General features: G+C 63.8%; 206 protein-coding genes, 1 tRNA gene, 1 other RNA gene and 1 pseudogene (1 of these 209 only partly in view). 105 read left to right on the top strand and 104 right to left on the bottom strand.

Annotated elements, in window-relative coordinates; translation table 11 throughout:
• The 8 genes from AC0NIH_RS01045 to AC0NIH_RS01010 form a co-directional block, all read right to left on the bottom strand.
• A protein-coding gene (locus AC0NIH_RS01045; RefSeq protein WP_473466260.1) for a dihydroxyacetone kinase subunit DhaK crosses the window boundary here: on the bottom strand, positions 1-1548 show its 5' portion. The gene continues 96 nt to the left of window position 1, outside the view; the window shows 1548 of its 1644 coding nt (coding positions 1-1548); its start codon is at positions 1546-1548; the stop codon falls past the left edge of the window.
• 73 nt (positions 1549-1621) lie between these two features.
• A complete protein-coding gene (locus AC0NIH_RS01040) occupies positions 1622-2635 on the bottom strand; it encodes an ABC transporter ATP-binding protein (protein ID WP_473466262.1) in 1014 nt (337 codons plus the stop codon).
• Positions 2628-3740, bottom strand: a complete 1113-nt coding sequence (locus AC0NIH_RS01035; protein ID WP_224687758.1) for an ABC transporter ATP-binding protein — start codon at positions 3738-3740, stop codon at positions 2628-2630. Before AC0NIH_RS01035 ends, AC0NIH_RS01040 begins: the two co-directional genes overlap by 8 nt.
• A 2-nt stretch (positions 3741-3742) precedes the next feature.
• Entirely contained in the window at positions 3743-3946 is a 204-nt protein-coding gene (locus tag AC0NIH_RS01030; RefSeq protein ID WP_023767542.1) for a hypothetical protein, read from the bottom strand.
• 214 nt (positions 3947-4160) lie between these two features.
• The gene (locus AC0NIH_RS01025) at positions 4161-5111 is read right to left on the bottom strand and encodes a carbohydrate ABC transporter permease (protein WP_013891454.1); all 951 of its coding nucleotides are present in this window, start codon (positions 5109-5111) and stop codon (positions 4161-4163) included.
• Positions 5108-6055, bottom strand: coding sequence for a carbohydrate ABC transporter permease (locus tag AC0NIH_RS01020; RefSeq protein WP_031258105.1), 948 nt, complete (start codon positions 6053-6055; stop codon positions 5108-5110). The genes AC0NIH_RS01025 and AC0NIH_RS01020 overlap by 4 nt, the downstream gene beginning before the upstream one ends.
• Before the next feature lie 111 nt (positions 6056-6166).
• Positions 6167-7498 carry an ABC transporter substrate-binding protein gene (locus tag AC0NIH_RS01015; protein WP_473466267.1) on the bottom strand — a complete coding sequence of 444 codons (1332 nt, stop codon included), beginning with the start codon at positions 7496-7498 and terminating at the stop codon, positions 6167-6169.
• Between the two features lie 286 nt (positions 7499-7784).
• A complete protein-coding gene (locus AC0NIH_RS01010; RefSeq protein ID WP_473466269.1) occupies positions 7785-8474 on the bottom strand; it encodes a PIG-L deacetylase family protein in 690 nt (229 codons plus the stop codon).
• A 27-nt stretch (positions 8475-8501) separates the two neighbouring features.
• On the opposite strand from AC0NIH_RS01010, the gene AC0NIH_RS01005 reads away from it, so the two are divergent.
• From AC0NIH_RS01005 to nhaA, 5 genes are all read left to right on the top strand, one after another.
• Positions 8502-9392 carry a DMT family transporter gene (locus AC0NIH_RS01005; RefSeq protein ID WP_473466272.1) on the top strand — a complete coding sequence of 297 codons (891 nt, stop codon included), beginning with the start codon at positions 8502-8504 and terminating at the stop codon, positions 9390-9392.
• 47 nt (positions 9393-9439) lie between these two features.
• Positions 9440-11902, top strand: a complete 2463-nt coding sequence (gene hrpB / locus AC0NIH_RS01000; RefSeq protein ID WP_473466275.1) for an ATP-dependent helicase HrpB — start codon at positions 9440-9442, stop codon at positions 11900-11902.
• Positions 11903-12234: 332 nt separating this feature from the next.
• Positions 12235-13566: an ActS/PrrB/RegB family redox-sensitive histidine kinase gene (locus tag AC0NIH_RS00995; protein ID WP_473466278.1), complete on the top strand. Its 1332-nt coding sequence runs from the start codon at positions 12235-12237 to the stop codon at positions 13564-13566.
• Between the two features lie 63 nt (positions 13567-13629).
• Positions 13630-14193 (top strand): ActR/PrrA/RegA family redox response regulator transcription factor, encoded by a 564-nt coding sequence (locus tag AC0NIH_RS00990; protein WP_013891447.1) that lies wholly within the window; start codon positions 13630-13632, stop codon positions 14191-14193.
• Between the two features lie 207 nt (positions 14194-14400).
• Positions 14401-15585 (top strand): Na+/H+ antiporter NhaA, encoded by a 1185-nt coding sequence (gene nhaA / locus AC0NIH_RS00985; RefSeq protein ID WP_473466281.1) that lies wholly within the window; start codon positions 14401-14403, stop codon positions 15583-15585.
• A 14-nt stretch (positions 15586-15599) separates the two neighbouring features.
• On the opposite strand, the gene AC0NIH_RS00980 is transcribed toward nhaA, so the two are convergent.
• Positions 15600-16100 (bottom strand): MmcB family DNA repair protein, encoded by a 501-nt coding sequence (locus AC0NIH_RS00980; protein WP_023775811.1) that lies wholly within the window; start codon positions 16098-16100, stop codon positions 15600-15602.
• A gap of 279 nt (positions 16101-16379) precedes the next feature.
• On the opposite strand from AC0NIH_RS00980, the gene AC0NIH_RS00975 reads away from it, so the two are divergent.
• Positions 16380-16622 (top strand): hypothetical protein, encoded by a 243-nt coding sequence (locus AC0NIH_RS00975; protein WP_287272567.1) that lies wholly within the window; start codon positions 16380-16382, stop codon positions 16620-16622.
• Between the two features lie 153 nt (positions 16623-16775).
• Here AC0NIH_RS00975 and AC0NIH_RS00970 read toward each other — a convergent pair whose 3' ends face one another.
• Positions 16776-17288, bottom strand: coding sequence for a hypothetical protein (locus AC0NIH_RS00970; protein ID WP_473466285.1), 513 nt, complete (start codon positions 17286-17288; stop codon positions 16776-16778).
• Between the two features lie 129 nt (positions 17289-17417).
• On the opposite strand from AC0NIH_RS00970, the gene AC0NIH_RS00965 reads away from it, so the two are divergent.
• Positions 17418-17588, top strand: a complete 171-nt coding sequence (locus AC0NIH_RS00965) for a hypothetical protein (protein ID WP_156934436.1) — start codon at positions 17418-17420, stop codon at positions 17586-17588.
• A gap of 280 nt (positions 17589-17868) precedes the next feature.
• On the opposite strand, the gene AC0NIH_RS00960 is transcribed toward AC0NIH_RS00965, so the two are convergent.
• Complete coding sequence (locus AC0NIH_RS00960) at positions 17869-17991, bottom strand: hypothetical protein (protein ID WP_473466288.1); 123 nt, start codon at positions 17989-17991, stop codon at positions 17869-17871.
• Positions 17992-18406: 415 nt separating this feature from the next.
• On the bottom strand, positions 18407-18823 hold the full coding sequence (gene cueR / locus AC0NIH_RS00955; protein WP_023766313.1) for a Cu(I)-responsive transcriptional regulator: 417 nt from the start codon (positions 18821-18823) through the stop codon (positions 18407-18409).
• Positions 18824-19049: 226 nt separating this feature from the next.
• On the opposite strand from cueR, the gene AC0NIH_RS00950 reads away from it, so the two are divergent.
• The gene (locus tag AC0NIH_RS00950) at positions 19050-19667 is read left to right on the top strand and encodes a L,D-transpeptidase (RefSeq protein ID WP_013891441.1); all 618 of its coding nucleotides are present in this window, start codon (positions 19050-19052) and stop codon (positions 19665-19667) included.
• 132 nt (positions 19668-19799) lie between these two features.
• On the opposite strand, the gene AC0NIH_RS00945 is transcribed toward AC0NIH_RS00950, so the two are convergent.
• From AC0NIH_RS00945 to trpS, 3 genes are all read right to left on the bottom strand, one after another.
• Positions 19800-20369, bottom strand: coding sequence for a NifU family protein (locus AC0NIH_RS00945; RefSeq protein WP_287272564.1), 570 nt, complete (start codon positions 20367-20369; stop codon positions 19800-19802).
• Between the two features lie 146 nt (positions 20370-20515).
• Positions 20516-21007 (bottom strand): universal stress protein, encoded by a 492-nt coding sequence (locus tag AC0NIH_RS00940; RefSeq protein ID WP_013891439.1) that lies wholly within the window; start codon positions 21005-21007, stop codon positions 20516-20518.
• A gap of 90 nt (positions 21008-21097) precedes the next feature.
• On the bottom strand, positions 21098-22165 hold the full coding sequence (gene trpS, locus AC0NIH_RS00935) for a tryptophan--tRNA ligase (RefSeq protein WP_224688736.1): 1068 nt from the start codon (positions 22163-22165) through the stop codon (positions 21098-21100).
• Positions 22166-22405: 240 nt separating this feature from the next.
• Between trpS and AC0NIH_RS00930 the strand changes: the two genes are divergently transcribed.
• Together AC0NIH_RS00930 and AC0NIH_RS00925 are read left to right on the top strand one after the other, a co-directional pair.
• Entirely contained in the window at positions 22406-22651 is a 246-nt protein-coding gene (locus AC0NIH_RS00930; RefSeq protein WP_023766315.1) for a type II toxin-antitoxin system VapB family antitoxin, read from the top strand.
• On the top strand, positions 22651-23055 hold the full coding sequence (locus AC0NIH_RS00925; protein ID WP_473466293.1) for a type II toxin-antitoxin system VapC family toxin: 405 nt from the start codon (positions 22651-22653) through the stop codon (positions 23053-23055). The genes AC0NIH_RS00930 and AC0NIH_RS00925 overlap by 1 nt, the downstream gene beginning before the upstream one ends.
• Here AC0NIH_RS00925 and murJ read toward each other — a convergent pair.
• The 4 genes from murJ to AC0NIH_RS00905 form a co-directional block, all read right to left on the bottom strand.
• A complete protein-coding gene (gene murJ / locus AC0NIH_RS00920; protein ID WP_473466296.1) occupies positions 23030-24628 on the bottom strand; it encodes a murein biosynthesis integral membrane protein MurJ in 1599 nt (532 codons plus the stop codon). The genes AC0NIH_RS00925 and murJ overlap by 26 nt on opposite strands.
• A gap of 148 nt (positions 24629-24776) precedes the next feature.
• Positions 24777-27578 carry a [protein-PII] uridylyltransferase gene (locus AC0NIH_RS00915; protein ID WP_473466299.1) on the bottom strand — a complete coding sequence of 934 codons (2802 nt, stop codon included), beginning with the start codon at positions 27576-27578 and terminating at the stop codon, positions 24777-24779.
• Positions 27579-27667: 89 nt separating this feature from the next.
• Positions 27668-28465 carry a glycosyltransferase family 25 protein gene (locus AC0NIH_RS00910; protein ID WP_140570410.1) on the bottom strand — a complete coding sequence of 266 codons (798 nt, stop codon included), beginning with the start codon at positions 28463-28465 and terminating at the stop codon, positions 27668-27670.
• A 209-nt stretch (positions 28466-28674) separates the two neighbouring features.
• Positions 28675-29517: a glycosyltransferase family 25 protein gene (locus tag AC0NIH_RS00905; RefSeq protein WP_473466303.1), complete on the bottom strand. Its 843-nt coding sequence runs from the start codon at positions 29515-29517 to the stop codon at positions 28675-28677.
• A 190-nt stretch (positions 29518-29707) separates the two neighbouring features.
• Here AC0NIH_RS00905 and AC0NIH_RS00900 point away from each other — a divergent pair, with 190 nt between their 5' ends.
• The 3 genes from AC0NIH_RS00900 (at position 29708) to AC0NIH_RS00890 (ending at position 33573) form a co-directional block, all read left to right on the top strand.
• The gene (locus tag AC0NIH_RS00900) at positions 29708-32206 is read left to right on the top strand and encodes a heavy metal translocating P-type ATPase (protein ID WP_473466306.1); all 2499 of its coding nucleotides are present in this window, start codon (positions 29708-29710) and stop codon (positions 32204-32206) included.
• A 43-nt stretch (positions 32207-32249) separates the two neighbouring features.
• Complete coding sequence (gene copM / locus AC0NIH_RS00895) at positions 32250-32642, top strand: CopM family metallochaperone (RefSeq protein WP_023775793.1); 393 nt, start codon at positions 32250-32252, stop codon at positions 32640-32642.
• Between the two features lie 85 nt (positions 32643-32727).
• On the top strand, positions 32728-33573 hold the full coding sequence (locus AC0NIH_RS00890; RefSeq protein ID WP_473466309.1) for an aldo/keto reductase: 846 nt from the start codon (positions 32728-32730) through the stop codon (positions 33571-33573).
• Between the two features lie 81 nt (positions 33574-33654).
• Here the strand turns inward: AC0NIH_RS00890 and mutS are convergent, their stop codons facing one another.
• A complete protein-coding gene (gene mutS, locus AC0NIH_RS00885) occupies positions 33655-36384 on the bottom strand; it encodes a DNA mismatch repair protein MutS (RefSeq protein WP_473466311.1) in 2730 nt (909 codons plus the stop codon).
• Positions 36385-36595: 211 nt separating this feature from the next.
• Between mutS and AC0NIH_RS00880 the strand changes: the two genes are divergently transcribed.
• The gene (locus AC0NIH_RS00880) at positions 36596-38875 is read left to right on the top strand and encodes an NADP-dependent malic enzyme (protein ID WP_023775790.1); all 2280 of its coding nucleotides are present in this window, start codon (positions 36596-36598) and stop codon (positions 38873-38875) included.
• A 62-nt stretch (positions 38876-38937) separates the two neighbouring features.
• Here AC0NIH_RS00880 and AC0NIH_RS00875 read toward each other — a convergent pair whose 3' ends face one another.
• The gene (locus tag AC0NIH_RS00875; protein WP_473466314.1) at positions 38938-39624 is read right to left on the bottom strand and encodes an antitoxin Xre/MbcA/ParS-like domain-containing protein; all 687 of its coding nucleotides are present in this window, start codon (positions 39622-39624) and stop codon (positions 38938-38940) included.
• Positions 39625-39896: 272 nt separating this feature from the next.
• Positions 39897-40889, bottom strand: coding sequence for an adenosine kinase (locus AC0NIH_RS00870; protein ID WP_140570392.1), 993 nt, complete (start codon positions 40887-40889; stop codon positions 39897-39899).
• Between the two features lie 224 nt (positions 40890-41113).
• Between AC0NIH_RS00870 and AC0NIH_RS00865 the strand changes: the two genes are divergently transcribed.
• A complete protein-coding gene (locus AC0NIH_RS00865) occupies positions 41114-42016 on the top strand; it encodes a DMT family transporter (RefSeq protein ID WP_473463529.1) in 903 nt (300 codons plus the stop codon).
• Between the two features lie 88 nt (positions 42017-42104).
• Positions 42105-42812: a sulfate transporter family protein gene (locus AC0NIH_RS00860; RefSeq protein ID WP_473463518.1), complete on the top strand. Its 708-nt coding sequence runs from the start codon at positions 42105-42107 to the stop codon at positions 42810-42812.
• Between the two features lie 57 nt (positions 42813-42869).
• Here AC0NIH_RS00860 and AC0NIH_RS00855 read toward each other — a convergent pair whose 3' ends face one another.
• The 5 genes from AC0NIH_RS00855 to AC0NIH_RS00835 form a co-directional block, all read right to left on the bottom strand.
• Positions 42870-43670 (bottom strand): isocitrate lyase/PEP mutase family protein, encoded by an 801-nt coding sequence (locus AC0NIH_RS00855; RefSeq protein ID WP_473463516.1) that lies wholly within the window; start codon positions 43668-43670, stop codon positions 42870-42872.
• 79 nt (positions 43671-43749) lie between these two features.
• Positions 43750-44598, bottom strand: a complete 849-nt coding sequence (locus AC0NIH_RS00850; RefSeq protein WP_473463514.1) for a hypothetical protein — start codon at positions 44596-44598, stop codon at positions 43750-43752.
• A 78-nt stretch (positions 44599-44676) separates the two neighbouring features.
• Positions 44677-45336 carry an HAD family hydrolase gene (locus AC0NIH_RS00845; RefSeq protein WP_473463512.1) on the bottom strand — a complete coding sequence of 220 codons (660 nt, stop codon included), beginning with the start codon at positions 45334-45336 and terminating at the stop codon, positions 44677-44679.
• Entirely contained in the window at positions 45336-45821 is a 486-nt protein-coding gene (gene dut / locus AC0NIH_RS00840; RefSeq protein WP_023775783.1) for a dUTP diphosphatase, read from the bottom strand. Before dut ends, AC0NIH_RS00845 begins: the two co-directional genes overlap by 1 nt.
• Positions 45822-46050: 229 nt before the next feature.
• Positions 46051-46521, bottom strand: coding sequence for an Lrp/AsnC family transcriptional regulator (locus AC0NIH_RS00835; protein WP_287272548.1), 471 nt, complete (start codon positions 46519-46521; stop codon positions 46051-46053).
• A 114-nt stretch (positions 46522-46635) separates the two neighbouring features.
• Here AC0NIH_RS00835 and AC0NIH_RS00830 point away from each other — a divergent pair, with 114 nt between their 5' ends.
• Entirely contained in the window at positions 46636-46884 is a 249-nt protein-coding gene (locus tag AC0NIH_RS00830) for a DUF6356 family protein (protein WP_023766333.1), read from the top strand.
• Between the two features lie 11 nt (positions 46885-46895).
• Complete coding sequence (locus AC0NIH_RS00825) at positions 46896-47696, top strand: class II glutamine amidotransferase (protein ID WP_473463508.1); 801 nt, start codon at positions 46896-46898, stop codon at positions 47694-47696.
• Between the two features lie 44 nt (positions 47697-47740).
• Here the strand turns inward: AC0NIH_RS00825 and AC0NIH_RS00820 are convergent, their stop codons facing one another.
• A complete protein-coding gene (locus AC0NIH_RS00820; protein ID WP_473463505.1) occupies positions 47741-48691 on the bottom strand; it encodes a hypothetical protein in 951 nt (316 codons plus the stop codon).
• A 324-nt stretch (positions 48692-49015) separates the two neighbouring features.
• On the opposite strand from AC0NIH_RS00820, the gene AC0NIH_RS00815 reads away from it, so the two are divergent.
• Entirely contained in the window at positions 49016-49258 is a 243-nt protein-coding gene (locus AC0NIH_RS00815; protein WP_013891414.1) for a hypothetical protein, read from the top strand.
• Positions 49259-49380: 122 nt separating this feature from the next.
• Entirely contained in the window at positions 49381-49605 is a 225-nt protein-coding gene (locus AC0NIH_RS00810; protein WP_287272547.1) for a hypothetical protein, read from the top strand.
• Positions 49606-49797: 192 nt separating this feature from the next.
• On the opposite strand, the gene AC0NIH_RS00805 is transcribed toward AC0NIH_RS00810, so the two are convergent.
• Entirely contained in the window at positions 49798-50874 is a 1077-nt protein-coding gene (locus AC0NIH_RS00805) for an NAD(P)/FAD-dependent oxidoreductase (protein ID WP_473463503.1), read from the bottom strand.
• A gap of 141 nt (positions 50875-51015) precedes the next feature.
• Between AC0NIH_RS00805 and AC0NIH_RS00800 the strand changes: the two genes are divergently transcribed.
• Entirely contained in the window at positions 51016-52608 is a 1593-nt protein-coding gene (locus tag AC0NIH_RS00800) for a peptide chain release factor 3 (protein ID WP_023766338.1), read from the top strand.
• Between the two features lie 81 nt (positions 52609-52689).
• On the opposite strand, the gene AC0NIH_RS00795 is transcribed toward AC0NIH_RS00800, so the two are convergent.
• The gene (locus AC0NIH_RS00795; protein WP_287272672.1) at positions 52690-53157 is read right to left on the bottom strand and encodes a VOC family protein; all 468 of its coding nucleotides are present in this window, start codon (positions 53155-53157) and stop codon (positions 52690-52692) included.
• Positions 53158-53421: 264 nt separating this feature from the next.
• Between AC0NIH_RS00795 and ilvD the strand changes: the two genes are divergently transcribed.
• Positions 53422-55266, top strand: a complete 1845-nt coding sequence (gene ilvD / locus AC0NIH_RS00790) for a dihydroxy-acid dehydratase (RefSeq protein WP_473463500.1) — start codon at positions 53422-53424, stop codon at positions 55264-55266.
• 167 nt (positions 55267-55433) lie between these two features.
• Here the strand turns inward: ilvD and AC0NIH_RS00785 are convergent, their stop codons facing one another.
• On the bottom strand, positions 55434-57188 hold the full coding sequence (locus AC0NIH_RS00785; RefSeq protein WP_473463497.1) for an ABC transporter ATP-binding protein: 1755 nt from the start codon (positions 57186-57188) through the stop codon (positions 55434-55436).
• Between the two features lie 150 nt (positions 57189-57338).
• On the opposite strand from AC0NIH_RS00785, the gene AC0NIH_RS00780 reads away from it, so the two are divergent.
• Positions 57339-58619, top strand: coding sequence for an amidohydrolase family protein (locus AC0NIH_RS00780; protein WP_287272683.1), 1281 nt, complete (start codon positions 57339-57341; stop codon positions 58617-58619).
• Positions 58620-58726: 107 nt separating this feature from the next.
• A complete protein-coding gene (locus AC0NIH_RS00775) occupies positions 58727-59650 on the top strand; it encodes a DMT family transporter (protein ID WP_224731650.1) in 924 nt (307 codons plus the stop codon).
• Here AC0NIH_RS00775 and AC0NIH_RS00770 read toward each other — a convergent pair.
• Complete coding sequence (locus AC0NIH_RS00770) at positions 59647-60549, bottom strand: phosphotransferase (protein WP_473463493.1); 903 nt, start codon at positions 60547-60549, stop codon at positions 59647-59649. The genes AC0NIH_RS00775 and AC0NIH_RS00770 overlap by 4 nt on opposite strands.
• 98 nt (positions 60550-60647) lie before the next feature.
• Between AC0NIH_RS00770 and AC0NIH_RS00765 the strand changes: the two genes are divergently transcribed.
• Positions 60648-61301 (top strand): class I SAM-dependent DNA methyltransferase, encoded by a 654-nt coding sequence (locus AC0NIH_RS00765; RefSeq protein ID WP_473463490.1) that lies wholly within the window; start codon positions 60648-60650, stop codon positions 61299-61301.
• Positions 61302-61397: 96 nt separating this feature from the next.
• Here the strand turns inward: AC0NIH_RS00765 and AC0NIH_RS00760 are convergent, their stop codons facing one another.
• Together AC0NIH_RS00760 and AC0NIH_RS00755 are read right to left on the bottom strand one after the other, a co-directional pair.
• Positions 61398-63851 carry a GcvT family protein gene (locus AC0NIH_RS00760; RefSeq protein ID WP_473463488.1) on the bottom strand — a complete coding sequence of 818 codons (2454 nt, stop codon included), beginning with the start codon at positions 63849-63851 and terminating at the stop codon, positions 61398-61400.
• Positions 63848-64735, bottom strand: coding sequence for a phosphotransferase family protein (locus AC0NIH_RS00755; protein WP_013891401.1), 888 nt, complete (start codon positions 64733-64735; stop codon positions 63848-63850). Before AC0NIH_RS00755 ends, AC0NIH_RS00760 begins: the two co-directional genes overlap by 4 nt.
• Positions 64736-65156: 421 nt before the next feature.
• Between AC0NIH_RS00755 and AC0NIH_RS00750 the strand changes: the two genes are divergently transcribed.
• The 7 genes from AC0NIH_RS00750 to AC0NIH_RS00720 all read left to right on the top strand — a co-directional run bounded on the left by AC0NIH_RS00750 (position 65157) and on the right by AC0NIH_RS00720 (position 73006).
• Entirely contained in the window at positions 65157-65933 is a 777-nt protein-coding gene (locus tag AC0NIH_RS00750; protein ID WP_473463485.1) for a DeoR/GlpR family DNA-binding transcription regulator, read from the top strand.
• 118 nt (positions 65934-66051) lie between these two features.
• A complete protein-coding gene (locus tag AC0NIH_RS00745) occupies positions 66052-66963 on the top strand; it encodes a LysR family transcriptional regulator (protein ID WP_023766348.1) in 912 nt (303 codons plus the stop codon).
• A 138-nt stretch (positions 66964-67101) separates the two neighbouring features.
• Positions 67102-68256, top strand: coding sequence for an ABC transporter substrate-binding protein (locus AC0NIH_RS00740; protein ID WP_287272688.1), 1155 nt, complete (start codon positions 67102-67104; stop codon positions 68254-68256).
• Positions 68257-68434: 178 nt separating this feature from the next.
• Positions 68435-69433 (top strand): ABC transporter ATP-binding protein, encoded by a 999-nt coding sequence (locus tag AC0NIH_RS00735; RefSeq protein WP_352715862.1) that lies wholly within the window; start codon positions 68435-68437, stop codon positions 69431-69433.
• A 223-nt stretch (positions 69434-69656) separates the two neighbouring features.
• The gene (locus AC0NIH_RS00730; RefSeq protein WP_352715859.1) at positions 69657-70622 is read left to right on the top strand and encodes an ABC transporter permease; all 966 of its coding nucleotides are present in this window, start codon (positions 69657-69659) and stop codon (positions 70620-70622) included.
• The gene (locus AC0NIH_RS00725; protein ID WP_023766352.1) at positions 70612-71427 is read left to right on the top strand and encodes an ABC transporter permease; all 816 of its coding nucleotides are present in this window, start codon (positions 70612-70614) and stop codon (positions 71425-71427) included. Before AC0NIH_RS00730 ends, AC0NIH_RS00725 begins: the two co-directional genes overlap by 11 nt.
• Before the next feature lie 151 nt (positions 71428-71578).
• The gene (locus AC0NIH_RS00720) at positions 71579-73006 is read left to right on the top strand and encodes a gamma-aminobutyraldehyde dehydrogenase (RefSeq protein ID WP_473463481.1); all 1428 of its coding nucleotides are present in this window, start codon (positions 71579-71581) and stop codon (positions 73004-73006) included.
• A 183-nt stretch (positions 73007-73189) separates the two neighbouring features.
• Here AC0NIH_RS00720 and AC0NIH_RS00715 read toward each other — a convergent pair whose 3' ends face one another.
• From AC0NIH_RS00715 to AC0NIH_RS00670, 10 genes are all read right to left on the bottom strand, one after another.
• The gene (locus AC0NIH_RS00715) at positions 73190-73504 is read right to left on the bottom strand and encodes a hypothetical protein (RefSeq protein ID WP_023775764.1); all 315 of its coding nucleotides are present in this window, start codon (positions 73502-73504) and stop codon (positions 73190-73192) included.
• 134 nt (positions 73505-73638) lie between these two features.
• Positions 73639-74001 carry a nuclear transport factor 2 family protein gene (locus AC0NIH_RS00710; protein ID WP_023766355.1) on the bottom strand — a complete coding sequence of 121 codons (363 nt, stop codon included), beginning with the start codon at positions 73999-74001 and terminating at the stop codon, positions 73639-73641.
• An 83-nt stretch (positions 74002-74084) separates the two neighbouring features.
• On the bottom strand, positions 74085-74564 hold the full coding sequence (locus tag AC0NIH_RS00705; protein ID WP_023775763.1) for a carboxymuconolactone decarboxylase family protein: 480 nt from the start codon (positions 74562-74564) through the stop codon (positions 74085-74087).
• Positions 74565-74672: 108 nt separating this feature from the next.
• Entirely contained in the window at positions 74673-76226 is a 1554-nt protein-coding gene (locus AC0NIH_RS00700; RefSeq protein WP_023775762.1) for an alpha/beta fold hydrolase, read from the bottom strand.
• 112 nt (positions 76227-76338) lie between these two features.
• Positions 76339-76650 carry a formate dehydrogenase subunit delta gene (locus AC0NIH_RS00695; RefSeq protein ID WP_013891388.1) on the bottom strand — a complete coding sequence of 104 codons (312 nt, stop codon included), beginning with the start codon at positions 76648-76650 and terminating at the stop codon, positions 76339-76341.
• Positions 76640-77470 (bottom strand): formate dehydrogenase accessory sulfurtransferase FdhD, encoded by an 831-nt coding sequence (gene fdhD, locus AC0NIH_RS00690; RefSeq protein ID WP_473463476.1) that lies wholly within the window; start codon positions 77468-77470, stop codon positions 76640-76642. Before fdhD ends, AC0NIH_RS00695 begins: the two co-directional genes overlap by 11 nt.
• 179 nt (positions 77471-77649) lie before the next feature.
• Complete coding sequence (fdhF, locus tag AC0NIH_RS00685; RefSeq protein WP_473463474.1) at positions 77650-80562, bottom strand: formate dehydrogenase subunit alpha; 2913 nt, start codon at positions 80560-80562, stop codon at positions 77650-77652.
• A gap of 10 nt (positions 80563-80572) precedes the next feature.
• Positions 80573-82129 (bottom strand): formate dehydrogenase beta subunit, encoded by a 1557-nt coding sequence (locus AC0NIH_RS00680; protein WP_473463471.1) that lies wholly within the window; start codon positions 82127-82129, stop codon positions 80573-80575.
• Positions 82126-82605 carry a formate dehydrogenase subunit gamma gene (locus AC0NIH_RS00675; RefSeq protein ID WP_023766361.1) on the bottom strand — a complete coding sequence of 160 codons (480 nt, stop codon included), beginning with the start codon at positions 82603-82605 and terminating at the stop codon, positions 82126-82128. The genes AC0NIH_RS00680 and AC0NIH_RS00675 overlap by 4 nt, the downstream gene beginning before the upstream one ends.
• 194 nt (positions 82606-82799) lie before the next feature.
• Positions 82800-83699: a LysR family transcriptional regulator gene (locus AC0NIH_RS00670; protein ID WP_023766362.1), complete on the bottom strand. Its 900-nt coding sequence runs from the start codon at positions 83697-83699 to the stop codon at positions 82800-82802.
• Between the two features lie 167 nt (positions 83700-83866).
• On the opposite strand from AC0NIH_RS00670, the gene AC0NIH_RS00665 reads away from it, so the two are divergent.
• Complete coding sequence (locus AC0NIH_RS00665) at positions 83867-84508, top strand: DUF47 domain-containing protein (protein ID WP_023766363.1); 642 nt, start codon at positions 83867-83869, stop codon at positions 84506-84508.
• A gap of 3 nt (positions 84509-84511) precedes the next feature.
• Positions 84512-85516 carry an inorganic phosphate transporter gene (locus AC0NIH_RS00660; RefSeq protein WP_023766364.1) on the top strand — a complete coding sequence of 335 codons (1005 nt, stop codon included), beginning with the start codon at positions 84512-84514 and terminating at the stop codon, positions 85514-85516.
• Between the two features lie 44 nt (positions 85517-85560).
• On the opposite strand, the gene AC0NIH_RS00655 is transcribed toward AC0NIH_RS00660, so the two are convergent.
• Positions 85561-85938 carry a VOC family protein gene (locus tag AC0NIH_RS00655; protein WP_473463467.1) on the bottom strand — a complete coding sequence of 126 codons (378 nt, stop codon included), beginning with the start codon at positions 85936-85938 and terminating at the stop codon, positions 85561-85563.
• A 187-nt stretch (positions 85939-86125) separates the two neighbouring features.
• Here AC0NIH_RS00655 and AC0NIH_RS00650 point away from each other — a divergent pair, with 187 nt between their 5' ends.
• The gene (locus AC0NIH_RS00650; protein WP_473463527.1) at positions 86126-87310 is read left to right on the top strand and encodes an Mrp/NBP35 family ATP-binding protein; all 1185 of its coding nucleotides are present in this window, start codon (positions 86126-86128) and stop codon (positions 87308-87310) included.
• A gap of 17 nt (positions 87311-87327) precedes the next feature.
• On the opposite strand, the gene AC0NIH_RS00645 is transcribed toward AC0NIH_RS00650, so the two are convergent.
• Positions 87328-87777, bottom strand: a complete 450-nt coding sequence (locus AC0NIH_RS00645; RefSeq protein ID WP_023766367.1) for an SRPBCC family protein — start codon at positions 87775-87777, stop codon at positions 87328-87330.
• A gap of 151 nt (positions 87778-87928) precedes the next feature.
• On the opposite strand from AC0NIH_RS00645, the gene AC0NIH_RS00640 reads away from it, so the two are divergent.
• The 4 genes from AC0NIH_RS00640 to AC0NIH_RS00625 all read left to right on the top strand — a co-directional run bounded on the left by AC0NIH_RS00640 (position 87929) and on the right by AC0NIH_RS00625 (position 92784).
• Positions 87929-89734, top strand: a complete 1806-nt coding sequence (locus tag AC0NIH_RS00640) for an IlvD/Edd family dehydratase (protein ID WP_023766368.1) — start codon at positions 87929-87931, stop codon at positions 89732-89734.
• A gap of 296 nt (positions 89735-90030) precedes the next feature.
• Positions 90031-90855 (top strand): chromate resistance protein ChrB domain-containing protein, encoded by an 825-nt coding sequence (locus AC0NIH_RS00635; RefSeq protein WP_473463464.1) that lies wholly within the window; start codon positions 90031-90033, stop codon positions 90853-90855.
• Positions 90852-92243, top strand: a complete 1392-nt coding sequence (gene chrA, locus AC0NIH_RS00630) for a chromate efflux transporter (protein ID WP_473463462.1) — start codon at positions 90852-90854, stop codon at positions 92241-92243. The genes AC0NIH_RS00635 and chrA overlap by 4 nt, the downstream gene beginning before the upstream one ends.
• 142 nt (positions 92244-92385) lie before the next feature.
• Positions 92386-92784 (top strand): hypothetical protein, encoded by a 399-nt coding sequence (locus tag AC0NIH_RS00625; RefSeq protein WP_473463459.1) that lies wholly within the window; start codon positions 92386-92388, stop codon positions 92782-92784.
• A 20-nt stretch (positions 92785-92804) separates the two neighbouring features.
• Here AC0NIH_RS00625 and AC0NIH_RS00620 read toward each other — a convergent pair whose 3' ends face one another.
• Positions 92805-94391, bottom strand: a complete 1587-nt coding sequence (locus tag AC0NIH_RS00620; protein ID WP_473463456.1) for a trimethylamine methyltransferase family protein — start codon at positions 94389-94391, stop codon at positions 92805-92807.
• Between the two features lie 192 nt (positions 94392-94583).
• Positions 94584-96077 carry a MocR-like pyridoxine biosynthesis transcription factor PdxR gene (gene pdxR, locus AC0NIH_RS00615; RefSeq protein WP_013891372.1) on the bottom strand — a complete coding sequence of 498 codons (1494 nt, stop codon included), beginning with the start codon at positions 96075-96077 and terminating at the stop codon, positions 94584-94586.
• A 301-nt stretch (positions 96078-96378) separates the two neighbouring features.
• Here pdxR and pgi point away from each other — a divergent pair, with 301 nt between their 5' ends.
• Together pgi and AC0NIH_RS00605 are read left to right on the top strand one after the other, a co-directional pair.
• Entirely contained in the window at positions 96379-98022 is a 1644-nt protein-coding gene (gene pgi / locus AC0NIH_RS00610) for a glucose-6-phosphate isomerase (protein WP_473463454.1), read from the top strand.
• A 5-nt stretch (positions 98023-98027) separates the two neighbouring features.
• Complete coding sequence (locus AC0NIH_RS00605; protein ID WP_013891370.1) at positions 98028-98750, top strand: HAD family hydrolase; 723 nt, start codon at positions 98028-98030, stop codon at positions 98748-98750.
• Here AC0NIH_RS00605 and AC0NIH_RS00600 read toward each other — a convergent pair.
• Both AC0NIH_RS00600 and AC0NIH_RS00595 read right to left on the bottom strand, forming a co-directional pair.
• The gene (locus AC0NIH_RS00600; RefSeq protein ID WP_473463524.1) at positions 98747-99385 is read right to left on the bottom strand and encodes a class I SAM-dependent methyltransferase; all 639 of its coding nucleotides are present in this window, start codon (positions 99383-99385) and stop codon (positions 98747-98749) included. The genes AC0NIH_RS00605 and AC0NIH_RS00600 overlap by 4 nt on opposite strands.
• A gap of 86 nt (positions 99386-99471) precedes the next feature.
• Positions 99472-101130 carry a long-chain-fatty-acid--CoA ligase gene (locus tag AC0NIH_RS00595; RefSeq protein ID WP_473463451.1) on the bottom strand — a complete coding sequence of 553 codons (1659 nt, stop codon included), beginning with the start codon at positions 101128-101130 and terminating at the stop codon, positions 99472-99474.
• Positions 101131-101158: 28 nt separating this feature from the next.
• Between AC0NIH_RS00595 and AC0NIH_RS00590 the strand changes: the two genes are divergently transcribed.
• From AC0NIH_RS00590 to AC0NIH_RS00565, 6 genes are all read left to right on the top strand, one after another.
• Positions 101159-101830, top strand: a complete 672-nt coding sequence (locus AC0NIH_RS00590) for a hypothetical protein (RefSeq protein ID WP_473463449.1) — start codon at positions 101159-101161, stop codon at positions 101828-101830.
• 194 nt (positions 101831-102024) lie between these two features.
• The gene (locus tag AC0NIH_RS00585) at positions 102025-103617 is read left to right on the top strand and encodes an ABC transporter substrate-binding protein (RefSeq protein WP_023775744.1); all 1593 of its coding nucleotides are present in this window, start codon (positions 102025-102027) and stop codon (positions 103615-103617) included.
• A 51-nt stretch (positions 103618-103668) separates the two neighbouring features.
• The gene (locus tag AC0NIH_RS00580) at positions 103669-104676 is read left to right on the top strand and encodes an ABC transporter permease subunit (protein WP_013891362.1); all 1008 of its coding nucleotides are present in this window, start codon (positions 103669-103671) and stop codon (positions 104674-104676) included.
• A gap of 70 nt (positions 104677-104746) precedes the next feature.
• Positions 104747-105601, top strand: coding sequence for an ABC transporter permease subunit (locus tag AC0NIH_RS00575; protein WP_174324787.1), 855 nt, complete (start codon positions 104747-104749; stop codon positions 105599-105601).
• Between the two features lie 2 nt (positions 105602-105603).
• Complete coding sequence (locus AC0NIH_RS00570; RefSeq protein WP_473463446.1) at positions 105604-106461, top strand: ABC transporter ATP-binding protein; 858 nt, start codon at positions 105604-105606, stop codon at positions 106459-106461.
• Positions 106458-107288, top strand: coding sequence for a dipeptide ABC transporter ATP-binding protein (locus tag AC0NIH_RS00565; protein WP_224690050.1), 831 nt, complete (start codon positions 106458-106460; stop codon positions 107286-107288). Before AC0NIH_RS00570 ends, AC0NIH_RS00565 begins: the two co-directional genes overlap by 4 nt.
• Before the next feature lie 166 nt (positions 107289-107454).
• On the opposite strand, the gene AC0NIH_RS00560 is transcribed toward AC0NIH_RS00565, so the two are convergent.
• The 4 genes from AC0NIH_RS00560 to AC0NIH_RS00545 all read right to left on the bottom strand — a co-directional run bounded on the left by AC0NIH_RS00560 (position 107455) and on the right by AC0NIH_RS00545 (position 111568).
• On the bottom strand, positions 107455-108744 hold the full coding sequence (locus AC0NIH_RS00560; protein ID WP_473463444.1) for a cysteine desulfurase-like protein: 1290 nt from the start codon (positions 108742-108744) through the stop codon (positions 107455-107457).
• A 49-nt stretch (positions 108745-108793) separates the two neighbouring features.
• The gene (locus tag AC0NIH_RS00555) at positions 108794-109468 is read right to left on the bottom strand and encodes an amino acid ABC transporter permease (protein ID WP_023766380.1); all 675 of its coding nucleotides are present in this window, start codon (positions 109466-109468) and stop codon (positions 108794-108796) included.
• Between the two features lie 144 nt (positions 109469-109612).
• Positions 109613-110410, bottom strand: coding sequence for an ABC transporter substrate-binding protein (locus AC0NIH_RS00550; RefSeq protein WP_473463441.1), 798 nt, complete (start codon positions 110408-110410; stop codon positions 109613-109615).
• A 396-nt stretch (positions 110411-110806) separates the two neighbouring features.
• Entirely contained in the window at positions 110807-111568 is a 762-nt protein-coding gene (locus AC0NIH_RS00545; RefSeq protein ID WP_473463438.1) for an HpcH/HpaI aldolase family protein, read from the bottom strand.
• 121 nt (positions 111569-111689) lie between these two features.
• Here AC0NIH_RS00545 and AC0NIH_RS00540 point away from each other — a divergent pair, with 121 nt between their 5' ends.
• Positions 111690-112781, top strand: coding sequence for an LLM class flavin-dependent oxidoreductase (locus tag AC0NIH_RS00540; protein ID WP_473463436.1), 1092 nt, complete (start codon positions 111690-111692; stop codon positions 112779-112781).
• Positions 112782-113004: 223 nt separating this feature from the next.
• Here AC0NIH_RS00540 and AC0NIH_RS00535 read toward each other — a convergent pair whose 3' ends face one another.
• From AC0NIH_RS00535 to AC0NIH_RS00475, 13 genes are all read right to left on the bottom strand, one after another.
• Positions 113005-113400, bottom strand: coding sequence for a RidA family protein (locus AC0NIH_RS00535; protein WP_473463434.1), 396 nt, complete (start codon positions 113398-113400; stop codon positions 113005-113007).
• Between the two features lie 54 nt (positions 113401-113454).
• Positions 113455-114603 (bottom strand): acyl-CoA dehydrogenase family protein, encoded by a 1149-nt coding sequence (locus AC0NIH_RS00530; protein ID WP_473463431.1) that lies wholly within the window; start codon positions 114601-114603, stop codon positions 113455-113457.
• A gap of 227 nt (positions 114604-114830) precedes the next feature.
• Positions 114831-115643, bottom strand: a complete 813-nt coding sequence (locus AC0NIH_RS00525; protein WP_352716157.1) for an enoyl-CoA hydratase family protein — start codon at positions 115641-115643, stop codon at positions 114831-114833.
• Positions 115640-116110 (bottom strand): MarR family winged helix-turn-helix transcriptional regulator, encoded by a 471-nt coding sequence (locus AC0NIH_RS00520; protein WP_013891350.1) that lies wholly within the window; start codon positions 116108-116110, stop codon positions 115640-115642. The genes AC0NIH_RS00525 and AC0NIH_RS00520 overlap by 4 nt, the downstream gene beginning before the upstream one ends.
• On the bottom strand, positions 116104-116877 hold the full coding sequence (locus AC0NIH_RS00515) for an SDR family NAD(P)-dependent oxidoreductase (protein ID WP_473463429.1): 774 nt from the start codon (positions 116875-116877) through the stop codon (positions 116104-116106). The genes AC0NIH_RS00520 and AC0NIH_RS00515 overlap by 7 nt, the downstream gene beginning before the upstream one ends.
• Positions 116874-119168 (bottom strand): bifunctional salicylyl-CoA 5-hydroxylase/oxidoreductase, encoded by a 2295-nt coding sequence (locus tag AC0NIH_RS00510; protein ID WP_473463426.1) that lies wholly within the window; start codon positions 119166-119168, stop codon positions 116874-116876. The genes AC0NIH_RS00515 and AC0NIH_RS00510 overlap by 4 nt, the downstream gene beginning before the upstream one ends.
• 143 nt (positions 119169-119311) lie before the next feature.
• Positions 119312-119911 carry a VOC family protein gene (locus AC0NIH_RS00505; RefSeq protein WP_473463424.1) on the bottom strand — a complete coding sequence of 200 codons (600 nt, stop codon included), beginning with the start codon at positions 119909-119911 and terminating at the stop codon, positions 119312-119314.
• A 77-nt stretch (positions 119912-119988) separates the two neighbouring features.
• Positions 119989-120825 (bottom strand): ATP-binding cassette domain-containing protein, encoded by an 837-nt coding sequence (locus tag AC0NIH_RS00500; protein WP_473463421.1) that lies wholly within the window; start codon positions 120823-120825, stop codon positions 119989-119991.
• Positions 120818-121696: an ABC transporter ATP-binding protein gene (locus AC0NIH_RS00495; protein ID WP_473463418.1), complete on the bottom strand. Its 879-nt coding sequence runs from the start codon at positions 121694-121696 to the stop codon at positions 120818-120820. The genes AC0NIH_RS00500 and AC0NIH_RS00495 overlap by 8 nt, the downstream gene beginning before the upstream one ends.
• Positions 121693-122541, bottom strand: coding sequence for an ABC transporter permease (locus AC0NIH_RS00490; protein ID WP_473463416.1), 849 nt, complete (start codon positions 122539-122541; stop codon positions 121693-121695). The genes AC0NIH_RS00495 and AC0NIH_RS00490 overlap by 4 nt, the downstream gene beginning before the upstream one ends.
• Positions 122534-123541: an ABC transporter permease gene (locus AC0NIH_RS00485; protein ID WP_473463414.1), complete on the bottom strand. Its 1008-nt coding sequence runs from the start codon at positions 123539-123541 to the stop codon at positions 122534-122536. Before AC0NIH_RS00485 ends, AC0NIH_RS00490 begins: the two co-directional genes overlap by 8 nt.
• 221 nt (positions 123542-123762) lie before the next feature.
• Positions 123763-125289 (bottom strand): ABC transporter substrate-binding protein, encoded by a 1527-nt coding sequence (locus AC0NIH_RS00480; protein WP_473463411.1) that lies wholly within the window; start codon positions 125287-125289, stop codon positions 123763-123765.
• A 110-nt stretch (positions 125290-125399) separates the two neighbouring features.
• Positions 125400-126974 carry a phytoene desaturase family protein gene (locus AC0NIH_RS00475; RefSeq protein WP_473463408.1) on the bottom strand — a complete coding sequence of 525 codons (1575 nt, stop codon included), beginning with the start codon at positions 126972-126974 and terminating at the stop codon, positions 125400-125402.
• Positions 126975-127092: 118 nt separating this feature from the next.
• Between AC0NIH_RS00475 and AC0NIH_RS00470 the strand changes: the two genes are divergently transcribed.
• The 6 genes from AC0NIH_RS00470 to AC0NIH_RS00445 all read left to right on the top strand — a co-directional run bounded on the left by AC0NIH_RS00470 (position 127093) and on the right by AC0NIH_RS00445 (position 137726).
• Entirely contained in the window at positions 127093-127884 is a 792-nt protein-coding gene (locus AC0NIH_RS00470) for a cyclase family protein (protein WP_224690205.1), read from the top strand.
• Between the two features lie 305 nt (positions 127885-128189).
• Positions 128190-129761, top strand: a complete 1572-nt coding sequence (locus AC0NIH_RS00465) for a phytoene desaturase family protein (protein WP_473463406.1) — start codon at positions 128190-128192, stop codon at positions 129759-129761.
• Complete coding sequence (locus tag AC0NIH_RS00460) at positions 129761-130243, top strand: MarR family winged helix-turn-helix transcriptional regulator (RefSeq protein ID WP_287272723.1); 483 nt, start codon at positions 129761-129763, stop codon at positions 130241-130243. Before AC0NIH_RS00465 ends, AC0NIH_RS00460 begins: the two co-directional genes overlap by 1 nt.
• Before the next feature lie 102 nt (positions 130244-130345).
• Positions 130346-132499: a thiamine pyrophosphate-dependent enzyme gene (locus AC0NIH_RS00455; protein ID WP_473463404.1), complete on the top strand. Its 2154-nt coding sequence runs from the start codon at positions 130346-130348 to the stop codon at positions 132497-132499.
• Positions 132492-134081, top strand: coding sequence for an indolepyruvate oxidoreductase subunit beta family protein (locus AC0NIH_RS00450; RefSeq protein ID WP_473463401.1), 1590 nt, complete (start codon positions 132492-132494; stop codon positions 134079-134081). Before AC0NIH_RS00455 ends, AC0NIH_RS00450 begins: the two co-directional genes overlap by 8 nt.
• Positions 134082-134324: 243 nt before the next feature.
• Positions 134325-137726, top strand: coding sequence for an acyl-[ACP]--phospholipid O-acyltransferase (locus AC0NIH_RS00445; protein ID WP_473463399.1), 3402 nt, complete (start codon positions 134325-134327; stop codon positions 137724-137726).
• A gap of 103 nt (positions 137727-137829) precedes the next feature.
• Here the strand turns inward: AC0NIH_RS00445 and AC0NIH_RS00440 are convergent, their stop codons facing one another.
• From AC0NIH_RS00440 to AC0NIH_RS00405, 8 genes are all read right to left on the bottom strand, one after another.
• Positions 137830-138111: a GCG_CRPN prefix-to-repeats domain-containing protein gene (locus AC0NIH_RS00440; RefSeq protein ID WP_084018203.1), complete on the bottom strand. Its 282-nt coding sequence runs from the start codon at positions 138109-138111 to the stop codon at positions 137830-137832.
• A 108-nt stretch (positions 138112-138219) separates the two neighbouring features.
• Entirely contained in the window at positions 138220-138681 is a 462-nt protein-coding gene (locus tag AC0NIH_RS00435; protein WP_023775724.1) for a periplasmic heavy metal sensor, read from the bottom strand.
• Entirely contained in the window at positions 138678-139124 is a 447-nt protein-coding gene (locus tag AC0NIH_RS00430; RefSeq protein ID WP_023766402.1) for a hypothetical protein, read from the bottom strand. Before AC0NIH_RS00430 ends, AC0NIH_RS00435 begins: the two co-directional genes overlap by 4 nt.
• A gap of 144 nt (positions 139125-139268) precedes the next feature.
• Positions 139269-139811 carry an RNA polymerase sigma factor gene (locus tag AC0NIH_RS00425; protein ID WP_473463396.1) on the bottom strand — a complete coding sequence of 181 codons (543 nt, stop codon included), beginning with the start codon at positions 139809-139811 and terminating at the stop codon, positions 139269-139271.
• Between the two features lie 45 nt (positions 139812-139856).
• Positions 139857-140330 (bottom strand): EF-hand domain-containing protein, encoded by a 474-nt coding sequence (locus AC0NIH_RS00420; RefSeq protein ID WP_473463394.1) that lies wholly within the window; start codon positions 140328-140330, stop codon positions 139857-139859.
• A gap of 190 nt (positions 140331-140520) precedes the next feature.
• Positions 140521-140709 carry a YodC family protein gene (locus AC0NIH_RS00415; protein WP_473463391.1) on the bottom strand — a complete coding sequence of 63 codons (189 nt, stop codon included), beginning with the start codon at positions 140707-140709 and terminating at the stop codon, positions 140521-140523.
• 150 nt (positions 140710-140859) lie between these two features.
• Positions 140860-141876: a YihY/virulence factor BrkB family protein gene (locus tag AC0NIH_RS00410; protein ID WP_473463522.1), complete on the bottom strand. Its 1017-nt coding sequence runs from the start codon at positions 141874-141876 to the stop codon at positions 140860-140862.
• Between the two features lie 172 nt (positions 141877-142048).
• Positions 142049-142124, bottom strand: a tRNA-Thr gene (locus tag AC0NIH_RS00405).
• 288 nt (positions 142125-142412) lie between these two features.
• On the opposite strand from AC0NIH_RS00405, the gene AC0NIH_RS00400 reads away from it, so the two are divergent.
• Positions 142413-143576: a hypothetical protein gene (locus tag AC0NIH_RS00400; RefSeq protein ID WP_352701074.1), complete on the top strand. Its 1164-nt coding sequence runs from the start codon at positions 142413-142415 to the stop codon at positions 143574-143576.
• 25 nt (positions 143577-143601) lie between these two features.
• On the opposite strand, the gene AC0NIH_RS00395 is transcribed toward AC0NIH_RS00400, so the two are convergent.
• Both AC0NIH_RS00395 and AC0NIH_RS00390 read right to left on the bottom strand, forming a co-directional pair.
• A complete protein-coding gene (locus AC0NIH_RS00395; protein WP_473463388.1) occupies positions 143602-145203 on the bottom strand; it encodes a cisplatin damage response ATP-dependent DNA ligase in 1602 nt (533 codons plus the stop codon).
• A 223-nt stretch (positions 145204-145426) separates the two neighbouring features.
• Positions 145427-146434, bottom strand: a complete 1008-nt coding sequence (locus AC0NIH_RS00390) for a ligase-associated DNA damage response exonuclease (protein WP_473463386.1) — start codon at positions 146432-146434, stop codon at positions 145427-145429.
• Between the two features lie 149 nt (positions 146435-146583).
• On the opposite strand from AC0NIH_RS00390, the gene AC0NIH_RS00385 reads away from it, so the two are divergent.
• The 3 genes from AC0NIH_RS00385 to AC0NIH_RS00375 all read left to right on the top strand — a co-directional run bounded on the left by AC0NIH_RS00385 (position 146584) and on the right by AC0NIH_RS00375 (position 148556).
• Positions 146584-147501, top strand: a complete 918-nt coding sequence (locus tag AC0NIH_RS00385) for a methyltransferase domain-containing protein (RefSeq protein ID WP_473463383.1) — start codon at positions 146584-146586, stop codon at positions 147499-147501.
• A 127-nt stretch (positions 147502-147628) separates the two neighbouring features.
• The gene (locus AC0NIH_RS00380; protein WP_023779396.1) at positions 147629-147988 is read left to right on the top strand and encodes a hypothetical protein; all 360 of its coding nucleotides are present in this window, start codon (positions 147629-147631) and stop codon (positions 147986-147988) included.
• Positions 147989-148028: 40 nt separating this feature from the next.
• Positions 148029-148556: a P-loop NTPase family protein gene (locus AC0NIH_RS00375; RefSeq protein ID WP_473463380.1), complete on the top strand. Its 528-nt coding sequence runs from the start codon at positions 148029-148031 to the stop codon at positions 148554-148556.
• Between the two features lie 25 nt (positions 148557-148581).
• On the opposite strand, the gene AC0NIH_RS00370 is transcribed toward AC0NIH_RS00375, so the two are convergent.
• From AC0NIH_RS00370 to AC0NIH_RS00335, 8 genes are all read right to left on the bottom strand, one after another.
• On the bottom strand, positions 148582-149523 hold the full coding sequence (locus AC0NIH_RS00370; RefSeq protein ID WP_473463378.1) for a 2-hydroxyacid dehydrogenase: 942 nt from the start codon (positions 149521-149523) through the stop codon (positions 148582-148584).
• 28 nt (positions 149524-149551) lie between these two features.
• A complete protein-coding gene (locus AC0NIH_RS00365) occupies positions 149552-151180 on the bottom strand; it encodes an ABC transporter ATP-binding protein (protein WP_473463375.1) in 1629 nt (542 codons plus the stop codon).
• The gene (locus AC0NIH_RS00360) at positions 151177-151677 is read right to left on the bottom strand and encodes a type II toxin-antitoxin system VapC family toxin (protein WP_352701109.1); all 501 of its coding nucleotides are present in this window, start codon (positions 151675-151677) and stop codon (positions 151177-151179) included. Before AC0NIH_RS00360 ends, AC0NIH_RS00365 begins: the two co-directional genes overlap by 4 nt.
• Positions 151678-152001: 324 nt before the next feature.
• Positions 152002-153147, bottom strand: coding sequence for an ABC transporter permease (locus AC0NIH_RS00355; protein WP_473463373.1), 1146 nt, complete (start codon positions 153145-153147; stop codon positions 152002-152004).
• The gene (locus AC0NIH_RS00350; protein WP_473463370.1) at positions 153147-154241 is read right to left on the bottom strand and encodes a microcin C ABC transporter permease YejB; all 1095 of its coding nucleotides are present in this window, start codon (positions 154239-154241) and stop codon (positions 153147-153149) included. The genes AC0NIH_RS00355 and AC0NIH_RS00350 overlap by 1 nt, the downstream gene beginning before the upstream one ends.
• 24 nt (positions 154242-154265) lie before the next feature.
• Positions 154266-156134 (bottom strand): extracellular solute-binding protein, encoded by a 1869-nt coding sequence (locus AC0NIH_RS00345; RefSeq protein WP_473463369.1) that lies wholly within the window; start codon positions 156132-156134, stop codon positions 154266-154268.
• Positions 156134-158011, bottom strand: coding sequence for an extracellular solute-binding protein (locus AC0NIH_RS00340; protein ID WP_473463366.1), 1878 nt, complete (start codon positions 158009-158011; stop codon positions 156134-156136). The genes AC0NIH_RS00345 and AC0NIH_RS00340 overlap by 1 nt, the downstream gene beginning before the upstream one ends.
• 219 nt (positions 158012-158230) lie before the next feature.
• The gene (locus AC0NIH_RS00335) at positions 158231-158911 is read right to left on the bottom strand and encodes a c-type cytochrome (protein ID WP_473463364.1); all 681 of its coding nucleotides are present in this window, start codon (positions 158909-158911) and stop codon (positions 158231-158233) included.
• A gap of 193 nt (positions 158912-159104) precedes the next feature.
• Here AC0NIH_RS00335 and AC0NIH_RS00330 point away from each other — a divergent pair, with 193 nt between their 5' ends.
• Positions 159105-159833 (top strand): 3-deoxy-manno-octulosonate cytidylyltransferase, encoded by a 729-nt coding sequence (locus AC0NIH_RS00330; protein WP_473463361.1) that lies wholly within the window; start codon positions 159105-159107, stop codon positions 159831-159833.
• Positions 159834-159915: 82 nt separating this feature from the next.
• Entirely contained in the window at positions 159916-160779 is an 864-nt protein-coding gene (locus AC0NIH_RS00325) for a prephenate dehydratase (RefSeq protein ID WP_473463359.1), read from the top strand.
• Position 160780: 1 nt separating this feature from the next.
• Here the strand turns inward: AC0NIH_RS00325 and AC0NIH_RS00320 are convergent, their stop codons facing one another.
• From AC0NIH_RS00320 to AC0NIH_RS00310, 3 genes are read right to left on the bottom strand one after another with little or no spacing between them, the layout of a single operon-like run.
• Positions 160781-161080 (bottom strand): Dabb family protein, encoded by a 300-nt coding sequence (locus AC0NIH_RS00320; RefSeq protein WP_023767012.1) that lies wholly within the window; start codon positions 161078-161080, stop codon positions 160781-160783.
• A gap of 31 nt (positions 161081-161111) precedes the next feature.
• Complete coding sequence (gene nudC / locus AC0NIH_RS00315) at positions 161112-162056, bottom strand: NAD(+) diphosphatase (protein WP_473463357.1); 945 nt, start codon at positions 162054-162056, stop codon at positions 161112-161114.
• Between the two features lie 54 nt (positions 162057-162110).
• Positions 162111-162530 (bottom strand): HIT family protein, encoded by a 420-nt coding sequence (locus AC0NIH_RS00310; RefSeq protein ID WP_013891307.1) that lies wholly within the window; start codon positions 162528-162530, stop codon positions 162111-162113.
• A 143-nt stretch (positions 162531-162673) separates the two neighbouring features.
• Here AC0NIH_RS00310 and ffs point away from each other — a divergent pair.
• From ffs to AC0NIH_RS00245, 13 genes are all read left to right on the top strand, one after another.
• An RNA gene (gene ffs / locus AC0NIH_RS00305) (signal recognition particle sRNA small type) lies at positions 162674-162770 on the top strand.
• A gap of 105 nt (positions 162771-162875) precedes the next feature.
• Entirely contained in the window at positions 162876-164669 is a 1794-nt protein-coding gene (locus AC0NIH_RS00300) for a DNA polymerase III subunit gamma/tau (protein WP_473463354.1), read from the top strand.
• A 41-nt stretch (positions 164670-164710) separates the two neighbouring features.
• The gene (locus AC0NIH_RS00295; protein WP_013891305.1) at positions 164711-165034 is read left to right on the top strand and encodes a YbaB/EbfC family nucleoid-associated protein; all 324 of its coding nucleotides are present in this window, start codon (positions 164711-164713) and stop codon (positions 165032-165034) included.
• A gap of 16 nt (positions 165035-165050) precedes the next feature.
• A complete protein-coding gene (locus AC0NIH_RS00290; RefSeq protein ID WP_473463352.1) occupies positions 165051-165458 on the top strand; it encodes a hypothetical protein in 408 nt (135 codons plus the stop codon).
• Positions 165459-165693: 235 nt separating this feature from the next.
• On the top strand, positions 165694-166710 hold the full coding sequence (locus tag AC0NIH_RS00285; RefSeq protein ID WP_473463349.1) for a cell wall hydrolase: 1017 nt from the start codon (positions 165694-165696) through the stop codon (positions 166708-166710).
• 90 nt (positions 166711-166800) lie between these two features.
• On the top strand, positions 166801-167406 hold the full coding sequence (gene recR, locus AC0NIH_RS00280) for a recombination mediator RecR (RefSeq protein ID WP_023779414.1): 606 nt from the start codon (positions 166801-166803) through the stop codon (positions 167404-167406).
• 194 nt (positions 167407-167600) lie between these two features.
• Positions 167601-168872 (top strand): lytic murein transglycosylase, encoded by a 1272-nt coding sequence (locus tag AC0NIH_RS00275; protein WP_473463347.1) that lies wholly within the window; start codon positions 167601-167603, stop codon positions 168870-168872.
• 235 nt (positions 168873-169107) lie between these two features.
• Positions 169108-170751, top strand: a complete 1644-nt coding sequence (locus tag AC0NIH_RS00270) for an ABC transporter substrate-binding protein (protein ID WP_473463344.1) — start codon at positions 169108-169110, stop codon at positions 170749-170751.
• Between the two features lie 18 nt (positions 170752-170769).
• Positions 170770-171831: an ABC transporter permease gene (locus tag AC0NIH_RS00265; RefSeq protein WP_023767007.1), complete on the top strand. Its 1062-nt coding sequence runs from the start codon at positions 170770-170772 to the stop codon at positions 171829-171831.
• Complete coding sequence (nikC, locus tag AC0NIH_RS00260) at positions 171828-172748, top strand: nickel transporter permease (RefSeq protein WP_023779418.1); 921 nt, start codon at positions 171828-171830, stop codon at positions 172746-172748. The genes AC0NIH_RS00265 and nikC overlap by 4 nt, the downstream gene beginning before the upstream one ends.
• Positions 172749-172772: 24 nt before the next feature.
• Positions 172773-173618, top strand: a complete 846-nt coding sequence (locus AC0NIH_RS00255) for an ABC transporter ATP-binding protein (protein ID WP_473463342.1) — start codon at positions 172773-172775, stop codon at positions 173616-173618.
• Positions 173615-174364: an ABC transporter ATP-binding protein gene (locus tag AC0NIH_RS00250; protein ID WP_473463339.1), complete on the top strand. Its 750-nt coding sequence runs from the start codon at positions 173615-173617 to the stop codon at positions 174362-174364. Before AC0NIH_RS00255 ends, AC0NIH_RS00250 begins: the two co-directional genes overlap by 4 nt.
• Positions 174361-174747, top strand: coding sequence for a hypothetical protein (locus tag AC0NIH_RS00245; protein WP_473463337.1), 387 nt, complete (start codon positions 174361-174363; stop codon positions 174745-174747). The genes AC0NIH_RS00250 and AC0NIH_RS00245 overlap by 4 nt, the downstream gene beginning before the upstream one ends.
• A 12-nt stretch (positions 174748-174759) precedes the next feature.
• Here the strand turns inward: AC0NIH_RS00245 and AC0NIH_RS00240 are convergent, their stop codons facing one another.
• The 3 genes from AC0NIH_RS00240 to AC0NIH_RS00230 are packed head-to-tail and all read right to left on the bottom strand — an operon-like array spanning position 174760 to position 180070.
• Positions 174760-177858, bottom strand: a complete 3099-nt coding sequence (locus tag AC0NIH_RS00240) for an efflux RND transporter permease subunit (protein ID WP_473463334.1) — start codon at positions 177856-177858, stop codon at positions 174760-174762.
• A complete protein-coding gene (locus AC0NIH_RS00235) occupies positions 177858-178934 on the bottom strand; it encodes an efflux RND transporter periplasmic adaptor subunit (protein ID WP_473463332.1) in 1077 nt (358 codons plus the stop codon). The genes AC0NIH_RS00240 and AC0NIH_RS00235 overlap by 1 nt, the downstream gene beginning before the upstream one ends.
• Positions 178931-180070: an efflux RND transporter periplasmic adaptor subunit gene (locus AC0NIH_RS00230; protein ID WP_473463329.1), complete on the bottom strand. Its 1140-nt coding sequence runs from the start codon at positions 180068-180070 to the stop codon at positions 178931-178933. The genes AC0NIH_RS00235 and AC0NIH_RS00230 overlap by 4 nt, the downstream gene beginning before the upstream one ends.
• Before the next feature lie 237 nt (positions 180071-180307).
• Here AC0NIH_RS00230 and AC0NIH_RS00225 point away from each other — a divergent pair, with 237 nt between their 5' ends.
• The gene (locus tag AC0NIH_RS00225) at positions 180308-181585 is read left to right on the top strand and encodes a 4-aminobutyrate--2-oxoglutarate transaminase (RefSeq protein WP_473463327.1); all 1278 of its coding nucleotides are present in this window, start codon (positions 180308-180310) and stop codon (positions 181583-181585) included.
• A 114-nt stretch (positions 181586-181699) separates the two neighbouring features.
• Here AC0NIH_RS00225 and AC0NIH_RS00220 read toward each other — a convergent pair whose 3' ends face one another.
• Positions 181700-182953, bottom strand: a complete 1254-nt coding sequence (locus AC0NIH_RS00220) for an NAD(P)/FAD-dependent oxidoreductase (protein WP_473463324.1) — start codon at positions 182951-182953, stop codon at positions 181700-181702.
• Positions 182954-183396: 443 nt separating this feature from the next.
• Here AC0NIH_RS00220 and AC0NIH_RS00215 point away from each other — a divergent pair, with 443 nt between their 5' ends.
• From AC0NIH_RS00215 to trmB, 18 genes and pseudogenes are all read left to right on the top strand, one after another.
• Positions 183397-184686, top strand: coding sequence for an imelysin family protein (locus tag AC0NIH_RS00215; protein WP_473463322.1), 1290 nt, complete (start codon positions 183397-183399; stop codon positions 184684-184686).
• Positions 184687-184796: 110 nt separating this feature from the next.
• Positions 184797-185108: a hypothetical protein gene (locus AC0NIH_RS00210; protein WP_013891288.1), complete on the top strand. Its 312-nt coding sequence runs from the start codon at positions 184797-184799 to the stop codon at positions 185106-185108.
• Positions 185074-185559 (top strand): bacterioferritin, encoded by a 486-nt coding sequence (bfr, locus tag AC0NIH_RS00205; RefSeq protein WP_287272765.1) that lies wholly within the window; start codon positions 185074-185076, stop codon positions 185557-185559. Before AC0NIH_RS00210 ends, bfr begins: the two co-directional genes overlap by 35 nt.
• Before the next feature lie 12 nt (positions 185560-185571).
• Positions 185572-187173, top strand: a complete 1602-nt coding sequence (locus AC0NIH_RS00200) for a di-heme oxidoreductase family protein (protein WP_473463319.1) — start codon at positions 185572-185574, stop codon at positions 187171-187173.
• Positions 187173-188252 (top strand): imelysin family protein, encoded by a 1080-nt coding sequence (locus tag AC0NIH_RS00195; protein ID WP_473463317.1) that lies wholly within the window; start codon positions 187173-187175, stop codon positions 188250-188252. Before AC0NIH_RS00200 ends, AC0NIH_RS00195 begins: the two co-directional genes overlap by 1 nt.
• 352 nt (positions 188253-188604) lie before the next feature.
• Positions 188605-189711, top strand: coding sequence for a DUF1513 domain-containing protein (locus AC0NIH_RS00190; RefSeq protein ID WP_473463314.1), 1107 nt, complete (start codon positions 188605-188607; stop codon positions 189709-189711).
• Between the two features lie 93 nt (positions 189712-189804).
• Positions 189805-190482, top strand: a complete 678-nt coding sequence (gene tsaB / locus AC0NIH_RS00185; protein WP_023766991.1) for a tRNA (adenosine(37)-N6)-threonylcarbamoyltransferase complex dimerization subunit type 1 TsaB — start codon at positions 189805-189807, stop codon at positions 190480-190482.
• On the top strand, positions 190482-190976 hold the full coding sequence (rimI, locus tag AC0NIH_RS00180; protein WP_023766990.1) for a ribosomal protein S18-alanine N-acetyltransferase: 495 nt from the start codon (positions 190482-190484) through the stop codon (positions 190974-190976). Before tsaB ends, rimI begins: the two co-directional genes overlap by 1 nt.
• Before the next feature lie 20 nt (positions 190977-190996).
• Entirely contained in the window at positions 190997-191797 is an 801-nt protein-coding gene (gene olsA, locus AC0NIH_RS00175) for a lyso-ornithine lipid O-acyltransferase (protein WP_473463312.1), read from the top strand.
• A 183-nt stretch (positions 191798-191980) separates the two neighbouring features.
• The gene (gene miaB, locus AC0NIH_RS00170; RefSeq protein WP_474025281.1) at positions 191981-193282 is read left to right on the top strand and encodes a tRNA (N6-isopentenyl adenosine(37)-C2)-methylthiotransferase MiaB; all 1302 of its coding nucleotides are present in this window, start codon (positions 191981-191983) and stop codon (positions 193280-193282) included.
• A gap of 83 nt (positions 193283-193365) precedes the next feature.
• Complete coding sequence (locus AC0NIH_RS00165; RefSeq protein ID WP_023766987.1) at positions 193366-194358, top strand: PhoH family protein; 993 nt, start codon at positions 193366-193368, stop codon at positions 194356-194358.
• 17 nt (positions 194359-194375) lie between these two features.
• On the top strand, positions 194376-194876 hold the full coding sequence (gene ybeY / locus AC0NIH_RS00160) for an rRNA maturation RNase YbeY (RefSeq protein ID WP_473463307.1): 501 nt from the start codon (positions 194376-194378) through the stop codon (positions 194874-194876).
• Positions 194877-194904: 28 nt separating this feature from the next.
• Entirely contained in the window at positions 194905-195981 is a 1077-nt protein-coding gene (locus AC0NIH_RS00155; protein ID WP_287388492.1) for a hemolysin family protein, read from the top strand.
• 86 nt (positions 195982-196067) lie between these two features.
• Positions 196068-196175 (top strand): annotated as a pseudogene (locus AC0NIH_RS00150) (VOC family protein); the annotation flags it as partial.
• Between the two features lie 99 nt (positions 196176-196274).
• Entirely contained in the window at positions 196275-197867 is a 1593-nt protein-coding gene (lnt, locus tag AC0NIH_RS00145; protein WP_473463304.1) for an apolipoprotein N-acyltransferase, read from the top strand.
• 138 nt (positions 197868-198005) lie between these two features.
• Complete coding sequence (locus tag AC0NIH_RS00140; protein WP_031250313.1) at positions 198006-198425, top strand: helix-turn-helix domain-containing protein; 420 nt, start codon at positions 198006-198008, stop codon at positions 198423-198425.
• 169 nt (positions 198426-198594) lie between these two features.
• Positions 198595-199860: a methionine adenosyltransferase gene (gene metK / locus AC0NIH_RS00135; RefSeq protein WP_473463302.1), complete on the top strand. Its 1266-nt coding sequence runs from the start codon at positions 198595-198597 to the stop codon at positions 199858-199860.
• Positions 199861-199886: 26 nt separating this feature from the next.
• Positions 199887-200588, top strand: a complete 702-nt coding sequence (gene trmB, locus AC0NIH_RS00130) for a tRNA (guanine(46)-N(7))-methyltransferase TrmB (RefSeq protein ID WP_473463299.1) — start codon at positions 199887-199889, stop codon at positions 200586-200588.
• Between the two features lie 29 nt (positions 200589-200617).
• Here trmB and AC0NIH_RS00125 read toward each other — a convergent pair whose 3' ends face one another.
• Entirely contained in the window at positions 200618-200821 is a 204-nt protein-coding gene (locus AC0NIH_RS00125) for a hypothetical protein (RefSeq protein WP_473463532.1), read from the bottom strand.
• Positions 200822-201144: 323 nt separating this feature from the next.
• Here AC0NIH_RS00125 and rimP point away from each other — a divergent pair, with 323 nt between their 5' ends.
• From rimP to AC0NIH_RS00075, 10 genes are all read left to right on the top strand, one after another.
• A complete protein-coding gene (rimP, locus tag AC0NIH_RS00120) occupies positions 201145-201789 on the top strand; it encodes a ribosome maturation factor RimP (RefSeq protein WP_473463297.1) in 645 nt (214 codons plus the stop codon).
• A 48-nt stretch (positions 201790-201837) separates the two neighbouring features.
• On the top strand, positions 201838-203433 hold the full coding sequence (gene nusA / locus AC0NIH_RS00115; protein WP_013891269.1) for a transcription termination factor NusA: 1596 nt from the start codon (positions 201838-201840) through the stop codon (positions 203431-203433).
• 38 nt (positions 203434-203471) lie between these two features.
• On the top strand, positions 203472-204122 hold the full coding sequence (locus AC0NIH_RS00110; RefSeq protein ID WP_013891268.1) for an RNA-binding protein: 651 nt from the start codon (positions 203472-203474) through the stop codon (positions 204120-204122).
• A complete protein-coding gene (gene infB, locus AC0NIH_RS00105) occupies positions 204119-206701 on the top strand; it encodes a translation initiation factor IF-2 (RefSeq protein WP_473463293.1) in 2583 nt (860 codons plus the stop codon). Before AC0NIH_RS00110 ends, infB begins: the two co-directional genes overlap by 4 nt.
• A gap of 126 nt (positions 206702-206827) precedes the next feature.
• A complete protein-coding gene (gene rbfA, locus AC0NIH_RS00100; RefSeq protein WP_031250315.1) occupies positions 206828-207253 on the top strand; it encodes a 30S ribosome-binding factor RbfA in 426 nt (141 codons plus the stop codon).
• A complete protein-coding gene (truB, locus tag AC0NIH_RS00095; RefSeq protein WP_473463290.1) occupies positions 207253-208245 on the top strand; it encodes a tRNA pseudouridine(55) synthase TruB in 993 nt (330 codons plus the stop codon). Before rbfA ends, truB begins: the two co-directional genes overlap by 1 nt.
• 44 nt (positions 208246-208289) lie before the next feature.
• Positions 208290-209384, top strand: coding sequence for a magnesium/cobalt transporter CorA (gene corA / locus AC0NIH_RS00090; RefSeq protein ID WP_473463288.1), 1095 nt, complete (start codon positions 208290-208292; stop codon positions 209382-209384).
• A gap of 77 nt (positions 209385-209461) precedes the next feature.
• Positions 209462-209836, top strand: a complete 375-nt coding sequence (gene rpsO, locus AC0NIH_RS00085) for a 30S ribosomal protein S15 (protein WP_280940350.1) — start codon at positions 209462-209464, stop codon at positions 209834-209836.
• A 277-nt stretch (positions 209837-210113) separates the two neighbouring features.
• Positions 210114-212261: a polyribonucleotide nucleotidyltransferase gene (gene pnp, locus AC0NIH_RS00080; RefSeq protein WP_023779451.1), complete on the top strand. Its 2148-nt coding sequence runs from the start codon at positions 210114-210116 to the stop codon at positions 212259-212261.
• Between the two features lie 69 nt (positions 212262-212330).
• Positions 212331-213344: a class I SAM-dependent methyltransferase gene (locus AC0NIH_RS00075; RefSeq protein WP_473463285.1), complete on the top strand. Its 1014-nt coding sequence runs from the start codon at positions 212331-212333 to the stop codon at positions 213342-213344.
• An 18-nt stretch (positions 213345-213362) separates the two neighbouring features.
• Here the strand turns inward: AC0NIH_RS00075 and AC0NIH_RS00070 are convergent, their stop codons facing one another.
• The 4 genes from AC0NIH_RS00070 to fabA form a co-directional block, all read right to left on the bottom strand.
• Positions 213363-214907 (bottom strand): putative bifunctional diguanylate cyclase/phosphodiesterase, encoded by a 1545-nt coding sequence (locus AC0NIH_RS00070; RefSeq protein WP_473463283.1) that lies wholly within the window; start codon positions 214905-214907, stop codon positions 213363-213365.
• A 128-nt stretch (positions 214908-215035) separates the two neighbouring features.
• Complete coding sequence (gene fabI / locus AC0NIH_RS00065; protein ID WP_473463281.1) at positions 215036-215848, bottom strand: enoyl-ACP reductase FabI; 813 nt, start codon at positions 215846-215848, stop codon at positions 215036-215038.
• A 51-nt stretch (positions 215849-215899) separates the two neighbouring features.
• A complete protein-coding gene (gene fabB / locus AC0NIH_RS00060) occupies positions 215900-217120 on the bottom strand; it encodes a beta-ketoacyl-ACP synthase I (RefSeq protein WP_023766968.1) in 1221 nt (406 codons plus the stop codon).
• Between the two features lie 49 nt (positions 217121-217169).
• A complete protein-coding gene (gene fabA, locus AC0NIH_RS00055; RefSeq protein WP_023766967.1) occupies positions 217170-217685 on the bottom strand; it encodes a 3-hydroxyacyl-[acyl-carrier-protein] dehydratase FabA in 516 nt (171 codons plus the stop codon).
• Positions 217686-217926: 241 nt separating this feature from the next.
• On the opposite strand from fabA, the gene irrA reads away from it, so the two are divergent.
• Both irrA and AC0NIH_RS00045 read left to right on the top strand, forming a co-directional pair.
• Positions 217927-218394, top strand: a complete 468-nt coding sequence (gene irrA / locus AC0NIH_RS00050) for an iron response transcriptional regulator IrrA (RefSeq protein ID WP_013891257.1) — start codon at positions 217927-217929, stop codon at positions 218392-218394.
• A 22-nt stretch (positions 218395-218416) separates the two neighbouring features.
• On the top strand, positions 218417-218797 hold the full coding sequence (locus AC0NIH_RS00045; RefSeq protein WP_473463279.1) for a DUF4260 domain-containing protein: 381 nt from the start codon (positions 218417-218419) through the stop codon (positions 218795-218797).
• Here AC0NIH_RS00045 and AC0NIH_RS00040 read toward each other — a convergent pair.
• The gene (locus AC0NIH_RS00040) at positions 218787-219347 is read right to left on the bottom strand and encodes an SH3 domain-containing protein (RefSeq protein WP_023779457.1); all 561 of its coding nucleotides are present in this window, start codon (positions 219345-219347) and stop codon (positions 218787-218789) included. The genes AC0NIH_RS00045 and AC0NIH_RS00040 overlap by 11 nt on opposite strands.
• A gap of 148 nt (positions 219348-219495) precedes the next feature.
• Between AC0NIH_RS00040 and AC0NIH_RS00035 the strand changes: the two genes are divergently transcribed.
• The gene (locus AC0NIH_RS00035) at positions 219496-220497 is read left to right on the top strand and encodes a 2-hydroxyacid dehydrogenase (protein WP_023766963.1); all 1002 of its coding nucleotides are present in this window, start codon (positions 219496-219498) and stop codon (positions 220495-220497) included.
• On the opposite strand, the gene AC0NIH_RS00030 is transcribed toward AC0NIH_RS00035, so the two are convergent.
• The 6 genes from AC0NIH_RS00030 to dnaA all read right to left on the bottom strand — a co-directional run bounded on the left by AC0NIH_RS00030 (position 220487) and on the right by dnaA (position 226545).
• A complete protein-coding gene (locus tag AC0NIH_RS00030; RefSeq protein ID WP_023779458.1) occupies positions 220487-221074 on the bottom strand; it encodes a GNAT family N-acetyltransferase in 588 nt (195 codons plus the stop codon). The two genes, AC0NIH_RS00035 and AC0NIH_RS00030, sit on opposite strands and share 11 nt — an antisense overlap.
• Positions 221071-221559, bottom strand: coding sequence for a GNAT family N-acetyltransferase (locus AC0NIH_RS00025; RefSeq protein WP_473463276.1), 489 nt, complete (start codon positions 221557-221559; stop codon positions 221071-221073). The genes AC0NIH_RS00030 and AC0NIH_RS00025 overlap by 4 nt, the downstream gene beginning before the upstream one ends.
• 2 nt (positions 221560-221561) lie before the next feature.
• Positions 221562-222314, bottom strand: a complete 753-nt coding sequence (locus AC0NIH_RS00020) for a molybdopterin-synthase adenylyltransferase MoeB (RefSeq protein ID WP_473463274.1) — start codon at positions 222312-222314, stop codon at positions 221562-221564.
• Positions 222315-222367: 53 nt separating this feature from the next.
• Positions 222368-223501, bottom strand: a complete 1134-nt coding sequence (gene recF, locus AC0NIH_RS00015) for a DNA replication/repair protein RecF (RefSeq protein WP_473463272.1) — start codon at positions 223499-223501, stop codon at positions 222368-222370.
• 75 nt (positions 223502-223576) lie between these two features.
• The gene (dnaN, locus tag AC0NIH_RS00010) at positions 223577-224695 is read right to left on the bottom strand and encodes a DNA polymerase III subunit beta (protein WP_010913340.1); all 1119 of its coding nucleotides are present in this window, start codon (positions 224693-224695) and stop codon (positions 223577-223579) included.
• A 305-nt stretch (positions 224696-225000) separates the two neighbouring features.
• Complete coding sequence (gene dnaA, locus AC0NIH_RS00005; protein ID WP_352701545.1) at positions 225001-226545, bottom strand: chromosomal replication initiator protein DnaA; 1545 nt, start codon at positions 226543-226545, stop codon at positions 225001-225003.

Here is a 226545-nt window from a genome sequence, read left to right as displayed (position 1 = left end):
GGCCGACCGCCCGGCCTTCGCCTTCTCCATGGCGGCAGTCGCCTCGGCGCCGCGCCGGGCCGCCGCTGCCGCTTCTTCCAGCCCGTTGGCGTCGAGCGCTTTCAGGGCTGGCTCCAGGGCATCGACCATCGTGCGGTCGCCAAGCTGTGCGCCGCCATAAAAAGTCATTCGCTCAAGTCCGGCAAGCAGCGCCTTGGCCAAATCAGCGCCGCCATCCAGAGCCTGGGCCGCCGCGGTGAAGAAGATCGACAGCAGCACCCCGCTGGAGCCGCCCATCGATGCGCTCAATACGTCACCTATTGCCCCAAGGGTTGCCGCGGGTTCGGCAAGCGGCAGCGTATCGAGACGTTCGAGGATGCTGCGCGCACCGGTCGCCACCGTCGAGCCGGTGTCGCCGTCGCCCGCCTTGGCGTCGAGCCCGTTCAACGTGGCTTCAAGCGAAATCAGCCTTTCGCAGACCGTGACGATCACGCGCCTGGTGCCGGCGTCCTGGCTGGCCTTGTATGCAGCACTTTGTCCAGCTGCTTTCGCCATTGGCACGATGGCAGGCGCTGCGACCGGCTTGGCCTGCATCCAGGCATGCGGACCGACCGGCGCCAGCAAGGCTGTCTCACGCGCGGCGTCGAGCTGGATCAGCGACAGCGAGAAGCCGTTCATGTTGAGTGCCGTCATCAGCGGGCCGGGCCCGACGGTCAGTTTGACCGCCTTGCCGAGCGGCGAGGCAAGCACCGCATTGGCGATGACAGACATTTCGAGCGGCGGCACGGAGCCGAGATTGTTGATCAGCAAGGCATAGGCGGCCTTCGGATCGAGCCGCACCGCCAGGCGCTCCGCCATGATCGCCACCAGCCTGTCGGCGCTTTGCACCGCGATGCGCTCGACGCCCGGCTCGCCATGAATGCCGAGGCCGAGCTCGCCGTCGTTTTCGCCAAACCGGTCCTCATGCGGCTGCCCGGGAATGGAGCAGGACGACAGCGACATGCCGAGCGAGGCGATGTCGTTCGCCGCTGCCCGGGCCGCTGTCGCGATATCGGCCAGATCGTGACCGGCTTCCGACAGGTGTCCCGCGATCTTGTGGACGAACAAGGTGCCGGCAACACCGCGCGGCTGGGCGATGTCGGGCAATGCGATGTCGTCGGCGACGATCACCGTCTCGACGCGAAAGCCTTCGGCGCGCGCCTTCTCGGCGGCCAGGCCGAAATTGAGACGGTCGCCGGTGTAGTTCTTGACGATCAGCAGGCAGCCGGCCGGTCCGGTGACTGTGCGGATGGCCGCCAGCACCGCCTCGACGCTCGGCGAGGCGAAGATCTCGCCGGAGACCGCCGCCGTCAGCATGCCCTTGCCGACGAAGCCCGCATGCGACGGCTCATGCCCGGCGCCGCCGCCGGAAACGACGCTGACTTTCGACTTGTCCCAGTCGGCGCGCAGCACGACCTTGAGCTCGGGATAGCCGTCGAGGCGCGCCAGTTCGCCTGAGCCGATGGTCCGCAACAGGCCATCCAGCGCCTCGGTGACGATCGTTTCCCTGCGGTTAAAAAAGTGCTTCATCGAATTCGTCCCGTATTCGCAATCGTCAATCACAAGCCGGCATTATCCTTTGGGGGAAAACACCGAAAACCGTTCACATCAGTCGTTGTCCGTCGGCGCCGAAATAGAGCGGCGAGCGGTAGCGGATCACCACTCTGTCGCCTTGCGACAGGTCCGTGTCCGGGTCGGTCAGCGTCACCAGTTTCTTCGGGCCGACCGTCACATGCAGGTGGTTCTGGTCGCCGAGATGCTCGACCCAGTCGACGACGCCGTCGGCATGGCCATTCATGGCTTTTTCGATCGTCAAATGTTCGGTGCGCGCGCCGATCGTCCTGGTGCCCGCCGGCGCGCCGCCATCGGGCAGCAGCCCCGCCGGCAGCAGATTGATCGCCGGCTGGCCGAGCCTTGCCGCGACATGCAGGTTCGCCGGCTCGGAATAGATCGTTCTCGGCGACCCGATCTGCACCAGCACGCCGTCCGCAAGGATGCCGATGCGGTCGGCCATCGTCATCGCCTCGATCTGGTCATGCGTGACGTAGAGCATGGTGGCGCCAAGTTCGGACTGGATGCGCTTCAGCTCGAGCCGCAGATCCGCGCGCAGTTTGGCGTCGAGCGACGACAGCGGCTCGTCCATCAGATAGATGGCGGGCTTGCGCACCAGGGCGCGGCCGATGGCGACGCGCTGCATTTCGCCGCCCGACAGCTTGGTCGAGCGGTTGGCGAGCTTGTGGTGGATGCGCACCATCTTCGCCACCTCCTCGACCCGCCGGCGGATCTGGTCCTCCGGTATTTTCCGGGCCGGCGAGCGCAGCGGAAAGGCGAGATTGTCGAACACCGACAAATGCGGATAGAGCGAGTATTGCTGGAACACGAAGGCGGTGTCGCGCTCGGCCGGCGACAGCGTCGTCGCATTGTGGCCGCCGATCTCGATCGTGCCGCTATCCGGCCGCTCCAGCCCGGCGATCAGGCGCAGCGTCGTCGTCTTGCCGGCCCCCGTCGGCCCGAGCAGCACGACGAATTCGCCGTCTTCTATGTGCAGGTCCAGACCGTCGACGGCGACATGCTCGCCAAAGCTCTTGGTCACGTTCTTGATATGAACGTCAGCCATGCTGCGCTCTCCCTTGAGAGGCGGTATCGTGAACAGCGGTTCTCACCGCGCGTCCCGATCCCTTGTCAAACAGCGACAGCCGTGCGCTGTTCAATGTCAGGCCGACATGGTCGCCCGCATTGAGCCGGATCTCGGCCGGCACGCGCGCCTTGATGATGCCGTCCGCCGTTTCCACCGCGACGATCTGCGTCGTGCCGAGATATTCGGTGCCGTAGATGGCGCCGCGAAGCTTCGAGGCGTCGTCGAAGCGGATATGCTCAGGTCGGATGCCAAGCGCCATGTCGGCCGGCGCAATGTCCTCGCGCACCTCCGGCACCGCGACCTTCGCGCCCTGGACGACAATCTCCTTCGCGCCCTTGGTGAGCCCGCCACCGAAGCCGAGGAAATTCATCGGCGGCGAACCTATGAAGTCGGCGACGAACATCGTCGCCGGGCGATCGTAGATTTCGCGGGGTGTTCCGAACTGTTCGATGACGCCATGGTTCATGACAGCGATCTTGTCGGCCATCGACATCGCTTCCATCTGGTCATGCGTGACATAGACCGTGGTGGCATGGATGCGGTTGTGCAGCTCGCGCAGCTCATGGACCATCAAATCGCGGAATTCGGTATCGAGCGTGCCGAGCGGCTCGTCCATCAGGAAGCATTTCGGCCGCCGCACGATGGCGCGGCCGAGCGCCACGCGCTGGCGGTCGCCGCCGGCAAGGCCCGAGACGGATTTGTTGAGCAGATGATCAATGCGCAGGAGTTTTGCCGTCTCCTCGACCCGGGTTCGGATTTCGGCCGCCGGCATGCCTTGCGCCAGGAGCGGGAAACCGATGTTCTTGCGCACATTCATGTGTGGGTAGAGCGCGAACAGCTGGAACACGAAGGCGATGTCGCGCTCGCGGGCCCGCAGCATGGTGACGTCGTCGCCGCCGAGCAGGATCTCGCCGCCGGTCGGCAGTTCGAGCCCGGCGATCATGCGCAAGGTCGTCGTCTTGCCGCAGCCCGAAGGCCCAAGCATGACGAAGAACTCGCCATCCTCCACGACGAAGTTGGAATCCTGCACGGCGACGAAATCGCCGAAGGCCTTTCTCAAATGTTGGACGCGGATCTCGGCCATGATTATTCCGGGAACTTCGAGACGATGATGAACATCACGGTGCCGGCGAGCATGGTGATGAAGGAATAGGTGTAGAGCGACAGCGCGAAGGGCTGGAACAGCATCAGGAAGCCGATGGCGATCAGCGCCGTGGCGACGTTTTCCATCAGGCCGCGCCTGGCCCAACGGGGCCATGATGTTTTCCTGGAGATGGCGAGGCGGGTCATGCGTAGCTCCCTTCCTTCTCGCCGTTCAAGCGGAGAGATGGTTGCGGGGTGGTTCCCCCACTCCGTCGCTGCTTCGCAGCGCCACCTCTCCCCCCTCCGGAGGGAGAGGAAGGGAGCCTGGCTGAATGAAGTTCGCGCCCTTCCTCTACCCCGTCGATCGGGGGAGAGGTGTCGAGCGAAGCTCGACGGAGTGGGGGTCGACCTCGCACATCACTCATTTCCGCACCGCCCCAAAAGTGATGCCGCGCAGCAATTGCTTGCGAAGCAGAATGGTGAAAACCAGGATCGGCACCAGGAAGATCGTCGTGCCGGCCGCAACCGCCGGCCAGTCCTGGCCGCCCTCGCCGATGATGGTCGGGATGAAGGGCGGTGCCGTCTGCGCCGTGCCGGAGGTCAGGAGCGCCGCGAACGCATATTCGTTCCAGGCGAAGATCAGGCAGAAGATTGCGGTTGCGGCAATGCCGGTCGTCGCCTGCGGCAGCACGGTGCGCCAGAAGGCCTGCAGCCGCGTGTAGCCGTCGATCATCGCCGCCTCTTCGTATTCGCGCGGGATCTCGTCGATGAAGCCTTTCAGGAGCCACACCGCCAGCGAGACATTGACCGCCGTGTAGAGCAGGATCATGCCGAGTGCGGTGTCGGAGAGGCCAAGCTCGCGGTACATCAGGTAGATCGGGATGGCGACGGCGATCGGCGGCATGAAGCGCGTCGACAGGATGAAGAACAGAAGGTCGTCGGCAAGCGGCACCTTGAAGCGCGAGAAGCCATAGGCCGACAGCGTGCCGAGGAAGACGGCGCAAAAGGTCGAGCCGAAGGCGATGATCAGCGAGTTGGCGAAGCGCGGCAGGAAGTTGGACGGGCCGGCGATCACCATATTGCGCTTGCGCACCGTCTCGTCGCAGAAGCCGGTCGCCGGTCCCAGCGAGTTGATGTACTCCGGCGTTTGCCGTGTGCGCGTCGTGAACAGGTTGCAGTAACCTTCGATGCTTGGCTGGAACAGGACCTTGGGCGGATAGGCGATCGAGTCCGGCGGCGTCTTGAAGCTGGTAGCGAAGATCCACAACAGCGGCACGATCGAGATCAACGCGTAGGCGATGATGATCGCGCCGGCGATGCGCTTCGAGTTGGCCGAGGGGGCGACGACCGAATGGGCAGTGGTCAGGCTCATCTCTGCTTCACCTTGTTGAGCGCCTTGACGTAGATGTTGGCGAGGCCAAACACTGCGACGAACAGGATGATGGCGAAGGCCGAGGAATAGCCGGTGCGCCAGCTTTCGAAAGCCTGCCGCTTCAGCGTGATCGAGGCGACTTCGGTGGTCGATCCAGGCCCGCCGCCGGTCAACAGATTGACCATGTCGAACATCTTGAAGTTCTCGATGCCGCGAAACAGCACCGCCAGCATGATGAAGGGCAGCGCCATAGGCAGCGTGATCGACCAGAATTGCCGCCAGTTGGAGGCGCGGTCGACCTCGGCCGCCTCATAGATGTATTCGGGGATCGAGCGCAGCCCGGCGAGGCAGATCAGCATCACGTAGGGTGTCCACATCCAGGTATCGACGATGATGATCGACCACGGCGCCAGCGACACGTTGGAGAGCATCTGGATGCTTGTCGGTGGAATGCCGGAGACGAACGAGATGACATAAGAGAACAAGCCGATCTGCGGTTCGTAGAGGAAGCGCCAGAAATTGCCGACCACCGCTGGCGACAGCATCATCGGTACCAGGATCAGCGTCGTCCAGAAGGCGTGGCCGCGGAACTTCCTGTCGATCAGCCAGGCCAGCGTGAAGCCGATCAGCGTCTGCAAAAGGATCGTCCAGAACACGAAATGCGCGGTCGTCTGCATGGCGATCCAGATATCCTTGTCGCCGAGGATGCGCTGGTAGTTGGCAAAGCCGAGATTCTTCACCACTTCGTTGGGCCGGTTGGCCCGGTAATTGGTGAAGGAGAGATAGATCGCCCAGAACAGTGGGAAGATGTTGATGGCGAGCAGCAACAGGATCGTCGGCGAAATGAACAGCCAGGCGAGGCCCTTGTCGCTGATGCCCCGGACCTTGCGGGCCAACGGTTCCGGGGTCGCCCGGGCAACGTTCTCCGCGGTCCGATTGAGCATGGTGAGTCCTGCTTCGGTCACTTTAAAAACGTCTCTGTCATGGAATTTATCTGAACCGCGTCCCGTGCCAAGGGTGGCACGGGACGCTCGGCTTAGCTCGGGAGGAGCCGGTTACATCTTGCCGTCGTCCTGGAACACCTGCGTCCAGTCCTTGACCAGGCCGTCAAGCGCGACCTTGGCTGAACCCTGACCGGCGACGACATAGTCGTGGAAGCGCTTCTGCGAGGCCTGCAGCAGCGGGGCGTAGCTCGGCTCGGCCCAGAAGTCCTTCACGATGGCCATCGAGTCGAGGAAGGTCTGCGCGTAGGGCTGGCTGGCCGGGAATTTCGGATCCTTCACCACGGCGTTCAGGCAGGAATAGCCGCCAAGCGACCACCACTTGGCCTGCACGTCCTTGTTGGCGAACCACTTGATGTATTTCAGCGCCGATTCCTGCTTGTCGGAATAGGACACCACCGAAATGCCCTGGCCGCCGAGCTGGGCGAACTGTTCGCCGTCGGGGCCCTTGGGATTGACGAAATAGCCGATCTTGTCGCCGCCGACATTCTCGTCCTTCTGCAGGCCTGGCCAGGTGAAGGCGAAGTTCATGTGCATCGCCACCTGGCCGGATTTGAAGGCATCGACGCCTTCGCCCATGTAGCTGTTCGACGCGCCCGGCGGGGTGCAGCAATCATAGAGGGCCTTGTAGAACTCCAGCCCCTTCACCGACTTGTCGGAATTGACGAAGCCTTCCATCTCGTAGGGCTTCTTCGGGTTCTCGTACTGGAAGCCGTAGCTGTAGAGCACGTCCATGGCGCCCATGGTGATGCCTTCGGAGCCGCGCTCGGTATAGATCGAGGCGCCATAGACGGTCTTGCCGTCGATCTGCCGCTTCTGGAAGAATTCGGCGATCTGCTTCAACTGGTCGAAGGTGGCCGGCGGGCCGAGATCCCAGCCATACTTCTCCTTGAATTCCTTCTGCAGTTCCGGCTTGGAGAACCAGTCCTTGCGATAGGTCCAGCCGACGACGTCGCCCATGGCCGGCAGCGCCCAGTAGTTCGGCGTGTTCTTCGGCCATTCCGAATAGCCGACCACGGTTGCCGGCACGAAGTCGTCCATGCTGATCTTCTCCTTGTCGAAGAAGTCGTTCAGCTTGACGTAGTGGCCGTTCTCGGCGGCGCCGCCGATCCACTGGCTGTCGCCGATGATCAGGTCGCAGAGCTTGCCGTGCGAGTTCAGCTCGTTGAGGAAGCGGTCGGCGTAGTTGGTCCACGGCACGAACTCGAATTTCATGCCGATGCCGGTTTCCTTGGTAAAATCCTTGGACAGTTCGACAAGCGCGTTTGCCGGATCCCAGGCGGCCCAGCACAGCGTCAGGTCTTCAGCGTGCGCAGCGTTCGAGACGGCTGTCGACGCGGATATCGCCGAGGTCAGTCCCAACGCCAGTTTAAAGCTCGATTTCATGCCTTCCTCCCATTTGCGAAACGCGCCCGGATGACGGTTTCAAGAGCCCTCAACCCCTCTCCTCAGGGGCCCAAACATGCCAGCGCCGAAGCGTCGCGGATGTTTAGTAATTTGTTTAGTGATGCAATTTTTACTAAACAAGGCAAGCGAATTCGTCGCTGCGCCGCAGCATGACGGCGCCGGCATCTGAAAACGTTGGTAAAAGCGCCGAGCGTGGTGTGGACGGGCGCGGAGTCTGGAGGCCGTGCGGGCTGATTTCGACCAGGCTCGCAGGCCGTCTCCCGGCTCAGTCGACCTTCTTGGTGCTCACCATGACTGTCCGGATCGGTGGTGCCGGCGGCAGCAGCGCGCGAATGTCGCCGAAAGGAAATATCGGCTCGAAGCGGAAGGCTTCGGCCTGCGAGGCTTGCTCACCATTGCACTGGCCGGAGCGAAAAAGGTTCTGCGTCCGGGCGGCGTCGGCGAAGCGATCCGGGTCCTGCGATTGGTGCATGCGGATGGCCTGCGCCTTGATCTCGGCATGGGCGGAAATATCGACATAGTGCGTCGGCGAAAATCCGGTGCCGCCCATCGTGTCGGCATGCAGCACCGGAACGCCGAACGAGGCCGCGATGCGCACGCCGTCGGACAGCGCGCGGTGGTCGGCGTGATAGTCGTTGGGCGCGTGCGTGATCACGAGGTCCGGCCCGATCTCGCGAATGAGTCCTTTCAGCGCGCCGATCAGCGCGGCGTCGGCCACCAGCTCGCCGTCGGGAAAGTCGAGGAAGCGCGGCGTCGCCCCCAGCAGCGCGGCCGCGGCCGTTGCTTCCTCGCGCCTGACACGGGCGAGAATGACGGGATCGCTCTTGCCGCCCCTGGCCCCATCCGTGGCCACGGCAAAAGTGAGTTCTGCGCCTTGCGCCGCATAGGCGGCCATCGTACCGAACATGAAGATCTCGATGTCGTCCGGATGCGCACCGAGAGCCAGTATTTTCAATGCTTCTCTCCCCGGAAATGGAACAACGTGACGAACGGAATCCTGCTCGCCCTGATCGCCTATGCAAGCTATTCGGGCAGCGATGCCGTTATCAAGAGCCTGGGCGGACAGTTCACCGTCTTCGAGATCGGTTTCTTCGCGACCTTGTTTGCCGGCTGTTTCCTGTTTTTCACCCGCCCGGCGGGCGAACGCTGGCGCGATTTCTGGCGCATGAAGCGGCCATGGGCCGTGCAGGCCCGGGCCTGGGCCGGCATCGCGTCCGGCGTACTCAGCGTCTATGCTTTCACCCACATTCCCCTGGCCGAAGTCTACGCCTTGATCTTCCTGGCACCCTTGCTGGTCACCATCCTGTCGACCGTCATCCTGAAGGAAAAGGTCGGCCCCTGGCGATGGCTGGCCGTGGTCGCCGGCTTTGCCGGGGTGATGCTGGTGGTGCGGCCGGGCTTTCGTGAATTGAACCTCGGCCATCTGGCCGCCTTCGTGGTTGCCTTCCTCGCCGCGACCAGCGTCATCCTGATGCGCTCGCTCGCCCAGCAGGAGAAGCGCACGTCGATGCTCGGCGTGCTTGTCGGCTATGGCCTGGTGTTCAACGGCGTCGGCGCCGCGACCACCTCGTTCACCTTGCCGAATGCCATGCAGTTGGTCTGGCTGGCGTTGGCCGGCGCCTTCACCGCAGGCGGACAATTGCTGCAATTGCTCGCCGCCAAATACGCGCCAGCCAACCGTATAGCGCCGACGCATTATTCGCAGATCGTCTGGGCGGTCATCCTCGGCGCGCTGTTCTTCAAGGAATATCCCGACTGGCTGTCGTTGGTCGGCCTCGCGGTCGTCGGCGGTTCCGGCTTGCTGACCATGGTGCGCGAGGAAGTAAGGCTGGGCACGGTGCGCTGGAACCCGTTTTCGCGGACCCGGCTCTGAGCTGGTGCCAGTTGCACGGCGACCGTGACCGCTGATATGCGGACGCGATGACCGCAAAACCCTTGCCGGAGCTTCCGGTATCAGCCGTGCTGCCGGCGCTGAGCGAGGCGCTTGGCTCCGATAACAGCGCCGTGCTGGTGGCGCCACCCGGCGCCGGCAAGACCACGCTGGTGCCGCTGGCGCTGCTCGACGCGCCGTGGCTGGGTGCGGGCAAGATCGTGCTGCTCGAACCGCGCCGGCTTGCCGCTCGCGCCGCCGCCCGCCGCATGGCTGAACTGCTCGACGAAGAACCCGGCGCCACCGTCGGCTATGCCATGCGCATGGAAAACCGCACCTCGGCAAAAACCAGGATATTGGTCGTCACCGAAGGCGTGCTGGCGCGCATGATCCTCGACGATCCCGAATTGCCCGGCGTCTCGGCGGTGATCTTCGACGAATTTCACGAGCGGTCGCTCGACGGCGATTTCGGTCTGGCGCTGGCACTCGACGTGCAAGGCGCCCTGCGGCCGGACCTGCGGCTGCTGGTGATGTCGGCGACACTCGATGGCGCGCGCGTCGCAAGGCTCCTGTCGGGCGCCCCGGTGATCGAAAGTGAGGGCCGCGCCTTCCCCGTCGATATCCGCTACGACGAACGGCCGGCCGGCATCCCGGTCGAGGACGCCATGGCCAAGGCGATCCGCTCCGCCCTTGCCGACGAGGTCGGCAGCGTGCTTGCCTTCCTGCCTGGCCAGCGCGAGATCGAGCGCACCGCCGAGCGGGTGTCCGGCAAGGTCGGCGCAGATACCGACATCGTGCCGCTCTATGGCATGCTCGACGGCAAGGCGCAGGACGCGGCGATCAAGCCGGCGCAACCAGGCCGCCGCAAGGTGGTGCTGGCGACCTCGATCGCCGAGACCTCGATCACCATCGACGGCGTGCGGGTCGTCATCGATTCCGGCCTGTCACGGCTGCCGCGCTATGAGCCAGCTAGCGGTCTCACCCGGCTGGAAACCGTGCGCGTCAGCAAGGCATCGGCCGACCAGCGCGCCGGCCGCGCCGGGCGCACGCAAGCTGGCGTCGCCATCCGGCTGTGGCGCGCCGAGCAGACGGCGGCATTGCCCGCCTTCACGCCGCCGGAAATCCTCGAAGCGGATCTTTCGGGCCTGCTGCTCGACTGCGCCGCCTTTGGCGTCGCCGATCCCGCGACGCTCGCCTTCCTTGATCCGCCGCCGGCCCCGGCGCTCAACGAGGCAAGGGTGCTGCTGCGCGCGCTCCATGCCATCGACGAGGCCGGGCGTCTGACCGAAGCGGGCGCGTCGATGCGCAAGCTCGCCCTGCCCGTGCGGCTGGCGCATATGGTTGCCGAGGCGGCCCGAAGCAGTCATGCCGGCGAGGCGGCCATGCTCGCGGTGTTGCTCACCGAGCGCAGCCTTGGCGGCGACGGCCCCGATCTGGAGCGGCGGCTGATGCGATTTCGCGCGGAAAGATCGCCGCGCGCGACCGCCGCGCGACAGCTTGCCGAGCGGCTAGCCAAGCAGGTGGGCGGTACAAAAAACAGCGAAGCTGGACCTGCCGGTCCTCTGCTCATCCACGCCTGGCCGGACCGCGTCGCCAAGGCGCGCGGTGAACGCGGGCGTTTCGTGCTGGCCAATGGCTCCGGCGCCATGCTCCATGCCGCCGATCCGCTGGCCGGCGAGCCGTTTCTAATCGTCGCCGACCTGCAGGGCAAGGCGCAGAATGCGCGCATCGCGGCAGCGGCGGCAATCGGCGAGGACGACATCCGCGCCGCGCTGGCCGACCGGATCGAAACGCGCAGGCAAACGAGCTTCGACCGCGAGCGCCGCGCCGTGCGGGTGCGCGAAACGGTGCGCCTCGGCGCCATCACGCTCGCCGAGCGCATGCTGCCGCCGCCTTCAGGCGCGGATGCGGACAGGGCGATCCTCGATGCCTTGCGCGAACACGGATTGTCGCTGCTGAGCTGGAACAAGGAGGCCGAAACGCTGCGCCAACGGCTCTCCTGGCTGCATCGTGGGCTTGGGTCGCCATGGCCCGACATGTCGGATGCTGCCCTCATCGAGCGCCTTGACGACTGGCTGCTGCCGTTCCTGTCCGGGGCCGCATCCTTTGCCTCCATCGATTCCGGTGCTGTTTCGGCCGGGCTGGCTTCGCTCGTGCCGCACGACCTCCAGCGCAAGATCGACACGTTGGCGCCGACCCATTTCGACGCGCCGTCCGGCAGCCATTTGCCGATCCGCTATGACGGCGAATGGCCGGTGCTGGCGGTGCGCGTGCAGGAACTGTTCGGCCTCGATCGCCATCCTTCGATCGCCAGCGGCACCGTACCGCTGACGCTGGAACTCTTGTCTCCGGCGCACCGGCCGATCCAGACCACGCGCGACCTGCCCGGCTTCTGGCGCGGCTCCTGGGCGGATGTGCGCGCCGACATGCGCGGCCGCTATCCCAAGCACGTCTGGCCGGAAAACCCGCTGCTGGCGGCGGCTACCGCAAGAGCGAAGCCGAGAGGCACCTAGCCTCGGGAAGCTTGGGCGGACCGCTTGGATCAGGAGGGGGTTCCTTGAAAATTTGGCGCAAACATCAACCAGTTCGTCATCCATGGGCTGAGCAAGGAGCGCAGCGACGCGGCGCGGACCCGAGGATCCATGCCGGGACTCTGAAGCGTCACCACGGTCCAGAATTCTGCACCGCTGCACTCCACGTCCAGGGTCGCGGCATGGATCCCAGGTCTCCGGGACGGAGCTTCGCTCCTGCTTCGCCCAGGGATGACGACGTCGGGGGGCTTCGGCCAATCGCGAATGCCGACTGCGCACCGCTACTGGCGCTTGCCCTCCTGCGGCTGTAATCCATGGCCATGATCAACGTTTTGCGTTCGCCCGATTTCCAGCAGAGCCAGAGACTGCGCCTCAACACGTTGATCCGGCTGCGCTGGCTTGCCATTGTCGGCCAGAGCGTGACGGTGCTCGTCGTCGCCTATGGCCTGAAATTCCCGCTGCCGGTCAGCCTGTGCTTCGCGCTGATCGCCTGCTCGGCCTGGATGAACCTGTATCTCGCCTTCCGCTTTCCGGCCGCCCACCGGCTCACCCCGTTCGCCGCCTTCGGCATCCTGATCTTCGACAGCCTGCAGCTTGCCGGCCTGCTTTACATGACCGGTGGCCTGACCAATCCGTTCTCGCTGCTGATGACCGTGCCTGTCGTCATCTCGGCGACGTCGCTGCCCTTGCGGCTGACCGCGCTGCTCGGCGGGCTGGTGATGATCGCGGCGACCTTGCTTGTGTTTGTCCACCTGCCGCTGCCCTGGCACGAGGGCGCGCCGCTGGAGATGCCCTTCATCTATGTCGCCGGCATGTGGATGGCGGTGCTGTCCTCGATCGCCTTCACGGCGATGTACGCCTTCCGGGTGGCGGCCGAAGCCCGGCTTCTGGCCAATGCGCTTGCCGCCACGGAACTGGTGCTGCAGCGCGAGCAGCACCTTTCGGCGCTCGACGGCCTCGCGGCGGCGGCGGCGCACGAACTCGGCACGCCGCTCGCCACCATCACGCTTGTCGCCAAGGAGATGGAAAAGGCGCTTGGCAAGGATCCGAAATACGGCGAGGACGTAAAACTGCTTCGCTCCCAGAGCGAACGCTGCCGTGAAATCCTCAAGCGCCTGACCAGCCTGTCGACCGAGGGCGAAGCGCATCTTTCCCGTCTGCCGCTGACCTCGCTGGTCGAGGAGGTCACCGCGCCGCATCGCGACTTCGGCATCTCAATCAAGCTTCGCCCAGGCGAGCGAACCGGGCCGGAACCGGTCGGGCGCCGCAACCCGGGCGTCATCTACGGCCTCGGCAATTTGGTCGAGAACGCCGTCGATTTCGCCCGCAAGAGCGTCACCGTGCGCTGGAGCTGGGACGAGGCCATCGTCACCTTCTCGATCATCGACGACGGCCCCGGCTTTCCCCCCGAGATCATCGACCGCATCGGCGAGCCCTATATGTCGACGCGCCAGGGCAATGAAGCCGGCGGTGGCCTGGGGCTTGGCCTGTTCATCGCCAAGACGCTGCTCGAACGCTCCGGCGCCACGCTCGACTTCCGCAACTCGAGCGGACTGGGCGAGGGCGCCGTGGTGCAGATTTCGTGGCCCAGAAACGTCTTCCTGAACCCGGAATCGGCGCCCGCGACGATGTTTGACACTGCGTAAATTGGACAATAGCGACGCAAAACTATATCTGCGTAAAATTAAGGCAGCAGGATTTTCAAGACGATGACTGGCGATGAAAATATCGGTGCAATGGTTGAAGGCGAGGACACCTCCCTTCTGATCGTCGATGACGACAAGCCGTTCCTCACACGCCTGGCCCGGGCCATGGAAACCAGGGGTTTCGTGGTCGAGACGGCCGAGAGCGTCGAGGAGGCGGTCGGCAAGGCGCGCGCCAACCCGCCGGCCTACGCCGTGGTCGATATGCGGCTCGGCGACGGCAACGGGCTCGACGTCGTTGCCGCCATCCGCGAGAAGCGCGAGGACTCCCGCACCATCATCCTGACCGGCTACGGCAACATCGCCACCGCGGTAACCGCGGTAAAACTCGGCGCCGTCGATTATCTGTCGAAGCCCGCCGATGCCGACGACATCTTCGCCGCACTCACCCGCACCGCCGGCGAGCGCGCCGCGCCTCCGGAAAATCCGATGTCGGCCGACCGCGTCCGCTGGGAGCACATCCAGCGTGTCTACGAAATGTGCGAGCGCAACGTTTCCGAAACCGCGCGCCGGCTCAACATGCATCGCCGCACGCTGCAGCGCATACTGGCCAAGCGCGCGCCGCGCTGAACAGAGCTTCGTCATCCTTGGGCGTAGCGACGCGAATCAGACCATAGATGATGAAGTGATGGGCTTTCCCAGCCAAACGTCGAGGCACGCCATCTGCCAATGCGAACTATACAGACTTAGGAAACCAGAAGTCTTGCGGTGCCGGCGACGCCTGCGCATCATTGTAGCGATTGGAACCCGGCCGCCGGACCAGGCAACGGAGGATACATGCACGACGAGCGGCAAAAATCCGTCTTCCGCGAATTTCTCGACAGCGAGGCGGCCGGCGGCGTCATTCTCATGGTGGCCGCCGCGCTGGCGCTGATCGTCGCCAATTCGCCGCTCTCGCAAACCTATTTCTCCGTTCTCCACGCCTATCTTGGCCCGCTCAGCGTCTCGCATTGGGTCAATGACGGGCTGATGGCGGTGTTCTTCCTGCTCGTCGGCCTCGAGATCAAGCGCGAGATGCTGGACGGCCAGTTGTCCACCTGGCCCAGGCGCGTGCTGCCGGGTGTCGCGGCCGCCGGCGGCATGGTGGTGCCGGCGCTGGTCTATGTCTTCGTCAACCGCGGCAATTCGGCCGCCCTCGCCGGCTGGGCCATCCCGACCGCAACCGACATCGCTTTCGCGCTCGGCGTGCTGTCGCTGCTCGGTAGCCGCGTGCCGGCATCGCTGAAGGTTTTCCTCACCGCGCTTGCCATCATCGACGACCTCGGCGCCGTCATCATCATCGCCATCTTCTACACCAGCGGCCTGTCGCTGGCGTATCTGGGGGCGGCCTTCGCCGTCATTGCCGCGCTCGTCGTGCTCAACCGCATGCGGGTGATGACGCTGGTGCCTTACCTGGTACTCGGCGCCATCTTGTGGGTGCTGGTGCTGAAATCGGGCGTCCATGCCACGCTTGCCGGCGTGGCGCTGGCTTTGACCATTCCGCTCGAACGCTCCGCCGGGATCGGCCATGACCTCGACCATTCGCCGCTGCATCGGCTCGAACATGGCCTGCACAAGATCGTGCCGTTCATCGTCATTCCGATCTTCGGCTTTGCCAATGCCGGCGTTTCGTTCGCCGGCCTGAGCCTTGGCGCGCTGATCGAGCCGTTGACGCTGGGTGTCGCCGCCGGCCTCGTGCTCGGCAAGCTGGTCGGCGTCTTCGGCTCCTCCGCGCTCGCCATAGGGCTTGGGCTGGCTGATTTGCCGGCCCATGCCGGCTGGCGGCATATGATCGGCATTTCGCTGCTCTGCGGCATCGGCTTCACCATGAGCCTGTTCATCGGCCTGCTCGCCTTCGCCAGCGATGTCGCGCTGCAGGACGCCGTCAAGGTCGGCATTCTGGCAGGCTCCTTCATCGCCGCCGTCCTCGGCGCCGCAGTGCTGTTGATGGCACCGGAGGCTGGCGAGGAGAGCGAGGAGTAGCGCGCGTCCGGAAGCTACTCGCTCTCCCCGTCGAGCGCCGGCACCGACACGCCTGCCAGTTCCGCGGCCAGCAGCCGCGAGGCTCCGGCGCGTGCGATCCGCAGCATCAGCGCCTTGCGCGTTGCCGCCGCCATGCGGTGCTCTGGCGCGTCGCGCAGGATTTCCGCGCCGTAGCCGTCGGAAAGGATGAAGCCGCACTCCTCCGGAAAAATCTCCGAAGGCACGCCGGGATGGGTGGCGAAGAAGAAGCGGTCGGAATGCAGCCGGTAGTCGGGCCATTTGCGATCGACGCGAAAATCCTCGATCGAGGATTTGATCTCGATGATCCAGATGTCGCCTTGCCGGGTCAGCGCCACGAGATCGGCGCGGCGGCCGGTCGCCAGCGACAGTTCAGGCAACACATGCGCGCCCATTTCCATGAGCAGCCGCTGCACGCCACGCCGCACCAGCATGGCACGCTCCGACTGGCGACCGTCGATCAGGGGATTGATTGCGATAGGGGAGATGATTGGCATGCAGGCACCATGCCAGATTCTGTTCACGGTTTGAACCCGTTTTTGTGGGGCGATTATATACTTTACAAACCACGAGCACGAACCCGGCGAATGAATTCTTCGGCCAACGAACGCACGCCGGCAGCGCGAGGCCAAAGTGATTTAGGGTGGCGGTCGCGGCCCTGCGATCTTATCAGGAACGAGAGCCGAAATCGTCAATTGCGCCAACGAAGGCCTTTACGCCGACCGACCATTGCAGGACGATAATCCTAGGTGGGGCGATTCTCGTAGGAAATCGCAATGGCTAGGTCGAAACCGTCAAAGCAGTTATCGCAGGCTGAAATCGAGCGCTTTCTGGCGGCAGCGGAGGCGTTGCACCTAAGCATCATCAAGCCGCTCATATCGCCGCATTGCGACCACTACCGGGCAACGCGGACCCTGCATGAGGTGCTTTTGAAGGCTGTGCGGGACATCACTGGGCAGGAAGTCGAGTTCATCCGGTGGAACACTACTGGACCGGTCAGGCCGCCTACGGCTGGATAAGCCTTTTGACTTAATTGAGGGATCGCTAATTTAGAGCATAGGGTGTGTGACGCGGGCCACCCACATCCCATTTCCCCCACCCTGCATGGCCGGTACGAGTGCTTGGACCCAAAGGGGCATGGTGCCGGCCATTCGCCCACGGTTCGGTAGCGCCTACTTGCCGGTCATCCAATCCACCAAGCAAGCTTCCACCCGCTCACACCCGGTGTATTCGTATACCAGGCTGGCCGCGATATCGCGCCACTGACACTCTGGCAAATTCGTTTCCCTGACCAGTTCGCGGAATGCAGAGCGGAGAATGTCGGCATCGAACGCGGAGACGACAACCGGAGCCGGGTCGGCGCCTTCCCAATCAAGCGCCCTGTCCCGGCCGCGAAGGCGTTTCAGCAGTTCGCGTGACGCTTTGATAGCCTTGCGGGATTGATCCATGTCCCGGCGGAATGCGGCTGTTCCCGCCAGGCTATGATGCCGCAATCTGTAGCTGGTTTCTATGACCGTCTGTGCGATCTCTATGTGAGTTGGGACCATCGCAGCCTCCCCTGCCGAGCAATGGTTAACGTCCGATTTGTAAGCCCGCTGAACCGGGTCTTTCAATAACAAATGCTTGTACGGAATCAGACCGAGAGGGAAGGGGCGGCCCGTTGCGATTTGGGCCGGGTCTGTCAAATATGATCGCCCATAAAGGGCGATTATCGGTTTGAGAACCCAAAAGCCCCCAAAAGAAGTCAGACCTCAGCTCTTGAACGCCTAATTTGGAGGCAATACCATCGACTCGATGGGGCTGGTGAAGCGACGTTGAACGACGATAAGGGCGAACATCTTTGGGCATTTGACCTTGCCGCTTTGCGCGAGGCCTTCGGTAAGTTCGTTCAGGAGCACAAGACCACGGTTCCTGAATGGGGCGAACACGCCAAGCTGTTTCTCGAAAAACAGAGAGATCACCAGGTACAGCGCCGCCTTCCGTGATCGCACCATATCTTCCTGAGTATAATCTGGTATTGATCCGGCGTGGCCTCATGCCGTGTCGATTAATTTTCAATTTTAACTATAAAGAATCGCAAGACTAAAGTCTTGCATCTCGCCAACGAAGGTCTGACGTAACCGCCTTAGTTCCGGTCTTGTCCATCGGATGTTCTATTACTTTAGCAAATTAGCATATAGCGCAACCCTTCTATTTTCGGTGCTCGGTTTCTAGCCGGGCTTTCTTCTAGTCCTGAGGACCGGATTCTCTCGATGGCATCTGCGGTCATGCCGACATGGCCGAGATATCCTGTGCCTCGACTTCCTTTGCGATGACTTCCCGCAGAATGTTCAACAGCACCATGCAAGACACCTGGCTGTCGGTTGCGGGCCTCACGATCTCGGTCATCTCCGCTCCATGGCGAGAATGCGACTTGCCGGGTGGAGACTGGACGAGGCTACCGGCCACAGGCAGCCAACCGGGCTCCGGGGCAACCCGAGCGCCTTCCGCGATCGCACCATAATTTGTCTGAACGCAGTCTGGTAATGATCCGGCGCGGCCCTATGTCATGCCGATCACCTTCCGTTCTTAACTATAAGACGGCAGGACTAAAGTCTTGCGTCATGAGCGCAAAGGTCTGACGTAACCGCTTTGGTTCCGTTCTTGTGCATTGGACGTTCCGTACTTTAGCCAATTAGCATATTAGACTTACCTAAATCAGTTTTCGCGCGCGAGTCAGCCGAAGCACGCCTATCCGGTCCGTTCCAGACATTGAACGGATGGGTACACGAGGTCATCGCGCCGGCCGGCAAACCTCTTCTCGCTATCGCCTCGCCGAAACGGCTCCGTCGCCAGCCGCTCCCGCCATATCGTCCAGGATCGGGCAGTCCGGCCTGTTGTCGCCATGGCAGGCATGGATCAGCGTCTGCAGGGTCGAACGCATCGACTGCAGCTCGCGCACCTTGTCCTCGATCGCCTTGACATGGGCGGCGGCGATCTCGCGCACGTCGTGGCTGGCGCGGCTGCGATCCTGGTAGAGCGCCATCAGCTGGCGGCAATCGTCGATGGAAAAGCCGAGATTGCGCGCGCGGCGCAGGAAGGCCAGCCGGTGGATGTCGTCGCCGGAATAGTCGCGGTAGCCGTTGGCGGCGCGCGCCGGCGCGATCAGGCCGATCTCCTCATAGTAACGGATGGTCTTGGCCGGCAGGCCCGAGCGGTTGGCGGCGTCGCCGACATTCATGGCGGTTTCCCTGATTTTGCAGGCCCGCGGTTCAGGCCCATTGAATTTGCTTCACAATCCGGCGGAGGCTGTTGCCGAAATGCCGCAGTGATACGCTTACCAGCAGGTAAGGTCCTGGATATAGGCATCGCGTGCTTGGCAAGCAAAGCAAATGCCAGCATGAATGATGGCGAGAAGGCGGCCGACTCGTGCCGCTCTAAGTTTGGGCGGGGCTCCGGATCACCTCATGCGCATGAAGTCGCTCGCAATAGTTGCCGCAATGGCGCTGTCCACTGCACTCGCCGGCTGCAGCACCATTGGCGGGCAGATATTTTCCAACGACTATGGCGCGGTGACCGATGCCGGTTACCAGCTGCCGCGCATCCCGATCGAGAAGGTGCCGTCGAAGTATCACCGCCAGGAAGTGAATTACGACACCAAGGAAAAGCCCGGCACGATCATCGTCGATACGCAGAACAAGTTCCTCTACTTCGTAGAGGGCGACGGCCTGGCGATCCGCTACGGCATCGGCGTCGGTCGCGAGGGCTTCGAGTGGCATGGCACCGCCCATATCGCGATCAAGCGTGAGTGGCCGACCTGGACGCCGCCTTCGCAGATGATCAAGCGCCAGCCGGAACTCGCCAAGTTCGCCAGCGGCATGGAGCCGGGCCTGAAGAACCCGCTCGGCGCTCGCGCCATGTATCTGTTCAACAAGGGCGGTGACATGGGTTACCGCCTGCATGGCAGCCCGGAATGGAACTCGATCGGCAAGGCGATGTCGTCGGGCTGCATCCGGCTGATGAATCAGGACGTCATCGACCTTTATGACCGCGCCTCGGTCGGCGCCAAGGTCATCGTCCTCTGATCGTGGTCGCAAGACCAGGGTCAAAGCAGTTCGTACGCGGACCGTCTAGGCAACAATGGACGTCCCAAAACAGAAAACCGGGCAATTCGGCCCGGTTTTTTGTTTTTTACGGTTGGCAATAGAGCGAAACGATCAGGCGACCTGCTCGACCTGCTGCACTTCCGGCACGAAATGGCGAAGCAGGTTCTGGATGCCGTGCTTCAGCGTCGCCGTCGATGACGGGCAACCGGCGCAGGCGCCCTTCATGTGCAGGAACACGGTGCCGTTCTCGAAGCCGCGGAAGGTGATGTCGCCGCCATCCTGGGCCACCGCCGGGCGCACCCGCGTGTCGAGCAGCTCCTTGATGGTGATGACGAGATCCTCGTCCGCCTTGTCGTAGAATTCGCCGGTCTGGCTGGTTTCGGCGGCGGGACCCGCCTTGGCCATGACAGGCGCGCCGGACATGAAATGCTCCATGATGGCGCCGAGGATCGCCGGCTTCAAATGCTGCCAGTCGGGGCCGTCCTTGGTCACGGTGATGAAGTCATAGCCGAAGAACACGCCGGTGACGCCGGGGATTTCGAACAGCCGGCCGGCCAGCGGCGAGGCCACCGCCGCACTGTCGGCATCGCGGAAATCGGCGGTGCCTTCCAGAAGCACTTCCTTGCCGGGCAGGAATTTCAGCGTCGCCGGATTTGGCGTCGATTCGGTCTGGATGAACATGGACGTCTCCGTGCCCGTGTCGGGCAGATAGTTTGGAATAGTTCTAAATAAGCTCTATCGGCTCGACATTCAAGCGAAACGCGTCGCCGGAACGGCTGGCTGGCGGAATGTTTTGCTAGCTGGGGAATCGAAATTCCTGGCAGGCTTCAGGCGAGACTGTCGATCTCCTCGTCGGAAAGGTTCTGCGGCACGACGGTCACCGGAATGGGGAACGCCGCACCCTTGCCGGCCACGGCGCCGACCAGCGGCCCCGGGCCTTCCTTGCCGGCGCCGGCCGCCAGCACCAGGATGGCGATATCCTGGTCTTCCTCGATCAGCCTGTGGATCTCCTCCGTCGGCTTGCCTTCGCGCACCACCATCTCCGGCTCGATGCCGAGCTTCTGGCGCACCTTGTTGGCATAGCCATCAAGCGCCGCGCGCGCCGTGGCGTTGGCCTCTTCGCGCATGATCTTCTCGACGCCCAGCCAGTGCTGGAAATCATCAGGGACGATGACATAGAGCAGCACCAGCGTGCCGCTCGTGCTCTGCGCCCGCTTCGAGGCGTAGGCGACGGCACGCTCGCATTCCGGCGTATCGTCGATGATCGTCAGGAATTTCCTGCGATGACCGGCTTCACGGATGAGGCGTTTGGAGACCATGTCTATCTGCTCGATGTGTTTTCGGCCGCAATCTGCCACCGCCACCATCCGGCCGCAAGCGGCCGGCTGGCGGCGGTGTCTTGGTACAGGTCAGCCCTGCAGCAGGCCGACGATGTCGCGCACCGTCTTCATCGTCGTTTCGGCCAGCACGCCGGCGCGTTCGCCGCCATCCCTGAGCACCGCGTCGACATAGGCGCGATCGCCCTGGATGCGGCGCATCTCGCCGGCGATTGGCGCCAGCTTCTCCACTGCCAGATCGGCCAGCGCCGGCTTGAACACCGAAAACTGCTGACCGCCGAATTCCTTCAGCACCTCGGCTTTGGAAAGCTCGGCGAGACCGGCATAGATGCCGACCAGGTTTTCGGCTTCCGGCCGGGTTTCCAACCCGTCGACTTCGCTCGGCAAGGCTTCCGGATCGGTCTTGGCCTTGCGGATCTTCTTCGAGATGGTATCGGCGTCATCCGTCAGGTTGATGCGCGACAGGTCCGACGGATCCGACTTCGACATCTTCTTCGACCCGTCGCGCAGGCTCATGATGCGCGCCGCCGGGCCGCCGATGACTGGTTCGGTGATCGGGAAGAAGCCGTTCACCGTCTCCTCGCCAACCTGCATCTCGACGCCGACGCCAAGGCTGGCAATGCGGTCGGAGAAATCGTTGTTGAATTTCTGCGCGATGTCGCGGGTCAGCTCCAGGTGCTGCTTCTGGTCTTCGCCGACCGGCACATGGGTGGCGCGATAAAGCAGGATGTCGGCCGCCATCAGCGAGGGATAGGCGAGCAGGCCCAGCGAGGCATTCTCGCGGTCCTTGCCGGCCTTGTCCTTGAACTGCGTCATCTTGTTCATCCAGCCGATGCGCGCCACGCAATTGAAGATCCAGGCAAGCTCGGCATGCTGCATGACCCGCGACTGGTTGAAGACGATATGCTTCTTCGGGTCGATGCCGGAGGCGAGGAAGGCCGCGGTAATCGACCGCGTCTGGTCGGCAAGGTCGTCATAGACGAGCTGCGCGGTCAGCGAATGCAAGTCGACGACGCAATAGATGCAGTCGGACGTGTCCTGCAGGGCGACGAATTTCTTGATGGCGCCGAGATAGTTGCCGAGGTGCAGATTGCCGGTCGGCTGGACACCGGAGAAGACGAGTGGCTTGAAGGCGGACATGGGTTTCCTCATGGCTTGTGGAGGGCCGTATAAGCATGATTCCAAAAAGTTGCAGACTTTTTGGAGCCAATCATGCGGCTGGAAACCGCACGCGGCGAAAGTCTTTGGACGGCGCGCTTATGGACGAAGGGGGCGGCAGGATCAAGGGGCTGGTTGGCCCTCCAAAGGCTCCTCAAGATATTGACATTTTGATGTAGGTGGCTACATTATTTCCGCTACATTCGATTGAGTAGGCACGTTATGGCGATCAACATCAACAACAAAGAAGCGGATGACTTAACGCGCACCTTCGCTAGAATTGAGGGCGTTGGCATAACCGAGGCGATCGTGATTGCCATGCGCGAAGCGCTTGAGCGCCGCCGCAATCGCGAGACGCCGTTGGAGACGGCAGCAAGGCTGCGCGCCGAATTTGGAATCGAGCTCAGCGAGCAGGCGCGCAAACCGCTGCCGCGCTCGGTCTACGACGAATTGTCCGGCGAAGACTGATGTTTGTCGACGGAGCCGCTATCGTCGCGATGCTCAGCCACGAGGCCGAAGCGCAGCGCTGCGCACGGGCCGTCTTGGAAGCATCGGCTCCGTTCACGTCGGCAATCGCGGTGTGGGAAGCGGCAATGGCCCTTTCGCGATCCGAAAAGCTAGCGGTGCCGGTCGAAGTGAGCCTCAAGATAGTCAGTCGTTTTCTCGAAGAACGGGCTATTGCCGTGCGGGAGCTTCCGCCTGCCGCGGACGCAACGTCCTTGTCCGTTGAGGCTGCGTCGCGGTTTCGCAACAACGCCATCCGACTGAATTTGGCGGATTGTTTTCACTATGCTTGCGCGCGCTACTATGCCGTCCCGATGCTTTCGACAGCCGACGAATTCCGGCTCACGGATCTGAAGACTGTTCCTTAGGCTGTGGTGTCTCCTTGCGTCCGACATTGCGCCGGATCATGCCGAAGTCCGCACCACCCGTGGCAAACGCGGTGACGAAGTAGAGCAGCGCTCCACCGGCGACGAGCGTCAGAAGCGTCGTCGCTTTGACCACCAGCGGCGAGCCGGGGCCGAGTCTGACGGCCAGCCAATGCTCGGCGAAATACAGCGCCACCGCCATGACCGCCGCCGACAGCACCAGGCGTGGAATGCGCTTCAGGAGCGGCACGTCGCGGCCCCAATGGCCGCGCCGGATGAGCATGCCAAGCAGCATCAGCGCGTTGACCCAGCCGGCCACGGCGGACGCCACCGCGATGCCGGGTGCGCCCATCCTGGGAAACAGCGTCAGCGCCGTGGCGACATTCACCGCCACCGAGATGGCGGCGAAGATCATCGGCGTGCGCGTGTCCTCGCGGGCGAAATAGCCGGGGGTGAAGGCCTTGATCAACACGAAGGCCGGCAGGCCCAGGCCGAAGATCGCCAGGATCGCCGCCACCGTCGGGGTCGAATGGTTGGCGGCGAACGCGCCGCGCTCATAGACCAGCCGCACGATCGGCTCCGACATCACCCAGAGTGCGGCCGCCGCCGGCAAGGTCATGAACAGGGTGAACTCGACGGAGCGGTTCTGCAGGTTGGCCGCCTCGATCAGATTGCCTGATTTCAGCGCCCGCGACAGTTCCGGCAACAGCACGATCGCCACTGCCACGCCGACGACGCCGAGCGGCAGCTGATAGACGCGGTCGGCATAGGCGAGCGAGGACACGGCGCTGTCTTGCGCCGACGCGATCGCCGTGCCGATCAGCTGGTTGATCTGGGTGATGCCGCCGGTGATCGCCGCCGGCAGCGCCAGGATCAGCAGCCGCTTCACGTTCGGCGTCATCTTCGGCCGGCGGAAGCCGATAGAGATGCCGGCGTTGCGCACCGCCACCCAGACGATGGCGAGTTGCACGATGCCTGCCGCCAAAACGCCCCAGGACAGGCTGAAGCCGACAGCGCGTGCATCCAGCCCCTGATACCAGGCGTAGCCAAGCACGCTGATCAGGATGATGTTGAGGAACGCCGGCGCGATCGCCGCCGCGAAATAGCGGCGCAGCGAATTCAGCATGCCCGCCATCATGGCGGCAAGCGACATGCAGATGAGGTACGGGAACATGATCGTCGCCAGTGCGACGGTCGTCTCGAACTTTCCAGGCGTGTCGGCAAAGCCCGGCGCCACCAGGTAGCGCACGATCAGCGGCATCGCCAGTTCCATGACGATGGTCAGTGCCAGCAGCGCGGTGAACAGCACGCCGAACACTTCCTCGGAGAAACGCTTGGCGCCGTCGGTGCCGTGCGTTTCGATCTCTTTGGCAAACAGCGGCACGAAGGCTGCGTTGAAGGCGCCCTCGGCGAACAGCCGGCGGAAGGTGTTGGGAAACTGGAAGGCGGCGTTGAACGCGTCGGCCACCGGCCCGGTGCCCAGCGCCGCCGCCATCAGCATCTCGCGGCCAAACCCCAGCGCGCGGCTCATCAGCGTGCCGGAAGCGACCGTTGCGAATTTCTTGACGAGGCTCATGCGTTCGGAGACTGCCTGTGAGCAATTCCAGGAAAAGTGCTAAACGGTTTTCCGTCCGGAATTGTGTTAAAACGAAAAGTTAGAGCTATTTGCCGTTTCCGTGAAACGGCGAATAGCTCTGGAGATTGGGACAAAGTGATGATGGCTCTCACTCGGCCGCCGCCTTGGCCCTGCCGCCGCGCTCCGGCGCGGCGCCTTCAAGCGTCGCTATCAGCCGGTTGCGGATGGTGGCAATGCGCGCCGGACTGTCGATCTTCTGGCCGGTAAGGTCGGTGACGTAGAAGGTGTCGATGACCTTTTCGCCGAACGTGGTGATGTGGGCCGACGCAATGTCGAGCGACAGGTCGGACAGGGTTCTGGTGATCTCCGACAGCAAGCCCGGGCGGTCGAGGCCCTCGACCTCGATGACCGAAAAGCGGTTTGACAGCGCATTGCGGATTTCGGCGCGGGGCGGGATTTTGAACACCTTCGAGCCGCGCCGTGGCTTGGTGCGCTTCTCGATCATCTCCGGCAGCCAGCTCTTGCCCGACAGCACATCCTCGATCAGCCGGCCGACACGCTCGGCGCGCCGCCGTTCGTCCTCGTCACGGTCGAACTCCCTCGAGATCAGGATCGTGTCGAGGGCGCGGCCGTCCGACGTGGTGAAGATCTGCGCGTCGACAATGTTGCCGCCGGCGCCGGCGCATGCCCCGGCAATGACGGAGAGAAGACGCGGATGGTCCTGCGCCAGCACGGTGATTTCGGTCACCGCTTCGAACTGGTGCGTCTTGACCATGGTGGCAAGCTTTTTGCCCGCCGCATCCGCATCGCGGATGAATTCGGCATGGCGAAGCTGGTCCGGCAGGTCGACGGTCAGGAGATAATTCTCGTAGTGCTGGCCGACATAGCGTTTGCGGGCCTTGTCTGGCCAGTCGGCGAGCGCCTCGGCCAGACGCTCGCGCGACGCCGCCGTCCGCTGCGCACGGGACACTTCCGAGAAGCCGCCGGTCAAAAGCAGTTCGGTCTCATAGTAGAGCGTGCGCAGCAACTGGCCCTTCCAGCCGTTCCAGACACCTGGTCCGACGCCCCTGATGTCGCAAACGGTCAGGATCAAAAGCATCTTCAGCCGCTCGACCGACTGCACGATCGCGGCGAAATCCTCGATGGTCTTGCGGTCGTTGAGATCGCGGGTCTGCGCCGTCATCGACATCACGAGATGGTTCTCGACCAGCCAGGCAACGGTTTCGGTATCGGCCGGCGACAGCCCCATATGCGGGCAGATGCGGCGTGCGATCCGGGCGCCGGCCTCCGAATGATCCTCTGGCCTGCCCTTGGCGATGTCGTGCAGCAGCACCGCGACATAAAGCGCCTCGCGGCTCTTCTTCAGGCCAGGCATCAGCGAATGCGACAGCGGATGCACCTTCTCGCCATCGCCGCGCTCGATCTCGGCCAGCACGCCGATACAGCGGATCAGGTGCTCGTCCACCGTGTAGTGGTGGTACATCGAGAACTGCATCATGGCGACGATCTTGCCGAAATCCGGGATCAGCCTGCCCAGCAGCCCGGCCTCGTTCATCCGGCGCAGGTTGAGTTCGGCATTGCGGTCCGACGTCAGGATGTCGAGGAACAGCCGGTTGGCCTCCTCGTCGCGCCTGAGCGACTTGTTGACCAGGCCGAGCGAGCGGGTGAGCAGCTTCAGCGCATCGGGGTGGAATTCCAGACCGTGCTTGTCGGCGAACCAGAATAGTCTGAGCAGATTGACCGGATCGCGTTCGAACACCTGGTCGTCGGCGATGTTGATGCGGTGGTTGTCGACAATGAAGTCCGACGTGCCGGCAAGCTTGCGCTTGCGGCGCTGGAAGGTGAGAAAGATGCGGTTGAAGCCAGGCACATGCTTGGCCTGCTCCTCCTCGAGTGCCGCGCAGAAGATGCGCGTGAGGTCGCCGACATCCTTGGCGACGAGAAAGTAGTGTTTCATGAAGCGCTCGACCGCCGACAGGCCGGGATGCGTCGTGTAGCCCAGCCGTTCGGCGATCTCGCGCTGGATGTCGAAATGCAGCCGCTCCTCGGCTTTCCCGGTGAGGAAATGCATATGGCAGCGCACCGCCCACAGGAAGTCCTCGGCCTTCTGGAACTCGCGGTACTCGGCGTCGGTGAAGACGCCCTTCTCGACCAGTTCTTCTCCGGTGCGCACCCGGTAGAAATACTTGCCGATCCAGAACAGCGTCTGCAGGTCGCGCAGGCCGCCCTTGCCGTCCTTGACGTTGGGCTCGACCAGATAGCGGCTTTCGCCGGCCTTGGCGTGACGCTCGTCGCGTTCGGCAAGCTTGGCCTGGACATATTCCGGGCCGGTCGTGCGCACCACCTCATGGTCGAAGCGCAGCATCAACTCTTCATAGAGCTTGCGTTCCCCCCACAGGAAGCGCGCTTCCAGGATCGAGGTGCGAATGGTGATGTCGGTGCGCGACAGCCGCAGACACTCGTCGATATTGCGGGTGGCATGGCCGACCTTCAGTCCGAGGTCCCACAGCATGTAGAGCATGTATTCGACTGTCTGTTCGCCCCACGGCGTCTGCTTGTAGGGCAACAGAAACAGAAGGTCGATGTCGGATCCCGGCGCCAGCGTGCCGCGCCCATAGCCGCCAACCGCAACCACGGCCATGCGCTCGGCCGACGACGGGTTCTTCACCGGGTAGACATGGGTCGCGGCGAAATCGTAAAGCGCCCGGATCAGCTGATCCATCACATGCGACAGCCGCTCGGCGCAGGCATTGCCGCCGCCATCCTCTCTCAGCATGGCCTCGGTTTTTCTGCGGCCTTCGGCGAGCCGGCCCTTGAGAAGCTGGAGAGCGGCCGTGCGGATGATAGCGCTGGAACCATCGCCGGCGCTCGCCGCGGTCAGAGCGGTCATCTCGCGGCGCAAGGCTTCGCCGTCGATCAGTTCATTGAGCTTCAGGGAGATTTTCGCCATAGGTACCGGTTGGCCTTGCCTTTTGGGCGGCGTCTATAGCGCGTTTTCGCGGCGCTGGGTATGGGGCCGGCCGACAGCCCGGAATCGGCCTAGTCGGTTGCCTCGATGGGGCCGAAGGGCACGACAATCTGCCGCCGCAGCCTGCAGAAGTCGGCGATCCACCTCACGGTTCGCCCGGCTTCCCTGCTGATTCTCACGGCTGTCGGCTTGCTCTGCCTTGCCATAAGCCCGCTCGCGGTCCGTGCGGCATCCCGTTCCTGGTCAAGCAGGCTCGGCAGCCTGTCGCCGACGAACTGGTCTTGCGCGCAGAGCGCGGGAACAAGCTGGTAGATATTCCTGCCGGCCGACATAGCGGGGTTAAAGATGAGATCGTCGACAGCTATATTGACCTGCGCCGTTGCCTCCAGAAACTCGCGCGCCATTTGCCGCGAGAGGAGATAACCCCCAGCCCCTGGATGGCCCTTGCGGAGCCGGACCGTGGAAAAACCGTGTCCGGCAGGGGCCCTTCTCCTTTGGATCACGGTTCTGGAGAAGAACGTCTCGAGCTTCACGACGTCCGCGTCCGCCGGAACCCAGCTCGTATCGCCCAGCAACGCACCGGCTCTGCCGGAAAACACCATGTCGTCCTCGAAGACGGCGCCGTACGGGGCGTCGTCCTGGGCGATGATCGTCCAGCAGGCACGATGACTATGCAGGCAGGCAATCTCGCTGCCGGCGAGGGGCCGGATGGCATGTATCGCGTGCTGCGGCTGCTGCACCAGATTGGGATGTTCCTGGGCATCGATCCCCGCGACCCGCTCGAACCCAATGCCGATGCGGGCGAACTCCGATGTCATGTGGACAAGTCGGTCGGGAGATCGATCGAGATTGATGACCAGGCGCTTCATTTGACGAAATCGTGTCTTTCGGGAGTGGCGGCGTTCTCTAGCACACCGGAGCCGGTGTCTGCTGACTTTTTAAGAGTATTTTGCACCGTGATGAAATGATAGGGCCGAAATGGTCAATTTCTACTTTGCCGGCCACAGCAAGTTCGAAGCAGTGCCTGAACCAAAACTACCGGGCTTTCGGATACGGATCGGTCTTGCCCTTTGGGCGTCTAAAGCGCGTTCTCGTTGCCGCCGGCGGCCAGGCAAGACATCGGCTCTTCCGCAGGGGGATCGAGCGCAACGACCGTATAATGCCGCAGCTTGCAGTGATCGATGACCCACTCGACGACCCGCCTGATTTCTACCCTTATCTTCTCGGCGACGGGCTTTCTGCGCTTGATGGTCAGCCCGCTTGCGACCCATTCGGCTTCGCGCTCTTCGAAAAGCAGGCTTGGCAATCTGTCGCCCACGAACTGGTCCTGCGCACAGAGTGCGGGAACAAGCTGGTAGATCGTCTTGCTTGCCGACGTCGGGAACGCGGGGTTGAAGAGGAGATCGTCGGCAGCTGCGCTGGCCTGCGCGGTAGCTTCCAGGAGGTCGCGCGCCATCTGCCTGGAGACGATGTAGCCGCCGGTCCCCATATGGCTCCTGCGAAGCCTGAACATGGAGAAGCCGTTGCCGACGGCGATCCTTTTCCTCTGGATCATGGTCTTGCTGAAGAATGTTTCGAGTTTGATGGCGTCGGCATCGGACGGAATCCAGCCACTATCGGCCAGAAGGGCACCGGCTTTCGCGGAGAACACAACATCGTCCTCGAAGACGGCGCCATAAGGGGCATCGTCTTGAGCGATGATCGACCAGCAGGCGCGATGGCTGTGCATGCAGGCGACCTCGCTGGAGGACAGGTGCCGGACGGCGTAGATCGCATCTTGTGGCTGCAGCACCAACTCAGGATGGTCACGGGCATCGGTTGCGACGATTCGCTCGAAGGCGATGCCGATGCGGGCAAACTCCGCCGTGATGTGGGCGAGCCGGTCGGGAGACCGATCAAGATTGATGACCAGACATTTCATTGATTTACCGGGATTCGAATTGTTGTCGGAAGGCCGAGCGTTAGCACACGCAGCGCTGCGGAATGTCGACTTTTTCTGGGCGAACAGCCGGGTCGAGCCTCGAAATACGAATAATCATAACGGCCCTTGACCTTCCAGTTACTGGAAGCACTACCTCCGGCTGGAAGCAGTTTGCTAAGGGCATTTTGGAATGGCGCATTCAGATCACGATCATCACACACATGGCGGCTGCTGCGCGCCGAAAGCCGCGGCCGTGGACGCGGTCCTGCGCGATCCGGTCTGCGGCATGACCGTGGATCCGGCCGCCGGCAAGCCGACAGCAGAACATGGCGGCCGGCTCTATCATTTCTGCAGCGAAGGCTGCCGCACGAAATTCCTGGCTGAGCCGGAGAAATACCTGACGGCCACCGACCCGGTCTGCGGCATGAGCGTCGATCGCGCCACGGCCAGGCACTTTGTCCGCGATGAAGGCCAGGGCTTCTATTTCTGCTCCGCCGGCTGCAAGGCCAAGTTCGAGGCGGCCCCGCAAGCCTATCTCGGCGACAGGCCGGCGCCCGCGCCGATGCCCAAGGGTACGCAGTACACCTGCCCCATGCATCCCGAGATCGTCCGCGACAAGCCCGGTGCCTGCCCGATCTGTGGCATGGCGCTGGAGCCAATGGGCGTGCCGACTGGCGATGAAGGGCCTAATCCGGAGTTGGTCGACTTCACCAGGCGGTTCTGGGTCAGCGCGGCCCTGTCGATCCCGCTTCTGATCGTCGCCATGGCGCCGATGGTCGGCCTGTCGTTCGAGGGACTGGTCGGGGATCGCACAAAGGTCTGGATCGAGCTGGCCCTGGCAAGCCCGGTGGTGCTTTGGGCCGCCTTTCCCTTCTTTCATCGCGGCTGGGAATCGATACTCAACCGCAGCCCCAACATGTGGACGCTGATTTCGCTCGGTGTCGGTGCCGCCTATCTCTACAGCGTCGTCGCCACGCTGTTCCCGGACATTTTCCCGCATCAGTTCCGCGGCCATGGCGGTGCGGTGCCGGTCTATTTCGAGGCCGCCGCCGTCATCGTCGCGCTGGTCTTCCTCGGCCAGTTGCTGGAATTGCGCGCCCGAGAAAAGACCGGCTCGGCAATCCGCGCTTTGCTCGATCTGGCGCCCAAGACAGCGCGGCGGATCGCCGAAGACGGCTCCGAGAGCGACGTCCCGCTGGACGGCGTCAAGGCCGGGGACCGCTTGCGCATCCGGCCGGGTGAAGCCGTGCCGGTCGACGGCACCGTGCTCGAAGGCCGCTCTTCCATCGACGAATCGATGATCACGGGCGAGCCGTTGCCGGTCGAAAAGACCGAAGGCAACGCACTCACCGGCGGCACACTCAACAGGCAAGGCTCGCTGATCATGCGCGCCGAACGGATCGGTTCCGAGACCACGCTCGCGCGCATCGTCGAACTCGTCGCCAAGGCACAGCGCTCGCGTGCGCCGATCCAGGGGTTGGCAGACCGCGTTTCCTTCTACTTTGTTCCGGCCGTCGTCCTGGTTGCCGTCGCGGCCTTCATCGCCTGGGCGGTCCTTGGTCCCGAGCCCAGCCTGGTCTTTGCCGTCGTCTCGGCGGTCTCGGTGCTGATCATCGCCTGTCCCTGTGCGCTTGGGCTTGCCACGCCGATGTCGATCATGACCGCCACCGGTCGCGGCGCTCTTGCCGGCGTGCTGATCAAGGAGGCCGCCGCGCTCGAACGCTTTGCCTCCGTCGACACGCTGATCGTCGACAAGACCGGCACGCTGACCGAAGGCCGGCCGAAGCTGACCGATATCGTGGCTGCCAGCGGCTTTGCCGAGGACGAATTGCTGGCGCTTGCGGCAAGTCTCGAGAAGGGGTCTGAACACCCCTTGGCCGAGGCCATCGTCGAAGGTGCCGTGGCGCGCGGCGTGACCGTCGCCGACGTCGGCGATTTCGAGGCGACCACCGGCAAAGGCGTTTCCGGCACCGTGTCGGGCAAGACGGTCGCGCTCGGCAATACCGCGATGATGCGCGACCTCGGCGTCGATGTTTCCGCCGTTGCGGCCATCGCCGAGGCGTTGCAGGGCGACGGCAAGACGGCGATGTTCGTCGCTGTCGGCGGCAGGCTGGCCGGCATCGTCGCCGTTGCCGATCCGGTCAAGGCGACCACCGCCGAGGCGATCAAGGCCCTGCATGACAGCGGCTTGAGGATCATCATGGCGACCGGCGACAATGAGCGCACGGCCAAGGCGATCGCCGGCCGCCTCGGTATAGACGAGGTGCGCGCCGGGCTCTTGCCCGAACAGAAGGCAGCCCTCGTCGACGAGTTGCGCGGCGGGGGCGCCGGCGTTGCCATGGCCGGTGACGGCGTCAACGACGCACCCGCGCTTGCCGCCGCCGATGTCGGCATCGCCATGGGTACCGGCGCCGATGTCGCGGTCGAAAGTGCCGGCATCACCCTGGTCAAGGGCGATCTCAACGGCATCGTGCGGGCGCGCACGCTGGCCCAGGGCACCATCCGCAACATCCGCCAGAACCTGTTCTTCGCTTTCCTCTACAATGTGCTTGGCGTACCGGTCGCCGCCGGCGTGCTCTATCCGCTCACCGGCACGCTTTTGTCGCCGATGCTGGCGGCGGCGGCGATGAGCCTGTCGTCGGTGTCGGTGATCGCCAACGCATTGCGGCTGAGAACGTTGAAACTCTGATCCAAGCCCCCAAATACGAAATCCCTGCAACAGGAGACCATGAATGACCTTGGCTAAGAAACTCGTGCTTTTGCTGATGGCAGCCGGAATGCTGCTTGCCGTCTTCCTCGAAAGCGTCCCGGCGCAAAGCGAAGAGATGAAACACGACATGGCCGGCATGGCGATGGGCGCGGAAAGCCCGTCGACAGAGGGCTACAAGGCGGCGATGGACAAGATGCACGCCGGCATGATGGCCTCGCAATATACCGGCAATGCCGACGTCGATTTCGTTCGCGGCATGATCCCGCACCATCAGGGCGCCATCGACATGGCCAAGGTCGAGCTTGCCAATGGCAAGGATCCGGAAATCCGCAAACTGGCCAAAGGGGTCATCGCCGCGCAGGAGACCGAGATCAAGCAGATGCGGGACTGGCTCGCCGCCCATCCGGTGAAATAGGCCTCCAACAGGTCGCCGGCGGCGAGAACGCCTCTGGATTTCTCGCCCGGCCTGTGATGCGATCCGACCCCGAACGGAGCCTGCCATGCCATCGACCGTCAGAACCACCACGCTGCCCTCCGGCGAAGCCATTGCCGTTCTCGGCCAGGGCACATGGAAAATGGGCGAGGATATCAGGCGCCGTGGCGATGAGGTCGCTGCTCTCAAGCTTGGCCTCGATCTCGGCGTCACGCTGATCGACACCGCCGAGATGTATGCCAGCGGCGGTGCCGAGGAAGTGGTGGCCGAAGCCATCGCCGGCCGCCGTGCCGAGGTTTTCCTGGTCACGAAGGTTCTGCCGTCGAACGCTTCGCGCGCGGGCGTGCAGCGCGCCTGCGAGAACAGCCTGAAGCGCCTCGCCACCGACCGCATCGATCTCTATCTCTTGCATTGGCCTGGCAGCGTGCCCTTGGCGGAGACGGTCGAAGCCTTCGAGGCGCTGAAGAAAGCCGGCAAGATCCGCCACTGGGGCGTCAGCAATTTCGACATCGAGGAGATGGAAGACCTCGCCGGCTTACCCAATGGCGGCAATGTCCAGACCAATCAGGTGCTTTACAATCTGGTCCGGCGCGGCCTCGAGTTCGATCTGGCGCCCTGGAGCCGGAAGCGAGGCATTCCGCTGATGGCCTATTCGCCGGTCGAACAAGGTGCATTGGCGCGCAATGCCAGGCTCGACGCGGTCGCCGCCCGCCATGGCGCCACCGCGGCACAGATAGCCCTGGCCTGGGTGATGCAGCAGGAGGGCGTCATCTCCATTCCCAAGGCCAGCAGCCAGGAGCACGTCCGCCAGAACTTTGCCGCGCTCGACATCAAGTTCACCGGTGAGGATCTCGCCGATCTCGACCGCGCCTTCCCGCCGCCGACGCGCAAGCGCGGACTGGAGATGATCTAAGCGCGGCGATGAAGCTGCCAATCTCCCCCTCAAGTGGGGAGATTGGCGGTTTCGGCGATGCAGCCATGCCCACAGCCCAATCTACTTTCCCGCCAGCCCCTTCAGTCGGTAAAGCGCCTCCAGCGCTTCCCTTGGTGTCATCTCGTCGGGGTTGATGTCGCCGAGTGCTGCGCCCAGTGCGTCGCTTTTCACCGGCTTCGGTGCTTCGCGCTTCACCGCCACGGAAAACAGCGGCAGGTCGTCGACCAGCCGGTTGGTCTTGCCGGAAACCTCGCCTTCCTCCAACTGGTGCAGCACCTGTTTGGCCCGGTCGACCACCGCTTCCGGCAGACCGGCGAGGCGCGCCACCTGGACGCCGTAGGAGCGGTCGGCCGCACCCTTGCCGACCTCATGCAGGAAGACGACGTCGTTTTCCCATTCCTTGACCCGCATGGTGACGTTGTGGAGCCGCGCCAGCTTGCCGGCGAGCGAAGTCATTTCGTGAAAATGGGTGGCGAAGATTGCCCGGCAGCGGTTCTTCTCATGCAGGTACTCCACCGCCGCCCAGGCGATCGACAGGCCGTCGAAGGTTGCGGTGCCGCGGCCGATCTCGTCGAGGATCACCAACGCCCGCTCGCCGGCCTGGTTGAGGATCGCCGCTGTCTCGACCATCTCGACCATGAAGGTCGAGCGGCCGCGTGCCAAATCGTCGGAAGCGCCGACGCGCGAGAACAGCCGGTCGACGACACCGATATGGGCCGATGCCGCCGGCACGAACGAGCCGGTCTGGGCGAGGATGGCGATCAGCGCGTTTTGCCGCAGGAACGTCGATTTACCGCCCATGTTGGGGCCGGTCAGCAGCCAGATCGCGCCGTTCTTGGCGCTGCCTTCCGGCGAGAGGTCACAATCATTGGCGACGAAGGGGCCGTCACCCGAACGGCGCAGGGCCTGCTCGACCACGGGATGCCTGCCGCCGGAAATCTCGAAGGCAAGGCTGGAATCCACCACCGGCCGGCACCAGGCCTCGCTTTCCGACAAAAGCGCCAATGCCGCCGAGACGTCGAGCACGGCGAGCGCATCGGCACCGGCGCGGATTTTCTCCGCCTCGCCGACCGCTTCCGCCGTCAGTGCATCGAAGGCCGCCAGTTCGATGCCCAGCGCCCGGTCGGCGGCATTGGCGATCTTGGTCTCGAGTTCGGCAAGTTCAGTCGTGGTGAAGCGCATGGCGTTGGCCATGGTCTGGCGGTGGATGAAGCGCGCCTTGGCGCCATCGCTGCCGGTCATCACCGCATGATGGTTGGCGGTCACCTCGATGTAGTAGCCCAGCACATTGTTGTGGCGGATCTTCAGCGAGCGGATGCCGGTCTCTTCGATCAGCGAGCGCTCCAGCCCGGCGATCACTTTTCGCGACTCGTCGCGCAGCGCCCGCATCTCGTCGAGTTCGCCGTGATAGCCACCGCGCAGGAAGCCGCCGTCGCGCTTGAGCAGCGGCAGTTCCTCGCCAAGCGCCTGCGTCAGATGCCGGGCGAGCGCCTGGGGCAGCGCATGAATGGCGGCTAGTGCGCTCGCCAACTCCTGGGGCAGGGCGGTCGCGGCAAAGATTTCGGCGATGGCGCCGGCCGCCTCGAAACCGGCGCGCAATGCGCCGAGGTCGCGCGGACCGCCGCGGTTGAGCGCCAGCCTGGAAAGCGCGCGCGGCATGTCGGCCACGCTCTTCAGGCTTGTCCGCACTGCCTGGCACAGCCGCGTTTCGGAGCGGAAGAACGACACCGAATCCAGGCGCGCGCCGATCGCTGCCGGGTCGGTCAGCGGCGCCATCAGCCGGTCGGCGAGCAGCCTGGCCCCGCCACCGGTCACAGTGCGGTCGATCGCCTTGAACAGCGACCCTTCGCGGCTGCCAGACAACGTGCGCAGGAGTTCGAGATTGCCACGCGTCGCCGGATCGATGAACAGCGTCGAGCCCTGTTCCTCGCGCTCGGGCCGTGACAATGGCGGGCGCTCGGCCTTCTGCGTTTTCTCGACATAGGCAATGGCGCCCGAGATCGCCGACAGCTCGGCGCGCGAAAACGTGCCGAAACTGTCCGGTGTCGCCACATCGAAGAAGCGCGCGATGCGCCCGGTGGCCGAGGCCGAATCGAACAGCGATGGCGGCTGCGGGTTGGCGACCCGGCCGAGCACGTCGAACACCGGCTTCAGCTCGGCATCGTAAAACACCGGCTCGGCGACGATCAGCTCGCGCGGATCGACGCGGAAGATGTCCGCCAGCAACCGATCGGCGGTGGTCTCGGCGACGCGGAAGGCGCCGGTCGAGATGTCGATCCAGGCAATTGCAAAGCTGTGATCGCTGCCGCCCTTCACCCGCCCCAGCGCCATCAGGAAGCTCGATTCCGACGGCGCCAGCAATTTGTCCTCGGTGATGGTGCCCGGCGTCACCAGCCTCACCACGTCGCGGCGCACCACCGATTTGGAGCCGCGCTTCTTGGCCTCGGCCGGATCCTCGATCTGCTCGCAGACGGCAACGCGAAAACCCTGGCCGATCAGCTTCTGCAGGTAGTCGTCGGCTGCGTGCACCGGCACGCCGCACATCGGAATGTCGTGGCCCTGGTGCTTGCCGCGCTTGGTCAAGACGATGCCCAGTGCCCGGCTGGCCTTTTCGGCATCGTCGAAGAACAGTTCGTAGAAATCGCCCATGCGGTAGAACAGCAGCGAATCCGGGTTCGCCGCCTTGATCTCGATGAACTGCTCCATCATCGGCGTGACGGCGGCCGCACCAGGCTGCGGCGGCGTCATCGCCTCGGGGGCGTCTGGCTCGTTCGGGCTGTGCATATTCATGCGCGGCACGCTAACAGATGTGATTGCCCGGTTTAATGCCGGAGCCTCGAAAAGCAGGGGACGACTGGCTGGTCGCTTGCCGGCATTTGCGCGCCGGCCTGCGATTCCCACGCGCTGGCGGTTTACACGCGGCGGCGCGTGGTCTTAATTCGGACCGAAACAAAGCACCCGCTTCAAGGAGGTGCTGCACCGGCGAGGAAATCAAGACATCATGGCCAGGAAAACCGAGAACAGCGGTCCGTCCGTCAGCGCGCAGGAAGCGCTCGAATTCCACGCGATGGGCCGGCCCGGCAAGCTGGAGATCGTCGCCACCAAGCCGATGACGACGCAGCGCGATCTCAGCCTCGCCTATTCGCCGGGTGTCGCCGTGCCGGTGCGCGCCATCGCCGAGGATCCGAGCCGCGCCTTCGACTACACGACGCGCGGCAACATGGTCGCCGTCATCTCCAACGGCACCGCCATTCTCGGTCTGGGAAATCTCGGCGCGCTGGCCTCCAAGCCGGTCATGGAAGGCAAGGCGGTGCTGTTCAAGCGCTTCGCCGATGTCGATTCCATCGACCTCGAGGTCGACACCGAGGATGCCGAGGAGTTCATCAACTGCGTGCGTTATCTCGGCCCCTCCTTCGGCGGCATCAATCTCGAAGACATCAAGGCGCCGGAATGCTTTATCATCGAGCAGCGCCTGCGCGAGCTGATGGATATCCCGGTCTTCCACGACGACCAGCACGGCACCGCCATCATTTCGTCCGCCGGCCTGATCAACGCACTGGAGGTCACTGGTCGCGACATGAAGACCACCAGGCTGGTCTGTAACGGTGCTGGTGCCGCCGGCATCGCCTGCATCGAGCTGATGAAGGCGATGGGTTTTGCCCCGGAAAACATCATCCTGTGCGACACCAAGGGCGTCGTCTACCAGGGCCGCACCGAAGGCATGAACCAGTGGAAGTCGGCGCATGCGGTCAAGACCGACAGGCGCAGCCTTGCCGAAGCGCTCGACGGCGCCGATGTCTTCCTCGGCCTCTCCGCCAAGGGCGCGCTGACGACCGCCATGGTGCAGTCGATGGCCAAGAACCCGATCATCTTCGCCATGGCCAATCCAGATCCCGAGATCACGCCGGAAGAAGTGGCCGAGATCCGCACCGACGCGATCATGGCCACGGGGCGGTCCGATTACCCCAACCAGGTCAACAACGTGCTCGGCTTCCCCTATATCTTCCGCGGTGCGCTGGATGTGCGGGCGACCACCATCAACGACGACATGAAAATCGCCGCCGCGCGCGCGCTCGCCGAACTCGCGCGCCAGGACGTGCCCGACGACGTCGCCGCCGCCTACCAGGGCAACAGGCCGAGATTCGGACCCAATTACATCATTCCGGTGCCGTTCGACCCACGCCTGATCTCGGCCATTCCGCTCGCGGTGGCCAAGGCGGCGATGGATTCGGGCGTTGCCCGCAAGCCCATCCTCGACCTCGACCGTTACGCGCAGGAACTGTCCGCCCGGCGCGATCCGATCGCCTCCACCTTGCAGCGCATCTATGACCGCGTGCGCCGCCAGCCCAAGCGCATCGTCTTCGCCGAGGGCGAGGAGGAGCAAGTGATGCGCGCCGCCGTCTCCTATGTGAACCAGAAGCTCGGCACCGCCATCCTGCTTGGCCGAGACGACGTCATCAAGGAGAACGCCAAGCACGCCGGCATCGACCTCAACAAGCAAGGCATCGAGATCATCAATGCCCGGCTGTCGCGCCGCAACGGCATCTACACCGACTACCTCTACGAGCGCATGCAGCGCAAAGGCTTCCTGTTCCGCGACTGCCAGCGCCTGATCAACAACGACCGCAACCACTTCGCCGCCTGCATGGTGGCGCTGGGCGACGCCGACGGCATCGTCACCGGCGTCACCCGCAACTATTCCACCGCGCTCGACGACATCCGCCGCGTCATCGACGCCAAGCCCGGCCACCGCGTCATCGGCGTCTCGATCGTGCTCGCGCGGGGTAAGACTGTGCTCGTTGCGGATACCGCCGTGCACGACATGCCCAACGCCGAGCAGATCGCCGACATCGCCGAGGAAGCGGCCGGCTTTGCCCGCCGCATGGGCTACGAGCCGAGGCTCGCCATGCTCGCCTATTCCACCTTCGGCCACCCACAGGGCGAGCGCTCCGAGCGCGTTCAGGAGGCCGTGCGCATCCTCGACAAGCGCCGCGTCGACTTCGAGTATGACGGCGAAATGGCCGCCGACGTCGCGCTCAACGCACGCGCCATGGCACAATACCCGTTCATCAGGCTGACCGGCCCGGCCAATGTGCTGATCATGCCGGCGTTCCACTCGGCCTCGATCTCGACCAAGATGCTGCAGGAACTCGGCGGCTCGACGGTCATCGGCCCGCTGCTGGTCGGCCTCAACAAGCCGGTGCAGATCGTGTCGCTGAACGCCAAGGACTCAGACATCGTCAACATGGCGGCGATCGCAGCCTATACGGCGGGGACTTGAGCGGCGATCCGGGCAGCAGGCAAGAGCCGATTGGGAGACTGTGAACGCTTTTCGAACGAAGCTCAGCCCGGTGCGAAAACCCGCGCGGCCTCGACAACCTCGTCAACCTGATCCGCTCGCAGCAGATCGATCGGTATGCGGCCGTCGAGTTGCGCCGCCGGGCGTGTCAGCCACAGCCAGGCGAGCCTCGGATTGCCGATCAGCTTGAGCACTTCGCTTATGCCCGCGACCGGCCTGCCGTCGACGAACTGCGCCAGCGGGAAAACGTGCTTGCGGCCGCCCTTGCGCAAGGCGATGACGTCGCCGCGTCGTTGCCAGCGGTGCAGGGTCGAACGAGCGATGCGGAGGTTCTCTTCCAGATAGGTCGAGCCGGCGACGCGGCCGGCCCAGTCCTCGATCAGCATCGATTCGAGGTCGTCGGGTTGCGGGGGAGGTGGTGCGCTGGCCGACAAAGGCACCGGCAGGCCGGCGGCACCGGCTTCGCTGCGGCGCGCCGCTTCCGCCGCCAGCGCGCGCACGAATTTCTGGGCAAGGCCGGGAAGGTCGGCATGGATGGTGTCGATGGCGCGCTGGTGTCTCGGCGACAGTGAGGTGACGGCGGACGCTATGCTGCCGGCAATCTTGCCGACGGAGACCACGGTGGCTTGGTTTATGGCCTCGTCATAATGGGCAAGCGCGCGTTCGACGTCTTCCGCGACCATCTCCGCGAAGTCGTCCTGTCCGAGACCGGTTGTCTGAAATCTGTTCATGCATCTGTCTTCCGGGCCGCGCTCCTCCCTTAGCCGCGACCGGTTGCTGAATTTCTAGTGCTGAAAACGAAGATCGCGACGGCAACGACCCGCGCCGCCCGACAGCTTGCTGCCTTGCATTTTGAACATCCATCTGATTGCGGGCGCGCCCCGAAATGTCAGTCGCGGGAGGCTCGCGATGTCGTGTAGGAGCGATATGTGACAGTGACGCGACGGTGAGCAGCGGGGCGCTTTTTCCTTCTCCCACAGGGGGAGAAGGAAAAAAGTGCCCCCTACAACAACCCCGCCTGCTCGGCCTCGCGGCGCAAATTCTGTCTTGGCCTTGGGCCGATCTGCTGGATCACCAGGCCGGCCGCCAGTGAGCCAAGATCACCGCAGGTCTTGAGGTCGCGGCCTTGCGTGTAGCCATGCAGGAAGCCGGCGGCGTAGAGGTCGCCGGCACCGGTCGTGTCGACCAGCTCCTTGATGGCGGTGGCCTTGATGACCACGGTCTCGTCGCCGCGCACGATGACGGAGCCTTTCTCGGACCGCGTCACGGCGGCGATCCGGCAATCCTTGCGGATCTGCGCCAGCGCCTCGTCGAACGACGATGTCTGGTAGAGCGACTTGATCTCGTGGCTGTTGGCAAAGACGATATCGACGGTGCCCGAGCGCATCAACTCGAGGAATTCGTCGCGATAGCGGTCGACGCAGAACGAATCCGAAAGCGTCATCGACACTTCGCGGCCTGCCGCGTGCGCCAGCCTGGCTGTCTGCCGGATCGCTTCCTTGGCGCGCGGCGGATCCCACAGATAGCCCTCGAAATAGGTGACCTTGGCGCCAGACGCCTTGTCGGCCTCGACGTCCTCCGGCCCGAGCTCGACGCAGGCGCCGAGATAGGTGTTCATCGAGCGCTCGCCATCGGGGGTGACGAAGATCATCGAGCGCGCCGTCGGCGGCTCGCCCTTGAGCGGTTTGGTGTCGAAGGCGACGCCCTGGGCATGGATGTCGTGCGCGTAGATTTCGCCCAGCGCATCGTTGGAAACCTTGCCGAAGAACGCGGCACGGCCGCCGAAGGAAGCGACGCCGGCCGCCGTGTTGCCGGCGCTGCCGCCGGAGGCTTCGATCGCCGGACCCATGCGGCTGTAGAGCAGTTCGGCGCGATGGGTATCGATGAGGTTCATCGCGCCCTTGATTATGCCGTTGGTTTCGAGGAATTCCTCCTCGCACTGGGCGATGATGTCGACAATGGCATTGCCGATGCAAAGCACGTCATAATCCGGCATCAATATCTCCGCCAAAAACCAGAGCCAGCTTCTTGCCATGCAGGCCGGGCGCGGGTCTAGCGATTCGAAACGGCTTTGCCTAGAGCGCGGCACTCAACTTTGGCGGATCATCCCAGCGCATCCACGTGAGGCGCTACGACAATTCGATCGTGGCCGAAGCATTTTTTCGCGGCCTTGCCTACAACTCTGGCCTGTTCGATCACAGCCCGAAGGCGAGCCAGCGGATGCCGACACGAAACGATACAATGACCGACCTGGCGCTGCTCGGCGTGCTGGCTGTATTGTGGGGCGCCTCCTACACCTTCATCAAGATCGGCGTCGAGACGATCCCGCCGATCACCTTCATTGCCGCCCGCACTTTGATTGCCGGCGCTATTCTTCTGGCCATCATCCATTGGCGTGGGCTTGCCATGCCCAGCGATGCGGCGAGCTGGCGCCGCTTCGCCTTCCAGGCATGCCTCAACAGCGTCGTCCCGTTCACGCTGATCGCCGCCGCCGAGCGTTCGGTGGATGCCGGCCTCGCTACCATCCTGAACGCGACCTCGCCGATCTTCACCTTCCTGCTCACCGCGCTGATCACCCGCCACGAACCGGTCACGCTGCGCAAACTGGTCGGCGTCGGCGCCGGCATTGCCGGCATCTGCCTCATCATCGGTACCGAAGCGCTGGGCGGTCTCGGTCATGAACTGTGGGCGCAGCTCGCCATCGTCGTGGCGACGATCTGCTATGCCGGCGCCGCGATTTTCGGCCGTGGCTTCAAAGGCCTCGATCCGATGCTGCCGGCGGCCGGTTCGATGCTCTGCGGTGCGGTGATGCTGGTGCCGCTCAGCCTGGTGGTGGACCAGCCCTGGACGCTCACGCCATCTCTGGCGTCGATCCTGGCGCTGCTCGGCCTGTCGGTGTTCTCGACGGCGCTCGCCTTCGTCATCTATTTCCGCCTCATCCACACGCTGGGCTCGGTCGGCACGACGTCGCAGGCCTATCTGCGCGTGCCGATCGGCGTCGGCATCGGCGCTGTCTTCCTCGGCGAAACCCTGGGGCCGACTGCGTGGCTCGGCATGGCTTGTGTCGTTGCCGGCGTCGCGGCCATGACCATCCCGGTTCGCAAGCCGGCGCTTGCAAGATAGCTGCGCGCTTGTGCTCATGGCTTGGGCTGCCTATCTCGGGAGCGTCCGTCCATTCGGCGGTGTCTGCTCATCGAGGGGTTGAAGCACGGTGATTTTCGACGCTGCCCGCACCGCGGCCCTTGAGCTGCTCTCACCGCCTTTTCGGGCCGTCTTCCTCAAGACGCTGGGCTTGACCCTGCTGGCGCTGGTCGCCCTGTGGTTCGGCCTGACCAGCCTTGTCGAATGGCTGGCCCTGCCATGGCTGCAGACGCTGTTGCCGGGCATACCGTCCTGGGCCGGCTGGCTGGGCGGCATCATTGCAGCAATTGCGCTCGCCTTCGGCATGGCATTGCTCGTCGCGCCGGTGACGGCCGTGATCGCCGGCCTGTTCCTCGACGATGTCGCCGAAGTGGTCGAGCGCACCGATTATCCCGGCGATCCACCCGGCCGCGCCATGCCGGCGCTGCGCTCGCTGGTGCTGGCGATAAAGTTCTTCGGCGTCGTCATCCTCGGCAACATCGTCGCCCTGTTGCTTCTGCTGGTGCCGGGCATCAACATCGCCGCCTTCTTCGTCGTCAACGGCTACCTGCTCGGGCGGGAATTCTTCGAATTCGCCGCCATGCGCTTCCGTCCGGAGGAGGAAGCCAGGGCCTTGCGCAGGCACCATGCCGGAACGGTGTTCCTCGCCGGGCTGGTCATAGCAGCCTTCCTCGCCGTGCCGCTGCTCAACCTGGTGACGCCGCTTTTCGCCGCCGCCATGATGGTGCACCTGCACAAGGCGATTTCGGCGCGGGCGGCTAACCCCTCGCGGGGCTAAACTCGGCTCAGTGGCGCGGGAATCCGCCGCCCGGCCTATTCATGAGGACTTCCCTGTTCATGAGGACTCACGAAACAGCGCCTGCAACTTGCCGAACGGCATGGCGGCGCGGGTGAAGCCGAACGTCCCGTCCTGCTGGATCTCGCGCGCCGCCGTTTCCAGCATGCCGTAGGCGAAATTGGTCAGCCACGGCCCGAGCGAAATACGCTTGACGCCGGCCATGGCGAGATCGGCGATGGTGAAGCCTGGCCGCGCCATGACATTGACCGGCTTGCTCACCGCCGAACAGATGGTGCGCACCATCTCGACGTCGTCGATACCAGGCGCATAGAGCACGTCGGCGCCTGCCTTCTCGAAGGCCTGCAGCCGCTTGATGGTGTCGTCGAGGTCGGACTTGCCCCACAAGAAGTTCTCGGCCCGCGCCGTGAAGACGAAATCGCGCTTCAGCGCCCGCGCCGCCTCCACCCCCGCCGCGACGCGCTCGACCGCGTGGGCAAAATCATAGATCGGCTTGTCGGGGTCACCTGTGTGGTCCTCGATCGAGCAGCCGGCAAGGCCCGCCGCTTCCGCTGCGAAGATCGTTTCGGCGGCCTGCTCGGCGCTGTCGCCCTTGCCTTTTTCGAGATCGGCCGAAACCGGCAGGCTGGTCGCCGCCGTCACGTCGCGGCAATGATGGATCATCTGGTCGAAGGTCACGGCGCCATCCGGCAGGCCGCGCGAAAAGGCAAAGCCGGCGCTGGTCGTCGCCAGCGCCTTGAAGCCGAACGAGCCAAGCAGCTTCGTCGTGCCGACATCCCAGGGATTGGGCATGACGAAGGTCGAGGCATGCAGGTCACGAAAGATATTACCCTTGTCCATGGCAATTCCCCCATATGTGCAGTGCGATGGCGCGGATTTTAGCTTGCCCGCCTTGCCCGGGCAAATGAATGCGCCGGGTTCAGAAGCGTTTCTCGTTCTCTGCTGCCAATTTTTCGAACGCGTCGGAATCCTTGACGTAGTGCGTCTTGTCCCAATGGTAGGTGACGGAAATCTCGTGCGACGCAGCCTTGGGCGCGGCCTCGTCACAGCTTTCACCGCTTGGCTCGGTGGCGTCGGTGACTGTCGCCTTGATGGCGGCATAAGGCTGTCCGTCCGCGATGGTCTGGAACCCGATGTCCTGCTTGCGGCTGTAGGCGCACAGCTTCTCATCGAACGTATAGATCATGTCGATCAGTTCGAACCTGTCCTTGGCAACCATGATCAGCGGCGTGGCCACATAGTTCTGGTTCGAATTGAAATGCGCGCTCATGGTTATGAGCGCGTCGTCGCCGTCGCCGATCGAAAGCTTGTTCGGCTCGCGGAAATAGGTGCCGCGGTCGACCGCGACATTGGCCGCGTCGAGCAATTTCGGTTTGGCCGTGATGTCGTACAGCGCCAGCACCGCGTAGCCCTCGGCGCTGTCGGGAGAATCGCCAAGGTCGAACAGCATCGCCAGCCGGTCCTTGCCGCCGGCCTTGATGGCCAGCACCGCGGCATTGGAAAAGCTGGAGGTCTCGGGTGGCGACCCGCCATCATCCGGTCCCTCGATGTGGCGCATGTCGATGGGCAACCCGCCCTTGTAGAAGCCGTCCTTATTAGCGGCGAGGCCCGGAATGACCATTTTTGCCAGATCGAGATAGGTCACATCGGTGCGGCCGGGCAGCGCGCTGCCGAGATCCGGAAAGCTGACGGCCTGCGCGCCGGCTACGGTCCAGCAAAGTGGCAGCAGCACCAAGGCGAGGATGAAGCGAAAGAGGTTCGTTGGCATGGACGCCTCGGGCTGTCGGGCGCACGGACCGTAGCACAGCGCCCCACGGCGTCCAGCCCGTCCATCAAGCCCGGCGGATCAGTGGATCGGCACCAGTCCCGCCAGTTCGCGCATGTCGTCGAACAGGATGCCGCCGGCCTGGATCAGGCCATCGCGGTCGGAATAGGGGTCGCCATGATAGGAAAACACCCGCATGCCGGCGGCGATGCCGGCCTGCGTGCCGGCGACGCTGTCCTCGATGACGATGCAGTCGGCAGCCGGAAAGCCCATCGTCTTGGCCGCATGCAGGAACAGGTCCGGGAACGGTTTGCCGCGCGAGACCATGGTGGCGCTGAACATCGCATGTTCGAACAGCGGCAACAGCCCGGTCTGGCCAAGCGTGATGTGCATCTTCGAGATCCGGGCCGACGTGGCGACGCAATAGGCGATGCCGGCCGCGCGAACCGCCTCGATGAACTCGCGGACATTGGGGATTGCCTCGACGCCGTGGGCGAACAGGTCCGGCAGGCCGGCGTTCCAGCGATCGACGAAGTCGGCACCGAGCCGGACTTCGGTGTCGGCTTCGATTTCCTTCTGCACCGACACCATGCTGCGGCCGGAGAAGTTCTTGCGGCAATATTCGAAGCTGGTCGGGTAGCCCGCCACGCTCAGCCATTCGGCGAGGCGTCGGTTGGCGAGATTCTCTGTGTCGACCAGGATCCCGTCGCAGTCGAAGATGACCAGCTTTGGAATTTGCATCAGGCGGTGCCGGTCGATCCGAACCCGCCGGAGCCACGCGCGGTGCCGCCGGCCAGCGAGCGCTCTTCGACGCCCACCTGCGTCACCGCCGCGAAAACCAGCTGGGCAATGCGCATGCCGCGCGTCACGGCGAAATCCTCGTCGCCGAGATTGATCAGCAGCACCTTCACCTCGCCGCGATAGTCGCTGTCGACCGTGCCCGGTGAATTGAGGACGGTAAGGCCATGTTTGAAAGCCAGGCCGGAGCGCGGCCGCACCTGGCCTTCCATGCCTTCGGGGATTTCGAGGATCAGCCCGGTCGGCACGAGAGCGCGCTTTCCCGGCAGGATCAGCAGCGGCCGGTCGTCAGGCACCGCCGCGCGCAGGTCCATGCCGGCGGCGCCGGCGCTTTCGTAAGCGGGAAGCGGTAGTCCTTCAGCATGCGGCAGCCTGACGACGCCGACAGTCGGACCGATGACGGAGGGGTTTTGGAGGGCTGCGCGCATAAAATCGATCCTATCGGCGCGAATGCCGATTCGGTCAATTCGCCCGCAAGCCTATCAACGGCTTTCTTTCAGGCATCAGTATGGCCTGAGGTGTGTTGAGATTCAGGTCAGGCCGAGTCGAAAACGGCGGATTTCGAGAACCGGAGCGGAGCGGACATTCGGTCCGTGAGCACCGGAAGCGGAGAAACCCGTCGTTTGCAGGCCGGCATCACCTGAATATCAACATACCTTAGCGCACTTCCATCGGAACCACCGTCGTCTCCTTGATCTCCTCCATCACGAAAGAGGCGGAGACATCGGACAGCGCCACCTTGGCGATCAGCCGCTGGTAGAGCCGGTCGTAGGCCTTCACGTCGGCGACGCGGGCGCGCAGGACATAGTCGAGGTCGCCGGACATGCGGTAGACGCCGGTGATCTCGGAAAGACCGGTCACCGCCGCGCGGAACTTCTGCAGCCAGTCGGGATCGTGATTGGACGTGCGGACCAGAATGAACACCGAAAGGCCAAGTCCGAGCTTCTCGGCATCGACCAGCGCCACCCGGCCGGTGATGACGCCATCCTCCTCCAGCCGCTTGACGCGCCGCCAGCAGGCATTGCGCGACAAGGCCACCCGCTCCGACAGCTGGTCGACCGACAGCGTGCCGTCGCGTTGCAATTCGGTTAGCAATCTCCGGTCGATTTCATCGATATCCAGCGCCATGTGGGATGTGTGTCCCACAAAATGGCAAAATACAAGGACATTTTGAGACCAATGAACCTGCGAAGCGTGTCAGGATACTCATATCGGAACCTGAAGCGCTGAAGGGGAACCAGCATGTCGGTCGCAAGGATTTTCACCTCTCATCCGGCCAAGGTCGGCGAAACCTATTTCAGCCATATGGCCTTTGCGGCGTGGTTTTCCTCGCGGCTGCTGACGGCGGCCGGTGCCGCGCTCGTTCACGCTTTCTTGCCATTTCTGTTTGAGACTACCGCCAGCCGAATCGTTCGCGAGCTTTACGAGCGGACGCACAACAGAGGCACGCATGCGACCAAGGAGCCGGCGGCTCTTCCGGATCGCGCCTAAGGACGATAGCGATGTGCCGATGGGCGGCCTATCTCGGTGAAGCGGTCTTTCTCGAAGACATCCTCACCGCGCCCTGCCACTCGCTGATTGCCCAGAGCCATTGCGCCCAGGAAGCGAAATCGCCGACCAATGGCGATGGTTTCGGCCTTGCCTGGTATGGCGACCGGCCGGAGCCCGGCCTCTACCGCGACATCCTGCCGGCCTGGTCCGATCCCAATCTGAAGAGCCTGTGCCGGCAGATCAAATCCGGCCTGTTCCTTGCCCATGTGCGAGCCTCGACCGGCGGCGCCACCAGCCGCATGAACTGCCATCCGTTCATCTCGGGCCGTTGGTCGTTCATGCACAATGGCCAGATAGGTGGCTTCGAAAAGATCCGCCGCGCGCTGGAGAACACGCTCTGCGACTCCGTCTTCGACCAGCGCGAAGGCACCACCGATTCCGAACTGTTTTTCCTGCTGATGATCGACGAGGGATTGGCCGGTGACCCGCAAGGCGCGGTGTCGCGCGCCACCAGCCGCGTGCTCGACGCTTCGCGCCGCGCCGGCCTCGAACCGGCGCTGAAGCTCACCGCCGCCTTCTCGGACGGGCAGGCGCTGCATGCGGTGCGCTATGCCACCGACGCTCACGCGCCGACGCTCTACACCTCCGCCCTGCGAAAAGGCGGCGGCCGCTGCATCGTCTCCGAACCGTTCGATCGCGAGGGCGGCGATTGGCAGGCGATCCCGCCGTCGAGCTTCGTCACCATGACCCGGGATGGCATCGCCATTCGACCGTTTGCGCCCGCATCTGCAAGGCTTGCTCTGGCCCTTTAGGTTACAAATCAGTCAGCGCCCCGCGACATCCGGCGTTTGGCACTTCAGACACCTTGCCGCGCGCTCGAGTGCTTCAGCCAGTGGCGGTCGAAGACATCGAGGATGGCGCGGAACTCGGCAGGCGGGATCTGGTGGACGCCGCCATCGCTCCCTCCAACGAGGAACCGCGTGAGCTGCCGGTCGACCTGCTCGGGATGCTCGATGGACATGCCGACCGATGCCAGATCTGCCGAAATCGACTCATCGGGCAGCAGGTATCCGCCCCACGGGGTGGCGCCCCGCGCCTGATCGCGCAGACGCACCATGAGGATCCTTGTAAGCGACGGCTGCGCCTCCGGGCCGATAATCGCCGTTCCACACATATATCCGCCAAGAACGCTCCCCGGCTGCGACCGCGGGAACAGGCTGACGAAGAACTGCGCATCCCCGCCGACTTCCCTCAGATGCATGTAAAGGGCACGCTTGGCCGGCGTGACCGGGCCGCCAAGCACCAACTGGCCTGTCGGCAAGATTTCGCGATAGCTGGCGGTCAGGCCATGTGAGCCAGGCCCCGGCTCCATCGACAGGATGCCCCTGATGAATTGGCCGCGATAGTAAGGAGACCAGGCACGCGAATAGCATGCATAGGTACCGGCAAGCGCCAAGGCGAGGCTGCGCTCTTCATGGTTGGACGAGGTCTCGAACTGAGACCCGGCGCGGCGTTCGAGATCTGCGCTGTCGATGTTGTGGCGGGTCGCGATCGCGGCCGTGAAGTTTGGCAGGTCGCAGTCGGCGATCCATGCGCCTGACTGTTCCAAGCCCAGCAGCTTCACCCAGTCTTCATACACACTATGCTCGCGCGGCTGGGCGCGGCCCTGCAGCCATTTGTCGGCACGGCCGAGATCGAATGAGGTCTTCGGATTGACGGACCGGAAAGCCGCCGCCAGATCCTTGCGGGTTACCGTCCCCAACAACGCCGAAGTCAGCCGTAATTTCTGAGCAATGTGCTGTGCCACGTGGCTGCCTTTGCGGTTTGGTTTTCGCCATAACACGCCGTGGCAAAACCTCACACCTTACTTTTCGATCTGCTAATATAAGAGGAATTCCAGAGAATTCCACGGCATTCCGCGCGTGCAGCCTTCCCGGCTTGTGGGCCGGCGCTAAGCTCGCGAAGGGCAAGGGGCATACTGTCAGCGAACGTTCTGAACGTGCGCCGGGGAGGTCATTCCCCTTTCTTTCGAAAAGCTGTGACACGCTCCCATCGAGCAACGGCGAAACCAGGCTGAGAAGCCCGGTAGCAACCGAACCGTAATGCCACCTCGAATTGAAGGAATGACCGGATGACCGCAAACGCCTCTTCCAGACTGACATTCATCGTATTTACCGCAGGCTGCATCGCACTGGTGCTGCTGTTTCGATACGCGCCGGCCGGCGACTCTCACTCGAGATACCTCAAGGGCGCAACGGCTGTGGTGGCCGCCAAGCCGACCCGCATCGACGTCGATAACGAGGCGCACGCGATTCGCTTCTATATCGACGGCAAGCAGGTCGCCCTGCTCGACGAGTCCGGATTCAGGCAGTGAGGCGGCCAAGCCGCGCACAGCGGCGAGGTGGAGTTGATGACTCCAGAAAGAGGAACTTGGGCGCGCCGCATGAGCCTATCCAGGAAATGCGCGCGCTTTGTAGCCAGAGAGGAAAACTGTCCATGAAACTCGTTCTGTCCGCACTGCTCGTGCTGCTTGTCTTGTCGCAAGCGGCGGAGGCCAAGAAGAAAGTTGTGGTGACGCAAGACAATGCCGCCACGGCCCAGGTGACCCGGCCGCCCCTGGACGACACGTCGACAGGCGGAATCAGGTCGGCCGCGGGGGCAACCGCGACGGCCACCGAAGGGCAGCAATACCCGCCGGCGCTGTATTTCAATTTCCAGTAAGCCAATTGCTTGTCGACGCGGGTGCTTGTCGACGCGGGGATCAATGATCCGCAACCGGGTATCGCTTCGGGAGCCATAGCGAAGGTCACGGCCCGGTCGATGGCCGGCAGGAACAAACTGGTCTGAAGCTCGTCTGCTCGCCATCGCCCGGGCAATGACGCCGTTGACCGGTGGCTTCAGCCGCCCGCCAAGCTATTGAGCGAAGCGACCCAATCCATAGGGCGCCAGCAGCGGATCGCGCTCGCCGTCAAGGATTTCGCGAGCGGCAAACAGGCCGACGGCCGGCGCCAGCGTGATGCCGGAATGCATGACGCTGACATAGACACCGTCCATGCCCTCGGCGCGGCCGATGATCGGAAAACCGTCGATCGGCGTCGGCCGGTAGCCGACCGTGTGGAAATCGAGCGCCAGCCCGTCTCCGCCGCGCAGGCTGGCTTTCAGGATCGCGAACAGTTCGCTGGCGGTGGCTTGCGCATCCATGCCGGGGTTGGCGCCAGCGAAATCGGAACCGGCGATGATGCGGCCCTCGGCCGTCTGGCGCATATGCAGCCGCTCGGCCAGCACCAGTCCGTTCAGCAGTTTCTGGTGGGGCCGCGAGTGGACGATCAGGCCGGGTGGCGTCTCGAGCGGCAGATTTATGCCGGCGGTGGCGGCAATATCCGCCGAGCCGACGCCGGCCGCGATCACCACCTCGTCGGTGGCAAGCAGCCCATGCGATGTGTCGACGCCCGAAATCCTGCCGCCTGTCTGGACAAGCGCCGTCACCGTGCTGGAGATGATCCGCGCGCCGCGTCGTTCGGCATCGGCCAACAGCGCCTTCGTTGCCGCGACCGGCTCGGCAACGCCCTCTTCGGCGACATGCAAAGCGACGTCCGGGAGTTCGATGAGATTAGGCTCTATACGTGCCGCGCCGACACGGTCGACGCGCTCGATGCCATAGCCCCAGGCCGAATGCTGCGCGCTATAGGTTTCCATGTCGGTCGCCGACAAATCCCAGCACAGGCCGCCGCACCAACTGAGTGGCAGGCCGGGCAGGTCCCGCGCCAGCCGCGACCATTCGGCCATGGCGCGGGTGCGCAGCCGGAAATAGGGCTCCGGATTGCCCCATGTGGCATTGATCCAGGCAAAGGAGTTCGGCGTGGCGACCCCACCTGCGGCGCTGTCGGCGGCGATGACCGTCACCCGCGCCCCGGCCCTGGTCAGGTGCCAGGCCATGGAAGCACCGATGATACCGGCGCCGATGACGATCACTTGCTTGGCTGCGCCCATGCGGAACCTCCGTCGAACAGGGTCTTCTGATGCCATCGCGTCGAACCTATCTCAAGTGCCGGCAGCCCAATCCGGCCAAATCTGTTCGACAGGCCCGAAATGCGCTGCTAGAAGCCCGCGCCACAGACAGGATTCCAGAAATTGGCTGAAGACATCGAACAGGCGGTATCGCGCCGCCGCACCTTCGCGATCATCGCGCATCCGGACGCCGGCAAGACGACGCTCACCGAAAAGCTGCTGCTGTTCGGCGGCGCCATCCAGCTTGCCGGCGAGGTCAAGGCCAAGAAGGACCGCATCCAGACCCGGTCCGACTGGATGAAGATCGAGCGGGAGCGCGGCATTTCGGTCGTCACCTCGGTGATGACCTTCGAGTATGAGGACAATGTCTTCAACCTGCTCGACACGCCCGGCCACGAGGATTTCGCCGACGACACCTATCGCACGCTGTCGGCGGTCGACTCGGCCGTCATGGTCATCGACGCCGCCAAGGGCATCGAGCCGCGCACGCTGAAGCTGTTCGAGGTCTGCCGGCTGCGCGACATCCCGATCATCACCTTCGTCAACAAGATGGACCGCGAAAGCCGCGATCCGTTCGAAATCCTCGACGAGATCGAGCAGAAGCTGGCGCTGGATACAGCGCCCATCACCTGGCCGATCGGCCGCGGCAAGACGTTCTCCGGCACCTACCATTTGGCGCTGAACGCGGTGCGCAGGGGCGACGACGAGAAGGAACGCACGCCAGTCAATGGTCCCGATTCCAACCGCGTCGCCGGCCTGCTGCCGGAGAACGAGCGCGAGGCCTTCATCGAGGAACTGGAACTGGCGCGAGAAGCGTGCCGACCCCTTGATATAGAAGCCTTTCGCGAGGGCCATCTGACGCCGGTCTATTTCGGCTCGGCGCTGCGAAATTATGGCGTTCGCGACCTGATCGAGGCGCTTGGCGCTTTTGGCCCGCCGCCGCGCGCGCAGGAGGCAGACACCCGCACGATCGAGGCGACCGAGGAGAAGATGACCTCCTTCGTCTTCAAGATCCAGGCCAACATGGACCCCAACCACCGCGACCGCATCGCTTTCGTGCGAGTCTGCTCGGGCAAGCTCGAGCGCGGCATGAAGGCCAAGCTGGTGCGCACCGGCAAACCGATGTCGCTCTCGGCGCCGCAGTTCTTCTTTGCCCGCACCCGCGTCACAGCGGACGAAGCGTTCGCCGGCGATGTCGTCGGCATTCCCAACCACGGCACGCTGCGCATCGGCGACACGCTGACCGAGGGTGAGGAAATCCTGTTTCGCGGCGTGCCGAACTTCGCGCCCGAAATCCTGCGCCGTGTGCGTCTCGGCGATGCAATGAAGGCCAAGAAGCTCAAGGAAGCGCTGCACCAGATGGCCGAGGAAGGCGTCGTGCAACTGTTTTCGCCCGAGGACGGCTCGCCGGCCATCGTCGGCGTCGTCGGCGCGCTGCAACTCGACGTGCTGAAGGAGCGGCTGAACTTCGAATACACGCTGCCGGTCGAATTCGAGATGTCGCGCTTCTCAGTGTGTCGCTGGATCTCGGCCGACGACAAGGCCGAGACACTCCGCTTCATCGAGGCGCATCGCGGCGACATCGCCCGCGACCTCGACAACGACCCTGTATTCCTCGCCCAGCACGCCTTCTCGCTGAACTACGAAGCCGAACGCTGGAAAGCGATCCGCTTCGCCACCATCAAGGACTACCAGGTCCGCGACAAGGCGGCGTAAGCGCCAGCTTGTCTTCTCCCCGTTCACGGGAGAAGGTGCCCGAAGGGCGGATGAGGGGCAGCGCGGCGTTGAGGGCTTCACTCACCCCTTCGCCGCCTCTTCGATCTTCGCAATATCGATCTTGCCCATCTTCATCATCGCCGACATCACCCGGCCTGCCTTGGCCCGGTCCGGATCCAGAAGCAGCTTCGGCAGCTGCTCCGGCACGACCTGCCAGGAAACGCCGAACTTGTCTTTCAGCCAGCTGCAGGGGCCGGGCTCGCCGCCCTCGGTGAGCTTCTCCCAGAAATAATCCACCTCTTCCTGCGTCTTGCAGTCGATCGACTGTGACATCGCCTCGTTGAACTTGAATTGCGGCCCGCCATTGAGCGCCTGAAACGGCACGCCGTCGAGTTCGAACGTGGTCACCAGCACCTTGCCTTCATCGGCATGGCCTTCGGGCCAACGCATCACGCTCAGCACCTTCGAATTCTTGAAGATGGAGACATAGAAATTCATCGCCTCTTCGGCCTGGCCGTCGAACCACAGGCAGGTGGTGATCTTTTGCATGTCGTGCTCCTCGGTTTGCTCTTTGCTGTTACAGGGAAACGGCTGACTCCGAGAATGGTGCCATTCCTGCCGTCTGCCCAAGGACGGCCATGCGCCGAGCGATCCGACAGCGGCCTGAAATTTTTTGCGACATCCGGTTTTTCGCGGAATCTGGCGCATAGCAAAATTGTGGCCAGACCGGACTTGCGCGTCTATAACGCCTGCGATCCGAATTCAGCGCCGCCGCGCCCTTCCTCGGCTGCGGCCAGCCACCAAGGAAAAAACATGCCTGCCTATCGCTCCCGCACCACCACCCATGGCCGCAACATGGCCGGCGCCCGGGGCCTCTGGCGCGCCACCGGCATGAAGGACAGTGATTTCGGCAAGCCGATCATCGCCGTGGTCAATTCCTTCACCCAGTTCGTGCCGGGCCATGTCCATTTGAAGGACCTTGGCCAATTGGTCGCGCGTGAAATCGAGAAGGCCGGCGGCGTCGCCAAGGAATTCAATACCATCGCCGTCGATGACGGCATCGCCATGGGCCATGACGGCATGCTCTATTCGCTGCCGTCGCGCGAACTGATCGCCGATTCCGTCGAATACATGGTCAACGCCCACTGCGCCGACGCCATGGTCTGCATCTCCAATTGCGACAAGATCACCCCTGGCATGCTGATGGCCTCGTTGCGCCTCAACATCCCGACCGTCTTCGTCTCCGGCGGGCCGATGGAGGCCGGCAAGGTGGTGCTGGCCGGCAAGACGCAGGCGCTCGACCTGGTCGATGCCATGGTCGCGGCCGCCGACGACAAGATCTCCGACGAGGACGTCAAGGTTATCGAGCGCTCGGCCTGCCCGACCTGCGGCTCCTGCTCGGGCATGTTCACCGCCAATTCGATGAACTGCCTGACCGAGGCGCTTGGCCTGTCGCTGCCCGGCAACGGTTCGACGCTGGCGACGCATGCCGACCGCAAGCGGCTGTTCGTCGAGGCCGGCCATCTCATCGTCGATCTGGCCCAGCGCTATTACGAACAGGACGATGAAACCGCACTGCCGCGCAGCATCGCCTCGAAAGGCGCCTTCGAGAACGCCATGACGCTCGATATCGCCATGGGCGGCTCGACCAACACGGTGCTGCACATATTGGCCGCCGCGCACGAGGGCGAGGTCGACTTTACGATGGAGGACATCGACCGGCTGTCGCGGCGGGTTCCGGTGCTCTGCAAGGTGGCGCCGGCCAAGTCCGACGTCCACATGGAAGACGTCCACCGCGCCGGCGGCATCATGGCGATCCTCGGCCAACTCGACAAAGCCGGACTGATTAACCGCGACCTGCCGACGGTGCACACATCAAGCCTTGGCGAGGCGCTCGACCATTGGGATATCTCGCGCACGACCAGCCAGAACGTCCGCGATTTCTTCCTCGCCGCACCCGGCGGCGTGCCGACGCAGGTCGCCTTCAGCCAGGATCGCCGCTGGGACGATCTTGATCTCGACCGCGAGAAAGGCGTCATCCGATCGGCCGAGACGCCGTTCTCGAAGGACGGCGGCCTTGCCGTGCTCAAGGGCAATCTGGCGCTCGACGGCTGCATCGTGAAGACCGCCGGCGTCGACGAGTCGATCCTGAAGTTCACCGGCCCAGCTCGCGTGTTCGAAAGCCAGGATGCCTCGGTCAAGGCGATCCTGTCCAACGAGATCAAGGCCGGCGATGTCGTCGTCATCCGCTATGAAGGCCCGCGCGGCGGCCCCGGCATGCAGGAAATGCTCTACCCGACCAGCTATCTGAAGTCGAAAGGGCTCGGCAAGGCCTGCGCGCTGGTCACCGACGGCCGCTTCTCGGGCGGCACATCGGGCCTGTCGATCGGCCATGCTTCGCCGGAAGCGGCGGAGGGCGGCACGATCGGACTGGTGCAGGAGGGAGACACGATCGAGATCGACATCCCCAACCGCACCATTCGCCTGGCGGTCAGCGATGAAGAGCTCGATGCCCGGCGTGCTGCAATGGAGGCAAAAGGCGCCCTGGCCTGGAAGCCCGAGGAAAAGCGCAAACGCAAGGTGACGACGGCGCTCCGCGCCTACGCCGCCTTCGCCACCAGCGCCGACAAGGGCGCGGTGCGGCACGTACCGGAATAGCGCGGTTCTTCCCTTCTCCCCTTGTGGGAGAAGGTGGATCGGTGCGCAGCGCCGAGACGGTTGAGGGGTGGGTGACGGAGTGCCAGCGGCGCCAAGCTGGAGCACCCCTCATCCGACCTCGCTACGCGAGGCCACCTTCTCCCGCAAGGGGAGAAGGAAGAAGCGCCTCACGGCATCAACTGGTACTCATAGAGCTTCTGATACAGCCCACCCTGCTTGAGCAAGGTCCGGTGTGGGCCGCTCTCTACCACCTTGCCGCCTTCCAGCACCACGATCGTATCGGCCTGGTGAACCGTCGACAGGCGGTGCGCGATGACGATCGTCGTGCGGCCTTCGGTCAGTTGCTGCAGCGCGTCGCGGAACAGCGCTTCCGATTCGGCGTCGAGCGCGCTGGTCGCCTCGTCCAGGAGCAGGATTTCGGCGTTGCGCAGCATGGCGCGTGCGATCGAGATGCGCTGGCGCTGGCCGCCGGACAAGAGGCCGCCATTCTCGCCGACGTCGGTCTCGTAGCCTTTCGCCTGCGCCATGATGAAGTCATGCGCGTTGGCCGCCCTGGCGGCGGCGATCACCTCTTCGTCGGTCGCATCCTGCCGCCCGAGCCGGATGTTGTGCATGATCGTGCCGGCAAACAGGAACGTATCCTGGCTGACATAGGCGATCTTTTCCCGCAGCGAGGCGAGTGTGGCGTGGGAGATGTCCTGGCCGTCGAGCAGCACCTTGCCGCCCTGCGGGTCGTACATGCGCATGATCAGGTTCAGGATCGTCGACTTGCCGCTGCCGGAAGGCCCGACCAGCGCCGTCATCTTGCCGGGCGCCAGGGCCAGGTCGAACCGATCCAGCACCGGCGGGCCATTCTGATAGGCGAAGCTGACGGCGTCGAAGCGGATCTCGCCCGGCCCGGCCAGAAGCGGTCTCGCATCCGGTTTTTCGGCCAGCGTCAGCGGTTCGTCGGCGAGTTGGAACATCATGCGCACGCCGACAATGCCGCTTTCCAGCGATATCCGCACGCGCGCGAGCCGCTTTGCCGGTTCATAGGCCAGCAGCAGCGCCGCGATGAAGGCCATGATGTTGCCGGGCATCTGGCCGCCCTGCAGAACCAGCATGCCGCTCACCATGACCGCACCGGCGATCGCCAGCCCGGCCAGCGTCTCCATCACTGGGCTGGTCACCGCTTCCAGCGCGGCGATGTTGTTGGCCCTGTCCTCAACGTCCGAAACCGCCTTGTACATGCGCTTGCGCATCAACCCTTCGAGGTTGAAGGACTTGACCACGCGCACGCCGATCGCGGTTTCCTGCATCACCTGTACGATCTGGCCGACCGAGCGGAACTCCATGGCAGCGAACTTGCGCACACGCTTCAGGATGCGGTTGACGCCATAGATGGCGACTGGCCCGACGACGAAGCAGATCAGCGACAGCGCCGGCTGCTGCCATACCATGACCCCAATCAGGGCAGCCAAGGTAACCAGATCGCGCACATAGGAGGTGACGATCAGGTCGAGCACGTTGCGCGCCGCCTGGGCATTGTTGGTCATGCGGGTGATCAGGTCGGACGACGAGGTCGAATGATAGAATTCGATGCCTTGCGCCAGGATGCGATCGTAGATCTTGCGCTGCCGCTCGGCGATGATGGCGTTGCCGACCCGGCTCATGAAATAGGCCTGCACGAAATTGGCGAGGCCCTTGACGACGAAGATTCCGGCGACCGCCAGGGCAATCATGTTGACGCGGTCGACCCGTTTGTCGATCACGAATTCATTGGTGATTTCGCGCAGGATCCAGGCGCTGGCAGCCGTCATGCCGGCCACCACCAGCATCGACAGGATGGCGGCGCCGTAGCCGACCCTGTGCTGCCGGAAAGATTCCTTGAGCAGCCTTGCGACGAGGCGCTGGTTTTCCGTCGAACGGAAGAAACGAAACAACGGCTGATCCTTGATGCCGGGAGGACGAAGGCGGCTTATAGAGGGAGTTGCCGCCGGAGGGAACTGTCCGCAACGGTCGGCAAGAAACGGCTGTGGCATGGTGCCTTTTGCGCCACCATGCCAGAGTGATTCTTCAGGGGATGACGAACGATGGATTTCGACCTTATCGTGCGCGGCGGAACACTGCCTGACGGCACCATCGCCGACATCGGCATTATCGGTGAGACAATCGCGGCAATCGAGCCCGAACTGAATGTCACCGCCGGTGTGGCAATCGATGCGTATGGCAATCTGGTGTCGCCGCCCTTTGTCGACCCGCATTTCCACATGGACGCGACGCTCTCCTACGGCATTCCGCGCATCAACGCGTCGGGCACGCTGCTTGAAGGCATTTCGCTCTGGGGCGAACTGAAGCCGCTGCTGACACATGAGGCGGTGCGCGACCGGGCGCTCGCCTATTGCGACTGGGCGGTGTCGATGGGCCTGCTCGCCATCCGCACCCATGTCGATGTCTGCGACGACCGGCTGCTGGCGGTCGAGGCCCTGCTCGACGTCAAGAAGACGATCGCCCCTTACATAGACCTGCAGTTGGTGGCTTTTCCGCAGGACGGCTTCTATCGCTCGCCGACGGCACGCCAAAACACCATTCGTGCGCTGGACATGGGCGTCGATGTGGTCGGCGGCATTCCGCATTTCGAACGCACCATGGCCGATGGTACGCGCTCGGTGACCGAACTCTGCGAGATCGCGGTAAGACGCGGCCTGATGGTCGACCTGCATTGCGACGAGACCGACGACCCGCTGTCGCGCCATATCGAGCAGCTGGCCTATGAGACGCAGCGCCTCGGCCTGCGGGGCAGGGTCGCCGGCTCGCACCTCACCTCGATGCATTCGATGGACAATTACTATGTCTCGAAGCTCCTGCCGCTGATTGCCGAGGCCGGTGTGTCGGCCATTCCCAACCCGCTGATCAACATCATGCTGCAGGGCCGCCACGACACCTTTCCGAAGCGCCGCGGCCTGACCCGGGTCAAGGAGATGCAGGCGCTAGGCATCCGCGTCGGCTGGGGCCAGGATTGCGTGCTCGATCCCTGGTATTCGCTGGGCACCGCCGACATGCTCGACGTGGCCTTCATGGGCCTGCATGTGGCCCAGATGTCGAGCCCGGCCGACATGGCGCGCTGCTTCGACATGGTCACCAGCGTCAATGCTGCGATCATGGGGCTCGATCATCTCGGCCTGGCGGTCGGCAAGCGCGCCAGCCTTGTCATTCTCGACGCCGGCTCTCCGATCGAGGCGCTGCGCCTGCGCGCCGAGCGCATTTGCGTCGTCGCCAGGGGCAAGGTGGTGGCGGAAAGGACAAGGCAGGACACCAGGCTGTCCATCCCCGGCCGGCCGGCAACGGTCAACCGCAGGCATCAGGCCGGGTAGGCCCAGTCGATTCCCGGTTCTGGTCTCGCCCTTTCCCGGATTCTCCTCGTCAAAGTGGCCGCTTCCGTCTAGGACGCAGTTACGAAAAGGGAGGATTCGGGATCGGCATGACGCAACCCGTGGCGCAAAATTCCACGATCAGGAACGTGCTACTGGCCGGCATTCTGCTGATGCTGGCCGGCGATTTCCTGTTTGCGCTGAACGACGCGATGGGCAAGTGGCTGGTCACCAGCTTCTCCGTTGGCCAGGTGGTGCTGATCCGGTCGATCGGCGCCTTCTTCGTGCTTGGTCCGATGATCGCCAACCAGGGCGCCGGCAGGCTGTTCCAGATGGAGCGGCCGGGGCTGCAGATCCTGCGCGTGGTGGCGACGACGCTGGACACAGCCTTGTTCTACGCCGCCGTCGTCTATCTGCCGCTCGCCGACGTCATGAGCTTCTACATGGCCGGGCCGATCTATGTCGCCGCGCTATCGCATTTCCTGCTCGGCGAAAAGGTCGGCTGGCGCCGCTGGGCGGCGATCCTGCTCGGCTTCTGCGGCGTACTGATCATGCTGAAGCCGTCTTCGGCGGCGTTTTCGCTGTCGTCGGGCTTTGCGCTCGTCGGCAGCATCGCCTTTGCCTTTGCCATCATCCTCAACCGCCGGCTGCGCGGCACCAGCGACACCAATCTGGTGACGTGGCAGACCATTGGCACGCTGGTGGTCGGCGGCGTCATGACCATCGGCGCCTGGCAGACACCGTCGGCGCTCGATTTCGGCGCCATGCTGCTGCTCGGCATCGTCTCCTGCGGCGCGCATCTGATGATCACCAGGGCGCTCAAGCTGGCGCCGGCCTCGACGCTGGCGCCGCTGCATTACACGCTGCTGTTATGGGCGGTGGTCTTCGGGCTGGCGTTCTTCGGCGACGTTCCCGGCCCGCGCATCCTGATCGGTTCCGGCATCGTGGTGCTCGCCGGCTTGTTCATCTTCCACCGCCAGAAAGTGGTCGAGACGACGGTGCCGCCGGAAAACGTGCCGAAGGGCGTGAACTAGCCCCTACGCACGGCCGCCAGGTGCCGTGAAAATTCCGGCGTCTCCATCAACGCCTTGCAGCGGGCAAACCGCCCGTCGGCATAGGCGCGGAAATCGTCGACCGGGTTGTCGTTGGCGAGCTGGATCAGGCCCCAAAGCGTCCACAACAGGTCGCACATCGCCTTGTAGATGACGACGCGGCCGCGCTCCGCCGGCGTCGCCTCGCCGCCGAAATAGGCGCGCATCATCTCCTCGTCCCGCGCGGCATCGAATTTGCCTTCCACGCTGAGGTCGCCGAGATCCCAGAGCGGGTCGTTCATCCCGGAATATTCCCAGTCGACGATCCACATCCGCTCTCCGGTATCGAGAAAGTTCTCGCACAGCGGATCGCAGTGGCAGGCGACGACGGGGAGCGGATGCGCGGCAAGCGCCGATCGCACGGTCTCGGCCTCGCGCACCACGTCGTGATAGCCGGCGGGCAGCGCGACATTCTTGGTCGACAGCACCTTGAGATAATCGTCGATCATCGCAAACAGTTCGAAGCGGAACGGGAATACGGCGCCCGAAGCATGCAACTTGCGGAAGGCCTCGCCGGCACGCGCCGGACTGCCCGGCCGGGCCTTGAATTTCTCCGGCGACATCGTCTCGGCGCCGGCGATGAATCGCGTCACCATCATCCCGGTGCCGGGGTCGACATGCAGCACCTCGGGGCTGACGCCTGCCTTGGCTGCCTCGCGCGCCGCCACCGCCTCATTGGCGCGGTTGATATACTCTTCCGTGCCCTTGCCGGGAATGCGCAGGCAAAACTCGCCGGCCTTGAAGACCAGGTTGGTGAGGCCGCCGAGCCGATCCAGCGGCCCGGTATAGCCGGCCAGCATCGGAATTGCGGCAAGTTTCGCCCGCGCCTCGTCCGTCACCATGCCTTCGCCCCACGCGGTTATTTCTCGCCGCAACGGTTCCACAATTTTCGCCGTTTGGCTATCATCCGATCGAAGGCAACTCGATCGGGCGAGAAAGCATGACGGACGATAAACACCTGGGCGCGCTCAGCGCAGCCTATGCCGCGACGCGGCCCGAGGAAGTGGCGGCACTGTATGACCGCTGGTCGCAAACCTATGACGCCGATATGTCGGCCGCCGGCTACCGCCATCCGACGATCTGCCTTGCTTTGCTGGCCCGCCATCTGCCGCGCGGCTCAGTCCCGCTGCTCGACGCCGGCGCGGGCACCGGGCTAATCGGCGAATGGTTGAACATTGCAGGCTATCCTGAGGTCGAGGCGCTCGACATTTCGCAAGGCATGCTGGATCAGGCCGCCCGCAAGGGCGTCTATTCGGCGCTGCATTGCCTGGCGCTCGGCGGCAAGCTGCCCTTTGCCGGTGATGCCTATGCCGGCATCGTCTCTGCCGGCGTCTTCACCTCGGGCCATGTCGGCGTCGAAGGGCTGGACGAACTGATCCGCATCTGCCGGCCGGGCGGCATCATCGTGCTGACGGTCAAGAACACGCTCTGGGATCAAGGCTTTGCCGCGCGCATCGCCGAACTCGAGGCGCAAGGCCTCGTCACCCGGGTCGAGGAAACGCGGCCTTACGTCTCCATGCCGGGCGAGGCCGACACCGTGCCCAGCCGCGGTCTTGCGCTGCGCGTGAACTATAGCAATTCCAGGAAAGTGTGAGCGGTTTTCCCGGAAAAGCGTAGCGCTTCCCCTTGGGAATTGCGTCAAAACAAAGAGATAGAGCGGCTCGCCGTTTCCGTGAAACGGCGAAACGCTTTAGGCCTTCACCCGCCCCGCTGCCGGATCGTACATCGGCTCGAGATGGATTTTGGCAGGCGCCCGCTCCATGGCCACGACCAGTTCATAGTCGCCCGAGGCGAGAAAATCGTCGCTCACCCCATCGGCGTTGCGCACATAGCCGTAGCCGATGTTCTTGCCAAGCGTGTAGCCATAGCCGCCGCTGGTCAGATAGCCGACCGGCTCGCCATTGCGCAGGATGGTCTCGCGTCCGAGCAGCACGATGTCGGGATCATCGACCGTGAAGCCGGCAAAGCGCTTCTTCAATGCCGTGCCGTTGGCCTTCTCCAGCGCGCGCCGGCCGACAAAATCGGTGTTCTTGCGCAGCTTGACCGCCCAGCCGAGCCCGGCTTCCTGCGGCGTGTCGTTGGGCGTGATGTCGGAGCCCCAGGCGCGATAGCCTTTTTCCAGCCGCAGCGATTCCAGTGCGCGATAGCCGACAGGGCGGATGCCGTGCCTCTTGCCGGCCGCCATCAGCGCGTCGAAGACTTCACCGGTGGCGGCGATCGGTACGTGCAACTCCCAGCCGAGTTCGCCGACATAGGTGACGCGCAACGCCCGGACCGTGTGGCCGGCAATGGCAATTTCCCGGACATGGCCGAACGGGAATGCTGTGTTCGACACATCCGCATCGGTCACGCCAGCCAGCACGTCGCGCGCCCGGGGGCCCATCAGCGACAGCGTGCCGAAATCCTCGGTGACATCGGCAAGCGTGGCATCGAGACCCGCGCCGATATGGTCGCTGATCCACGAGGCATCGTGGGTGCGGAAACCGGTGCCGGTGACGATGTAGAATGTCTCCTCGGCCAGCCGCGCAACGGTCAGGTCGGCCTCGATGCCGCCGCGCGTGTTGAGAAGCTGGGTGTAGGTCAGCCGGCCTGCCGGTTTGCTGACGTCGTTGGCGCAGATCCAGTCCAGCGCCTTCGCCGCGTCGGGTCCGCTCAACTCGTATTTGGCGAAGGATGATTGGTCGAAAATGCCGACATTTTCGCGCACATGCCGGTGTTCGTCGCCGACCGCCGCGAACCAGTTCTGCCGGCCCATGGAATAGATGTCCCGCGCTTCGACCCCCTCTGGCGCGAACCAGTTCGGCCGTTCCCAGCCGAGCTTCGAGCCGAACACGGCCTGCTGCTGTTTCAGCCGCTCATAAAGCGGCGAGACGATGCGCGGCCGGCCGCTGGCATACTCCTCATGCGGGAAGCCGATCGTGTAGTGCTTGCCATAGGCTTCCAGCGTACGGTCGCACACCCATTGCCGGTCGCGATGCAGGTTGGAAAAGCGCCTGATGTCGACCACCCACAGGTCGAGCGGCGCCTCGCCATCGACCACCCATTGCGCCAGCACCCAGCCGGCGCCGCCGCCGGACGCGATGCCGAACGCGTTGAAGCCGGCGCCGACGAACATGTTGGCGCATTCCGGTGCCGTGCCGAGGATGAAATTGCCGTCCGGCGTAAAGCTCTCCGGCCCGTTGATCATCTGCTTGACGCCGACGGTTTCCAGCGCCGGCACGCGCGCGATCGCCTGCGTCATGTGCTGCTCGAAATGATCGTAATCGTCGTCGAACAGCCGGAATTCCCAATCGTCGGGCACGTCGCCGCCCGGCAGATCGGTCTTCCAGGCCTGCGGATTGGGCTCGTAGCCGCCCATCACCAGCCCGCCGACCTCCTCCTTGAAATAGGTGCGGCGGTCGGGGTCGCGAATGGTCGGCGCGTCGGTCGCCAGGCCAGCGATCTTTTCGGTGATGATGTACTGGTGCTTCACCGGCTGCAGCGGCACGTTGATGCCGGCCATGGCGCCGACCTGCCGCGCCCACTGCCCGGCACAGTTCACCACCTTGTCGCAGGCGATGTCGCCCTTGTTGGTCTTCACCGTTGTGATGCGGCCGTTCTTCATCTCGAAACCGGTGACGCGCACATCCTCGTAAAGCTTCGCGCCATGCATGCGCGCGCCCTTGGCCAGAGACTGCGTGATGTCCGAGGGGCTCGCCTGGCCATCGGTCGGCAGCCAGGAGGCGCCGACGAGATCGCCGGTTTCCATCAGCGGCCACATCGCCTTGACCTCCGCCGGCGACAAAAGCTGCATGTCCATGCCGAAGCTTTTCGCCGTCGTCGCCAGCCTTTTGTATTCGGTCCAGCGGTCGGCATTGGTCGCGAGCCGCAGGCAGCCGGTCATCTTCCAGCCGGTGGCAAGGCCGGTTTCGGCCTCCAGCCCCTTGTAGAGCTCGACCGAGTATTTGAGCACGCGCGTGATCGAGGCCGACGAGCGCAATTGCCCGACCAGGCCGGCGGCGTGCCAGGTCGAGCCCGAGGTCAGCTTGCCTTGCTCGAGCAGCACCACGTCGGCCTTGTGATCGCGCGCCAGATGATAGGCCGTCGAACAGCCGATGATGCCGCCGCCGATGACGACGATCGCGGCATGGCCAGGCAATGTCATGATTTCAGGATCCCGTATTTTGTCCGGTAGTTTTCCAGCGCCGCGTCGAGCCGCACCAGGTTTTCCTCGGTATAGGCGACGTAGTCGATGCCCGGCGCGTCGAGATAGAGTTCCGACACCATGCTCCACATCGCCTCGCGCAGCAGCGAGGCGCATTGCATGGCCGCGTGCGAGCGGCGGATCGCCTCGTCCGGCTCCTTCATGAAATAGGCGGTCAGGAAAGCGAAGGATTCCTCATCGCTCATGCCGGCATTCGAGGCAACGCCGGAAAGGTCGAACATGGCCGTGTTGAAACCGGCATATTCGAAATCGATCAGCCACAGCCTGTTGCCGTCGTCGAGAATGTTGGCCGGCAACAGATCGTTGTGGCCAAAGACGATCGGCAGCAGTTTCTGAGCGCGCTCCAGTTCGTCCGCCAGTGTCAGCAGGTGCGGCAGTTCGCTGCGCTTGCGGCTGCCGCCTTCCTCCAGCGTACGTGCATAATCGCGGATGACGTGGAACACCCAGAACATGAAGCCGGCGCCGGAGATATGGTTGGGCATCTCCCGGTGGAAACCGCGCATCAGGGCCGCGACCCGGCCAAGATTGGCGCGCACATCGTCGGCCAGATAGGTCCTGGCGCCAAGATACGCCGTCACCATGATCCCCGGTTCGGCATAGTGCACCGCCGGCGCGAAACCGGCGGCGTGCGCGGCCCGCGCGGTCATCACCTCGCGCTCGCGGAAGACATGGTGGAAGGGATAGTCCTGGCCAAAGCGCACGACATGCCGTCCCGCGGCGTCGCTGACCACATAATTGGCGTTGCTCAGGCCGCCGGGCAGCGGGGCGATCTCGATGGCCCCGGTCCAGCAGGGCAGGGCACGGATGCGGTCTTCTGCAATCACGGAGTTATCCCTGGTTGATGGCCTGGTTTGCTGGGTTTCGACGAGGCGCTACGGGCAGCGCGACGACAGCGGGGAGAAACGCGGATAATCTCGTCGGTGCGGGACGCCAGGATCGGTATCCCGCACCGCACCGACGAGCCCCGTGGCCGGGTTTTTGAGCCCGGCATCCGCCCCCGCGGATCTGAAAATTCCTTGCGCCAGCCACATGCCAAGCTGTCTGGCTCTGCGAGTTCCGGCTCTGCCATCGCCCTCCCGTTGCAGCTCCGAACCCTCTGACATTGAATTTCACGCCAAGGTTGCCCGGCTGTCAACAAAAAGATGTGACCTTTTTTGGGTATTTTGCCCGAAATGAAGGGACAGTTCCTTTAAAACCGCTTCAATTACCTTAGAATCGGTCAAAGTTCTGAACTCGGGAAACCAGATGGTCCATTCGAAACGCCACGGCGAAATCCTGCGGCTGCTGCAGGAGGAGGGCACCGTCACCATCGCCAGCCTCGCCGACCGGCTGGGCGTTTCACTCGAAACCGTGCGCCGCGACGTCAAGCCGCTCACCGGCGACGGCTCGGTCCTGAAGATGCATGGTGCCATCGGCCTGCCTTCGATGGTCGGCGAAGCGCCTTTCGAACGGCGCATGCGCGAGAATGCCGATGCCAAGCGCGTCATTGCCCGCATGGTCGCCGCCACCATCCGCGACGGTGAATCGATCATGCTCGACACCGGCACCACGACCTCGTTCCTGGCGCGGGAATTGCTCGGCCACCGGCGGCTGACGGTCGTCACCAATTCGTCCGACATCGCCCGCACGCTGGCCACCATCAACGGCAACAAAGTCTATATGGCCGGTGGCGAGTTGCGCAGCGATTCCGGTGCCGCCTTCGGTGCCTCGGCCATCGAGTTCGTCAGCCGTTTTTCGGTCAGCCACGCCGTCATCTCCACCGGCGCCGTCGACGCGGTGACGGGCGTCATGGATTACGATCTGGACGAGGCCGAATTCGCCCGCATGGTGCTGTCGCGCGGCCAGCGCTCGCTTGTTGTCACCGACTACACGAAATTCGGCCGTCAGGGCCTGGTCCAGGTCTGCGGCTTCGATGGCTTTTCCGAACTCGCCACCGACCGCTCACCGCCACGTGACATTGCCGCCGCCCTCGCGCAGGCCGGCGCGCGGCTCAGCGTCGCCGGCGACGCCGCCGGGTTCTGATCCGGCCAATGCCTTTTGACGACTAGGCCTGGACGACCAGGCCTGTTGACGACTGGGGCTGTTGACGATCGGCCGACCAGCACTTCCCACAGCCGCTTGCGCCGTGTTTAGTCCGGCCATGGCTTTCACCATCCGCCAGTTGCAGTTCTTCATTGCCGTCGCCGAGCAGGGCACTGTCTCGGGCGCGGCACAGAACCTCTCCATTTCGCAATCGTCGGTCACCGAGGCGATCAAGGAGCTCGAAAGCGATCTCGGCGTCGAACTGTTCGAACGCCATCCGCGCGGCCTCAACATCACCCACAAGGGCCATCAGTTCCTGCGCCACGCGACGAAGATCCTCGCCGACGTTTCCGATGCCCGCCGCTCCTTCTCCGGCGAGCAGGCCGCGACCGGCGGGCGGCTGCAGCTCGGCGTCACCTCGCTGGTCGCCGGCTATGTGCTGTCGGATCTGCTTTCCCGCTACCGCCGCGCCTATCCGGGCGTCGAGGTCTCGGCCATCGAGGACAATGGCGACTACCTCGAGCATCTCCTGATCGGCGGCAAGCTCGACATTGCCGTCATGGTCACGTCCAATTTGCGCGACCGCACCGCCCTGCAATCGGAAATCCTCGAGGTCTCGGCCTATCGCTTGTGGCTGCCGCTCGGCCATCCGCTCGCCGGCGCCGACATCATCGGCATCGGCGACATCGCCTCCGAGCCGCTGATCATGCTCACCGTCGATGAGATCGAGGAGAACACCGGCAAGCTGCTGACGGCGATCGGCGCCAGGCCGCATGTCGCCTTCCGCACTCGTTCCGTGGAAGCCGTGCGCAGCCTGGTCGCCACCGGCGCCGGCGTGGCGCTGCTGCCCGACCTTGTCTACCGCCCATGGTCGCTGGAAGGCGACCGCATCGAATCGCGTGATATCTCCGGCTCCTTGCCGGTGGTGCAGGTCGGCATGGTCTGGCGGCGTGGCTCAGGCCTGCCGCAGGCGGCGCGCGATTTCATCGGGCTTGCCCAGTCGCAGCGGATGGTCCGCCAGCGCCTCTGATCCAGCAGTGCCAGCTATCGGAAAAACCGATACCGCCCTTCTGATAAATGAATTTGCGAAACCGGAGTTTTCCGAGCACTTTCCGTACAGGGAACAAAGCCGTCACAGCAGCGCGGCCCCTCAAATGGGAGATCGACGATGAATTCATTCCTGAAGTCATGCACGGCGCTGACGGTCGCGCTGGCCTTCTCCGGTCAGGCCATCGCCCAGGTCAAGGAACTCGGCAAGGGCGAAGGCGAAGTCAACATCGTTGCCTGGCCGGGCTATATCGAGCGCGGTGAGACCGACAAGGGCTATGACTGGGTCACCGCCTTCGAGAAGGAAAGCGGCTGCAAGGTCAACGTCAAGACCGCCAACACCTCGGACGAGATGGTCTCGCTGATGAACGAGGGCGGTTTCGACCTCGTCACGGCTTCGGGCGATGCGTCGCTGCGCCTCGTCGCCGGCAAGCGCGTGCAGCCGATCAACACCGATCTCATCCCGAGCTGGAAGGCGGTCGACGACCGGCTCAAGGACGCGCCCTGGTTCACCGTCGACAAGGTCCACTACGGCGTCCCCTATCAGTGGGGACCGAACATCCTGATGTACAACACCGAGGTCTTCAAGGAAGCGCCGAAGAGCTGGAACGTCGTCTTCGAGGAGATGAAGCTGCCCGACGGCAAATCCAACAAGGGCCGCGTCCAGGCCTATGACGGACCGATCCACATCGCCGACGCCGCCAATTATTTGATGTTCCACAAGCCGGAACTCGGCATCAAGGATCCCTACGAGCTCAACGAAGACCAATACAAGGCAGCCCTCGACCTGCTGCGCGTGCAGCGCACGCTGGTCGGCCGCTACTGGCACGATGCCGCCATCCAGGTCGACGATTTCCAGAATGAAGGCGTCGTCGCCTCGGGTTCATGGCCGTACCAGGTCAACACGCTGATCGCCGCCAAGAAGCCGGTCGCCTCGACCGTGCCGGAGGAAGGCGTCACCGGCTGGGCCGACACCACCATGATGGAAGCCGACGCGGCCCACCCGAACTGTGCCTATATGTGGCTCGAACATTCGCTGTCGCCCAAGGTGCAGGGCGACGTCTCGGCCTGGTTCGGATCGCTCCCCGTGGTGCCCGCCGCCTGCAAGGGCAACGAATTGCTCGGCGAGGAAGGCTGCAAGACCAACGGCTACGACAATTTCGACAAGATCAAGTTCTGGAAGACGCCGGTCTCGAAATGCGTCACCCAGAACAACCAGTGCGTGCCCTACTACCGCTGGGTGTCGGACTATATCGGCGTCATCGGCGGACGGTGAGTTCTCTTACCCTCCCCCTTGTGGGGAGGGTCGACGCGCAGCGTCGGGGTGGGGGCCTGTCCGATAGGTCCGCGCCATCACCCCCACCTGCGGCTTCGCCGCGACCTCCCCATCGAGGGGGAGGTGAAGCGGCGCGTGAATTCGTCCTTGTTTGACCCGGCAAAACAGACTGGCAGCCATGACATCAGCCGTTTCATTCCAGAAGGCTTCCCGCCATTTCGGCAGCGTTCGCGCCGTCGACGCGGTCGATCTCGACATCGTGCCGGGCGAGTTCTTCGCCATGCTCGGGCCGTCGGGTTCGGGCAAGACCACGTGCCTGCGGCTGATCGCCGGCTTCGAGCAGCCGACTGCGGGTTCGATCTCGATCTTCGGTGAGCGCGCCGAGGGCGTTCCGCCCTACCGCCGCAACGTCAACACCGTGTTTCAGGATTATGCGCTGTTCCCGCATCTCAACGTGCTCGACAATGTCGCCTACGGGCTGATGGTCAAGGGTGTCGGCAAGGCTGGGCGGCACAAGGCGGCTGAGGAAGCGCTGACGCTGGTGCGGCTGCCCGGCTATGGCGCCCGCCGGCCCGGCCAACTTTCCGGCGGCCAGCGCCAGCGCGTCGCGCTTGCCCGCGCGCTGGTCAACCAGCCCAAGGTGCTGCTGCTCGACGAGCCGCTCGGTGCGCTGGACCTGAAATTGCGCGAGAACATGCAGGAAGAGCTGAAGTCGCTGCAGAAGGCGCTCGGCATCACCTTCGTCTTCGTCACCCACGACCAGGGCGAGGCGCTGTCGATGGCCGATCGCGTCGCCGTCTTCAATGACGGCAAGATCATGCAGATCGGCACGCCGGAGGACATCTACCAGCGGCCGAAGACGCGCTTCGTCGCCGATTTCGTCGGCTCGTCCAACGTGCTGCCGCCGGATTTCGTCCAGCGCTACTCCGGCCAGCACCGCTGGGGCAGCCTGCGCCCCGAATCCATTCGTGTCGGCCGCGCCGCAAGCGGCGAAGGCGTCGCCGCCCGCCTCGTCTCGACCAACTATCTCGGCGCCACCACCAGGCTGGCGCTCGATGCCGACGGCTTGAAGCTGCATGCCATCGTGCCGGCCGGCGCGGCCCTCCCGGCGGAAGGCGACGCCGTGGTGCTGACCTTCAACCGCGAGCACCTGCATCTGATGGATGAGCCGGCATGAGGAAGGTTTGCGCCGTGCGCCCCCCTCTGTCCTGCCGGACATCTCCCCCTCAAGGGGGGAGATTGGCTGCCATTTCGGGTTTCGCCAGCTTCCAACGTCGCAGAACTGGCGAGACCGAGAAATTGCCAATCTCCCCCCTAGAGGGGGAGATGTCCGGCAGGACAGAGGGAGGCGACGTAGAGCGCGGCTTCTCGCATAATCCCCTTCAACACAGAGTGGCGTCATGACCATCGTCGCCCTCAACGCCAATCCCGCCCCCGCCATCCTGCCCGGCAGCGGCGGCTTGCGTGGCGCGCTCTCCGACCTCTTTTGGCGCCGGCCGCAACTCCTGCTCTTGCTCATGCTGCTGCCGCCGGTGCTGTGGCTCGGCATCGTCTATATCGGCTCGCTGTTCGCCCTTCTGGCGCAAAGCTTTTTCTCCATCGACGAGTTCTCCGGCCTCATCAATCGTGAGTTCACGCTGAAGACCTATGGCGACCTGCTTCAGGCCGCCAATCTCGACATCATCCTGCGCACCGTGACGATGGCGGCGCTGGTCACGCTGGCCTCGGCCATTGTCGCCTTTCCGATCGCCTACTACGCCGCACGCTATGCGCGCGGCCGCTGGAAGGCGCTGTTCTATCTCGGCGTCATGCTGCCGCTGTGGTCGAGCTACCTGGTGAAGATCTATGCCTGGAAGCTGATCCTTGCCAAGGAAGGCATTCTCACCTGGCTGTTCGCCAAGCTGCATTTGCTGTGGCTGCTCGATGCCTGGCTGTCGTTGCCGGTCGTCGGCGGCAACTCGCTGTCGGTGTCGTTCACCGGCACTTTCATCGTCTTCGTCTATGTCTGGCTGCCCTTCATGATCCTGCCAGTTCAGGCGGCGCTCGAACGCGTGCCCGGCAATCTGGTCGAGGCCTCGTCCGATCTCGGCGCCTCGCCCGGCCAGACCTTCCGCAACGTGCTGTTCCCGCTGGCGTTGCCCGGCATTGTCGCCGGCTCGATCTTCACCTTCTCGCTGACATTGGGCGACTACATCATCCCGCAGATCATCGGCACCTCGCGCCTGTTCATCGGCCAGGCCGTCTATTCGCAGCAGGGCACCGCCGGCAACATCCCGCTCGCCGCCGCCTTCACCGTGGTGCCGATCGTCATCATGGGCTTCTACCTCTGGGGCGCCAAGCGCATGGGGGCTTTCGATGCGCTCTGACCGTGGTCAATCGGCTCCGCTCGGTCTGAAGATCGCCGCCGCCTGCGGTCTGCTTTTCCTGCATCTGCCGATCCTGCTGATCTTCGTCTACGCCTTCACAACGGAAGAGAAGAGCTTCGTCTGGCCACCGCCCGGGCTCACCATGCAGTGGTTCGCCGTCACCTGGAACCGGCCCGATGTCTGGGAAGCACTATCGCTTTCGGTGCGTGTCGCCGCCATCTCGACCGCGATTGCTTTGATCCTCGGCACGCTCTGCGCCGCCGCGGTGTCGCAGACAAAATTCTTCGGCCGCGAGACCATCTCGCTGCTGGTCATCCTGCCGATCGCCTTGCCCGGTATCATCACCGGCATCGCGCTGCGCTCGGCCTTCGCGCTCGCCGACATTCCCTTCTCGTTCTGGACGATCGTGCTCGGCCACGCCACCTTTTGCGTGGTCGTCGTCTACAACAACGCGGTCGCCCGTTTCCGGCGCACCTCCGGTTCGATGATCGAAGCGTCGATGGATCTCGGCGCCGACGGTTTCCAGACCTTTCGGCATGTCGTGCTGCCCAACATCGCCACCGCGCTGCTTGCCGGCGGCATGCTGGCCTTCGCGCTTTCGTTCGACGAGGTCATCGTCACCACCTTCACCGCCGGCCAGCAGCAGACCGTCCCGATCTGGATGCTGGAGGAGCTGATCCGTCCGCGCCAGCGCCCGGTCACCAATGTCGTGGCCATGGTCGTCGTGTTGGTAACGCTGCTGCCTATCCTGTTTGCCTATTACCTGACCCGCGACGGCGACCAGATCGCCGGAAGCGGGAAATGAAACAGCGAATAGGGAGTAGCCAAGTGAGTAGTGAGTAGTGAGTAGCAAAAATCACGGTCAGACCCTGATCTCTACTCTCACTACTCACTACTCACCACTCACTACTCACTACTCACTACTCACTACTCACTTCCGTCCAAGGAGGAACCCAATGGACACCCAGATGCTGATCGGCTCGAAATTCGAGAAGGGCACGGACGCCGAGGAGCCGATCCTCAATCCGAAGACCGGGGCGACCATCCTCAACCTGCCCGAGGCCAGCCAGGCGCAGATCGAGGCAGCGGTATTGGCGGCCGAACAGGCGTTCGTCTTGTGGTCGCGCACCACGCCGGCGCAGCGCTCGGGTTATCTGCTCAAGATCGCCGACCGTATCGAAGCCGAAGCCAGGGAATTCGCAACTCTCGAAGCCCTGAACTGCGGCAAGCCGATCAATTCCGTGCTCAATGACGAGATTCCGGCGATCGTCGACTGCTACCGCTTCTTTGCCGGCGCTGTCCGCTCGATGCCCGGTGTCGTCGCCGGCGAATATCTGCCTGGTCACACCTCCATGGTGCGGCGCGATCCGATCGGCATCGTCGCCTCGATCGCGCCCTGGAACTATCCGCTGATGATGATGGCCTGGAAGGTCGCGCCGGCCATCGCCGGCGGCAACACCGTCGTCTTCAAGCCGTCTGAGCAGACGCCGCTGACGGCACTCAAGCTGGCGAAAATCCTGGCCGAGATCCTGCCTGAAGGCGTCGTCAATGTCGTGCTCGGCCGTGGCGACAGCGTCGGCAACACGCTGATCAACCACCCCAAGGTCAACATGATCTCGATCACCGGCGACGTCGCCACCGGCAAGAAGGTGCTGCAGGCCGCCGCCAAGTCGGTCAAGCGCACGCATCTGGAGCTCGGCGGCAAGGCTCCAGTCATCGTCTTCGACGACGCGGACCTTGGCGCCGTCGTCGCGGGCCTGCGCGCCTTCGGCTATTATAATGCCGGCCAGGACTGCACCGCCGCCTGCCGCATCTATGCCGGCAAGAAGATCTACGACAAGCTCGTCGCCGATCTCTCCTCGGCCGTGTCGACCATCAAGTTCAATCTGCCCGATGACACCGAGAACGAGATCGGGCCGCTGATCTCACGCCGCCAGCGCGACCGCGTGTCGAGCTTCGTCGAGCGCGCCTCGGAACTGAAGCATATCGAGATCACCACGGGCGGCAAGCCGGGCGAGGGCACCGGCTTCTACTATCAGCCGACCGTTGTTGCCGGCGCGCTGCAGGAGGACGAGATCGTGCGCCGAGAAGTCTTCGGCCCGGTCGTCTCGGTCACTCGGTTCACGGAAGTCGACGAGGCGGTGGGCTGGGCCAATGACAGCGACTACGGCTTGGCGTCGTCCGTGTGGACCAAGGACGTCTCGCGCGCCATGGCGACGGCCGCCCGCCTGCAATATGGCTGCACCTGGATCAACACCCACTTCATGCTGACCAACGAGATGCCGCATGGCGGGCTGAAGCAGTCCGGCTACGGCAAGGACATGTCGCTCTATGCCTTGGAGGACTATACCGCGGTGCGCCACGTGATGGTGGCGCATGGGTAGTAGCGCTTCTACCTCTCCCCCTGTGGGAGAGGTCGGATTGCCCCGATTTGCCCTTCGCAAATCGGTTGGCAATCCGGGTGAGGGGTAGCTTGGCGCCAAGCTGGAACACCCCTCATCCGTCTCGACGCTGACGCGTCGATCCACCTTCTCCCGCAAGGGGAGAAGGAAGGTCGAGCGTAATCACTACTCCACGATGCGATAGATGTTCCACAGGCTGGTGCCCGACACGACATAGGGCTCCATCTCCTTGCCCCATTTGGCATGCGCGTCGATCTTGCCGATCTTGGCGAAGAACGCTTCCAGCTGGGCCAGGCTCTCGACCTGGTGGTGTGACTCGACCGTCGCTTCCCGGGCGCCGATCGATCCGGTCATGATCTGGAATTGCAGGTCGGCGAGGCCGACCTGCGAGCCGATCTCGCGTTCCCATTTCTTGAGCAGTTCGAGCACGGTCTGCTTGTGTCCGAACTTGGCGTCGATCTGCCATCTGGCGCTGAACATCTTCTTCTCCTCCTGGTTGCGGCCAAGGCATGGTCCCGAAAAGTGGTGTTCGGTTTTCGGGAAAAGATCATGCTCCAGCACTGAAACAGAGCTCCATCCCGATTTGAATCGGGATGGCCAGCTCCGCGGTTGATCTACTCGTCCCAGGCCTGCACGACGGTCTGCCGTGCGATCTGCCCGTTTTTCAGCTCCAGCATCGCGGCGGCGAACACCTTGGTGCCGTCCGGATAGGAGCAGGCCTGGGTGAAGGCCAGGCTGTCGCCGTTGGCGATGGTGGTGTCGACCTTGTGGGTCATGGCCCGGCTGCAGATGTCGTCCCAGAACGTCGTGATCGCTGCGCGCCCGCGGATTTCGCGTGGCTTGCTCGGCGGGTTGTTGCGGTCGATCACCCGCACCAGCGCATCGTCGGCGTAGAAGCTCGACAGCATCTTTCCATCGCGGCCTTCGATCGCCTTCTTGATCGCCGCGCCGTCCACTGTGTGAGTCTTGGTCAGCATTTTACCCTCCATGTGCCCGTCTACCCGATCGGGCGGTTGATGCTTGGAAGCACGGCCCGTCGATCATCGACGGGCCGTGTTTTTCACTGCGACTTCGCCTTCACGGCTGCGAACACGTCGTCGGTCTGCTTCTTGAAAGTCGCCAGATCGACCTGGCTGCCGTTGAGGATCGTCGACCAGTGGCGCACGATCGCCGCCATTGCGATCGTCTCCTTGATCTCCTCGTCGCTCGCGCCGTTGAGCCTGGCAGCCTCTGTGTGGAAATAGATGCAGTACTGGCAGGGGATCTGCGCGGCGACCGCAAGGCCCATCAGTTCCTTGGTCTTGCCGTCCAGCGCGGTGTTGGGGTTGAGCTGCACCCCCTTGATCTCGGCCCAGGCGCCGGCGATGGCGACGTCGGGCAGCGTCTTGAACATGTCAGGCACCGAACCGAGCGTTGCCTCGATGTCCTTGTAGGCGGCCGCCGCCGATGCATCCTCGGCTCTCGCGGGAGAGATCGTGAACAGCGCGCCAATGCCTGCCGCTATCACGAGTGATCTGACATTCAGCTTTGACTTGAGCATTTCATCCTCCGTTCGCAGCGCCTTCCTGGCAATACCCGTCTGGCCTGCATGGGGACATTGATAGCCCTTACTTCGGCCCCGGCGCTTCGCCCGAAAGCGCCATGGCTCTCATGGCCCGTCCGGGCCAGCGTGCCTGACGGAAAATGCCGCTGCCGCGGCTCGCGAGGGTAGGTCGAGCTTGAGCAATATATTGGCGACGTGGCGCTTGACCGTGTGCTCGCTCAGCCTGAGTTCGGCGGCGATCGCGGCATTGCTCTTGCCGTCGGCGATCAGATTCACGACTTCGCTCTCGCGCACCGTCAGCGAGGCCGGCTCGGCCGCTTTGACCTTGGGACGGCAGGCCGGCTCCAGATGCTGTTCGGACGTCGCGAGCACAAGCGCCAGCGGCTCGTCCAGCTCATCGATGCTGACACGCCCCGCTTCGACGAAGTGAAGTCCCGAGCCGACCGCCAGGTCGGCGACCAGCCGCGACGCGAGTATGTCGCCGCGCCCGGCGTGAGCGGCGAGCTGAATGGTCACGCGGCCCGTCAATCCTATGGGAGGGCCGCGCGTCTCGATCTCGCCGACATGCGCGCCCTGTGCGCTTGCCACGCCGATCTGCTGCGCCGCGTCGCGCAACGCCGCCGCGCAGCGCAAGGCACGCCCGGGTCCATCGAAGCGTGAAATCATCATCTCGCCGTGTATATCCACGCAGCGCCCGCCATGGCGTCCGACAAGCGTCCGCCACGTTTCGTGGAAATGCTGGCTGCGTTCGCTCCACATCCGGTCGCCAAGCCGCGCCGTATCGTAGATACGTGTCACCAGAAGCGCCGCCAGAACGCGCTCCGCCTCCGCCACCGCGCGCTCGCCGGTCAGGAACTCCTCGATCAAGTCGGCCACCCGGTCGACATCGCCGGTCCAGATCGGATGGTCGCGCCCCGGGATTTCGACCAGCCGCGCATTGGAGATCTTCCTGGCCAGGAAGCGGCTGGCGTCGGGATCGACCCGGACGTCGTTGCGGCGATGGATCAGCAGCGTCGGCGCGCCGATCGCCGCCAGCACGCCGCGTATGTCGATCTCGGCGTTCATCCGCGCCAGTGCCGCCGCCGCGGTCGGGCTCGCCGACAGGCGCTCGAAGCGCGCCCACCAGGTTGAAAAACGGGCGTCGTCAACCCGGCCCGGCGCGAAATGGGGCAAGGTGGCGCCGGTGCCCCAGGCCGTCTCGGCCATCTCGATGAAGGCGTCGAGGCGCTCCGGCGGCATCACCCATTTGTGGAAATGTGCATAGCCGCCATAGAGCGCCAAAGCCCGTGTCCGCTCCGGATAGGTGGCGGCGAACAGCATGGCCATCGGCGCGCCTTCGGAAGCGCCGAGCAGCGCGGCACGCCCACTGCCGGCCGCATCCATCACCGCGCGCACATCGTCCATGCGGGTTTCCAGGCTGGGCAGGTTATGGACATCGACACGGTCGGAAAGGCCCGTGCCGCGCTTGTCGAACATGATCAACCGCGAGAACGCCGAAAGCCGCTTGAGCAACCGGCTGTAGCCCTCGTCATCCCAGTGCAGGTCGAGGTTGGAAATGAAGCCTGGCACGAAGACGAGATCGAACGATCCTTGGCCGACCACCTGATAGGCGATCCGCACCTCGCCACTGAGGGCATATCGGGTCGCGATCGGCCTCACGAGTTTTCCGCCCGGCCTGACGATTTCTGATCGTCAACCATAGCAGAGCCGCGCCGCTTGCGGCAGCTTAAACTTTAGCAAGCAGAAATATAAGCCTGCGCGGCTCCTGCGGCTATTTTTGTGAGGCGGCGATGTCGGCCGGGGAGGCCTTCAATCCCAGCTTGAGATCGGCCTCGGCCGGCGAGATCGGCCGCTTGATCCTGGCGGAAGCGACCACGACGAGTTCGTCGAAGCCTTCGCCGCCACTGTCCAGCATCTCGAAGAACTGCCGCCGCATCCTGGGTTCCCAGAATTTGTTGATGTGCTCGGCGACGCCCGCGACACCCTCTTCGCGCGGCCTGGAATGAAAAAAGGCCGCGATCTGGTTGGCCATGCGCACCAGCTTCTCGCTGGTGCTCGTGATGTGGTCTTCGTCATGCGACATGCTGGGCAACTCCCAAGACCACCCGGTCAGGGTGGGTGAAAACATCGAAATCATCGCCGCGCACCAGCGCCACCAGCGTCATGCCGGCCTCTTGCGCCGTGCGGATGGCAAGTGCGGTCGGCGCCGAGACGGCGATGATGAAGGCGGAACCGATCGCCGCCGTCTTCTGCACCATCTCGACCGAGACACGGCTGGTCACCACGACGGCGCCCGCCGAACCGTCGATGCCGGCCTTGGCCAGAGCGCCGGCCAGCTTGTCCAGCGCATTGTGGCGGCCGACATCCTCGCGCGCCATGACGACGCCTTCGCCTGGAACGTAGAAACCGGCGGCATGCACGGCCCCGGTCTCGGCATGCAGCGGCTGCACCTTCGACAGGAGCTTTACGGAGCGGACGATGTCGTTGGCATCAAGTGTAAGTTTTGACGCACCAACCGCGTCGACGGAGCGCATGGCTTCCTCGATGGATTCGATGCCGCAGAGCCCGCAGCCGACCGGCCCGGCAAGCCGGCGCCGCCGCACCTCGAAGCGCGTGTTGGCCTTGTCCTTCAGCCGGATCTGGATATCGATGCCGGCGCCATGATCCTCGACCTCGATCGCCTCGATTTCCTCAGGCGCGGCGATAATGCCTTCGGTCAGCGAGAAGCCGAGCGCGAAATCCTCGAAATCGGCCGGGCTCGCCATCATCACCGCATGGGTGGTGCCGGCGAACGAGAATGCCACCGGCGTCTCCTCCGGAACCATCCGGTTGGCCGCGACAGTGCCACTGGCGCGGTGCGCGAGGCGAGAGGTTTGCGTAATGGCTAGACGTTTGCGGGTCACGCGCCCCCCTCTGGCCTGCAGGCCATCTCCCCCTCAAGGGGGGAGATTGGCAGCTTGGCCGATATCACCCACTTTTCGACGTTGGCGATTGGCGAAAGGCGGTGCGCCATCCAATCTCCCCCCTTGAGGGGGAGATGGCCGGCAGGCCAGAGGGGGGCGCCTCGACGAGACACCAAACCCTACTCCGCCGCTTCCAGCGGTGCGATACGGCGGCTGTTGCGCGCTTGCTCGTCGTAATCGCGCTGCCAGTCCGACGGCCCATTGGAGGCGCCGACCTGAACCGCCGTCACCTTGTACTCCGGACAGTTCGTCGCCCAGTCGGAGAAGTCGGTGGTGATGACGTTGGCCTGCGTGTCCGGATGGTGGAACGTCGTATAGACCACGCCCGGCGACACCCGATCGGTGATCAGCGCTCGCAGCGTCGTCTCGCCAGAGCGGCTGGTCAGCCGCACCCAGTCGCCATCGCGCAGGCCACGGTTCTCGGCATCGTGCGGGTGGATCTCCAACCGGTCTTCCGAGTGCCACATGACGTTGTCGGTGCGCCGTGTCTGCGCGCCGACATTGTATTGGCTGAGGATGCGGCCGGTGGTGAGCAGCAGCGGGAAGCGCGGGCCGGTCCGCTCGTCCGTCGCCACATATTCGGTGCGGATGAACTTGCCCTTGCCGCGCACGAAGCCGTCGACATGCATGATCGGCGTGCCGAGCGGTGCCTTCTCGTTGCAGGGCCATTGCACGGATCCGACACGGTCGAGCAGCCCGAACGAGACACCGGCGAAGCTCGGCGTCGTCTGGGCGATTTCGTCCATGATCTCAGAGGGATGCTGGTAGTTCCAGTCGAGCCCGATCGCGCGGGCAAGCTCCTGCGTCGCTTCCCAGTCGGCGTAGCGTGCCTTCGGCTCCAGAACCTTGCGCACCATGTTGATGCGGCGCTCGGCATTGGTGAAGGTGCCGTCCTTCTCAAGGAAGGTCGAGCCCGGCAGGAAGACATGCGCGTAATTCGCCGTCTCGTTGAGGAACAGGTCGTGCACGACCACGCATTCCATGGCCGCCAGGCCGGCGGCGACATGCTTGGTGTCGGGGTCGGACTGCAGGATGTCCTCGCCCTGGATGTAGATGCCTTTGAAGGAGCCGTCGACGGCGGCATCCAGCATGTTGGGAATGCGCAGGCCAGGCTCGTCGTCGAGCTTCACGCCCCACAGGCTCTCGTAGATGTCGCGCACGGCGTCGCCCGAGATATGGCGATAGCCCGGCAGTTCGTGCGGGAAAGAGCCCATGTCGCACGAGCCCTGCACGTTGTTCTGGCCGCGCAGCGGGTTAACGCCGACGCCCGGCCGTCCGATATTGCCGGTCGCCATGGCGAGGTTGGCGATCGCCATAACCGTGGTCGAACCCTGGCTGTGCTCCGTCACGCCCAGTCCGTAATAGATCGCGCCGTTGCCGCCGGTGGCGTAGAGACGCGCGGCACCCCGGATCAGCTCGGGATCGACGCCGGACAATTTGCCAACGGTCTCGGGGCTGTTTTCCGGCAGAGCGACGAAGGACGCCCAGTCCTGGAATTCCGTCCAGTCGCAGCGTTCGCGGATGAACGCCTCGTTGAACAGGCCTTCGGTGACGATGACATGCGCCAGCGCCGTCAACACCGCCACATTGGTGCCGGGCTTCAGCGGCAGGTGATAGTCCGCTTCGATATGCGCTGACTTGACCATCTCGGTGCGGCGCGGATCGAGCACGATCAGCCTCGCGCCCTGCCGCAGCCGCTTCTTCAGCCGCGAGGCGAACACCGGGTGCGCCGAAGCCGGATTGGCGCCGATGATCACGGCGACGTCGGTGTAATCGACCGAATCGAAATCCTGTGTGCCGGCCGAGGTGCCATAGGTCTGGCCGAGCCCGTAGCCGGTCGGCGAATGGCAGACGCGCGCGCAGGTGTCGACATTGTTGTTGCGGAAGCCCTGGCGCACCAGCTTCTGCACGAGATAGGTCTCTTCATTGGTGCAGCGCGACGAGGTGATGCCGCCGATGGATGTGCGTCCGTACTGATATTGGATACGGCGGAATTCCTTGGCCGTGTGGGCGATCGCCTCTTCCCAGCTCACCTCGCGCCAGGGATCGCTGACCTTCTCGCGGATCATCGGCGACAGGATGCGGTCCTTGTGGGTGGCATAGCCATAGGCGAAACGGCCCTTCACGCAGGAGTGGCCATGGTTTGCCTTCCCCTCCTTGTAGGGCATCATGCGAATGACTTCGTCGTCCTTCACTTCGGCCTTGAACGAGCAGCCGACGCCGCAATAGGCGCAGGTGGTGATGGCCGAGCGCTCCGGCAGGCCCTTGGCAAGCACGGTCTTCTCGCGCAGCGCATCGGTCGGGCAGGCCTGCACGCAGGCGCCGCAGGACACGCATTCGGAAGCGATGAAGTCCTCATGCATGCCGGCGACCATGCGCGATTCGAAACCGCGGCCCTCGATCGTCAGCGCGAAGGTGCCTTGCACTTCCTCGCAGGCGCGCACGCAGCGCGAACAGACGATGCATTGCGCCGGATCATAGGTGAAATAGGGATTGGATTCATCGCGGGCGATGTAGTCGACCGCCAGCGAGCCATGGCCGGGCGCGACGCCGTTTTCCGGCTTGACGTGATTGCGGCCCTCGACGCCGTAGCGGTTCTCGGCCAGCCCGACCGACTTCGCCACCGCGTCGAACTCGCTGGCGCCGGTTCCGGCCTTCTCGTTCCAGCCGGTCGGATGGTCGGAGACATAGAGTTCCATGACGCCGCGGCGAATGGCATCCAGTCGCTCGGACTGCGTCTTGACCACCATGCCTTCGCCGACCGGCGTCGTGCAGGACGCCGGCGTGCCGCCGCGCCCTTCGATCTCGACCAGGCAGACGCGGCAGGAGCCGAACGAGTCCAGCATGTCGGTGGCGCAGAGTTTCGGGATCTCGACCCCGCCTTCCATTGCCGCACGCATGATCGACGTGCCTTCCGGCACGCTGATGCTGCGGCCATCGACGGTCAGCGTGACCTGCTTTTGCGCCTTCGATTCCGGGGTTCCGTAATCGAGTTCTTCGATGAGCGTCGGGAAGTCGGCCTTGATGTTCATCTGCCAGCTCCTATTCAGCAGCCACGCGCGCGGGCGCCGGCTTGAAATCCTCGGGGAAATGGGTGATCGAACTCATCACCGGGTAGGGCGTGAAGCCGCCCAGCGCGCAGAGCGATCCGAACTTCATCGTGTTGCAGAGGTCGGTGACCAGAGCAAGGTTCTTTTCCGGTTCGATGCCGGCGGCGAGCCTGTCGATGGTCTCCACCCCGCGCGTCGAGCCGATGCGGCAAGGGGTGCACTTGCCGCAGCTTTCGATGGCGCAGAACTCCATGGCGAAGCGCGCCTGCTTAAGCATATCGGCGGTGTCGTCGAACACGGTGATGCCGGCATGGCCGATCAGCCCGTCACGCTTGGCAAACTCTTCGTAGTCGAACGGGGTGTCGAACAGCGCGCGCGGGAAATAGGCGCCGAGCGGGCCGCCGACCTGCACGGCCTTCACCGGCCGGCCGGTGGCCGTGCCGCCGCCGATATCGTCGACGATCTCGCCCAAGGTGAGGCCGAAGGCGGTTTCGAACAGGCCGCCATTCCTGACGTTGCCGGCGATCTGGATCGGGATCGTGCCGCGCGAGCGGCCCATGCCGAAATCCTTGTAGAAGGCGGCGCCCTTGTCCATGATGACCGGGACGGAAGCCAGCGAGATGACGTTGTTGATCACCGTCGGCTTGCCGAACAACCCTTGGATGGCCGGCAGCGGCGGCTTGGCGCGCACCACGCCGCGCTTGCCTTCGAGGCTGTTCAAGAGCGAGGTTTCCTCGCCGCAGACATAGGCGCCGGCGCCGACGCGGATCTCCATGTCGAAGGCGTTGGGCGAGCCTAGCACGTTGACGCCGAGCACGCCGGCCTTGCGGGCGACCTCGACGGCCTTGTTCATGACAGCCACCGCATGCGGATATTCCGAGCGGATATAGACGAAACCCTTGGTCGCGCCGGTGGCGATGCCAGCGATCGTCATGCCCTCGATCAGCACGAAGGGGTCGCCTTCCATGATCATGCGGTCGGCGAAAGTGGCGCTGTCGCCCTCGTCGGCGTTGCAGACGATGTATTTGCAGTCACCCGTCGTATCCAGCACCGTCTTCCACTTGATGCCGGTCGGGAAGCCTGCGCCGCCGCGGCCGCGCAGACCGGACTCCGTCACCTGTTTGACGATGTCGGCGGGCGCCATGGCCACCGCGTTCTGCAGGCCCTTCAGTCCGCCGAGCGATTTATAGGCATCGAGCGACAGCGGGTCGTTGATTCCGCAGCGCGCGAAGGTCAGCCTGGTCTGCTTGGCCAGGAAGGGGATCTTGTCCGGCGCGCCCAGCCAGCGCTTGTGATGGCCGCCGGTGAGGAAGCCGCTGTCGAACAGGCTCTTGACGTCGGAAGCCTTGACGGGACCGTAGGCGACGCGGCCGTTGGCGGTCGCGACCTCGACCATCGGTTCCAGGAAATAGGCGCCGCGCGAGCCGTTGCGCACGATCTTGGCCTCGATGCCGCGCTCGGCGAGCTCCGCGCGAACCGCCTTGGCGACCTTTTCGGCCCCCAGCGCCAGCGCGCCGGAATCGCCGGGGATGTAGATGCGGGGAATCATGAGCGCACCTCGGCGACGATCTCGTCGATCTTGTCGTCGTCGAGCCGCCCGATCACCTCGCCGTCGAGCATTGCCGAAGGCGAGCAGGCGCAAAGCCCGAGGCAATAGACGGGCTCGAGTGTAACCGATCCGTCGCGTGTGGTCTCATGGAAATCGATGCCGAGCAGCTGCTTGACCTTGGCGGCAACCGCATCCGAGCCCATCGACTGGCAGGCTTCCGCCTGGCAAAGCTTGAGCACGTGGCGGCCGGCCGGCCGGGCACGGAAATCATGATAGAAGGTCACGACGCCATGCACCTCCGCCCTGGAGAGGTTCAGCCCGTCGGCGATGACGGGCAGCACGTCATGCGGCACATGGCCGAATTCCTCCTGGATGCCGTGCAGGATCGGCAGCAGCGGGCCTTCGAGGCCTTTCAACTCCTGGACGATCGCGGCCGTGCGCGATGCGATTTCGGTACTTGCAGGCTGCATCGTCATGCAGCGCCCTCCCTGGTCGTGGCTTTCCCTATGCATGTCGCCCAAAAATGCGAAGCGGTGTTGGGGCAACGACATGCACAAGGCGCAATATCGCTAAGTGCTTAAGAAATCAGAGGAAACCTCCGAAATCAATAAAGCGGTTTCGTCGTTCGATAGAAATTTTCTATCAAGCGTCTTCTCAGGGCATTTCTAGCCTAGCGATGGGCGCGGAAATCGTCTGCCAGCGCCATCGCCTCGTCCAGCAGCGCCTGCACCAGCGGCGTGTGCGGCTCGCGCGGCGCCGCCACCAGCCCGACGGTATGGCTGGCATCCGGTTCGACGATCGGAATGGCCCGGATCGGCTCCGAAAAGCCGAATGTTTCCGCGAGGTTGAGTGGCATGATCGATGACCATTTGCCGGTCCGGATATGCGAGAACAAGACGATCATCGAGTTGGATTCCAGCGTCGGCCGCACCTGCACGCCGGCTTCCGCCAGATGCTGGTCGATGATGCGCCGGTTCTGCATGTCCGGCGTCAGCAGGCAAAGCGGCAGATGGCTGATCTCGGCCCACGTCACTTTGTCGCGGTCGGAATAGGGATTTCCGACCGCCGTGATCAGCTGGTAGCGCTCGTCATAGAGCGGCACGCTGGTCACTCGCCCCAGGGGTTCGTTGTCGAGATAGGTGATGCCGGCATCGACGTCGAAATTGCCGAGCAGCGTCAGCACCTCGATCGAGGTCCGCGACAGGACGGAAAAAGTGACGCCGGGATGCTTTTCGCGGAACGGCGTCGTCAGCCGCGCCACCATGGCCAGCGCCGTCGGGACAGCGGCGATGCGGATGCGGCCGGCAAGGCCGTGGCGCGCCGCGCGCATTTCCTCGCGCATGGTCCTTGAGTCGCCAACGATGCGCCGCGCCCAAACCAGCACCTGCTTGCCTTCCGGCGTCAGGCCCTGGAAGCGCGAGCCGCGCAGCACCAGCATGACGCCGAGCTGGCCTTCCAGCTGCTTGATCCCGGCCGAAAGCGTTGGCTGGGTGACGCCGCACACTTCCGCCGCCCGGCCGAAATGCTCTTCCTTGGCCAGCGCGATGAAGAATTCGAGTTTGTCGATCATGCCATCCTTCCGGTCGTCACGCAGCCTCGGGCAATTTGTCCTTTGCCGCAAGCGATATGCATAACGCCCCGCATCCACATCTTTTCAGCCGGCTTACGGTTCCCCGCGGCGCCGTGCGGCGCTATGTCAATAAAACGGTCGTGAACCGGCCGCGATGGGAGACTGACATGCTGGGCTGGTTCCGCAAGCTGCTGCCGCGCGAAGATCGCTTCTTTGATCTGTTCGAGCGGCATTCCCGCACGGTGGTCGGCGGCGCGGAAGCGCTGCAGCTCCTCCTCCAGGGCAAGGATATCGATCGCTGGTGCCAGAAGATCGTCGATCTCGAGGACGAGGCCGATCACATCACCGCCGAAGTCCTGCTTGCCGTGCGGCGCTCCTTCATCACGCCTTTCGATCGCGGCGACATCAAGGACCTGATCCAGTCAATGGATGATGCCATCGACATGATGCACAAGACCGTCAAGACGGTAAGACTGTTCGAAAAGAAGGAATTCGACCCGCTGATGCAGGAGATGGGCGGGGTCATCGTCGCTGCCGCCAAGCTGGTGGCCGAGGCGATCCCGCTGCTCGCCAAGGTCGGCACCCACACGGTGCGCCTCAACGCCATCGCCGAAGAAGTCATGCGCGTCGAAAGCCGGGCCGACGATCTGCACGAGCAGGGGCTGAAAGACCTGTTCAGGAAACACGGCGGCAGCGACCCTATGGCCTATCTGATCGGCAGCGAGATCTACGGCCAGCTCGAGAAGGTGGTCGACCGTTTCGAGGACGTCGCCAACGAGATCAGCGGCATCGTGATCGAGAACGTCTAGGCAATGGAAGCCACCATCGCCTTTCCCCTGCTGGCCGGCCTTGTCGCCGTCGCGCTGTTCTTCGATTTTCTCAACGGCCTGCACGACGCGGCCAACTCCATCGCCACGATCGTCTCCACGCGCGTGCTGCGGCCGCATTATGCGGTGTTCTGGGCGGCTTTTTTCAATTTCATCGCCTTCATGTTCTTCGGCCTCCATGTCGCCGAAACCGTGGGCAAGGGCATCGTCGACGTCAGCATCGTCACGCCGGCGGTGATCTTCTCGGCTCTCGTCGGCGCCATCGTCTGGAACATCGTCACCTGGATCGCCGGCATCCCTTCGAGCAGCTCGCACGCGCTGATCGGCGGGCTGGTCGGCGCCGGCGTTGCAAAGGCGGGCGTCGGCGCCATCGTCTGGTCGGGGCTCGGTAAGACGGTCGCCGCGATCGTGCTGTCGCCGGCGACGGGTTTTGTCCTGGCGCTCGTCCTGATCCTCGTGGTTTCGTGGCTGTTCGTGCGCCAGACACCGTTTGCCGTCGACAGCACCTTCCGCGTGCTGCAGTTCTTTTCCGCCTCGCTCTATTCGCTCGGACATGGCGGCAACGATGCCCAGAAGACCATGGGCATCATCGCGGTGCTGCTCTATTCGCAAGGCATGCTCGGCGAGAAATTCTACGTGCCGCTGTGGGTCGTCCTTACCTGCCAGTCGGCGCTGGCGCTAGGCACGCTGTTCGGCGGCTGGCGTATCGTCCATACGATGGGCTCGAAGATCACCCGGTTGAATCCGATGCAGGGTTTCTGCGCCGAGACCGGCGGTGCCATTACGCTGTTCGCCGCCACCTGGCTCGGCATTCCCGTATCGACCACGCATACGATCACCGGCGCCATCATCGGTGTCGGCGCCGCCCGCCGCGTCTCGGCGGTGCGCTGGGGCCTTGCCGGCAACATCGTCATCGCCTGGATCGTCACCTTGCCGGCGACGGCGGCGATTTCGGCTCTTACTTATTTTGCCGTCAACCTGGCGGGTTGAGGCAATATCGCGGCGCGCGGAGCCCCCGCCAATCGTGATGCGGTCTACTGGCTCACAAGATTGAGGATGTTGCCGTCCGGATCCTTGAACCAGGCGACCTTCATGCCCTGGCCGACATGGACGTCACCCTCGATCGTCAGCCCGGGCATTTCGTAGTGTTCGAAGGCAACGCCTTTCGATTTCAACGATTTGACGACAGTCTCGATTTGATCGCCGACAATCCAGGTCACCGCCGTCGCCTTGTTGGTACCGGCGAACTGGGACCGATAGACATTGATGAACGTGTCGCCGCTTTTGTAGACGATCAGTTCGCCACCCATGTCGTCGACCTGCTTGAGGCCTAGGGTTCCCTCATAAAAGGCCTTTGCTCTCGCCAGGTCCTTCACCGCGATGTTGGCCGTGGCGTTGCTGTTTTCGAGCATGATCCTATCCTTCCCTGATTGTCTTCCCTCATGCTCATTGAAATAGGTCGCGCGCCATGCTTGGCGACTTGTGCCCACCGCGGCTCTCGTTCGCATCAGCCAAGGGGACGTCAAGGGGTGCGTCGAGGCGGCTGCTTGGTTCTGCCCGAAAACTACACTATCTGAGGGGCCGAACGCCGAGGAAAAGATCATGTCCGTTACCAAGGAAATCGTCACCGAGCGCCTGAAGACGGTCAATGGGCCTGACTTCACCAGCAATATCGTCGATCTCGGCATGGTCTCCGAGATCTTCATCGCCGACGCAAAAGTGTTCTTCTCGATCACGGTTCCTGCCGCCAGGGCGCAGGAGATGGAGCCGTTGCGCGCCGCCGCGGAGCGTGTCGTCAAGGCAATCCCCGGTGTCGCCGGCGCCGTCGTCGCGCTGACGGCCGAAAAGAAGGGCGGCGGCATGGAGGCGCCGGTTCCAGCGCGTCCCGCTGCCAGGCCGGCAGCATCGGCACCGCCCGCCGCTGCCGCACCGCGTGCTGCCCCACAGGCTCCCGCCTCGCACAGCCATGGCAAGCGCGGCGTGCCCGGCATTGAGGCGATCATCGCCGTTGCTTCCGGCAAGGGCGGTGTCGGCAAGTCGACCACCGCCGTCAACATCGCGCTTGGCCTTGCCGCCAACGGCCTGCGCGTCGGCGTGCTCGATGCCGACATCTACGGCCCGTCCATGCCCAGGCTGCTCAACATTCACGGCCGGCCGCAGACGGTCGACGGCAAGATCCTGAAGCCGATGGAGAATTATGGGCTGAAGGTGATGTCGATGGGTTTCCTCGTCGACGAGGAGACACCGATGATCTGGCGCGGCCCGATGGTGATGTCGGCGCTGACGCAGATGCTGCGCGAGGTCGAATGGGGGCGGCTCGACGTGCTTGTCGTCGACATGCCCCCCGGCACCGGCGACGCCCAGCTGACCATGGCTCAGCAGGTGCCTCTGGCCGGCGCCGTCATCGTCTCGACGCCGCAGGACCTGGCGCTGATCGATGCCCGCAAGGGGCTGAACATGTTCAGGAAGGTTGACGTGCCGCTGCTCGGCATCGTCGAGAACATGAGCTACTTCCTGGCGCCCGACACCGGCAAGCGCTACGACATCTTTGGCCATGGCGGCGCACGCCGCGAGGCCGAGCGCCTCGGCGTCACCTTCCTCGGCGAAGTGCCGCTGGAGATGGGCATTCGCGAAAGTTCCGACGAAGGTTCGCCGGTCGTGGCGTCGAAGCCCGACAGCGCCGAGGCGAAAATTTATCGCGATATTGCTTCGAAGGTCTGGGATCGGGTCAACGAGGAGCGTGGCGCCGCCGAAGCGGCGGTGCCGAACATCGTCTTCGAGTGATTCTCAAGGGGGCGGGCCTATCCGCCCACCTTCTCGCCGAATGTCGAAAAGAATTGTCCGGCCAGCTTCTTCGAGGTCGACTCGATCAGCCGGCTGCCAAGCTGGGCGATCTTGCCGCCGACATCGGCCTTGGCCGCGTATTTCAGGACGGTGGCGTCCGGCCCATCCGGTGTCAGCGTCACGTCGGCGCCGCCCTTGGCAAAGCCGGCAATGCCGCCCTTGCCTTCGCCCTGGATGGTGTAGGCATGCGGCGGCTTGAGGTTTTTCAGCGTCACCTCGCCATTGAAGGTCGCCTTGATCGGTCCGATCTTCAGGACGACCGTCGCCGCCATCTCGGTCGGCGACTTCATCTCCAGGCTCTGGCAGCCGGGAATGCTCTCCTTGAGCACCGCCGGATCGTTCAAAGCTTCCCATACTTTCTGTATGGGTGCGGCGATACGTTCCTCGCCCTCGATCACCAAAGCCATCAAAACCTCCCGGATCACCGATGTCGGATTGGTCGTAGCGTGCGGGTCGATACATGTCTATCGCACCAAAGTGCGGGTTCAGATCACGCGTGCCCCTTGCCTGCATCCGCGCGTTGTCATATCGATTTGTCATACAAATACGGAGACCATGATGGCTGGCGCCCCCACGAAGAAGAAAAAGTTTCGCTCGCAAGAGTGGTTCGACAACCCTGACAATCCGGGAATGACCGCGCTCTATCTCGAGCGCTACCTGAATTACGGGCTGACGCGCGCCGAACTAATGTCGGGAAAGCCGCTGATCGGCATCGCCCAGACCGGCTCGGACCTTTCGCCTTGCAACCGGCACCACATCGAACTCGCCAAGCGTGTGCGCGAAGGCATCGTCTCGATGGGCGGCATTCCATTCGAATTTCCGTGCCATCCGATCCAGGAAACGGGCAAGCGCCCGACCGCGGCCCTCGACCGCAATCTTGCCTATCTCAGCCTCGTCGAGGTGCTCTACGGCTATCCGCTCGACGGCGTGGTGCTGACCATCGGCTGCGACAAGACGACGCCGGCGCTGTTGATGGCGGCGGCCACTGTCAACATTCCGGCCATCGCGCTGTCGGTCGGCCCGATGCTCAATGGCTGGCACAAGGGCAAGCGCACCGGCTCCGGCACCATCGTCTGGGAATCGCGTGAGCGCCTGTCGGCCGGCGAGATCGACTATGACGAGTTCATGGACATCGTCGCCTCCTCGGCGCCGTCCACCGGCTATTGCAACACCATGGGCACCGCCACCACGATGAATTCGCTGGCCGAGGCGCTCGGCATGCAGCTGCCGGGCTCGGCCGCCATCCCGGCGCCCTATCGCGAGCGCGGCCAGATTTCTTACGAGACCGGCAAGCGCATCGTCGAGATGGTGCATGAAGACCTGAAACCATCCGACATCATGACGCGCAAGGCCTTCGAGAACGCCATCGTCGTGAACTCGGCGATCGGCGGCTCGACCAACGCGCCGATCCACCTCAATGCGATTGCCCGCCATCTCGGGGTGCCGCTCGACAATGACGACTGGCAGAAGATCGGCCTCAAAGTGCCGCTCATCGTCAATCTGCAGCCGACGGGCGAGTATCTCGGCGAGGATTACCATCACGCCGGCGGGGTGCCGGCGGTGGTGGCCGAACTGATGAAGGGTGGGCTGTTGCCGCATCCCGATGCGCTGACCGTCAACGGCAAGTCGATCGGTGACAATTGCAAGGGGGTCGCCAACGAGAATGCCGAGGTCATCCGCAGCGTCGACAAGCCGCTGAAGGCCAATGCCGGCTTCATCAACCTCAGGGGCAATCTGTTCGATTCGGCGATCATGAAGACCAGCGGCATCTCGCCCGAATTCCGCGAGCGCTATCTGTCCAACCCGAAGGATCCCGAAGCCTTCGAAGGCAACGCCATGGTCTTCGACGGCCCCGAGGATTACCACGCCCGCATCGACGATCCGGCGCAAGGCATCGACGAGCACACCATCCTGTTCATGCGCGGCGCCGGCCCGGTCGGTTATCCCGGTGGCGCCGAGGTGGTCAACATGCAGCCGCCGGCCTACCTGATCAAGAAGGGCATCCACGCACTGGCCTGTATCGGTGACGGCCGCCAGTCGGGCACGTCGGGCTCGCCGTCGATCCTGAATGCCTCGCCGGAAGCCGCGATCGGCGGCGGCCTGGCGCTGCTCAAGACAGGCGACCGCGTCCGCATCGATCTCAGGAAGGGCACCGCCGATATCCTGGTCACCGATGACGAGATCACGCGGCGCCGTGCCGAACTGCAGAACAATGGCGGCTATCATTATCCCAAGCACCAGACGCCGTGGCAGGAGATCCAGCGCGGCATGGTCGACCAGTTCTCGGAGGGAATGGTGCTGAAGCCGGCGGTGAAATACCAGGATGTCGCGCACACCAGCGGCGTGCCCAGGGACAATCACTGATTGCTCCAGGGACAACCACTGATCGCTCCAGGGGCAATCATCGATTATTCCAAGGGATAGTCATAGATTATTCCTGGCGACAATCGCGGATATTGGATCGACGGCTGGCGGCCTGGTCACCCAGGTCGCCGGCCGCGTTTCGTTTGGAGTGCGCCGCCGGCGGGTCGAGACTGGGCGCGGTCCTTGACAAGCGGGCCGGACAAATCCACTGTCATGGCAAGGGGTGCATCGCGACGACCCCGTGAGGCGTCAGCCCAACGTTCGCGTCCAAGCTTCTCTATCAGGAGGTGGACGCCATGCCGTCAACAACCGCTATCACCGTATCGCAACTGTCCCGTCTGGTCGGTCTGCCGGGTGCACCCGTAATCATCGATGTTCGCATCGATGAGGATTTCGACGCCGATCAGCGCCTGCTGCCGGCCTCAGGCCGACGCAATTTCAAAACCGTTTCGACCTGGGCTTCCGAATTTGCCGGCAACCAAGTCTCGGTCGTCTGTCAGAAAGGTCAAAAACTCTCGCAAGGCGTGGCCGCATGGCTGCGGCATGAGGGAATCTCCGCTGAATCCCTCGAAGGCGGCTTCGAAGCCTGGCGCGATGCGAATGGGCTTTTGGTCCGCACCGAAAAATTACCGCCACGCGACGAAAGAGGCCGCACTGTGTGGGTGACGCGATCGCGCCCGAAGGTCGACCGCATCGCTTGCCCCTGGCTGATCCGGCGTTTCGTCGATCCTCATGCGATCTTCCTGTTCGTCGAGGCAGCCGAAGTGCCTGCTGTCGCCGACCGCTTTCAGGCCGTGCCTTTCGACATCGACAATGTGTTCTGGAGCCATCGCGGCGATCGCTGCACCTTCGACACGATGATCGAGGAGTTCGGGCTGGAATCCGAGGCGCTCGATCGGCTTGCCCTGATAGTGCGCGCCGCCGACACGGCAAGCCTCGATCTGGTGCCCCAGGCCGCCGGTTTTCTGGCGGCATCGCTCGGCCTGTCGCGGATGTATCGCGACGATTTGGAACAGTTGGAAGCAGGCATGCTGCTCTACGACGCGTTCTTCCGCTGGTGTCGCGACGCCACCGAAGAAACCCACAATTGGCCTGGGACAGCTGGGGGTAAACCAGCATGAGTGCTCTTGTGCCGCAGGATGCCGGGGTAAATGTCGAAGTGCCGGCCGCACCGACCTTTGCCGAAGCCCTGAGGCTCTGGGCGAAAATCGGACTGCTCAGCTTCGGCGGGCCGGCCGGGCAGATCGCCTTGATGCACAAGGAACTGGTCGAGGAGCGGCGCTGGATCGGTGAACAGCGTTTCCTGCATGCGCTGAACTACTGCATGCTGCTGCCTGGCCCGGAAGCACAGCAACTCGCCATCTATATCGGCTGGCTGCTGCACAGGACGATCGGCGGCCTCGTCGCCGGCGTGCTGTTCGTCGCGCCGGGCGCGCTCGTCATGCTGGCCCTGAGCGTTCTCTACGCACTCTATGGCGACGTGCCGCTCGTCGAGGCGCTGTTTTTCGGGGTGAAGGCGGCGGTGCTGGCCATTGTCGTCCAGGCGGTGATCCGGATCGGACGGCGTGCCCTGAAAAACCCGGTCATGGTGTCGATCGCGGTCGCGGCTTTCATCGCCATCTATGCGTTGAATGTGCCGTTCCCGCTCATCGTCCTGCTGGCGGGCCTGACAGGATGGCTGGGAGACCGCCTTGTTCCAGGCCTGTTTTCCGGCTCCGCCCATGGCAAGGGCGACACTGCCGATATCAAGGGCGCGGTCGACCTGATGTTCGAGCGCGGCGAATTGGCCCATGTCACGCCGACCAAATGGCATGCGCCGCGCACTGTCGCCATCTGGCTGCCGATCTGGCTCGGACCTGTTCTCGCTATCTGGTGGTTCACCGGCTCCGCGAGCGTCTGGACCGAGATAGGCCGATTTTTCAGCCTGATGGCGGTCGTCACCTTCGGTGGCGCCTATGCGGTGCTTGCCTATGTCGCACAGGCGGCCGTCCAGTCCTTCGGCTGGCTTGCCCCCGGTGAAATGGTCGATGGTCTCGGGCTTGCCGAGACCACGCCAGGCCCGCTCATCCTGGTGCTGCAGTTTGTCGGCTTCATCGCCCCGTTCCGCCACCCCGGGGGACTGGACCCATTGCTTGCCGGGTCGCTCGGGGCGCTGCTCACACTGTGGGTGACGTTCACGCCCTGCTTCTTCTGGATATTCCTCGGTGCGCCCTACATCGAAGCCCTGCGCGGCAACAAGGCCTTGTCGGCCGCATTGGGCGCGATCACCGCCGCCGTCGTCGGCGTCATCATGAATCTCGCTTTGTGGTTTGCCTTGCACGTCGTTTTCCGTGAGGTGCACACGATAGGCCCAGGCATGAATGTGCCGGTGCTCTCGTCGATCGACTGGCGCGCGGCGCTGCTTTCCCTGGCCGCCATGATCGCCATCCTGAAGCTGAAGATCGGCATGCTGCCGACGCTCGCCGGATCGGCTCTGGCCGGCGTCCTGTTGTTGGCGGTAAGCGGCTAATGCATGTCGCCCAAAAGTGACTCGGTTTTGGGAGAACGACATGCATCAAAACAAAGACCTAAAGCGCGCGGCGCTTTAGGATCCTTTGCCTTTGTAATCCGCTTGCGAACCACCTAACTGGTTGGAAACGGATTGGACCATCATGGCAGGACGGCGCTCTTCCCTCGGCTTCCTCGGAATGTTCGGCCGCTCGGGCGATCTGAGGCAGCTCGACACGGCCTTGCGCGGCGCCGACCTGCATCCCGCCCTTGTGCCCGAGGGCGTAAAACTCACCATCGTCAATCTGATGAAGGACCACTGGCCCGGCGAGCCGCCGCCGCAGGCCTATCCGCAAGTCGCGCGCCTGTTCAGCTATTGCATTGCCGGGCCGGAGACGTTCGAGCGGTCCCAAGGCCTGCAGCAGCGCCAGGAAGCGGAGCACCGGATCGAGGCCGCGGTCGAGGCCGGCGACAGTTTCGACGCGAAGATCGTGCTGATGGCGCTGCACGCCAAGCTGATCGATGCCGAGGTCGTAGAACGCTACGGGCTCGGCACAGATTGAAGCCTTGACGAGAAGCGGCGCTACCCGCCCATATTGGCACGCGGCAGCTTGATCATCTCGCCGAAACGGGCGCGCAATTTGTCGTCGAGCAGCTTCGGCACGTGGCGCGGGAAGCGTTCGGCAAGGACGCGCTTCTTCTCGATGATCGCGCGCTGCAGGATGTCGGGCCGGCCCTTCTCGTTCCATTCCTTCGGCGAAAACCGGTCGCCGACGGCGGGATAGAAATATTCCGTCTGCATCAGCCGCAGCGTCTGCTCGTTGCCGAGATAGTGGCCAGGCCCCCTCAGGCAGACATCGGCGATGGTGTCGATCGACAGCGCCTCGTCCGTCACCTCGATGCCGCGCACGCAGCGCAGGCAGTGGCCGAGCATGTCATTGTCGATGATCAGGCTTTCCAGGCAGAAGCCGAGCAGCGAGGCATGCATGCCGGCCGATTCATAAACCAGGTTGAGGCCGGCAAGGCCGGCCATCACATCGGTGATGCCCTTCTCGTAGCCGGACTGGATGTCGGGCAGTTTCGAATCCGTCATGCCGGCGGCCGAACCGCCCGGCAGATCGTAGAACTGTGCCATCTGCGCGCAGGCTGCCGTCAGCACCGCCTGTTCGGCCGAGCCGCCGGACATGGCGCCGGTGCGCAGATCGGACACGAACGGCCAGGTGCCGAAGATCGCCGGATGTCCCGGCTTCAGGGCGTTGACATAGACCAGACCGGCCAGCACTTCGGCCACGGCTTGCACGACGGCGCCGGCAATCGCCGCCGGCGCGGTGGCGCCGGCCTGTCCGGCCGACAGCAACAGGATCGGGATGCCGCCATCGACGCAGGCTTCAAGCACGCCACAGGCGTCCTCGGCGAACTTCATCGGCGGCACGACGAAGCAGTTCGAGTTGGACACGAACGGCCTGGCGCGGAAATTCTCCTCGCCGCCGGCGATGGCATAGAGCATTTCGAGCGCCGGCTGCACGTTCTCGCGCACCGTGAACGAGGTGCCGACATGCTTGGAGGTGCCCATCACGCACGCGTAGAGCGTGTTGAAGTCCATTTCGAGCGGATCGGGAATGTCGCGCGGCACCATCGGCCGCTGGAAGAAATGGATGTTGTCGAGCCCCTCGACGATGCGGGCGGCGTCATAGATGTCCTGCAGCAGCGATTCGCGGTATTCGCGCTTTTCGACATCGACCAGGTGGACCGCGGCTCCGGCCGTGCCGTAGTGCACGCGCTTGCCCTGGATCACCATATCGTGTTTGGGGTCTTGGCCGTGCAAGGTGAAATTCCGGGCAGCTTTCTTGATCGTGTCGAGCACCAGCGCGCGTGGAAAACGAATGCGGCCATCGTCGCCATAGGTGGCGCCGACCTTGGTCAGAGCCTCGATGCAGGAAGGGATGGCATTGGCAAAGCCGACCGTTTCCAGCAGCGTCAGCACCGCCTCATGGATGCGCTCCTGGTCATTGCCCGCCAGCGGTCCGTAGCTGCCGCCCTCGAGGCCGGCGCGCACCGGCTTGATGTCGTCGGCCAACGGCGCTGCCCGCATGGCGCGGCGCGCTTCGCGCCCGCCGGAGCGGCGCGAACGCTGGTCCGCCGCTTCCTGCTTTTCAACAACCACTGACATGGAGGCACTCCACCTTTTCTTGGAAACAGGGCGGCGGTTGGTCCACCATCGGCTGCTTCTTCCCCTTTGTGCCACGACTATGCCGCCGGCATTGGCACAGACTATGAGCCAGCCGGTCTGGTTGCATGTGCCAGAGCTACAGGAGCCGGAGCCGCTGTTATGCGGCTCCGGTCAAGAGGATCGGAGAGTGGATCAGGCCGCTGCCGGCCTGCGTCCGGCCGCGGTGGCGAGCTCGCGAATGCCGGGCTCGATGTGCTGCAGCGCGATCGAGGAAATGCCCAAGCGCATGAAACGCGAAGGCTTTTCCGTGCGGTCGAAGAACCGGTCGCCAGGCTCTATGATGACACTGCGCGAGGCGGCGGCCTCGGCCAGTCCACGCGAATCGGTGCCGCGTGGCCCTTCGAGCCACAGCGAGGTGCCGCCGGCCGAGTCGGTCGAACGCCATTCCGGCAGGAAGGCGGAAATCGCATGGACCAGGCGCTTGCGCCGTTCGTCGAAGGCGCTCGACAGCCGCCGCACCAGTGCCTCGTGATGCCCGAGCGACAGGAAGAGTGCCACGGCGCGCTGGTTGTTTGCCGGCGGGTGACGCAGCATGAAGCGGCGCAGGGCCCTGAGCTCCGCGATTAGTCCAGCCGACGCCACGATGTAGCCAAGCCGCAAGCCCGGAGCCAGCGTCTTCGACATCGATCCGACATAGACGACGCGGCCGGAGCGATCGAGGCTCTTCAGCGCCTGCTGCGGCGCCTCGTCGAGAAGCTGGCTGTCATAGCCGTCCTCGATGATGATCTGGTTGTGCCGGTTGGCACGCGCCAAAAGATCCTGCCGCCGCTCGGCCGACAACGGCACCATGGTCGGGCAATGATGGCTGGGCGTGACGAAGACGAAGCCGGAATCATTGGGGATAGAAGAGGTTACGATGCCGGACTGGTCGACCGGCACCGGCTGGATGTCGGCGCCCGCAAGCCGGAAGATCGAGCGGGCGTCGGGGTAACCGGGATCTTCCATCGCCACCTTGGAGCCCTTGGTCATCAAAAGTGTCGCCAGCATGTAGAGCGCATTCTGGGCGCCCAGCGTCACGATGATCTCGTCGGGATTGGCGAAGATTCCGCGCCGGGGCAGGAGCCGCGCCTGGATCTGCTCGATCAACAGCGGATCGTCGCGATCGACCATGTCGGACGCCCAGTTGCGGATTTCCAGCACCGCCAGCGCCATGCGGTTGCACTCGCGCCACTCGGCGGTCGGGAACAGCGCCGGGTCGAACTGGCCATAGACGAACGGGTAGGACGACTTGATCCAGTTCTCGTGCTTGGCCGGCGGCGGCATGTCGCTTGCCGCGATCTGCCGGCGTGCCTTCCAGTCGATCTCGTTGGCCTGGTCGGGCGCCTTCTGGTGCGGCTTGGCGGGTGTCGCCAGCACGTCGGGATTGACGAAATGGCCGCGACGCTCGCGCGCCACCAGGAACCCCTGGTCGACGAGCTGCTGGAAGGCCAGAACCACGGTTCCGCGCGCCACGCCGAGTTTCTCGGCCAGGATCCGGCACGAGGGGAGCGGCATCGAAGCGGCGATCTGCCGGTCTAGGATGGCGGCCACGATCGCCTGGCGGATCTGTGCCTGGAGGGTTTGGCCGGATTCGGCCGAAATCCGGAACAGGCCGGACCATATGGCCGTGTCGTTGCGCTGTGGCATGGGAAATGTTCCTCGATGGCCAGCTTTTTTCGTTTGGCTGGACCAGTCGAATGTAACGGTGGCACAAGGGGTTGCGCCAATCAATTTTTCTGATCTTTGGGATTTATGCCAGTGATCCTTCCGCCGAGATCGGCGGCTGCAGACTGCGCCGATGTCACATTCTGTCATCGCATCGTGATGCGATGCGGCACAAGCGCGTATTGACCGGACCGAATTCGGCTCAATAGTTGTGGCGCGACGACACGCGCCGGAAACATCCGGTCTGATATTGTGCGTCGAAGACGCCAGGAGTTTCCCGCCAGTGGATCAGACAGCCTTCCAGAAACAACTCGCCGCCTTGCGCGACCATCGCGCAAGCGCGCCGGGCGACATGCGCCAGGCCTTCGCCGCCGATCCGCAGCGATTTGCGACGTTCTCCGCCACCGACGATGATATGTTGCTGGACTGGTCGAAATGCGCCGTCGACGCGACCACCATGGATTTGCTGGAAGAGGCCGCCAAAGCTGCCGATCTCGAAGGTCGCCGTGCAGCGATGTTCGCCGGCAAGAAGATCAACATCACCGAGGACCGCGCCGTGCTGCACACGGCGCTGCGCAACCTGAGCGGCAAGGGCGTCACGGTCGACGGCCAGGACGTCAAGGCGGACGTTATCGCCGTGCTCGACGCGATGGGCGTCTTCGCCGACGCGATCCGCTCCGGCAAGGCGGCCGGCGCCACCGGCAAGAAGATCACCGACATCGTCAACATTGGCATCGGCGGTTCGGATCTCGGTCCGGCCATGGTGACCCTGGCGCTCGCCCCCTATCATGACGGCCCGCGCGCGCACTATGTTTCCAACATCGACGGTGCCCATATCCATGACACGCTGAAGGGCCTGTCCGCCGAAACCACGCTGTTCATCGTCGCCTCCAAGACCTTCACCACCGTCGAGACGATGACCAATGCGCAGACGGCGCGCGACTGGGTGCAGAAAGCGCTCGGCAAGGAGGCGGTCGGCAAGCATTTCGCCGCCGTCTCGACCGCGCTCGATCTGGTCGCCAAGTTCGGCATCGCGCCCGATCGCGTCTTCGGTTTCTGGGACTGGGTCGGCGGCCGCTATTCGGTCTGGGGCGCGATCGGCCTGCCTGTCATGATCGCGGTCGGTCCGCGGAATTTCCGCGCTTTCCTCGATGGCGCGCACGAGATGGACGAGCACTTCCGCACCGCGCCGTTGCGCGAGAACCTGCCGGCGCTGCTGGGGTTGGTGGGCTGGTGGCACCGGGTGATCTGCAAATACCCGGCCCGCGCCGTCATCCCCTACGACCAGCGCCTGTCCAGGCTGCCGGCCTATCTGCAGCAGCTCGACATGGAATCGAACGGCAAGAGCGTCACCCTCGAAGGCACCGCGGTGACCACGCCGACCGGACCGTTGGTCTGGGGCGAGCCCGGCACCAACGGCCAGCACGCGTTCTTCCAACTGCTGCACCAGGGCACCGATTTCATCCCGGTCGAATTCCTCGCCGCCGCCGTCGGCCACGAGCCCGATCTCAAGCATCAGCATGACCTGCTGCTCGCCAATTGCCTGGCACAGTCTGAAGCCTTCATGAAGGGCCGCACGCTGGAGGAGGCGCGCGCGCAGATGCTGGCCAAGGGCATGAAGCCCGCCGACGTCGACCGCATCGCGCCGCACCGCGTCTTCTCGGGCAACCGCCCCTCGCTGACCATCCTCTACCGCAAGCTCGATCCGCGCACCTTGGGCCGGCTGATCGCGCTTTACGAGCACCGCGTCTTCGTCGAGGGAACGCTCTTCAACATCAACTCCTTCGATCAATGGGGCGTCGAGCTCGGCAAGGAACTGGCCACCGGCCTGCTGCCTGTCGTGGAAGGCAAGGAAAGTGCCGCAAAGCGGGATGCCTCGACCGCCGGCCTTGTCGGACATATCCACCAATTGCGTGGTTCGGAGTGAAGCGTTTGGCCGACATCAAGGGAATATTGTTCGACAAGGACGGAACGCTTGTCGACTTCAACGCGACCTGGCTTGGCGTCGCCGACTTCATGGCCATGGACGCGGCCGAAGGCGATCGCTGGAAGGCCGACAGGCTGCTTGCCGCGGCCGGCTTCGATTTCGCCAACCGCCGCTTCAAGCCTGATTCAATCTTTGCCTCGGGTACCAACATGGACGTCGTCGAATTGTGGTTCCCGCGGCTGTCCGACGAGGACCAGATGCTGGCCGTCGCCCGCTTCAACGAGATCACCTCGATGCAGGGCTCGGCGATGGCGGTGGCGCTGCCTGGTATCGTCGACACGCTGGCGGCACTGCACAAAAGAGCCTACCGGCTCGGTGTCGCCACCAACGATTCGACCAGCGGTGCTGAAAAGACGCTGGTCACGCTGGGCGTCGCCCAACTCTTCGATGCCGCCTATGGCTACGACGCGGTGGCCAATCCCAAGCCTGCGCCCGACACGATCCAGGCCTTTTGCGATCTCACCGGCCTGAAACCGGCGGCGATCGCCATGGTCGGCGACAACCGCCACGATCTCGAAATGGCGCGGGCCGGTGGCTGCGGTCTCGCGGTGGGCGTGCTCTCCGGCACCGGCACGCGTGAATCGCTGGCCGAGATCGCCGACGTCATCCTGGATTCGGTTGCCGACCTGCCGGATTTCCTGTCGGCGCGGGTCAAGGAGACCGTCTAACCGCCCGATCCGGCATCGAAACGAAAGACGCTGCTCGGTTTGGTCGCCGCACCCTTCGCGTCGCCAAAATCCGGCACCTGGTATTCGGCGACCAGGCGCAGCCGCGAGCGGGGCAGATAGGCCCGGCCCGGATCGCCGACCAGCACCTCGATGCCGGCGGCGCGGCAGCGGTCGAGGAAAGGCATGACGCGGCGGGCGACGTCCTGCCCGTAGAACACATCGCCGGCGAGCACCATGTCGACCGCCGGTGGCGCACCCTTGGTGACATCATCTCCGACCGCGATGATCGCGACGCCGTTCGCCGCCGCATTGAGCCCGATTGCGGCGATGCCGTTGCGGTCGATCTCGGCGGCAATCACCGTGCGCGCCCCAGCCTTCGCGGCGGCGATGCCGACGATGCCCGATCCCGCCCCGAGGTCGAGCACGCGACGGCCCGTCACGGTCGACGGATTGTCCAGGATGTAGCGCGCCAGCACGGCGCCGCCGGCCCACGCATAAGCCCAGTAGGGCGGTTGCGGTTCCGGCCTGCCGTCGTCCGTATCACCTTCAGGGTCGACGAGCCGTCTCAAGCCGCTGCCCGAATGGGCCGTGTAAAACCGGATTTCGGGAAGCGCGGGCACCGGGACGAGGCGCATGTTCGCTTTGATGAATTCAGCCGGGTCGAGGCGCAATCCAAGATCCGGCCCACTATCGCCGGGACGATCGTTATCCAAGATCGTTCCTATTCGCGCAATGCCCGCCGAAGGATCTTGCCGACCGGCGTCTTCGGCAATTCGGTCCTGAACTCGATGTATCTGGGCCGCTTGTAGCCGGTCAGGTTCTCGCGGCAAAAGGTGGTGATCGTCTCCACGGTCAGGGCGGGATCCTTCTTGACGATGAACAGCTTCGGCACTTCGCCCGAGTGCTCGTCCGGCACGCCGATGGCGGCCACCTCGAGCACGCCCGGATGCATCGCCACCACCTCCTCGAGTTCCGTCGGATAGACGTTGAAACCCGAGACGAGGATCATGTCCTTCTTGCGGTCGACGATCTTGGTGTAGCCGCGCTCGTCCATGAAGCCCATGTCGCCCGACTTGAAGAAGCCGTCCTTGGTCATCACCTTGGCGGTCTCGTCCGGCCGGTTCCAGTAGCCGGCCATCACCTGCGGTCCCCTGATGCAGATTTCGCCGACTTCTCCCAGCGGAACGTTGTTGCCGTCATCGTCGCGGATGGCGATTTCGGTCGAGGGCAGCGGCAGGCCGATGGTGCCGGTGAAGTCGCCGGAACTGAATTTGTTGGCCGTCGCGACAGGCGAGGTCTCCGACAGGCCATAGCCTTCCGAGACCGGGCAGCCGGTCAGCGCCTTCCAGCGCTCGGCGACGCCCTTCTGCACCGCCATGCCGCCGCCCAGCGTCAGGACCAGCGGCTTGAAGTCGAGCTTGCGAAAATCCTCGTTGTTGAGCAGCGCGTTGAACAGCGTGTTGAGACCGGGGAATATATGGATCGGATACTTTCCCAGTTCCTTGACGAAACCCGGAATGTCGCGCGGATTGGGGATCAGTATGTTCTGGCCGCCCATTTGCATGCCCATCAGCGCATTCACGGTCAGCGCGAAGATATGGTAGAGCGGCAGTGCGCAGATGAGGTTGAGATGCGCGGGTTTGGGCTTGATCGTATAGGCGTCCTCGACCCAGAGCGAATTCTGCGCGACATTGGCCAGCACGTTGCTGTGCAGCAGGGTGGCGCCCTTCGAGATTCCCGTGGTGCCGCCGGTATATTGCAGGAAGGCGACGTCATTGGCGGCCACCGTGGCCGGCTTGAAATTCATCCCGCCGCCAGCCTTCAGGGCGGCGTTGAACTTGACATGGCCGGGCAACGACCAGGCCGGTACCATTTTCTTGACGCGGCGCACGACCAGATTGACGATCGTGCCCTTCAGGCCGCCGAGCATGTCGCCCATGGCCGCGACGACGACATGCTTGACCGAGGTCCTGGCGACGACCGCCTGCAAGGTGTTGGCGAAGTTTTCCAGGATGACGATGGCCTGCGCGCCGGAATCCTTGAGCTGATGTTCCAGTTCGCGTGGCGTGTAGAGGGGATTGATGTTCACCACCGTGTAGCCGGCGCGGACCACCGCCATCATCGCCACGGGATACTGCAGCACATTCGGCATCATCAGCGCGACGCGTGCCCCCTTCTGCAAACCCGTCGACTGCAGATAGGCGCCGAAAGCCGCCGAAAGCTGCTCGAGCTCCGCATAGGTGATGGATTTTCCCATGCAGGTGAAGGCCGGCTGGCCGGCAAACTGCTTGCAGGCGCCAACGAGAAAGTCGCCGATGGAGTTGTAGGGAAGGGCACCGATTTCGGCCGGCATGTTCTTCGGATAGCTCTTCAGCCACATTTTTTCCGGCAGGCCGGCGGTAAGTTCGGTGAGCGCTTTCGGCAGCCGCTTGGCCGGCGCCGGCTTCGATGTCGGGACTGCCTTGGCCGGCGATGCGGCCTTCGCCGTCCCGGTCTTGTTCGCCCCAGTTTTTGCCGAGGAAGCCTTTGCTGGAGTAGCCTTTGCTGGAGAAGTCTTTGCGGCGGAGGCCTTTGTCGGAGAAGTCTTTGCCGGGGCGGCTTTCGCCGCCGGCTTGGTGACGCTCTTGGTGGCAGCGGCCGCTTTTGCCGCGGGTGCCTTCACGGCGGGCTTGGCTGCAGTCTTCGCGGCCGCGGTTTTGGCCGTGGCCTTTCCTTGCCCGTCGGTGCCGGCGGCTGGTTTCGAGACTGCCTTGGCCGACGCCTTCACCGGCGTCTTCGATGCTTTTGCCACCCGTTCCTCCCTAGGAATTCCTGTTCGACTGTTTCTTGGTCGCCCGTGCCGCGCCGCCTCCAAATTGATGGAGACGTCCTCCGCTGCCGCCAGCCTGTCCATCCCAGCCTGTCTATCTATGTATTGCCTCTATCGGCGGCGGTGCAAGTCTTGCCCCAGCGGCAAGGCGCCGAAAGATTTGCCGTCGAAAATCTTTCCTCACGGTAACCTCCGGAACGGGCATCTTTTGAAGCCGTGGATTGGCTGGAAGCGGCCGCGGCATCGATACCGCCAAACGGCAGATCAATAAAAAAATGCGGTGGTTAATAATAGCGTGAATGGAAAGAACTGCTAATTTTTTCTGCCATTTAGCAAAATCGCGGATTTTTTTCCTGCTTCCCGCGGGGTAAGCAAACGGGGTGTTCCAAAGCCGGAAAAACGGTGCTTATATGCGCGCTTCGCGAGCCTGATAGAGGGGCTTGGAAGAACATCAGGGAGTGCTCAATGAAGAAGAAACTGACTTTTGCAGCCGCGTTGCTGGCTGCAAGCGTCCTGGGAGGCGTGGCCAACGCGAAAACTCTGGTTTATTGCGCGGAAGCATCGCCAGAGGGTTTCGACCCGGCGCCGTACACCGCGGGCCAGACGTTCGACGCGTCCTCGCGCACCGTCTTCAACCGCCTCGTCGAATTCGACCACGGCAAGACCACGACCTCGCCGGGGCTGGCTGAAAGCTGGACGATCTCCGACGACGGCAAGGAATATACGTTCAAGCTGCGCAAGGGGGTCAAGTTCGCCGCCACCGACTATTTCACCCCGACGCGCGACTTCAACGCCGACGACGTGGTGTTCTCGTTCCAGCGCCAGGTCGACAAGACCGGCCCCTGGTTCCAGTATATCCCGGGCATCGCCTACCAGTATTACAATGACCAGTTCGGCGACAACATCACCAAGGTCGAGAAGGTCGACGACCTGACCGTGAAGTTCACCCTCAAGGAACCGGCGATCACCTTCATTCCGACGCTGGGCATGGACTTCGCCTCGATCGTCTCCAAGGAATATGCCGACAAGCTGCAGGCCGACAAGACGCCTGAACTGTTCAACCAGAAGCCGATCGGCACCGGCCCGTTCATCTTCGTCGACTATCAGACCGACGCCGCCATCCGCTACAAGGCCAACCCGGACTATTGGGGCGGCAAGCAGAAGATCGACGACCTTGTTTTCGCCATCACCACCGATCCGGCGGTGCGCGCGCAGAAGCTCAAGGCCGGCGAGTGCAACATCATGTCGTATCCGGCACCGGCCGACATCGCCGGCCTCCAGGCCGATGCGAACCTGAAGGTCGACGAGCAGGAAGGCCTCAATGTCGGCGCGCTGATGTACAACACCCAGCAGAAGCCGTTCGACGACGTCCGCGTCCGCAAGGCGCTCAACATGGCCATCAACAAGAAGGCCATCATCGACGCGGTCTTCCAGGGTGCTGGCCAGGTGGCGGTCAACCCGATCCCGCCGACCATGTGGTCCTACAACAAGGATGTGAAGGACGATCCGTACGATCCGGATGCGGCCAAGAAGCTGCTTGAGGAAGCCGGCGTCAAGGACCTCAAGATGAACGTCTGGGCCATGCCGGTGTCGCGTCCCTACATGCCGAACGCGCGCCGCACCGCCGAGCTGATCCAGGCCGATTTCGCCAAGGTCGGCGTCACCGTCAACATCGTTAGCTACGATTGGGGTGAATACCTCAAGCGCGCTTCGGCGGTCGATCACGATGGCGCGGTCATCGTCGGCTGGACCGGCGACAATGGCGATCCGGACAACTTCCTCGGCGTGCTCCTGAGCTGCGCTTCCGTCGGTTCGAACAACCGCGCGGAATGGTGCAACAAGGACTTCGATGCGCTCATCAACAAGGCCAAGACGGTTTCCGACCAGGCCGAGCGCACCAAGCTCTATGAACAGGCACAGGTCATCTTCAAGGAGCAGGCACCGTGGGCGACGCTCGCCCACTCCAAGGTGTTCATGCCGATGCAGAAGACCGTCTCCGGCTTTGCGATGGATCCGCTCGGCATCCACCGCTTCGACGGCGTCGATATCGCCGAATAAGGTTCGCGAAACGGGGGCGGCGCCACACGGTGCCGTCCCCACTCGCCCGCCATGCTGCGTTATATCCTCGGTAAGCTCGCCCTCATCATCCCGACCTTCATCGGGATAACCATCCTCGCCTTCGGCTTCGTGCGCATCCTGCCCGGTGATCCGGTACTGGTGCTCGCGGGCGAACGCGGCCTGTCGCCCGAACGCCACACGGCGCTGATGCATCAGTTCGGTTTCGACCTGCCGATATGGCAACAATACCTGACCTATCTGACCAACATCCTCAGCGGTGATTTCGGCACCTCGTTTTCCACCAAGACGCCGGTGCTCAAGGACTTCCTGGTGCGGTTCCCGGCAACGGTCGAACTCGCTATCTTCGCCATGATCTTTGCCGTCGTCCTCGGCGTCGCCGCCGGCATCTTCGCCGCGATCCGCCGTGGCTCCTGGTTCGACCAGCTCACCATGGGCACCGCGCTTGCCGGCTATTCCATGCCGATCTTCTGGTGGGGCCTGCTGCTGATCATCGTGTTCTCCGGCACGCTGCACTGGACCCCGGTTTCCGGCCGCATCGACCTTCTCTACTTCTTCAAGCCGGTCACCGGCTTCATGACCATCGATTCCCTGATCTCGGGGCAGAAGGGCGCATTCCGCTCGGCCCTGTCGCACCTCGTCCTGCCCACCATCGTGCTCGGCACCATACCGCTGGCCGTCATCGCCAGGCAGACGCGGTCGGCCATGCTCGAGGTGCTGGGCGAGGACTATGTGCGCACCGCGCGCGCCAAGGGCCTGGCGCCGCGCCGCGTCATCGGCCTGCATGCCTTCCGCAATGCGCTGATCCCGGTCGTCACCACCATAGGCCTACAGGTCGGCACGCTCCTGACCGGCGCCATCCTGACCGAGAGCATCTTCTCCTGGCCAGGCATCGGCAAATGGATGATCGACGCCATTTCCAAGCGCGACTATTTCACCGTGCAGGGCGGGTTGCTTTTGATCGCCCTCATCGTCATGTCGGTGAACCTTATCGTCGACGTGCTCTACGCCGTCATCAACCCGCGTATACGGGCGAATTGACATGACCAACGAAGGCCCAGCCACAATCGAAGCCGCGACCGTCGTCAAGCCGCAGGACGCGCGGCTGCAGATGTTCGCCGAGTTCTGGCACTACTTCTCCGTCAACAAGGGCGCGGTGATCGGCCTGTTCGTCTTCGCGCTGCTGATCCTGATCGCCATCTTCGCGCCGCTGCTTGCCCCGCATTCGCCTGATGACCAGTTCCGCGACTTCTTCCTGACGCCGCCGGCCTGGCAGGCGGGCGGCAACGCGCAGTTCCTGCTCGGCACCGACGCTGTCGGCCGCGATATGCTGTCGCGCCTGATCTATGGCTCGCGCTTCTCGCTCGCCATCGGCTTCGTCGTCGTCACCACGGCGCTGATCTCCGGCGTCATCCTCGGCCTGCTCGCCGGCTACTGCCGTGGCTGGGTCGACACGCTGATCATGCGCATCATGGACATCATCCTGGCCTTCCCGTCGCTGCTCCTGGCGCTGGTGCTGGTCGCGGTGCTTGGTCCTGGTCTCGTCAACGCCATGATCGCCATCGCTTTCGTGCTGCAGCCGCACTTCGCCCGGCTCACCCGCGCCGCCGTGATGGCGGAAAAGAACCGCGAATATGTCATCTCCGCCAAGGTCGCCGGCGCCAGCCATCTCAGGCTGATGCTGGTCACCATCCTGCCCAACTGCATTGCGCCCTTGATCGTGCAGGCGACGCTGTCCTTCTCCAACGCCATCCTCGAGGCGGCCGCACTCGGCTTCCTCGGCATGGGCGCGCAGCCGCCGACGCCGGAATGGGGCACGATGCTGGCCGAAGCGCGAGAGTTCATCCTGCGCGCCTGGTGGGTGGTGACCTTCCCGGGCCTCGCCATCCTGATCACCGTCTTTGCCATAAACCTGATCGGCGACGGCCTGCGCGATGCGCTCGACCCCAAGCTGAAGAGGTCGTGAGCATGTCCCTGCTCGAGATCAAGAATCTTACCGTTTCCTTCGACACCGCGGCCGGGCCGTTCATGGCCGTGCAAGGCATCGACCTGTCGATCGAGCCGCGCGAGGTGCTGGCGATCGTCGGCGAGTCCGGCTCCGGCAAGTCGGTGTCGATGCTGGCGGTGATGGGGCTGTTGCCCAACACCGCGACGGTCAAGGCCGACCGCATGGCATTCGACGGCGTCGACCTCCTGACGCTCAGCCCGTCCGAGCGCCGCAAGATCGTCGGCAAGGACATCTCGATGATCTTCCAGGAACCGATCGCCAGCCTCAATCCGTGCTTCACGGTCGGCTTCCAGATCGAGGAGGTGCTGCGCTTCCACATGGGCATGGACCGCGCCCAGAGGCGCGCGCGCGCCATCGAACTGATGAAGCTGGTCGGCATCGCCGATCCGGAAGAGCGGCTGAGTTCATTCCCGCACCAGATGTCCGGCGGCCAGTGCCAGCGCGTCATGATCGCCATCGCCATCGCCTGCAATCCGAAGCTTCTGATCGCCGACGAGCCGACGACGGCGCTCGACGTCACCATCCAGAAGCAGATCCTCGACCTGCTGGTCTCGCTGCAGGCCAAATACGGCATGGGCCTGATCATGATCACCCACAATATGGGCGTGGTGGCCGAGACCGCCGATCGCGTCATCGTCCAGCACAAGGGCCGCAAGATGGAAGAGGCCGACGTGCTGTCATTGTTCGAATCGCCGAAAAGCAATTACACGCGCGCGCTGCTCTCGGCCTTGCCCGAGAACGCCGTCGGCGACCGGCTGCCGACCGTTTCCGACATGCTGTTCGAGCCGGCACCCTCTGCCGCGGGAGCCTCGGCATGAGCACCACGGTCCTCGAAGGCAAGAACATCGTTCGCGACTACCATATCGGCGGCGGCCTGTTCACCGGACCGCGCACTGTGCATGCGGTCAAGGGCGTCTCCTTCACGGTCGACAAGGGCAAGACGCTCGCGATCGTCGGTGAAAGCGGCTGCGGCAAGTCCACGCTTGCCCGCATCATCACGCTGATCGATCCCGCGACGTCAGGCGAACTGTTCATCGACGGCAACAAGGTCGACATCGCCAGGGGCGGATTGACCAGGGAGATGCGCCGCAAGGTGCAGATCGTTTTCCAGAACCCCTACGGCTCGCTCAATCCACGCCAGAAGATCGGCGACGTGCTGGGCGAACCGCTGCTGATCAACACCGACAAGCCAGCCGCCGAGCGGCGCGACCTGGCGATGAAGATGCTGAAGAAGGTCGGACTCGGCCACGAGCACTACAACCGCTACCCGCACATGTTCTCGGGCGGCCAGCGCCAGCGCATCGCCATTGCGCGTGCGCTGATGCTCAACCCGAGCCTGCTGGTGCTCGACGAGCCGGTCTCGGCGCTCGATCTTTCGGTGCAGGCGCAGGTGCTCAACCTGCTCGCCGACCTGCAGGACGAGTTCCAGCTGACCTATGTCTTCATCAGCCACGATTTGTCCGTCGTGCGCTACATCGCCGACGACGTGATGGTGATGTATTTCGGCGAAGCCGTCGAATACGGCTCGCGCGACGAGGTCTTTTCAGACCCCAAGCACAGCTACACCAAGACACTCTTCGCCGCGACGCCACGCGCCGACGTCGCCTCGATCAAGGCGAGGTTGGCCAAGAAGAAGGCGGCCTGAGTCGGCGTGTCGATATTCAGGTGAGGCCGGTCTGCGAATGGCAGCTTCCTGCGCTTCCGGTGCTCACGTACTTAAGTACGCTCCGCTCCGGTTCTCGGAAACCGCCACTCTCGACTCGGCCTGACCTGAATCTCGACACGCCTTAGCCACTCGCCATATCAGCTAGTCACGACAGCTTGGCGATGATGGCGCGCAGCGCTTTGCCGAACCGATGCACCTCATCAATGGTGTTGTAATGGACCAGCGAGGCGCGGATGGCGCCGCTGTCCATCGACAGGTTGAGCCGCTTCATCAGGCGCGGCGCGTACATGTGGCCGTCGCGGATGCCGATCTGCATGTCGGCCATCTCCTCGACGATCCGCTGCGGCGACAACTTGCCGATGTTGAAGCAGAAGGTCGGCACGCGCTCATGGATGCGTGCCTCGTCGGCGACACCGTAGATGGTCGCCCCGCACCCTTTCAGCACAGCTAGCATCTCGCGCGCCAGCACAAGCTCGTAATCACGGATGGCGCCCATGCCGGCGACGATGTTGTCGCGCCGCGAGCGATTGTTGGAGGGCGCGAGATTGCGGCCGATCAGCTCCAGATACTGCACGGCGGCATCCATGCCCGACACGTTCTCGTAGATGAAAGTGCCGGCCTCGACCTTGTAGGGCGGTTCGTCGGGGATGAAATCCTCGCGGAAGGTCGGCAGCCGCTTCAGCGTTTCGAAGCGGCCCCACAGGAAGCCCATATGCGGCGAGAAGTTCTTGTAGCCGGAGCAGACGAGGTAGTCGCAGTCCCAGGCCTGCACGTCGATCAGCCCGTGCGGTCCGTAATGCACGCAATCGAGGAACACTTCGGCGCCGACCGCATGCGCGATTTCAGCCACGGAAGCGACATCGACGATCGAGCCGATCGAATGCGCCGTCACCGTGCAGGCGACGAGGCGGGTGCGCTCGGAGACCAGCGGGCGCAGATCGTCGACATGCAGATTGCCGTCCTCGCGCATCCGCCACCACTTGAATTTGGCGCCGGCGGATTCCAGCGCCAGCCACGTCGCGATGTTGGCATCGTGGTCCATGTCGGTGATGACGATCTCGTCTCGCTCCCCTTCCGTGTCCTTGGCAAGCATTTGGCCGATGCCGAGGCTGACCAGTCGGATGAACGAGGTGGCGTTCATGCCGAAGCAGATTTCCGCCGGGCTGTAGGCGTTGATCAGCAGCGCCACGCTCTCGCGCGCGTCGGCAACCGATTGATCGACGGTGACGCTGCGGCCATAGCGGCCGCCGCGCTGCACATTGTGCGAAACCAGATGGTTGGTCACCGCATCGAGCACGCTCTGCGGGATCTGCGCGCCGGCGGCGTTGTCCAGGAAGATGAAATCGCCGGCCCGTTGCAGAGCGGGAAACATGGCGCGGATGGCGTCGACGGGGAACGCGGCGGCGCTCGCATTGTCGGTTTGATGCTTGTTCACGGGCAGGCTCCTGCGAAGGACTTGAGCGGGACGGAATCGGTTGGCGAGGTCAGCGCGTCTTTTCGGTCTTGAAGCGGTCTTCAAGCAGGCTGACGAGGCGGACCATCGGCCAGAGGAAGATGAGATAGACCAATGCCGCGCCGATCAGCGGCGAGGGATTGGCGTAGAGCGATTGCGCATTGGTTGCTTCCTTGAGCAGTTCCGGCAGCGCCACCGTCGAGGCGAGCGAGGTGTCCTTGAACATCGAGACGCAATTGCTGGTCATCGGCGGGATCACCACGCGGACCGCTTGCGGCAGCACCACCTTGCGCAGGGTCAAAAGGAACGGCAGACCAAGCGCCTGCGAGGCCTCGAACTGGCCGCGCGGAATGCTCTCTATGCCGGAGCGGAACACTTCGGCGGAATAGGCCGACATGATGATCGCGAACGCTGTCACGGCGGACGCCCAGGATGACAAGCGAATGCCGAGGAAGGGCAGCGCGTAGTAGATCAGGATCAGCACCACCAGCACCGGCAGGGCCCGGAAAATGTCGGTGTAGCCGACCGCCAGCCAGCGGAGCGGCTTCGGCGCATAGAGCCGCAGCAGGCTGATCACCAGGCCGATGGGGATGCCGATGCCGATGCTCAGGATTCCGAGCAGCAGTGTGTTCAGGAAACCACGCAACAGCGCCGGCAGGCTCGACGCGATGACATCGGCGTTGAAGAAAGTGTCGATCAGCGACATGGGAGCGTTCCCGAGAGCAACGGATGCTCAGGTTGAAACCAGTTGACCCGCGCCTGCAGCGGGATGGCCTGCGGCAGCCGGTGCCGGAGCATGAAATGAATCGTGCCGGCGTGGAAGGCCGGCACGATGTCAATGCATTGCCGCTCAGGCCTTCGGCAGCGGCATTTCCTTGACGGTCGACGAGTCGGCCGGCGCGTCGCTGCCGAACCACTTCTTATGGATCGCGGCCAGCGTGCCGTCCTTCTTCATCGCGGTCAGCGCGTCGTTCAGCTTGCCGAGCAGCGGATGGTCCTTGGTCATCATCAGGCCGTACTGTTCGCCGGTCTTGATGCGCTGCTTGACCTTCAAATCCTTCATCTTGGTGAAGGAGTATTCCATGCCTGGAATGTCGCTGACAGCGGCATCGACGCGGCCGGCGCTGAGGTCGAGCAGCAGGTTCTGCTGCGTGTCGTAGCCCTTCACGTCGCTGAAGCCGTCGGCTTCCTGGTGCCCCTTGACCCAGGTCTCGCCGGTCGAGCCTGACAACACGCCGAGGATCTTGCCCTTGAGGTCGGCCTCGGTGCTGACAGCGCTGTCGGTCTTCGTCGCGATGCCCATGTCGGAATCATAGTAGGGCTGCGTGAACGACTGCGACTTCAGCCGCTCCGGCGTGATGGTGATCGACGAGATCGCGACATCGATGCGTTTCGAGGTGGTGGCGGCGAACAAGGCCTGGAAGCCGAGATCGGCGATGTCGGTGGTCATGCCGACGCGCTTGGCCGCCTCGTTGACGATGTCGACTTCGAAACCCTCGAAGGTGCCGCTCTCGTTCTTGTACTCGAAGGGCGGATTGGTCGGGTAGGCGCCGACATTGAGCACATCGGCGGCATAGGCGGCGGCTGGGCCGGCGGCAATACCGATGGTGGCCGCGAGAAGCATGAGATTGCGACGGGTGAGTTTCATTTGGTGTTCCCTCTGGGGTGTTCCCTCTGGTTGTTGATCGGGCGGGATTTCCCGCACGGTTTCTTGCCGTCCCACCTCCCAGCGGGGCGTCAATTCATGGCGGCGAGCCTGCGCGCGCGATTGGTGAGATTCTTTGCATGCGGAGCACGGGCGCGCACGCCATCGAAAGCATAGCGCGCGTTCGACGATGACTGGGCCGGTACAAACGACAAGGACTGAACCCTCCCACCCCGAACTCGACGACGGACTAGCCGGCAACCCTTTGGCACGGCAGTCGCCCATCGACTTTGAATGCTATCCAAAGTGAGGCGCTTTTCAAGGCGAAAGTTTTAAGCTTAAAAAGCTTGGCTGGCCTGTTGTGTGGCCGATACGCCTTTTTGCCTGGCTGCGCCCGCCTCAAGCCAATTCGTCGCGTGCGGCGGCACAGTTGGCCGCGGTGCCGGCGCCAAGAAACATCGTGTCGCTGGCCAGCACGAAGAAACTCGCCCCGATGGCCGCCCATCGGCTGACATTCTGCGGGCTGGCGCAAAATATGCCCGCTGTCCTGCCTTGTGCGATCGTCGCGCCGATGATCGTCCGGATTGCATCAGCGAGTTTGTCAGCGCCGCTTGGTCCGACCGCATCGATCGAAACCGAGAGATCGCCGGGGCCGACGAAGACCATGTCGACGCCTTCCACGGCCGCGATCGCCTCGATGTTGGCAAGCCCCTCCGCTGTCTCGACCTGGACCGCGACGACGGTCCTGTCGTTGGCGGCGGCCAGATATTCGGGAATGCGATAGCCGTAGCCGGCGGCCCGGCCGGGTCCGACGCCGCGCTCGCCTTTCGGCGGGTAGCGAGATGCCTTCACCGCTGCTTGCGCCTGTGCCGCCGTGGAAACGCGCGGCACAAGCACGCCTTGCGCGCCGCTGTCGAGTGCCGTCTGTATCGCTTCCGGCGCATGGCCGGGAACGCGCACCATCGCCGGAACGCGGTGGACATCGGCAGCACGCACCATGGTCTCGATCATGTCGCGCGAAATCTGCGCATGCTCCCAGTCGATGCAGAGGAAATCGAGGCTGGACTGTGCCATCACTTCGACCGCGACGGGATGAGGAATGGCGGCGAAGGAACCGACGAGGTTCGTCCTGCCGATGCATTTCTGGCGGAATTCGCTCATACCGTACCCTTTTTCATGCTGCCTGGATTCATATCCGCAAACCATCGCCAGACGAAGCTATTTCATGCTTGAAATATTTTCGCGGGGCCGTAGCGTGCGATCTTCGCCGGGAGGTCGCGACATGAACAAACCACATCCCTTGCACGGCCCCAACAAACTGAAGCTCGGCGTCTTTTCCACCAATGCCGATGGCGGTCTGGCCATCACCGATGTGCCGGAACGCTGGACGGCAAGCTGGCAGGACAATCTGACGGCCGCCCAGATCGCCGACCGCGCGGGGCTGGAGTTCATGCTGCCGATCGCCCGTTGGCGCGGCTTCGGCGGCCGCAACAAGGTGCGCGAATGGTCGTTCGAGACTTTTACCTGGGCGGCGGCGCTGGCCATGGCCACCGACCGGATCGGTCTGTTCATGACCGTGCATGTGCCGCTGGTGCATCCGCTCTATGCCGCCAAGGCGCTGGCAACGGTCGACCACATCAGCCAAGGCCGCGCCGGCCTCAACATCGTCTGCGGCTGGAACCCCAAGGAATTCGGCATGTTCGGCACGCCCTTGGTCGAAAAGGGCTACGACCAGGCTGCGGAATGGATCGAGATCCTGGAGCGGCTTTATGCATCGAGCGAGCCTCTCGACTACGAAGGCACCTACTATCGCCTCAAGGAAGCCGTCAGCCGGCCGGCCAGCCTGCAGGTTCCGCGCCCGGTGACCATGAACGCCGCTTTCGGCGGCCCGGGCCGCGATTTCGCCGCCGCCCGATGCGACTATCTGTTCACGACCTTCTCGGAGATCAGCGATGCCGGCAAGCATGTCGCCGACATCAGCGAGCGGGCCGACAGAGTGGGCCGCGATGTCGGCGTCTACACCGTGGCGCATGTCGTCTGCCGCCCGACCATGGAGGAGGCGCAGGCCTATTACACGCGCTATGCCGTCGATATGGCCGACCATGACGCGGTCGATGCCCATATGGCCGGCAAGAAGGAATTCTCGCAGTCGCACGACCCTCATGCCTATGACCGTTACCGGCAGCGTTTCGCCGGTGGCGCCGGCACATATCCTTTGATCGGGACGCCGGAAACGATCGCCGCCGACATGGCCGCCATTGCCGGGCATGGCTACCAGGGCATCGCCCTGTCCTTCGTCAATTACACGCAGGAGCTGCCCTATTTCTGCGATCACGTGCTGCCGATTTTGCGGAAGGCGGGGCTGCGCGAATAGGAGTGGTTAGCCGAAGACGTTCCCAACGTCGTCATCCACGGGCGGAGCAGGAGCGAAGCGACGTCGCGGAGACCCGAGGATCCATGCCGTGGCCTTAGTGGTGTAATGCAGCGGTGCAGAATTCTGGACAGTAGTGACGCATCGGAGTCCCGGCATGGATCCTCGGGTCTGCGCCGCGTCGCTTCGCTCCTTGCTCCGCCCGTGGATGACGAAGCGGTGGCGTTTAGTCCGGGATCACCGCCGTCGCCTGGATCTCCACCTTGGCGCGGTCCTCGACCAGCGCCATCACCTGCATGGCGGCCATCGCCGGAAAATGCCGGCCGATCACCTCGCGATAGGCCTCGCCAATCCCCCTGAGATTGGCCAGGTATTCGGTCTTGTCGGTGAAATACCAGGTCATCGAGGTGATGTGCTGCGGCGTGGCGCCCACCTCGGCCAGCACCGCCACGATATTCGCAAGCGTCTGCCGCACCTGGCCGACAAAATCGTCGGTTTCGAACTGGCATTGCCCGTTCCAGCCGACCTGTCCGCCCACGAAGACGAGCCGCCCACGCGCCGCGACGCCATTGGCGTAGCCGACCGGTTTGGCCCAGCCCGCCGGCTGCAAAATCTCGTGCATTTCAAGCCTCCCGGTATTTCAAAAATCCAAGTCTCAAAATCGAATATCTCGCCGTCAGGCCGCGCCCATCACTTGCCGCGCGATGACGACTTTCTGCACGTCCGAGGCGCCCTCATAGATGCGCAGTGCGCGGATCTCGCGATACAGGCTCTCGACGATGTGGCCTTTGCGGACCCCGTCGCCGCCATGCAGCTGCACGGCCTTGTCGATCACGTCCTGCGCCTTGTCGGTGGCGAACAGCTTGGCCATCGCCGCCTCGCGCGTCACCCGGGCCGCGCCCATGTCCTTGGTCCAGGCGGCGCGGTAGATAAGAAGGGCCGCCGCATCGACGTCGAGCGCCATGTCGGCGATGTGTCCCTGCACCATCTGCAGTTCGCCCATCGGCGCGCCGAACAGCTTGCGCTCGGCCGCCCTCTTGATGCTCTCATCCAGCGCGCGGCGGGCAAAGCCGAGTGCAGCCGCACCGACGGTCGAGCGGAACACGTCCAGCACCGACATGGCGATACGGAAGCCGTCGCCGGGCTTGCCGATCAGTGCGGCGGCGGGCAGGCGGACCTGATCGAAGGACAGTCGCGCCAGCGGATGCGGCGCGATCACTTCGAGACGCTCGGCGATGCCAAGTCCCTTGGCGTCACCGGGCACGAGGAAGGCCGAGAGCCCCTTGGCACCCGGCGCCTCGCCGGTGCGGGCAAAGACGACATAGAGATCGGCGATGCCGCCGTTGGAAATCCAAGTTTTTTCGCCCGTAAGGACATAGCCGTCGCCGTCGCGGGTCGCCGTCATCTCCGTGTTGGCGACATCCGATCCGGAGCGCGGTTCCGACAGGGCAAAGGCCGAAATCGCCTTGCCGGCGCGTGTCTTCGAAAGCCATTGCTGCTGCTCCGGCGTGCCGAACAGGCTGAGCGCGCCGGTGCCCAGCCCCTGCATGGCGAAGGCGAAATCCGCCAGCCCATCATGCCGCGCCAACGTCTCGCGCGTGATGCACAAAGTGCGCACGTCGAGTGGTGCGGGATTGTCCGTGTCGAGTGCCGTCGGCTTCAGCCAGCCGTCGCGGCCAAGTTTCGCCACGAGTTCGCGGCAGGCGGCGTCGACGTCGTGGTGGTCGACGGGGAGGTTTTGCTGGCACCAGGTTTCGAGTTGTTCGGCGAGGTCGCGATGGCGGTCCTCGAAGAAGGGCCAGTTGAGGAAGGAACGGTCAGGCATTGGTGCCTCCGCGGTTGAGGCGTTGCGCTCTACGGCGCCCCCCTCTGTCCTGCCGGACATCTCCCCCTCTAGGGGGGAGATTGGCAGATCGGGCGCCGCGGCAATTCTTGCGACGCCGGAGATTAGCGAAAGCGCGGGGGACGTCCGATCTCCCCCCTTGTGGGGGAGATGTCCGGCAGGACAGAGGGGGGCGCTGTCCCGCCAGCATTTCTAGCAATGCGCCCATCTCAATTCCCCTCGAACACCGGCTTTTCCTTGGCCACGAACGCCTTGTAGGCGCGCTCGAAATCGCGCGTCTGCATGCAGATCGCCTGCGCCTGCGCTTCGGCCTCGATCGCCTGGTCGAGGCCCATCGACCATTCCTGGTTCAACTGCGTCTTGGTGATGCCGTGGGCGAAGGTCGGACCGGAGACGATGCGCGCCGCCATGTCGAGCGCGTCGGCCTCGAGCGCTGCCGCGTCGACCAGCCTGTTGTAGAACCCCCAGCGCTCGCCCTCGGCGGCCGTCATGGTGCGGCCGGTGTAGAGCAGTTCGGCGGCGCGGCCCTGGCCAATGATGCGCGGCAGGATCGCGCAGGCACCCATGTCGCAGCCGGCGAGGCCGACGCGCGTGAACAGGAACGCGGTCTTGGCTTCCGGGGTGGCGATGCGGATGTCGGAACTCATGGCGATGATGGCGCCGGCGCCGACCGCGACGCCGTCGACCGCCGCGATGATCGGCTTGCCGCAATTCAGCATCGCCTTGACGAAATCGCCGGTCATGCGGGTGAAGGCCAGGAGCTCTTTCATGTCCATCTTGACCAGCGGACCGATAATGTCGTGGACATCGCCGCCGGAGCAGAAATTGCCGCCGTTGGACAGGAACACCACGGCGTCGACATCGTCGGCATAGACGAGGTCGCGGAACGTATCGCGCAGTTCCGCATAGCTGTCGAAGGTCAACGGGTTCTTGCGCTCCGGCCGGTCGAGCCGGACCTTGGCGATCCTGCCCTCGACTTCCCACAGGAAATGCTTCGGCTTGAGCCCGGCCATCCCGGTCATTCGCGTCCCTCCCAGTTGCTGCGGAACGAGGTCAGCATGCCGGTCAGCCGGCGCGCGTCGTCCTCGCTGACCTTGCCCAGCAATTCGCCGATCCAGCCCTCATGCGCGGCGGCGATGGTGGCAAAGGATTTGGTGCCTTCATCGGTCAGCCGCACCATAGAGGTGCGGCGGTCGCCATTGCGGCGGGCGCGGGCCACCAGCCCTTCTGACACGAGCCGATCGACAATGCCGGTGACGTTGCCGTTGGACACCAAAAGGAAGCGCGACAGGTCGCTCATCAGCATGCCTTCCGGCGCGCGATAGAGCGCGGCCATCACGTCGAAACGCGGCAGCGTCGTGTTGAAGTCCTTCTTCAGGCGCTCTCGCAATTCAGCCTCTATGGTGCGCGAGGCACGCAGCAGCCTGATCCACAGGCGCAAGCGGTCCTTGCCGGGTCCCGATGGCGCGGGCAGGGGTCCGGCTACCATGTTTCACCTCCCGAGATGGAAATCGCCTGTCCGGTGATCGATTGCGCCGCATCGCCGCACAGCCACAGCACGGCGGCGGCAACCTCTTGCGGCTGGATGAGGCGGCCTTGCGGATTGGTCGAGGCAAGGCTCGCCCGCGCTTCGCCGGCCGAACGGCCGGTCTTTTCGATGATGCGCTGGATGGACTGTTCCAGCATGTCCGTCTCCACGAAACCCGGACACACGGCGTTGACGGTGACGCCGGACTTGGCGGTCTCGGCGGCAAGAGCCCGCATCAAGCCGACGACGCCATGCTTGGCGGCGACGTAAGGTGCGACATAGGCGTAGCCCTTCAGCCCGGCCGTGGATGCGATGAACACGATCCGCCCTGCCTTGCGCGCGGCCATCCTGGCCAGTGCCGGCTTCACCGTCAGGAAAGCGCCGGTCAAATTGACGTCGAGCGTGTGCTGCCAATCGGCGAGCGTGGTCTTGTGCGCCGGTGTGCTGCCGGCCATCCCGGCATTGGCGACGACGATGTCGAAGGCCCCGCGCGCGGCTTCTGCCGTCTCGTAGAGCGAGGACATGGACTCCTCATTGGTGACATCGGCGGTGATGCCAAAAATGCGGTCGCTTTCGCCGGCCACCTTGGCAAGCTCGGCTTCCCGGCGACCGCAAATGGTGACGTCGATGCCGGCGCCCGCCAGCGCCAATGCGATGGCCCGGCCGACACCGGAACCGCCACCGGTGACCAAAGCATGCTTGCCGGGGATCCTGGTCGCGCCCGTCATACTTTCAGCCCCGCGGCGGCATCGCGCTCGGCCAGGCGGTAGAGCTGGTCGCGTCCGGGCAGATAGGGATCCGGCCATTTCACGCCACGGTCGCCAAGCGTCACGGCGGCATGCAGCGTCCAGTAGGGGTCGGCGAGATGCGGCCGGGCCAGGGCCACCAGATCGGCGCGGCCGGCCATCAGGATCGAATTCACGTGGTCGGGTTCGTAAATGTTGCCGACAGCCATCGTCGCCATGCCGACCTCGTTGCGGATGCGGTCGGAAAACGGCGTCTGGAACATGCGGCCATAGACCGGCTTCGCCAGTGCCGATGTCTGGCCGGCCGAGACGTCGCAGATGTCGACGCCGGCCTCATGCAGCAGCCGCGCGATCTCGACCGCGTCGGCCGGTGTCACACCTTCGATGCCCACCCAGTCATTGGCCGAAATGCGCATCGAGATCGGCTTTCCCGCCGGCCAGGCGGCACGCACCGCGCGGAAGACTTCGAGGGGATAGCGCATGCGGTTTTCCAGGGAACCGCCATACTGATCCGTGCGCCGGTTGGTGACCGGGGTGATGAAGGACGACAACAGATAACCGTGCGCGGCGTGGATTTCGAGCATGTCGAAGCCGCAGCGATCGGCCATCTCGGCCGAGGCCACGAATTGGTCGCGCACTTTGTCCATGTCGGCGCGGTCCATCGCCTTCGGCATCTGATTCTGCGGCGACCACGCGACGGCGGAAGCCGCCATGACCGGCCAGTTGCCCGAGGTCAGCGGCACGTCGGTGCCTTCCCAGCCGAGCCGGGTCGAGCCCTTGGCGCCGGAATGGCCGATCTGGGCGCAGATCTTGGCCTCGGTCTCGGTGTGGACGAAATCGACCAGCCGCTTCCATGCCACCTCGTGTTCGGGCGCGTAGAAACCGGGACAGCCGGGCGTGATCCGCCCCTCGGGGCTGACGCAGGTCATCTCGATATAGATGAGGCCGGCGCCGCCCTTGGCGCGCTCGGCATAGTGGGTGAAATGCCAGTCGGTCGGGCAGCCGTCGACGGCCCTGTACTGCGCCATCGGCGAGACGACGACGCGGTTGCCGAGCTGCATGTCGCGTAGCTTGAACGGGGCGAACATCGGCGCGCGGCGCAGGCTGTTGCCGCCGGCGCCGGCCTGGCGCTGGAACCATTCTTCCGCGCCACCCAGCCATTCGGCATCGCGCAGCCGCAGATTCTCGTGGCTGATGCGCTGCGAACGGGTCAAAAGCGAGTAATTGAACTGCACCGGATCGAGGCCGAGATAGCGCTCGACCTCCTCGAACCATTCCAGCGAATTGCGCGCCGCCGATTGCAGCTTCAGCACCTCGGTGCGGCGCGCATCCTCATATTTGCGGAAGGCGGCGTCGAGGTCCGGCTCGGTCTCGACATACTCGGCCAGCGCCACGGCGCTTTCCAGTGCGAGCTTGGTGCCGGAGCCGATCGAGAAATGCGCCGATGCCGCCGCGTCGCCCATCAAGGCCAGGTTCTTGTAAGACCAGCGTTCGCACAAGACGCGCGGGAAATTGATCCAGGCCGAACCACGGATGTGGTTGGCATTGGTCATCAGTGCGTGGCCGCCAAGATGTTTGGCGAAGATCTTCTCGCAGACGGCGATCGATTCCTGCTGCGTCATCGCGCCGAAGCCGAAGGCAGCCCAGGTCTGTTCGCTGCACTCGACGATGAAGGTCGCTGTCTGGCTGTCGAACTGGTAGGCGTGCGCCCACACCCAGCCATGCTCGGTCTTCTCGAAGATGAAGGTGAAGGCGTCGTCGAATTTCTGGTTGGTGCCCAGCCAGACGAACTTGCATTTGCGGGTGTCGATGTCGGGCTTGAAGATATCGACGAAGCTGTTGCGCGCCCTGGAGTTCAGCCCGTCGGCGGCGACGACCAGGTCATGCGTCTCCATGTAGGGCTTGGGATCGGCGATATCGCTCTCGAACATCAGCTTGACGCCGAGTTCGCGCGCGCGCCGCTGCAGCAGGATCAACAGCCGCTTGCGGCCGATGCCGCAGAAACCGTGGCCCGACGAGACCGTGCGCACACCGTCATGGATGACGGCGATGTCGTCCCAATAGGCGAAATGCTTCTTGATCCAGACGGCGCTGACCGGGTCGTTCTTCGACAGATTGTCGAGCGTCTCGGCCGACAGCACGACGCCCCAGCCGAATGTGTCGTCGGCGCGGTTGCGCTCGTACACCGTCACATCATGCGCGGCATCCCTGAGCTTCATCGAAATGGCAAAGTAGAGGCCGGCTGGTCCGCCGCCGAGAACCGCAACCTTCATCTGTGCGATCTCCTCTTCGCTTGCTGCGTCTCAAGTATCGCGCCGGAAGTCAGATATTTCAAGCTTAAAGTTTTATGCCGAAATCATTGGCAAGCATCGGGGCGGCGCGCTTGCGTGTCGCTCCGCAAGCGCGCCGCCAAATATCACTTTTCCGGGTTCTTCGGGCTCCACAGCACTGTCTCGGCGCCCTTCTCATAGGCCATCCCCGTGGGATAGCTGATCGCTTCCAGCTGCAGTCCCCATGGCGCCTGGAAATAGAGGATGGTCTGGCCGGCGGCGGGCCCTTCCTTGACCGGCAAAGGTCCCAGGCGTGTCTTGACGCCCTTGCCATCGAGATAGGCTTTGGCGGCGGCGACATCGTCGACATAGAAGGCGATGTGGAAGCCGCCAATGTCGCTGTTCTTCGGCGTCAGGTCCTTCTGGTCGGGCGCGGTGTATTTGAACAGCTCGATGTTCGATCCATAGCCGCAGCGGACCATGGTGACCTGCTCGATGACGGCCTTGGGATCGACACCCAGGAGATCCTGCATGAAGGTGCCGTTGTCGTCGGCGAACGGGCCGAACGACATCGCCTTCTTGCAGCCGACCACCTCGGTGAAGAAGTCGACCGCTTGCTTCATGTCGGGAACGGTGATGCCGGTATGATCGTGGCCGCGCATGCCCGGGATCGAACCGGCGCTGGCCATGCTGGCGCTGCCGAGCATCGCGGCGGCGAGCGTTGCAATTGTGATTGTGGTCTTCATGTCGGTCCTCTCCATTTGACGGGACTTGGGTCTTTGTGGTCGCACGTCTGGACCCGCTCTTCGGCGTGCGTATGCATTCATGTCGGCGCCTTGACGGCGGAAGGAATGTCCAGCCAGCCCGCATCGATCTCGGGCAGCGGAATGGCCGCGATCAGGTCGCGCGTGTAGGCCTGCCGCGGCTTGTCGAACAGCGCGTCGGTGGCGCTCGCCTCGACAATCACGCCTTCGCGCATGACGATCACCTGCTGGCAGAGCCGCCGGATGACGGACAGATCGTGGCTGATGAAGGCGACCGTCAGGCCCATTTCCGCCGCGAGCTTTTCCAGCAGGGTCAGGATCTGCGCTTGCGTCGAAACGTCGAGTCCGGAGACGATCTCGTCGGCCAGCACGAATTTCGGCGACAGCGCCAGTGCGCGCGCAATGCCGACGCGCTGGCGCTGGCCACCAGACAATTCGTGGCGGTAGCGGCTGGCAAAACTCTGCGGCAGGCCGACACGTTGCAAGGCCTCGGCGACGCGGCTCTTGAGGTTGTCGCCAAGGCCGTTCTGCTTCAGCGGAGCGGCGATGATGCTGGCAATGGTGCGACGCGGGTTGAGCGACGACATCGGATCCTGGAAGATCATCTGCAGGTCGCGGCGCAACGGCCGCAGCTCATTCTCCGGCAGATGCGTGATATCGCGGCCGTCGAAGCGGATGCTGCCGGCGCTGGGTTCCGAGAGCCGCACCAAGGCGCGGCCGAGCGTCGACTTGCCGGAACCGGATTCGCCGACGATGCCGGTTACCGATCCCTGGGGCAGGTCGAAGTCCAGCCCTTTCAGGATCTGGGCCAGGGGCGCGCGGCCGATCAGCGGCTTGCGCGTCATGTCGGGCAGCGCGACCTTCAGCCCGCGCACGGAAAACAACGGCTCAGCCATGCGGTCGCCTCCAGGCCTGGTCGGCGGCGGAGATCTCGGCGGCGAGCCCGGCCAGCACCGTCTCGTCCACCGGTTTCAGCGAGGCGAGCGGGTCCGTGTAGCGCGGCGTGGCAGCCATCAGCGCCCGTGTGTAGGGATGCTGCGGCGCGGCGAACAGAGCAGCCGTATCGGCCTCTTCCACCACCTTGCCGGCATAAAGCACCGACACTTTCTGGCTGATCTTGGCGACGACGCCGAGGTCATGAGTAACGAACAGGATCGCCGTGCCGTGTTCGCGCTGCAATTGCGCGATCAGCCGCAGGATCTGCTTCTGCACGGTGACGTCGAGCGCAGTGGTCGGCTCGTCGGCGACGATCAGCCTTGGCTCGGCGGCGAAGGCTGCGGCGATCAGCACGCGCTGGCGCATCCCGCCGGACAATTCATGTGGATAGCTTTTCAGCACCCGGTCGGGGTCGCGGATCTGCACCTCGTCCAGCAACTGGCGAATTCGGGTGTTGGCCTTCTCTGCACTCCAGCCGAGAATGCGCACCAGCCGGTCGGTCATCTGCGAGCCGATGCGGCGCGAGGGGTTGAGCGCCGTCAATGGATCCTGCGGGATCAGCGCCGTCCGGGCGCCGATCAGCGTGCGCCGTGCCTTGGGCGCTAGCTTGCCAAGATCCTCGCCCTCGAGCCGCATGTCGCCTTCGACGATGCGCACGCTCGACGGCAGGACACCGAGCACCGCCTTGCCGATCATCGTCTTGCCGGCGCCACTCTCGCCGACCAGCGCGCGGACCTCGCCAGGCTGCACGGAGAGCGAGACCGAACGCAGCACGCGTTGGCCGTTCGGCAGCAAGGCGCTCAGATTGGCGATATCGAGACAGGCGCTCATCGCAGCACCGGGTCGAAACGCGTCTTCAGCGCTTCGCCAAACTGGCTGAACGACAGCACGGTGAGGATCAGCGTCACCAGCGGAAACACCAGAACCCACCAGGCCTGATGGATCGACAGCCGGCCTTCGGCGATGATGCCGCCCCAGGTCGGATCGTCGGTCGAGATCGACAGATTGACGAAGGACAGGATCGCCTCGACGATGACGGCGATGCCCATTTCCAGCGACAACAGGGCCACGATCGACGGCACCACATTGGGCAGCACTTCGCGCAGCATGATGCCGATGCGGCCATAGCCGGCGATGCGGGCATTCTCGACATAGTCCATGCGCGACTGGCCCATCGTCTCGGCCCGGATCACCCGGCAAAAACGCGTCCAGTCGATGACGGCAATGGCGATGATGACGGAGCTGAGGCCGGTACCGAGCACGGCCACCAAAAGGATGGCGAACAGCACCGGCGGGAACGCCATCCAGACATCGACGATGCGCGAGATGATGCGGTCGGCCCAGCCGCCGAAATAGCCGGCGATAAGCCCCAACGTCGAGCCGACCAGGCAGGCGGCGATCGCAGCGGCAAAGGCGACGATGAAGGCGATGCGGCCGCCGAAGATCAGCCGGGACAACAGATCGCGGCCGAGGCTGTCGGTGCCGAGCCAATAGCCGGGCTCGGCGCCATCGAGCCAGAACGGCGGCAGCCGCTCCAGCATCAGATCCTGCGCCAGCGGATCCTGCGGCGCGACCAGTGGTGCCAAGATCGCCGCCAGCAGCGCCAGCAGCAGCCAGCCGCCGGCCAGCCACAGGCGTGGTGACACACCTCGCCTTCGTGCGCGACCCTCATCCATGGCGCAGCCTCGGATTGAGCAGCGCATACATCATGTCGACGGAAAGGTTGATCAGCACGAACAGCAGCGCGAAGACCAGCACGATACCCTGGATCAGCGGCAGGTCGCGGTTGATGACGGCATCGATCGCCATATTGCCGAGGCCCTCATAGGAAAACAGCCGTTCGACGATGACCGTGCCGCCGATCAGGAAGGTGAACTGCACGCCGACCAGGGTCAGCGTTGGCAAAGCGGCGTTCTTCAGCGCCTCGCGCAGGATGACCTGCGTTTCCGAAAATCCCTTCACCCGCGCCAGCACGACATAGTCGAGGTCGAGCACTTCCTTCAGCGACTGCTTCAACAGTTGGGAGATGATCGCCGCCAGCGGCAACGCCAGCGCCACCGCCGGCATCAGCATGTGCTTCAGCAGGTCCCAGGTCAGGTCGAAGCGCAGGCGTAAAATGCTCTCGAACAGATAGAACTGGGTGACGAAGGGCAGGTCGAGTTGCGGCGACACGCGGCCGGAAATGTCGAAGATCGGCACCAGCACGCCGAACAAAAGGATCAGCACCAGGCCCCACAGGAAGTCGGGAATGGACAGTGCCGTCCCGCTGGCGACGTCGATGCCGGCTTCGACCGCCGTGCCGCGCTCGCGGGCGCCGAGGACCGCCGTCGTGCCGCCGAGCGCCACCGCCATGATCAGCGCTACGGTGGCGAGTTCCAGCGTCGCCGGCAGCCGGTTGAAGACAAGGCCGAGCACGTCTTGCCTGAGCGAAATCGAGGTGCCGAAATCGCCCCGGACCACGCCGGACAGCCAGATAAAGAATTGCTGCACGATCGTCTTGTCGAGCCCATAGAGCGCCCGCAGCCGGGCAATGTCGGCATCGGTCGCGCCGGGCGGCAGCATCATCGCGATCGGATCGCCGGGCGCGACGCGGATCACGACGAACACGACGACGGCCACGCCGAACAGCGTGATCAGCATCGTCAAAAGACGGATCAGGAGGCGTTGCAGAAGCATGCCGGCGTAAGTCCAGTGCGGTTCAGTAACGGATGGAACGCGCGGCCCCTTCATCCGGCCGCTTCGCGGCCACCTTCTCCCCCAGGGGGAGAAGAGGTCGCCGACAGTTGAGCCAGTCTCTTCTCCCCGCCGGGGAGAAGGTGGCCCGATGGGCCGGATGAGAGGGCCTGCGTAGTCGGAGAGGCACGTCGCCTTCGCGACGGCATGCCTCTTAGCTTGTCTCAGGCCGGGGTCATCAAGGCCGGCAGCAGGGCGCCGGACACATGCTGGACCACGTTGACGCCCTTGGCATGCACGATCGGCTGCGCGTACTGCATCAGCGGCAGCACATAGGCCTGCTCGGCGATGTACTTGTCGACCGCCTTCCAGCCGGCTATGCGCTTGGCTTCGTCCTTCTCGCCCCATAGCGGGTTGATCATGTCGATCAGGTCCTGGCTGTCCCACACGGAGTGCGGGCTCGGGCCATACATGGCAAAGCCGGCCGACGTGGTTGGATCGCCGATGGCATTGCCCCAATTGTAGAAGGCGGCCGGCGCCAGCTTGTCGGCGGCGCGCAACTCGTAGTGCTTGGCGATTTCGTAGACCTCGATCGTCGCCTCGATGCCGACCTTGCGCCACATGCCGACGATCGCCTGGATCATCTCATAGTCCTTGGGCTTGAAGCCCTTGGTCGTCTGGATGGTGAACTTGACCGGCTTCTCCGGCGAATAGCCCGAGGCCGCCAGCAATTCCTTGGCCTTTTCCGGATTGTGCTCGACCTTGATCGAGGCGTCGAAGGCCGTGTACTCCGGTGTCTCCAGCGTAGCGATCGGCTGGCCATAGCCTCGCAGTAGCCGCTTGACCAAAAGCTCCTTGTCCACCGCCATGACGGCGGCTTGGCGGACATTCTTGTCCAGCATCGCTTCAATGTCGTTGAAGAAGATCATGCCGATGTCGGAAACCGGCTTGCACGAGCCGGCAAGTCCGTCCTTGGCGATCAGCCGGTCATACTCCTCATAGGGGATTTCGAGCGTCACCTGCGAGGAGCCGGACTCGATCTCGGCGACGCGGCTCGCCGCATCGGCGACGAACTTGATCGTCACATTCTCGAAGGCCGGCTTGCCGCCCCAGTAGGTCGGATTGGCCTTCAGCCGCAGGAAGGCATTGCGCTCGAACTTCTCGACCATGTAGGGGCCGGTGCCGATCGGTGCTTTCTCGAAACCTTCGGCGCCTACCTTCTCGTAATAGGCCTTAGGCAGGATGTAGCCGGTCAGGAACGACATCCATTTGAAATAGACCGGGTCGAACTGCACGACATCGCCGGTGATCTTGTTGCCGTCGATCTTGAAGTTGTTGACGTTCTTCCAGACGAACTGGATCGGGTTGCCGGTCTTTTCGTCGCCAGCCCGTTGCAGCGACCACACCACGTCCTCGGGCGTGAAGGGCGAGCCGTCATGCCATTTCACGCCTTCGCGCACCGTCATCATCACCTTGGTGCGGTCGTCGTTCCAGCCCCATTCGGTAAGCAGGCCCGGCGCGAAGGACAGGTCCGGCTTCTGCGGGATGAACTGGTCGAACACCGACTGGTAGAGGCCCTGGATCGTCGGGTTGACCGCCGAAGGGCCGGTCGTCGGATCCCAGGACGGCAGGTTGACGTTATAGGCGATGGTCAGTTCGCCGGCAGCCTTGGCGATCTGTGGCAGGCCAATTGCGGCCACGCCGAGTGCCGCGGCACTGTATCCGAGCAATTCGCGTCTGTTGATTGTCATGGTCGTTCCCCTTGTTGGTTATTGTCGTTGCGCGGCGGTGTCGGTTCATTGTCTCAGGCTTCGTGGGCAGCAGCGCCTTGCCTCCCGTCGCCTCCATAAAATCTTCGGGCCTACCTCCCGCCAAGCTGTTGCGCCAGCATGAAGCCCGAGGCCGCACCGGTGCCCGCACCGGGCCATGTCGCGGCCCCGGTGAGATGCAAATTGGCGACCGGCGTGTTCCAGCCGGCATAGCCGCGCGCCGGGCGGAACAGGAAGTTCTGCGCCAAATGATGGCTGCCGCAGACCTGGTCGCCGCCGACGAGGTTCGGGTTCTCGCGTTCGAGGTCGATGGGCGAAAACACCGCCCGGCCGAGGACTTTGCTTCGCAGGCCGGGCGCATAGGTCTCTATGATGTCGAGCACGCGCTCGGCGTAGACATCCTTGACCTGGTCCCAATGCGCGGGCGCGATCTTGCCGGCGGCATCGCCCAGGATTTCGGCGGGCAGCATGCGCACCTGCACCCACAGCACGTGCTTGCCCTGAGGCGCGCGCGACGGATCGATCGCGGTCGGCTGGCCGACGACCAGCACCGGTTCGTCCGGCAGCATGCCTGCCATCGCCTGCTGGTAGGTGCGCGACATGGCGTCGAGCGACGGCGATAGATGCACATAGGCGAACTGCCGAAGTTCTGATCCCGCGCGCCAGTCCGGCAAGTCGTCGAGTGCCAGGTGGATCATCATCGTGCCCGGCGCATGGCGGAATTTCTGCATCGCCGTGTCGAAGCCGGTATCGCCCGAACCGTTCGCCAGCAGCTTGCCGGTCAGCGCCTTGGGCGCGACGCCGGCGATGACCGCCCTGGTGGCTGCATGCGTTTCACCCGAAGCGAGCCGCACACCGGTCGCCTTGCCGGCTGAAACCGTGATTTCCGCCACTTCGGCGCCGGCGACGATCCTGCCGCCGGCGGAGATGACCATGCCCGAGAGCGCCCGGATGATGGTGTCGGCGCCGCCCTTGCCCAGCACCATGCCGAAGCTCTGGTTGGCCATCGATTCCAGATAGGGGAAGACGGCGCCGCCGGCGATATCCGGCGCGAAGTCGAGATGCATGCCCCAGGTGGCGAGCGTCGCCCGCACATGCGGCGACTCGAAGTTTTCCTCAAGCCAGGCGCGGGGCGAGGACAACAGCAGACGGCCAGTGTCGAGCGCTCCTGAAAAACCCTTCTTGCGCCAGAGGTTCCACGCCGTGCCGGCCAGTGCGCGGGCGCTCATCGGTGAGCCCAGCAGCCGGAACAGATGCTCGGCCTCCGCCGGGAAGGCGGCTACCAGTCGGCGCCATGTCGCGGCATCGGCGGCCGAGAAGGCGGCCATGCGGCTCGCGGTCTTCTCCAGGTCGTTGCTGACGCCGAACCAGCGTCCGTCGGGAAAGGCACTGGCGAAACAGTCGGCGACCGGCGCGAACTCCAGCCCCTGAGCTTTTAATTCATTTGCATATTTCCGGTGGAAGGCGGAGCCGGCAAACAGGCTGAGATTCATCGCGCCGAAGTCGTGGCGAAAGCCGGGAAGCGTATATTCGCGCGTCTGGACGGCGCCGCCGATTGCTGCGCTGCACTCGAAAATCCCGGTTTTCCAACCTTTGAGCGCCAAATGCGCGGCGCATGCCAGACTGTTGTGGCCCGCCCCGACAAAGATGGCGTCGAACTCGCTCACGCCCCGTTCCCATTTCCTTTATGCTTAAAGATAATTGCAGATGCATATGTTTTCGTCTAGTAGGATATTAAGGGCCGAGACGAGCCTTGATCATCATCGAAAAGAGGGAACCGAGACCATGGACACTCAAAAACTCCTCGGCGAGGTCGCCGGCCAGTTGCTTTCAGGCGCCATCAGGGTGGTCGACCTGTCGGCGCCGCTCGGGCCGGATACGCCGCTGATCAAGCTGCCGCCGGAGCTTGCCGTCGACACGCCGAAGGTCGAGATCCACAACATCTCCCGCTATGACAAGAACGGCCCATGGTGGGCCTGGAACTGGCTGAAGCTCGGCGAGCATTCGGGCACCCATTTCGATGCGCCGCAGCATTGGATCAGCGGCAAGGACTATCCGGACGGCGCCACCGACACCATTCCGGCACAGAACTTCGTCGGCCCGGTCAACGTCATCGATTGCTCGAAGGAAGCTGCCGCCGACCACGATTTCCTGCTCACCGTCGACCACATCAAGGCATGGGAAGCCGAGCATGGCGCGATCAATGCCGGCGAATGGGTGGTGATGCGCACCGACTGGTACAAGCGCAACGGCTCGGAAGCCGAGTTCCTCAACGCCAACGAGACCGGACCGCACACGCCCGGCCCGACGGCGGAAGCCATTCAGTTCCTGATCGGCAAGAACATTAAGGGCTGGGGCTCGGAGACGATCGGCACCGATGCCGGCAAGGCCGGCGGCATGGAGCCGCCATTCCCGGCGCATACGCTGATGCACAAGGCCAACCGCTATGGGCTGGCCAGCCTCTGCAACCTCGACCAGCTGCCGCCGAAAGGCGCCATCCTGATCGCCGCGCCGCTGAAGATCGAGCACGGCACCGGCAGCCCGATCCGCGCCCTGGCGCTGGTGTCGGGAAAATAGAGCGAGATGGGTCTTCGGGAGAAGATCATGGGTGAAGGCGATGCGTTGGTGACAGCTGAGGGGTGGCAGGCTTGCAACGCCGCCACTCTACGGCGCCCCCCTCTGTCCTGCCGGACATCTCCCCCTCTTGGGGGGAGATTGGCAGCTTCGGCGCTCTGCTCATTCTTGCAGCGTCGTAGATTCGCGAAAACGATCGTGGTGAAGGCCAATCTCCCCGCTTGAGGGGGAGATGTCCGGCAGGACAGAGGGGGGCGCCGTAGGGCGCTGACCTCGCAAGCCTACCCGCTGCCCGCAGGAAACCACCGATGAAAGCGCCCGATCACATCATCGTCGGCAGCGGCATCAACGCGCTGGTCTGCGCGGCGATGCTGGGGGGCAAGGGCGCGAAGGTGCTGGTGCTCGAGCGCAACGACCGCATCGGCGGCTGCATGCGCACCGAGGAGATCACTGCGCCGGGCTTCATCCATGACGTGATGGCGACGACCTTCGTGCTGTTCATCACCTCGCCGGCCTTCGCGGCACTGGGCGCTGACCTCGCCCGGCACGGGCTGGAATTCTGCCACACGGCAACGCCGACCGGCGTGCTGCGGCCGGACGGCAGCCATGCCGTGCTCGGCACCGACCGCGCCGCCAACGTCGCCGCCCTCAATGCGATCGCGGCTGGTGACGGCGACCGCCACGCCGACGATGTCGGCGGCATCGAGCGCAATGCCGGCCTTTTGTTCGGCCTGCTCGGCGGCAGCCTGTGGTCCTTTCCGACGGCGAAGCTGCTGGCCGGCGATGCCTGGCGGCGTGGTCCGCGTGGCCTTGGCGCCTTTCTCGGCGAAGCTTTGGTGCCGGCGCGCGGCTGGCTGGAAAGCACCTACCAGTCCGAGACCATCCGCGCGCTGTGGGCGCCCTGGGTGCTGCATGCCGGGCTTGGACCGGAAGATGCGTTTTCCGGCCAGATCGCCAAGGTGATCGCCTTCGCGCTGGAAGCCGCCGGCGCGCCCATCGTCAAGGGCGGGGCGAAGAACCTGCTGTCAGCCTTCGAGGCGCTGATCGCCGAGCGCGGTGGCGTCATCTCCACCGAAGCCGACGTTGCCTCGATCATACTGACAGGCGGCCGCGCCACCGGCGTGCGGCTGGCCTCGGGCGAAACGGTCCATGCCAGCAAGAGCGTCATCTGCTCGGTGACGCCAACGCAGCTCTATGGCCGGCTGCTCGGCGAGGAGGCGCCCAAGGCCGATATCGAGGCGACGCAGAAATTTCGCTACGGCAAGGGCAATTTCCAGATCCACTACGCCCTCGATAAACCTCCGGCATGGGGGGGCGATGGCTTGGACAAGGTGGCGCTGCTGCATCTGACGCCTGGACTGGACGGCGTCTCGAAGGCCTGCAACGAGGCAGCGCGCGGCATGTTGCCGGACGTGCCGACCATCTGCGTTGGCCAGCCGCACGCGCTCGACCCGTCGCGCTGCCCGGAGGGCAAGGCGATCCTGTGGCTGCAGCTGCCCGAGGCGCCTCGCCACGTCAAGGGCGACGCGGCAGGCAAGCTGCAGGTCCCGGCCGACGGGCAATGGACCGACGCGTTGCGCGAGGCCTATGCCGATCGCGCCGAAGCGATCCTCGCCAGCCACATCGACGGCTTCAAGGACAGCATCATCGCGCGCCGCGCCTATTCGCCGGCCGATCTTGAAGCGATGAACATCAATCTGGTCGGCGGCGATCCCTATGGCGGTTCGTCGGCCCTCGACCAGTCCTTCCTGTGGCGGCCGTTCAAGACCAGCCGCAACCATCAGACCGGCATCAAGAACCTCTACCATATCGGCGCCTCGACCCATCCGGGCGCGGGCCTCGGCGGCGGCTCCGGCTTTCTGCTGGCGGGGAGGCTGTGATGGAACAGAAGGTCGCCGAAAAGCGCCAGCGCATCTCGACCCTCGGGCAGATCGGCCTGCAGCAATTCGCGCCCTATCTGATGAACCGCATCATGGGCCGCTACAACGCCACCTTGCGCGACGATTTCCGCAAGCAGGGCCTGACCATTCCGCAGGTCCGCACGCTTGCCGTGCTGTCGGTCACCGACGGCATCACCGTCAACGACCTTTCGGTCTATACGGTGATCGAGCAGTCGACCTTGAGCCGCACGCTCGACACGCTGGAAGGCCAGGGCCTCGTGCGGCGTGAGCAAGGCGTCACCGACAGCCGCATCCGCCATGTGTTCCTGACCGACGATGGCCGCGCCGAGTTCGCCCGCGCCTGGCCGGCCATGCATGACGCATTCGAGGCGATGTTCGACGATGTCGACGATGCCGAATATGCGGCCCTCATCGCCACGCTGCAGAAGATGCTGAAGAACATTCGCAAGCACGACATCTGATGCATGTCGCCCAAAACTGGATCGGGTTTGGGGAACCGACATGCATAAACAAGGACTTTAGATGGACGCCGCCAATTCCGGCGGCAACGGAAGGAGGCAGAGATGGCCGAACGGTCTTTTGCCAAGGAAGTCGAAAAGCTCAGGCTCGGCGCCGGCGAGGAATTCGCGGGCGAGGGCATTCTCGCCATCACCAAGGCGCTGCTGCAATGCGGCGTCGGCTATGTCGGCGGCTATCAGGGAGCGCCGATCAGCCATCTGATGGACGTGCTGGCCGACGCGCAGGACATTCTGGGCGAGCTCGGCGTCCATTTCGAGGCCAGCGCCTCGGAAGCCACCGCCACCGCTATGCTCGCCGCCTCGGTGCATTACCCGATCCGTGGCGCCGCCACCTTCAAGTCCACCGTCGGTACCAATGTCGCCTCCGATGCGCTGGCCAATCTGGCGTCCGGCGGCGTCACCGGCGGCGCGCTGATCATCGTCGGCGAGGATTATGGCGAGGGCTCCTCGATCATGCAGGAGCGCAGCCATGCCTTCGCCATGAAGAGCCAGGTCTGGCTGCTCGACCCGCGTCCGAACCTGCCGTCGATCGTCAAGGCGGTTGAGGACGGTTTTGAGCTGTCCGAAATCTCCAACACGCCGGTCATGCTGCAGGTCCGCATCCGCTGCTGCCATGTTCATGGCCATTTCATCGCCAAGGACAACAAGCGGCCGCCGATGACGGTGGCCGAGGCGCTGGAAGCTCCGCGCCGCGACACCGGCCGTATCGTGCTGCCCCCCGCCTCCTTCCTGCACGAAAAGGAGAAGGTCGCCAAGCGCTGGCCGGCGGCGGTGGATTTCATCACCAGGAATAAGATCAACGAATTCTTCGGCTCGGACCACGGCTCGGTCGGCATCGTCATGCAGGGGGGCATGTACAATTCGGTCATCCGCGCGCTGCAGCGGCTCGGCCTTGCCGACACCTATGGCGACACCGACGTGCCGCTCTACGTGCTCAACGCCGTCTATCCGCTGATCGACGACGAGTTCCTGTCGTTCTGCGAGGGCAAGCAGGCGGTGCTGGTCGTCGAGGAAGGCCAGCCCAATTACATCGAACAGGCCTTTGCGGCCATGCTGCACAAGGCGGGACGTGGCACCAGGCTGGTCGGCAAGGAGCACCTGCCGATGGCCGGCGAATACACCGGCCAGGTCATGCTCGACGGCATCGGCGCCTTCCTGCGCGCCGAGGCGCCGCATCTTCTGCCCGGCGAAGTGCGAGCGCCCAACAAGGTCGGCGACGGCGTCGACACCGCGGACCTGATCAACGTCGTGCCGGGCCGTCCGCCGGGCTTCTGCATCGGTTGCCCGGAGCGGCCGATCTTCGCTGCGACCAAACTGGTCGAGCAGGAGTTGGGCAAGCACCACATCGCCTCCGACATCGGCTGCCATTTGTTCTCGATCATGCCGCCCTTCGAACTCGGCGCCACCACCATGGGCTATGGGCTGGGGCCTGCCTCGGCCTCCGCGTTCAATTCGCCGGACGCCAAGCGCCGCTCGATCTCCTTTGTCGGCGATGGCGGCTTCTGGCACAACGGCCTGACCTCCTCGATCGGTAATGCGGTGTTCAACAAGAACGACGGCGTCATCGTCATCGTCGACAATTTCTATTCGGCAGCCACCGGCGGCCAGGACATCCTGTCATCGCGCGCCGGCAACAAGACCAAGTCCACGAAACATCCGATCACCGAGGCGGTGAAGGGCATGGGCGTCAAATGGCTGCGCCATGTCGACCGCACCTATGATGTCGGCAAGATGCAGGACACGTTGCGCGAGGCGCTGACGACGGAGGAGAAGGGGCCAAAGGTCATCGTCGCTTCGTCCGAATGCATGCTGAACCGCCAGCGCCGTGAAAAGCCGCTGGTCGACAAGGCGATCAAGGGCGGCGAGCGGGTGATCAAACCGAAGTTCGGCGTCGACGAGGACATCTGCACCGGCGACCATGCCTGCATGCGGCTCTCCGGCTGCCCGTCGCTGTCGGTGAAGTCGCTCGACGATCCGCTGCGCGACGATCCGGTGGCATCGATCGACCAGAACTGTGTCGGCTGCGGCAATTGCGGCGAGGTCGCCGATGCGGCGGTGCTGTGCCCGTCCTTCTACCGCGCCGATGTCGTGCACAATCCGAGCCGCTGGGATCGCTTCCTCGAAGCCAGCCGCCGCGCCACCATCGGCCTGTTGCAGCGCCGCCGCGAAAGCCGGCGGCTGACCTTCGCCGATGCTTGACGCCGTGCCGCCATTCCGCGCCCGCCCCGACGCCCAGGATGACGAGCGCGTCATCAAGCTCGCCGTGCTGGCGGTCGGCGGCCAGGGCGGCGGCGTGCTCGCCGACTGGATCACCGACGTTGCCGAGCGCAACGGCTACGTCGCGCAATCGACTTCGGTCGCCGGCGTGGCACAGCGCACCGGCGCCACCATCTATTATGTCGAAATGGCGCGCGACACCGGCCGGCTTCCGGTCTTCGCGCTGTCGCCGTCGCAAGGCGATGTCGATGTCCTGATCGCCGCCGAATTGATGGAGGCCGGCCGCGCCATCATCCGTGGCTTCGTCACGCCAGAACGCACCACGCTGATCGCCTCCTCGCACCGGATCGCCGCCGTGTCGGAAAAGATCGAGCCGGGCGACGGCCGGGCCTCGTCGTCCAAGGTGCACGCCACGGCGGAGGCGGCATCGAAGCGCTTCATCGCCTTCGATATGGAGAAGATCGCCGCCGACAACGGCTCGATGATCTCGGCCAGCCTGCTCGGTGCTCTGGCGGGGTCCGATGCTCTTCCGTTCACGAAGGAAAGTTACGAGCAGGCGATCGGAGCTGGCGGCCGGGGCGTGAAAGCCAGCCTTGCCGCTTTTGGCGCCGCGTTTGACCGCGCGCGTGGCGCGGCGGCGCCTGCGCCAAAGCCGTCGGAGCCGGCGATTGTTGAATCCGCCCTGGGTGCAGGGCGCGTCAGTGGTCCGCAAAGCCTGCTGCAAGGCTGGCAGGCCTTGGCCGCCCGCATCGACCTGATACCAGTCGCCATGCGCGACATGGCGCTCCGGGGTCTGAGAAAGGTAGTCGACTACCAGGACATCGCCTACGGGCGCGAATATCTCGACCGGCTGGACAAGGCCATCGCGCTGGACGGCGCCGGACATGGCCATGCTTTGTCCACCGCGGCGGCAAAGCATCTCGCCAACGCAATGTGCTACGACGACATGATCCGCGTCGCCGATCTGAAGACGCGCTCGACGCGCGACAAACGTGTGCGCCGCGAGGTTGGCGTCAAGGCCGGCTCGATCCTGCAGGTGACCGAATATTTCCATCCGCGCATCGAGGAGTTCTGCGGCACGCTGCCGGCGGGGCTCGGCAGCTATATCGAGAACCGGCCGAAGCTTGCCGCCTTTCTCGACCGCCGCATCAACCACGGCCGCCGCATCCGCACCGACAGCTTTGCCGGCTTTGCGGCACTGTGGTTCATCGGCGGCCTGCGCCGCTGGCGCCGTCGCCTGCTGCGCCACCAGGTGGAACTTGCCCATCTGGAACGCTGGTACGCATTGGCGCTCAGTCATGTACCGGCCGACTATGCGCTGGCCGTCGAGATCCTCAATTGCCGCCGGCTGATCAAGGGTTACAGCGACACCCACGTCCGCGCCCAGTCGAAATTCGACCGCGTGCTGTCGGCGCTCGATCTGCTCAAGGGCCGCGCCGATGCCGCCGACTGGATCCGCCGCTTGCGCGAGATGGCGCTGAAGGACGAGAAGGGCGACATGCTCGACGGCGCGTTGAAGACGGTGGCGACGCTGGGGCCAGATCCGGCACCTGGGACGCCCTAATATTGACAGACCCACCGGCCGCCGCTTCCGTTTTCAGCGGCGGTGAACGCTGTTCATTTTTCCGCTTGAACAATGTTCAAGACGTGGTAGAGTGCGATTATGAACGATGTTCATTTATTGGACATCGATCGCAGTAAGGAAGTTTAACCAGCTCACGACTATCACTGAGATTGAAACAGCGCCTGCAACCCGCAGGGCCCACCGACAGTCGCAGTCGCAGGGTTCCGCCAAATGGAAATCGCCATGAACACGCATCTGATGTTGTCCCGGCGCTTTGCGCCCCTGTTCTGGACGCAGTTCCTGTCCGCTTTCAACGACAATTTCCTCAAGAACACACTGGTGTTCCTGATCCTTTTCACGCTGGCCGCCGACCAGGCGGCTTCACTGGTCACGCTCGCCGGGGCCGTCTTCATGGCCCCCTTCCTGTTGTTGTCAGCGCTTGGCGGCGAGATCGCCGACCGCTTCGACAAGGCGCTGATCGCGCGCCGGCTGAAATTCGCCGAGATCGCAGCGGCGGCAGTCTCCGTCGCCGGCATCGCGCTGTCGTCCATCCCGGTGCTGATGACGGCGTTGCTGATGTTCGGCATCATCTCGGCGCTGTTCGGGCCGATCAAATACGGCATCCTGCCCGACCATCTCGAGCGCAAGGAACTGCCCAAGGCCAACGCCTGGATCGAATCGGCCACGTTTGCCGCCATCCTCGGCGGCACCATTGCCGGAGGCGTCGTCTCGGCCGATGGCATCGGCGTCACCGTGTTCGGACCGATCATGATGGCCTTGGCCGTCGGCTGCTGGCTCGTCAGCCGCTACATTCCGGCAACGGGTTCGGCTGCGCCCGACCTCGTCATCGACAAGAACATCTTCCGCTCGACCTGGCGTCAGGTCTCGGAACTGCGCACCGACAAGCGGATCTGGCGCGCCGGACTGATGACGTCGTGGTTCTGGCTAATCGGCGCCATCGTGCTTTCGATCCTGCCGACCTTGATCAAGGATTCGCTTGGCGGCAACGAGATCGCCGTCACCGCCTATCTCGCTGTCTTCGCCGTCTCGATCGCCATTGGCTCGGCCATTGCCGCATGGATGTCGCAGGGGCGCATCGTGCTCTTGCCCGCTCCCGTCGGCACGGCGCTGCTGGCGTTGTTCGGCCTGCATTTGGCCTGGACCATCTGGAGCATGCAGCCTTCGCCCCAGGCGGACACCCTTAGCGCATTCTTCGCCGGTCCGAACACGATCCGCGTCGCGATCGACCTTGCCGGCATGGCCATCGCCAGCGCCTTCCTGGTGGTGCCGACCTTCGCCGCCGTGCAGGCCTGGTCGCCCGAAGCGCGCCGCGCCCGCGTCGTCGCAGCCGTGAGCATCGTCAATGCCGGCTTCATGACGGTGGGCGGTATCGTTGTCGCCTTGATCCAGACGAAAGTCTCCACCGGCGGCATCCTCTTCGGCCTCGCCGCGGCCAACGCCGTCGCTGCCTGGCTGATGCTGAAATATCTGCCGACCAACGCCTTCCGCGACTTCGTCTCCATCCTGTTCCGCGCCTTCCTGCGCCTGGAGATAGAGGGCATGGAAAACCTCAAGGCGGCCGGCAAGGCACCGATCCTGGCACTCAACCATGTCAGCTTCCTCGACGGTCCGCTGGCGCTGACGCTGACCGACGAGGAGCCGGTCTTCGCCATCGACTACACCATTGCCCAGGCCTGGTGGATGAAGCCGTTCATGAAGCTCGCCCGCGCCTTGCCGCTCAACCCGGCCAAGCCGATGTCGACCCGCACGCTGATCAAGATCGTCCAGGGCGGCGATCCGCTGGTCATCTTCCCCGAAGGCCGCATCACCGTCACCGGCGGGCTGATGAAGGTCTATGACGGCGCTGCCATGGTGGCGGACAAGACCGGCTCGATGGTTGTGCCGATCCGCATCGATGGGCTGGAGAAAAGCCCATTCTCCCGGCTGACGTCGCAGCATGTGCGCCGCCGCCTGTTCCCGAAGGTCAAGGTGATCATACTGGAACCGGTCAAGCTGGAAGTGGCGCCGGAGCTGAGGGGCCGCCAGCGGCGCGCCGCGGCGGGCGCTGCCCTCTATCAGGTCATGTCGGATCTCGTCTTCCGCACCCAGGACATCGACAAGACGGTGCTGGAAAAGGTCATCCTGACCGCGAATGAGCGCGGCATGAAACGGCTCGCCGTGCAGGACCCGGTCACCGGCTCGCTGAGCTATGGCAAGCTGCTGACGGCGGCCGCCGTGCTTGGCGAGAAATTCGAGATCCTTTATGCCGGCCAGCAGACGCTCGGCATCATGCTGCCCAACGCCAACGGCTCGTGCGCCACGCTGCTTGGCGTCATGTCGGCCGGCAAGGTGCCGGCGATGATCAACTTCACCGCCGGTGCCGCCAACATCCTCTCCGCCTGCAAGGCTGCCGGCGCGCGCACCGTGCTGACCTCGCGTGCCTTTGTCGAACAGGCCAAGCTCGGCGTGGTGGTCGAGGAGATGGGCCGGTCGGTCGACATCGTCTGGCTCGACGACCTGCGCGCAACCATCGGCCTCAAGGACAAGCTGCTTGGCCTGTTGCGCAAGAGCACGCCGCGGGTCGCCCGCAAGGCCACCGACCCGGCGGTGATCCTGTTCACCTCGGGTTCCGAAGGCACGCCGAAGGGCGTCGTGCTCACCCACCGCAACATCCTGGCCAATGCCGCGCAGGCGGCCTCGCGGATCGACTTCCACTCGGGCGACAAGGTGTTCAACGTCTTGCCGATCTTCCATTCCTTCGGCTTGACGGCCGGCACGGTGCTGCCGCTGATTTCCGGTGTACCGGTCTTCTTCTACCCATCGCCGCTGCACTACCGCATCGTGCCGGAACTGATTTATGCATCCAATGCGACGATCATCTTCGGCACCGACACGTTCCTCGGCGGCTATGCGCGCTCGGCGCACCCCTACGACTTCCGCTCGATACGCTATTGCTTTGCCGGCGCCGAACCGGTCAAGCCGTCGACCCGGATGACCTATATGGAAAAGTTCGGCGTGCGTATCCTGGAAGGTTATGGCGTCACCGAGACCGCGCCGGTGATCTCCATCAACACGCCAATGTACAACCGTTCCGGCAGCGTCGGCAAAATCATGCCCGGCATGGAGTATCGTCTCGATCCGGTGCCTGGTGTCGACGACGGCGGACGGCTGCATGTGCGCGGGCCCAACGTGATGGCGGGCTATCTTCGCGCCGAGAAGCCAGGCGTGCTCGAACCGCTGCCGGACGGCTGGCATGACACTGGCGACGTCGTCTCGGTGGACGAGGGCGGATTCATCACCATTCGCGGCCGCGCCAAGCGCTTCGCCAAGATCGGCGGCGAGATGATCTCGCTGGCCGCCGTCGAGGCGCTGGCCGGTGAATTGTGGAAAGGTTCGTTGTCGGCCGTTGCGGCGGTTGCGGATGCGCGCAAGGGCGAAAAGCTGATCCTGATCACCGAGGCTCCGGGCGCCACACGCGCGGATTTCCTGGCCTTCGCCAAGGCGAATGGCGCCATGGACCTGATAGTGCCTGCCGAAGTGCGCGTCGTCCCGAAAGTGCCGGTGCTCGGTTCCGGCAAGCTCGACTTCGCCGGCGTCACCAGGCTTGTGCGGGGAGAGCCGGTCGCCAAGGTCGAGGCCGCCTGATCAAGGCAGCGCTGCAGCACTCGCGCAGCGCGTGGCTTCGCAAAGATATCCAGTTTCTTCGGCTGGAGGGGCCAGGCGGCGAAGCCGCCTGGCCCACTCATTTCTACCAGTGGCGGTGCCAGCGGTGCCAATGACGATGCGGATGCCAGCTATGGTAGCCCGGGCCGACGATAAAGGGTCGCACGACGACGCGGTTAGGCACGCAGCGACCCCAACGGTTCGGATGCCATCCTATCCCGCAACCCCAGCGGACGTGCTCCACCAGGGCGGGAGCCGCCGGTTTGGTGACCGAAACGATCGGCATCGCATTGGACGTCGCGGCTGCCGCGACGGTTCCACTAACGGCCAGGACGGCAGCAGCTGCATACTTTGTCAGACGGTTCATCGTTGAACTCCGAGTGCTCGAGTTGGAAGATTGCCTGCCGCATCATGCGATCGGCCAGGCTTGGCCCTTCCCTCATTAAACGGCGTCAAAACCGTTTCCCGTCGGTCGTCACGGCGATTTTTTTGGTGCGGCGGCGGCGCGGCGTTCGACATGGCGCAGCAGCGCCTGCGCCAGTACGCTCCGGTTTTCGGGCGACGTATTCGCCGCGAAGCCGACAATCGCCTGTTCAAGCCGGGTGCGTACGGTCACATCGGCGTTGCGTGCGCGTTCGAGTGCAGCGGACAGGGCCGTGGCGTCCACAACGGGCTGCTGCAACAGCTGCGCTGCCTCTTGCCTTGCCTGCTGGCCATCGAGAATGATCTGACGGGAGTCCATGCGGACCTGACGCAGCGTCCTGCGGAATGCCTTGCGGTCCTGGTCGGGAAGCCGGCCGCTGGCCGATTCCAGCGAGTAACCCGGGCCTGCCCTGGCATTCCTCAGCCAGACGGCGCCGCTGACGAGGGCGCCGGCCAGAAAGACGTTCAGTACAATCGAAGCGATGACCAGACCACGGATCCAGCGCGTGCTCATAGGCTCTCCTCGCTGTTTTCGCCGTCGGGCCCGGCATCGCCGAACGCCGTGGCGTTGGCATCGAGTACATAGTGGTCGGGCTGAACCTCCGGCGTGACGACGGTCACCAGCGCCAGCCCCGCGACGGCGCCGGCAAGACCGATGCCCGCAAGTCCCATCCCAAGCCACCAGAACCGCTGGCGCCGACGCCGGGTGAGATGTTGGCCGGCAGTCCGCAGGATGGCGTCGTGCAGGGCCTTGCCTGGGTGCGGGACGCTGTAGCGATCGAGCAGGGCATCGAGCCTGCCGGCGTGCCCAGAAATGGCCTGGCCCGCCTCGCTTGAAGCGAACGCGGTCGCCGCCTCGCGTTCGGCTTGCGGCCATCGGCGCAGGTCGCTGCCATAGGCCGCGGCCAGTGTCGCGAAGCGCTTGGCGTCCATCGCCTGACTGTTCTCTTCGGTCATCTGTTTTCCCCTTGCCCAAAGGTGCCGCGTGTCCCGCGCGCTGTCGCAACGATGGAAACCGGTGCCCAGCCAGCAAGGCGTGACGGAAGCCGCGCATTCGTGGTCGTGCGTTTCTCGGTCATGCCTTTCTCGGTCATGCCCTTCTCAGTCATGGACACCATCCCTGGCCAGGATCGTCTGCAAGGCCCGCCGGCCGCGCGAAAGCAGGCTTTCCAAGGCATCGACGCTGATCTCCAGGGTCGCGGCCGCCTCTATGTTCGACATCTCCTGATAGTAGACCAGGACGATCGCCTCGCGCTGGCGCGGCGCGATCGCCTGCAGGGCCTGCTCGACGCGAAATGCGTCTTCCCGCGGGTGGGCGTCGGGAAGCGGCGCCGGGTCGGCCACGTCCGGCACAGCGTCGGTCACCCATTCGCGGCGCCGGCGCAGCCGGTCGTAGCACAGGTTGAGCGTCACCCGTTGGATCCAGGTGTCGAAGCGTGCATTGCCGCGCCGCCAGCTCGATGCATGACGCCAGATGCGCACGAAGGTTTCCTGCGCGACATCCTCGGCCTCCGCCGCGTCGCCCAGCATGCGCGTGGCCAGCGACAGGATGCGCGGCAGCTTGCGCGCGACGAGCGTCTGCACCGCCGCGGGATCGCCAGCACCGACCCGACGAACCAGCTCCTCGTCCGGATCGGCGCTCATCGGCTGGCGCGCTCCCGATATTCATCACGCTTCATGGCCTCTTGGTCATTGCTCCGGCTTGGGAGCGGATTTGTGGCCTGGCCTCTCGTCGGCCGTCAGAACGCCATCGCCATTCTTGTCCAGTTTGGCGAAGCGCTTGGCGAAGAAGGCATCGAGTTCGGCGCGATCGATGAAGCCGTCATGGTTGGAATCGACGCGCGCGAAGGATTTGGCGGGATCGGCCTTGCCGTTGTGCTTGGCCTGAAAGGCCTCCCACTCCGACAGGCTGATCTTGCCGTCGCCGTCAGTGTCGGCAGCCATGATCGCCTTCTCCCGCCGCTTCTGGAACTTGGCCAGGGTGAGGTCGGGCTTGGCCTTCGGCGCGGCGGGGACGGCAGCCGGCGGCGTGGTGGCAGCGGGCGCGGCGGCAGGCGGCGTAATGGCAGCGGGCGCGTCGGCTGGGGGCTGCGTCGCCGTCTGGGCGAAAGCGGCCACGGTCAGCAGGCTCAAGGCAGCGGCAAGGATCGAACTGCGTATCATGGTTCGGCGTCTCCGGTTGGCGCGTTGGCCACGGCCTGTGCCGAGGTCACGCTTCAACCGTTAAACGCCGCGACGGCGGAAATCCGTCGGTCGTCCTGTGCCGATCACGCCGATTGTCGGCGACACCGCGACAGCGCTGGTTCCGAAAGCGGTGGGAATGCCTCTGATCCAGCCCCTTCTGGGACAGGAATTATGTCGATTGGTCGTCGGGCACCAACTGGTCCGATTTGAAACCCGCATGTTGCGGGGTCCAGACGTCGCCTTCCTTGTTGAACCAATGGCACAGATACACGCCCGAAGCGGCACCGTCGCTGACCGTCATCCTCGGGCCTCCCGACTTCAGCTTGACGACGTCTCCGGTCCTGAAAGTGTTGGGCATTTTCGACCTCCCATGCTGACGTCCGAGTGTCCCACCAAACCTTTGTCTCGACAATGGCGGACATGCTTTGCCTGGCTTGTAAACGCACTGCTAGGCGTAGCCGGCCGCTTTCTCCGGATACTGTACGGCAGACCGTTATGTAACGGCACATCAATCTGCGATCTTGCCCAACGTGTCGGCGACGACCGCACCGCGCTTGCCCATCGGCAGCGGCGGCCCTGTGGTCGAGTCGATGGCCGTCTGGTGCTCCATCTCCGCATTGATCGCGGCGCCGACGATCAGAATGATGACGGAGATCCATGTCCACATCATCAAGCCCACGACCGCGCCCAGCGATCCGTAAGTCGCGTTGTAGTTGGCAAAATGTTGCAGGTAAAACGAGAAGAACCATGATGCGGCGATCCAAATCACGGTGGCTATCACGGCTCCCCAGCTAAGCCATCGCCACTTCGCATGTTCCCGGCTTGGTCCGAAACGGTAGAGCAGGGAAACGCCGGTCAGCATGGTGGCGATCAGGATCGGCCATCGAGAAACCGCGACCAGCGTCTCCGTCCAGGCATCAAGATAGAAGTAGCGCAACAGTGCTGGGACGACGCCCACCGTCAGCAACAGCACGATGCCGATCAGCAGGGCTCCGACCGTGAACAGGATCGACATCAGGTTGAGCGTGAAGAAGCTGCGTTTTTCGCGCTCTTCATAGGCGATGTTCATGGCATCGAAGAGTGCCTTCATGCCGCTGTTGGCGCTCCAAAGCGCGATGCCGAGGCCGATGAAGAAACCGGTTCCCAAGGCACTCGGCTTCTCTCTGGCTAAAGCCTGCAGCTGATCGCGAATGAGGTCGAGCCCGCCCGACGGCAGCAAGCCGCCGAGATAGGCGACATGATCGGCCACCGTGACGGGGTCCGCGACAAAGCCGTAAATCGAGATGAATGCCGCCAGCGCCGGGAACAGCGCCAGCAGCAGATAGAAGGTGGCGCCGGCCGCCACCAGCAGAACACGGTCCTTGTTGAATTCGTCCCAGAGCCGCCAGAAAATATCTCTCCAGCCGAGCCGTGGGATCTGCGACGGCCGATCCGCGTCGCGGCCCCGGTCCGTTTGGTGCGATTTCAGGCTCGTTTTGCCGTCTTCGCTCGTCGATGAGGCCCGACCAGCGGCTTCTGCGTCCATCAACGAGGATCGCTCGCCTGTCGTTCTCGGGCTTCTTTTCGCCTTGGAAGCCACAATGCGCCCCTTGTTCAGCAACTCCATAACGTCGGGGCGGCGCACCTGTTCCGGCGCGTTCCACGTCAATGCGCAGCCGCGTTCCGCGCAATTTCTGGCCGGAGATAAAGGTGAAGCTTGGTGCCGCTTGCGTGACTCGAACACGCGACCCCCGCATTACGAATGCGGTGCTCTACCAACTGAGCTAAAGCGGCCCGGGAGGCCGAAGCCATCCAAGATGGGCTGGGTGATAGACGCAACCGGCCGCGAATTCAAGATGCGACTTGGCAAATCGTTGAGGAGCGTCCATGGCGATGAAAACCGGGTTCACGCATCCCCAAGCGTGAAAATCGCCGCGATATTCCGATTTTGTTTGCCGGAATATCGCGAAGATGGACTTTGGACAGCCCGTCGAGGCAGAATGCGGCTGCCCGCCCGTTGATTGATTGGTCGCCTGCGGCTAACCATCACGCCAGGTTAGGCGATTTGCAGAGGGATTTCGCTTGGACGCGATCGAAAAAGCGATCCGGAACGCCTTGGAAAAGGGCAATGCCGAGGACCGCGCGTTCCGCGAGCGCGTCTACCGGTCGGCCTTTGCCGCGCTCGACCGTGCGCTCCAGGCCAATCCCGGCGTGACCGTGGAGATGGCCATCAAGCGCCGCAAGTCGATCCAGGCGACAATCACCGAAATCGAATCCGAGTTCCTGCCGGCGGTGCCGGATGTTGGCCTGGAGGTCGACGCAGCGACGGCCGAGCCCGCGCCCGGTGCGGCGCCCGCGCCCGGTGCGGCGCCCGCGATCGAGATCGGCGACAAGTCGCTATCGCCCGCTGCCGCCGTCGACAGCCCCGCGCAGCCCGCGTCCGACGCGCCGCGCTCGCGCGTGCTGCCGGTCGTCCCCGACATCATGCCGGACGCGACGCTCCCCCGTGCGCCGTCTATCGACATGTCCGCCCCCGCCACGTCCGGTGCCGCCACGGAAGTGGCGCCCGACCGCGACGAGCGCCGCATTCGCGGACGCCGCCTGCCGCTGACCGCCATCTTCCTCACGGTGACCGTGCTTGCGGCCGTAGGCATCGGCTTGTTTTTCGCCATGCAGACCGGCGTGTTCAAGACGGCGGCGCAGCTCGATACGGCGCCACCTGAAGCGCCGCCAACGGTCGAGGACGATGATTTCACCCCGGCCGACGGTGCCAACGCACCGGCAAAGCCGGGGTCCGCGGACCAGTCGCGCGACTGGATCAATGTTTTCTCGCCGACCGACCCGACGCATGTCGCCGCTCCGTCGGACGCCAAGGCCGAGGTGATGAAGGACGACAGCGGGCCGTTCCTGCGCATTCAGTCCGGCGCCTCCGGTTCGGCGGTTGCCTTCGACGTCGGGCAAGGCGTGCTGGAGAAGCTCGCCGGCAAGCACGCCGTGTTCGACGTCCTCGCCCGCGCCGAGGACGGCAAGGACACGCAGATCTCCATCGACTGCAATTTCGGCGAGCTTGGCGACTGCGGCCGCAAGCGCTACGCGGTCGGCCAGCAGCGCAACGAATATCTGTTCGACGTGAAATTCCCCGACAAGCGTCCAGGCTCGGCCGGAACCATCGCCATCAATTCCGATTTCGACAAGCAGGGCAAGGCGGTCGATATCTACGAGATCCGCGTCTCGATCGAGCCCTGAACGGAAGCTTCAGTTGTAAAGGGATCTATCGGTCGAGCAGTGCCTGCAGCGTCTCGATGCGGTCGGCCTCGTTGGCCGGCTTGTCCCAGCGCAGCCGCGAAATGCGGGGAAAGCGCATGGCGACGCCGGATTTGTGCCGGGTCGAGCGGTTGAGCCCTTCGAAGGCGACTTCCAGCACCAGCCCGTTGTCGCGGTCGGCCCGCACCGAGCGCACCGGCCCGAAGCGCTCGACCGTGTTGTCGCGGACATATTTGTCGATCTGCTTCAGCTCCTCGTCGGTGAAGCCGAAATAAGCCTTGCCGACCGGCACCAGTTCCTCCTCGCCCTCTGCTCCGGACCAGACGCCGAACGTGTAGTCCGAGTAGAAGCTCGACCGCTTGCCATGGCCGCGCTGGGCATACATCAGCACCGCGTCCACCGTATGCGGGTCGCGCTTCCATTTGAACCATGGGCCTTTCGGCCGGCCGGCGACATAGGTCGAATCCCAGCGCTTGAGCATCACCCCTTCGATGATCGGGTGTGGCGGCGCCCGGCGCAAATCCTCAAGCGCCTGCCACTCGGTGAAGTCGACGAAGGGCGACAGATCGAAGCGGCTCGGGTCGAGCGTCCTCACGAAGGCGTCGAGGCGGGTGCGCCGTTCGCGGAACGACAATCCGCGCAGATCCTCGCCGCCGATCTGCAGCAGGTCGTAGCAGCGCATGAAGGCCGGGTATTGCTGCTGCATCTTCGGGGTCACCGTCTTGCGGTTCAGCCGCTGCTGCAGGTCCGAGAAGGTTCCTGTCGCCTCTCTGGGATCGCCGACCAGCAGCTCGCCATCGAGCGTCGCGGAGAAATTCATGGCGTCCGCGAGGTCGGGAAAGGCGCCGGAGACATCGTCTCCGGTGCGCGAATAGAGCCGGCGGACGCCCCCTTCGGCCACGGCCTGGACGCGGATGCCGTCCCATTTCCATTCCGCCGCATAGTCGGCGGGATCAAGCTTTTCGAGATCGCCGTCACCGATCGGGTTCGACAGCATCACCGGGCGGAACAGCGCCAATGCGGTGTTGCGCGGTTTGTCGGCCTTGCCCTCGAGCCAGGCGAACAGCGCCGTGTAAGGCGGCGACAGCCCGTGCCAGAGCTCCTCGATCTCGGCGACATCGACCTTGCCGAAATCCGCCAGCGCCTGTTTGGCGAGCCGCGCCGACACACCGATGCGCAGGCCGCCGGTGACCAGCTTGATGATAGCAAAACGCGCCGAAATGCCGGCGCTGTCGAGCAGCCCCGCGAGTATCTTCGGGCCGTCGGAGCGGCTCGCCGCCTGCAGTTTCGCCACGACCTCGCCAAGCGTCGGCTCACGGTTCGGGATGTACCCCGGTGTCTGCGGCCAGACCAGCGACACCGTCTCGGCGAGATCGCCGACATAGTCGTAGGAATAGCCGAACAGCACCGGGTCCATGCGTTCGGTGACCAGGGTGCGCAGCATCGCCGGCTTGATCGCCGCTATGTTGAGATCGCCTGTGATGGCCGCCAGCGCCAGGCCGCGGTCCGGGTCCTCGACGCTGCGGAAATAGTCGGTCAGCAAGGTCAGCTTGCCATTGCGCGACGGCGTCAGCACCAGGCGGTCGAGAAGCTCGGCGAAGCGGTTCATGGTGACACTGGGCGAGCATGGCGCTTCGGCACACCCCCCTCTGTCCTGCCGGACATCTCCCCCGCAAGGGGGGAGATTGGCAGCTTCGATGCCGGCGCTTTCCTTGCGCCCTTGGCGATTGGCGAAAGCGGTGGTGACATCCGATCTCCCCCCTTGAGGGGGAGATGGCCGGCAGGCCAGAGGGGGGCGCCGTAGAACGCTGCATCAACGATTGTTCCCATGCTCAATCGCCCTCGTCCTCATACCCCACCAGATGCAGCGGCTTCGCGGCGATGCCTTCCAGCTCGCACCAGCGGACCAGTGCTTCCTCGCGGCCATGGGTGACCCAGATCTCCCCGGCGCCGGTTTCCTTGATGGTGGCGGTGAGCTCGTCCCAGTCGGCATGGTCAGAGATGATCAGTGGCAGTTCGACGCCGCCTTGCTTGGCGCGCTGGCGGATGCGCATCCAGCCTGACGCGAAGCATGAGATCGGATCGGGAAAACGCCGCGCCCAGCGGTCGGCGAAAGCCGACGGCGGGCCGACGACGATGGCGCCGGCAAAATCCTTCTTGCCGTCTTCCACCGTCGCCGGTTCGAGCATCCCCAGCTCGATACCCTGGCTCTGATAATAGTCGCTGAGCTTGGCCAGCGCGCCATGGATATAGAGCGGCCTGTCGTAGCCGGCGTCGCGCAACAGCCGCATCACTCGCTGCGCCTTCCCCAACGCATAGGCGCCGACCAGATGCGTGCGCTCCGGGAATTGCGCGGCCGATTTCAGCAGGCGGGCGATCTCCTCCGTATCGGGCGGATGGCGAAACACCGGCAGGCCGAAAGTCGCCTCGGTGATGAACACGTCGCAGCGGATCGGCTCGAACGGCGCGCAGGTCGCATCCTTCTGCCGCTTGTAGTCGCCGGAGGCGACGATGCGAATGCCCTGATGGTCGACGCATATCTGCGCCGAACCCAGCACATGGCCGGCCGGATGGAAGCTGACGTCGACGCCGTTGAGGACGATCGTCTCGCCAGGCCGTGCCGCTTGGGTGGTTCCGGCAAAATCCTCGCCGTAGCGGAGGCCCATGATGTCGAGCGTCTGCCGCGTCGCCAGCACCGAGCGGTGGCCGGAGCGTGCATGGTCGGAATGGCCATGCGTGATCAGCGCCCGGTTCACCGGCCGCACCGGATCGATGAAGAAATCGCCCGGCGGGCAGTAGAGGCCTTCGGGCCGGGGTTGAAGAAGGTCGCTGGCGCGCATCGCCCCAAGATAGGATGTAATTCCGCCACGGGAAGCCTGTTGCCGGAGACTGCTGACTCTCCGGCAAAACATGCCTGGCCAGTTCAATTCGGCTTCTGTTTGCTCTACAGAGGCGATGGCTGGCGGTTCTGCCGGCGAAAGCCATTATCATGAAGCCGCTTCAGACCTCGTCGGGCGATTTGAACGCTGATCGCCGTGCCGATTATGCCGAAATGCTCTTTGCCTCCGGCGATCACGCCCAGGCGGCCGAACTGCTGCTCGGCGCGCTGGAACTGGCACCAAGATGGGCGATGGGCTGGTTTCGCCTTGGCGAGATGCGGCAAACCTCAGGCAGGGCCGACTTGGCCGCGCTGGCCTGGGCGACGTCGCTGAAGCTCGATCCGGCGGACCGCCAGGGCGCGTCCCTCAAGCTGCAGCTGATCGGCAAGGGTCCTGCGACCCCGGCGCCGCCAAGTGCTTTCGTCGAAACGCTGTTCGACCACTATGCCGAAACCTTCGAGACGGCGCTGGTCGACAAGCTCGGCTACCGGCTGCCCGAGTTTCTTGAACGACAGATTTGCAAGGCAAGGCCGGGCCGCTTCCGCCTGGCGCTCGACCTTGGCTGCGGCACCGGGCTGATGGGCGAGCGGCTGAGACCGATCGTCGACCGGCTGGAGGGGTTCGACATCTCAGCCGCGATGCTGAGGAAGGCGCGGGCAAAAGGCATCTATGACGCGCTGGTGAAGGCGGATCTGCAGGGGTTCTCCTATTCGGGTGACAAGGCCGATCTGGTGACGTCGGCCGATGTGCTCATCTATGTCGGTCGGCTCGAAGCCTTGGTGGAGACGGTCGCCGGCCTGCTTGCCGGCGGCGGCCTGTTTGCCTTCTCCGTCGAAAGCATGGCGGAGGCCGGCGACTTCGCGCTGCAGCCGTCGCGGCGCTACGCCCATTCGCAAGCCTATGTCAGGCGCACGCTCGAGGCCAACGGGCTTTCGGTCCTGGCGCTTGAGCCCACGACCATCCGGCTGGATCGTCATGAGCCTGTCAAAGGGCTGGCCGTTGTGGGACGGAAGGTTTACGCAGCCTGAACTGCACAATCTTGGTGTGGTGATCCTGGTCTCGTGCGTGCGGCTGCGAAAAAAAGTCTGATTTGCGTGCGCGACTGATATTTGCGATCTGGTCGCATCAGGCGGGATATCAGGAGGAGCATTTCAGATGCGCTGGAACATGATGATCTTGGCGTCTTGCCTGGTAACGGCCGGCTGCGTGGGCAATTCGATGTCCGAGCGGCAGGACGCCAACATAGAGTCCTCCCTGCAGTATGACAGCGTGCCGTGCGATCAATTGCTGGCGCGGCGCAATGGCTTGGCGCAGCAATACAACCTTCCAACGACCGCAAAACCGACCTTTTACAATCCCGCAATGGGCTTCGGCCCATTCACGCCCGACATGCGCTCCAAGGCCAAGCGCGACAGCGACCAGGCATCCGGCGAGATCGATGCCATGAACCGGTCGATCGAGCGCCGCGACTGCGGCAAGCCGGACAAGCAGAAGAAGTTCGCCCTGCCCAGCTAATCGCGGGCAGCAGGCCGCGGCTTCGCAAGGGTGTCATCGTATGAAACTCTCGGACCTTGGAGACCGCCTATGCATCCTGGGGCCGTCCAACAGCGGCAAGTCGACCCTGGCCGAGGCGATTGCCCGCAAGCGTGGCCTGGAGCCCGTTCACCTCGACCTGCTTCATCATCTGCCCGACACCGACTGGGAACCACGTCCAAAGGCCGAATTCATCGCCTTGCATGACGCCGCGATTGCCGGCGAGCGCTGGGTGATGGACGGAAATTACTCGATCTGCATGCCGCAACGCTTTCAGCGGGCGACGGGACTGATCCTGCTGGATATCTCCACGCCGGCAAGCCTGCTGCGTTATTTCAGGCGAACGCTGTTCGAGAAGGAGAGGCGCGGTGCCCTGCAGGGCGGGCGCGACAGCGTCAAATGGGACATGATCCACCATATTGCCGTGACCACGCCGAAAAATCGCGAACGCTACCAGACGTTATTCGAACAGACAGACCTGCCAAAGTTGCGGTTGTCTTCCATCAAGGCGATCAAGCAATGCTTCCGCAAGTGGGATCTGGCCAGATGAGGATGGTCCCCGGCTAATATCCCGGCTAATATCCCGCCTTGCGGTCCACCAGGTTGTCGAGCTTTTCGCCACGCTCCAAGGCGTCCATCTGGCGCAGCATGATCGGCGCCAGGTGGACCGGGTCCGAGGTTGCCGCGGCGTGCGGCGTCACGAACACCTTTGGGTGTTTCCACAGCGGACTGGTTTTCGGCAGCGGTTCGACCTCGAACACGTCGAGGCTAGCTTCCTTCAGCGTGCCGTCGTCCAGCGCCCGCGCGATGTCGGCGTCCTTCTGCAGGCGGCCACGTCCGGCATTGATCAGCACCGAGCCGCCGAGACCGTTGCGTTTCCGCAGTTCCTTCAGCACTCCGTAGTTGATGATGCCCTGCGTGTCCGGCGTCAGCGGCAACAGCACCACCAGTATATCGGTCGCCTTGAGGAAGGGGATCAATCCGGCCTCGCCGCAATAGGTCGCCACGCCCGCCATCGGCCGGTCGGTGCGCGACCAGCCATTGACCGCGAAGCCGAGCGACAACAGCACCGAGGCCGCGGCGCGGCCGAGATTGCCGAGCCCCATGATGCCGACGGAAATGTCGCCGGCCGCCCTCTGCTGCGGCTCGTGCCAGATCTTCTTCTGCTGCTGCGAGCGGTAGAGCATGCCCTGGCGATGATGGTCGAGCACCCGCCAGACGACATATTCGGTCATGTGCTGGGTAAGGTTGTCGGCGACGACCCTGACGACAGGCACGTCGGGCAGGCCGGGGTCGGCGAAGACATGGTCGACGCCGGCGCCGATCGAGAAGATGGCGCGCAGATTGGGCAGCGACGACAACAGGTTGGGCCTCTGCTTCCACACCACCGCATAGGTGATCGATGGATCCTTGACGCCGTCCGGCTCCAGCACCACCTCGCGCTCGGCCGACAACAGGTCGCGCCAGCGCTGTGGATGAAAGCCGGTAACGGCAAGCAGGATGCGGCCTTTTTCCATCGCGGTCTTTCAGTCTCTCTCTATGCAGTTACTGGCTGACAATGCCGACCGGAGCGGTCTCTATCTTGAAGGCCGCCGCAATCAGCGCCCGAGTATAGTCGGTTTGCGGATTTCCAAAAATCTGTTCGGAAGGACCGGCTTCGACGATCTGGCCGTTGCGCATGACGATGACGTCATTGGCCAGCGCCCGGATGACCTTGAGGTCGTGGCTGATGAAGAGATAGGCGAGGTCGTGCTTGGCCTGAAGGCTGCGCAGGAGGTCGACGACCTGCGCCTGCACGCTCATGTCGAGCGCCGATGTAGGCTCGTCCAGCATGACGAAGCGCGGGTTGAGCACCATGGCGCGCGCGATGGCGACGCGCTGGCGCTGGCCGCCGGAGAACTCGTGCGGATAGCGGTTGCGGGTCGCCGGATCGAGCCCGACCTCCTTCAGCACGGCCGCCACCTTGTCGTCGCGCTCGTCGGGCGACAGCTTCGGCTCGTGGATCTTCAGGCCTTCCTCGATGATCTCGGCGATCGACATGCGCGGGCTGAGGGAACCGAACGGATCCTGGAAGACGATCTGCAATTCGCGCCTGAGCGGCCGCATGGCGTTGAAGGTGAGCTGGTTGATGTCGTGCCCGTTGAACTGGATGGTTCCCGTCGACGAGATCATGCGCGCCAGCGCCAGGCCGAGCGTCGTCTTGCCGGAGCCGGATTCGCCGACCACGCCCAGCGTCTGGCCGGCGCGCACGGTGACGTCGATGCCGTCCACCGCCTTCACATGGTCGACGGTGCGGCGAAAGAAGCCCTGCTTGATCGGAAACCAGACCTTGATGTCCTTGCCGGTCATGACCGGCTTGGCATCGGCATTGGCCGCCGGCGGCTTGCCCTTCGGCTCGGCGGCCAGAAGGTGACGCGTATAGGGGTGCTGCGGGTTGGCGAAGATGTCCTTGGTCGGTCCGGTCTCGACGATCTTGCCCTTGGTCATCACGCAGACCCGGTCGGCGATCTTGCGCACGATGCCGAGATCATGGGTGATGAACAGCATCGACATGCCCTTGCGGCTCTTCAAGCCGGCGAGCAGTTCGAGGATCTGCGCCTGCACGGTGACGTCGAGCGCCGTCGTCGGCTCGTCGGCGATCAGGAGTTCCGGCTCGTTGGCCAGCGCCATGGCGATCATGACGCGCTGGCGCTGGCCGCCCGACAGCTGGTGCGGGTAGGCGTCGAGCCGCTTCTGCGGATCGCGGATGCCGACCTCGTTGAGCAGGGCCAGCGTGCGCGCCTTGGCCGGACGGTCGGCCATGCCCTGGTGCAGCTTCAGGATCTCGACGATCTGCTGCTCGATCGTGTGCAGCGGATTGAGCGAGGTCATCGGCTCCTGGAAGATCATGGTGATCTTGTTGCCGCGCACCTGCCGCAATTGCTTCTCGTTCATGGCCAGGAGGTCGGTGCCCTGGAACAGGATCTTTCCAGAGGGGTGGCTGGCGCTGGGATAGGGCAGCAGCTTCAGCACCGACAGCGCCGACACCGATTTGCCGGAGCCGGATTCGCCGACCAGCGCCACCGTCTCACCCTTGGCGATATCGAACGAGATGTGGTCGACCGCCATCGACCGGCCGCCGCCCTGGCCGAAGGCGACGCTGAGGTCGCGAACGGAGAGCAAAGAAGCAGTCATGTATCAACTTCCGCTATGATCTTATCAACGGCAGAAATATCCGGTCGTATGATCGAAATTTGCGCTGTCAATTGGAGAGGGACAAGCCGATTTGGCGTGACAGAGTAGGCATCCTTCAATCTGGTATCGGCAGTCAGAAATTGTGTGCACCCGAAATGCATCGCCGTCGAAAGATGAATAGCATCCGGCAGCCTGAGAGAAATGAACTGCGAGCGAAGCTGTGCTGCGTGCCAGAGAACCTCGCGAGTTACCGCCCCAATCGAGACAAACGCGTTACCAATCGAGATATTGTCATAGAGTTCAACAAGCGGCTCATTGCCCTTTTTCAGAGGGTCAACCATCAACTCCGCCAGCACGAGCTCGCTTGTCGCGAGGAAAGGCCGCTTTCTGCCCTCGTTCAGTGAAATGAGCTGAAGCAGTTTTTTTGCCAAAGCATCGTTATTTTCGAAAGCGTAGATGAAAATGTTCGTATCGACGTAAAGCCGGAAGGCGGCCATCAATCCTCCCACTCATCGCGGAGGGCACGAACTCGCGCAACGGCCTCTTCGAGACTTGTTCCCGCCGCGTTGGCCTGCGCATTCCGCATAAGTTCAAGCAACTGTTTGTGGCCGAGAGGCCGCTCGGCTTCCTCTTCCACCGTCACCTTAACCGAGGCAGTCAAAGCTATACCCTCTCGCAGCTCATCCGGGAGTTTGGATGCGGGGTAATGCTCAAGGATGACCTTATTCACAACTCGGTCCTTTCGTGGGCACGCTACGCTCATTTTCGATCAAACAGCCACACTGAGAATATATCATGGTGAATGCCGGTCCGCATCGTTGTCATCTGAACGTCTTGCGCGGATCGAAGGCGTCGCGCGTCGCCTCGCCGACGAAGACCAGCAGCGACAGCATCAGCGAGATGACGACGAAGCCGGAAATGCCGAGCCACGGCGCATTGAGGTTGCGCTGCGCCTGCTTGAGCAGTTCGCCCAGCGACGCCGAGCCCGGCGGCAGGCCGAAGCCGAGATAGTCGAGCGAGGTCAGCGTCGAGATCGAGCCACTGAGCAGGAACGGCAGGAAGGTCAATGTCGCCACCATGGCGTTGGGCAACAAATGCCGGAACATGATGGTGCGGTTGGGCACGCCGAGCGCCCGGGCCGCGTTGACATATTCGAAATTGCGGGCGCGCAGGAATTCGGCCCGCACCACGCCGACCAGCGCCACCCAGGAAAACAGCAGCATCAGCCCGAGCAGGATGAAGAAACCCGGCGGCAGGATGGCGGCGACGATGAGCAGGAGATAGAGCACCGGGATCGCCGACCAGATTTCGATGAAGCGCTGGAACAGGAGATCCGTCCAGCCGCCGAAATAGCCCTGCAGGGCGCCGGCGCCGACGCCTATGAGAGCCGAACCGGCGGTCAGGATCAGGCCGAACAGCACCGAGATGCGAAAGCCGTAGATGACCCGTGCCAGCACGTCGCGCGCCTGGTCGTCGGTGCCCAGCCAGTTCCAGTTGCCGACATTGCAGGCCGGATCTGCGGCACCTTGCGGATATTGGTTGCAGCGCGTCTTGGCGTCATATTCCCATGACGGCTTGGCCGGTGCTGCTTCCGGAATGGCGTTGTTGACGGTCTGGTAGGAGTAGCGCACCGGCGGCCAGATCATCCAGCCATGGGCGTTGATCTCGTCCTGGATGACCGGGTCGCGATAATCGGTGACGGCATAGAAGCCGCCGAACTTTTCCTCGGGATAGGCGACCAGCACCGGAAACAGGATCTCGCCCTTGTAGGAGGCGACGATCGGCTTGTCGTTGGCGATGAATTCGGCAAACAGCGACAGCACGAACAGGACGAGAAATATCCACAGCGACCAGTAGCCGCGCTTGTTGGCCTTGAAATTCTGCAGGCGGCGCTTGTTGAGCGGCGACAGAAACGGCCGTGGCATCCGCTCCGGCACCACGCCCGCGGTAACGCTTGCCTCCGACATCAGACGTCTCTCCGCTCGAAATCGATGCGCGGGTCGACCCAGGTGTAGATGAGGTCGGACAGCAATCCGATGAACAGCCCCAGCAGCGAGAAGATGTAGAGGTTGGCGAACACCACCGGATAGTCGCGCTCGACCACCGACCGGAAGCCGAGCAGGCCGAGGCCGTCGAGCGAGAAGATGTTCTCGATCAGGAGCGAGCCGGTGAAGAAGGCCGAGATGAAGGCGCCGGGGAAGCCGGCAATGACGATCAGCATGGCGTTGCGGAAGACGTGGCCGTAGAGCACCTGCCGTTCCGAAAGGCCCTTGGCGCGGGCTGTCACCACATACTGCTTGCGGATTTCTTCCAGGAACGAGTTCTTGGTCAGCAGCGTCGTCGTGGCGAAAGCCGACAGCACCAGCGCCGTCAGCGGCAGGGTCATGTGCCAGAAATAGTCGACGATCTTGCCCCACCAGGACAACTGGTCCCAATTGTCCGAGGTCAGGCCGCGCAACGGGAACCAATCCCAGAACGAGCCGCCCGCAAACAGCACCATCAGCATGATGCCGAACAGGAAGCCTGGAATGGCATAGCCGACGATGACGACACCGCTGGTCCAGATGTCGAAAGCTGTGCCGTCCTTCACCGCCTTGCGGATGCCGAGCGGGATCGAGATCAGATAGGACAGGAGCGTGATCCAGAGCCCGATCGAGATCGACACCGGCATTTTTTCCAGGATCAGGTCGAGCACCGAGATGTCGCGGAAGTAGCTGTTGCCGAAATCGAAGCGGGCATAATTCCACAGCATCATGCCGAAGCGCTCGAGCGGCGGCTTGTCGAAGCCGAACTGCTTCTCGAGCTTCTTGATGAATTCCGGATCGAGCCCCTGCGCGCCGCGATATTTCGAGCTGACGTCGCCGGCGACGTCGAGGTTGGAGCCGCCCGCGTCGCCGCCACCGCCGCCGAGGCGGTCGCTGCCGCCCTGATTGGTCAGCTTGGCGATGACCTGCTCGACCGGACCGCCAGGCGCGAACTGGATGACGGCGAAGGAGATTGCCATGATGCCGAACAGCGTCGGGATCATCAAAAGGATGCGGCGCAGGATATAAGCGCCCATCAGGCTTCCTGCCCTCGTTGGATCTCAGCCTTTGCCAATTTTCGCCGCCTTGCCCTTATCGACCCACCACAGCGCCTCGACCGGAAAGCCGAAATCGGGCTTCTGCTCGGGAAAGCCGAACATATCCCAATAGGCGCTTCGGTGATTCGCCAGGAACCAACTTGGAATCCAATCGCACCGCGCGCGCAAGACCCGGTCGAGCGCGCGCATCGCCACGTTCAGGTCTTCGCGGTTCTTCGCAGCGCCTACCATGTCGATCAATGCGTCGATCGCCGGGTTCGAGATGCCCGGCAGGTTACGCGATCCTGGGAGGTTGGCGGTGCGGGAATGGAAGAAGGCTTCGATGTCGTCTCGGGTCGGCGTTGCGCTGAACGAGAAGGCGGCCGACAGCAGATCGAAATCGAACGTTGCCTGTCTGGACTGGTATTGCGCCGAATCCACCAGCCGGATCGTGGCGTCGATGCCCACCGCCTTCATGTTGGCGACCCAGGGCGAATAGACCTGGACGAAGGTGTCGTCATCGACCATGAACTCGGCCGAAAGCCTGCCGCCCTTGTCGTTGACGACGAAATCGCCCGATCGTTTCCAGCCCGCCGCGTTGAGCAGCTTCACGGCCCGGCCAAGCAGCTTGCGGTCGCGGCCGGAACCGTCTGATGCAGGCTGGACTACGGCCTCGCCGAAGACCTCGGCTGGAAGCTGGCCACGCAGCGGCTCCAGCAGGGCCAGTTCTTGCGGCGATGGCGGTCCTTCGGCGCGAAAGTCCGATTTCTCGAAGCAGGATTGCGAACGCTCGTAGGAGCCGTAGAAGAAGTTACGCCGCGTCCACTCGAAGTCGAAGCAGAGCGCGATCGCCTGGCGCACGCGCGCATCGCGAAACTGGGCGCGTCGCTGGTTGACGGCGGTTCCCTGCATCGTCGGTCGCTTCTCGGCCGGGAATTCGTGTTTGATCACCTTGCCGGCGGTCAGTGCCGGAAAATCGTAGGCGGTCGCCCAGACGCGTGAGGTGAACTCCTCGCGATAGGTGATCTCGCCCTTCTTGAAAGCTTCGAAGCCGGCCGTGCGGTTCTGGTAGAACTCGATGCGGATGCGGTCGAAATTGTTTTGGCCGCGATTGACGGGCAGGTCGCGGCCCCAATGGTCGGGCACGCGGTCATATTCGATCCATGCGCCGGCCGAAAAGCGCCCGACCTTGTAGGCGCCGGAGCCGAGCGGTGGACTCATCTGCGAAGAGTCGAAAGGATTGGCCGTGTAGAAGGCTTTCGACAGGATCGGGAATTCCACGACGTTGAGGACGGTGCGGGCCGATTGCTTGCCGGAAAAGGTAAGCCGCAAGGCGTGGTTGTCGACGGCGGTGGCTTCGACCATGTGGGTCAGCGACAATGACAGGTCGGGGTGGCCTTTTTCCTTGTAGAGCTTGAAGGTGAAGGCCGCGTCCTGCGCAGTCAACGGCGATCCGTCATGGAAACGCGCTTCGGGGCGAAGCGAGAAGGTGAAACTGTTGCGGTCATCCGACAGCGTCACGCCGTCGGCGACCTGGCCATAAACAGCGTCGGGCTCGTCGAGGGCGCGCACCATCAGCCCGTCGAAACACATCTCCATGCGTGGTGGCGCATCGCCCTTGTCGGCGAAGGAGTTCAATGTGTTGAAAGTCTGCGTATCCTGGTTATAGCCCCAGTTGGGTGGCGAGAAATTGAAAATCCCGCCAGCCGGCGCGTCGACGTTGACATAGTCGAAATGGGTGAAATCGGGCTTGTACTTGAGGTCGCCGAAGGCGGAGAGCCCATGCAGTTTCACGCCGGTGGCAATGTCGGCAAAAGCCTTGCCCGGCAGCATCGCGGCGGCAGCGGCGGCAGTGCCCAAGGCGAGAAAATCACGGCGGGGCAGCACCGCCATCAATTGCCGCTCCTGTATTTGGCAGCCAGGGCCTTTTCCTTGTCGAGGTCGATCCACCAGGAATTCTGGTCGGCGCCGATATAAGACGGCTGCTTGGCAGGGATGCCGAATTTGTTCCAATAAGCCAGCCAGACCACGGCTCGATAGTATTGCGGCACCACATAGTAATTCAACAACAGTACCCGGTCGAGTGCATGGGTGGCCGCAACCAGATCGTCGCGGTCGGTGGCGAAGATGATGCGGTCGACCAGGGCATCGACGACCGGGTTCTTGATACCGGCGTAGTTGCGCGAGCCAGGTCTGTCGGCAGCCTTGGAGCTCCAGAAGTCACGCTGCTCGTTGCCGGGCGATTCGGACTGGCCGAGCTGCCCGATAATGACGTCATAGTCGAAATTGTTGACGCGGTTGATGTACTGCGTCTGATCGATCAGACGCAGCGTGGCGTCGACCCCGATTTTGCGCAGATTCGCGATATAGGGGCTGGCGATGACCTGATCGGTGTCGTTCCATCCGAGGATCTCGAACTTGAACGGTTCGCCGGTCTTGGCGTTGATCATCTTGCCGCCCTTGATGACCCAGCCTGCCTTGGCGAAGAGATCGACAGCCTGTTTGAGATATTTTCGCTCCGCCTGAGGTGAATCGTAGACCGGCAGCTTGAATTCCTGGGTGAACAGCTCAGGCGGCAGCTTGTCACGATACTTTTCTAGAATCTCCAATTCCTTGCCTTGCGGCAAGCCGCTTGAGGCCAGTTCCGTGCCTTGGAAATAGCTGCTGGTGCGGGTGTTGAAACCGTAGAACAGCGTGCGGTTCATCGTCTCGAAGTCGAACGGGTAGGTCAGAGCGGCGCGCACCAGACGGTCCGCGAACAGCGGTCTTCTCTGGTTCAGCATGAAGGCCTGCATCGGCTCGGGCGAGGTGGTCTTGAATTCCTTTTTGATGACGTCGCCAGCCTTGATGGCTGGGAAATTATAGAATGTCTTCCAGCGCTTCGAACTGTTTTCCGGCTTGACGTCATCAAGTCCGCCCTTGGTGAAGGCTTGCCATGCCGCATTGTCGTCGAGAATGTAGGTGAAGCGCTGTGTGTCGAAGTTCTCGCGGCCGATCTTCACCGGCAGCTTGGCCGCCCAATAGTCGGGCACGCGCTGCCAGACGATCTCCGACCCAGGCTTGAAGCTGACGATCTTGTAGGCGGCCGAGCCGAGCGGGATTTCCAGTGTCGGCTTGGTGACGTCGCGCTTCTTGCCATTGGCATCCGTACCTTCCCACCAGTGCTTCGGCAGCACGGCGAGATCGCCGAGGATCTTCGGCAGTTCCCGGTTGCCCTTCTGACTGAAGTGGAACTCGACCTCGCGGTCGGAGATCGCCACCGCATCGGTGACGTTCTCGAAATAGCGGCTGTATTGCGGGCTGTTCGCCTTCAGCACCTGGAACGACCAGATCACGTCGTCGACCGTGATCGGCTGGCCGTCATGCCATTTTGCGCGCGGGTCGAGCCGGTATGTCGCCGAGGAATAGTCATCGGGATATTTATAGGCATCGGCGATCAGCGGGTGGCTGACGCTGCCTTCGTCGGTCGCCTGCTCCATCAGCGTGTCGTAGAGCAGGCCGCCGCCGAAGCCGACGAGGCCCGCCGCTGGCGATCCCTGCACGATGTAGGGGTTGAAGCTGTCGAACGTGCCGAGGACCACGGAATTCAGAGTACCGCCCTTGGGCGCGTTCGGGTTGACGTAGTCGTAGTGCTGGAAATTGTCGCCATATTTGGATTGGCCGATCAGCGATGAGGTGGTGCGCCATTCGTCGGCCCGTGTCGTCTGCAATCCCGCCGCCAGCAGGGCTGCCGCCAGCAGCGATTTGAGAAGCGTTCGGCCAACCGTCATGCACTGTCCTCTTCGCACTGCCTGCATCATCGCACTGCCCGTCTTCGTACTGCCCGTCTTCGTACGGCCCGTCTTCGTACGGCTTGTCCCAGACCAATCTAGATGATTTGGCGCTGGTGAAAACCGCCATGCGCGGCTTTGTCGCCGCACATGCCGTTTTCCTAACGAAAAAAGCCGGGCTGAACCCGGCTTTTTCAAGGTCGTCGCGACGATATCTGGTTATTTGGCCGGAGCTGCGGGAGCCGGTGCCACGGGCGCCGCCGGCTTGGCCGGTGCGGCGCCGTCAGCGGGTTCTGCCGGAGCGGCTCCATCGGCGGGCTTGGCCGGTGCGCCGGCATCGGCGGCGGCACCAGGTGCCGGCAGCGGCTTGGGATTGTCCGACAGCGTGCGCAGATAGGCGATGACGTTGGCGCGGTCCTCGTCCTTGGGCAGGCCGGCGAAGCCCATGGCCGTGCCCTTCACGAATTTCTTCGGCGAAGTGATGAAGTGGTTGATGTTGTCGTAGGTCCACTTCTCGGTGCCGCCCTTGGAGAATTCCTTCATGCCGGCCGAATAGGCGAAGCCTTCATGTTCGGCAACCGGACGGTCGACGAGGTCCCACAGATCGGGGCCGACCTTGTTGGGGCCGCCCTTTTCGCCGGAATGGCAAGCCTGGCATTTCTTGAATACGGCGGCACCTTGCTCGACATTGGCGGTCGCCAACAGATCGGCGATCGGCTTGGCCTCGGCGGCCGGCGCTGCCGGGCCGCCTTCGGCGGGCTCGGCGGCCTCGATGGCGAAGCCGGGCTTTTCCGGCGCCGGCGAGGCAAACAGCGCATCGGACACAATGCCGACCGAGAAAACGACGAAAACGGTTCCGAGCAATCCGGCGAGCAGCTTGTTGACTTCGTTGGAATCCATACGCCCCTTGCTCCCTTTTCCGGCGGACTGATCCGTCCACTCCGTCCGTCGGTATCGAGACCCACCCTCCAGGGCCGGTCAAATCGGGCGGAAACTAGGTCTTTTGCTCGGGCGTTGCAACACCTATAAGGGCGCTTCCAGTGAGACCTTTTGCCACTTTTCCCCTCCTCTTTCCGAACGCCTTGCCATCGCGATGTCCACCTTGATCCTGATCCCGGCCCGCATGGCCTCGACCCGCCTGCCGGGCAAGCCGCTGGCCGACATCGCCGGCGCTCCGATGATCGTCCATGTCGCCCGCCGCGCCGCCGAAGCCGGCCTGGGCCGGGTGGTGGTGGCAACCGACACGCAAAGCGTGGCCGAGGCGGTGCGCGCGCATGGTTTCGAGGCGGTGATGACACGGATCGATCATGAATCGGGCTCCGATCGCATCCACGAGGCGCTGGTCGGGCTCGATCCCGGGCGCAAGGTCGAAACCATCGTCAATGTCCAGGGCGACCTGCCGACCATCGATCCCGGCATCATTGCAGCTTCGCTCAGACCGTTCGAGGACAGGGCCGTGGATATCGCCACGCTCGGCGTCGAGATCGTCCGCGACGAGGAAAAGACCAATCCGAACGTCGTCAAGATCGTCGGCTCGCCGCTGTCGGCTACCAGGCTCAGGGCATTGTATTTCACCCGCGCCACCGCGCCGTGGGGCGAGGGCGCGCTCTATCACCATGTCGGCCTCTACGCTTATCGCCGCGCTGCACTCGAGCGCTTTGTCGCGCTGAAGCCGTCGCCGCTCGAGCGCCGTGAGCGGCTGGAGCAGTTGCGGGCGCTGGAAGCCGGCATGCGCATCGATGCCGAGATCGTCCAGTCGCTGCCGCTCGGCGTCGACACGCCGGAAGACCTCGAACGCGCCAGAACCATCCTTGTAAATTGAACCATCCTTGCAAATTGAACCATCCTTGCAAATTGAACGATCCCCTTCGAACAGAGACATTTTTTGAATCGAGACTTGGCCCATGCCTGAAAAGACCAACAGAATATCCTTCCAGGGCGAGCCGGGCGCCAATTCCGACACCGCCTGCCGCAATGTCTTCCCCTCGATGGAGCCGTTGCCGTGCCCGACTTTCGAGGATGCATTCAACGCGGTCGAGACCGGCAAGGCCGATCTCGCCATGATCCCGATCGAGAACACCATCGCCGGGCGCGTCGCCGACATCCATCATCTGCTGCCGGAATCGAAGCTGCATATTGTCGGCGAATATTTCCTGCCCATCCATTTCCAGCTGATGGTGTTGCCCGGCGTCAGGCGCGACGAGATCAAGACCGTGCACAGCCACATCCATGCGCTTGGCCAGTGCCGCAAATACGTCCGCAGGAACGGCTGGAAGGCGATCGTCGCCGGCGACACTGCAGGTGCGGCCAAGATGGTCTCCGAGGTCAAGGACCGCACCATGGCCGCCTTGTCGCCGGCGCTTGCCGCGACGCTCTACGGGCTCGACATCATCGAGGAGAATGTCGAGGACACCGATTCCAACGTCACCCGCTTCGTCGTCCTGACCAAGAACAAGCAATGGGCCGAGCGCCCGTCACCCGACGTCAAGATGATGACGACCTTCATCTTCCGCGTCCGCAACGTGCCGGCCGCGCTTTACAAGGCGATGGGCGGCTTTGCCACCAACGGCATCAACATGACCAAGCTGGAGAGCTATCAGCTCGGCGCCTTCACGGCGACGCTGTTCTACGCCGACATCGAGGGCCATCCCGACGATCCGCTGGTCAAGCTGGCGTTGGAAGAACTCCGCTTCTTCTCGCGGGAAGTGCGCATCCTGGGCGTCTATCCGGCCAGCGAGTCGCGTGAGCAGTGGAAGGTGGCGGACTGAGCTACCAGCCCAACGGCACGTAATCGATCTCGAGAAATTTCTCGACCTCCGGCACCCAGCGATCGCGCACGAAGGCGACATGGTCGGGATGGTCGTTGTATCTCGTATAGGCGGCCTGGTCGGCGAACTCCATCGAGAAGCCGAACTGATAGTCGTTCTTGGGGCTGACCTGCCGCAACTGCTCGAAATGCGTGACGCCCCGGATCGCCGTGAGGATTTTCCTGGCGTCGACGAGGAACCGCTTCTCCTCCAGCGAGTGCGGCGCATGCTTGAGCGTGAAGACGACGGTGTGACGGATCATTTGCCTCTCCTGCAATGACTTTGGGTATTCGTTATTCGCTGTCCACCCAGGCTCGGATCAGGTGGTGCGCAATGGCGCCTTTCGGTGGCGTGACCAGATTGCCGGGATGTTCCCGGGCCAGCATCAGGCGCACCTCGTCGCGGCCGAACCAGCGGCAGTCTTCCAGCTCGTTGAGGTCGGCCTGGATGTCCTCGTTGAGCGGCTCGCCGAAGCAGCCGATCATCAGCGAATAGGGAAACGGCCAGGGCTGGCTGGCATGATAGACGACGCGACCGAGCCGGATGCCGGCTTCCTCCAGGGTCTCGCGGCGCACCGCCGCCTCGATCGTCTCGCCCGGCTCGATGAAGCCGGCGAGTGCGGAATACATGCCCGGCGCGAAATGGGCGCCGCGCCCAAGCAGGCATTTCTCCCGGGTCGCCGTCAGCATGATCGCCACCGGGTCGGTGCGCGGAAAATGCTCGGTGCCGCAATTCGGGCAATGCCGCTTGTAGCCGCCGGCCCGCATTTCCGATTGCGTGCCGCATTTGCTGCAGAAGCGATGGCTGGCATGCCAGGCGAGCAAGGCGGCGCCCTGCGCCATCGCGCCGGCGGCCGCTTCGTCGATCAGCCCTTGCATGTAGACCGAGCGGTAGTCGATCGCCTTGACGGTTTCGGGCAGCTGTTCGGGATCGACGCCGGCCAGCACGGCGACAACCGGCCCGTGTTCGGAAAAGCCGAGCAGGACGCCTTGGTCGAAGGCAGGCTTGAAAGCCTGGCTCTCGGCGAGCCCGAACCAGGGATCGAGGCTGCCGCTTTCATGGAGCTTCAGATGAAGCCGGCCGCCATTCATCAGGAGCAGCCGCGTCGTCGGATCGGCAAGCGCCTTGTCGACCGAATCGTCGGCGCGGTTTTCGGATTGGCGGTCGATCGTGTTGCCGGCAAAGCCGACGAACTGGCTCGGCTCGCGCAAGGGCGCGTCAAACAGGCTGAAGCTCATGGGGACTCTGATGCTTTGGGGATGACATGTCTTGGGATGAATACAGGGGAACGCTTATAGCGCCGCCCTTATCGTTTCGGCAAACCGGCGCAGCTCGGAACGCTGGTAGGGCTCGCGCAGGCCATGGCCCCACACCGGGCCTGGCCAGCCGGCATCGCCTTCGGAACGGGCGACAATATGGATATGCAGCTGGCGCACGATGTTGCCGAGCGCGCCGGTGTTGATCTTGGTGCAGCCGGTCACCTTCTTCAGCGCTTGCGCCACCATGTTGGTCTCGAAGGTCAGCATTGCCTGGTCGAGCGGGGTCATGTCATGGATTTCCTCCGCGCCCGGCCGCTGCGGCACCAGGAGCAGCCATGGCCAGCGGCGGTCGTTCATCACCCGCAATTCGCACAGCCCAAGCCACATCAACTGTTCGCTGTCCGCCTCCAGCCGGGCATCCAGCGTGAATCCGGCCTTGAGGCCCGGCAACATCGGCGTTTCCCTTGCTTTTCTTGGTTTCCTCAAACTCATGAGGCTAGAGCGGCTGCATCGGGGCTGCAAGCGAATCTCTTGGGGATGGTCTCGATTCGCTTGCGCACTTGCATTTCGTCGCGCAATTGCCGATATGGACAGCGGGAGGTTGGTGGTGGACGATCCACTCGCCAACCGGGTCAGGTCCGGAAGGAAGCAGCCCTAACGAGCCCGGAACGGGTCATTGTTCCAGCCTCCCACCTCATCGGCCCTCCTCGCGACATTGACGACGCATTGCAGCGCGGGCGAGACTATGCGCAGGAATCGGCCGCCTTCGGGCGCAGCCTTTTGGAGCTTTACGGGCGAATGAGCGAAGCGGGAAATGAAAAGGCCGCTGCCTATCGCGTGCTGGCGCGCAAGTACCGTCCCTCGAACTTCTCCGAGCTCGTCGGCCAGGAGCCGATGGTGCGCACCCTCACCAACGCCTTTGCCACCGGCCGCATCGCCCAGGCGTGGATGCTGACAGGCGTGCGCGGTGTGGGCAAGACCACCACCGCGCGCATCCTGGCGCGGGCGCTCAACTACAAGACCGCCACCGTTGATCAGCCCTCGGTCGACCTTGCCGTGCTCGGCGAGCATTGCCAGGCGATCATGGAAGGCCGCCATGTCGACGTCATCGAGATGGACGCCGCCTCGCACACCGGCATCGACGACATAAGGGACATCATCGAACGCGTGCGCTACGCGCCGGTCTCGGCCCGCTACAAGGTCTACATCATCGACGAAGTGCACATGCTGTCGACGCAGGCCTTCAACGGCCTTTTGAAGACGCTGGAGGAACCACCTCCGCACGTGAAATTCATCTTCGCCACCACCGAAATCCGCAAGGTTCCGATCACCGTCCTGTCGCGCTGCCAGCGTTTTGACCTGAGGCGCATCGATGCCGGCGCGCTGGTCGCGCATCTCTCGTCGATTGCCGGGAAGGAAGGCATTTCGGTCGACGACGACGCGCTGGCGATGATCGCGCGCGCCGCCGAGGGGTCCGCCCGCGATTCGCTCTCCATCCTCGACCAGGCGATCGCCCATCGCGCGGGCTCCGTCAGCGCCGAGGCGGTGCGGGCCATGCTGGGCCTCGCCGACCGCGCCCGCATCGTCGACCTGTTCGAACATGTGATGAAGGGCGACGTGGCGGCGGCCCTGGCCGAATTCCGCTCGCAATACGACACCGGCGCCGATCCGGCCGCCGTGCTGACCGATCTTGCGGAGTTCAACCATCTGGTCACCCGGTTGCGGTTCGTGCCGACCGCCATGGACGACGCTTCGCTGTCGCAGGACGAGCGGCAGCGCGGCGCCGACTTCGCCCGGACGCTGTCGATCAGGGTGCTGTCGCGAACCTGGCAGATGCTGCTCAAGGGCATTCCCGAGGTGCAGTCCTCCAACCGGCCGGTCAGCGCCGCCGAAATGGTGCTGATCCGGCTGGCGCATGCCGCCGACCTGCCGACACTGGACGAGGCGCTGCGATCGCTCCAGGGCGCTTCATCGGTTCAAAATGGCGCGCCGCGCCCTAATGGGGCGCCCGCGGGTTCCGGCAATGGTGGCGGCGCCAGCGCGGTCGCGCAGACCCGCACACCATCCGGGCAGGGCGGCGCGCAGACCATGCGGCTGGTCGAGGCCACCCCTGCGCCGGTCGCCTTCGTAGCACCTCCGCAGCCGGCACCGGAGGCTCAGCCGGTACCGCTGAAATCGCTGGCCGACATCGTTGCGCTTGCCGATGCGCAGCGCGACATCGCCTTCAAGGTGCTGGTCAAGCGCTGCATTCGCCTCGTGCGCATCGAGCCCGGCCGTATCGACGTCAGCCTGACCGACGATGCGCCCAAGATGCTGCTCAACGACCTGACGATGAAATTGCGCGCCTGGACCGGCCGCAACTGGCTCGTCTCGTTGTCGAAGGAAGAGGGCGGACAGACGCTCGCCGAAATGGAATCGACCAGGCGCGAGAACGCTTTCCTCGATGCCAAGAGCGATCCGGCCGTGGCCGCCATATTGGCGCGCTTTCCCGGTGCCAAGATCATCGACGTGCGCATTCCCGACGCGCCGGAAGCGGACGCGGACCAAGCCGAAGTGCCGGTCGAACCGCCGGCGGATGACGACGACGCCTGACAAACCAAGAACCCCGACCAACCAAGAACAAGGATCGGACCATGAAAGATCTTCTCGGCCTGATGGGCAAGGCAAAGGAAATGCAGGCCAAGTTCCAGGCCATGCAGGACGAGATTGCCACGGTCGAAGCCGCCGGCCAGTCCGGCGGCGGCCTGGTCAGCGTCACCCTGACCGGAAAATTCGAGATGAAGTCGCTGAAGATCGATCCGTCGCTGTTCAAGGAGGACGATGTCGAGGTCCTCGAGGACCTGCTGCTCGCTGCGCACAATGACGCCAGGGTCAAGGTCGAGCAGATCATGCAGGAAAAGACCAAGGCGCTGACCGCCGGCCTGCCGATTCCGCCGGGAATGAAACTGCCGTTCTAGGTCCGGCCGCAGCTCCATGACCGAAGAGCCGTCCGAAAGACTGATCGAGCAGCGTATCCGCAACAGGATCTACGAAATCCTGGAAATCCTCGCCGATTGCGACGCCGGCGTCGATCTCGTCGGCATCAAGGGCTACTTCTACCTGTTCGAGGACTTCGTCCACCGCCCGTCGATCGAGGCCGGCACGTCGGCGCTTTCCAGGGAGGAGCGCTCGGTCGTGCTGGAGATCGCCGAATTCCTCGAGGCGGCCTCCGAAACAAATCCCGACTTCACCAAGGCCGAGTTCATCCACAGCGACTGGCCGGGTAGGATCGCGCCGGCGGCCAGGAACGCTCGCAGGCTCTTCCTCGCACGCGGCCTGTTTTCGGAGAAAGTCGAGGAACGCGAGCCCGACCAGCCGGCCGTGGTGGCGGCAGGACGATAGAGCGGTCCAGGAACAGCGTGATTCGGGATTTCCCCTTCGAATTGCGGCGAAACAGAGGGAAAGCGGTCATCGGTTTTGTGAAACGATGGCTCGATCTATCTGAAAAGCCAAGAAATTGTGCTAATTATGCAACAGTACCCTGCTAATAACGTTTTGGCCATCATTTCGCCCGAAAGTGTCTCATTCTTGCCGCAGCCTGGGGGCGGGCATCGAAGTGAAGTGAGAGGGTTACCTGTTGATTGTCACGCGATGGAAGGCGCCGCTGTTGCTCGGCGTCGTTACCTCTCCGCTGTTCTTGGCTGCATGCAGCCAGACCACGTCGCACGGCATGTCCGTTGCCAGCCTGACTGACGCCATCACGCCGAGCTTCCTCAGTTCGCGCGCGTACAGCCACACGCCGAAGGACAGGGAATGCCTGGAAAGGGCGATGTTCTTCGAGTCCAACCGCTCGAGTCGCGACGGCATGATCGCCGTCGGCACCGTGGTGATGAACCGGCTGCGCTCCGGCAACCACGGCAGCACCATTTGCCAGGTGGTTGGCGAGCCCGGACAATTCGCGCCCGGTGTCATGACCAGGTCGATGAATTCGCGCGCAATGCCCGATGTCGAGGAAGCCGCCGACGCCGTGCTCAAGGGCGAGCGCAAGGCCAAGCTCAAGAACACCATGTATTTTCACACGGCGGGGCTGCGCTTCCCCTACAAGAACATGCACTACACCATGGTTGCCGGCGGCAACGCCTTCTACGAGAAACGTGGCCGCAACTGGCAGCCGCTGCCCGATGAGCCGATGGTTGCCTCGGTGGAGACAGAAAAGCCGGCCGTCCCGGTCACGATGGTTGCCTCGGCGGAGCCGGTTCGCTCGGACAGGAAGCTTGTTCGCAACGCCCCGGCACAGCAGCAGGCCCCAACACAACGGGCCCCAATACAACAGGCCTATGTGACTGCGGCAGTCGAACCGGCGCGCCCGTTCAAGATGGCCACTGCCCCCGCCCAGCAGACCTACGTGACCGCGGCCGCCGCCCCCTCGGCGAAGTCCGCCCGCGTGGCGCCGAAGCCGGTGGAAGTTGCCATGCAGGAGCCGATGGAAGAACCGGATGCCGCGCGGTTTGGCGGGACCTTGAACAAAAAAATCATCAGTTCGGTCCAGGGCGAACCGCAAGAGGCGTCGATGGGATTCCAGTCGACACCTGAGAACACCGACGCCATAGGTGCGATGATCGTCAGCCAGGGCCGGCCGCTCGAAACCAACTGATCCGCGTCGAACGCTTCGCGTGGCAGCATGACGGACCATGCGCGGATGCGGCATGTTCCAAAACGCGCTGAAAAATCCTAGATCAAGGCGATGTCGAAACGAATCGCCGGTCCCGAGATCGAACGCCTGATCCAACTCCTGGCCAAGGTGCCGGGTCTTGGCCCCCGTTCGGCCAGGCGTGCGGCTCTCCATCTGATCAAGAAGAAGGAGCAGCTCCTGTCGCCGCTCGCCGCCGCCATGGGCGAGGCCGCCGACAAGGTGCGCATCTGTTCCACTTGCGGCAATGTCGACACGTCGGACCCTTGCATGATCTGCACCGATCCGCGCCGCGACGCCACCACATTGATCGTCGTCGAGGATGTCTCGGATCTCTGGGCGCTGGAGCGGGCGGCGGCGATGAACGTGCGCTATCACGTGCTCGGCGGCACGCTGTCGCCGCTCGACGGCATCGGCCCCGACCAGCTCAACATCCGCTCGCTGATCGACCGCGTCGCCGGCGGCGAGGTCAAGGAAATCATCCTTGCCGTCAACGCCACGGTCGAGGGCCAGACCACCGCGCACTACCTCACCGACCAACTGTCCGGCTTCGACATCAAGGTGACGCGCCTTGCGCATGGCGTGCCGGTCGGCGGCGAACTCGACTATCTCGACGAAGGCACGCTGGCGGCTGCGCTTAGGTCGCGGACGGCGTTTTGACGAAGTTGCGGCAGAGGATGCGGATCATGAATGTTGCGCGTCCTTCCGGGCTGGTGCCAGGCGCCCCCCTCTGTCCTGCCGGACATCTCCCCCTCAAGGGGGGAGATTGGCCGTTTCATCGGCGGCGCTCTTCCTGCTACGTCGGCGATCGGCGAAGGCAAAGACAACAACCGATCTCCCCCCTTGAGGGGGAGATGGCCGGCAGGCCAGAGGGGGGCGCCACAGAACGCGGACTTCGCCGGTTTTGTCTGGCATTTTTCGTGGCTGCGCTTGCCTTCCTCGCCACACCCGCCTCCGCTGCCAAGATCGACGACCAGTTCCGCGCCTGGCTGCAGGACGACCTCTGGCCGCAAGCCAAGGCCCAAGGCATCTCGAAAAACACCTTCGACGCCGCCTTCGACGGCATAAAACCCAATCTGAAGCTGCCCGACCTTGTCATGCCAGGCGAGAAACCGAAGACGCCGCAGAAGCAGCATCAGGCCGAATTCGGCTCGCCCGGTGCCTATTTCGCCGAGAAGACCATTGGCGCGGTCACAGCGGGCGGACGCGCGCGCGAAACCGCCAACGCCAAGACGATTGCCGCGATCGAAAAACGCTATGGCGTGCCCGGCGAAATCCTGCTGGCGATCTGGGGCCGCGAGACCGGCTTCGGCGCGGCGAAGATGCCTTACGACGCCTTCGAGGTGCTCGGCACCAAGGCCTTCATGTCGACCAAGAAGGATTTCTTCCGCACCGAGCTTTTGGCGGCGCTCGAAATCGTCGAGCGCGGGCTCGCCCCGGTCGGCGCGATGAAATCGTCCTGGGCCGGCGCACTCGGCCAGCCGCAATTCATGCCGACCTCGTTCCTGAAGCATGCTGTCGATTTTGACGGCGACGGACGCGTCGACATCTGGAACTCGACGCCGGACGTGCTGGCTTCGATCGCCAACTATCTCGTCCACTATGGCTGGGTCAGGGGCCGTGGCTGGGGTTTCGAGGTGACCGTGCCCGAGACGGTCTCCTGCTCGCAGGAAGGCCCCGACCAAGGCAAGAAGATCTCGCAATGGGCAGCGCTGGGCATCAAGCGGGTCGGCGGAAAGCCGTTTCCGGCGAGCGAGCTGAAGGCCGAGGGCTTCCTGCTCATGCCGGCCGGCCGCAGCGGGCCTGCCTTCATCGCCACGCCCAATTTCTACGTGCTGAAGGAATACAACACCAGCGACCTCTACGCGCTGTTCATCGGCCATGGCGCCGACCGCATCGCCCATGGCGACTCCAATTTTTCCGGCGGCTGGGGTCCGGTCGGCGATCTCCACCGCTCCGACATAGCCGCCCTGCAGCGGACCCTGGAAGCCAAGGGTTATGACGTCGGCAGCGCCGACGGCCTGCCCGGCTTCAAGACCCGCCGTTCGATCGGCAAATGGCAGGCCAAGAACGGACAGGCGGCGACCTGCTTTCCCGACGCCGGCCTGGTTACCGCGCTGAAATAGCGCCGAAATTGGCAGGCCTCGATTGGGCGACCAGTGCGTCGCCATGCCGCCTGCCATTCTGGTCCAATGAACCGTCGCATAAATGCGCGTTGCCCACCAACGGGCCGCCGAATATGGTGTTGACCAACTGGACAAAAACCACGACGGTAAGTGGGCAGGGGCCATGGCCGGCCCCGAAAAGAATACTGCAACCCTGAGCCGGGAACTCAGGTCAACAAAACAGGGAACAATCACCATGATGATGGAAAAGTTTGCTCTACGCTCCCGCATCTTGCTTGCGGGTGCCGCCATGTCCGCGCTGCTTCTGGCCGGCGCGCCGGCAGGTGCGGTCACGCCCGCAGATACGCTGGTCGAAGGTTTTGCGATCGACGACATCATCTCCATGGATCCGGGCGAGGCGTTCGAGCTGTCGACCGCCGAGGTCACCGGCAACACCTACGATCTGCTGGTCCGTCTCGATCTCAACGACACCTCCAAGGTCAAGCCCGATCTCGCCGAGAGCTGGACCGTATCCGACGATGGCCTCACCTACACATTCAAGCTCAAGCCCGGCCTGAAGTTCGCCTCCGGCAACCCGATCACCGCGGCCGACGTCGCCTATTCGTTCGAGCGCGCCGTCAAGCTGGACAAGAGCCCGGCCTTCATCATCGGTCAGTTCGGCATCAGCGGCGACAACGTCACCGAAAAGGCCAAGGCGGTCGACGACACCACCTTCCAGTTCACCGTCGACAAGGCATATGCGCCGAGCTTCGTGCTGAACTGCCTCTCGGCAACCGTCGCTTCGGTGGTCGATGCCAAGCTGGTGAAGGAACATGTCGCCGCGGCCACGCCGAGCGCCGACTACAAATGGGACAACGACTTTGGGAACGCCTGGCTGAAGACCGGCTATGCCGGTTCCGGTGCCTACAAGCTGCGTGAATGGCGCGCCAACGAAGCTGTCGTCATGGAGCGCAACGATAATTATTACGGCGAGAAGGCCAAGCTCGCCCGCGTCATCTACCGCAACATGAAGGAAAGCTCGGCCCAGCGCCTGGCGCTCGAAGCCGGCGACATCGACGTCGCCCGCAATCTCGAGCCGAACGACCTCGACGCGATCGCCAAGAACGCCGACCTCACCACTACCAGCGCGCCGAAGGGCACGGTCTACTACATCAGCCTCAACCAGAAGAACCCGAATCTGGCCAAACCAGAGGTTCGCCAGGCCTTCAAATATCTCGTCGACTACGATGCGCTGAGCTCGACCATCCTCAAGGGCATCGGCGAGATCCACCAGACCTTCCTGCCCAAGGGCGTGCTCGGCGAACTGGACGAGAACCCGTTCAAGCTCGACGTCGCCAAAGCCAAGGAGTTGCTGGCCAAGGCCGGCCTGCCCGACGGCTTCAGCGTCACCATGGACGTGCGCACCGGCCAGCCGACGACCGGCATGGCCGAATCGATCCAGCAGACTCTCGGCCAGGCCGGTATCAAGCTGGAGATCATTCCGGGCGACGGCAAGCAGACGTTGACCAAGTACCGCGCCCGCAATCATGACATCTATATCGGCAACTGGGGCCAGGACTATTTCGATCCGAACTCTAATGCCCAGACCTTCGCCTCGAATCCCGACAATTCTGATGCCGGCAAGTCACATACGCTTGCCTGGCGCAACTCTTGGGACATTCCGGACCTGACCAAGCAGACAGAGGCGGCTCTGCTGGAGAAGGATTCGGGCAAGCGCGCCGATATGTACAAGGATCTGGAGAAGAAGATCCTCGACACCAGCCCCTTCGTCATCATCCACCAGCAGCTGGAAGTGGCCGGCTTGCGCAAGAACCTCAAGGGTTTTGCGCTCGGCCCGAGCTTCGACACCAACTTCGTCGGGCCGGTTTCCAAGGAATAACGCCGGCGGTCGCGCAGCATGAGCGCAGTAGAAAACGAGGGCGGGCGCGGCGGTGCCCGCGCCTATGCACTTGCGTCGTCGCTCGGCCGCTTCCTGGTCATCGCGGTGACGACCTATCTTGGTCTTCTCGCGGTGACCTTCTTCATCGGCCGAGTCATCCCGATCGACCCGGTGCTGGCGGTGCTCGGTGACCGGGCGCCGGCCAATGTCGTCGAACGCACGCGCCGCGAGATGGGTCTCGACCTGCCATTGATCGAGCAGTTCTACATCTATGTGAAACACGCGTTGAGTGGCGATTTCGGCACTTCGGTACTGACCACCAATCCGGTCATGACCGACATCCGCCGCGCACTTCCGGCAACGACCGAGCTGGCGACGCTGGGAACATTGATCGGCGCGCTGCTTGGCGTACCGCTTGGCGTGCTGGCAGCAGTCAGGCGAGGCAGCCTCATCGACCAGATCGTACGCGTCATCGGCCTGATCGGTTATTCCGTGCCGATCTTCTGGCTCGGCTTGCTCGGGCTCGTCTTGTTCTACGCCAAGTTGCAATGGGTGGCTTTTCCGGCCCGGCTCGACGTCGTCTACGAATACACCTTCACGCCGATCACCGGCTTTTATCTTCTCGATTCGGCGATGCAGGGGCAGTGGGATGTCTTTTACGACGCCTTCCGGCACATCATCCTGCCGGCCTCGCTGCTCGGCTACTTTTCGCTCGCTTATATCAGTCGTATGACGCGCTCGTTCATGCTCAATGAACTCGCCCAGGAATACATCGTCGCCGCGCGTGCCAAGGGTCTGTCGGAAACCCGCATCATCTGGGGCCACGCGCTGCGCAATGCCGCGGTGCCGATGGTGACAGTGATCGCGCTCTCCTATGCCGGGCTGCTCGAAGGCTCGGTGCTGACCGAGACCGTCTTCTCCTGGCCGGGCATCGGCCTCTACATCACCAATTCACTCCAGAATGCCGACATGAACGCCGTGCTCGGCGGCACCATCGTCATCGGCTCGGTGTTCATCGCCATCAATCTCCTGTCCGACCTGCTCTACCGCGTCCTCGATCCGAGGACCAAATCCGCATGAGCGCCGACACGATCCAGAGCCGGCGCGACTGGCTGCTCAGCGAGCGGCCGGCATCGCGCATGCAAGCAAGGCTCGGCCGCGCCTATGTCGCCTGGCGGCGGTTCTCCGCCAATCGGCTGGCCTTTGTCGGCCTGCTCATCATCATCGCCTTGCTGGTTATTGCCGCCCTTGCCGGCGTGCTGGCGCCCTATTCGCCGACCTTCGGCGACCTCAAGAACGCGCGGCTGCTGGCACCGAGCGCCGAGCACTGGTTCGGAACCGACGATCTTGGCCGCGATATCCTTTCGCGCATTCTCTACGGCTCGCGCTGGACACTCTATGTGGTCATCCTGGTCGCCATCATCGCGGCGCCCATCGGCCTTCTGGTCGGCACCGTCGCCGGCTATGCCGGCGGCTGGACCGATGCCATCCTGATGCGCATCACCGACATCTTTCTCGCCTTTCCCAAGCTGGTCCTGGCACTGGCCTTCGTCGCCGCGCTTGGCCCCGGCATCGAGAACGCGGTGCTTGCCATCGCCATCACCTCCTGGCCGCCTTACGCGCGCATCGCCCGCGCTGAAACGCTCACCGTTCGCAATTCCGACTACATCAAGGCGGTGCAACTGATGGGCGCCTCGCCGTTTCGCATCGTGCTGCGCCACATCATGCCGCTCTGCATCTCCTCGCTGATCGTCAGGGTGACGCTCGACATGGCCGGCATCATCCTGACCGCCGCCGGCCTCGGCTTCCTCGGCCTCGGTGCGCAGCCGCCATTGCCCGAATGGGGCACCATGATCGCGTCTGGCCGTCGCTTCATCCTTGACCAATGGTGGGTGGCCGGTGCGCCGGGCTTCGCCATCCTTATCGTCAGCCTTGGCTTCAATCTGCTTGGCGACGGCCTGCGCGACGCGCTCGATCCCCGGAGTGGCGACCAATGAGTGGTGACCAATGAGTGGCGAGCAATGAGCAGGGAGACGAAGACGCTGCTTGAGGTCGACGATCTCCGCGTCACCTTTCCGACCCGCACCGGCCTGATCGAGGCGGTGCGCGGCGTCTCGTTCTCGCTTGGCCGAGAGCGCCTCGGCATCGTCGGCGAGTCGGGGTCGGGCAAGTCGCAGACCGGCCGCGCCATCATGGGACTGACACCGCCCCAGGCCCGCATATCGGCGAACAAGCTGGCCTTCGACGGCATCGACCTGCTCGACATCTCGCCGCGCGAACGCCGCGCGCTGCGGGGCAACCGCATCGCCATGATCCTGCAGGATCCGAAATATTCGCTCGACCCGGTCATGAGCATCGGCCGCCAGATCGTCGAGACGCTGCGCACGCATGAGAAGGTCTCCAAGGCCGAGGCGCGCGAGCGCGCGCTGGCGATGCTGGAGGCGGTGCAGATCCGCGACCCCAAGCGGGTGTTCGACCTGCATCCGCACGAAGTCTCCGGCGGAATGGGCCAGCGCGCCATGATCGCCATGATGCTGATCGCCGGACCGGAAATGATGATCGCCGACGAACCGACCTCGGCGCTCGACGTCACAGTGCAGCTCGACGTGCTCGGCATCCTCGACCGGCTGGTCAGCGAGCGCGGCATGGGCCTGATCTTCATCTCGCACGATCTGCGTCTGGTCTCGTCCTTTTGCGACCGCGTCATCGTCATGTATGCCGGCAAGGTGGTCGAGCAGCTCAAGGCCTCCGAACTCAGCCAAGCCCGGCATCCCTACACGCGCGGCCTGCTCAACTGCATGCCCAAGATCGGCGCCGACCGTCACCCGCTGCCGGTGCTCGACCGCAAGCCGGAGTGGGCGGCATGACATCAGCGATCGCCGTCGACGGGCTGGAAGTGATCTTCGACCGCTTCCGCGCGCTGAAGGGCGTCAGCCTCGACGTGCAGCCGGGCGAATCCTTCGGCCTTGTCGGCGAATCCGGCTCCGGCAAATCGACGTTGCTGAGGGCGATCGCAGGCCTTGCGCCGGTCGCTTCCGGCAACATCAACGTCAACGGCAAGACGCTTGGCACGCGCCGCGACAAGGCTTTCTACCGCGAGGTGCAGATGGTCTTCCAGGACCCGTACGGCTCGCTGCATCCGCGCCAGACCGTCGACCGCCTGCTGCAGGAGCCGCTGGCCATCCATGGTTTTGCGGACGGCGAAAAGCGTATCCAGCGGGCGCTCGACGAGGTCGGCCTCGGCAACGGTTTCCGCTTCCGCTACTCGCATCAATTGTCCGGCGGCCAGCGCCAGCGCGTGGCGATCGCGCGCGCCCTGATCCTCGAACCCTCGATCCTGCTGCTCGACGAGCCGACCTCGGCGCTCGACGCCTCGGTGCAGGCGGAAGTGCTCAACTTGCTGGAAGAGGTTCGCCGGCGGCGCAAGCTGACCTTCCTGATGGTCAGCCACGACCTCGCCATCATCACCCATATGTGCGAGCGGCTGATGGTGATGCAAAGCGGTGAGGCGGTGGAGAACCTGACCGCAAGCGATCTTGTCGAGCGCCATGTCACCAAGGATTATACGCGCAATCTGCTGAGGGCGAGCGAGGGGTTCGTGAGAACCGTTTGAATTCGTTCATCTGTGCACAGATCGACGGTCTTGGGGGAATTCCATGGAGCAAATGGAGATTTGAAGACCCACCCAACGTGGCGGTGCTATCGGACCGAGGCATACTTAAAAGTGGCGATTGGATCGCATACGTTGTGCATGAAGCTGATGACGACGATAGCTACAGCGATGAAGGTGGCAGCTGGCAATTCCACAACAGCGAAACTGGACCTGTTGACGAAGGCGACATTATGATGGTCAGCTTGCAAAATGTTTTGCGGAGGGATGAAAGCATCCTGGAATTGGCCGATTTGCCAAAGGGCTGGCATGCTTGGCGCAGTTCCAAATCGTCGCCGTGGCAGCGCGCCAAATCACTCCCTGTACCCTCCAACGACAACGAATGATCCGGTTACGTCCTAGGCCGGAGTTTGCACTGGTTCGCCGATATCCGGAACGGGTGGCTCATCCCGGGCTTTCGGCTCCTTGATCCGGAACCACGTCACATAAAGCGCCGGAAGGAACAGCAGCGTGATCGCCGTACCCGCGATGATGCCGCCCATCATCGCATAGGCCATCGGCCCCCAAAACACTTCGCGTGCGATCGGGATCAGCGCCAGGCTGGCTGCCGCCGCCGTCAGCGCGATCGGCCGCATGCGGTGTTCGGTCGCCTCGATGACGGCCGCCCAGGGGTCCTTGCCCTCGCGCACGAGATCCTCGATCTGCACGATCAGGATGACCGAGTTGCGGATCAGGATGCCGATCAGCGCCAGCACGCCCAGGATGGCGACGAAGCCGAGCGGGGCGCCGCTCGGCACCAGGGCCGCCACCACGCCGATCAGCCCGAGCGGCGCCACCGCCACCACCAGGAACAGGCGCTGGAAGCTTTGCAATTGCACCATCAGGATGGTCGCCATCACGAACAGCATCAGCGGCACCACGGCGGCGATCGGACCTTGGCTTTTGGCGCTTTCCTCGACCGAGCCGGCGGTTTCGACCGAATAGCCCGGCGGCAGCTTGGCGATGAAGGCATCGACCGATGGCTTGAGTTCGTTGACCACCGTGGCCGGCAGCACGTCGCCGACCAGGCCGGCGCGCACGGTGATCGTCGGAATGCGATCGCGCCGCCACACGGTCGGCTGTTCGAGGTCGTAGCGGAAATTGGCCACAGCCGCGAGCGGGATGGCCTCGCCGCTGCTGGTCGGCAGTTGCATGTTCTGCAGCGTCCCGATCGAGCCGCGCTCGGCATCGCGTGAGCGCGCCACGACATTGATCAGATAGGTGGCGTCGCGCACCTGCGTGATGGTGGCGCCGCCGACCGTGCTGTTCAGCGCGCTGGCGATGTCGGAGGAGGTGATGCCGAGCTGGCGTGCCTTGTCCTGCAGCACGTCGACCCGCAGCACGCGTTGTGGCTCGTTCCAGTCGAAGGTCGACGCGGCGAGCCTCGGATTGGCCGAGATCACGCCGGCGAATTGCTGCGCCAGCTCGCGCACTGTCTGGATGTCGGGTCCACCGACGCGATATTGCACCGGGCGGCCGACCGGCGGGCCGAGTTCGAGCAGCTTGACGAAGGCGTCGGTGCCGACGAACTCCTCGCGCAGCAGCTTTTCCAGCGCCGGCTTCACCCGGTTGCGCGCCTCGATGCTCTTGGTGACAATGACGGTCTGGCCGAAATAGGGGTTGGCCGGCTGCACGTCATAGGCCAGCACGAAGCGTACCGCGCCCTGGCCGATGTAGGACGAGAAATGATCGATGTCGGGATTGCCGACCAGCGCCCGCTGCTCGAAGCGCTCCATCTGGTCGCGTGTATCCGCGATCGACGAATTCTGTGGCAGGTTCCAGTCGACGATCAGCTCGGGCCGGTCCGATGGCGGGAAGAACTGCTGCTGCACCAGGCCGAAGCCAGCGATCGAGCCGGCAAACAACAGCACTGTGGCGATGATGGTCAGCCAGTGATGGCGCACCGAGCCGACAAGCACCCGCCGGAACAGCGAGGTGAAGCGGCCCGGCTGGTCGTGATGCTTGGTTTTCATCGTCGCCGGCAGGATGGTGACGCCAAGCAGTGGCGCAAACAGCACCGCCACGATCCATGACACCAGCAGCGAAACGGCGATGACGACGAACAGCGTGAAGGTGTATTCGCCGGCGGCGCTGTTGTTGAGGCCGATCGGGATGAAGCCGGCGACGGTCACCAACGTGCCGGTCAGCATCGGGAAGGCGGTCGAGGTGTAGACATAGGTCGCCGCCTTGCGCAGATTGTCGCCGACCTCCAGCCGCGCCACCATCATCTCGACGGCGATCATGGCGTCGTCGACCAGGAGCCCGAGCGCGATGATCAGCGCGCCAAGCGAAATACGCTGCAACGAAATGCCGAGATAGGCCATGACCGTGAAGGTGATGGCCAGCACCAGCGGGATCGACAGCGCCACCACGAAGCCGGCGCGCATGCCGAGGCTGATGAACGACACCGCGAGCACGATGGCCACCGCCTCGAACAGCGCGCGGGTGAAGCCGGAGACGGCCTCCTCGACGATGACCGGCTGGTCGGCGACTAGGTGCACGCCGACGCCGACCGGCAAGTCGGCCAGCACCTTGTTCATCTCCTTGTGCAGCGCCTCGCCGAATTCGAGCAGATTGGCGTTGGGCTTCATGCCGATGGCGAGCCCGATTGCGTCCTGGCCGTTGAAGCGGAACAGCGCTGTTGGCGGATCGGCATAGCCGCGCGTGATCGTCGCCACGTCGCTCAGCCGGAAAAAGCGGTCGTTGACGCGCAGATTGATGGCGCGAAGGCTGTCCTCGGAGGTGAACTGGCCGCCGACGCGCACGCTGATGCGCTCCGGTCCGGACTGGATGACGCCGGACGGCGTGATCGCGTTCTGCGCCTGCAGGCTCGCCACGATGGCCTGCTGGTTGAGGCCGAGTGCCGCGATCTGGCGGGTCGAGAATTCGAGGTAGATCGCCTCGTCCTGCGCGCCGACCAGATCGACCTTGCCGGCATTGGGCACGGTGAGGATCTTGGTGCGCGCATCCTCGACATAGTCGCGCAGCTGGCGTGGCGTCAGCCCGTCCGACGTGAAGGCGTAGATATTGCCGTAGACATCCCCGAAGCGGTCATTGAAGAACGGTCCTTGCACACCTTGCGGAAACTGCGCCGCGATGTCGTTGACCATGTTGCGTACCTGAATCCAGTTCGGCACCACATCGCGCGCCTTGGTGGTGTCCTTCAGGTTGACGAAGATGACGGTCTGGCCGGCGGTGGTGACCGATCTGGTGAAGTCCAGGCTGTCGAGCTCCTCGAGCTTCTTCTCGATGCGGTCGGTCACCTGCTGCACGGTCTCCTTGACCGAAGCGCCCGGCCAGTTGGCCTGGATGATCATCGTCTTGATAGTGAAGTTGGGGTCTTCTTCACGGCCGAGGTTGAGGTACGAGAACACGCCGGCCACGACGAAGACCAGCATGAAATACCAGACCATGGAGCGGTGGCTGAGCGCCCAGTCGGAGAGATTGAAGCCCTTCATCAGACGCCGCCCTCCGGCACTTTGACCTTCTGGCCTTCGCTCAGGCTGTGGACGCCCGCGGTGACCACGCGCATGCCGGCCTCAAGCCCCTCCGCGACGATGAAGGTGGCGGCGCCCTTGGCGGCCAACTTGATCTCTTTCGCGCTTACGCTCGATGTTTGCGGGTCGACGATCCAGACCTTGTCGGCACCGTCCTTTTCGAGCAGCGCCGACAGCGGCAGTTCGATCGTCGGCGTCACCTTGGTCATGCGCGTCGCCGTCACCGTCGAGCCGAGCCGGAAGGCCTGCGGCGGATCGGTGAGCGTCAGCTTGACGCGCCGGGTGCGGGTCGAGCCCTCGGACTGCGGCGCGATCTCGCGCAGCTTGGCCTCGGTCTGGATCGTCGGCAGCGATTGCAGGATGACCTGGAACGGCGTGCCGGCCGCGAGATCGCCGGTCAATTGGTCGGGAATGTCGACCACCGCCTCGCGCAGGTCCGAGCGCGCCACGGTGACGACCGTCTGGCCCGGAGAGACCGTCTGGCCGACCTCGGCGCCGACGGCTGTGACGACGCCGTCGAAATCCGAGAACAGCCTGGCATAGCCAAGTTGTTCCTGCGCCTTGGCAAGCGAAGCCTTGGCCCGCTCCACATTGGCCTCGGCCGCTTTCCTTGCCTGCTGCGCGGCATCGAAGACAGCTTGCGTGGTGTTGGCCGAAGCAAGCAGCTGGCGCTGTCGTTCCTCGCTGGCGGCGGCGTTGGCAAACTGCGCCTCGGCGTTCGAGAGTTCCGCCTTGGCCGCCTGGACAGCGAGCTCCAGCGCGGTCGGATCGAGCGTGGCGATCGTCGTGCCCTTGCTGACGATGTCGCCGACCTTGACGTCGCGCGAGACAACCCGGCCAAGCAGACGGAAAGCAAGGTCGGCGCTGACCTGCGGCTCGACCGAGCCGGCAAAGCCGAAAATCTGCGTGGTGCGCGGCTCGACCACCATCGACAGTACTGGCCGGATGATCTCCGGTGGCTTTTCATCGGATTTCGAGCAGGACGCGAGTGCGCCCAACATGAACAGGCCTAGCAGGACGGATGGCAGCCGGCTCATTGCCCCGCTCCGGATATTTCGACGGTCTGTCCAGGGCTAAGCAACTGTCCGCCCGCGGTGACGACGCTTTGGCCCTCGTTCAGTCCCTTGGCGATCGCCACCGTGCCGGAACCGAACGCCAGCACCTCGACAGGCGCCATTGTCACCGCCTTGGTCGAGGGGTCGACGATCCAGACCGCCGGCTTGCCGGCGCTGGACGTCAGCGCCTGCCAGGGCAGCAGGATAGCCTTCGCCTGTTTGGCGCTGACCGAGCCGATGACGGCTGCCCCCAGCGGCATGCCGGCGGGCGTGTCGGGAATGCCGACCTTGACCCGGACCGAACCGGAGGCCGGATCAACCGCCGGCGAAATTTCGCGCACCTTGCCCGTCGCCCTGACCTGTGGATCGGACAACAATGTGATCGTCACCGCAGGCGAGGCGGGTGTCCTGGCGACCAGCGTCTCCTGCACGTTGAACACCGCGTCGCGGTCGCCGTCCTCGGCGACGGTGAAGACGGTCTGCGCCGCTTGCACCACCTGGCCGGTTTCGACCTGACGGGCGGTGATCACGCCGGCGGCTCCTGCCTTGAGCTCGGTGAAGGACAGGTTTTGCTGGGCATTGGCGAACGCGCTCCGCGCGGCATCGACGCTGCCTTGCGCCACCTTCAGCGCCTGGTCGGCCGCGTCATAGTCGCGCCGGGTGGTGAAGCCTTGGGCCAGCAGTGTCTTCTGCCGCTCGAAAGCGGCGACGGACTGGGTCAGCTGCGCCTGCGCAGCATCGAGATCGGCCTGTGCCGAACGCAGATCGGATTCCTGCTCCTGCGGGTCGATGCGGGCAAGCACCGTGCCCTCGTCGACATGCTGGCCGACATCGACGAGCCGCTCGGCGACGCGGCCGCCGACCCGGAACGACAGATTGTTCAGCGTGCGCGCGGCGATCACGCCGGTCAGCGAGGTTCTCGGGGCATAGTCGGCCATCGCCGCCGTCTCGGTGCGCACCATGATGGGCAGTTTTTTGGCCGCCGTCTCCTGCTTCTGGCAGCCGGCCAGCAGCAGCACCGCAGTGCAGGCGAAGATCGTCGAAGCGGCTGGAAAAGACAAAAGGCGGGGAGCTTGGGCCGGTGGCGGCGAGACGGACGATGTCGCGTTCCTGCTCATGGGCTCCCCCAGCCGCGGGCCGCTCGCTGAGCGCGGTACCTCGCGGACATCAGGAGGATAATCGATCCCCGGAAAAAGGAAACCGCTCTCGTACGCGTATCGTCCGGCTGGTTAAGGTTGGGGATCCGTCTGCCGCAGGCCCAATCGCCCGCCAGTGGTGCCGACTTGAGGAAAACATGAAATAAGGTCAGAAGACGGTATCAAACGAGAACGGGCGCCGGCCCGATGAGGGACATCATGAAGAATTCAGCCATTTCCGAACGCAAGAACCAGTCGATCTCGCGCGGCGTCGGCATGACCACGCAAATCTATGCCGACCGGGCTGAAAACTCGGAGATCTGGGATGTCGAAGGCCGCCGCTACATCGATTTCTCCTCGGGCATCGCCGTCGTCAACACCGGCCACCGCCACCCAAGGGTGATCGAGGCGGTCAAGGCACAGCTCGATCGCTTCACCCACACCTGCCACCAGGTGGTGCCCTATGAGAGCTATGTGCGGCTGGCCGAACGGCTGAACGCCATGCTGCCCGGCAAGTTCAAGAAGAAGACCATTTTCGTGACCACCGGCGCCGAGGCGGTCGAGAACGCCATCAAGATCGCCCGCAACGCCACCGGCCGTCCGGCGGTCATCGCCTTCTCCGGCGGCTTTCATGGCCGCACCTTCATGGGCATGGCGCTGACCGGCAAGGTGGTTCCCTACAAGGTCGGCTTCGGCGCCATGCCGGGCGACGTCTACCATGCGCCGTTCCCGGTGCCGCTGCACGGCGTTTCCACAGCCGATTCGCTGGCCGCGCTGGATCGTTTGTTCAAGGCCGATGTCGATCCGGCCCGCGTTGCCGCCATCATCGTCGAGCCGGTGCAGGGCGAGGGCGGTTTCTACGAAGCGCCGCGCGAGTTCCTGACCGCGCTGCGCAAGCTGTGCGACCAGCATGGCATGCTGCTGATCGCCGACGAAGTGCAAACCGGCTTTGCCCGCACCGGCAAGATGTTCGCGATGGATCATCATGAGGTGGCGGCCGACATCACCACCATGGCCAAGAGCCTGGCCGGCGGCTTCCCGCTGTCGGCGGTTACCGGCCGCGCCGAGATCATGGATGCGCCCGGCCCCGGCGGGCTCGGCGGCACCTATGGCGGCAGCCCGATCGGCGTTGCCGCCGCACACGCGGTTCTCGACGTGATCGATGACGAAAAGCTGTGCGACCGCGCCAACACGCTGGGCGCGCGGCTGAAGCAGCGCCTGCAGTCGATCCGTGACGACGTTCCCGAGATCGTCGATATAAGGGGCCTCGGCTTCATGAACGCGGTCGAGTTCAACGACGTCAAGAAAGGCTTGCCGTCGGCCGAGATCGCCAACGCCATCCGATTGAAGGCGCTCGACAAGGGCTTGATCCTGCTGACCTGCGGCGTCTACGGCAACGTCATCCGCTTCCTGGCGCCGATCACCATCCAGGACGAAGTCATGAACGAAGCGCTCGACATCCTGGAAAGCTCGATCCGCGAAATCTGCGCCGCCTGACGTTCTACCCCTTGTGGGGAGGTCGGACCGAAGGTCCGGGTGGGGAGCTTGGCGCTGCCCCCCACCTGGATGCTTCGCATCGACCCTCCCCACATGGGGGAGGGTGAAGCCGCGCTATCCCGCAGCCCTTGCCGGCTCATCCTGCTGAAACGCGGCCAGCGCCGCCTTTAGCCCGTCCGGACCAGCCGCAACGGTCTCCGGCTTCGGCGAAAACCCGGCGCCGAGCATCTTGCGGCCAAGCATATGGTCGCCGGGGCGGTTGACCGATTCGATGCCGAGCAGCCGATCCCCGGCATAATGGTAGATCGAGAACTTGTTGTCGGGCAGGTCGCCGAGCACGACATGGCTGTCGCCGCCGGCGGTCAGCCCGACCATCTGCAGCTTCATGTCGCCAATGTCGGACCAGAACCACGGCACGGCGCAATAGGCATCGGCATGGCCGGTGATCGTGCGCGCCGCGAGCCGCGCCTGGTCGGTGGCGTTCTGCACGGATTCCAGCCGCACGTCGCCGCCGGTGAACCAATGCCGGTAGGAGGCGGCGTCGCCGATGGCCAGGATTTCCGGCACCGAACTGCGCATCTGTTGATCGACGCGGATGCCATTGGCGATGGTGAGGCCGGCGTCCTGCGCCAGTTCGACATTCGGCACGGCGCCGATCCCGACGATGATCATGCGCGCCGGCAGCCTTTCGCCTGACGAGGTGATCGCGGCCACGACTTGGCCGTTTTCACCTTCGAGCCTTGCAATCGAGGTGCCGGTGAGGATGCGCACGCCTGTCGTTTCCAGCCTTTGGCGGACATGGCTCGCCACCACCGGTGCAACCGCGCGGCCGAGCAGCCGGTCGACCGCTTCGACGACTGTCACGGTGCGGCCGGCCGCCCTCAACGTCGCGGCGATCTCCAGTCCGATGAAGCCGCCGCCGAGGATGACGACGTCGTCGCTCCTTGCACTCAATTCCCGGATCAGCCGCGCATCGGAAAGCGAGCGCAGCGACAAAACGCCGGACAGATCCGCGCCTGGCAGCGGCAGCAGGCGCGGGCGCGATCCGGTCGCCAGGACCAGACGGTCGAAGGCAATTACGCCGCCGCCGGCGATCTCCAGGCCGCGACGGCCGGCATCGATGCGCTCGATCCGGATGCCGGGCCGGTAGTCGATGGCGTTGCCGGTGTAGAAGGCTTCGCCACGCAAGGGTTGCGGCTTGGCTTCGGCGTCCTTGATGAAGGTCTTCGACAGCGGTGGCTTGTGGTAGGGCAGTTCGTTCTCGTCACCGATGAGGATCACCGGCCCGTCATAGCCGTCCTCGCGCAGGCTTGCCGCCGCTTGCACGCCTGCATGACCCGCACCGACAATGACCACGCCGTTCTTCATCGCATTCCAATCCCGGTTCGATTCTAGGATGTCTCGCCAAGTGGCAATTGTCTGACGCCGCCGCAAGAGCGTGTCTGCGGGTCGCACCCGGAATGGCGGCTGTCAATCGTGTAGCTACCGGGCGTGCAGTTCCCGGGCAAAGACGGTGAGCAAGGTCGTAAAGTTGACCGTTGTAGTTTAGAATAGTTCTAAACTATTGTTTCAATTAGCTTTTCCTGTCGATTTTCGTTGACTTCCATCGTCGAAGCTTTATGGAAACCTGCGCGCTGGCGCATCCCCTGATGTTTGGGCCTTGAACCCGTTCGATTGGAGGCATTTTGGTGTCTTTCTTCCGCGAACCGCGCGATGGCGCGGCAAGTCTTGTGCCTTATGGCATCGATGTGGCCTGGCGCCGATTGCCGCGCGCGCCATTCGTGAAATTCCCGAGAAACTGGAGAGCGATAATGACAGCACGATATGGCGGCAGGCTTGCGGCGATGGGCGCCACGGCCTTGCTGACGGCAGCGGTGTTCGTGCTGCCCGCCAAGGCGCAGACCGATGCTAAAGCGGTCATCACGACTTATTCCGACATCGCGCTCGCCAAATACGAGGATTCGCTGACCACGGCGCAAGCCCTCGACAAGGCGGTCGACGCGCTGCTCGCCAACCCGTCGGCGGATACGCTCAACGCCGCACGCGAGGCCTGGAAGGCGTCGCGCGTTCCCTACCAGCAGACCGAGGTCTACCGTTTCGGCAACAAGATCGTCGACGACTGGGAGGGCAAGGTGAATTCCTGGCCGCTGGACGAAGGCCTGATCGACTATGTCGCCAAGAGCTACGGCACCGAGTCCGATGCGAATTCGCTCTATACGGCCAATGTGATCGCCAACAAGGAAATCGAGATCAACGGCAAGAAGGTCGACGCCTCGAAGCTTTCGCCGGAATTCCTCTCCGGCACGCTGCAGGAGGCTGGCGGCGTTGAAGCCAACGTCGCCACCGGCTATCACGCCATCGAGTTCCTGCTCTGGGGCCAGGACCTGCATGGCACCGGCCCGGGCGCCGGCGAGCGCCCCTATACCGACTATGACCTCAAGAACTGCACCGGCGGCAATTGCGACCGCCGTGCCGAATATCTGAAGTCCGCCAGCACACTTCTGGTTTCGGACCTGCAGGAAATGGTCGGCAACTGGAAGGCGGATGGCGCGGCGCGCAAGGCCCTGGCCGATGGCGAGCCGAACACCGCCATCTCGACGATCTTCACCGGCATGGGCTCGCTATCCTACGGCGAACTGGCCGGCGAGCGCATGAAGCTCGGCCTCTTGCTGCACGATCCCGAAGAGGAGCAGGACTGCTTCTCCGACAACACCTACAACTCGCATCTCAACGACGCCATCGGCATCCGCGCCGCCTATCTCGCCAGCTATACCAGGCTCGATGGCACTGTCGTCTCGGGGCCTTCGGTGCACGAGATGGTGAAGGCTGCCGATCCGGCGATCGACAAGGAACTGTCTGGCAAGCTCGACGTCACCGTCGCCAAGATGGAGGCGATCAAGGCTCGGGCCGAGGCCGGCGAGGCCTATGACCAGCAGATCGCCGAGGGCAACACCGAAGGCAATGCGACCGTGCAGGCCGCGATCGACGCCTTGATCGACCAGACCAAGTCGATCGAGCGCGCCGTCGGTTCCCTGAAGCTCAACGCCATCGCCTTCGAGGGCTCCGACAGCCTTGACGCACCCGACAAGGTGTTCAAGTAAGCGCCGAACTGGAGCCTGGTCCGGAGCCCGACAATCGGTTTCGGAGTGGGCTCCGGAAGCGAAACAGCCACACGGCGCGGAAGGCGCCGTCAGCCATCCGGGCACTGTAAATGCTGATCTGCCATTGCAACATCATCACCGAGAAAGAGATCGAGCAGACGATCATCGATCTGCTGGATCAGGATCCTTGGCAACTTATCGTGCCGGCAAAGGTCTACCACACGATGCAGAAGCGCGGTCGTTGTTGCGGCTGCTTCCCAAATGTGGTCGAAACGATCATTCGGGTCACCGAGAATTACCACACCCGCTCGGAGGCGAGTGGCGTGGACATCGTTTCACACCTGGACCGCGTCAGGGGCCTGCGCGTCCAATACGGGAGCAGAATCCATGAAAGGCGAACCGCAGGTCATCGAGCGGCTTAACGAAGCTCTGTTCTTGGAACTCGGAGCGGTCAATCAGTATTGGGTGCATTTCCGTCTGCTCGAAGACTGGGGGTATGCCAAGCTGGCCAAGAAGGAGCGGGCGGAATCGATCGAGGAGATGCACCACGCCGACAAGCTCGTCGCCCGCATCATCTTCCTCGAAGGCCATCCGAACCTGCAGTCCGTGGCGCCGTTGCGCATCGGGCAGAACGTCAAGGAAGTGCTCGAATCCGACCTTGCCGGCGAATATGACGCACGCACCGCCTACAAGCGCTCGCGTGAAATCTGCAACGAGGCCGGCGACTATGTGTCGATGAAGCTGTTCGAGCAATTGCTGGCCGACGAGGAGGGGCATATCGACTTCCTGGAGACGCAGCTCGATCTGCTGGCCTCGATCGGCGAGGAAAAATACGGCCAGCTCAACGCCGCATCGGCGGACGAGGCGGAGTAAGGATATGCGGGAATGCGGCGCCCCTTAGAACTCTTGCGCCGCTTGCGGCGGGCCGAAAGCTCGCCGCACCTTCGGAAGACGCCAGCCGGCTCGACGGGTCGGCGCTGCGCCATTCTCGTGCTGGCGCTGACTTCGTCGGCGCTGGCCGGCGACCTTCAACCCTCCGGCCTCGCCACCACGCGCACCGACCTCGATGCGAAGGATCAGGCGCGTGTCACCGCCATCACCAGGCCGACCGCGGATTTCTCCAGGCCCGAACGGTTCGAGTTGATGCAGGGTGGCGCCGGAACCTCTGAGAAGGACGTCAACCGCGACGCCTTCTCGCAATCCTCGGCCAACATCACTTTCGAGGAAGAAGGCACCTTCAAGCTCGGCAATGCGCTGTTCCGCAAGAACTGGGTGTCGTCGCCATCCTCGACGCAGGCCTCGGACGGGCTTGGCCCGCTGTTCAACGAACGCGCTTGCCAGAATTGCCATCTGAAGGATGGCCGCGGCCGTCCGCCGCAAGGCGACCTTGGCAGCACCTCGATGTTCCTGCGCTTGGCCCGAGACGCCAGCAGCGCGGAGGAGAAGGCCGCCCTTGCCGACCACCAGGTGCTCAACTTCCCCGACCGGGTCTATGGCTCGCAATTGCAGGAGTTGGCGGTGCCCGGCCTGCGCGGCGAAGGCCGGATGCATGTCGACTATCAGGAACGTAAGGTAGAGTTGACGGATGGCACCGTGGTTTCCCTGCGCAAGCCCAGCTATTCGGTCACCGATCTCGCCTATGGGCCGCTTGATCCGCGTACGACATTGTCGCCGCGCCTGACGCCGCCGATGATCGGACTAGGCCTGATCGAGCAGATCGCGCCGGCCGATATTCTGGCCCATGCCGATCCGCAAGACCGCGACGGCGACGGCGTTTTCGGCAGGCCGAACATCGTGCGCGACGGCCAGGGCGGGGACCTGACGCTTGGTCGTTTCGGCTGGAAGGCGCAGACCGCGTCGATCCGCCAGCAGGCGGCCGATGCCTTTGCCGGCGACATCGGTATCTCGACGCCGGAAGAACCAAAACACTGGGGTGACTGCACCGCGGCGCAGGCAAAATGCCTTGCCATGCCAAACGGCGTCCAGCAGCGTCTTGGTTCCGCCGAAGCGCCGCCACCGGTAATGGATCTCGTCACCTTCTATTCGCAGAACCTGGCCGTGCCCGCACGCCGCGACCGCGACGCGCCCGATGTGCTCGCCGGCAAGAAGGTCTTCTACGACATCGGCTGCGTTTCCTGTCATACGCCGAAATTCGTCACCCGCCGTGATGCCCCTGACAAGGCGCAGGCCTTCCAGCTGATCTGGCCCTATTCCGACTTCCTGCTGCACGACATGGGGCCTGATCTTGCCGACGGACAGGCCGTGGGTGAGGCCACGGGCAACGAATGGCGCACCCCGCCGCTATGGGGCATCGGCCTTACCGAGACCGTCAACAGCAATTCCTTTTTTCTGCATGACGGACGCGCGCGCAGCCTGACCGAGGCGATCCTGTGGCATGGTGGCGAGGGCCAGAAGGCGCGCGACCGTTTTGCCGCCGCCAACGCCGCTGAGCGCAGTGCGCTGCTCAAATTCCTGGAGTCACTTTGATGCTGAAGCGTTCCGCGCTGTTTTTCGTTCTTCCGCTGGCCCTGCTGGGCGCCTTGCCCGCATCGGCGGCGGTGAAAGCCTCCGATGTCATCCAGCGCGCGATCGACGGCTTTGTCCGCCCGGCCTATGCCGGCCTGCATGAGCGCACGCAAACCCTGGCGAAGGCGATGCACGAGCTGTGCGAAGCGCCTTCGCCAGGGGAACTCGACGCGGCGCGGACCGAATTTTCGGCCACGGTCTATGCCTGGTCGTCGGCCGAGATCATCGGCATTGGGCCGATCAAGGAAAACAACCGGCTGGAGCGCATGCTGTTCTGGCCGGACCGCAAGAGCATCGGGCTGAAGCAGGTGCAGGCGGCATTGTCGGCCAAGGACCCGACCGCAACCGACCCGGCGCAACTGGCCGGCAAGAGCGTTGCCATGCAAGGGTTGGGCGCGCTGGAATTCGTGCTTTTCGGCGACGGCGCAGACGCGTTGGCGAGCAAGGACGATCCCTACCGCTGCGCCTACGGCGCGGCGGTAGCCGGCAATATCGGGACCATGGCCAAAGACGTCAACGACGCCTGGAACAAGCCCGACGGCTTTGCGGCTCTCTGGGCCAATCCAGGGCCGCAAAACCCGCTTTACCGCGACGGCAACGAAGCCGTGACCGAACTGGTCGGCGTCTTCATCAACGAGCTGGAAATGGTTCGCGATGTCCGCCTGAAGGGGTTTCTGGGTGGCAAGCCCGAGGCCGACAAGCCGAAACAGGCGATCTACTGGCGCTCGCAAAACACCGGCAATTCGCTGGCCGGAAACCTGGACGGCATCAATCGGCTGTTCCAGGTCTCGAAGCTTGGCGACGCATTGCCTGAAGATGCGCGCTGGATGGCGGAATCGATCCACATCCAGCTCGTCAACGGCGTCGCCACCGCGAAGTCGGTCCAGGGCCCGATCGACAAGGCACTCGCCGATCCGGCACTGCGCGGCAAACTCGAGCATTTCGCACTGATCACCTCCAGCCTGTCGACCCTGATCGGCACAAGGCTGACCGCCGAATTCGGCCTGACCGCCGGCTTCTCGTCGCTGGATGGAGACTGAGCGTGATGTGGAAGGTGGCCGAAGCCCCCGGAACTTCGTCATCCACGGGCGGAGCAAGGAGCGTAGCGACGCGGCGCAGACCCCAGGATCCATGCCGCGACCGCAAGGCGTTGCAATGGTTCAGAATTCTGCTCCGCTGCACCCTACGGTCAAGGTCACGGCATGGATCCTCGGGTCTCCGCGACGGAGCTTCGCTCCTGCTCCGCCCGTGGATGACGAAGTTCCGGGGGCTTCGGCCAACGTCCAATGTCTGCGGTGTATCATTCCGAGAATCGGTAGACCCCGGGCGTCCGTTCCAATCCGCAAAAATCACCATGTCTTGGAACGAGCCGGTGCAGGGGCGGGCCATCTCATGAGAACCTCACTCATCGATCGCCGGGATTTCCTCAGGGCCGCGGGCATCGGCTTTGCCGCGGCGATGGCGCCGCCGGCGTGGGCCAGGACGCTTGCGGCGGACGCTGTCTTCGCCACCGCCTTCGTCAAGCGTGACGGCAGTTTCGGTGCCGCGGTCCTGTCCGAGGCCGGCAAGGTTCTGCACGCGATCGACCTGCCTGATCGCGGCCATGACGTCACCTTCGACCCGATGTCGAAGCGTTCGGTTGTCTTCGCCCGCCAGCCCGGCACCTTCGCTGTCGTCTTCGATCACACCGGGCGCGACGCCCCGCTGACCATCGCCAGCATCCCTGGCCGGCATTTCTTCGGCCATGGCGTGTTCTCGCCCGACGGCGCCTTGCTCTACGCCACCGAGAACGACTTCGACAACGCCGCCGGGGTCGTCGGCGTCTACGATGCGCGCGCGAAATTCAGCCGTGTCGGCGAATTCCCGACTTATGGGATGGGGCCGCACGAGCTTCTGCTGCTGGACGACGGCCGGACGATCGCGGTTGCCAATGGCGGCATCGAGACCCATCCGGATTACGGCCGGGCCGAGCTCAACATCGCCACCATGAGGCCGTCCTATGTGCTGGTCGACCGCGTCACCGGCGATCTCATCGAAAAGCACGAACTGCCGGCGCCATTGCACCAACTGTCGATCCGCCACATGGACACCGACCAGGCCGGCACCGTCTGGTTCGGTTGCCAGTACAGGGGGCTGGGCACGGATCGTCCGCTGCTGGTCGGCCGCGCCGCGCGCGGCAAGGACTTGCAGTTGCTCGACATGCCGGGGGACGTGCTGGCCGGCTTCCGCAACTATATCGGCTCGGTCGCCACCAACCCTGGATCCGGTTCCGTCGCCGTATCGTCGCCGGAAGGCAATTCGTTGGTCGTGATCGATGCTTCCAGCGGCCAAGTCCTCTCGAACAGCGCGCTGGTCGAGGTCTGCGGCGTGGCGCCGGATGGGACTGGCTTCATGGCCACCACGGGTGCGGGCGAGATCATCGAAGGCAGCGGTGCGATGCGGTCCGAGCCGGACTATGTCTGGGACAACCACATGCTGCGCATCGAACAGGTGGCATAGCGCGCCGGTCGAAGCGAAGCCGCTTAACAAATTGTGCTTGCGGTGGCGCGCCTTGGCGGGCACAGGGAAGTGTTTCTCGGAACCGGTTGTTTCATGAAAGTGCTTGCCATCGACTGTGCCGCCAGCCTCTGCGCCGTCTGCGTCTACGACGCGGCGGCTGGGCTGGAGCTTGGCCGCTCGGTGCTCGATCTCGGCAAAGGCCATGCCGAGCATCTGATGGCGGTCATCGCCGAGGCGCTGAAGGCGGGCGCGACCGACTATGCCGGTCTTGGCGCCATTGCCGTCTCCGTCGGTCCGGGTTCCTTCACCGGCCTGCGCGTCGGCGTCTCGACCGCCCGTGGTCTGGCGCTGGCGCTCAAGATTCCCGCGATCGGTGTGACGACGCTCGAGGCGCTGGCGGGCGAAGCAGCAGCGGCATTTCCTGGCCGCGCCGTGCTGGCGGCGCTCGATGCCGGGCGTGAAGAGATCCATGCCGCTCTCTATGATCAAATGTCAGTTTTGACTTACGGTCCGGCCGTGGCCACGCTGGCTGAGGCCACTGGAATGGCGATCGAAAGCTCTGCGGTGCTGGCCGGCACCGCGGCAGCACAGATCGCCGCATCGGCCGGTCGTGGTTTCGATATCGGGCCTCGGACGGCCACCGCCGACATTCTCACCTATGCCCGGCTGGCCGCCGCAAAGGGGCAGGGCGAAAGGCCGAAACCGCTTTATCTGCGCGGTGCCGACGCCAAGCCGCAGGCCGGGTTCATTTTATCAAGGCAACAAAATTAATGCGCATTCCCTTCCTCCAGCCGCGCCGCCGGGACTATGCGCTCGAGCCGCTCAGGATCACCGACAGCCCGGCCGTCTCGCTGCTGCATCGCGAGGACTTCGTCCGCCCGTGGACCGATGGCGAGTTCGCCGCCTTGCTCGAACAGGACACCGTGTTCGGTTACGCCGCACGCGAAACCGGGCAGGGCGCCAAGCCGCCGGTCGGCTTCGTGCTGGCCCGGTTGGCCGCCGGCGAGGGCGAGATCCTGACAGTTGCGGTGGGGCGATCGCATCGTCGCCAGGGGCTTGGCTGGCAGTTGATGGATGCGGTGCTGCGTGAGCTGCACGCCCAGCGCGCCGAAGCGCTGTTCCTCGAGGTCGACGAGACCAATGTCGCCGCGATCGCCCTCTACCGGCGGCTGGGCTTCCGCGAGGTCGGCAAGCGGCCGGACTACTACAAGTCGCCCGATCGCGGACCGACCGGCGCGCTTGTCATGCGCCGCGATCTCCGCTAGCCAGAGATCGGGGTAGGGCGATGATCAAGAAAATCAGGATTTTCCTGGCCCTGGGCCTCGTCGTCGCCGGTTCGCTGATCCTCGTGCCGTTGCAGATCCTGTCGATGAAGACCGGCTGGTGGCCGGAAACATTCATCCTCAAGATATGGCATCGGCTGATCCTCAGGGCGCTCGGCCTACGCGTCCATGTCAACGGGACGCTGGCCGACAAACGGCCCTTGCTGGTTGCCTCGAACCACATTTCCTGGACCGACATCATGGTTCTGGGCTCTTTTGCCGATGTAAAATTCATCGCCAGGGCCGATATGGAGGGCTGGCCGCTGATCGGCATGCTGTCGAAGCTGCAGCGCACCGTCTTCATCGAGCGCGAGCGCAAGCGCTCCTCGGGCGACCAGGCGAGCGAGATCGCCAATCGCATGGCCAAGGGCGACGCCATGGTGCTGTTCGCTGAGGGCTCGACCGGTGACGGCAATGCCATCCTGCCTTTCAAGAGCACCCTGTTCGGCGCCGCCTCGATGGCGATTTCGGAGGGCTCGGCCGAGCAGGTCTTCATCCAGCCGGTGGCGATTGCCTATACCCGCCTGCACGGCGTGCCGCTCGGCCGCCGCCACCGGCCGATCTCGGCCTGGATCGGTGATGAGGATTTGATGCCGCATCTCAAGGTGCTGATGGCGGAAGGCGCACTCGATGTCGAAGTGCATTTCGGCGAGCCGATCGCGTTTTCCAAGGGTTCGAACCGCAAGGAAACGGCGAAGCTGATGGAAAGCCAGGTGCGCGATATGATGATCGCGGCACTCGCCGATCCGCGCCCGAGCCGCTAATTCCGGCCCCGCGCCTGCGGGCGCATGGCGAGAATCGTCTGTTTTTTGTCACGGAAAGGCGTTAGAAGCCGCCAGATGGACTTGAACACGATTGAAAACGACGACATCGGCACGCTGGCTGGACAGCCGGCGGTGCACGCCGTGGCAGCGAAAAAGGTCTTCATCAAGACCTATGGCTGCCAGATGAACGTCTATGATTCACAGCGCATGACCGATGCGCTGGCCGCCGACGGCTATACCGCGACCGATGCCATCGGCGAGGCCGATCTGGTGCTGCTCAACACCTGCCATATCAGGGAAAAAGCCGCCGAAAAGGTCTATTCCGAACTCGGCCGCATCCGCGACATGAAGGCGGAGCGCGCCAGCGTCGGCCGCGAGATGTTGATCGGCGTTGCCGGCTGCGTGGCGCAGGCCGAAGGCGCCGAGATCATCCGCCGTTCGCCCGCCGTCGATCTGGTCATCGGGCCGCAGACCTATCATCGCCTGCCAGACGTGTTGGCGAGAGTGCGCGGTGGCGAGAAGATCGTCGACACCGACTATGCCATCGAGGACAAGTTCGAGCATCTGCCGCAGCCGAAGCGCGCCGAGGTCATCAAGCGCGGCGTGACCGCCTTCCTCACCGTGCAGGAAGGCTGTGACAAGTTCTGCACCTTCTGCGTCGTGCCCTACACCAGAGGCTCCGAAGTTTCGCGGCCGGTGGCGCAGATCGTCGCCGAGGCCGAGCGCCTGGCCGAGGCCGGGGTGCGCGAAGTGACGCTGCTTGGCCAGAACGTCAATGCCTGGCACGGCCAGGGTGAGAATGGCGAGGAATGGGGCCTTGGCCGGCTCCTGTTCCGGCTGGCCGAAATTCCGGGGCTGGCGCGGCTGCGTTACACCACCAGCCATCCCCGCGACATGGACGACGAACTGATCGCTGCCCACCGCGACCTGCCGTCGCTGATGCCCTATTTGCATCTACCCGTGCAGTCCGGATCGGACCGCATCCTCAAGGCGATGAACCGCAGGCACACGGCCAGGGATTATCTGGCGCTGCTCGACCGCATCCGCGCTGCCCGGCCCGACATCGCGCTATCAGGCGATTTCATCGTCGGCTTCCCTGGCGAGACGGAAACCGATTTCGAGGCGACCATGGAACTGGTACGCCAGGTGAACTACGCCTCGGCCTTTTCGTTCAAATATTCGCCGCGTCCGGGCACGCCGGGCGCCGAGATGGCCGATCACGTGCCGGAAACGGTCAAGGACGAGCGCCTGCAGCGTCTGCAGGCACTGCTCTTGAAACAGCAGCAGGATTTCGGTCTGAGCCTGGTCGGCAGCACCATCGACACGCTGATCGAGAAGCCTGGCCGGCAGGCCGGCCAGAAGGTTGGCCGCTCGCCTTGGCTGCAGCCGGTTATTGTTGATGAAAAGGCCGGCGAAATCGGTGACATTATCCAGGTGCGAATCACGAAGACGGGCTACAACAGCCTGTTCGCCGAATTGGCCTGAGGGTCTCGGCAGATGAGGAGAGACGGTTGAGCGCAGCAGAGCTGAAGAACCTGCCCCCGGTACCGGCATCTGGGGCTTCTGATATGGCGCACATCGTTCTGACTTTCGACAACAACAAGCTTGCCAGCGCCCTTTACGGCCAGTTCGATGAAAACCTCGCCCGGCTCGAGCAAAAGCTCGGCGTCGACATACGCTCGCGCGGCAACCAGTTGACCATCAAGGGATCCGCTTCGGCCGCCGAACAGGCACGCCGCGCCTTGGACAATCTCTACGGGATCCTCCAGAAGGGCGTCGATATCGGCCAGTCCGACGTCGACGGCGCCGTGCGCATGGCGGTCGCCGCCGACGATCAGCTGACGCTGCCGACGCTGGAGCGCAAGGGCAAGGTTTCCGCCGCCCAGATCGCCACCCGCAAGAAGACGATCTATGCCCGCTCGCTCAACCAGGACGCCTATATGCGGGCGCTGGAGCGGTCGGAACTGGTGTTCGGCATCGGTCCGGCCGGCACCGGCAAGACCTATCTGGCGGTGGCGCACGCAGCGATGCTGCTCGAACGCGGCATGGTCGAACGCATCATCCTGTCGCGGCCGGCCGTCGAGGCGGGCGAACGGCTGGGCTTCCTGCCGGGCGACATGAAGGAGAAGGTCGATCCCTATCTGCGGCCGCTCTATGACGCGCTCTACGACATGATGCCGGCCGACAAGGTCGAGCGTGCGATTGCCGCCGAAGTCATCGAAATCGCGCCGCTCGCCTTCATGCGCGGCCGCACGCTGGCGCATGCCGCGGTCATCCTCGACGAGGCGCAGAACACCACGCCGATGCAGATGAAGATGTTTCTCACCCGTCTCGGCGAGAACTCGCGCATGATCGTCACCGGCGATCCCACCCAGATCGACCTGCCACCGAGCACCAAATCGGGCTTGGTCGAGGCCTTGCGTGTGCTCGACGGTGTGGCCGGCGCGGTAACCGTGCGCTTCAACGATATCGACGTCGTTCGCCATCCGCTGGTGGCGGAAATCGTCAGGGCCTATGACCGCGACGCCAAGCTGGCGCGCGGCCTCGGTGCCGAGAATTGATCTGACGATGTGGCCTCATGCCTGAGGACAGCACATCCGTCGACGGGAGCCTTCCCGTCGAGATCGATATATCGATTGAAGCGGGCGACTGGCCCGCTGAGGCAAGCCTGGAGCGATTGGTCGATCGCGCTGTCGCGGCTGCTTTCGCCGAAACTGGTGCGGCGGGACATTCCGAACTCAGCATCGTTTTTTCCGACGACGCTCATATCCGCACCTTGAATGCGGACTGGCGCGGCAAGGACAAGCCCACCAACGTCTTGTCTTTCCCGGCTTTTCCGCATGTGAAGGATGGTCCATTGCCGCCGATGCTGGGCGACATCGTGCTCGCCGCCGAAACCGTGGCGCGCGAGGCGGCACTGGAAGACAAGCCCTTGGAGAACCATATCACCCATCTCGTGATCCACGGCCTGCTGCACCTCATGGGCTACGACCACGAGACCGACACCGAGGCCGAGGCGATGGAAGCCGTCGAACGCGCAGCGCTTGCAAGGCTTGCCATTCCCGATCCCTACGCGTAACTACAAAAGACCAATTGACCGGACGAAGATGAACGACAAACCAGAGACTGCCGCCCGCCCCGACGCCGGCAGTGCACCCAAGGCTTCCGATACGTCGGAAGAGGGATCAAGTCCGAGTACAGTTACCGGCAGCGTTGCCAGCGAAACTTCGCCTGCCGGCCCCTCTCTGTTCGAACGCGTGCTGGGTCTGTTCCGGCAACGCAACGGCACCAGCCTGCGCGAGGAAATCGCCGGCGCGCTGGCCGAGACGGCGAGTGATGCCGGCGCCTTTTCGCCTGGCGAACGCGCCATGCTCAACAACATCTTGCGCCTGCGCGAGGTGCGGGTAGAGGACGTCATGGTGCCGCGCACCGACATCCAGGGGGTCGAGATCACGACGACGCTCGGCGACCTCCTGGGCACGTTCGAACAATCCGGCCATTCCCGCATGCCGGTCTATTTCGAGACGCTCGACGACCCGCGCGGCATGGTGCATATCCGCGACGTGCTGGCCCACATCACCAAGCTCGCGCGCGTCAAGAAGGGCCGCACGACCAGGAAGACGCCCATCGCCACGCAGCTCGATCTTGCCCAGGTCGACCTTTCGCGCACCATCGGCGAGCTCAACCTGATCCGCCAGGTTCTGTTTGTGCCGCCATCGATGCTTGCCTCCGACCTGATGGGCCGCATGCAGACGACGCGCACGCAAATGGCGCTGGTCATTGACGAATATGGCGGCACGGATGGCCTGGTCTCGCTCGAGGACATCGTCGAAATGGTCGTCGGCGACATCGAGGACGAGCATGACGACGACGAGCCGATGATCACCCAGGCCGGTGACGGCGTGTTCGTCGTCGACGGCAAGGCCGAGATCGACGAAGTCGCCAAGATGATCGGTGAGGGTTTCGCTGCCGGCGAACATGGCGAGTATGTCGACACCATCGGCGGCATGATCTTCAACACGCTCGGCCGCGTGCCGGCGCGCGGCGAGGTGGTGCAGGCCATCCCCGGTTTCGAGTTCCATGTGCTCGATGCCGATCCGCGCCGCGTCAAGCGCGTGCGCATCGTGCAGAGCCAGAAGGGCGAGCGACGCCGGCGCGCCACCGCCCGCACCGAGCAGGCGTGAGCGTTTCGCGCGCTCGGTGACGATCGACGACCCGTTCAAGCATGCGAGCCTGGGTTCCGGTGTCTTCCACAGGGATCCGCATGCCACGCGATCCCGAAGGCCACGTCTGGACTTTCTCGCAGACGATCCGCATCGTGTCCCGCGAGGAGGCCGAACGGCTTGGTGGCGTGCGGATAGAAGGCTGGCACCGGTAGTCGCCTTGGTGGGAAACCGTGGCCGACCGGCCTGCGTTTGGAGCGCGGACCGCGGCCTGTTAAATCTTTCTTCCTGATTCGCACGACTCGGAAGTATGCATGGTGCGCCTTGCCGGCCGGATAATTCTGCTTTGGGGTTGGCGCCGGGCGCTCGTGGCCTTTCTCGCAGGCGCCCTGGCGGTGCTTGGCCAGGCGCCATACGATTTCTTCGCCGCTTGCTTCATCTCGTTCCCGGTGCTGGTCTGGTTGCTCGACGGCGCGACCGGCGAAGCCTCCGGCAGCCTGTTCCGGCGCCTGCGGCCGGCTTTTGCCGTCGGCTGGTGGTTCGGCTTCGGCTATTTCCTCGCCGGTCTCTGGTGGATCGGTTCGGCGCTGCTGGTCGAGGCCGACAGCTTTGCCTGGGCGCTCCCCTTCGCGGTGGTCGGCATCCCCTTCGCGCTCGCCTTTTTCTATGGCTTTGCAACGGTGGTCGCCCGGCTCTTGTGGAGCAGCGACATCGGCCGCATCGCAGCACTTGCCTTCGGCTTCGCGCTGGCCGAGTGGTTGCGCGGCTTCCTGTTCACAGGTTTTCCCTGGAATGCGATCGGTTACGCGGCGATGCCCGTGCCCCTTCTGATGCAGAGCGTCTCGGTGACCGGCATGATCGGCATGAACACGCTCGCCGTGTTCCTCTTCGCGCTGCCGGCGCTGCTGGCGGCGCGCCGGCACCTGCGCCTTGGCGCGGCGCTGTTTGTCGCCCTCGCCGCCGCCCATGTCGGCTTCGGCTATGTCAGGCTCGCCGCTCCCGAAAAGCCTGCGGAGCGCAGCTTGAATGTCCGCATCGTTCAGCCGGCCGTGGACCTGTCGGAGAAGTGGGACGCCTCGGTGCGCGATCGCATCTTCGCCACCTTGCTGGGCCTGTCCGCCAAGGCGCCGGACCCCGGTCACGACAAGCCGCAGCTGATCCTGTGGCCGGAAACATCGGTGCCGTTCCTTTTCACCGAGCGCCCTGACGCGTTGACGGCGCTGGGCGACATGCTGGGCGACGGCCAGCTGCTGATCGCCGGCGTCGTTCGCGAGGAAGGTGGCTCGGCCGCCGGCGCCGACAGCCGCTATTACAATTCGGTGGTGGCGATCGACGACAAGGGTGAAATCGCCGATGCCGTCGACAAGGTCCATCTGGTGCCGTTCGGCGAGTACCTGCCTTTTGCCGACCTGCTCAGCCGTTTCGGCATCGAACAGCTCGTCGCCGGGCCGATGACGTTCACGGCCGGCAACGAGCGCCACGCCATCACGCTGCCGGGCGGCCTCCGTGCCCTGCCATTTATCTGTTACGAGGTGATCTTTCCCGACCTGGTGGCAGTTGACGCTACGTCAGCACAGCTTATTGTGAACGTTACCAATGATGCCTGGTTCGGCGACACGCCGGGGCCGTATCAGCATTTCAGGCAGGCTCAGATTCGCGCTGTGGAGAACGGGTTGCCCTTGTTGCGTGCCGCCAACAACGGCATCTCGGCCGTTGTCGACCAACGTGGACGCATCGTCGATGCGCTGGCGATCGACGCGCGCGGGGCCATCGATGTGAAGGTGCCTATTGCCGAACAGACAGTCGTTTCCGAGGGTCAGCGACGCATTAACGGAATGCTGATCATGTTGCTGTTTGCGCTGGGCGGGGCATTGTTGAACGTAAGGCAAAGGCTACGGGTGAATTGACAGTTGGCACATTAGAAACTCATACTGTACCGCCTGAAATTTCTCGAAGCCGGTGGATCATACTGTTGGGGCAGTTGCCTCCGGCTTTGTTTGGGCGAGAAAAAAATCACAAAGCCGAAAAAATTCGGCGAGGAAAAAATGACAGAAGAAAACAAGAAGAAACCGAATCCCATAGACATCCACGTTGGAAGCCGCGTCCGGCTTCGCCGCAATATGCTCGGAATGAGCCAGGAAAAGCTGGGCGAGAATCTCGGCATCACATTTCAACAAATCCAGAAGTATGAAAAGGGCACCAACCGCGTCGGCGCCAGCCGCCTGCAAGCGATTGCTTCCATACTCGGCGTGCCCGTCGCCTTCTTTTTCGAGGATGCGCCAGGCCAGGAATCCTCGGCCAACCGCGGTTTTGCCGAGGATGCGTCAATGGCTTTCGCCGTCGAATTCTGCGGCAGTCCAGAGGGACTCCAGCTCAACCGTGCCTTTGTCAAGATCGCCGACGTCAAGGTGCGCCGCAGGATCATCGACCTTGTGAAGTCGCTCGCCGCCGACGATCTCGACTGATCCGTAATGCGCTTCGAACCGGCGGCACCGCGCCGCCGGTGGCATAAAATATCGGCTCCGACATTCATGCCAGGACGGCGGCGACGCTTGACGAGCAGCGCTTTGCCCCGCTAACACGTGGCGCGCCAAAATCGGCAGCCTGCCGATCGTTTTTCAAGAGGGGACACCCGTGACGCGGCAGAACTACTTCTTTACCTCGGAATCCGTTGCCGAGGGCCATCCCGACAAAGTCTGTGACCGGATTTCCGACGAGATTGTCGATCTGGTCTACCGTGAAGCCAAGAAGACCGGCATGGACCCATGGAAAGTCCGCGTCGCCTGCGAGACCTTGGCGACCACCAACCGCGTCGTCATCGCCGGCGAGGTGCGCGTTCCCGAGACGCTGCTGAAGAAGGACAAGGCCGGCAACGTCCTCAAGGACGCGGCGGGCCACCCTGTCGTGAATCCGGCGAAGTTCAAATCCGTCGCCCGCAAGGCTATCCGCGAGATCGGCTACGAGCAGGCCGGTTTCCACTGGAAGACGGCGAAGATCGAAGTCCTGCTGCATGGCCAGTCGCCTGACATCGGCCAGGGCGTCGACAACGCCGCCGATCGCCAGGGCGAAGAAGGTGCCGGCGACCAGGGCATCATGTTCGGCTATGCCTGCCGCGAAACGCCGGACCTGATGCCGGCGCCGATCTACTACAGCCACAAGATCCTCGAACTTCTGGCCGCCGCCCGTCACCAGAACAATGGCGAGGCCGGCAAACTCGGGCCGGACGCCAAGAGCCAGGTCACCGTCCGTTACGTCGACGGCAAGGCCGCCGAGGCCACGCAGATCGTGCTGTCGACCCAGCATCTGGATTCAAGCTGGGATTCCAAGAAGGTCCGCAAGGTCGTCGAACCCTACATCCGCGAGGCGCTTGGCGACCTCAAGATCGCCGACGACTGCATGTGGTATATCAATCCGACCGGCAAGTTCGTCATTGGCGGGCCGGACGGCGATGCCGGGCTGACCGGCCGCAAGATCATTGTCGATACCTATGGCGGTGCGGCACCGCACGGCGGCGGCGCGTTCTCCGGCAAGGACACCACCAAAGTCGACCGTTCGGCGGCCTACGCGGCGCGCTATCTGGCCAAGAATGTCGTGGCGGCCAAGCTTGCCGACCGCTGCACCATCCAGCTTTCCTACGCCATCGGCGTCGCCCAGCCCTTGTCGGTCTATGTCGACCTGCACGGCACCGGCAAGGTCGACGAGGCAAAGCTCGAGGATGCGCTGCGCACCGTGATGGACCTGTCGCCATCCGGCATCCGCCGTCATCTTGATCTCAACAAGCCGATCTATGCCAAGACGTCGTCTTATGGCCATTTCGGCCGCAAGGCTGGCCGTGACGGGTCCTTCTCCTGGGAGAAGACCGATCTGGCCAAGGCGCTCAAGGATGCTGTCGCGGTCTGAGCGCCCGACAGATCCCGCGGCACCAGATGAGCCCCGAACACAGGCCAAGCCGCGCGACCGAAGCCTTCTTCGGCCGTCGGCGCGGCAAGCCGGTCCGCCCGCAGCAGGCGGCGGCGCTGGAAAGCGGTCTCGGCACCTACCGGCTCGATCTGACGGCTGAAGCGCCGTCGGATCTGCGTACCTTGTTTGAAGCCGATGTCTCGGCCGTTCGCCTTGAGATCGGCTTTGGCGGCGGCGAACATCTTCTGCACCGCGCCATCGAGGCGCCGACAACCGGATTTGTCGGCGTCGAGCCCTTCGTCAATGGCATGGCCAAGATGATGATGGCGGTTAGGCAGCGGCCGCTGGCCAATCTGCGTGTCTTCGATGACGATGCCACCCGGCTGCTCGATTGGCTGCCGCCGGCCTCGCTCGACGGCATCGATCTTCTCTACCCGGATCCCTGGCCGAAGAAGAAGCATTGGAAGCGGCGATTCGTCAGTGCGGTCAATCTCGACCGCTTCGCGCGCGTCCTGAAGCCGGGCTCAAAGTTCCGCTTCGCGTCCGACATCGACACTTATGTGAATTGGACGTTGCTGCATTGCCGGGCGCATGGCGCCTTCGCATGGCAGGCGGTGGATGCCGGCGACTGGAACAACCCTTACGAGGGCTGGCCGGGTACGCGTTACGAGGCGAAGGCCATTCGCGAGGGCCGGCGGCCGGCCTATCTGACCTTTGTCAGGAAATAGGTGCCGTCACGGCGCCTTCCGCCGGATTTTCAGAAACGGCCGATCCTGTTGAAGATAGCCGGATCCATGTCCAGCTTGCGCTGGTCGTCGGCACGCGGCTTGCGGCCGGCTTCCACGGCGCGCGAGGCGGCGACCGCGCTGCCGAATGTGGTAAAGAGGTTGCCCAAGGCGGAAAATAGTCTGCGGTTGCCCATGATCTTGTCCTTTCGCGCGCCACAGCGCGCCGCTTCCATTCGTGTCGTGGCTAACAAATAAGGACACCCTGCCGCCTTTCGCAGGGGGATTGCCGCATGGGCGCCATGCGCCTGGAGCAATGCTGATGCCGTCAGGGCTTTTGCCTGCCTTGCACGGCGAGCTGTCACGGCGGGCTTGAAACACAGGCGGTGTTCGTTTATATCAGCCTCAAATTCTTGGTCGGTATGACGAAGAGTGGGTCCACCCGGTCCCGCTCTTTTTTATTACCTGCCGGGTGCATCGGACCGAAAAGTGCGAAGCGGTTTTCGGATGGTTCCGATGCGCAACCAGAGAACATTGCGAAACGAACGACAGGCAATTGATGACTTCAATGACAAGCGAAGGTGACGACCGCATCATCCGCGAGAGCGGTATCGATGCGCGCATCGCGCTGATCATCCAGCCGGTGCTGCGCGGCATCGGCTTTCGCCTCGTGCGCGTGCATCTGTCCGGCCAGAACGGCTTGACGCTGCAGATCATGGCCGAGCGCGAGGACGGCACCATGACCGTCGAGGATTGCGAAGAGGTCAGCCGCGCGGTGTCGCCGGCGCTCGACGTCGACGATCCGATCGAGAAGGCGTATCATCTCGAAGTCTCTTCGCCCGGCATCGATCGGCCGCTGGTGCGCAAATCGGATTTCGTGACCTGGACCGGCCATCTGGTGAAGATGGAAACATCGGTCATCGTCGCCGATCGCAAGCGTTTCAAGGGCAAGATCGCCGAGGCTGGTGAGAACGATGTGCTCATCGAGCGCGACAAGGCGGCCTATGGCGAGGAGCCGACGGTGCGCGTGCCCTACGACGCGATTTCCGAGACCCGGTTGATCCTGACCGACGACCTCATTCGCGATGCGTTGTCGAAGGACAACAGGGCGCGCAAGGAAGCCAAGAAACGCCGCGGCGAGCCGGACGACGTGCCCGAGGGTGCGGAAGCGGACGCCACGGAAGAACACGAACAGGAAAGTTGATTGAGCTGCCGGGCGTAAAAGCCCGGCGAACAGCTCGGGAGAAAAAACATGGTTGTAAGCGCCAACAGACTCGAACTGCTGCAGATTGCCGACGCGGTCGCGCGTGAAAAGTCGATCGACAAGTCGATCGTCATCGCCGCCATGGCCGATGCGATCCAGAAGGCGGCGCGCTCGCGTTACGGCCAGGAGACCAACATCCGCGCCGACATCAATCCCAACACCGGTGAGATGAAGCTGCAGCGGCTGATGGAAGTGGTCGAGAAAGTCGATGACTACGCCACGCAGATCGCCATTTCCTCGGCGCGCGAGCGCAATCCCGACGCCCAGCTTGGCGACTTCATCGCCGAACAGCTGCCGCCGATGGATTTCGGCCGCATCGCCGCCCAGTCGGCCAAGCAGGTCATCGTGCAGAAGGTGCGCGAGGCCGAGCGCGACCGCCAGTATGACGAGTACAAGGACCGCATCGGCGAGATCGTCAACGGCACCGTCAAGCGCGTCGAGTATGGCAACGTCATCGTCGATCTCGGCCGTGGCGAGGCGATCATCCGCCGCGACGAGCTGATCCCGCGCGAAAACTACAAATATGGCGACCGCGTCCGCGCCTATGTCTACGACGTGCGCCGCGAGCAGCGCGGCCCGCAGATCTTCCTGTCGCGCACCCATCCGCAGTTCATGGCCAAGCTCTTCACCATGGAGGTGCCGGAAATCTACGACGGCATCATCGAGATCAAGTCGGTCGCCCGCGACCCGGGCTCGCGCGCCAAGATCGCCGTCATCTCGCGTGACAGTTCGATCGATCCGGTCGGCGCCTGCGTCGGTATGCGCGGCAGCCGCGTCCAGGCCGTCGTCGGCGAATTGCAGGGCGAGAAGATCGACATCATTCCGTGGTCGCCCTCGGCCGCCTCCTTCATCGTCAATGCGCTGCAGCCGGCGGAAGTCGCCAAGGTCGTGCTCGACGAGGACGCGGAGCGCATCGAAGTGGTGGTTCCCGACGATCAGCTGTCGCTGGCCATCGGCCGCCGCGGCCAGAACGTGCGTCTCGCCTCGCAGCTCACCGGCTGGGATATCGACATCCTGACCGAGGCCGAGGAGTCCGAACGCCGCCAGAAGGAATTCGTCGAGCGCTCGGCGCTGTTCATGGAAGCCCTCGACGTCGACGAGATGGTCGGCCAGGTGTTGGCCTCGGAAGGCTTCACCAGCGTGGAGGAAGTCGCCTATGTCGATGCCGGCGAAATCGCCTCGATCGACGGCTTCGATGAGGACACCGCGTCGGAAATCCAGACCCGCGCCCGCGAATATCTCGAGAAGATCGAAGCCGAGCATGACGACAAGCGCAAGGCGCTGGGCGTCTCGGACGAGCTGCGCGAAATTCCCGGCATCACCACCGCCATGATGGTGACGCTCGGCGAGGACGGCGTGAAGACGATCGAGGATTTCGCCGGCTATGCCGCCGACGACCTGACCGGTTGGAAGGAACGCAAGGACGGCGAGACCAAGGTGTATCCCGGCGTTCTGGCCAATCATGGCGTTTCGCGTGCCGATGCCGAGCAGATGGTGCTGAATGCCCGTCTCAAGGCCGGCTGGATCACCGAAGACGAGCTTGCAGCCGAGGAAGCCCCGGCTGACGAAGCCGTTGGTGCGTGAGGTGAAACCGCATCGCACACAACCCGCCCTTGGACGAGATGAACGATCGCACCTGCATCGTCACCCGCAAGCAGGCCGAACCGGATGAATTGATCCGGTTCGTCGTCGGCCCGGATTCGGCCGTCGTTCCGGATCTCAAGAGAAATCTGCCCGGCCGCGGTTGCTGGGTGAGTGCCGACCGCCTACATATCGAGAAGGCGGCGGCGAAGAACCTCTTTGCCCGCGCCTTTAAGGCACAGGTGGTCGTGCCGCCCGATCTGGGCGGCATGGTCGATGGGCTGCTTTCCAGATCCGCTCTGGGTATGCTGGGTCTCGCCCGCAAAGCAGGCGCGATTTCTCTTGGTGCCACCAAGGTCGAGAGCGCAGTGCGCGGTGGACTGGCACTTTTCGTGCTCCACGCGACCGAGGCGTCCGACGACGGCGTACGCAAGATCAGCCAGGCGCGGCGGGCGACTGTCCATATCGGCGGCCCCTCCATCCTTGCCTACAAACTTTTCTCCGAGGCCGAGTTGAGCTTGGCATTGGGGGGTACAAATGTGATACATGCTGCCGTCCTCGCGGGAGACGCGGGTAAGGCGGTCCAGAAGCGCATGGTTGCGCTTGACCGATATCGGGGCGGTACCCCGGACGATCTGGCAATGCTTGCGGCCGTTGCTGACGAAGATGATGCTGCAGAGGATATGGAATGAGCGATACGAAATCGGGCGACGACAAGACGTTGAGCGTTACGCCGAAGAAGACCTTGACGTTGAAGCGCCCCGGCATGGAACAGGGCACCGTGCGCCAGAACTTCTCGCATGGCCGTACCAAGTCGGTCGTGGTCGAGACTAAGAAGCGCAAGTTCTCGCTGCCCGGCGACAAGCCGGAGCCGGTTGCTGCTGCCCCTGCGCCCGTCTTCACGCCGAAGCCCGCGGCGGTCGTGGCCGCGCCACCCATGGTGCAGGAAGCGCCCAAGGCGCCTCCGCCTCCGGCGCCTCCGGTCGAGCGCAGCGGCATGGTGCTGAACGAACTGTCGCGCTCCGAAATGGAAGCGCGCCGCAGGGCGCTCGAAGGCTCCAAGGTCCGCGAGGTCGAGGACCGTCAGCGCGCCGCCGAGGAAGCCAAGCGCCGCGCCGAGGACGAAGAGCGCCGCAAGCGTGAGCGTGAGGAATCCGCGCGCCGTCAGGCCGAGGAAGAGGCACGCCTGCAGACGGAAGCCGAATCCCGCCGTCGTGCCGAGGAAGAGGCGCGCCGCCGCGCGCCGCTGGCAGCCGAGTTGGCAACCGCCGACGAGGAGGAAGAGGTCAAGCCGAAGCGGACAGGTGCCGGTGCGCCGGTGCGCCGCCCGGTCACGCCCGAAGTGGCGCGTCCGGCCAAGCCAACCAAAGGCGAGGAAGACCGCCGCCGTGGCAAGCTGACGCTGAACTCCGCGCTTTCCGACGAGGATGCGCGGGCCCGTTCGCTGTCGTCGATGCGCCGCCGCCAGGAAAAGTTCAAGCGCGCGATGCACAATGAGCCGCGCGAGAAAGTCATGCGCGAAGTGATCCTGCCCGAGACCATCACCATCCAGGAACTGGCGCAGCGCATGTCCGAACGTGCGGTCGATGTGGTCAAGTTCTTCATGAAGCAGGGCCAGATCCTGAAGCCGGGCGACGTCATCGACGCCGACACGGCCGAACTGGTCGCCACCGAATTCGGCCACACGGTCCGCCGCGTCGCCGAGTCCGACATCGAGGAAGGCCTGTTCAACATCGCCGACAATGCCGAGGACCTGGTGTCGCGTCCGCCGGTCGTGACCATCATGGGCCACGTCGACCACGGCAAGACCTCGCTGCTCGATGCCATCCGCAATGCCAATGTCGTCTCCGGCGAGGCCGGCGGCATCACCCAGCATATCGGCGCCTATCAGGTCGAGAAGAATGGTCAGAAGATCACCTTCATCGACACGCCCGGCCACGCCGCCTTCACGGCGATGCGCGCCCGTGGCGCCCAGGCCACCGACATCGCCATCCTTGTGGTGGCGGCCGACGACAGCGTGATGCCGCAGACGATCGAATCGATCAGCCATGCCAAGGCGGCCGGCGTTCCGATCATCGTGGCGATCAACAAGATCGACAAGCATGACGCCGATCCGCAGAAGGTTCGCTCCGAACTGCTGCGCCATGAGGTCTTCGTCGAATCCATGGGCGGTGAAGTGCTGGACGTCGAAGTGTCGGCGACCAAGGGCACCAATCTCGACAAGCTGCTCGAGGCGATCCTGCTGCAGGCCGAAATCCTCGACCTGAAGGCCAATCCGGACCGCACCGCCGAGGGCGTGGTCATCGAGGCGCAGCTCGACAAGGGCCGTGGTCCCGTCGCCACCGTGCTGGTGCAGACCGGCACCTTGATGCCGGGCGACATCCTCGTCGCCGGCAACGAATGGGGCCGGGTGCGTGCTCTGGTCAACGATCGCGGCGAGCAGATCAAGGAAGCACCGCCGGCAATGCCGGTCGAGGTGCTCGGCCTTCAGGGCACGCCGCAGGCCGGTGACCGCTTCGCCGTGGTCAACAACGAGGCCCGCGCTCGCGAGATCACCGAGTATCGCCAGCGTCTGGCCCGTGAGAAGGCGGTCGCCAGGCATGCCGGCCAGCGCGGCTCGCTCGAACAGATGATGTCGCAGTTGCAGACAAGCGGGCTGAAGGAATTCCCGCTGGTCATCAAGGGCGACGTGCAGGGTTCGATCGAGGCGATCAACGCGGCATTGGACAAGCTCGGCACCGACGAGGTGCGTGCGCGCATCGTCCACGCCGGCGCCGGCGCCATCACCGAAAGCGACGTCTCGCTGGCGGAAACGTCGGGTGCGGCGATCATCGGCTTCAACGTCCGCGCCAACGTGCAGGCACGTGCCGCCGCCGCGGCCGCTGGCATCGAGATCCGCTACTACTCGATCATCTACAACCTCGTGGATGACGTGAAGGCGGCTCTGTCGGGCCTGCTGTCGCCGGAGCGCCGCGAAACCTTCATCGGCAATGCCGAGATCCTCGAGATCTTCGACATCACCAAGGTCGGCAAGATCGCCGGCTGCCGTGTCACCGAAGGCAAGGTCGAGCGCGGTGCGGGCGTGCGCCTGATCCGCGACAACGTCGTCATCCACGAAGGCACGCTGAAGACCCTCAAGCGCTTCAAGGACGAGGTTTCGGAAGTCCCCGGCGGCCAGGAGTGCGGCATGGCCTTCCAGAACTACGAGGACATGCGGGTCGGCGACGTCATCGAGTGCTTCCGCGTCGAGATGGTGACCCGGACGCTCTGAGTTCGAGTGGCTTGTTAGTATCGGGCGGTGGTCGAAAGGCCGCCGCCCTCAAGCCTATTGAGAATGACTGTTTGAGACATGAGGCACGGTCCTATCCCGAGCCTCACGCTTTCAGGATTGAGAAAAATGCCCCGTTCCACCACATCCGGCCCATCCCAGCGCATGCTGCGCGTCGGCGAACAGGTGCGCCATGCGCTCTCCGAAACCTTGCAGCGCGGCGACATTATCGACCCGCTGATCGAGAATTCGGTGGTTTCGGTCTCCGAAGTGCGTATGTCGCCCGATCTCAAGATCGCCACTGCCTTTGTTTCTCCGCTCGGCGCCAAGGATGCCGAGGCCGTGATCGAGGCGCTCAACAAGCATGCGAAATTTGTGCGCGGCCGTGTCTCCGGCGCGCTTCGGCAAATGAAATACATGCCGGAGTTCCGCTTCAGGCTGGACACCTCCTTCGACAATTTCGCCAGGATCAACGACCTGCTGAAATCGCCCGAAGTGGCGCGTGATCTCGACGCGGACGACGACAGGAACAAAGAGGACGGGGACAGCGAATAATGGCGCGCCGAGGCAAGAAGAAGGGCCGGCCGGTCTCCGGCTGGGTGGTGCTGGACAAGCCTGTCGGCATGGGCTCGACCGAGGCCGTTTCCAAGATCAAATGGCTGTTCCAGGCCGAAAAGGCCGGCCATGCCGGCACGCTGGATCCGCTGGCGTCCGGCATGCTGCCGATCGCGCTCGGCGAAGCCACCAAGACCGTGCCCTATGTTCAGGACGGCGCCAAGGTCTATCGCTTCACCGTGGCCTGGGGGCAGGAGCGCTCGACCGACGACCTCGAAGGGCCGGTGACGAAAGAGGCTGACCAGCGGCCGTCGGAAGCCGAGGTCAGGGCGCTGCTTCCCAAATACACCGGCGTCATCATGCAGACGCCGCCGCAATTCTCGGCCATCAAGATTGCGGGCGAACGCGCCTACGACCTTGCCCGCGAGGGCGAGACGGTCGACATTCCGGCCCGCGAAATCGAGATCGGCCGTCTCGACATCGTAGAGCACGGTGCCGATCAGACCGTTTTCGAAGTCGAATGCGGCAAGGGCACCTATGTGCGCTCGCTGGCCCGCGACATGGGCCGCGATCTCGGCTGCTTCGGTCATATCAGCGAACTGCGCCGGGTCGAGGTCGAGCCGTTCACGCCGGAGGATTTCGTCACCGTCGCGGAACTCGAGGCGGCCCGTTTCGGCACGCCGGGCGAAGACTTGGGGGGCCAAGACAAGTCGGAAACGGCGGATGCCGTCGACGTTGTGGAAGCGCCGATCGATTTCGGGGCGATCGATGCGCTTCTGGTCGATACGTCAGCCGCGCTCGACTGTCTGCCGCAGATCGCCATCAGCGACGACGCGGCGACCAGGATCCGCCTCGGCAATCCGGTCATCATCCGTGGCCGCGACGCGCCTGTAGAAGCCGAGGAAGCTTGCGCCACGGCACGTGGCAAGCTGGTCGCCATCGGTGCCATCGAGCAAGGCATGTTCAAGCCCAAGCGGGTCTTTGCCGGATGACGGCTGTCGTCTAATCTCGGTTTCATTCTACGCTCGAGGGGCACATGGCAAAGGCCGAGGCGGCGAAAAAGCGGACGCCGGTGAAGACGCGGCGGCCACCGGTCGGGGCCTCGCCAGGCACGCTGATCGCCGATCCGGCGGCGCGCCGTTCGGAACTGCGGCTGACGATGATCTCGCCGCAAAAGTACAAGACCATCGAAAACGCCAGCGTCGACGATATCGAGGCCAATTGCCGCAAATGGCCTGTCATCTGGCTCGACTGCACCGGTCTCGCCAACATCCAGCTGATCGAGGAGATCGGCCGCATCTTCAGTCTGCATCCGCTTGCGCTGGAGGACGTCGTCAACTCCGGCCAGCGGCCAAAGGTCGACTTCTTCGAAGATCATGCCTTCGTCGTCGTCCGCATGATCGACGATGTCACTTCGCATCGCTATGAACAGATTGGCCTCTTCGTCGGCGAGAACTTCGTCGTCACCTTCCAGGAGCGCGAGGGCGATCCGTTCGATCCCGTGCGCAAGCGCATCGAGAGTTCGGCGCCCAACCGGTTGCGGGCGCGCGGCGCCGATTATCTCGCCTATGCGCTGATCGACGCCATCGTCGACAGCTATTTCCCGCCGATCGAGGCGGCCGGCGATCTGGTCGACAGCATCGAGGACGAGATGCTGCACTCACCGCACAAGCATCAGATGCGGCAGCTGCACGAATTGCGGCGCGACGCCAATGTCCTCAAAGGCGTGCTGTGGCCGATGCGCGATGCGCTGGCAACGCTGATCCGCAACGACGTGCCTTATGTGAAGGCTGAAACCAAGGTTTTCCTCAACGATACGCTTGACCATTCGCTCAGGCTGATCGAGCTGGTCGAGACCCAGCGCGACATGCTGACCGGGCTGATCGAGATGCATCTGTCACTGAGCCAGGCACGCACCAACGACGTCATCAGCTATCTCACCATCGTCTCGGTCATTTTCATGCCGCTCACCTTCCTGGTCGGCGTCTGGGGCATGAATTTCGATCCTGAATCCTCGCCATGGAACATGCCGGAGCTGAAGTCCTACTACGGCTATCCCGTATCGCTCCTGTTCATGGCAGTTGTGGCGGTCGGGCTGATTGCCTTCTTCAAATGGAAGAAATGGCTTTAGCAGCGACAAAACTTGCCATTTGGGCTGGAAAAGCCGGCTTGTGAATTGGGCTGGTGTTTTCCGGGGAATTGCACTATATGCGCCGCAGCATAGCGCCACGACGCTTTGCTTGCACCGGCCCCTGCTGGACGACATCCCGGCTGAGGGCGACCCGTTTCCTCGAACAGATAAGGAAAAGCACGATGTCGATTACTGCCGAGCGCAAACAGGAATTGATGGGTGAATTCGCAACCGCCAAGGGCGATACCGGTTCTCCGGAAGTCCAGGTGGCCATCCTTTCCGAGCGCATCAAGAACCTGACCGATCACTTCAAGGACCACAAGAAGGATAACCATTCCCGCCGTGGTCTGCTCGCTCTCGTCTCCCAGCGCCGCAGCCTGCTTGATTATCTCAAGCGCAAGGACGACGCGCGCTACCAGACGTTGATCGAGAAGCTCGGTCTGCGCCGTTGACGAATTGACTGGCGGGCTTTCCTCGGAAAGCCCGCCAGTCGCGCATTCTGCCAGTCTTATGGATTGGCCAGACCCGGTTTCGAGCGCGCAGAGGGCCACTCGAAACCGCCCATGGACGGTCATGGGGCAGGATTGCAGGACGCTCGCGCGCTCACCGCGCTGAAACCACCCGAGCTTCCCGTTGTCTTGCCCGTGGCTGCCCGAGAAAGGAAGCCAGGGAAAGGGCATCCGCGCACCGTGAAACGGCGCGGCCCTTTCCGCTTATTAAGGACAAGATATGTTCAACCACCACAAAGTGGAAATCGAATGGGGCGGCCGTCCGCTCATCCTCGAAACCGGCAAGATCGCGCGCCAGGCTGATGGCGCCGTGCTCGCCACCTACGGCGAGACCAAGGTTCTGGCCACCGTCGTTTCGATGAAGGAACCGAAGCCCGGCCTCGATTTCTTCCCGCTGACTGTCAACTATCAGGAAAAGACCTATGCCGCCGGCAAGATCCCGGGCGGCTATTTCAAGCGTGAGGGCCGTCCGAGCGAGAAGGAAACGCTGGTTTCCCGCCTCATCGACCGCCCGATCCGCCCGCTCTTCGCCGACGGTTACAAGAACGACACGCAGATCGTCGTCACCGTGGTCCAGCATGACCTCGAGAACGATCCGGACATCCTGTCCATCGTCGCCACCTCGGCCGCGCTGACCCTGTCGGGCGTTCCCTTCATGGGACCGGTTGGCGGTGCCCGCGTTGGTTACATCAACGGCGAATACGTTCTCAACCCGCACATCGACGAGATGCAGGAATCCAAGCTCGACCTCGTCGTCGCCGGCACTGCCGACGCCGTGCTGATGGTTGAGTCCGAGGCCAAGGAACTTGGCGAAGAGCTGATGCTCGGCGCCGTCATGTTCGGTCACAGGGGCTTCCAGCCGGTCATCGACGCCATCATCAAGCTGGCCGAGGTCGCCGCCAAGGAGCCGCGCGATTTCACGGCGCCGGACTATTCCGTGCTCGAAGCCGAGATGCTGAAGATCGTTGGTGACGAGCTCAGCAACGCCTACAAGAACGTCGACAAGCAGAAGCGCTACGCCGCCGTCGATGCCGTCAAGGCAAAGGTCAAGGCAGCCTTCGCTCCGGCCGAAGGCGAAGAGGCCAAGTACACGTCCGAGCAGATCGGTTCGGTGTTCAAGGAACTGCAGGCCAAGGTCGTGCGCTGGAACATCCTCGACACTGGCTCGCGCATCGATGGCCGTGATCTGAAGACGGTTCGCAAGATCGTTTCCGAAGTCGGCGTGCTGCCGCGCACCCACGGTTCGGCGCTGTTCACCCGCGGTGAGACCCAGGCGCTGGTCGTCGCCACGCTCGGCACCGGCGAGGACGAGCAGTATGTCGATTCGCTGACCGGCATGTACAAGGAGAAGTTCCTCCTTCACTACAACTTCCCTCCCTATTCCGTCGGTGAGACCGGCCGCATGGGTTCGCCGGGCCGCCGCGAAATCGGCCACGGCAAGCTCGCCTGGCGCGCCATCCGCCCGATGCTGCCGAGCGCCGATCAGTTCCCCTACACGCTGCGCGTCGTCTCCGAGATCACCGAGTCCAACGGCTCGTCCTCGATGGCCACCGTCTGCGGCACCTCGCTGGCGCTGATGGATGCCGGCGTTCCGCTGGCCAAGCCCGTCGCCGGTATCGCCATGGGCCTGATCAAGGAAGGCGAGCGCTTCGCCGTTCTGTCCGACATCCTGGGTGACGAAGATCACCTCGGCGATATGGACTTCAAGGTCGCCGGCACCACCAGCGGCATCACCTCGCTGCAGATGGATATCAAGATCGAAGGCATCACCGAGGAGATCATGAAGATCGCGCTGGACCAGGCCAAGGATGGCCGCCAGCACATTCTCGGCGAAATGGCTCATGCCCTGACCGGTGCCCGTCCCGAGCTCGGTGAGTTCGCGCCGCGCATCGAGGTGATGCACATCCCGACCGACAAGATCCGCGACGTCATCGGCTCGGGCGGCAAGGTCATCCGCGAGATCGTCGAGAAGACCGGCGCCAAGATCAACATCGAGGACGACGGCACGGTCAAGATCGCTTCCTCGAACGCCAAGGAGATCGAGGCGGCGAAGAAGTGGATCCACACCATCGTCGCCGAGCCGGAAGTCGGCGAAATCTACGAAGGCACGGTCGTCAAGACCGCTGACTTCGGCGCCTTCGTCAACTTCTTCGGTCCCCGCGACGGCCTGGTCCACATCTCCCAGCTCGCCAACGAGCGCGTTGCCAAGACCTCCGACGTCGTCAAGGAAGGCGACAAGGTCTGGGTCAAGCTGATGGGTTTCGACGAGCGCGGCAAGGTCCGCCTCTCGATGAAGGTCGTCGACCAGGCCTCGGGCAAGGAAATCGTCCGCGACAAGAAGTCCGAAGGCGAAGAAGACGCCGCCTGAGCGGTCTGACAGGAAAATCGAAGCGGGCGCGGCTTATGTCGCGCCCGCTTTCGTTTATGGAGCAAAGGCATGTCCGCTGAGGCGCTGAAGACGCTGTTCCATCCGTTCGAGGCCGAGGCCATCGCTCTGCCGCCAGAGAATGAGCGCATGCTCTTCCTCGGCGCCGAGCCTGGCCTGCGGCTGCCGCAGGGTTTCGAGGCCGCGCTGCATGTCGTGCAGGGCTTCCGCCCGCATTTCCGCGCGTTGCAGGCGGCGAAATTCACGGTTACGCCGCAACCGGAGGGCGACGGTTTCGATGCCGCGCTGGTGCTCGCCGGCCGCCATCGCGGGCAGAACGAGCTGCGCATCGCGGAAGCGCTGGAGCGCGTGGTGCCGGGCGGATCGATCGTCGTTGCCGGCGGCAAGGATGACGGCATCGCCAGCCTGCGCAAGCGTATCGACGAGCTTGTGCCGCTCGACGGCCATATGCCGAAATATCACGGCATCGCCTTCTGGCTGCGCCGTCCTGGCGATCCGGCGGCCGCACAAGAGTTGCGTGCCGCCAATCCCGTCTTGCTGGTTGAAGGCCGGTTCCACACCGCGCCCGGCATGTTCTCCTTTGATCGGATCGACGCCGGCTCGAAACTGTTGGTGGATAATTTGCCCGGCGATCTGCGTGGCAACATCGCCGATTTCTGTGCCGGCTGGGGTTATGTGGCGGCGGAAGTCGCTTCACGGTACCCTGGCATAACGGCGCTTGACCTCTACGAGGCGGATTTCGCGGCGCTGGAGGCGGCCAAGCGCAATCTCGGCGCGGCGGCCTTTGTGCCGGGTTTCTTCTGGACGGATCTGCTCGCCGAACCGGTCGAGCGCCGCTATGACGCCATCGTCATGAACCCGCCCTTCCATCGCGCCCGTGCGGCTGAGCCGGAAATCGGCGCCGGCATGATCCATGCGGCAGGCAAGGCGTTGAAGCCAGGCGGGCGGCTGTTCATGGTCGCCAATCGCCAGCTGCCTTACGAGCCGGTTCTCAAGGCCGCCTTCTCCAGCCACGCTGAACTTGCCCGCAACGGTATGTTCAAGGTGTTGTCCGCGCGTCGCTGAAACGATGCGAGGTTGCGTTCAATGCAGACTGGCGACGCGCCGGACTTCATCGGTGGCGTGGGCGTCACCCATGCTGAACTTGAGCGGAGCCGGCCGGCCGAACAAATAGCCTTGCACGACTTCGCAGCCAGCCGCCCGCAGCAGCGTCGCCTGGCTCTCGGTCTCGACGCCTTCGGCGATGATGCTGACGCCGAGTGCACGCGAGAGCCCGACAATGGTCGAGACGACCGCGCCCGAGCTGGAATCGGTGTCGATGCGGCTGACGAAGGAACGGTCGATCTTGAGCTTGCCGAACGAGAAGTCGATGAGGTAGCTGAGGTTCGAATAACCGGTGCCGAAATCATCGACGGCGACCGAAATGCCCATTTCGGCCAGCTCTTTCAGGATGGCGGCTGCACGGTCGCGATCCTGCATCATCGCCGTCTCGGTGACTTCCAGTTCCAGCCGTGACGGCTTGATACCTGTGGCCCGCATCGTGTCGCGAACGATACCGACGAAGTCCTTGGTCATGAACTGGACCGGCGAGATGTTGACGGCGACGAAGCAGTCGTCCGGCAGATGGCGGGCGTCGCTGCAGGCTTTGCGCAGAACCCATTCACCGATCGGATTGATCATCCCGGTTTCCTCGGCGATCTGGATGAACTCCATGGGCGGGATCATGCCGCGTTCGGGGTGGTTCCAGCGGATCAGGGCTTCATAGCCGACGATGCGGCCGGTCGGCAGATCGAGCTGCGGCTGGTAGTGAAGGTCGAAATCCCCGCGTTCGAAAGCAGTGTGCAGCTCGGATTCGACCCATTGGCGATAATCGGCGACACGCCCCATCTCGCTGTCGAAGACCGACCAGTTGCCGACGCCGCTGGCGCGCGCATTCTGCAGCGCCAGGTTGGAGCGGCGCAGGATAAGCACCGGATCGACGCCATCCTTGGGCATGGCCACGATACCCACCGACAGGCTCACCGATTGCTGATGGCTGCTGAGTTCATAGGGCTCCATCATCTCGTCGAGGAGCCTTTCGACCATGCTTTCCATCGTTCCCGGGATCTGATGGTCGGGCAGCAGCACCGCGAACTCGCCGGCACCGATGCGCCCGATCAGGGAGCGTGCGGGCACGCAGCTCTGCAGCCGCTTGGTGAAGGCGCGGATCAGCTCGTCGCCCTGTGTATAGCCGATCGCGTCGTTGATCTGCTTGAAGCGGTCGATGTCGATGTCGATCAGGAACACCGGTTCGCCGGTCCGGCTTGTCGTGCAGGCCGCCTCGGCGATCTTGCCGACCATCGCCGGGCGCCCCAGCAGCCCTGTCAGCTTGTCGAAATGGGTTTCGTTGAAGACGAAATCCGCCGATTCATCGACGCCGGCGAAGAAGGACATTGCCGCCACCGACGCCGCCAGCGCGCAAAGCGCAGCCATGATCGCGACCATCATGTCCGCCGATATGCCGGCAAACCCACCGCCGAGGCCGTACTTGAGACCCCAGATGCCAAGGACGAAACTGCCAATACCCGAACTTGCTATCGTGAGCAGTCGGAACACTGGTGTTCGCTTCGGATCGCTGACGGCAGGCATTAAAAATCCCCAGACTGCGGGACTCTATAGCGGAAACCTTCTTAAAATGAGTTGCCGCGAATGCGTCCAATTTTACTGGAGAGCATCTTTTTTACTGAAGGCACTTCGGCTCAAGGCAAGGCGACGCTTCAGTCGCGCGTGCCATCCGTCTGCTTCAACTCGTCGAGCGTCGGCATCGAGACGATGTGGTAGCCTGAATCGACATAGTGGATTTCGCCGGTGACGCCCGAGGAGAGGTCCGACAACAAATACAGCGCCGAGCCGCCGACCTCGTCGATGGTCACCGTGCGACGCAGCGGCGAGTTGCGCTGCTGGTAGGAGAACATGTGGCGGGCGTCCGAAATACCGGCGCCGGCGAGCGTGCGCACCGGTCCCGCCGAGATGCCGTTCACCCGGATGCCGCGCGGGCCGTAATCATTGGCGAGGTAGCGCACGCTGGCCTCGAGTCCCGCTTTGGCGACACCCATGACATTATAGTTCGGCATGACGCGGACCGAGCCGGCATAGGTCAGCGTGATCATCGACCCGCCATCGTTCATCAACGCGGCCGCATGGCGGGCGATCTCGGTAAAGGAATAGCAGGAGATCACCATGGTGCGGACGAAGTTGTCGCGGCTGGTGTCCGCGTAGAGACCCTTAAGCTCATTCTTGTCGGAAAAGCCGATGGCATGAACGACGAAGTCGAGCCCGCCCCATTCCTTGTTAAGTATCTCGAATGTGGCGGCGACCGAAGCGCTGTCCTCGACATCGCAGGAAACGACAAGTGCGGCGCCGAGCTTGTCGGCAAGCGGTTTGACCCGGCGGCCGAAGGCCTCGCCCTGGTAGGTGAAGGCGAGTTCCGCGCCATGCTCGGACAGCTTCTTGGCAATGCCCCAGGCGATCGAATGATCGTTGGCGACGCCCATGACAAGCCCGCGCTTGCCCTTCATCAGTCCGTTCATGGCCGCCAAATCCTTATTTAAAATTGCTGGCCTTGTACAAAGACAATGGCCCTATGCGGAATAGCGCTGGAAAACGAGCGTCGCGTTGGTTCCACCGAAACCGAAGGAATTCGACAGAACGGTGTCGATCTTGGCATTGTCGATGCGCTTTCGCACGATCGGCATACCCTCGAATTCAGGATCGAGCGTCTCGATATGGGCGCTCTCGCCGATGAAGCCGCCTTGCATCATTAGGATCGAATAGATGGATTCCTGCACACCGGCCGCGCCCAGCGAATGGCCGGTCAGCGATTTCGTCGAGGTGATGAACGGCATCTTCTCGCCGAACACTTCGCGGATCGCGCCCATTTCCTTGGAATCGCCCACCGGCGTCGAGGTGCCGTGGGTGTTGATGTAGTCGACCGGCGTGGAAACCGTCGACAGCGCCTGGCGCATGCAACGGACGGCGCCTTCGCCTGACGGCGCGACCATGTCGTAACCGTCAGAGGTCGCGCCGTAGCCGACGATTTCGGCGTAGATCTTGGCGCCGCGCGCCTTGGCGTGCTCCAGCTCTTCCAGTACCAGCACGCCGGCACCGCCGGCAATGACGAAGCCGTCGCGATTGACATCATAAGCGCGCGAGGCGGTCGATGCCTTGTCGTTGAACTTGGACGACATGGCGCCCATGGCGTCGAACAGGTCCGACATCGTCCAGTCGAGATCCTCATGGCCGCCGGCAAAGACCATGTCCTGCTTGCCCCACTGGATCAGTTCGTAGCCATTGCCGATGCAATGCGCCGAGGTCGAGCAGGCCGACGAGATCGAATAGTTGACGCCGTGGATCTTGAACCATGTGGCCAAGGTGGCCGACGCGGTCGACGACATCGCTTTCGGCACCGCGAACGGGCCGATGCGCTTGGGACTGCCGTTCTTGAGCGTGGTTTCGGCCGCCTCCACGATGGTGCGGGTGGAAGGCCCGCCCGAGCCCATGACAATGCCGGTGCGTTCATTGGTGACGTCGTCCTCGCCAAGGCCCGCATCCGCGATCGCCTGGTCCATGGCGACGTGGTTCCAGGCCGCGCCCTGCGACAGGAAGCGCATCGCGCGGCGGTCGATCATGGCGGACGGGTCGAGCGTCGGCGCTCCCCAGACCTGGCAGCGGAAGCCGTGCTCGGCGAAGGAATCGGAGAAGCTGATGCCGGATCTGGCGTCATGCAGCGAGGTCTGCACCTCGTTGGCATTGTTTCCGATCGACGACACGATGCCGATGCCTGTGACTACGACACGTCTCATTCGCAACTCCTTCCAGGGATGCTGGCCAGTGGATCGGCCAGGGCTGCGGTCAAGCGACCGCCGACTGCTTGGACAGACCGACTTTCAGGTCCGTCGCCGCATATATGGGCTCGCCATCCGCCTTCATCCAGCCATCGGCGATGCCCAGGACCAGCCGGCCGCGCATCACGCGCTTGAAATCAACGCCATATTCGACCTTCTTCACCGATGGGGTGACCATGCCCTTGAACTTGACCTCACCGGTCGACAGCGCCATTCCCTTGCCGGGTTCGCCGAGCCAGCCGAGGTAGAAGCCGGTCAACTGCCACAGGGCGTCGAGGCCGAGGCATCCTGGCATGATCGGATTGCCGATGAAGTGACAGGCGAAGAACCAAAGATCCGGCTTGATGTCGAATTCCGCGCGGATGAAACCCTTGTCGAAGGCACCGCCCGTTTCACTGATCTCGGTGATGCGGTCGAACATCAGCATGGGGGGGTAGGGCAGCTGGGCATTGCCCTCTCCGAACAGCTCGCCGCGGGCGCAGGCCAGCAATTCGTCGTAGTCGTAGCTGGATTTACCCGCCATCAATCTCATCCCCATTCGTCCGGGCGGTAACGCGCCCTTGTCGTCGGTGTCCTAACACAATCTGTTTCAGGCCGGAAACCGGCGTTTGCGCTTAACCCGCCAGTCTGCCCGGGTCAATGCGCGCTATTGATCGCATTCCGGCGACAGAATATATGTCAACAGGGGTCCGGTTTCGGCAGACATTCATTTTTTTGCCATTCTGGGCGTGTCTTGAAGCGGGACTGTGAGCTTGGAAGACCAGATGGACCGGGGCTGCCGGAAGGAAAATGTCGCTGTGGACAAGCGGGTACGTGAAGCCGGCCTGAGGCCGACGCGTCAGCGCATCGCGCTGGCCGACCTGCTCTTCGCCAAGGGCGACCGCCATTTGTCGGCCGAGGAACTGCATGAGGAGGCGCTGGCCGCCGGCGTGCCGGTATCGCTGGCCACCGTCTACAACGCGCTTCACCAGTTCACCCAGGCGGGGCTGCTGCGCATCCTCGCCGTCGAGGGCGCGAAAACCTATTTCGACACCAACACTTCCGACCACCACCATTTCTACATCGAGGGCGAAAACCGGATTTTCGACATCGCCAACGGCCCGGTGACGGTCACCAACCTGCCTGACCCGCCCGAGGGCATGGAAATCGCCAATGTCGATATCGTGGTGAGGCTGCGTCCCAAGCGCCAGGAATCACCGGCAGGGCCAGAACAGTCGGCGAAGCCAGAATAATCCGCTTGGCCGGGCAATCGGAATGAAACCCCTCGACCTGATAATCCGGCTCGAATGGGCCGTCGTGGCGGTGGCCGCTATTGTCTTCTACGCTTTGTCGGGCATTTCCTGGTGGCTCTTTGCCGTGCTTATCCTGGCGCCGGATCTGTCGATGCTCGGCTACCTCGGCGGGCCGCGCCTTGGCGCGATAGCCTACAACGCCTTGCACATGCTGATCGCACCGGTGCTTCTGCTGCTCGCCGGCCACCTGCTGGGCAATGCGGCCGCCATCGCGGTCGCGCTGATCTGGATCGCCCACATCGCAATCGACCGTGCCTTAGGCTACGGCCTCAAGCTGTCGACCGGCTTTCAGGATACTCATCTCGGCCGCATCGGGCGCAAACCGGAGACGTTCAGTCCTTGACCCGCTCGCCGGGATAGGCGCCCCACACCGCCGACTGGGCGAGCCAGCCGGTGTGGCCGCCAAGCGTCATTTCGCACCATTGGCCGTCGCAGGACTTGATCGTACCCATGACGCCCGGCTCGACGATCGCTATCACCCTGGCGTCCTTGTCCGGGCTGTTCAGAAGGTTGATCTGGGCACCCTTGCCGCGCTGCCAGGGCGCAATGATCGCGGTGCGCCGGCCAGAAAGCAGCGACTGGTTGATCCATCCTTCCGAACCGTCGGCATCACGCACGCGCCGCCACGTATCGAACTCCTGGATGATCTCCATCGGCAGGCCGGCCTTCATATACATCCAGTCGACCGAGTAATTGGCCCCCGGGCCGACGCGCGAGTTGACGCGGCCGGATTTCAGGCTGACGAATCGCGGCAGCGGCAGGCCGCTCGGCCCAAGCGTGACGGCGCCCTGGGCGGGTGCGGCCGCGCCCTGCGCCGCCGCGAGCGGAGAATAGAGGAGAGTGCCGAGAAATGCTGCGCTGAGGACCAGGCGAAGCGACGCGAAACCAGACACTTTCGTTCCTTTCGGCGCCGGCCTGATGGCTGCTGCGCCCCTTTTTCTTTGTCTTCGGCGGCACCGCTTGTTACATGGGTAAATCGGCTACCGCGACCGGCTTTCAGTTTCGCCGGTCTTGGTTAAAGAGGTCTCAACGAGGGAAACAATGCCAGGCAAAAAGAAGCCTCTCGTGGTCATCACGCGAAAGCTGCCCGACCCGGTCGAGACCCGTATGCGCGAACTGTTCGACGCGAGGCTGAATGTCGAGGACCGGCCGATGACGCAGCCGGAACTGGTTGCCGCGGTCAAGGAAGCCGACGTTCTGGTGCCGACCGTGACCGACCAGATCGACGCCGCACTGATCGCCCAGGCTGGCGACAACCTCAAACTGATCGCCAATTTCGGCAACGGCGTCGACAAGATCGACGTGGCGGCGGCGGCCAAGAAGGGCATCACGGTCACCAACACGCCCAACGTGCTCACCGAAGATACCGCCGACATGACCATGGCGCTGATGCTGGCGGTGCCGCGCCGGCTGGCGGAAGGCGCCAACGTGCTGACCGGCGACAAGAAATGGGCCGGCTGGTCGCCAACCTGGATGCTTGGCCGGCGCATCTGGGGCAAGCGGCTGGGCATTGTCGGCATGGGCCGCATCGGCACGGCCGTGGCGAGGCGGGCCAAGGCTTTCGGCCTTTCCATCCACTATCACAACCGCCATCGCGTGCTGCCGGCCGTCGAGGACGGGCTGGAGGCGACCTATTGGGAGAGCCTCGACCAGATGCTGGCCCGTATGGACATCATCTCGGTCAATTGCCCGTCGACGCCAGCCACCTTTCATCTCCTGTCGGCGCGGCGGCTGGCCTTGCTGCAGCCGACGGCCTATATCGTCAACACCGCGCGCGGCGACATCATCGATGAGGAAGCGCTGGTCAAACTGATCCAGGACGGCAAGATCGCCGGCGCCGGCCTCGACGTCTACGAGCACGAGCCGGCGCTCAATGGCAAGCTGCTCAAGCTTGCCGCCAGGAACAAGGTCGTGCTGTTGCCGCATATGGGCTCGGCAACGCTGGAGGGTCGTATCGACATGGGCGAGAAGGTCATCATCAACATCCGGGCATTCGTCGACGGCCATAGACCGCCGGATCGCGTGCTGCCGCTCAGGACGTAGTCAAGTCGCGTTTCATCATCAGCCATTCGCGCGGCCCGCTCCTGCCGCCATAGGCAACCCAGGGAAGTCTGTCGGCAACGGCAAACCCCAGCCTTTCGTAGACGGAAATGGCCGGCAGGTTTGTGTCCTCGACGACCAGGCACAGGCCTTTTGCCCCAGCAACGCCAGCCAGTTCGCCCGCTCGCGAAAGTAAGCCGGTGGCAAGTCCTCTGCCACGGAACTCGGAATAGACGGCAACCGCAAGGACTGACCAGTAGCCGGCGAGCCTGGTTTCCAGCGTAACGAGCGGCATCAGCGCCGGTGACACCTCGATGGCATGATCTTGATTGTGCGAAAGCATCTCTCCGACCAAGCCGCCGGCGATGGTGCCATCGACTTCGACAAGATGCGCCTTGGAAAAATGATAGGGCGAACCGGCGTCTGCGGATGCCGCGCGCCGGGCCGCTTCAAGGACCGCATGGTCGTCCCCGCTGCTGTTCATCCAGCTCTCGAGATCGATGCCATGTCCGGCAATATCCACGATCGCGGCGACGTGTAACGCATCGTTCCTTTGTGCCGGACGGATGTGCACGCTCATGAAACACTCTTTCGCATGGTGAGCGAGGTCGGCCTGCTGTAGCCCTCATGCGCCGTCCGTTCGGTCTCGTGAAAGCCGAGGCGGGCAAAGGCGGCGTGATTGGCGGTGAGCTCGATCCGCGTCTGAAGCTCCAGCGCCGTCTTGCCGCGGTCGAGCGCAAGAATTTCGACCGCCCGCATCAGCCGCCGGCCAATGCCTTGCCCCTGCCGGTCCGGCGCGACGGCGAGCTTGCCGACATAGAAGTCGTCAGCCCTTTCGACGGCAAAGACGCAGCCGATGATCCTGTCGCCGTCGAGAGCCACGAAGCCGGTCTCCAGGCGAGCCTTGTCGCGCAGGGAATCGACGGTGAGCCGGTGAGCCGATGACGGCGGGTCGATGACGCCGTCCATGAAGGTGAAGGCGCGCATGATGAGTGCGAGCACGTCATCCCAGCGGTCGAAGTCGGCCGGGATTCGGGTAATCGAGGGCGCCGCGGTCCGCGCCAAGGTCAACTTCTCTTGTAGCGGATCGTTTCGAAGCGCGCGGCGAGCGCATCGTAGAGCAGCAGCCGGCCAACGAGCGGCTCGCCGATGCCGGTGATCAGCTTAATCGCCTCCATCGCCTGCAACGTGCCGACTACGCCGGTCAACGCACCAAGCACTCCGGCCTCGGCGCAGGACGGCACTAGGCCCGGTGGCGGGGCTTCCGGGAACAGATCGCGATAGCCGGGGTTCGGCTTGCCGTCCTTGCCGTCCTCGAAAGGCTTCAGCACGGTCACCGAGCCGTCGAAACGACCGACGGCGGCATGCACCAGGGGCTTGCGCTCGCTCGCGGAGGCATCGGCCACCACGTAACGGGTTTCGAAATTGTCGGAACCGTCGACGACCATGTCATAGCGAGCGACCAGGGCGGGGGCGTTGTCCGCGGTCAGCCGGAATGTGTGCGTCTCGACAGCGGTGTGAGGATTGATGCGGGCGACTGCGGCCTCGGCGCTATGGGTTTTCAGCACGCCGACCGTATCGGTGCCGTGAATGACCTGTCGTTGCAGGTTGGACAGCGAGACGGTGTCGTCGTCGACAATGCCGAGCGTACCGACGCCGGCTGCCGCGAGATATTCGAGCACCGGCGCGCCCAAGCCGCCGGCGCCGATCACCAAGACCCGCGCTTGCTTGAGCTTCTGCTGGCCGGCGCCGCCGACCTCCGGCAGTACGATGTGCCGGGCATAGCGTTCGATCTCGTCGGCGGTGAGCGGGGTGGTCATATCAGGACCATATAGCGGCCGAAAAATCTTGACGACATCCATGCAACAAAAATCTAGACGGTTGGCCCAACCATGCCGTGGTCGACCGTCAGGAACTGCGCGCGCCCCTGCAGGCTGGAGAACAGCGCCGCATCGGTCCCCGTCATGAAAGCCTGGCAGTTCAACTCCTCCAGGATCGAAAACAGCGCCGCGCGCCTTCCGCCGTCGAGGTGTGCTGCGATCTCGTCGAGCAGCAGGATCGGCGTCATCCCGGACATCTCGCCGGTCAGCCGCGCGTGCGACAGCACGATGCCGACCAGCAATGCCTTCTGCTCGCCGGTCGAGCAGAGCTCGGCCGGCATCGCCTTCGGCCGGTGCCGGACCAGGAGGTCCGAACGGTGCGGGCCCTCAAGCGTGCGCCCGGCGGCGCGGTCGCGGTCACGGCCATCGGCAAGCGCCCGCCGGAACCGCTCCTCGACATCGACCGCCGGCGTGCCGGCGATCTCGGCTTCCAGATCGCCTGCGAGGCCGATATCGGCCTGCGGGAACGGCCCGCTGTCGGGCAGCCTATCGATCATGGCGGCCAACAGGCGCACCAGCTCGGCGCGTGCCGCGGCGATGGCGACCCCGGTCTCGGCCATCTGAATCTCGATCGCCTCGAACCAGCGGTCGTCCCGCGAATTTTCGGTAAGCAGGCGGTTACGGCCCCGCATCGCCTTCTCGTAATCGAGGGCGCGCTGGCCATGGCCGGGATCGATCGCCAGCACCAATCTGTCGAGAAAGCGCCGGCGATCCGCGGCCGGCCCGGTGAACAATGCATCCATGGCCGGCGTCAGCCACACGATGCGCAGCCATTCCAGCATGTCCTCGGCCGACCGCGCGGTGGCGCCGTTGATACGCACCCGCCTGCCGCCCTCGCTGTCACCGCCCGAAATGCCGGTGCCGATCTCGACCTGGCCGTCGGGTCCGTCGAGCCTTGCGTGCAGTGCAAAGCCGCCGTCCCCGCCCGCGCGCGCGACATCGGCGTAGGGAGCACGGCGCAGGCCACGCCCGGGCGTCAGAAAGGAAATCGCTTCGAGGAGATTGGTCTTGCCGGCACCGTTGTCGCCGGAAAAGACCACCGCGCCTGGCGTGAGATCGATGGCCAGCGCCGCATAATTGCGGAAATTAGTAAGTGTAAGCTTACTTATATGGGTTTGTCCTGGCAACCGCTATCCGCCTATAGAAGTCGCCGCAACATAGCTTTCGTTGCCGGCCGTGCCGCGAGGCAGCCGCCGCGCGGGCTATACCCGCATCGGCATCAGCACGTAAAGCGCGGTCTCGTCGGCCATGTCGTGGATCAACGTCGGCGAACCGGCATCGGCCAGCATGAATTTCGCTTCCGTACCGGTCAGCTGCGCGGCGACATCGAGCAGATACTTGGCATTGAAGCCGATCTCGATCGGGTCCGACGAGTAGTCCGCCGCCAGTTCTTCCGTGGCACTGCCTGAATCCGGATTGTTGACCGCGAGCGTCACCTGGCCTTCGCTGATCGAAAGCTTCACCGCGCGGCCGCGTTCGGAGGAAATGGTCGAGACGCGGTCGACTGCGGCGGCAAAGCTCTGGCGGTCGAGGATCAGCTTCTTGTCGTTGCCGGTCGGAATGACCCGCTGATAATCCGGGAAGGTGCCGTCGATCAGCTTCGAGGTCAGGACGACGCTGCCGATGGTGAAGCGGATCTTGGTGTCCGACAGTTCGGTGGTCACGGCGACATCCGGGTCGTCGACCAGCTTCTGCAGCTCGCTCACCGTCTTGCGCGGAATGATGATGCCCGGCATGCCCTCGGAGCCAGCCGGCGCGTCGATCTCGGCGCGCGCCAGGCGGTGGCCGTCGGTTGCCACCGAGCGCAGCTTCAGCTTGCCGCCGACCTCATGCGTGTGCAGGTAGATGCCGTTGAGATAGTAGCGCGTCTCCTCGGTGGAAATGGCGAACTGGGTCTTCTCGATCAGGCCCTTCAGGGCAACCGAATCGAGACGGAAAATATGCGAGAAGGATCCGGCCGATAGTTCGGGAAAATCGGATTGCGGCAGGCACTGCAGGCGGAAGCTCGAGCGGCCGGACGTCACCGTCATGGCGTTGCCGTCCTCATCCGTCTTCAGCATCACCTCGGCGCCGTCGGAAAGCTTGCGCACGATATCGTAGAGCAGGTGCGCGGGAACCGTCGTCGCCCCGCCGCGCTCGACCTTGGCCGGCGTCGCTTCCGTCACCTCCAGGTCAAGGTCGGTGGCCTTCATTTCGAGGCTTGCGCCTTCGGCGCTGAGCAGCACGTTGGACAGGATCGGTATGGTGTTGCGCCGTTCGACCACGCGGTGGACGTGGTTGAGCGACTTCAGGAGATTGGACCGTTCCAGGATAACACGCATGACGAAACAGGCTCGCTTGAAAGGATGAGCGGGTCTCCGGCTGGCGGCGCCCCGCGAAAGGTCTGAACAGGCTCAGAATCTGCGTAAACTGACAGGAAAAAGCCTGCAAACGCAAGCCCGCGCGACCGGTTCGGGCCGGCCGTGCGGCCTTTCTGGGGATAAAGGGTACGAAGACCGCCAGCCGCCGGGCAGAATCGGGAATTCGGATCGTCTCCAGGCAATGCCGCGCGCCCGTTCCGGACCCATGGCATTGCAAGCAAGTCATTGAATTCCAGCGCGGTTTTGGCTTGCCTGTCCCGGATCGGTCAGGCCTGGTCGTTGATCAGGCGCCGCAGCAGCTCGAGTTCCTGCGCCAGCGTGTTGTCATTGCCGGACAGATCCTCGATCTTGCGCACGGCGTGCAGCACCGTGGTGTGGTCGCGTCCGCCGAAACGCCGTCCGATTTCGGGCAGTGAACGCGGCGTCATCACCTTTGACAGGTACATGGCGACCTGCCGCGGCTTGACGATGGTGCGCGTGCGCCGGTTGGACAGCAATTCGGTCTTCGACACGTTGTAGTGGCGCGCCACGATGCGCTGGATGTCCTCGATCCGGACCCGCTTCGGTTCGCCGGTGCGATAGATGTGGCCCAGGATCTCGTCGATGCGGTCGATGGTGATCTGCGGCTCGAACGACTGACGGAACAGCAGCTGATTGAAGGCGCCTTCCAGTTCGCGGCCGCTGCCGGTCACGGTGCGGGCGACGTGGTTGAGGATTTCCTCCGAGATGTCGAGCGATGCGTCGTCGACTCTGGCGGTGGCCAGGCGCAGTTTGAGCATGCCGAGGCGCATGGCGAAATCGGGCGCCGACATTTCGAGCGCGACGCCGCCGTTGAGACGCGAGCGCACCCGCGGTTCGAGCGATTCCAGTTCCGACGGCGGCCGGTCGGCGGCAACGACCACTTGCTTGGCGCTGTCGAGCAGCATGTTGATCAGATGGCAGAATTCGTGCTGGATCGACTTGCCCTGCAGGAACTGCATGTCGTCGATGATCAAGAGATCGATGTCGCGCAACTGTTCCTTGAGCGTCAGTGCATTGTTGTCACGGATCGCGGTGGCAAAGCGCCACATGAAATACTCGGCCGTCAAATAGACGACGCGTGATTTGGGGTTCTGCTTCAGGGATTCCGCGGCGATTGCTTGCAGCAGATGGGTTTTGCCGAGCCCGACGGTCGCGTGCAGGAAAAGCGGATTGAAGCGCACCGCGCTCGATTGCGATTCCGCCACGGCCTTGGCGGCGGCGAAGGCCACCCGGTTCGACGGCCCCTCGATGAACGAGCCGAACGTGTAGCGCGGGTCAAGCGGCGATCCCAGCACATTGTGGCGGAATTCGCTCTCGATCGCGGCGCCGGGGCGCGGCACCGGCGACCGCTCGATCCGGCCAGGGCTCACGGTGCCGGCGGCCAGCGCCGTCTGCGTCTGCCGCGTCATCTTGCGCACTGGCGCCAGTTCCGGCTCGGCATGGCTGCGCCCCTGGCGGGTGGCCGTGCGCACGATGATTTCGATCTTGAGGAGGTCGGCATCCTCCTGCTTCCACAGTTCGGAGATCAGGTCGAGATAATGGCCATTGATCCAGGAGCGCAGGAAGGCGGTGGGCACCGAGATGCGGATAATGCCCTTGGAGGCCTCCGCGACCTTCATGCGGCCGAACCAGCTCGAATAGACCTCGGCTCCCAGACGCGCCTTCAACTGGGCCTTGACCCGGTCGAACTTCTGTTCCGCGTCGCTGGAGACCGCCATGCCGTTTGCTCCAATCAAAGTTCCAGGAAATGGAAGGTCGCCCGTAAGCTCCCTTTCGACGCCGCTCTGCAT

Source organism: Mesorhizobium sp. WSM1386 (genome assembly GCF_055901595.1).
This window is presented reverse-complemented; position numbering and strand designations above follow the sequence as displayed.

What these genes read in the sequence shown, in the direction of transcription:
- AC0NIH_RS01040 (WP_473466262.1), bottom strand. Translation starts at nt 2,635, where the DNA reads ATGGCTGACGTTCATATCAAGAACGTGACCAAGAGCTTTGGCGAGCAT.
- AC0NIH_RS01035 (WP_224687758.1), bottom strand. Translation starts at nt 3,740, where the DNA reads ATGGCCGAGATCCGCGTCCAACATTTGAGAAAGGCCTTCGGCGATTTC.
- AC0NIH_RS01030 (WP_023767542.1), bottom strand. Translation starts at nt 3,946, where the DNA reads ATGACCCGCCTCGCCATCTCCAGGAAAACATCATGGCCCCGTTGGGCC.
- AC0NIH_RS01025 (WP_013891454.1), bottom strand. Translation starts at nt 5,111, where the DNA reads ATGAGCCTGACCACTGCCCATTCGGTCGTCGCCCCCTCGGCCAACTCG.
- AC0NIH_RS01020 (WP_031258105.1), bottom strand. Translation starts at nt 6,055, where the DNA reads ATGCTCAATCGGACCGCGGAGAACGTTGCCCGGGCGACCCCGGAACCG.
- AC0NIH_RS01015 (WP_473466267.1), bottom strand. Translation starts at nt 7,498, where the DNA reads ATGAAATCGAGCTTTAAACTGGCGTTGGGACTGACCTCGGCGATATCC.
- hrpB (WP_473466275.1), top strand. Translation starts at nt 9,440, where the DNA reads ATGACCGCAAAACCCTTGCCGGAGCTTCCGGTATCAGCCGTGCTGCCG.
- AC0NIH_RS00995 (WP_473466278.1), top strand. Translation starts at nt 12,235, where the DNA reads ATGGCCATGATCAACGTTTTGCGTTCGCCCGATTTCCAGCAGAGCCAG.
- AC0NIH_RS00990 (WP_013891447.1), top strand. Translation starts at nt 13,630, where the DNA reads ATGACTGGCGATGAAAATATCGGTGCAATGGTTGAAGGCGAGGACACC.
- nhaA (WP_473466281.1), top strand. Translation starts at nt 14,401, where the DNA reads ATGCACGACGAGCGGCAAAAATCCGTCTTCCGCGAATTTCTCGACAGC.
- AC0NIH_RS00980 (WP_023775811.1), bottom strand. Translation starts at nt 16,100, where the DNA reads ATGCCAATCATCTCCCCTATCGCAATCAATCCCCTGATCGACGGTCGC.
- AC0NIH_RS00975 (WP_287272567.1), top strand. Translation starts at nt 16,380, where the DNA reads ATGGCTAGGTCGAAACCGTCAAAGCAGTTATCGCAGGCTGAAATCGAG.
- AC0NIH_RS00960 (WP_473466288.1), bottom strand. Translation starts at nt 17,991, where the DNA reads ATGACCGAGATCGTGAGGCCCGCAACCGACAGCCAGGTGTCTTGCATG.
- cueR (WP_023766313.1), bottom strand. Translation starts at nt 18,823, where the DNA reads ATGAATGTCGGCGACGCCGCCAACCGCTCGGGCCTGCCGGCCAAGACC.
- AC0NIH_RS00950 (WP_013891441.1), top strand. Translation starts at nt 19,050, where the DNA reads ATGCGCATGAAGTCGCTCGCAATAGTTGCCGCAATGGCGCTGTCCACT.
- AC0NIH_RS00945 (WP_287272564.1), bottom strand. Translation starts at nt 20,369, where the DNA reads ATGTTCATCCAGACCGAATCGACGCCAAATCCGGCGACGCTGAAATTC.
- AC0NIH_RS00940 (WP_013891439.1), bottom strand. Translation starts at nt 21,007, where the DNA reads ATGGTCTCCAAACGCCTCATCCGTGAAGCCGGTCATCGCAGGAAATTC.
- trpS (WP_224688736.1), bottom strand. Translation starts at nt 22,165, where the DNA reads ATGTCCGCCTTCAAGCCACTCGTCTTCTCCGGTGTCCAGCCGACCGGC.
- AC0NIH_RS00930 (WP_023766315.1), top strand. Translation starts at nt 22,406, where the DNA reads ATGGCGATCAACATCAACAACAAAGAAGCGGATGACTTAACGCGCACC.
- AC0NIH_RS00925 (WP_473466293.1), top strand. Translation starts at nt 22,651, where the DNA reads ATGTTTGTCGACGGAGCCGCTATCGTCGCGATGCTCAGCCACGAGGCC.
- murJ (WP_473466296.1), bottom strand. Translation starts at nt 24,628, where the DNA reads ATGAGCCTCGTCAAGAAATTCGCAACGGTCGCTTCCGGCACGCTGATG.
- AC0NIH_RS00915 (WP_473466299.1), bottom strand. Translation starts at nt 27,578, where the DNA reads ATGGCGAAAATCTCCCTGAAGCTCAATGAACTGATCGACGGCGAAGCC.
- AC0NIH_RS00910 (WP_140570410.1), bottom strand. Translation starts at nt 28,465, where the DNA reads ATGAAGCGCCTGGTCATCAATCTCGATCGATCTCCCGACCGACTTGTC.
- AC0NIH_RS00905 (WP_473466303.1), bottom strand. Translation starts at nt 29,517, where the DNA reads ATGAAATGTCTGGTCATCAATCTTGATCGGTCTCCCGACCGGCTCGCC.
- AC0NIH_RS00900 (WP_473466306.1), top strand. Translation starts at nt 29,708, where the DNA reads ATGGCGCATTCAGATCACGATCATCACACACATGGCGGCTGCTGCGCG.
- copM (WP_023775793.1), top strand. Translation starts at nt 32,250, where the DNA reads ATGACCTTGGCTAAGAAACTCGTGCTTTTGCTGATGGCAGCCGGAATG.
- AC0NIH_RS00890 (WP_473466309.1), top strand. Translation starts at nt 32,728, where the DNA reads ATGCCATCGACCGTCAGAACCACCACGCTGCCCTCCGGCGAAGCCATT.
- mutS (WP_473466311.1), bottom strand. Translation starts at nt 36,384, where the DNA reads ATGAATATGCACAGCCCGAACGAGCCAGACGCCCCCGAGGCGATGACG.
- AC0NIH_RS00880 (WP_023775790.1), top strand. Translation starts at nt 36,596, where the DNA reads ATGGCCAGGAAAACCGAGAACAGCGGTCCGTCCGTCAGCGCGCAGGAA.
- AC0NIH_RS00875 (WP_473466314.1), bottom strand. Translation starts at nt 39,624, where the DNA reads ATGAACAGATTTCAGACAACCGGTCTCGGACAGGACGACTTCGCGGAG.
- AC0NIH_RS00870 (WP_140570392.1), bottom strand. Translation starts at nt 40,889, where the DNA reads ATGCCGGATTATGACGTGCTTTGCATCGGCAATGCCATTGTCGACATC.
- AC0NIH_RS00865 (WP_473463529.1), top strand. Translation starts at nt 41,114, where the DNA reads ATGCCGACACGAAACGATACAATGACCGACCTGGCGCTGCTCGGCGTG.
- AC0NIH_RS00855 (WP_473463516.1), bottom strand. Translation starts at nt 43,670, where the DNA reads ATGGACAAGGGTAATATCTTTCGTGACCTGCATGCCTCGACCTTCGTC.
- AC0NIH_RS00850 (WP_473463514.1), bottom strand. Translation starts at nt 44,598, where the DNA reads ATGCCAACGAACCTCTTTCGCTTCATCCTCGCCTTGGTGCTGCTGCCA.
- AC0NIH_RS00845 (WP_473463512.1), bottom strand. Translation starts at nt 45,336, where the DNA reads ATGCAAATTCCAAAGCTGGTCATCTTCGACTGCGACGGGATCCTGGTC.
- dut (WP_023775783.1), bottom strand. Translation starts at nt 45,821, where the DNA reads ATGCGCGCAGCCCTCCAAAACCCCTCCGTCATCGGTCCGACTGTCGGC.
- AC0NIH_RS00835 (WP_287272548.1), bottom strand. Translation starts at nt 46,521, where the DNA reads ATGGCGCTGGATATCGATGAAATCGACCGGAGATTGCTAACCGAATTG.
- AC0NIH_RS00830 (WP_023766333.1), top strand. Translation starts at nt 46,636, where the DNA reads ATGTCGGTCGCAAGGATTTTCACCTCTCATCCGGCCAAGGTCGGCGAA.
- AC0NIH_RS00825 (WP_473463508.1), top strand. Translation starts at nt 46,896, where the DNA reads ATGTGCCGATGGGCGGCCTATCTCGGTGAAGCGGTCTTTCTCGAAGAC.
- AC0NIH_RS00815 (WP_013891414.1), top strand. Translation starts at nt 49,016, where the DNA reads ATGACCGCAAACGCCTCTTCCAGACTGACATTCATCGTATTTACCGCA.
- AC0NIH_RS00810 (WP_287272547.1), top strand. Translation starts at nt 49,381, where the DNA reads ATGAAACTCGTTCTGTCCGCACTGCTCGTGCTGCTTGTCTTGTCGCAA.
- AC0NIH_RS00805 (WP_473463503.1), bottom strand. Translation starts at nt 50,874, where the DNA reads ATGGGCGCAGCCAAGCAAGTGATCGTCATCGGCGCCGGTATCATCGGT.
- AC0NIH_RS00795 (WP_287272672.1), bottom strand. Translation starts at nt 53,157, where the DNA reads ATGCAAAAGATCACCACCTGCCTGTGGTTCGACGGCCAGGCCGAAGAG.
- ilvD (WP_473463500.1), top strand. Translation starts at nt 53,422, where the DNA reads ATGCCTGCCTATCGCTCCCGCACCACCACCCATGGCCGCAACATGGCC.
- AC0NIH_RS00780 (WP_287272683.1), top strand. Translation starts at nt 57,339, where the DNA reads ATGGATTTCGACCTTATCGTGCGCGGCGGAACACTGCCTGACGGCACC.
- AC0NIH_RS00775 (WP_224731650.1), top strand. Translation starts at nt 58,727, where the DNA reads ATGACGCAACCCGTGGCGCAAAATTCCACGATCAGGAACGTGCTACTG.
- AC0NIH_RS00770 (WP_473463493.1), bottom strand. Translation starts at nt 60,549, where the DNA reads ATGGTGACGGACGAGGCGCGGGCGAAACTTGCCGCAATTCCGATGCTG.
- AC0NIH_RS00765 (WP_473463490.1), top strand. Translation starts at nt 60,648, where the DNA reads ATGACGGACGATAAACACCTGGGCGCGCTCAGCGCAGCCTATGCCGCG.
- AC0NIH_RS00760 (WP_473463488.1), bottom strand. Translation starts at nt 63,851, where the DNA reads ATGACATTGCCTGGCCATGCCGCGATCGTCGTCATCGGCGGCGGCATC.
- AC0NIH_RS00750 (WP_473463485.1), top strand. Translation starts at nt 65,157, where the DNA reads ATGGTCCATTCGAAACGCCACGGCGAAATCCTGCGGCTGCTGCAGGAG.
- AC0NIH_RS00745 (WP_023766348.1), top strand. Translation starts at nt 66,052, where the DNA reads ATGGCTTTCACCATCCGCCAGTTGCAGTTCTTCATTGCCGTCGCCGAG.
- AC0NIH_RS00740 (WP_287272688.1), top strand. Translation starts at nt 67,102, where the DNA reads ATGAATTCATTCCTGAAGTCATGCACGGCGCTGACGGTCGCGCTGGCC.
- AC0NIH_RS00735 (WP_352715862.1), top strand. Translation starts at nt 68,435, where the DNA reads ATGACATCAGCCGTTTCATTCCAGAAGGCTTCCCGCCATTTCGGCAGC.
- AC0NIH_RS00730 (WP_352715859.1), top strand. Translation starts at nt 69,657, where the DNA reads ATGACCATCGTCGCCCTCAACGCCAATCCCGCCCCCGCCATCCTGCCC.
- AC0NIH_RS00725 (WP_023766352.1), top strand. Translation starts at nt 70,612, where the DNA reads ATGCGCTCTGACCGTGGTCAATCGGCTCCGCTCGGTCTGAAGATCGCC.
- AC0NIH_RS00720 (WP_473463481.1), top strand. Translation starts at nt 71,579, where the DNA reads ATGGACACCCAGATGCTGATCGGCTCGAAATTCGAGAAGGGCACGGAC.
- AC0NIH_RS00715 (WP_023775764.1), bottom strand. Translation starts at nt 73,504, where the DNA reads ATGTTCAGCGCCAGATGGCAGATCGACGCCAAGTTCGGACACAAGCAG.
- AC0NIH_RS00710 (WP_023766355.1), bottom strand. Translation starts at nt 74,001, where the DNA reads ATGCTGACCAAGACTCACACAGTGGACGGCGCGGCGATCAAGAAGGCG.
- AC0NIH_RS00705 (WP_023775763.1), bottom strand. Translation starts at nt 74,564, where the DNA reads ATGCTCAAGTCAAAGCTGAATGTCAGATCACTCGTGATAGCGGCAGGC.
- AC0NIH_RS00695 (WP_013891388.1), bottom strand. Translation starts at nt 76,650, where the DNA reads ATGTCGCATGACGAAGACCACATCACGAGCACCAGCGAGAAGCTGGTG.
- fdhF (WP_473463474.1), bottom strand. Translation starts at nt 80,562, where the DNA reads ATGAACATCAAGGCCGACTTCCCGACGCTCATCGAAGAACTCGATTAC.
- AC0NIH_RS00680 (WP_473463471.1), bottom strand. Translation starts at nt 82,129, where the DNA reads ATGATTCCCCGCATCTACATCCCCGGCGATTCCGGCGCGCTGGCGCTG.
- AC0NIH_RS00675 (WP_023766361.1), bottom strand. Translation starts at nt 82,605, where the DNA reads ATGACGATGCAGCCTGCAAGTACCGAAATCGCATCGCGCACGGCCGCG.
- AC0NIH_RS00670 (WP_023766362.1), bottom strand. Translation starts at nt 83,699, where the DNA reads ATGATCGACAAACTCGAATTCTTCATCGCGCTGGCCAAGGAAGAGCAT.
- AC0NIH_RS00665 (WP_023766363.1), top strand. Translation starts at nt 83,867, where the DNA reads ATGCTGGGCTGGTTCCGCAAGCTGCTGCCGCGCGAAGATCGCTTCTTT.
- AC0NIH_RS00660 (WP_023766364.1), top strand. Translation starts at nt 84,512, where the DNA reads ATGGAAGCCACCATCGCCTTTCCCCTGCTGGCCGGCCTTGTCGCCGTC.
- AC0NIH_RS00655 (WP_473463467.1), bottom strand. Translation starts at nt 85,938, where the DNA reads ATGCTCGAAAACAGCAACGCCACGGCCAACATCGCGGTGAAGGACCTG.
- AC0NIH_RS00645 (WP_023766367.1), bottom strand. Translation starts at nt 87,777, where the DNA reads ATGGCTTTGGTGATCGAGGGCGAGGAACGTATCGCCGCACCCATACAG.
- AC0NIH_RS00640 (WP_023766368.1), top strand. Translation starts at nt 87,929, where the DNA reads ATGGCTGGCGCCCCCACGAAGAAGAAAAAGTTTCGCTCGCAAGAGTGG.
- AC0NIH_RS00635 (WP_473463464.1), top strand. Translation starts at nt 90,031, where the DNA reads ATGCCGTCAACAACCGCTATCACCGTATCGCAACTGTCCCGTCTGGTC.
- chrA (WP_473463462.1), top strand. Translation starts at nt 90,852, where the DNA reads ATGAGTGCTCTTGTGCCGCAGGATGCCGGGGTAAATGTCGAAGTGCCG.
- AC0NIH_RS00625 (WP_473463459.1), top strand. Translation starts at nt 92,386, where the DNA reads ATGGCAGGACGGCGCTCTTCCCTCGGCTTCCTCGGAATGTTCGGCCGC.
- AC0NIH_RS00620 (WP_473463456.1), bottom strand. Translation starts at nt 94,391, where the DNA reads ATGTCAGTGGTTGTTGAAAAGCAGGAAGCGGCGGACCAGCGTTCGCGC.
- pdxR (WP_013891372.1), bottom strand. Translation starts at nt 96,077, where the DNA reads ATGCCACAGCGCAACGACACGGCCATATGGTCCGGCCTGTTCCGGATT.
- AC0NIH_RS00600 (WP_473463524.1), bottom strand. Translation starts at nt 99,385, where the DNA reads ATGCGCCTCGTCCCGGTGCCCGCGCTTCCCGAAATCCGGTTTTACACG.
- AC0NIH_RS00595 (WP_473463451.1), bottom strand. Translation starts at nt 101,130, where the DNA reads ATGTGGCTGAAGAGCTATCCGAAGAACATGCCGGCCGAAATCGGTGCC.
- AC0NIH_RS00585 (WP_023775744.1), top strand. Translation starts at nt 102,025, where the DNA reads ATGAAGAAGAAACTGACTTTTGCAGCCGCGTTGCTGGCTGCAAGCGTC.
- AC0NIH_RS00580 (WP_013891362.1), top strand. Translation starts at nt 103,669, where the DNA reads ATGCTGCGTTATATCCTCGGTAAGCTCGCCCTCATCATCCCGACCTTC.
- AC0NIH_RS00575 (WP_174324787.1), top strand. Translation starts at nt 104,747, where the DNA reads ATGTTCGCCGAGTTCTGGCACTACTTCTCCGTCAACAAGGGCGCGGTG.
- AC0NIH_RS00570 (WP_473463446.1), top strand. Translation starts at nt 105,604, where the DNA reads ATGTCCCTGCTCGAGATCAAGAATCTTACCGTTTCCTTCGACACCGCG.
- AC0NIH_RS00565 (WP_224690050.1), top strand. Translation starts at nt 106,458, where the DNA reads ATGAGCACCACGGTCCTCGAAGGCAAGAACATCGTTCGCGACTACCAT.
- AC0NIH_RS00555 (WP_023766380.1), bottom strand. Translation starts at nt 109,468, where the DNA reads ATGTCGCTGATCGACACTTTCTTCAACGCCGATGTCATCGCGTCGAGC.
- AC0NIH_RS00550 (WP_473463441.1), bottom strand. Translation starts at nt 110,410, where the DNA reads ATGAAACTCACCCGTCGCAATCTCATGCTTCTCGCGGCCACCATCGGT.
- AC0NIH_RS00545 (WP_473463438.1), bottom strand. Translation starts at nt 111,568, where the DNA reads ATGAGCGAATTCCGCCAGAAATGCATCGGCAGGACGAACCTCGTCGGT.
- AC0NIH_RS00540 (WP_473463436.1), top strand. Translation starts at nt 111,690, where the DNA reads ATGAACAAACCACATCCCTTGCACGGCCCCAACAAACTGAAGCTCGGC.
- AC0NIH_RS00535 (WP_473463434.1), bottom strand. Translation starts at nt 113,400, where the DNA reads ATGCACGAGATTTTGCAGCCGGCGGGCTGGGCCAAACCGGTCGGCTAC.
- AC0NIH_RS00530 (WP_473463431.1), bottom strand. Translation starts at nt 114,603, where the DNA reads ATGCCTGACCGTTCCTTCCTCAACTGGCCCTTCTTCGAGGACCGCCAT.
- AC0NIH_RS00525 (WP_352716157.1), bottom strand. Translation starts at nt 115,643, where the DNA reads ATGACCGGGATGGCCGGGCTCAAGCCGAAGCATTTCCTGTGGGAAGTC.
- AC0NIH_RS00520 (WP_013891350.1), bottom strand. Translation starts at nt 116,110, where the DNA reads ATGGTAGCCGGACCCCTGCCCGCGCCATCGGGACCCGGCAAGGACCGC.
- AC0NIH_RS00515 (WP_473463429.1), bottom strand. Translation starts at nt 116,877, where the DNA reads ATGACGGGCGCGACCAGGATCCCCGGCAAGCATGCTTTGGTCACCGGT.
- AC0NIH_RS00510 (WP_473463426.1), bottom strand. Translation starts at nt 119,168, where the DNA reads ATGAAGGTTGCGGTTCTCGGCGGCGGACCAGCCGGCCTCTACTTTGCC.
- AC0NIH_RS00505 (WP_473463424.1), bottom strand. Translation starts at nt 119,911, where the DNA reads ATGAAGACCACAATCACAATTGCAACGCTCGCCGCCGCGATGCTCGGC.
- AC0NIH_RS00500 (WP_473463421.1), bottom strand. Translation starts at nt 120,825, where the DNA reads ATGGCTGAGCCGTTGTTTTCCGTGCGCGGGCTGAAGGTCGCGCTGCCC.
- AC0NIH_RS00495 (WP_473463418.1), bottom strand. Translation starts at nt 121,696, where the DNA reads ATGAGCGCCTGTCTCGATATCGCCAATCTGAGCGCCTTGCTGCCGAAC.
- AC0NIH_RS00490 (WP_473463416.1), bottom strand. Translation starts at nt 122,541, where the DNA reads ATGGATGAGGGTCGCGCACGAAGGCGAGGTGTGTCACCACGCCTGTGG.
- AC0NIH_RS00485 (WP_473463414.1), bottom strand. Translation starts at nt 123,541, where the DNA reads ATGCTTCTGCAACGCCTCCTGATCCGTCTTTTGACGATGCTGATCACG.
- AC0NIH_RS00480 (WP_473463411.1), bottom strand. Translation starts at nt 125,289, where the DNA reads ATGACAATCAACAGACGCGAATTGCTCGGATACAGTGCCGCGGCACTC.
- AC0NIH_RS00470 (WP_224690205.1), top strand. Translation starts at nt 127,093, where the DNA reads ATGGACACTCAAAAACTCCTCGGCGAGGTCGCCGGCCAGTTGCTTTCA.
- AC0NIH_RS00465 (WP_473463406.1), top strand. Translation starts at nt 128,190, where the DNA reads ATGAAAGCGCCCGATCACATCATCGTCGGCAGCGGCATCAACGCGCTG.
- AC0NIH_RS00460 (WP_287272723.1), top strand. Translation starts at nt 129,761, where the DNA reads ATGGAACAGAAGGTCGCCGAAAAGCGCCAGCGCATCTCGACCCTCGGG.
- AC0NIH_RS00455 (WP_473463404.1), top strand. Translation starts at nt 130,346, where the DNA reads ATGGCCGAACGGTCTTTTGCCAAGGAAGTCGAAAAGCTCAGGCTCGGC.
- AC0NIH_RS00450 (WP_473463401.1), top strand. Translation starts at nt 132,492, where the DNA reads ATGCTTGACGCCGTGCCGCCATTCCGCGCCCGCCCCGACGCCCAGGAT.
- AC0NIH_RS00445 (WP_473463399.1), top strand. Translation starts at nt 134,325, where the DNA reads ATGAACACGCATCTGATGTTGTCCCGGCGCTTTGCGCCCCTGTTCTGG.
- AC0NIH_RS00440 (WP_084018203.1), bottom strand. Translation starts at nt 138,111, where the DNA reads ATGAACCGTCTGACAAAGTATGCAGCTGCTGCCGTCCTGGCCGTTAGT.
- AC0NIH_RS00435 (WP_023775724.1), bottom strand. Translation starts at nt 138,681, where the DNA reads ATGAGCACGCGCTGGATCCGTGGTCTGGTCATCGCTTCGATTGTACTG.
- AC0NIH_RS00430 (WP_023766402.1), bottom strand. Translation starts at nt 139,124, where the DNA reads ATGACCGAAGAGAACAGTCAGGCGATGGACGCCAAGCGCTTCGCGACA.
- AC0NIH_RS00425 (WP_473463396.1), bottom strand. Translation starts at nt 139,811, where the DNA reads ATGAGCGCCGATCCGGACGAGGAGCTGGTTCGTCGGGTCGGTGCTGGC.
- AC0NIH_RS00420 (WP_473463394.1), bottom strand. Translation starts at nt 140,330, where the DNA reads ATGATACGCAGTTCGATCCTTGCCGCTGCCTTGAGCCTGCTGACCGTG.
- AC0NIH_RS00415 (WP_473463391.1), bottom strand. Translation starts at nt 140,709, where the DNA reads ATGCCCAACACTTTCAGGACCGGAGACGTCGTCAAGCTGAAGTCGGGA.
- AC0NIH_RS00410 (WP_473463522.1), bottom strand. Translation starts at nt 141,876, where the DNA reads ATGGACGCAGAAGCCGCTGGTCGGGCCTCATCGACGAGCGAAGACGGC.
- AC0NIH_RS00395 (WP_473463388.1), bottom strand. Translation starts at nt 145,203, where the DNA reads ATGAACCGCTTCGCCGAGCTTCTCGACCGCCTGGTGCTGACGCCGTCG.
- AC0NIH_RS00390 (WP_473463386.1), bottom strand. Translation starts at nt 146,434, where the DNA reads ATGCGCGCCAGCGACCTTCTTCAACCCCGGCCCGAAGGCCTCTACTGC.
- AC0NIH_RS00385 (WP_473463383.1), top strand. Translation starts at nt 146,584, where the DNA reads ATGAAGCCGCTTCAGACCTCGTCGGGCGATTTGAACGCTGATCGCCGT.
- AC0NIH_RS00380 (WP_023779396.1), top strand. Translation starts at nt 147,629, where the DNA reads ATGCGCTGGAACATGATGATCTTGGCGTCTTGCCTGGTAACGGCCGGC.
- AC0NIH_RS00375 (WP_473463380.1), top strand. Translation starts at nt 148,029, where the DNA reads ATGAAACTCTCGGACCTTGGAGACCGCCTATGCATCCTGGGGCCGTCC.
- AC0NIH_RS00370 (WP_473463378.1), bottom strand. Translation starts at nt 149,523, where the DNA reads ATGGAAAAAGGCCGCATCCTGCTTGCCGTTACCGGCTTTCATCCACAG.
- AC0NIH_RS00365 (WP_473463375.1), bottom strand. Translation starts at nt 151,180, where the DNA reads ATGACTGCTTCTTTGCTCTCCGTTCGCGACCTCAGCGTCGCCTTCGGC.
- AC0NIH_RS00360 (WP_352701109.1), bottom strand. Translation starts at nt 151,677, where the DNA reads ATGGCCGCCTTCCGGCTTTACGTCGATACGAACATTTTCATCTACGCT.
- AC0NIH_RS00355 (WP_473463373.1), bottom strand. Translation starts at nt 153,147, where the DNA reads ATGTCGGAGGCAAGCGTTACCGCGGGCGTGGTGCCGGAGCGGATGCCA.
- AC0NIH_RS00350 (WP_473463370.1), bottom strand. Translation starts at nt 154,241, where the DNA reads ATGGGCGCTTATATCCTGCGCCGCATCCTTTTGATGATCCCGACGCTG.
- AC0NIH_RS00345 (WP_473463369.1), bottom strand. Translation starts at nt 156,134, where the DNA reads ATGGCGGTGCTGCCCCGCCGTGATTTTCTCGCCTTGGGCACTGCCGCC.
- AC0NIH_RS00340 (WP_473463366.1), bottom strand. Translation starts at nt 158,011, where the DNA reads ATGACGGTTGGCCGAACGCTTCTCAAATCGCTGCTGGCGGCAGCCCTG.
- AC0NIH_RS00335 (WP_473463364.1), bottom strand. Translation starts at nt 158,911, where the DNA reads ATGGATTCCAACGAAGTCAACAAGCTGCTCGCCGGATTGCTCGGAACC.
- AC0NIH_RS00330 (WP_473463361.1), top strand. Translation starts at nt 159,105, where the DNA reads ATGTCCACCTTGATCCTGATCCCGGCCCGCATGGCCTCGACCCGCCTG.
- AC0NIH_RS00325 (WP_473463359.1), top strand. Translation starts at nt 159,916, where the DNA reads ATGCCTGAAAAGACCAACAGAATATCCTTCCAGGGCGAGCCGGGCGCC.
- AC0NIH_RS00320 (WP_023767012.1), bottom strand. Translation starts at nt 161,080, where the DNA reads ATGATCCGTCACACCGTCGTCTTCACGCTCAAGCATGCGCCGCACTCG.
- nudC (WP_473463357.1), bottom strand. Translation starts at nt 162,056, where the DNA reads ATGAGCTTCAGCCTGTTTGACGCGCCCTTGCGCGAGCCGAGCCAGTTC.
- AC0NIH_RS00310 (WP_013891307.1), bottom strand. Translation starts at nt 162,530, where the DNA reads ATGTTGCCGGGCCTCAAGGCCGGATTCACGCTGGATGCCCGGCTGGAG.
- AC0NIH_RS00300 (WP_473463354.1), top strand. Translation starts at nt 162,876, where the DNA reads ATGAGCGAAGCGGGAAATGAAAAGGCCGCTGCCTATCGCGTGCTGGCG.
- AC0NIH_RS00295 (WP_013891305.1), top strand. Translation starts at nt 164,711, where the DNA reads ATGAAAGATCTTCTCGGCCTGATGGGCAAGGCAAAGGAAATGCAGGCC.
- AC0NIH_RS00290 (WP_473463352.1), top strand. Translation starts at nt 165,051, where the DNA reads ATGACCGAAGAGCCGTCCGAAAGACTGATCGAGCAGCGTATCCGCAAC.
- recR (WP_023779414.1), top strand. Translation starts at nt 166,801, where the DNA reads ATGTCGAAACGAATCGCCGGTCCCGAGATCGAACGCCTGATCCAACTC.
- AC0NIH_RS00275 (WP_473463347.1), top strand. Translation starts at nt 167,601, where the DNA reads ATGGCCGGCAGGCCAGAGGGGGGCGCCACAGAACGCGGACTTCGCCGG.
- AC0NIH_RS00270 (WP_473463344.1), top strand. Translation starts at nt 169,108, where the DNA reads ATGATGATGGAAAAGTTTGCTCTACGCTCCCGCATCTTGCTTGCGGGT.
- AC0NIH_RS00265 (WP_023767007.1), top strand. Translation starts at nt 170,770, where the DNA reads ATGAGCGCAGTAGAAAACGAGGGCGGGCGCGGCGGTGCCCGCGCCTAT.
- nikC (WP_023779418.1), top strand. Translation starts at nt 171,828, where the DNA reads ATGAGCGCCGACACGATCCAGAGCCGGCGCGACTGGCTGCTCAGCGAG.
- AC0NIH_RS00255 (WP_473463342.1), top strand. Translation starts at nt 172,773, where the DNA reads ATGAGCAGGGAGACGAAGACGCTGCTTGAGGTCGACGATCTCCGCGTC.
- AC0NIH_RS00250 (WP_473463339.1), top strand. Translation starts at nt 173,615, where the DNA reads ATGACATCAGCGATCGCCGTCGACGGGCTGGAAGTGATCTTCGACCGC.
- AC0NIH_RS00240 (WP_473463334.1), bottom strand. Translation starts at nt 177,858, where the DNA reads ATGAAGGGCTTCAATCTCTCCGACTGGGCGCTCAGCCACCGCTCCATG.
- AC0NIH_RS00235 (WP_473463332.1), bottom strand. Translation starts at nt 178,934, where the DNA reads ATGAGCCGGCTGCCATCCGTCCTGCTAGGCCTGTTCATGTTGGGCGCA.
- AC0NIH_RS00230 (WP_473463329.1), bottom strand. Translation starts at nt 180,070, where the DNA reads ATGAGCAGGAACGCGACATCGTCCGTCTCGCCGCCACCGGCCCAAGCT.
- AC0NIH_RS00225 (WP_473463327.1), top strand. Translation starts at nt 180,308, where the DNA reads ATGAAGAATTCAGCCATTTCCGAACGCAAGAACCAGTCGATCTCGCGC.
- AC0NIH_RS00220 (WP_473463324.1), bottom strand. Translation starts at nt 182,953, where the DNA reads ATGAAGAACGGCGTGGTCATTGTCGGTGCGGGTCATGCAGGCGTGCAA.
- AC0NIH_RS00215 (WP_473463322.1), top strand. Translation starts at nt 183,397, where the DNA reads ATGACAGCACGATATGGCGGCAGGCTTGCGGCGATGGGCGCCACGGCC.
- AC0NIH_RS00210 (WP_013891288.1), top strand. Translation starts at nt 184,797, where the DNA reads ATGCTGATCTGCCATTGCAACATCATCACCGAGAAAGAGATCGAGCAG.
- bfr (WP_287272765.1), top strand. Translation starts at nt 185,074, where the DNA reads ATGAAAGGCGAACCGCAGGTCATCGAGCGGCTTAACGAAGCTCTGTTC.
- AC0NIH_RS00200 (WP_473463319.1), top strand. Translation starts at nt 185,572, where the DNA reads ATGCGGCGCCCCTTAGAACTCTTGCGCCGCTTGCGGCGGGCCGAAAGC.
- AC0NIH_RS00195 (WP_473463317.1), top strand. Translation starts at nt 187,173, where the DNA reads ATGCTGAAGCGTTCCGCGCTGTTTTTCGTTCTTCCGCTGGCCCTGCTG.
- AC0NIH_RS00190 (WP_473463314.1), top strand. Translation starts at nt 188,605, where the DNA reads ATGAGAACCTCACTCATCGATCGCCGGGATTTCCTCAGGGCCGCGGGC.
- tsaB (WP_023766991.1), top strand. Translation starts at nt 189,805, where the DNA reads ATGAAAGTGCTTGCCATCGACTGTGCCGCCAGCCTCTGCGCCGTCTGC.
- rimI (WP_023766990.1), top strand. Translation starts at nt 190,482, where the DNA reads ATGCGCATTCCCTTCCTCCAGCCGCGCCGCCGGGACTATGCGCTCGAG.
- olsA (WP_473463312.1), top strand. Translation starts at nt 190,997, where the DNA reads ATGATCAAGAAAATCAGGATTTTCCTGGCCCTGGGCCTCGTCGTCGCC.
- miaB (WP_474025281.1), top strand. Translation starts at nt 191,981, where the DNA reads ATGAACGTCTATGATTCACAGCGCATGACCGATGCGCTGGCCGCCGAC.
- AC0NIH_RS00165 (WP_023766987.1), top strand. Translation starts at nt 193,366, where the DNA reads ATGGCGCACATCGTTCTGACTTTCGACAACAACAAGCTTGCCAGCGCC.
- ybeY (WP_473463307.1), top strand. Translation starts at nt 194,376, where the DNA reads ATGCCTGAGGACAGCACATCCGTCGACGGGAGCCTTCCCGTCGAGATC.
- AC0NIH_RS00155 (WP_287388492.1), top strand. Translation starts at nt 194,905, where the DNA reads ATGAACGACAAACCAGAGACTGCCGCCCGCCCCGACGCCGGCAGTGCA.
- lnt (WP_473463304.1), top strand. Translation starts at nt 196,275, where the DNA reads ATGGTGCGCCTTGCCGGCCGGATAATTCTGCTTTGGGGTTGGCGCCGG.
- AC0NIH_RS00140 (WP_031250313.1), top strand. Translation starts at nt 198,006, where the DNA reads ATGACAGAAGAAAACAAGAAGAAACCGAATCCCATAGACATCCACGTT.
- trmB (WP_473463299.1), top strand. Translation starts at nt 199,887, where the DNA reads ATGAGCCCCGAACACAGGCCAAGCCGCGCGACCGAAGCCTTCTTCGGC.
- AC0NIH_RS00125 (WP_473463532.1), bottom strand. Translation starts at nt 200,821, where the DNA reads ATGGAAGCGGCGCGCTGTGGCGCGCGAAAGGACAAGATCATGGGCAAC.
- rimP (WP_473463297.1), top strand. Translation starts at nt 201,145, where the DNA reads ATGACTTCAATGACAAGCGAAGGTGACGACCGCATCATCCGCGAGAGC.
- nusA (WP_013891269.1), top strand. Translation starts at nt 201,838, where the DNA reads ATGGTTGTAAGCGCCAACAGACTCGAACTGCTGCAGATTGCCGACGCG.
- AC0NIH_RS00110 (WP_013891268.1), top strand. Translation starts at nt 203,472, where the DNA reads ATGAACGATCGCACCTGCATCGTCACCCGCAAGCAGGCCGAACCGGAT.
- infB (WP_473463293.1), top strand. Translation starts at nt 204,119, where the DNA reads ATGAGCGATACGAAATCGGGCGACGACAAGACGTTGAGCGTTACGCCG.
- rbfA (WP_031250315.1), top strand. Translation starts at nt 206,828, where the DNA reads ATGCCCCGTTCCACCACATCCGGCCCATCCCAGCGCATGCTGCGCGTC.
- truB (WP_473463290.1), top strand. Translation starts at nt 207,253, where the DNA reads ATGGCGCGCCGAGGCAAGAAGAAGGGCCGGCCGGTCTCCGGCTGGGTG.
- corA (WP_473463288.1), top strand. Translation starts at nt 208,290, where the DNA reads ATGGCAAAGGCCGAGGCGGCGAAAAAGCGGACGCCGGTGAAGACGCGG.
- rpsO (WP_280940350.1), top strand. Translation starts at nt 209,462, where the DNA reads ATGCGCCGCAGCATAGCGCCACGACGCTTTGCTTGCACCGGCCCCTGC.
- pnp (WP_023779451.1), top strand. Translation starts at nt 210,114, where the DNA reads ATGTTCAACCACCACAAAGTGGAAATCGAATGGGGCGGCCGTCCGCTC.
- AC0NIH_RS00075 (WP_473463285.1), top strand. Translation starts at nt 212,331, where the DNA reads ATGTCCGCTGAGGCGCTGAAGACGCTGTTCCATCCGTTCGAGGCCGAG.
- AC0NIH_RS00070 (WP_473463283.1), bottom strand. Translation starts at nt 214,907, where the DNA reads ATGCCTGCCGTCAGCGATCCGAAGCGAACACCAGTGTTCCGACTGCTC.
- fabI (WP_473463281.1), bottom strand. Translation starts at nt 215,848, where the DNA reads ATGAACGGACTGATGAAGGGCAAGCGCGGGCTTGTCATGGGCGTCGCC.
- fabB (WP_023766968.1), bottom strand. Translation starts at nt 217,120, where the DNA reads ATGAGACGTGTCGTAGTCACAGGCATCGGCATCGTGTCGTCGATCGGA.
- fabA (WP_023766967.1), bottom strand. Translation starts at nt 217,685, where the DNA reads ATGGCGGGTAAATCCAGCTACGACTACGACGAATTGCTGGCCTGCGCC.
- irrA (WP_013891257.1), top strand. Translation starts at nt 217,927, where the DNA reads ATGGACCGGGGCTGCCGGAAGGAAAATGTCGCTGTGGACAAGCGGGTA.
- AC0NIH_RS00045 (WP_473463279.1), top strand. Translation starts at nt 218,417, where the DNA reads ATGAAACCCCTCGACCTGATAATCCGGCTCGAATGGGCCGTCGTGGCG.
- AC0NIH_RS00035 (WP_023766963.1), top strand. Translation starts at nt 219,496, where the DNA reads ATGCCAGGCAAAAAGAAGCCTCTCGTGGTCATCACGCGAAAGCTGCCC.
- AC0NIH_RS00030 (WP_023779458.1), bottom strand. Translation starts at nt 221,074, where the DNA reads ATGAGCGTGCACATCCGTCCGGCACAAAGGAACGATGCGTTACACGTC.
- AC0NIH_RS00020 (WP_473463274.1), bottom strand. Translation starts at nt 222,314, where the DNA reads ATGACCACCCCGCTCACCGCCGACGAGATCGAACGCTATGCCCGGCAC.
- dnaN (WP_010913340.1), bottom strand. Translation starts at nt 224,695, where the DNA reads ATGCGTGTTATCCTGGAACGGTCCAATCTCCTGAAGTCGCTCAACCAC.
- dnaA (WP_352701545.1), bottom strand. Translation starts at nt 226,545, where the DNA reads ATGCAGAGCGGCGTCGAAAGGGAGCTTACGGGCGACCTTCCATTTCCT.